At 72.4% G+C, this 224,511-nt stretch carries 203 protein-coding genes and 1 pseudogene (2 of these 204 only partly in view); 117 read left to right on the top strand and 87 right to left on the bottom strand.

All coding sequences use genetic code 11. The features are described 5' to 3' along the window. Positions 1-648, top strand: the 3' portion of a protein-coding gene (locus ACZ6N8_RS18560; RefSeq protein WP_466011367.1) for an LLM class F420-dependent oxidoreductase. 222 nt of this gene lie to the left of the window's left edge; only the last 648 of its 870 coding nucleotides appear in the window; its start codon lies beyond the left edge, outside the window; the stop codon is at positions 646-648. Positions 649-739: 91 nt separating this feature from the next. Here the strand turns inward: ACZ6N8_RS18560 and ACZ6N8_RS18555 are convergent, their stop codons facing one another. Continuing rightward, a complete protein-coding gene (locus tag ACZ6N8_RS18555; RefSeq protein ID WP_466011365.1) occupies positions 740-3,001 on the bottom strand; it encodes a catalase in 2,262 nt (753 codons plus the stop codon). 206 nt (positions 3,002-3,207) lie between these two features. Here ACZ6N8_RS18555 and ACZ6N8_RS18550 point away from each other — a divergent pair, with 206 nt between their 5' ends. The 10 genes from ACZ6N8_RS18550 (at position 3,208) to ACZ6N8_RS18505 (ending at position 14,505) form a co-directional block, all read left to right on the top strand. Beyond that, positions 3,208-4,065, top strand: a complete 858-nt coding sequence (locus tag ACZ6N8_RS18550) for an alpha/beta hydrolase family protein (protein WP_466011410.1) — start codon at positions 3,208-3,210, stop codon at positions 4,063-4,065. Between the two features lie 132 nt (positions 4,066-4,197). Continuing rightward, positions 4,198-4,980: an ABC transporter ATP-binding protein gene (locus ACZ6N8_RS18545; protein ID WP_364363851.1), complete on the top strand. Its 783-nt coding sequence runs from the start codon at positions 4,198-4,200 to the stop codon at positions 4,978-4,980. Further along, entirely contained in the window at positions 4,977-5,699 is a 723-nt protein-coding gene (locus ACZ6N8_RS18540; protein ID WP_357987341.1) for an ABC transporter ATP-binding protein, read from the top strand. Before ACZ6N8_RS18545 ends, ACZ6N8_RS18540 begins: the two co-directional genes overlap by 4 nt. Positions 5,700-5,729: 30 nt before the next feature. Continuing rightward, positions 5,730-6,608, top strand: coding sequence for a branched-chain amino acid ABC transporter permease (locus tag ACZ6N8_RS18535; protein ID WP_139586846.1), 879 nt, complete (start codon positions 5,730-5,732; stop codon positions 6,606-6,608). Continuing rightward, on the top strand, positions 6,605-7,717 hold the full coding sequence (locus ACZ6N8_RS18530) for a branched-chain amino acid ABC transporter permease (protein WP_466011362.1): 1,113 nt from the start codon (positions 6,605-6,607) through the stop codon (positions 7,715-7,717). The genes ACZ6N8_RS18535 and ACZ6N8_RS18530 overlap by 4 nt, the downstream gene beginning before the upstream one ends. An 84-nt stretch (positions 7,718-7,801) precedes the next feature. After that, positions 7,802-9,085: an ABC transporter substrate-binding protein gene (locus ACZ6N8_RS18525; protein WP_466011361.1), complete on the top strand. Its 1,284-nt coding sequence runs from the start codon at positions 7,802-7,804 to the stop codon at positions 9,083-9,085. A 246-nt stretch (positions 9,086-9,331) separates the two neighbouring features. Beyond that, entirely contained in the window at positions 9,332-9,943 is a 612-nt protein-coding gene (locus ACZ6N8_RS18520) for a TetR/AcrR family transcriptional regulator (RefSeq protein ID WP_466011360.1), read from the top strand. A gap of 66 nt (positions 9,944-10,009) precedes the next feature. Next, positions 10,010-12,829, top strand: a complete 2,820-nt coding sequence (locus tag ACZ6N8_RS18515; protein WP_466011359.1) for a helix-turn-helix transcriptional regulator — start codon at positions 10,010-10,012, stop codon at positions 12,827-12,829. A gap of 46 nt (positions 12,830-12,875) precedes the next feature. Continuing rightward, a complete protein-coding gene (locus ACZ6N8_RS18510) occupies positions 12,876-14,024 on the top strand; it encodes an acyl-CoA dehydrogenase family protein (protein WP_466011357.1) in 1,149 nt (382 codons plus the stop codon). 16 nt (positions 14,025-14,040) lie between these two features. Continuing rightward, the gene (locus ACZ6N8_RS18505) at positions 14,041-14,505 is read left to right on the top strand and encodes a MaoC family dehydratase (RefSeq protein WP_364363870.1); all 465 of its coding nucleotides are present in this window, start codon (positions 14,041-14,043) and stop codon (positions 14,503-14,505) included. 63 nt (positions 14,506-14,568) lie between these two features. Here the strand turns inward: ACZ6N8_RS18505 and ACZ6N8_RS18500 are convergent, their stop codons facing one another. Together ACZ6N8_RS18500 and ACZ6N8_RS18495 are read right to left on the bottom strand one after the other, a co-directional pair. Beyond that, a complete protein-coding gene (locus ACZ6N8_RS18500; RefSeq protein ID WP_466011355.1) occupies positions 14,569-15,564 on the bottom strand; it encodes an acetylxylan esterase in 996 nt (331 codons plus the stop codon). Between the two features lie 14 nt (positions 15,565-15,578). After that, the gene (locus ACZ6N8_RS18495) at positions 15,579-16,616 is read right to left on the bottom strand and encodes a LacI family DNA-binding transcriptional regulator (protein ID WP_466011353.1); all 1,038 of its coding nucleotides are present in this window, start codon (positions 16,614-16,616) and stop codon (positions 15,579-15,581) included. A gap of 313 nt (positions 16,617-16,929) precedes the next feature. Here ACZ6N8_RS18495 and ACZ6N8_RS18490 point away from each other — a divergent pair, with 313 nt between their 5' ends. The 6 genes from ACZ6N8_RS18490 to ACZ6N8_RS18465 all read left to right on the top strand — a co-directional run bounded on the left by ACZ6N8_RS18490 (position 16,930) and on the right by ACZ6N8_RS18465 (position 25,975). Beyond that, positions 16,930-19,308 (top strand): beta-xylosidase/alpha-l-arabinosidase, encoded by a 2,379-nt coding sequence (locus ACZ6N8_RS18490; protein ID WP_466011351.1) that lies wholly within the window; start codon positions 16,930-16,932, stop codon positions 19,306-19,308. A 10-nt stretch (positions 19,309-19,318) separates the two neighbouring features. Next, positions 19,319-20,305: an ABC transporter permease gene (locus ACZ6N8_RS18485; protein WP_466011349.1), complete on the top strand. Its 987-nt coding sequence runs from the start codon at positions 19,319-19,321 to the stop codon at positions 20,303-20,305. After that, positions 20,299-21,210 carry a carbohydrate ABC transporter permease gene (locus tag ACZ6N8_RS18480; RefSeq protein WP_466011347.1) on the top strand — a complete coding sequence of 304 codons (912 nt, stop codon included), beginning with the start codon at positions 20,299-20,301 and terminating at the stop codon, positions 21,208-21,210. The genes ACZ6N8_RS18485 and ACZ6N8_RS18480 overlap by 7 nt, the downstream gene beginning before the upstream one ends. Before the next feature lie 41 nt (positions 21,211-21,251). Further along, complete coding sequence (locus ACZ6N8_RS18475) at positions 21,252-22,889, top strand: ABC transporter substrate-binding protein (RefSeq protein WP_466011346.1); 1,638 nt, start codon at positions 21,252-21,254, stop codon at positions 22,887-22,889. 163 nt (positions 22,890-23,052) lie between these two features. After that, positions 23,053-23,742 (top strand): DUF624 domain-containing protein, encoded by a 690-nt coding sequence (locus ACZ6N8_RS18470; RefSeq protein ID WP_466011344.1) that lies wholly within the window; start codon positions 23,053-23,055, stop codon positions 23,740-23,742. 94 nt (positions 23,743-23,836) lie between these two features. Beyond that, a complete protein-coding gene (locus ACZ6N8_RS18465) occupies positions 23,837-25,975 on the top strand; it encodes an alpha-glucuronidase (protein ID WP_466011342.1) in 2,139 nt (712 codons plus the stop codon). Positions 25,976-25,983: 8 nt separating this feature from the next. Here ACZ6N8_RS18465 and manD read toward each other — a convergent pair whose 3' ends face one another. Then, positions 25,984-27,192 (bottom strand): D-mannonate dehydratase ManD, encoded by a 1,209-nt coding sequence (gene manD, locus ACZ6N8_RS18460; protein ID WP_466011340.1) that lies wholly within the window; start codon positions 27,190-27,192, stop codon positions 25,984-25,986. 302 nt (positions 27,193-27,494) lie between these two features. On the opposite strand from manD, the gene ACZ6N8_RS18455 reads away from it, so the two are divergent. Both ACZ6N8_RS18455 and ACZ6N8_RS18450 read left to right on the top strand, forming a co-directional pair. Then, positions 27,495-28,823, top strand: coding sequence for an extracellular catalytic domain type 1 short-chain-length polyhydroxyalkanoate depolymerase (locus ACZ6N8_RS18455; protein ID WP_466011338.1), 1,329 nt, complete (start codon positions 27,495-27,497; stop codon positions 28,821-28,823). 38 nt (positions 28,824-28,861) lie between these two features. After that, a complete protein-coding gene (locus ACZ6N8_RS18450) occupies positions 28,862-30,253 on the top strand; it encodes a glycoside hydrolase family 10 protein (RefSeq protein WP_466011336.1) in 1,392 nt (463 codons plus the stop codon). Positions 30,254-30,332: 79 nt separating this feature from the next. Here the strand turns inward: ACZ6N8_RS18450 and ACZ6N8_RS18445 are convergent, their stop codons facing one another. The 4 genes from ACZ6N8_RS18445 to ACZ6N8_RS18430 form a co-directional block, all read right to left on the bottom strand. Next, complete coding sequence (locus ACZ6N8_RS18445; protein WP_400309889.1) at positions 30,333-30,779, bottom strand: hypothetical protein; 447 nt, start codon at positions 30,777-30,779, stop codon at positions 30,333-30,335. A gap of 74 nt (positions 30,780-30,853) precedes the next feature. Beyond that, positions 30,854-32,257 carry a Si-specific NAD(P)(+) transhydrogenase gene (gene sthA / locus ACZ6N8_RS18440; RefSeq protein WP_466011334.1) on the bottom strand — a complete coding sequence of 468 codons (1,404 nt, stop codon included), beginning with the start codon at positions 32,255-32,257 and terminating at the stop codon, positions 30,854-30,856. 143 nt (positions 32,258-32,400) lie between these two features. Beyond that, entirely contained in the window at positions 32,401-33,039 is a 639-nt protein-coding gene (locus ACZ6N8_RS18435; protein WP_466011333.1) for a response regulator, read from the bottom strand. Then, complete coding sequence (locus ACZ6N8_RS18430) at positions 33,036-34,235, bottom strand: sensor histidine kinase (protein ID WP_466011331.1); 1,200 nt, start codon at positions 34,233-34,235, stop codon at positions 33,036-33,038. Before ACZ6N8_RS18430 ends, ACZ6N8_RS18435 begins: the two co-directional genes overlap by 4 nt. Positions 34,236-34,381: 146 nt before the next feature. Between ACZ6N8_RS18430 and ACZ6N8_RS18425 the strand changes: the two genes are divergently transcribed. Together ACZ6N8_RS18425 and ACZ6N8_RS18420 are read left to right on the top strand one after the other, a co-directional pair. Beyond that, positions 34,382-35,140 carry an ABC transporter ATP-binding protein gene (locus ACZ6N8_RS18425; RefSeq protein WP_466011330.1) on the top strand — a complete coding sequence of 253 codons (759 nt, stop codon included), beginning with the start codon at positions 34,382-34,384 and terminating at the stop codon, positions 35,138-35,140. Next, positions 35,137-37,671, top strand: a complete 2,535-nt coding sequence (locus ACZ6N8_RS18420; RefSeq protein ID WP_466011329.1) for an FtsX-like permease family protein — start codon at positions 35,137-35,139, stop codon at positions 37,669-37,671. The genes ACZ6N8_RS18425 and ACZ6N8_RS18420 overlap by 4 nt, the downstream gene beginning before the upstream one ends. A 48-nt stretch (positions 37,672-37,719) precedes the next feature. On the opposite strand, the gene ACZ6N8_RS18415 is transcribed toward ACZ6N8_RS18420, so the two are convergent. Both ACZ6N8_RS18415 and ACZ6N8_RS18410 read right to left on the bottom strand, forming a co-directional pair. Continuing rightward, positions 37,720-39,333 carry a ricin-type beta-trefoil lectin domain protein gene (locus ACZ6N8_RS18415; RefSeq protein ID WP_466011328.1) on the bottom strand — a complete coding sequence of 538 codons (1,614 nt, stop codon included), beginning with the start codon at positions 39,331-39,333 and terminating at the stop codon, positions 37,720-37,722. Between the two features lie 95 nt (positions 39,334-39,428). Next, positions 39,429-39,851 carry a DUF2000 family protein gene (locus ACZ6N8_RS18410; protein ID WP_466011327.1) on the bottom strand — a complete coding sequence of 141 codons (423 nt, stop codon included), beginning with the start codon at positions 39,849-39,851 and terminating at the stop codon, positions 39,429-39,431. 50 nt (positions 39,852-39,901) lie between these two features. Here ACZ6N8_RS18410 and ACZ6N8_RS18405 point away from each other — a divergent pair, with 50 nt between their 5' ends. Further along, positions 39,902-40,720: a helix-turn-helix transcriptional regulator gene (locus tag ACZ6N8_RS18405; protein WP_466011326.1), complete on the top strand. Its 819-nt coding sequence runs from the start codon at positions 39,902-39,904 to the stop codon at positions 40,718-40,720. On the opposite strand, the pseudogene ACZ6N8_RS18400 reads toward ACZ6N8_RS18405, so the two are convergent. Together ACZ6N8_RS18400 and ACZ6N8_RS18395 are read right to left on the bottom strand one after the other, a co-directional pair. Then, positions 40,708-41,540: pseudogene (locus ACZ6N8_RS18400) on the bottom strand (helix-turn-helix transcriptional regulator). The gene ACZ6N8_RS18405 and the pseudogene ACZ6N8_RS18400 overlap by 13 nt on opposite strands. Positions 41,541-41,649: 109 nt before the next feature. Continuing rightward, positions 41,650-43,074 carry an aldehyde dehydrogenase family protein gene (locus tag ACZ6N8_RS18395; RefSeq protein WP_466011324.1) on the bottom strand — a complete coding sequence of 475 codons (1,425 nt, stop codon included), beginning with the start codon at positions 43,072-43,074 and terminating at the stop codon, positions 41,650-41,652. Between the two features lie 580 nt (positions 43,075-43,654). Here ACZ6N8_RS18395 and ACZ6N8_RS18390 point away from each other — a divergent pair. Then, complete coding sequence (locus ACZ6N8_RS18390; protein WP_466011322.1) at positions 43,655-45,235, top strand: DHA2 family efflux MFS transporter permease subunit; 1,581 nt, start codon at positions 43,655-43,657, stop codon at positions 45,233-45,235. Positions 45,236-45,286: 51 nt separating this feature from the next. On the opposite strand, the gene ACZ6N8_RS18385 is transcribed toward ACZ6N8_RS18390, so the two are convergent. From ACZ6N8_RS18385 to ACZ6N8_RS18375, 3 genes are all read right to left on the bottom strand, one after another. Beyond that, entirely contained in the window at positions 45,287-45,748 is a 462-nt protein-coding gene (locus tag ACZ6N8_RS18385) for a DUF5709 domain-containing protein (RefSeq protein ID WP_387118022.1), read from the bottom strand. 114 nt (positions 45,749-45,862) lie between these two features. After that, complete coding sequence (locus tag ACZ6N8_RS18380) at positions 45,863-46,747, bottom strand: alpha/beta fold hydrolase (RefSeq protein WP_466011320.1); 885 nt, start codon at positions 46,745-46,747, stop codon at positions 45,863-45,865. Between the two features lie 113 nt (positions 46,748-46,860). Continuing rightward, positions 46,861-47,784, bottom strand: a complete 924-nt coding sequence (locus ACZ6N8_RS18375; protein WP_466011318.1) for an RNA polymerase sigma factor — start codon at positions 47,782-47,784, stop codon at positions 46,861-46,863. Between the two features lie 187 nt (positions 47,785-47,971). Here ACZ6N8_RS18375 and ACZ6N8_RS18370 point away from each other — a divergent pair, with 187 nt between their 5' ends. Both ACZ6N8_RS18370 and ACZ6N8_RS18365 read left to right on the top strand, forming a co-directional pair. Beyond that, entirely contained in the window at positions 47,972-49,132 is a 1,161-nt protein-coding gene (locus ACZ6N8_RS18370) for a winged helix DNA-binding domain-containing protein (protein ID WP_466011317.1), read from the top strand. 18 nt (positions 49,133-49,150) lie between these two features. Next, a complete protein-coding gene (locus ACZ6N8_RS18365; protein ID WP_466011315.1) occupies positions 49,151-49,915 on the top strand; it encodes a YqjF family protein in 765 nt (254 codons plus the stop codon). Here the strand turns inward: ACZ6N8_RS18365 and ACZ6N8_RS18360 are convergent. Continuing rightward, a complete protein-coding gene (locus ACZ6N8_RS18360; RefSeq protein WP_466011314.1) occupies positions 49,909-50,886 on the bottom strand; it encodes an aldo/keto reductase in 978 nt (325 codons plus the stop codon). The two genes, ACZ6N8_RS18365 and ACZ6N8_RS18360, sit on opposite strands and share 7 nt — an antisense overlap. Between ACZ6N8_RS18360 and ACZ6N8_RS18355 the strand changes: the two genes are divergently transcribed. From ACZ6N8_RS18355 to ACZ6N8_RS18345, 3 genes are all read left to right on the top strand, one after another. After that, positions 50,871-51,359: a GNAT family N-acetyltransferase gene (locus ACZ6N8_RS18355; protein WP_466011312.1), complete on the top strand. Its 489-nt coding sequence runs from the start codon at positions 50,871-50,873 to the stop codon at positions 51,357-51,359. The two genes, ACZ6N8_RS18360 and ACZ6N8_RS18355, sit on opposite strands and share 16 nt — an antisense overlap. Before the next feature lie 58 nt (positions 51,360-51,417). Then, positions 51,418-52,326, top strand: coding sequence for a hypothetical protein (locus tag ACZ6N8_RS18350; RefSeq protein WP_466011311.1), 909 nt, complete (start codon positions 51,418-51,420; stop codon positions 52,324-52,326). Between the two features lie 93 nt (positions 52,327-52,419). Then, positions 52,420-53,769 carry a cellulase family glycosylhydrolase gene (locus tag ACZ6N8_RS18345; protein WP_466011310.1) on the top strand — a complete coding sequence of 450 codons (1,350 nt, stop codon included), beginning with the start codon at positions 52,420-52,422 and terminating at the stop codon, positions 53,767-53,769. Positions 53,770-53,880: 111 nt separating this feature from the next. Here the strand turns inward: ACZ6N8_RS18345 and ACZ6N8_RS18340 are convergent, their stop codons facing one another. Both ACZ6N8_RS18340 and ACZ6N8_RS18335 read right to left on the bottom strand, forming a co-directional pair. After that, positions 53,881-54,087, bottom strand: a complete 207-nt coding sequence (locus tag ACZ6N8_RS18340) for a DUF397 domain-containing protein (RefSeq protein ID WP_466011308.1) — start codon at positions 54,085-54,087, stop codon at positions 53,881-53,883. Further along, on the bottom strand, positions 54,080-54,967 hold the full coding sequence (locus tag ACZ6N8_RS18335; RefSeq protein ID WP_466011306.1) for a helix-turn-helix domain-containing protein: 888 nt from the start codon (positions 54,965-54,967) through the stop codon (positions 54,080-54,082). The genes ACZ6N8_RS18340 and ACZ6N8_RS18335 overlap by 8 nt, the downstream gene beginning before the upstream one ends. A 319-nt stretch (positions 54,968-55,286) precedes the next feature. On the opposite strand from ACZ6N8_RS18335, the gene ACZ6N8_RS18330 reads away from it, so the two are divergent. From ACZ6N8_RS18330 to ACZ6N8_RS18310, 5 genes are all read left to right on the top strand, one after another. Beyond that, a complete protein-coding gene (locus ACZ6N8_RS18330; RefSeq protein WP_466011304.1) occupies positions 55,287-57,956 on the top strand; it encodes a glutamate--cysteine ligase in 2,670 nt (889 codons plus the stop codon). A 98-nt stretch (positions 57,957-58,054) separates the two neighbouring features. Then, positions 58,055-59,833 (top strand): N-acetylglutaminylglutamine amidotransferase, encoded by a 1,779-nt coding sequence (locus ACZ6N8_RS18325; RefSeq protein ID WP_466011302.1) that lies wholly within the window; start codon positions 58,055-58,057, stop codon positions 59,831-59,833. Next, positions 59,834-61,669 carry a S9 family peptidase gene (locus tag ACZ6N8_RS18320; protein ID WP_466011300.1) on the top strand — a complete coding sequence of 612 codons (1,836 nt, stop codon included), beginning with the start codon at positions 59,834-59,836 and terminating at the stop codon, positions 61,667-61,669. It abuts the gene before it with no gap. A gap of 17 nt (positions 61,670-61,686) precedes the next feature. After that, entirely contained in the window at positions 61,687-62,241 is a 555-nt protein-coding gene (locus ACZ6N8_RS18315; protein ID WP_466011298.1) for a hypothetical protein, read from the top strand. 73 nt (positions 62,242-62,314) lie between these two features. Further along, entirely contained in the window at positions 62,315-62,869 is a 555-nt protein-coding gene (locus tag ACZ6N8_RS18310) for a dihydrofolate reductase family protein (RefSeq protein ID WP_466011296.1), read from the top strand. A gap of 8 nt (positions 62,870-62,877) precedes the next feature. On the opposite strand, the gene ACZ6N8_RS18305 is transcribed toward ACZ6N8_RS18310, so the two are convergent. Next, a complete protein-coding gene (locus ACZ6N8_RS18305) occupies positions 62,878-65,916 on the bottom strand; it encodes an AfsR/SARP family transcriptional regulator (RefSeq protein ID WP_466011294.1) in 3,039 nt (1,012 codons plus the stop codon). Positions 65,917-65,975: 59 nt separating this feature from the next. Here ACZ6N8_RS18305 and ACZ6N8_RS18300 point away from each other — a divergent pair, with 59 nt between their 5' ends. The 6 genes from ACZ6N8_RS18300 (at position 65,976) to ACZ6N8_RS18275 (ending at position 73,579) form a co-directional block, all read left to right on the top strand. Next, positions 65,976-66,743 (top strand): alpha/beta fold hydrolase, encoded by a 768-nt coding sequence (locus ACZ6N8_RS18300; RefSeq protein WP_466011292.1) that lies wholly within the window; start codon positions 65,976-65,978, stop codon positions 66,741-66,743. An 82-nt stretch (positions 66,744-66,825) separates the two neighbouring features. Continuing rightward, entirely contained in the window at positions 66,826-67,098 is a 273-nt protein-coding gene (locus ACZ6N8_RS18295) for a GlsB/YeaQ/YmgE family stress response membrane protein (RefSeq protein WP_466011290.1), read from the top strand. Between the two features lie 410 nt (positions 67,099-67,508). Next, positions 67,509-69,362, top strand: coding sequence for an adenylyl cyclase (locus tag ACZ6N8_RS18290; RefSeq protein WP_466011289.1), 1,854 nt, complete (start codon positions 67,509-67,511; stop codon positions 69,360-69,362). Between the two features lie 341 nt (positions 69,363-69,703). Further along, a complete protein-coding gene (locus ACZ6N8_RS18285) occupies positions 69,704-69,850 on the top strand; it encodes a hypothetical protein (RefSeq protein WP_354822298.1) in 147 nt (48 codons plus the stop codon). Continuing rightward, positions 69,850-71,043 carry a YeiH family protein gene (locus ACZ6N8_RS18280; RefSeq protein WP_466011287.1) on the top strand — a complete coding sequence of 398 codons (1,194 nt, stop codon included), beginning with the start codon at positions 69,850-69,852 and terminating at the stop codon, positions 71,041-71,043. The genes ACZ6N8_RS18285 and ACZ6N8_RS18280 overlap by 1 nt, the downstream gene beginning before the upstream one ends. 157 nt (positions 71,044-71,200) lie before the next feature. After that, positions 71,201-73,579, top strand: coding sequence for a glycoside hydrolase family 99 protein (locus ACZ6N8_RS18275; protein WP_466011285.1), 2,379 nt, complete (start codon positions 71,201-71,203; stop codon positions 73,577-73,579). Between the two features lie 366 nt (positions 73,580-73,945). Here ACZ6N8_RS18275 and ACZ6N8_RS18270 read toward each other — a convergent pair whose 3' ends face one another. Together ACZ6N8_RS18270 and ACZ6N8_RS18265 are read right to left on the bottom strand one after the other, a co-directional pair. Further along, positions 73,946-74,854, bottom strand: a complete 909-nt coding sequence (locus ACZ6N8_RS18270; protein WP_466011283.1) for an alpha/beta fold hydrolase — start codon at positions 74,852-74,854, stop codon at positions 73,946-73,948. Beyond that, positions 74,847-75,314, bottom strand: coding sequence for a hypothetical protein (locus ACZ6N8_RS18265; RefSeq protein WP_466011282.1), 468 nt, complete (start codon positions 75,312-75,314; stop codon positions 74,847-74,849). The genes ACZ6N8_RS18270 and ACZ6N8_RS18265 overlap by 8 nt, the downstream gene beginning before the upstream one ends. Before the next feature lie 65 nt (positions 75,315-75,379). On the opposite strand from ACZ6N8_RS18265, the gene ACZ6N8_RS18260 reads away from it, so the two are divergent. Beyond that, positions 75,380-75,553, top strand: a complete 174-nt coding sequence (locus ACZ6N8_RS18260) for a hypothetical protein (RefSeq protein ID WP_466011281.1) — start codon at positions 75,380-75,382, stop codon at positions 75,551-75,553. Between the two features lie 179 nt (positions 75,554-75,732). Beyond that, the gene (locus ACZ6N8_RS18255) at positions 75,733-75,879 is read left to right on the top strand and encodes a hypothetical protein (RefSeq protein WP_466011413.1); all 147 of its coding nucleotides are present in this window, start codon (positions 75,733-75,735) and stop codon (positions 75,877-75,879) included. Here ACZ6N8_RS18255 and ACZ6N8_RS18250 read toward each other — a convergent pair. Then, positions 75,869-76,735, bottom strand: a complete 867-nt coding sequence (locus tag ACZ6N8_RS18250) for a metallophosphoesterase family protein (protein ID WP_466011279.1) — start codon at positions 76,733-76,735, stop codon at positions 75,869-75,871. The two genes, ACZ6N8_RS18255 and ACZ6N8_RS18250, sit on opposite strands and share 11 nt — an antisense overlap. 193 nt (positions 76,736-76,928) lie before the next feature. Here ACZ6N8_RS18250 and ACZ6N8_RS18245 point away from each other — a divergent pair, with 193 nt between their 5' ends. After that, entirely contained in the window at positions 76,929-77,780 is an 852-nt protein-coding gene (locus tag ACZ6N8_RS18245) for an alpha/beta fold hydrolase (RefSeq protein WP_466011277.1), read from the top strand. 90 nt (positions 77,781-77,870) lie between these two features. Here the strand turns inward: ACZ6N8_RS18245 and ACZ6N8_RS18240 are convergent, their stop codons facing one another. Genes ACZ6N8_RS18240 through ACZ6N8_RS18215 form a run of 6 tightly spaced genes read right to left on the bottom strand, consistent with a single transcriptional unit; the run spans position 77,871 to position 83,491 of the window. Continuing rightward, on the bottom strand, positions 77,871-78,887 hold the full coding sequence (locus ACZ6N8_RS18240) for a methyltransferase (RefSeq protein WP_466011276.1): 1,017 nt from the start codon (positions 78,885-78,887) through the stop codon (positions 77,871-77,873). A 42-nt stretch (positions 78,888-78,929) separates the two neighbouring features. Further along, a complete protein-coding gene (locus tag ACZ6N8_RS18235; RefSeq protein ID WP_466011274.1) occupies positions 78,930-79,559 on the bottom strand; it encodes a hypothetical protein in 630 nt (209 codons plus the stop codon). Beyond that, the gene (locus ACZ6N8_RS18230; protein ID WP_466011273.1) at positions 79,556-80,962 is read right to left on the bottom strand and encodes a selenium-binding family protein; all 1,407 of its coding nucleotides are present in this window, start codon (positions 80,960-80,962) and stop codon (positions 79,556-79,558) included. The genes ACZ6N8_RS18235 and ACZ6N8_RS18230 overlap by 4 nt, the downstream gene beginning before the upstream one ends. Before the next feature lie 14 nt (positions 80,963-80,976). Further along, complete coding sequence (locus ACZ6N8_RS18225) at positions 80,977-81,708, bottom strand: ABC transporter ATP-binding protein (RefSeq protein WP_466011271.1); 732 nt, start codon at positions 81,706-81,708, stop codon at positions 80,977-80,979. Next, positions 81,681-82,514: an ABC transporter permease gene (locus ACZ6N8_RS18220; RefSeq protein WP_466011269.1), complete on the bottom strand. Its 834-nt coding sequence runs from the start codon at positions 82,512-82,514 to the stop codon at positions 81,681-81,683. Before ACZ6N8_RS18220 ends, ACZ6N8_RS18225 begins: the two co-directional genes overlap by 28 nt. After that, complete coding sequence (locus ACZ6N8_RS18215; RefSeq protein WP_466011267.1) at positions 82,511-83,491, bottom strand: aliphatic sulfonate ABC transporter substrate-binding protein; 981 nt, start codon at positions 83,489-83,491, stop codon at positions 82,511-82,513. The genes ACZ6N8_RS18220 and ACZ6N8_RS18215 overlap by 4 nt, the downstream gene beginning before the upstream one ends. A gap of 176 nt (positions 83,492-83,667) precedes the next feature. On the opposite strand from ACZ6N8_RS18215, the gene ACZ6N8_RS18210 reads away from it, so the two are divergent. After that, on the top strand, positions 83,668-84,843 hold the full coding sequence (locus ACZ6N8_RS18210) for an LLM class flavin-dependent oxidoreductase (protein ID WP_466011265.1): 1,176 nt from the start codon (positions 83,668-83,670) through the stop codon (positions 84,841-84,843). A 19-nt stretch (positions 84,844-84,862) separates the two neighbouring features. Here ACZ6N8_RS18210 and ACZ6N8_RS18205 read toward each other — a convergent pair whose 3' ends face one another. Further along, on the bottom strand, positions 84,863-85,270 hold the full coding sequence (locus ACZ6N8_RS18205) for a hypothetical protein (protein ID WP_466011263.1): 408 nt from the start codon (positions 85,268-85,270) through the stop codon (positions 84,863-84,865). A 291-nt stretch (positions 85,271-85,561) separates the two neighbouring features. On the opposite strand from ACZ6N8_RS18205, the gene ACZ6N8_RS18200 reads away from it, so the two are divergent. The 7 genes from ACZ6N8_RS18200 (at position 85,562) to ACZ6N8_RS18170 (ending at position 90,576) form a co-directional block, all read left to right on the top strand. Then, a complete protein-coding gene (locus ACZ6N8_RS18200) occupies positions 85,562-85,864 on the top strand; it encodes an urease subunit gamma (protein WP_091398934.1) in 303 nt (100 codons plus the stop codon). Continuing rightward, positions 85,861-86,196, top strand: a complete 336-nt coding sequence (locus ACZ6N8_RS18195) for an urease subunit beta (RefSeq protein ID WP_400309809.1) — start codon at positions 85,861-85,863, stop codon at positions 86,194-86,196. Before ACZ6N8_RS18200 ends, ACZ6N8_RS18195 begins: the two co-directional genes overlap by 4 nt. After that, positions 86,193-87,896, top strand: a complete 1,704-nt coding sequence (locus tag ACZ6N8_RS18190; RefSeq protein ID WP_466011261.1) for an urease subunit alpha — start codon at positions 86,193-86,195, stop codon at positions 87,894-87,896. The genes ACZ6N8_RS18195 and ACZ6N8_RS18190 overlap by 4 nt, the downstream gene beginning before the upstream one ends. After that, entirely contained in the window at positions 87,896-88,600 is a 705-nt protein-coding gene (locus tag ACZ6N8_RS18185; protein ID WP_466011259.1) for an urease accessory protein UreF, read from the top strand. Before ACZ6N8_RS18190 ends, ACZ6N8_RS18185 begins: the two co-directional genes overlap by 1 nt. Then, on the top strand, positions 88,590-89,363 hold the full coding sequence (ureG, locus tag ACZ6N8_RS18180) for an urease accessory protein UreG (RefSeq protein ID WP_364364031.1): 774 nt from the start codon (positions 88,590-88,592) through the stop codon (positions 89,361-89,363). The genes ACZ6N8_RS18185 and ureG overlap by 11 nt, the downstream gene beginning before the upstream one ends. Next, positions 89,363-90,118, top strand: coding sequence for an urease accessory protein UreD (locus ACZ6N8_RS18175; protein WP_466011257.1), 756 nt, complete (start codon positions 89,363-89,365; stop codon positions 90,116-90,118). The genes ureG and ACZ6N8_RS18175 overlap by 1 nt, the downstream gene beginning before the upstream one ends. Before the next feature lie 83 nt (positions 90,119-90,201). After that, positions 90,202-90,576: a cupin domain-containing protein gene (locus tag ACZ6N8_RS18170; RefSeq protein WP_466011255.1), complete on the top strand. Its 375-nt coding sequence runs from the start codon at positions 90,202-90,204 to the stop codon at positions 90,574-90,576. 19 nt (positions 90,577-90,595) lie between these two features. Here ACZ6N8_RS18170 and ACZ6N8_RS18165 read toward each other — a convergent pair whose 3' ends face one another. Next, the gene (locus ACZ6N8_RS18165; protein WP_466011253.1) at positions 90,596-91,054 is read right to left on the bottom strand and encodes a MarR family winged helix-turn-helix transcriptional regulator; all 459 of its coding nucleotides are present in this window, start codon (positions 91,052-91,054) and stop codon (positions 90,596-90,598) included. A gap of 96 nt (positions 91,055-91,150) precedes the next feature. Between ACZ6N8_RS18165 and ACZ6N8_RS18160 the strand changes: the two genes are divergently transcribed. The 6 genes from ACZ6N8_RS18160 to urtE all read left to right on the top strand — a co-directional run bounded on the left by ACZ6N8_RS18160 (position 91,151) and on the right by urtE (position 97,502). Continuing rightward, positions 91,151-92,233 (top strand): substrate-binding domain-containing protein, encoded by a 1,083-nt coding sequence (locus tag ACZ6N8_RS18160; RefSeq protein ID WP_466011252.1) that lies wholly within the window; start codon positions 91,151-91,153, stop codon positions 92,231-92,233. Positions 92,234-92,642: 409 nt separating this feature from the next. After that, positions 92,643-93,887 carry an urea ABC transporter substrate-binding protein gene (urtA, locus tag ACZ6N8_RS18155; RefSeq protein WP_466011250.1) on the top strand — a complete coding sequence of 415 codons (1,245 nt, stop codon included), beginning with the start codon at positions 92,643-92,645 and terminating at the stop codon, positions 93,885-93,887. Between the two features lie 75 nt (positions 93,888-93,962). Continuing rightward, positions 93,963-94,850 carry an urea ABC transporter permease subunit UrtB gene (gene urtB, locus ACZ6N8_RS18150; protein WP_364364048.1) on the top strand — a complete coding sequence of 296 codons (888 nt, stop codon included), beginning with the start codon at positions 93,963-93,965 and terminating at the stop codon, positions 94,848-94,850. Next, complete coding sequence (gene urtC, locus ACZ6N8_RS18145; protein ID WP_466011249.1) at positions 94,847-95,980, top strand: urea ABC transporter permease subunit UrtC; 1,134 nt, start codon at positions 94,847-94,849, stop codon at positions 95,978-95,980. The genes urtB and urtC overlap by 4 nt, the downstream gene beginning before the upstream one ends. Further along, a complete protein-coding gene (urtD, locus tag ACZ6N8_RS18140; RefSeq protein WP_466011247.1) occupies positions 95,977-96,810 on the top strand; it encodes an urea ABC transporter ATP-binding protein UrtD in 834 nt (277 codons plus the stop codon). Before urtC ends, urtD begins: the two co-directional genes overlap by 4 nt. Further along, entirely contained in the window at positions 96,810-97,502 is a 693-nt protein-coding gene (urtE, locus tag ACZ6N8_RS18135; protein WP_364364056.1) for an urea ABC transporter ATP-binding subunit UrtE, read from the top strand. Before urtD ends, urtE begins: the two co-directional genes overlap by 1 nt. A 63-nt stretch (positions 97,503-97,565) precedes the next feature. Here urtE and ACZ6N8_RS18130 read toward each other — a convergent pair whose 3' ends face one another. After that, positions 97,566-98,600: a LacI family DNA-binding transcriptional regulator gene (locus tag ACZ6N8_RS18130; protein ID WP_466011245.1), complete on the bottom strand. Its 1,035-nt coding sequence runs from the start codon at positions 98,598-98,600 to the stop codon at positions 97,566-97,568. A gap of 132 nt (positions 98,601-98,732) precedes the next feature. Between ACZ6N8_RS18130 and ACZ6N8_RS18125 the strand changes: the two genes are divergently transcribed. The 4 genes from ACZ6N8_RS18125 (at position 98,733) to ACZ6N8_RS18110 (ending at position 102,998) form a co-directional block, all read left to right on the top strand. Then, entirely contained in the window at positions 98,733-99,689 is a 957-nt protein-coding gene (locus ACZ6N8_RS18125; RefSeq protein ID WP_466011243.1) for a LamG-like jellyroll fold domain-containing protein, read from the top strand. 37 nt (positions 99,690-99,726) lie between these two features. Beyond that, complete coding sequence (locus ACZ6N8_RS18120) at positions 99,727-101,829, top strand: PQQ-dependent sugar dehydrogenase (RefSeq protein WP_466011241.1); 2,103 nt, start codon at positions 99,727-99,729, stop codon at positions 101,827-101,829. Between the two features lie 115 nt (positions 101,830-101,944). After that, positions 101,945-102,427 (top strand): molybdenum cofactor biosysynthesis protein, encoded by a 483-nt coding sequence (locus tag ACZ6N8_RS18115; protein WP_466011239.1) that lies wholly within the window; start codon positions 101,945-101,947, stop codon positions 102,425-102,427. A gap of 40 nt (positions 102,428-102,467) precedes the next feature. Continuing rightward, positions 102,468-102,998: an SUKH-4 family immunity protein gene (locus ACZ6N8_RS18110; RefSeq protein WP_466011237.1), complete on the top strand. Its 531-nt coding sequence runs from the start codon at positions 102,468-102,470 to the stop codon at positions 102,996-102,998. Positions 102,999-103,004: 6 nt separating this feature from the next. On the opposite strand, the gene ACZ6N8_RS18105 is transcribed toward ACZ6N8_RS18110, so the two are convergent. Then, positions 103,005-103,382 (bottom strand): nuclear transport factor 2 family protein, encoded by a 378-nt coding sequence (locus tag ACZ6N8_RS18105; protein WP_466011236.1) that lies wholly within the window; start codon positions 103,380-103,382, stop codon positions 103,005-103,007. Between the two features lie 165 nt (positions 103,383-103,547). Between ACZ6N8_RS18105 and ACZ6N8_RS18100 the strand changes: the two genes are divergently transcribed. Then, a complete protein-coding gene (locus tag ACZ6N8_RS18100) occupies positions 103,548-105,074 on the top strand; it encodes a PP2C family protein-serine/threonine phosphatase (protein ID WP_466011234.1) in 1,527 nt (508 codons plus the stop codon). 18 nt (positions 105,075-105,092) lie between these two features. On the opposite strand, the gene ACZ6N8_RS18095 is transcribed toward ACZ6N8_RS18100, so the two are convergent. The 4 genes from ACZ6N8_RS18095 to ACZ6N8_RS18080 all read right to left on the bottom strand — a co-directional run bounded on the left by ACZ6N8_RS18095 (position 105,093) and on the right by ACZ6N8_RS18080 (position 107,175). Beyond that, complete coding sequence (locus ACZ6N8_RS18095; RefSeq protein ID WP_466011232.1) at positions 105,093-105,512, bottom strand: ATP-binding protein; 420 nt, start codon at positions 105,510-105,512, stop codon at positions 105,093-105,095. Next, positions 105,512-105,841, bottom strand: coding sequence for an STAS domain-containing protein (locus ACZ6N8_RS18090; protein ID WP_364364073.1), 330 nt, complete (start codon positions 105,839-105,841; stop codon positions 105,512-105,514). The genes ACZ6N8_RS18095 and ACZ6N8_RS18090 overlap by 1 nt, the downstream gene beginning before the upstream one ends. Before the next feature lie 135 nt (positions 105,842-105,976). Then, the gene (locus ACZ6N8_RS18085; protein ID WP_466011230.1) at positions 105,977-106,813 is read right to left on the bottom strand and encodes an SDR family NAD(P)-dependent oxidoreductase; all 837 of its coding nucleotides are present in this window, start codon (positions 106,811-106,813) and stop codon (positions 105,977-105,979) included. 29 nt (positions 106,814-106,842) lie between these two features. Next, a complete protein-coding gene (locus ACZ6N8_RS18080) occupies positions 106,843-107,175 on the bottom strand; it encodes a nuclear transport factor 2 family protein (protein WP_466011228.1) in 333 nt (110 codons plus the stop codon). Positions 107,176-107,339: 164 nt separating this feature from the next. Between ACZ6N8_RS18080 and ACZ6N8_RS18075 the strand changes: the two genes are divergently transcribed. Continuing rightward, positions 107,340-107,726, top strand: coding sequence for a DUF2267 domain-containing protein (locus tag ACZ6N8_RS18075; RefSeq protein ID WP_466011226.1), 387 nt, complete (start codon positions 107,340-107,342; stop codon positions 107,724-107,726). Positions 107,727-107,792: 66 nt separating this feature from the next. Here ACZ6N8_RS18075 and ACZ6N8_RS18070 read toward each other — a convergent pair whose 3' ends face one another. Both ACZ6N8_RS18070 and ACZ6N8_RS18065 read right to left on the bottom strand, forming a co-directional pair. Next, the gene (locus ACZ6N8_RS18070; RefSeq protein WP_466011225.1) at positions 107,793-110,627 is read right to left on the bottom strand and encodes a ricin-type beta-trefoil lectin domain protein; all 2,835 of its coding nucleotides are present in this window, start codon (positions 110,625-110,627) and stop codon (positions 107,793-107,795) included. 268 nt (positions 110,628-110,895) lie between these two features. Continuing rightward, on the bottom strand, positions 110,896-111,699 hold the full coding sequence (locus tag ACZ6N8_RS18065) for a copper resistance protein CopC (protein WP_466011224.1): 804 nt from the start codon (positions 111,697-111,699) through the stop codon (positions 110,896-110,898). Between the two features lie 124 nt (positions 111,700-111,823). Here ACZ6N8_RS18065 and ACZ6N8_RS18060 point away from each other — a divergent pair, with 124 nt between their 5' ends. Continuing rightward, a complete protein-coding gene (locus ACZ6N8_RS18060) occupies positions 111,824-112,288 on the top strand; it encodes a cupredoxin domain-containing protein (RefSeq protein ID WP_466011223.1) in 465 nt (154 codons plus the stop codon). Between the two features lie 5 nt (positions 112,289-112,293). Beyond that, positions 112,294-113,634: a hypothetical protein gene (locus ACZ6N8_RS18055; RefSeq protein WP_466011221.1), complete on the top strand. Its 1,341-nt coding sequence runs from the start codon at positions 112,294-112,296 to the stop codon at positions 113,632-113,634. A 24-nt stretch (positions 113,635-113,658) separates the two neighbouring features. Here the strand turns inward: ACZ6N8_RS18055 and ACZ6N8_RS18050 are convergent, their stop codons facing one another. The 3 genes from ACZ6N8_RS18050 to ACZ6N8_RS18040 all read right to left on the bottom strand — a co-directional run bounded on the left by ACZ6N8_RS18050 (position 113,659) and on the right by ACZ6N8_RS18040 (position 119,505). Beyond that, the gene (locus tag ACZ6N8_RS18050; RefSeq protein ID WP_466011220.1) at positions 113,659-115,848 is read right to left on the bottom strand and encodes a dihydrolipoyl dehydrogenase family protein; all 2,190 of its coding nucleotides are present in this window, start codon (positions 115,846-115,848) and stop codon (positions 113,659-113,661) included. A 140-nt stretch (positions 115,849-115,988) separates the two neighbouring features. After that, the gene (locus tag ACZ6N8_RS18045) at positions 115,989-117,710 is read right to left on the bottom strand and encodes a coiled-coil domain-containing protein (RefSeq protein WP_466011219.1); all 1,722 of its coding nucleotides are present in this window, start codon (positions 117,708-117,710) and stop codon (positions 115,989-115,991) included. Between the two features lie 220 nt (positions 117,711-117,930). After that, complete coding sequence (locus ACZ6N8_RS18040) at positions 117,931-119,505, bottom strand: FAD-dependent oxidoreductase (RefSeq protein WP_466011217.1); 1,575 nt, start codon at positions 119,503-119,505, stop codon at positions 117,931-117,933. Positions 119,506-119,580: 75 nt separating this feature from the next. Between ACZ6N8_RS18040 and ACZ6N8_RS18035 the strand changes: the two genes are divergently transcribed. Continuing rightward, positions 119,581-120,174 carry a helix-turn-helix domain-containing protein gene (locus ACZ6N8_RS18035; protein WP_466011216.1) on the top strand — a complete coding sequence of 198 codons (594 nt, stop codon included), beginning with the start codon at positions 119,581-119,583 and terminating at the stop codon, positions 120,172-120,174. Positions 120,175-120,189: 15 nt separating this feature from the next. Here ACZ6N8_RS18035 and ACZ6N8_RS18030 read toward each other — a convergent pair whose 3' ends face one another. Beyond that, positions 120,190-120,852 carry a response regulator gene (locus ACZ6N8_RS18030; protein ID WP_466011214.1) on the bottom strand — a complete coding sequence of 221 codons (663 nt, stop codon included), beginning with the start codon at positions 120,850-120,852 and terminating at the stop codon, positions 120,190-120,192. Further along, on the bottom strand, positions 120,849-121,979 hold the full coding sequence (locus ACZ6N8_RS18025; RefSeq protein ID WP_466011212.1) for a sensor histidine kinase: 1,131 nt from the start codon (positions 121,977-121,979) through the stop codon (positions 120,849-120,851). The genes ACZ6N8_RS18030 and ACZ6N8_RS18025 overlap by 4 nt, the downstream gene beginning before the upstream one ends. Before the next feature lie 144 nt (positions 121,980-122,123). Here ACZ6N8_RS18025 and ACZ6N8_RS18020 point away from each other — a divergent pair, with 144 nt between their 5' ends. From ACZ6N8_RS18020 to ACZ6N8_RS18010, 3 genes are read left to right on the top strand one after another with little or no spacing between them, the layout of a single operon-like run. Beyond that, positions 122,124-123,113, top strand: a complete 990-nt coding sequence (locus ACZ6N8_RS18020) for a carboxymuconolactone decarboxylase family protein (protein WP_466011210.1) — start codon at positions 122,124-122,126, stop codon at positions 123,111-123,113. A 9-nt stretch (positions 123,114-123,122) separates the two neighbouring features. Further along, positions 123,123-123,572, top strand: coding sequence for a DUF6220 domain-containing protein (locus ACZ6N8_RS18015; protein ID WP_466011208.1), 450 nt, complete (start codon positions 123,123-123,125; stop codon positions 123,570-123,572). Continuing rightward, complete coding sequence (locus ACZ6N8_RS18010; RefSeq protein ID WP_466011206.1) at positions 123,569-125,311, top strand: multicopper oxidase family protein; 1,743 nt, start codon at positions 123,569-123,571, stop codon at positions 125,309-125,311. The genes ACZ6N8_RS18015 and ACZ6N8_RS18010 overlap by 4 nt, the downstream gene beginning before the upstream one ends. A gap of 64 nt (positions 125,312-125,375) precedes the next feature. Here the strand turns inward: ACZ6N8_RS18010 and ACZ6N8_RS18005 are convergent, their stop codons facing one another. The 6 genes from ACZ6N8_RS18005 to ACZ6N8_RS17980 form a co-directional block, all read right to left on the bottom strand. Then, entirely contained in the window at positions 125,376-127,343 is a 1,968-nt protein-coding gene (locus ACZ6N8_RS18005) for a discoidin domain-containing protein (RefSeq protein ID WP_466011204.1), read from the bottom strand. Between the two features lie 156 nt (positions 127,344-127,499). Then, positions 127,500-127,679, bottom strand: coding sequence for a DUF6903 family protein (locus tag ACZ6N8_RS18000; RefSeq protein ID WP_364364121.1), 180 nt, complete (start codon positions 127,677-127,679; stop codon positions 127,500-127,502). Positions 127,680-127,698: 19 nt separating this feature from the next. Continuing rightward, positions 127,699-128,577, bottom strand: coding sequence for a carbohydrate ABC transporter permease (locus tag ACZ6N8_RS17995; protein ID WP_466011202.1), 879 nt, complete (start codon positions 128,575-128,577; stop codon positions 127,699-127,701). Between the two features lie 11 nt (positions 128,578-128,588). Next, positions 128,589-129,563, bottom strand: coding sequence for a carbohydrate ABC transporter permease (locus tag ACZ6N8_RS17990; RefSeq protein WP_466011200.1), 975 nt, complete (start codon positions 129,561-129,563; stop codon positions 128,589-128,591). A gap of 70 nt (positions 129,564-129,633) precedes the next feature. After that, positions 129,634-130,956: a carbohydrate ABC transporter substrate-binding protein gene (locus ACZ6N8_RS17985; RefSeq protein ID WP_466011198.1), complete on the bottom strand. Its 1,323-nt coding sequence runs from the start codon at positions 130,954-130,956 to the stop codon at positions 129,634-129,636. A 164-nt stretch (positions 130,957-131,120) separates the two neighbouring features. Further along, positions 131,121-132,134 (bottom strand): LacI family DNA-binding transcriptional regulator, encoded by a 1,014-nt coding sequence (locus tag ACZ6N8_RS17980; protein WP_466011196.1) that lies wholly within the window; start codon positions 132,132-132,134, stop codon positions 131,121-131,123. Between the two features lie 81 nt (positions 132,135-132,215). On the opposite strand from ACZ6N8_RS17980, the gene ACZ6N8_RS17975 reads away from it, so the two are divergent. Beyond that, the gene (locus tag ACZ6N8_RS17975; protein ID WP_466011194.1) at positions 132,216-134,039 is read left to right on the top strand and encodes a glycoside hydrolase family 35 protein; all 1,824 of its coding nucleotides are present in this window, start codon (positions 132,216-132,218) and stop codon (positions 134,037-134,039) included. Positions 134,040-134,104: 65 nt separating this feature from the next. Here ACZ6N8_RS17975 and ACZ6N8_RS17970 read toward each other — a convergent pair whose 3' ends face one another. From ACZ6N8_RS17970 to ACZ6N8_RS17960, 3 genes are all read right to left on the bottom strand, one after another. Further along, the gene (locus tag ACZ6N8_RS17970; RefSeq protein ID WP_466011193.1) at positions 134,105-135,934 is read right to left on the bottom strand and encodes a glycoside hydrolase family 15 protein; all 1,830 of its coding nucleotides are present in this window, start codon (positions 135,932-135,934) and stop codon (positions 134,105-134,107) included. Positions 135,935-135,956: 22 nt separating this feature from the next. Beyond that, positions 135,957-136,433 carry a hypothetical protein gene (locus tag ACZ6N8_RS17965; RefSeq protein ID WP_466011191.1) on the bottom strand — a complete coding sequence of 159 codons (477 nt, stop codon included), beginning with the start codon at positions 136,431-136,433 and terminating at the stop codon, positions 135,957-135,959. A gap of 340 nt (positions 136,434-136,773) precedes the next feature. Further along, the gene (locus ACZ6N8_RS17960) at positions 136,774-138,090 is read right to left on the bottom strand and encodes a hypothetical protein (protein WP_466011189.1); all 1,317 of its coding nucleotides are present in this window, start codon (positions 138,088-138,090) and stop codon (positions 136,774-136,776) included. Between the two features lie 339 nt (positions 138,091-138,429). On the opposite strand from ACZ6N8_RS17960, the gene ACZ6N8_RS17955 reads away from it, so the two are divergent. Further along, positions 138,430-139,410 (top strand): DUF2804 domain-containing protein, encoded by a 981-nt coding sequence (locus ACZ6N8_RS17955; protein ID WP_466011188.1) that lies wholly within the window; start codon positions 138,430-138,432, stop codon positions 139,408-139,410. A gap of 15 nt (positions 139,411-139,425) precedes the next feature. On the opposite strand, the gene ACZ6N8_RS17950 is transcribed toward ACZ6N8_RS17955, so the two are convergent. Both ACZ6N8_RS17950 and ACZ6N8_RS17945 read right to left on the bottom strand, forming a co-directional pair. Next, positions 139,426-141,153: a sulfatase-like hydrolase/transferase gene (locus ACZ6N8_RS17950; protein WP_466011186.1), complete on the bottom strand. Its 1,728-nt coding sequence runs from the start codon at positions 141,151-141,153 to the stop codon at positions 139,426-139,428. After that, complete coding sequence (locus ACZ6N8_RS17945; RefSeq protein ID WP_466011185.1) at positions 141,153-142,037, bottom strand: CDP-alcohol phosphatidyltransferase family protein; 885 nt, start codon at positions 142,035-142,037, stop codon at positions 141,153-141,155. The genes ACZ6N8_RS17950 and ACZ6N8_RS17945 overlap by 1 nt, the downstream gene beginning before the upstream one ends. Positions 142,038-142,131: 94 nt before the next feature. On the opposite strand from ACZ6N8_RS17945, the gene ACZ6N8_RS17940 reads away from it, so the two are divergent. The 7 genes from ACZ6N8_RS17940 (at position 142,132) to ACZ6N8_RS17910 (ending at position 147,854) form a co-directional block, all read left to right on the top strand. Beyond that, the gene (locus ACZ6N8_RS17940; protein WP_466011183.1) at positions 142,132-143,115 is read left to right on the top strand and encodes a zinc-dependent alcohol dehydrogenase; all 984 of its coding nucleotides are present in this window, start codon (positions 142,132-142,134) and stop codon (positions 143,113-143,115) included. 2 nt (positions 143,116-143,117) lie between these two features. Next, entirely contained in the window at positions 143,118-143,516 is a 399-nt protein-coding gene (locus tag ACZ6N8_RS17935; protein ID WP_466011182.1) for a 6-pyruvoyl trahydropterin synthase family protein, read from the top strand. Then, complete coding sequence (locus ACZ6N8_RS17930; RefSeq protein ID WP_466011408.1) at positions 143,516-144,598, top strand: glycosyltransferase family 4 protein; 1,083 nt, start codon at positions 143,516-143,518, stop codon at positions 144,596-144,598. Before ACZ6N8_RS17935 ends, ACZ6N8_RS17930 begins: the two co-directional genes overlap by 1 nt. Then, on the top strand, positions 144,595-145,413 hold the full coding sequence (locus tag ACZ6N8_RS17925) for an SAM-dependent methyltransferase (protein ID WP_466011180.1): 819 nt from the start codon (positions 144,595-144,597) through the stop codon (positions 145,411-145,413). The genes ACZ6N8_RS17930 and ACZ6N8_RS17925 overlap by 4 nt, the downstream gene beginning before the upstream one ends. Positions 145,414-145,478: 65 nt before the next feature. Continuing rightward, positions 145,479-146,414 (top strand): lysylphosphatidylglycerol synthase transmembrane domain-containing protein, encoded by a 936-nt coding sequence (locus ACZ6N8_RS17920; RefSeq protein ID WP_466011179.1) that lies wholly within the window; start codon positions 145,479-145,481, stop codon positions 146,412-146,414. A 58-nt stretch (positions 146,415-146,472) separates the two neighbouring features. Beyond that, on the top strand, positions 146,473-147,156 hold the full coding sequence (locus ACZ6N8_RS17915) for a GTP cyclohydrolase II (RefSeq protein ID WP_466011178.1): 684 nt from the start codon (positions 146,473-146,475) through the stop codon (positions 147,154-147,156). Further along, positions 147,153-147,854 (top strand): RibD family protein, encoded by a 702-nt coding sequence (locus tag ACZ6N8_RS17910; protein ID WP_466011176.1) that lies wholly within the window; start codon positions 147,153-147,155, stop codon positions 147,852-147,854. The genes ACZ6N8_RS17915 and ACZ6N8_RS17910 overlap by 4 nt, the downstream gene beginning before the upstream one ends. Here the strand turns inward: ACZ6N8_RS17910 and ACZ6N8_RS17905 are convergent. Together ACZ6N8_RS17905 and ACZ6N8_RS17900 are read right to left on the bottom strand one after the other, a co-directional pair. Continuing rightward, positions 147,821-148,282, bottom strand: a complete 462-nt coding sequence (locus ACZ6N8_RS17905) for a hypothetical protein (protein ID WP_466011175.1) — start codon at positions 148,280-148,282, stop codon at positions 147,821-147,823. The genes ACZ6N8_RS17910 and ACZ6N8_RS17905 overlap by 34 nt on opposite strands. Then, complete coding sequence (locus ACZ6N8_RS17900; protein ID WP_466011173.1) at positions 148,275-149,591, bottom strand: molybdopterin-dependent oxidoreductase; 1,317 nt, start codon at positions 149,589-149,591, stop codon at positions 148,275-148,277. The genes ACZ6N8_RS17905 and ACZ6N8_RS17900 overlap by 8 nt, the downstream gene beginning before the upstream one ends. Positions 149,592-149,735: 144 nt before the next feature. Here ACZ6N8_RS17900 and ACZ6N8_RS17895 point away from each other — a divergent pair, with 144 nt between their 5' ends. Further along, entirely contained in the window at positions 149,736-150,803 is a 1,068-nt protein-coding gene (locus ACZ6N8_RS17895) for an NAD-dependent epimerase/dehydratase family protein (RefSeq protein WP_466011172.1), read from the top strand. 37 nt (positions 150,804-150,840) lie between these two features. Here ACZ6N8_RS17895 and ACZ6N8_RS17890 read toward each other — a convergent pair whose 3' ends face one another. After that, entirely contained in the window at positions 150,841-152,235 is a 1,395-nt protein-coding gene (locus ACZ6N8_RS17890; RefSeq protein ID WP_466011170.1) for a hypothetical protein, read from the bottom strand. Positions 152,236-152,380: 145 nt separating this feature from the next. Here ACZ6N8_RS17890 and ACZ6N8_RS17885 point away from each other — a divergent pair, with 145 nt between their 5' ends. The 3 genes from ACZ6N8_RS17885 to ACZ6N8_RS17875 are packed head-to-tail and all read left to right on the top strand — an operon-like array spanning position 152,381 to position 154,424. Further along, entirely contained in the window at positions 152,381-153,055 is a 675-nt protein-coding gene (locus tag ACZ6N8_RS17885; protein ID WP_466011169.1) for a glycosyltransferase family 2 protein, read from the top strand. Then, positions 153,052-153,732, top strand: coding sequence for a TIGR04282 family arsenosugar biosynthesis glycosyltransferase (locus ACZ6N8_RS17880; protein ID WP_466011167.1), 681 nt, complete (start codon positions 153,052-153,054; stop codon positions 153,730-153,732). The genes ACZ6N8_RS17885 and ACZ6N8_RS17880 overlap by 4 nt, the downstream gene beginning before the upstream one ends. Next, complete coding sequence (locus ACZ6N8_RS17875) at positions 153,729-154,424, top strand: class I SAM-dependent methyltransferase (RefSeq protein WP_466011165.1); 696 nt, start codon at positions 153,729-153,731, stop codon at positions 154,422-154,424. The genes ACZ6N8_RS17880 and ACZ6N8_RS17875 overlap by 4 nt, the downstream gene beginning before the upstream one ends. A gap of 7 nt (positions 154,425-154,431) precedes the next feature. On the opposite strand, the gene ACZ6N8_RS17870 is transcribed toward ACZ6N8_RS17875, so the two are convergent. Further along, positions 154,432-155,445, bottom strand: a complete 1,014-nt coding sequence (locus ACZ6N8_RS17870; protein WP_466011163.1) for a sensor histidine kinase — start codon at positions 155,443-155,445, stop codon at positions 154,432-154,434. Continuing rightward, positions 155,438-156,130: a response regulator transcription factor gene (locus ACZ6N8_RS17865; RefSeq protein WP_466011162.1), complete on the bottom strand. Its 693-nt coding sequence runs from the start codon at positions 156,128-156,130 to the stop codon at positions 155,438-155,440. Before ACZ6N8_RS17865 ends, ACZ6N8_RS17870 begins: the two co-directional genes overlap by 8 nt. 133 nt (positions 156,131-156,263) lie before the next feature. Here ACZ6N8_RS17865 and ACZ6N8_RS17860 point away from each other — a divergent pair, with 133 nt between their 5' ends. Together ACZ6N8_RS17860 and ACZ6N8_RS17855 are read left to right on the top strand one after the other, a co-directional pair. Next, complete coding sequence (locus ACZ6N8_RS17860; protein ID WP_466011160.1) at positions 156,264-156,812, top strand: DinB family protein; 549 nt, start codon at positions 156,264-156,266, stop codon at positions 156,810-156,812. A gap of 139 nt (positions 156,813-156,951) precedes the next feature. Continuing rightward, on the top strand, positions 156,952-159,570 hold the full coding sequence (locus ACZ6N8_RS17855) for an Hsp70 family protein (RefSeq protein ID WP_466011159.1): 2,619 nt from the start codon (positions 156,952-156,954) through the stop codon (positions 159,568-159,570). Between the two features lie 10 nt (positions 159,571-159,580). Here the strand turns inward: ACZ6N8_RS17855 and ACZ6N8_RS17850 are convergent, their stop codons facing one another. After that, the gene (locus ACZ6N8_RS17850) at positions 159,581-160,081 is read right to left on the bottom strand and encodes a Rieske (2Fe-2S) protein (protein ID WP_466011157.1); all 501 of its coding nucleotides are present in this window, start codon (positions 160,079-160,081) and stop codon (positions 159,581-159,583) included. Positions 160,082-160,156: 75 nt separating this feature from the next. Here ACZ6N8_RS17850 and ACZ6N8_RS17845 point away from each other — a divergent pair, with 75 nt between their 5' ends. Next, on the top strand, positions 160,157-160,729 hold the full coding sequence (locus ACZ6N8_RS17845) for a nucleosidase (RefSeq protein ID WP_466011156.1): 573 nt from the start codon (positions 160,157-160,159) through the stop codon (positions 160,727-160,729). A gap of 9 nt (positions 160,730-160,738) precedes the next feature. Here ACZ6N8_RS17845 and ACZ6N8_RS17840 read toward each other — a convergent pair whose 3' ends face one another. Then, entirely contained in the window at positions 160,739-161,932 is a 1,194-nt protein-coding gene (locus ACZ6N8_RS17840) for a low temperature requirement protein A (protein WP_466011154.1), read from the bottom strand. A gap of 164 nt (positions 161,933-162,096) precedes the next feature. Here ACZ6N8_RS17840 and ACZ6N8_RS17835 point away from each other — a divergent pair, with 164 nt between their 5' ends. The 3 genes from ACZ6N8_RS17835 to ACZ6N8_RS17825 all read left to right on the top strand — a co-directional run bounded on the left by ACZ6N8_RS17835 (position 162,097) and on the right by ACZ6N8_RS17825 (position 164,665). Beyond that, positions 162,097-162,948 carry a S1 family peptidase gene (locus tag ACZ6N8_RS17835; protein WP_466011152.1) on the top strand — a complete coding sequence of 284 codons (852 nt, stop codon included), beginning with the start codon at positions 162,097-162,099 and terminating at the stop codon, positions 162,946-162,948. Positions 162,949-163,035: 87 nt separating this feature from the next. After that, positions 163,036-164,076 carry a sugar kinase gene (locus tag ACZ6N8_RS17830; RefSeq protein ID WP_466011150.1) on the top strand — a complete coding sequence of 347 codons (1,041 nt, stop codon included), beginning with the start codon at positions 163,036-163,038 and terminating at the stop codon, positions 164,074-164,076. Continuing rightward, positions 164,057-164,665, top strand: coding sequence for a bifunctional 4-hydroxy-2-oxoglutarate aldolase/2-dehydro-3-deoxy-phosphogluconate aldolase (locus ACZ6N8_RS17825; protein ID WP_466011149.1), 609 nt, complete (start codon positions 164,057-164,059; stop codon positions 164,663-164,665). The genes ACZ6N8_RS17830 and ACZ6N8_RS17825 overlap by 20 nt, the downstream gene beginning before the upstream one ends. Before the next feature lie 42 nt (positions 164,666-164,707). Here the strand turns inward: ACZ6N8_RS17825 and ACZ6N8_RS17820 are convergent, their stop codons facing one another. From ACZ6N8_RS17820 to ACZ6N8_RS17800, 5 genes are read right to left on the bottom strand one after another with little or no spacing between them, the layout of a single operon-like run. Further along, on the bottom strand, positions 164,708-165,265 hold the full coding sequence (locus ACZ6N8_RS17820) for a GNAT family N-acetyltransferase (RefSeq protein WP_466011147.1): 558 nt from the start codon (positions 165,263-165,265) through the stop codon (positions 164,708-164,710). After that, complete coding sequence (locus ACZ6N8_RS17815) at positions 165,255-167,309, bottom strand: penicillin acylase family protein (protein ID WP_466011145.1); 2,055 nt, start codon at positions 167,307-167,309, stop codon at positions 165,255-165,257. Before ACZ6N8_RS17815 ends, ACZ6N8_RS17820 begins: the two co-directional genes overlap by 11 nt. Further along, positions 167,306-168,118: an ABC transporter ATP-binding protein gene (locus tag ACZ6N8_RS17810; RefSeq protein WP_357981817.1), complete on the bottom strand. Its 813-nt coding sequence runs from the start codon at positions 168,116-168,118 to the stop codon at positions 167,306-167,308. The genes ACZ6N8_RS17815 and ACZ6N8_RS17810 overlap by 4 nt, the downstream gene beginning before the upstream one ends. Positions 168,119-168,147: 29 nt before the next feature. Further along, positions 168,148-169,176, bottom strand: coding sequence for a FecCD family ABC transporter permease (locus tag ACZ6N8_RS17805; protein ID WP_466011144.1), 1,029 nt, complete (start codon positions 169,174-169,176; stop codon positions 168,148-168,150). Next, complete coding sequence (locus tag ACZ6N8_RS17800; protein WP_466011142.1) at positions 169,173-170,279, bottom strand: FecCD family ABC transporter permease; 1,107 nt, start codon at positions 170,277-170,279, stop codon at positions 169,173-169,175. The genes ACZ6N8_RS17805 and ACZ6N8_RS17800 overlap by 4 nt, the downstream gene beginning before the upstream one ends. A 73-nt stretch (positions 170,280-170,352) precedes the next feature. Here ACZ6N8_RS17800 and ACZ6N8_RS17795 point away from each other — a divergent pair, with 73 nt between their 5' ends. The 7 genes from ACZ6N8_RS17795 to ACZ6N8_RS17765 all read left to right on the top strand — a co-directional run bounded on the left by ACZ6N8_RS17795 (position 170,353) and on the right by ACZ6N8_RS17765 (position 179,796). Beyond that, complete coding sequence (locus tag ACZ6N8_RS17795; RefSeq protein ID WP_466011141.1) at positions 170,353-171,384, top strand: ABC transporter substrate-binding protein; 1,032 nt, start codon at positions 170,353-170,355, stop codon at positions 171,382-171,384. Positions 171,385-171,540: 156 nt separating this feature from the next. After that, a complete protein-coding gene (locus ACZ6N8_RS17790) occupies positions 171,541-173,082 on the top strand; it encodes a pyridoxal phosphate-dependent decarboxylase family protein (protein WP_466011139.1) in 1,542 nt (513 codons plus the stop codon). Between the two features lie 27 nt (positions 173,083-173,109). Next, a complete protein-coding gene (locus tag ACZ6N8_RS17785; protein WP_466011137.1) occupies positions 173,110-174,387 on the top strand; it encodes a lysine N(6)-hydroxylase/L-ornithine N(5)-oxygenase family protein in 1,278 nt (425 codons plus the stop codon). After that, complete coding sequence (locus ACZ6N8_RS17780; protein ID WP_466011136.1) at positions 174,384-174,962, top strand: GNAT family N-acetyltransferase; 579 nt, start codon at positions 174,384-174,386, stop codon at positions 174,960-174,962. Before ACZ6N8_RS17785 ends, ACZ6N8_RS17780 begins: the two co-directional genes overlap by 4 nt. Next, positions 174,959-176,785 carry an IucA/IucC family protein gene (locus ACZ6N8_RS17775; RefSeq protein WP_466011134.1) on the top strand — a complete coding sequence of 609 codons (1,827 nt, stop codon included), beginning with the start codon at positions 174,959-174,961 and terminating at the stop codon, positions 176,783-176,785. The genes ACZ6N8_RS17780 and ACZ6N8_RS17775 overlap by 4 nt, the downstream gene beginning before the upstream one ends. Positions 176,786-176,816: 31 nt before the next feature. Then, positions 176,817-177,305, top strand: a complete 489-nt coding sequence (locus ACZ6N8_RS17770) for an anthrone oxygenase family protein (RefSeq protein ID WP_466011132.1) — start codon at positions 176,817-176,819, stop codon at positions 177,303-177,305. 157 nt (positions 177,306-177,462) lie between these two features. Continuing rightward, positions 177,463-179,796 carry a beta-L-arabinofuranosidase domain-containing protein gene (locus ACZ6N8_RS17765; protein ID WP_466011130.1) on the top strand — a complete coding sequence of 778 codons (2,334 nt, stop codon included), beginning with the start codon at positions 177,463-177,465 and terminating at the stop codon, positions 179,794-179,796. A gap of 22 nt (positions 179,797-179,818) precedes the next feature. Here ACZ6N8_RS17765 and ACZ6N8_RS17760 read toward each other — a convergent pair whose 3' ends face one another. Further along, on the bottom strand, positions 179,819-180,283 hold the full coding sequence (locus ACZ6N8_RS17760; RefSeq protein WP_466011129.1) for a MarR family winged helix-turn-helix transcriptional regulator: 465 nt from the start codon (positions 180,281-180,283) through the stop codon (positions 179,819-179,821). A 138-nt stretch (positions 180,284-180,421) separates the two neighbouring features. Between ACZ6N8_RS17760 and ACZ6N8_RS17755 the strand changes: the two genes are divergently transcribed. Continuing rightward, a complete protein-coding gene (locus ACZ6N8_RS17755; protein WP_466011128.1) occupies positions 180,422-180,982 on the top strand; it encodes an NADPH-dependent FMN reductase in 561 nt (186 codons plus the stop codon). 97 nt (positions 180,983-181,079) lie between these two features. After that, on the top strand, positions 181,080-182,366 hold the full coding sequence (locus ACZ6N8_RS17750; protein ID WP_466011126.1) for an MFS transporter: 1,287 nt from the start codon (positions 181,080-181,082) through the stop codon (positions 182,364-182,366). A gap of 12 nt (positions 182,367-182,378) precedes the next feature. Here ACZ6N8_RS17750 and ACZ6N8_RS17745 read toward each other — a convergent pair whose 3' ends face one another. Next, complete coding sequence (locus ACZ6N8_RS17745) at positions 182,379-182,864, bottom strand: GNAT family N-acetyltransferase (protein ID WP_466011124.1); 486 nt, start codon at positions 182,862-182,864, stop codon at positions 182,379-182,381. A gap of 133 nt (positions 182,865-182,997) precedes the next feature. Here ACZ6N8_RS17745 and ACZ6N8_RS17740 point away from each other — a divergent pair, with 133 nt between their 5' ends. Then, positions 182,998-183,660 carry a fasciclin domain-containing protein gene (locus ACZ6N8_RS17740; RefSeq protein WP_364364264.1) on the top strand — a complete coding sequence of 221 codons (663 nt, stop codon included), beginning with the start codon at positions 182,998-183,000 and terminating at the stop codon, positions 183,658-183,660. Positions 183,661-183,711: 51 nt separating this feature from the next. On the opposite strand, the gene ACZ6N8_RS17735 is transcribed toward ACZ6N8_RS17740, so the two are convergent. Further along, on the bottom strand, positions 183,712-184,725 hold the full coding sequence (locus ACZ6N8_RS17735) for a phosphotransferase family protein (RefSeq protein WP_466011122.1): 1,014 nt from the start codon (positions 184,723-184,725) through the stop codon (positions 183,712-183,714). After that, complete coding sequence (locus tag ACZ6N8_RS17730; protein WP_466011120.1) at positions 184,722-185,786, bottom strand: LacI family DNA-binding transcriptional regulator; 1,065 nt, start codon at positions 185,784-185,786, stop codon at positions 184,722-184,724. Before ACZ6N8_RS17730 ends, ACZ6N8_RS17735 begins: the two co-directional genes overlap by 4 nt. Positions 185,787-185,878: 92 nt before the next feature. On the opposite strand from ACZ6N8_RS17730, the gene ACZ6N8_RS17725 reads away from it, so the two are divergent. The 11 genes from ACZ6N8_RS17725 to ACZ6N8_RS17675 all read left to right on the top strand — a co-directional run bounded on the left by ACZ6N8_RS17725 (position 185,879) and on the right by ACZ6N8_RS17675 (position 199,090). After that, on the top strand, positions 185,879-186,619 hold the full coding sequence (locus ACZ6N8_RS17725; protein ID WP_466011118.1) for a cupin domain-containing protein: 741 nt from the start codon (positions 185,879-185,881) through the stop codon (positions 186,617-186,619). A gap of 149 nt (positions 186,620-186,768) precedes the next feature. Beyond that, a complete protein-coding gene (locus ACZ6N8_RS17720) occupies positions 186,769-187,689 on the top strand; it encodes an ABC transporter permease (RefSeq protein ID WP_466011116.1) in 921 nt (306 codons plus the stop codon). Positions 187,690-187,712: 23 nt separating this feature from the next. After that, positions 187,713-188,717: an ABC transporter substrate-binding protein gene (locus tag ACZ6N8_RS17715; RefSeq protein WP_466011114.1), complete on the top strand. Its 1,005-nt coding sequence runs from the start codon at positions 187,713-187,715 to the stop codon at positions 188,715-188,717. 43 nt (positions 188,718-188,760) lie between these two features. After that, positions 188,761-189,516, top strand: a complete 756-nt coding sequence (locus ACZ6N8_RS17710; protein ID WP_466011406.1) for an ABC transporter ATP-binding protein — start codon at positions 188,761-188,763, stop codon at positions 189,514-189,516. A 41-nt stretch (positions 189,517-189,557) separates the two neighbouring features. Then, the gene (locus ACZ6N8_RS17705; protein ID WP_466011112.1) at positions 189,558-190,709 is read left to right on the top strand and encodes a Gfo/Idh/MocA family protein; all 1,152 of its coding nucleotides are present in this window, start codon (positions 189,558-189,560) and stop codon (positions 190,707-190,709) included. After that, complete coding sequence (locus tag ACZ6N8_RS17700; protein WP_466011110.1) at positions 190,706-191,860, top strand: dihydrodipicolinate synthase family protein; 1,155 nt, start codon at positions 190,706-190,708, stop codon at positions 191,858-191,860. Before ACZ6N8_RS17705 ends, ACZ6N8_RS17700 begins: the two co-directional genes overlap by 4 nt. Before the next feature lie 56 nt (positions 191,861-191,916). Beyond that, positions 191,917-192,720 (top strand): sugar phosphate isomerase/epimerase family protein, encoded by an 804-nt coding sequence (locus ACZ6N8_RS17695; protein WP_466011108.1) that lies wholly within the window; start codon positions 191,917-191,919, stop codon positions 192,718-192,720. Positions 192,721-192,734: 14 nt separating this feature from the next. Further along, entirely contained in the window at positions 192,735-192,863 is a 129-nt protein-coding gene (locus ACZ6N8_RS17690; protein ID WP_466011107.1) for a hypothetical protein, read from the top strand. 432 nt (positions 192,864-193,295) lie between these two features. Next, positions 193,296-195,089 (top strand): DUF8189 domain-containing protein, encoded by a 1,794-nt coding sequence (locus tag ACZ6N8_RS17685; RefSeq protein ID WP_466011106.1) that lies wholly within the window; start codon positions 193,296-193,298, stop codon positions 195,087-195,089. Between the two features lie 160 nt (positions 195,090-195,249). Continuing rightward, positions 195,250-195,819 carry a hypothetical protein gene (locus ACZ6N8_RS17680; protein ID WP_466011105.1) on the top strand — a complete coding sequence of 190 codons (570 nt, stop codon included), beginning with the start codon at positions 195,250-195,252 and terminating at the stop codon, positions 195,817-195,819. 211 nt (positions 195,820-196,030) lie between these two features. Next, positions 196,031-199,090, top strand: coding sequence for a S8 family serine peptidase (locus ACZ6N8_RS17675; protein ID WP_466011104.1), 3,060 nt, complete (start codon positions 196,031-196,033; stop codon positions 199,088-199,090). Positions 199,091-199,138: 48 nt separating this feature from the next. Here ACZ6N8_RS17675 and ACZ6N8_RS17670 read toward each other — a convergent pair whose 3' ends face one another. The 5 genes from ACZ6N8_RS17670 to ACZ6N8_RS17650 all read right to left on the bottom strand — a co-directional run bounded on the left by ACZ6N8_RS17670 (position 199,139) and on the right by ACZ6N8_RS17650 (position 206,484). Further along, complete coding sequence (locus tag ACZ6N8_RS17670; protein WP_466011102.1) at positions 199,139-199,915, bottom strand: hypothetical protein; 777 nt, start codon at positions 199,913-199,915, stop codon at positions 199,139-199,141. Between the two features lie 109 nt (positions 199,916-200,024). Beyond that, a complete protein-coding gene (locus ACZ6N8_RS17665) occupies positions 200,025-203,489 on the bottom strand; it encodes a ThuA domain-containing protein (protein ID WP_466011100.1) in 3,465 nt (1,154 codons plus the stop codon). Between the two features lie 125 nt (positions 203,490-203,614). Then, on the bottom strand, positions 203,615-204,208 hold the full coding sequence (locus tag ACZ6N8_RS17660) for a GNAT family N-acetyltransferase (RefSeq protein ID WP_466011099.1): 594 nt from the start codon (positions 204,206-204,208) through the stop codon (positions 203,615-203,617). A gap of 52 nt (positions 204,209-204,260) precedes the next feature. Next, on the bottom strand, positions 204,261-204,926 hold the full coding sequence (locus tag ACZ6N8_RS17655) for a nucleoside/nucleotide kinase family protein (RefSeq protein WP_466011098.1): 666 nt from the start codon (positions 204,924-204,926) through the stop codon (positions 204,261-204,263). Positions 204,927-205,359: 433 nt separating this feature from the next. Next, positions 205,360-206,484 carry an FAD-dependent oxidoreductase gene (locus ACZ6N8_RS17650; protein WP_466011096.1) on the bottom strand — a complete coding sequence of 375 codons (1,125 nt, stop codon included), beginning with the start codon at positions 206,482-206,484 and terminating at the stop codon, positions 205,360-205,362. A gap of 28 nt (positions 206,485-206,512) precedes the next feature. Between ACZ6N8_RS17650 and ACZ6N8_RS17645 the strand changes: the two genes are divergently transcribed. Continuing rightward, entirely contained in the window at positions 206,513-207,235 is a 723-nt protein-coding gene (locus ACZ6N8_RS17645) for a TetR/AcrR family transcriptional regulator (protein ID WP_466011094.1), read from the top strand. Between the two features lies 1 nt (position 207,236). Here the strand turns inward: ACZ6N8_RS17645 and ACZ6N8_RS17640 are convergent, their stop codons facing one another. Next, positions 207,237-208,199 (bottom strand): LysR family transcriptional regulator, encoded by a 963-nt coding sequence (locus ACZ6N8_RS17640; protein WP_466011093.1) that lies wholly within the window; start codon positions 208,197-208,199, stop codon positions 207,237-207,239. A gap of 123 nt (positions 208,200-208,322) precedes the next feature. On the opposite strand from ACZ6N8_RS17640, the gene ACZ6N8_RS17635 reads away from it, so the two are divergent. Both ACZ6N8_RS17635 and ACZ6N8_RS17630 read left to right on the top strand, forming a co-directional pair. Continuing rightward, positions 208,323-209,570 carry an MFS transporter gene (locus tag ACZ6N8_RS17635; RefSeq protein ID WP_466011091.1) on the top strand — a complete coding sequence of 416 codons (1,248 nt, stop codon included), beginning with the start codon at positions 208,323-208,325 and terminating at the stop codon, positions 209,568-209,570. Between the two features lie 121 nt (positions 209,571-209,691). Then, positions 209,692-210,534, top strand: coding sequence for a hypothetical protein (locus ACZ6N8_RS17630; protein ID WP_466011090.1), 843 nt, complete (start codon positions 209,692-209,694; stop codon positions 210,532-210,534). A 4-nt stretch (positions 210,535-210,538) separates the two neighbouring features. Here the strand turns inward: ACZ6N8_RS17630 and ACZ6N8_RS17625 are convergent, their stop codons facing one another. Genes ACZ6N8_RS17625 through ACZ6N8_RS17615 form a run of 3 tightly spaced genes read right to left on the bottom strand, consistent with a single transcriptional unit; the run spans position 210,539 to position 212,138 of the window. After that, complete coding sequence (locus tag ACZ6N8_RS17625; RefSeq protein WP_466011088.1) at positions 210,539-211,114, bottom strand: DUF6596 domain-containing protein; 576 nt, start codon at positions 211,112-211,114, stop codon at positions 210,539-210,541. Positions 211,115-211,119: 5 nt separating this feature from the next. Next, the gene (locus tag ACZ6N8_RS17620) at positions 211,120-211,752 is read right to left on the bottom strand and encodes a sigma factor-like helix-turn-helix DNA-binding protein (protein WP_466011087.1); all 633 of its coding nucleotides are present in this window, start codon (positions 211,750-211,752) and stop codon (positions 211,120-211,122) included. After that, on the bottom strand, positions 211,752-212,138 hold the full coding sequence (locus ACZ6N8_RS17615; protein WP_466011086.1) for a YciI family protein: 387 nt from the start codon (positions 212,136-212,138) through the stop codon (positions 211,752-211,754). The genes ACZ6N8_RS17620 and ACZ6N8_RS17615 overlap by 1 nt, the downstream gene beginning before the upstream one ends. A 199-nt stretch (positions 212,139-212,337) precedes the next feature. On the opposite strand from ACZ6N8_RS17615, the gene ACZ6N8_RS17610 reads away from it, so the two are divergent. Further along, entirely contained in the window at positions 212,338-213,279 is a 942-nt protein-coding gene (locus tag ACZ6N8_RS17610; RefSeq protein WP_466011085.1) for an epimerase, read from the top strand. Between the two features lie 26 nt (positions 213,280-213,305). On the opposite strand, the gene ACZ6N8_RS17605 is transcribed toward ACZ6N8_RS17610, so the two are convergent. After that, on the bottom strand, positions 213,306-214,865 hold the full coding sequence (locus ACZ6N8_RS17605) for an NAD(P)/FAD-dependent oxidoreductase (protein ID WP_466011083.1): 1,560 nt from the start codon (positions 214,863-214,865) through the stop codon (positions 213,306-213,308). Positions 214,866-215,034: 169 nt separating this feature from the next. Here ACZ6N8_RS17605 and ACZ6N8_RS17600 point away from each other — a divergent pair, with 169 nt between their 5' ends. The 4 genes from ACZ6N8_RS17600 to ACZ6N8_RS17585 all read left to right on the top strand — a co-directional run bounded on the left by ACZ6N8_RS17600 (position 215,035) and on the right by ACZ6N8_RS17585 (position 217,846). Further along, the gene (locus tag ACZ6N8_RS17600; RefSeq protein WP_466011082.1) at positions 215,035-216,261 is read left to right on the top strand and encodes a hypothetical protein; all 1,227 of its coding nucleotides are present in this window, start codon (positions 215,035-215,037) and stop codon (positions 216,259-216,261) included. 33 nt (positions 216,262-216,294) lie between these two features. Then, a complete protein-coding gene (locus tag ACZ6N8_RS17595) occupies positions 216,295-216,735 on the top strand; it encodes an EVE domain-containing protein (protein ID WP_364364328.1) in 441 nt (146 codons plus the stop codon). Positions 216,736-216,817: 82 nt separating this feature from the next. Further along, positions 216,818-217,390 carry a GNAT family N-acetyltransferase gene (locus ACZ6N8_RS17590; RefSeq protein ID WP_466011080.1) on the top strand — a complete coding sequence of 191 codons (573 nt, stop codon included), beginning with the start codon at positions 216,818-216,820 and terminating at the stop codon, positions 217,388-217,390. A 42-nt stretch (positions 217,391-217,432) separates the two neighbouring features. Continuing rightward, positions 217,433-217,846 carry a type II toxin-antitoxin system Phd/YefM family antitoxin gene (locus ACZ6N8_RS17585; RefSeq protein ID WP_466011078.1) on the top strand — a complete coding sequence of 138 codons (414 nt, stop codon included), beginning with the start codon at positions 217,433-217,435 and terminating at the stop codon, positions 217,844-217,846. A gap of 18 nt (positions 217,847-217,864) precedes the next feature. Here ACZ6N8_RS17585 and ACZ6N8_RS17580 read toward each other — a convergent pair whose 3' ends face one another. From ACZ6N8_RS17580 to ACZ6N8_RS17550, 7 genes are all read right to left on the bottom strand, one after another. Then, positions 217,865-218,932 (bottom strand): ABC transporter ATP-binding protein, encoded by a 1,068-nt coding sequence (locus tag ACZ6N8_RS17580; protein WP_466011076.1) that lies wholly within the window; start codon positions 218,930-218,932, stop codon positions 217,865-217,867. Next, positions 218,929-219,744, bottom strand: a complete 816-nt coding sequence (locus ACZ6N8_RS17575) for an ABC transporter permease (RefSeq protein ID WP_466011075.1) — start codon at positions 219,742-219,744, stop codon at positions 218,929-218,931. Before ACZ6N8_RS17575 ends, ACZ6N8_RS17580 begins: the two co-directional genes overlap by 4 nt. Further along, on the bottom strand, positions 219,741-220,532 hold the full coding sequence (gene modA, locus ACZ6N8_RS17570; protein WP_466011073.1) for a molybdate ABC transporter substrate-binding protein: 792 nt from the start codon (positions 220,530-220,532) through the stop codon (positions 219,741-219,743). The genes ACZ6N8_RS17575 and modA overlap by 4 nt, the downstream gene beginning before the upstream one ends. Further along, positions 220,529-220,945, bottom strand: a complete 417-nt coding sequence (locus tag ACZ6N8_RS17565; RefSeq protein ID WP_466011071.1) for a TOBE domain-containing protein — start codon at positions 220,943-220,945, stop codon at positions 220,529-220,531. Before ACZ6N8_RS17565 ends, modA begins: the two co-directional genes overlap by 4 nt. A gap of 132 nt (positions 220,946-221,077) precedes the next feature. Further along, a complete protein-coding gene (locus tag ACZ6N8_RS17560; RefSeq protein ID WP_466011070.1) occupies positions 221,078-221,470 on the bottom strand; it encodes an SCO5389 family protein in 393 nt (130 codons plus the stop codon). A gap of 129 nt (positions 221,471-221,599) precedes the next feature. Beyond that, positions 221,600-222,091 (bottom strand): SsrA-binding protein SmpB, encoded by a 492-nt coding sequence (smpB, locus tag ACZ6N8_RS17555; RefSeq protein WP_139586031.1) that lies wholly within the window; start codon positions 222,089-222,091, stop codon positions 221,600-221,602. 32 nt (positions 222,092-222,123) lie between these two features. After that, on the bottom strand, positions 222,124-224,358 hold the full coding sequence (locus ACZ6N8_RS17550) for a hypothetical protein (RefSeq protein WP_466011068.1): 2,235 nt from the start codon (positions 224,356-224,358) through the stop codon (positions 222,124-222,126). Between the two features lie 134 nt (positions 224,359-224,492). On the opposite strand from ACZ6N8_RS17550, the gene ACZ6N8_RS17545 reads away from it, so the two are divergent. After that, positions 224,493-224,511, top strand: the start of a protein-coding gene (locus ACZ6N8_RS17545; RefSeq protein WP_466011066.1) for an NAD(P)/FAD-dependent oxidoreductase. It continues 1,649 nt past the right edge of the window; only the first 19 of its 1,668 coding nucleotides appear in the window; the start codon lies at positions 224,493-224,495; the stop codon falls past the right edge of the window.

Genomic DNA, 224,511 nt, shown 5'->3' with positions numbered 1-224,511 from the left:
ACGCTGGGTGTACTGGTCACCGGCGTGATGTACCGCTATCCGGGGCTGCTCGCCAAGACCGTGACGACCCTCGACGTGCTCTCCGGTGGTCGGGCGCGGCTCGGCATCGGGGCGTCCTGGTACGAGCGGGAGCAGCGCGGTCTCGGTGTGCCCGTGGTGCCGGTGGCCGAGCGTTTCGAGCGGCTGGAGGAGACGTTGCGCATCTGCCGGCAGATGTGGAGCGACGACAACGGGCCGTTCGAGGGGCGGCACTACCAGCTCACCGAGACGATCAACTCGCCGCAGCCGTTGAGCCGTCCGCACCCGCCCATCATGATCGGAGGCAGTGGCGAGAAGAAGACGCTGCTGCTGGTCGCCCGGTACGCCGACGCCTGCAACCTGTTCGGTACCGGCGCGCAGGGGGTGGCGCACAAGCTGGAGGTGCTGCGGGGGCACTGTGCCGCCGAGGGCCGCGACTACGACAGCATCGAGAAGACCGTGCTGGCGTCCCGGCCGCCGTTGGAAGATCTCGACGGGTTCCTCGCCGAGGTGGCCGACTACGCGGCGCTCGGGGTGAGCGAGGTCCAGGTCACGCCGGACCGGCACCCGGTGGAGTTCGCGCAGCGGCTCGGCGACGAGGTCCTGCCTCGACTGGCCGCCATCGGCTGACGGCTGCCGGCCGTGCCGCGTCGGTCGGCGCAGCACCGAGGGCTGACCTCCCCAGGTGGGGGAGGTCAGCCCTCGTGTACGTCCGACGGTGTCAGGCCACCGTGGCCGGGAACCGTTCCCACACCCGGTGCGCGGCCATCAACTGCTGCACCGCGGTCAGTGCCTCGGTGCCGGAGCCCGCCGTGACGATGCCGGGAGTGCCGGCCACGCCTGCCTGCTCCAGCACCGTGACGCCGGCGCCCCAGGCGCCGATCGCCTTGACGTGCCGCCAGCACTCCTCGACCAGGAGCAGCACGCGCGGGTCCACGGTCGCCGGGCCCGGCCGGCCCGCCTTGGCGTCGCGGGCCGGGATCGCGTCCGGCGCGGGTGCCGGCGCGCCGGCCAGCAGGAGCGCGTCGAACTCGACGGACCGGCCGGTGGCGAAGGTGCGCTGCACCGGCAGGCCGCCCACCATGCCGCCGTGCGGGGCGATCAGCAGCGGCACCATGCCGGCCTCGAAGATGGCCCGCTGGACCTGACCGAGGTCGTCCAGGTCACCGTCCGGGTCCACGACGATGCCCACGGTACGGCCGTCGGTGGGCCACTCCCGGCCGACCTGCGACAGCGCGGGGCTGGGCGCGACGTCGGCGAGCGGCACGGTCGGCTGCGGCGCGGGCAGACCCAGGCCGGTGGCGACCTGCGCGCACAGCACCGGGTCGATGTTGGCCAGGCTCTGCAGCTGGCGTTCCTTGATCGCCTGGTGGTAGCACTTGCCCAGCTCGAAGGTGTACGCGCGGATGATGTGCTCCTGCTCCACGGGCGACATGCTCAGCCAGAAGAGGCGGACCTGGCTGTAGTGGTCGTCGAAGGAGGCCGGGTTGGCGCGCACCTTCGGCGCCTGTGCCACGGTCACCGGCACGTCGACGAACGCGTTCTCGGCGTCGCCGGCCGGGAACGGGTTGCCGCCGTCCAGCGAGTTCGGGCGGTACGGCGCCACGCCCGCGTGCACGGCGTGCTGGTGGAAGCCGTCGCGCAGCATGTCGTTCACCGCGGCGTGCGGGCGGTTGATCGGGATCTGCGAGAAGTTGGGCCCGCCGAGGCGGGTGAGCTGCGTGTCGAGGTACGAGAAGAGCCGGCCCTGGAGCAGCGGGTCGTTCGTGACGTCGATGCCGGGCGGCAGGTGCCCGAGGTGGAAGGCGACCTGCTCGGTCTCGGCGAAGAAGTTCGTCGGCGTCCGGTTGAGGACCAGCCGTCCGATCGGCTGCACCTCCGCCAGCTCCTCCGGCACGATCTTGGTCGGGTCCAGCAGGTCGATGCCGGCGAAGGTCTCCTCGGGGGTGTCCGGGAAGACCTGGATGCCGAGCTCCCACTCCGGGTACGCGCCGGCCTCGATGGCGTCGTAGAGGTCGCGCCTGTGGAAGTCCGGGTCGATGCCGTTGAGCATCTGCGCCTCCTCCCAGGTCAGGGAGTGCACGCCGAGCTTGGGCTTCCAGTGGAACTTGGCCAGCACCGTCTCACCTGCCTCGTTGACGAGGCGGAAGGTGTGGACGCCGAAGCCCTCCATGGTCCGGTACGAGCGGGGGATGCCCCGGTCGGACATGTTCCACATGGTGTGGTGCTGGGCCTCGGTGTGCAGCGAGACGAAGTCCCAGAACGTGTCGTGGGCGCTCTGCGCCTGGGGGATCTCGCGGTCCGGGTGCGGCTTCCCGGCGTGGATGATGTCCGGGAACTTGATCGCGTCCTGGATGAAGAAGACAGGCATGTTGTTGCCGACGAGGTCGAAGGTGCCCTCGTCGGTGTAGAACTTCGTGGCGAAGCCGCGGGTGTCGCGGACGGTGTCGGCCGATCCGCGCGAGCCGAGGACCGTGGAGAACCGTACGAAGACCTCGGTCTCGCGTCCCTTCTTCAGGAAGCCGGCCCGGGTGACCGCCTCGGCGGTGCCGTACGCGGTGAAGACACCGTGCGCGCCGGCGCCACGGGCGTGCACCACACGCTCCGGGATGCGCTCGTGGTCGAAGTGGGTGATCTTCTCGCGCAGGTGGTGGTCCTGGAGCAGGACCGGGCCGCGGGGTCCGGCCTTGAGCGAGTGGTCGGTGTCGCGCAGCCGCGCGCCGTTCGCGGTGGTCAGCCAGGCGCCCTGCTGACCGTTCGCGGTCGTCGGCGCGCCGGTCTCGGCACCGGTGGGCGTACGCGTCTGCGGCGCACCCTGTTCCGGCTTCGGCGGCAGGGGGTCGTGCGGGGCAGTCGGCTCATCGATCGTCGGCGGCGCACTTCCGGGCGCGCCGGGCACCTCCGGCGTCAACGCGTCGGCGATCTTCTCTGAGGCGGTCTTCACGACGTTCTTGACAGCCTCGGCGGGCTTGCTGGAATCCACTGGACGAACCCCTCCATGGAGCGCTTACGAGCGGGCGTTTGCCCTGCTACCCCCGGCCAGGGGGTCAAAACGCAATCCATGCCGCAGGACTGGTGATTTCACCGATGCGCGGACCGGCGGTGCGGCCAAAACTGACACACGTCGATATCCCTCGACCCTAGGGAGCGCCCGACGTGTCCTCACCAACCACCACCCGTCCCCGTTCCATGGCAGCCCGGCTCGGCTTCGCCGCCGCCCTGGTCGCCGGCGCCGTCCTGGCCGGCCCGTCCGGCGTCGCCCAGGCTGACAGCCCGTACGAGCGGGGCCCCGACCCGACCACCGCGATCCTGGAGGCCAGCCGCGGCCCCTTCGCCACCGCGTCGCAGAGTGTGTCCTCGCTCAGCGTCACCGGCTTCGGCGGCGGCGTCATCTACTACCCGACCAGCACCAGCGAGGGCACCTTCGGCGCCATCGCCATCTCGCCCGGCTACACCGCCGCCTGGTCCAGCATCAGTTGGCTCGGACCGCGGATCGCCTCGCACGGCTTCGTGGTGATCGGCATCGAGACCAACACCCGGCTGGACCAGCCGGACAGCCGTGGCCGGCAGTTGCTCGCCGCGCTGGACTACCTCACCGAGCGCAGCTCGGTGCGCAGCCGGATCGACAGCAGCCGGCTCGCAGTGGCCGGTCACTCGATGGGCGGCGGGGGCAGCCTGGAGGCGGCCTCGGCTCGGCCGTCGTTGCAGGCCGCGGTGCCGCTGGCGCCGTGGAACCTGGACAAGAGCTGGTCCGAGCTGCGGGTGCCGACGCTGATCATCGGTGGGGAGAGCGACAGCGTCGCCCCGGTCGCGTCGCACTCGGTGCCGTTCTACACGAGCATCCCGGCCTCGGCCGAGAAGGCCTACCTGGAGCTGAACGGCGCGAGCCACTTCTTCCCGCAGACGGTGAACACGCCGACGGCGCGGCAGATGGTGGCCTGGCTGAAGCGGTTCGTCGACGACGACACCCGCTACGAGCAGTTCCTCTGCCCGGGGCCGAGCGGCTCGCAGATCGAGGAGTACCGCAACACCTGCCCCAGCGCCTGACCGTGGGGTTTCGGGGCGGCCGCCGGCGGGCGGCCGCCCCGTCCGCGTCCGATCATCGAAGGTCTTGACGCAATTCCCAAGAAACGTACACTGCGAGTGTAAATAACACCCGCCACGGCAGAGGGATGGGTGATGGAGCGAGGCCTCGAACTGCACCAGATCGGCGTCCGTTTCGGCGGCCTCACCGCCCTCGACGACGTCTCGCTGCGCGTGCCACCCAACCGGGTGGTGGGCGTCATCGGTCCCAACGGCGCCGGCAAGACCACGCTGTTCAACGTGATCTGCGGTTTCGTCGCGCCGCACACCGGTTCGTTGACCCTCGACGGCCGGCCGCTGCGGCCCCGGCCGCACCGGCTGACCCGGCTCGGCATCGCCCGGACCCTGCAGGGGACCGGACTGTTCGCCGGGCTCACCGTGCTGGAGAACGTGCTGACCGGCGCCTCGCACACCGCGCGTGCGGGATTCGCGGCGGCGCTGTTCGGCCTGCCGGCCAGCGACCGCGACGAGCGGCGACTGCGTCGGGAGGCCCTGGACATCCTCGACAGCCTGGGCATCGCCGAGCACGCCGACGCCGCGCCGGGCACGCTGCCCTTCGCCGTACGCCAGCGGGTGGCCCTGGCCCGCGCGCTCGCCGCGCGGCCCCGACTGCTGCTGCTGGACGAACCCGCCGGCGGTCTCGGCGCCGACGACATCGCCGAGCTGGCCGAGCTGGTCCGCCAGCTGCCCCGGCGCGACGACGACCCGTGCGCGGTGCTGCTCGTGGAACACCACATGGACCTGGTGATGGCTGTCTGCGACGAACTGGTGGTGCTCGACTTCGGTCGGGTGATCGCCGCCGGAACCCCGGACGAGATCCGCGACGACCCGGCGGTTACCGACGCCTATCTGGGCGCCCTGGTCGAGGAGGCCCTATGAGCGCGCCGGATCTGCTCGTGGTGCGTGGCCTGGTGGCCGGCTACGGAGCCGCGCCGGTGCTGCGGGCCGTCGACCTCACCATCCCGGCGGGCACGATCGCCGCCGTCGTCGGCGCCAACGGCGCCGGCAAGACCACCCTGCTGCGCGCGCTCTCCGGCATGATCCGCCCGAGCGCCGGTCAGGTGGTCCTGGCCGGGGAGGACCTGCGGGGTACGCCCGTGGAGCAGCTCGTCCGGCGTGGCATGGCGCACGTGCCGGAGGGGCGGGGCGTGATCAGCGAGCTGACCGTCGACGAGAACCTGCGCCTCGGCGGGCTGTGGCGGCGTGACCGGGCCGACGCGGGCCGCGCCCTCGACGAGGTGTACGAGCTGTTCGAGCCGCTCGCCCGCCGCCGCCGGCATCTCGGGCACCAGCTCTCCGGCGGCGAACGGCAGATGCTCGCGCTGGGCCGGGCGCTTGTCGGTCGGCCGAGACTGCTGCTGCTCGACGAGCCGTCGCTCGGCCTGGCGCCCCGGGTGGTCGCCCGGACGATGGCCCTGCTGCGGCAACTGCGCGACCGGACCGGCCTGACCGTGCTCCTGGTCGAGCAGAACGTCCGCAGCGCGCTCGCCGTCGCCGACCAGGGCGTCGTGATGTCCCTCGGCCGGGTCGTCGTCGCCGCCCCGGCGGCCAGGTTGCGCGACGACGTCGACCTGCGCCACGCGTACCTCGGTTTCTGACCACCACCTCGTCCCCGGAAAGGAGGACTGTTGGACCGCTTCGTCTTCCTCACCGTCGACGGCCTGTCCCGGGGCGCGGTGTACGCCGCGTTCGCGCTGGCCCTGGTGCTCATCTGGCGGGCGGCACGGGTCGTCAACTTCGCCCAGGGCGCGATGGCCGTCGCCGCCGCGTACGTCGCCTACTCGGTGTCCGCCGCGACCGGCTCGTACTGGTTGGGCTTCGGCGTGGCGATCGTCGCCGGGCTGCTGCTGGGCGCGGTGGTGGACCGCGTCGTGATGCGGCACGTCGACCACGCCTCACCGCTCAACCCGGTGATCGTCGCGCTCGGGCTGGTGCTGCTGATCCAGGCCGTGCTGGGCATGGTGTACGGCAACGAGTTCCGCCCTGCCGAGACGCCGTTCTCCCGCTCGGCCCTCACCGTGGGCGGGGTCGCGGTGCTGTCGCCGTACGACCTGTTCGTCTTCGCCACGATCGGGGTGGTGGTCAGTGGGCTGGCCTGGATGTTCGCCCGTACCCCTGTCGGTCTGCGGATGCGCGCTGCGGCCTTCGCGCCGGAGGTGTCCCGCCTGCTCGGGGTCAACGTCGGTGGCATGTTGACGCTCGGCTGGGCGCTGGCGTCCGGGGTGGGCGCGCTGGCCGCCATGCTTGTCATCCCGACCGAGCTGGGGTTGCATCCGCACGCCATGGACCTGGTGTTCGTCTCGGCGTTCACCGCGGCGGTGGTCGGCGGGTTGGACAGTCCACCGGGGGCGGTGGTCGGAGGGCTGGTGGTGGGCCTGCTGCTCTCGTACGTCAGCGGGTACGCCGGCAGTGACCTCACGCCCCTGGCGGTGCTGGTCCTGCTGCTGGCGGTGCTGCTGGTCCGGCCCGGCGGGTTGTTCGCCCCGGTCGCGGCGAGGCGGGTGTGAGCGCCACCGGGGCGGTCCTGCCGCCGAGACACCGCCCGGCCGAGCCGGGTGACCGACCGGCCGACCGGCGCCGCGGCTCCACCCTGCTGCGTCACCTCGCCGTCGTGCTCGCCGTCGGGGTGCTGCTGGTGGCGGTCAGCTACACGGTCGAGCCGTTCCGCAACTTCCAGCTCGCCACGGTGGCCGCCTACCTCTGCGCGACCGCCGGCCTGACCGTCCTCACCGGGCTCAACGGTCAGCTCTCGCTCGGGCACGGGGCGTTGATGGCCGTCGGGGCGTACACCGTGGCCCTGTGCCAGAACGCGTTCGCCGACCGGGGGATGACCGGCGGCTGGCTGCTGCCGCTGTCGCTGGGCGCGGCGATCGTCAGCACTGTCGCGGTGGGCGCGGTGGTCGGCGTGGCCGCTGCCCGGCTGCGCGGCCCCTACCTGGCCGGGGTCACGCTCGCCGTGGCCGTCGTCGTGCCGGCGCTTGCCGTGACCTTCGACGGTGTCCTCAACGGCGAGCAGGGCCTGTCGGTGCCTGTGGAGCCGCCGCCGGCGTCGCTCGGCCCGTACTTCCCCTACGAGCGGTGGCAGCTCTGGCTGACCGGCGCGGCGACCCTGCTCGCGTTGCTGCTGCTGGCCAACCTGATCCGCAGCCGGTACGGGCGTACCTTCCGGGCCGTCCGCGACGACGAGGTGGCCGCGCGCCTCGCCGGCATCCACGTGGCCCGTACCCAGGTCCTCGCGTTCGTGGTCAGCGCCGCCACCGCCGGTCTCGGCGGCGCGCTGCTGGCGGTGCTGGCGCAGAGCGTGTCGCCCGGCGCGTTCTCGTTGACCCTGTCGCTGTTCCTGCTGATGGCAGTCGTGATCGGTGGTCTCGGTCGGCTGACCGGCGCCCTGTGGGGGGCCGTGCTGCTCGTGGCCCTGCCCGATCTCACCCACTCCGCGACGGAGCTGCTCACGCTCTCGCCCGCGGTGGCCCAACGGCTGGAGGGCAACCTCCCCCTGGCGATCTTCGGACTCACCCTGATCGTCGTCATGATCGCCGCCCCCGGCGGTGTGCAGGGCCTGCTGTCTCGTCTGGGCCGGGCACTGCTGGCCCGCTGGTCGGCCCGGCATTCCTGAGCTGTTTCCGGCCCGGCCTCGGCCGGGCGCCCCACCACCACACCGTTCCCGACAGAACCGGACCGAGAAAGGTCGGTGTTCCTCATGCACCGTACGGCACAACGCGGTCTCGCGATCGCCAGCACCATAGCCCTGTTGGTCGCCGCCGCCGCTTGCAGTGACGACGGTTCCGGCCCCGGCGGGGCAGCGGTGCCGGGCGTCACCGGCACCGAGATCGTCGTCGGCACCCACATGCCGCTGACCGGGCCGGCCTCGGCCGGATACTCCAAGATCGCTCCGGCGACGAAGGCGTACTTCGACTACGTCAACGCGGCCGGCGGCGTGCACGGTCGCAAGATCACTTACAAGATCATGGACGACGGCTACAACCCGGCGAACACCCAGCAGGTGGTCCGCCAGCTCGTCCTCCAGGACAAGGTCTTCGCCATCCTCAACGGCCTCGGCACGCCGACGCACACGGGCGTGCTCGACTTCCTCAAGAGCAACCGGGTGCCCGACCTGTTCGTCGCCTCCGGCAGCCGCAGCTGGGACCAGCCGGACAAGTATCCGGGCACGTTCGGGTTCAACCCGGACTACACGGTGGAGGGCAAGATCCTCGCCAACTACGCGAAGGCGAACCTGGCCGGACAGAAGGTCTGCTTCCTCGGCCAGGACGACGACTTCGGCCGGGACAGCCTGGTCGGCGTGGAGAAGGTCCTGGGCGCCGGTGCGGTGGCGGTCAAACAGACGTACGTCACCAGCAACACCAACGTGGCGCCGCAGATCGGCGCGTTCAAGGCGGCCGGTTGCCAGGTCGTGGTGCTCGCCACGGTTCCGGGCTTCACGGCGCTGTCCATCGGCACCGCCGCGCGGCTGGGCTTCAAGCCGCAGTGGCTGGTCTCCAACGTGGGCGCCGACCACCCCACCCTGGCCAAGCAACTCGGCGCCGCCGCGCCGCTGCTGGAGGGCATGATCGGCACCAACTACCTGCCGATGCAGAACGACACCGCGAACCCGTGGGTCCAGCTCTTCATGAAGGTGAACAAGGAGCACAACGGGGACGCGCCCTTCGACGGCAACACCGTCTACGGCATGTCGGTCGGCTACCTGTTCGTGCAGGCGCTGCTCGCCGCCGGCAAGGACCTCACCCGGGAGAAGGTGCTCGAGGCCGTGCAGAAGGGCGGCTTCCAGGGCCCCGGGCTGGTGCCGCTGCGCTTCTCCGCGAACGACCACTCCGGCTACGGCGGCCAGCGGCTGAGCCGGGTGAGTGGGGGAGTGCAGAGCTACTTCGGGCCGGCGTACGAGACCGACGAGGCGGACGGCGCGGTCAAGGAGTACACCGCGGCGCCTGTCGCGCCACCCGCGAACGGGGTGCCGACCGTCTCCTGACCACCCGTACCACCGGCCGTCGACCGGGTGTGGCCGCTCGTGACCACACCCGGTCGTACGGCTGCGCGGGCTCCGGCGCGGCGGCGGGGGGCGTTGACCGAGACAGATCAGCCCTCCTACTATCCGCACCATGGCTGCAAATTTATGTCCGCGCTCCATCGTCACCGGCCGCCACCGGCTGATCATCGCGTGGCTAGACTCGGCGACGCGGCGGGAGACGCCGTGGCGGTGAGGGGGCGAAGGCGGATGGAGACGGTCGAGGCGACGGGGCGGGTCGACGGGCGGACCGCCCGGGCGGAGCGCACCCGCGCGGCCATCGTCGAGGCGCACCTCGCGCTCATCTCCGAGGGCGACCTGCGGCCGACCGGGGAACGCATCGCCGAACGGGCCGGCATCTCGCTGCGGACGCTCTGGACCAACTTCAAGGACATGGAGACCCTGTTCGAGGCGAGCGGCGCCGAGGTGCTCCGCCAGCAGGACTCCGCCTACCGGCCGATCCCACCCGGGTTGCCGCTGGCCAAGCGGGTCGACGCGTACTGCCGGCAGCGAGCCCGGCTGCTCCAGCTCGTCGCGCCGTCGGCGCGGGCCGCCCAGATGCGCGAGCCGGTCTCGGAGCAGTTGCGCCGCAACCGCCTCAAGCACATCGACCGGGTCCGCGACGAGGTCGAGCACCTGTTCGCCGCCGAGCTGGCGCGGGCCGGACGAGGGCGGGAGCAGCTGCTCAACGCGCTGGTGGCGGCGAGCATGTGGTCGGCCTGGTCGATGCTGCGCGACGGCCTCGGGCTCGGCGTGGACGCGGCACGCGCGGTGATGGCCCGTACGGTGGGTGCCCTGCTGGCCGAGGTGGCGGCCGACTGATCCCGGGCCCGGCCGGCCTTCGTCCCCCTCTTTCCATCCGGTTACCGATGGGTGACACTGGGACGCATGGTTACTGCATCAAGAGTGCAACTAACCGTGCTGCGTGGCCGGGACGACGAGTGCCTGACCATCCGGGGCCTGCTCGACGGCATCACCGACGGCGGCGGTTCCCTGCTGGTGCACGGTGAGCCCGGATCGGGCCGCACCGCCCTTGTCGGTCACGCCCACCGGCACGTCGAGGGCCGCGCCACCACGGTGCTCGCCGGCACCGGGCTCGCCGAGGAGGCCGCCCTGCCGTACGCCGGGCTGCAACGCCTGCTCGACCCGCTGCTCGACCGCACCGCCGTCCTGCCCAGGGAGCAACGGCACCTGGTGCGACGGGCGTTGAGCGGGGAGGACTGCCCCGACGCCCGTCAACTCGCGCTGTCGATGGGCGTGCTCGGGCTGCTCGCCGCCGCCGCCCGGGATCGTCCGCTGCTGGTCACGATGGACGACGTCGACCTGGGTGACCCGCAGACCGGACGGGTGCTGGCCTTCGCCGCGCGCCGCCTGCGGCGCCTGCCGGTCGTCGTCCTGCTCACCGCGGACGCCGCCGCCACCATCGACGGGATACCCGCGTGCCGGCTCCGGCCGCTCACCGAACGGGAGAGCGCGGCCGTCCTGGCCGACCGGCTCCGGCTGCGGCGTCGACGGCACGGCGACGCCGCCGGCACCGACCGACTGCCCGAGCGGCCCGCCGCGCCTGTGGTCGCCGCGCTCGGCGCGATCGGCGGCGGTAACCCGCAGGCCCTGGGGGATCTCGCCGACGTGCTCACCCCTGGGCAGTGGCGGGGCGAGGAGTCACTGCCCACCGCGCCACCGGCCGACGGCGCGCTGGGCCGCGCCTACCGGGCCCGGCTGGACCGGCTGCCGCCATCCACCCGCCGCCTGCTGCTGCTCGCCGCGTTGGACGAGGATAGCGGGCCGGGCGCGCCGGCGCGGGCCGCCGCCGAGGCGCTCGCCCCGGCGGAGGTCGCCGGCCTGGTCCGCGTCGAGCCCGGCGGCGTCACGTTCCACCACCCGCTGGCCCGCGCGATGGTCGCGGCCAGCGCACCGCTCGCGGAGCGTCGGGCGGCGCACCGGCTGCTCGCCGACGCGCTCGATCCGCGTACGCGGCGTCTCCGGCGGGCGATGCACCTCGCCGCCGCGGCGGAGGGCGCCGACCCCGCTCTCGCCGCCGAGTTGGAGCAGGCCGCGGCCGACGGGGAGCGGGACTGGTCCGCCGCCTCCGCCGCGTTGCGCCGGGCCGCCGATCTCAGCGCCGATCCGGCGCACGCCGCTGCCCGCCTGCTGTCCGCCGCCCGCTACGCCTGGACCGCCGGCCGACCCGATCAGGCGCGACTGCTGCTCGACCGCCTCCGTGCCGCCCCCGCGGGGGTCGTCGACGGGCGCGCCGGTCTGCTGCGCGGGGAGTTGGAGCTGCGCTGCGAGCCGGCAGCGGACGCGTCGGCGACCCTGCTCGCCGCCGCCGACTCGGTCGCCGACGCCGACCGGGCCCAGGCGTTGACCGGTCTCGTCCGCGCCGGAGAGGCCGTCTGCTTCGCCGGAGACCAGTACCGGTACGCGGAGGTCGGGCACCGGGCGGCGGCGCTGCGGCGCCCGAACGACCCGCCGGCCCTGGAGCTGATGAACTGTCTGGTCGCCGGGGTGGCGGCGACGCTGCGGGGCGATCACGAGCGGGGCGGCCCGGCGCTGCGCCGGGCGGTGGTGCTGGGCGGCCGGTTGACCGGCCCGGCGTTGACCCCCACCGCGCTCGCCTGCGCGGCGGCCGCCGGCCTGGTGGTCGCCGTCGACGGCGCCGCGCACCGGCTCGCCGATCGGGCCGTCGCCCTGGCCCGGGACCGGGGCGAGCTGTCCATGCTCTCCCGGGCGCTGGAGCTGCGGGCGGTCGCCGAGTACTGGCTCGGACGGCACGAGACGGCGGCGGAGACGTCCCGCGAGGGGCTGCGGGTCGCCCGCGTGAGCGGTCAGACCAATGGCGCGAACGTCCACCTCGGCATGCTCGCCGTGCTGGCCGCCGTCCGGGCCGACCGCGACACGAGCCTGCGGTGGATCCGGGAGATCGGTGAGGCGCCGACACCGGGCAGCCGCCCGCACGCGCTCGCGGGGTGGGCGCTTGCGGTCCTCGACCTGGTCGACGGTCGGCACGACGAGGCGGCGACCCGACTGGCGTCGCTGGCGCGGCTGGGCACCGGACGCGGGCAGGTCCTGGTGCAGGTGATGGCCACCCCGTACCTGGTCGAGGCGGCGGCTCACCTGGCCCACCGCCCGGCGGCGACTGCCGCTCTCACGGTGTTCGACCGCTGGGCCAGCAGCACCGCCAGTCCACTGCGTCGGGCGCTGTCCGCCAGGTGTCACGCGTTGCTCGCACCCCGGGGCAGCGTGGAGGCCGACCGGGAGTTCCAGACCGCGCTGCGGCTGCACCCGACGGAGGCCGGCGCGTTCGAACGGGCGCGTACCGAGCTGCTGTTCGGCCGGGAGCTGCGCCGCAGCCGGCGCCCCCGCGACGCCCGTGGGCACCTGCACCGCGCCCGCGAGACGTTCACCCTGCTCGGGGTGGGGTCCTGGGCCGATCAGGCCACCTCGGAGCTGCGCGCGTCCGGGGAGTCGGTAGGACCACCGGCTCTGCCGGCGGCACGGCTGCTCACCGGCCAGCAGCTGCGGATCGCCCAGCTCGTCGCCGAGGGCGCCACCAACCGGGAGATCGCCGCCCGGATGTTCCTGTCCACCCGCACGATCGACCACCACCTGCGCAACGTGTTCCACAGGCTCGGCATCCGTTCCCGCACCGAGCTGGCGCGCGCGTTCGTGGCGGTGCCTGGTCCGGGGCCCGACCAGGACCGGTGATCATCCGCTCTGGACGCGGTAAACTATCACCGCTAGTTTATGGGCCATGGAGCTCACCCTCTCCGCCGAACAGGTGGCCGTCCGACAACTCGCCGCCGAGTTCGTCGACCGGGAGCTGGTGCCGCACGCGGCCACCTGGGACCGGCGCGAGTCGGTCGACCCGGCAGTCGTGGGCATGCTCGGCGACCTGGGCTTCCTGGGCCTGACCATCGCCGAGTCCGACGGCGGCTCCGGCGGCGACCACCTCGCGTACTGCCTCGTCCTGGAGGAGCTCGGCCGGGGCGACTCGGCCGTACGCGGCATCGTCTCGGTCTCGCTCGGCCTCGTCGCGAAGTCGATAGCCGCCCACGGCTCCGCCGCGCAGCGGGCCGAGTGGCTGCCCCGGCTCTGCGCCGGCACCGCCCTCGGATGCTTCGCGTTGACCGAGCCGGACAGCGGCTCGGACGCGGCCGCGCTGCGGACCCGAGCGGTCCGCGACGGCGACGACTGGCTGCTCACCGGCACCAAGACGTTCATCACCAACGGCACCACAGCCGACGTGGCCCTCGTCTTCGCCCGCACCGGCGGCCCCGGCCACCGGGGCATCACCGCGTTCCTGGTGCCCACCGACAGCGAGGGGCTGACCCGCCGGGAGATCCACGGCAAGCTCGGCCTGCGCGGGCAGGCCACCGGCGAGCTGCGCTTCGACGAGGTACGCGTACCCGACGCGGCACGCCTCGGCGCCGAGGGCGCCGGGTTCCGCCTGGCCCTGGCCACCCTGGCGAAGGGGCGGATGTCGGTCGCCGCCGGCTGCGTCGGCATCGCCCAGGGCTGCCTCGACGCCGCTGTCGGCTACGCCGGGCAGCGGACCCAGTTCGGCAAGCCGATCGCCGGCCATCAGCTCGTGCAGCAGTTGCTCTCCACCATCGCGGTGGACACCGCCGCCGCCCGCCTGCTGGTGTGGCGGGTCGCCGACCTGATCGACCGTGACCAGCCGTTCGCCACCGAGGCGTCGATGGCCAAACTGTTCGCCAGCGAGGCCGCCGTACGCGCGGCCAACAACGCGGTCCAGGTCTTCGGGGGGTACGGCTACATCGACGAGTACCCGGTCGGCAAGTACCTGCGCGACGCCCGGGTCGCCACCCTCTACGAGGGCACCAGTCAGATCCAGCACCTCCTCATCGGACGCGCGCTCACCGGCGTCAACGCCTTCTAGCTCGAAGGAGCCCGGCATGAGAGTCTTCACCTCCCTCGACGAGCTGGCCGCCGCGGTCGGCGAGACCCTCGGTCCCGGTCCCTGGCAGCGGATCGAGCAGAGCCGCGTCGACCTCTTCGCCGACGCCACCGACGACCACCAGTGGATCCACCTCGACCCGGTCCGGGCCGCGGGGGGACCGTTCGGCGGGACGATCGCGCACGGCTACCTCACCCTGTCGATGCTGCCGGCGCTGGCCGGGGGGCTCTACCGGGTCGAGGGGGTGGCGATGGGGGTCAACTACGGCCTGAACCGGGTGCGTTTCCCCGCCCCGGTCCGCGTCGGCGCCGCCGTCCGGGCCACCGTCACCTTCACCGAGGTGTCCCCGGTCAGCGGCGGGGTGCAGCTGGTCGCGACGGTCACCGTGGAGAGCGACGGCGGTGGCAAGCCGGTCTGCGTCGCCGAGACGGTCAGCCGGCTCTACCGGGGTACGGCGGGCTGAAAGCGGCGGCGGCGGAATCCGTCGCCGCCCCTTCGCCTGCGCCGCAGGTGGGGTGGCGCTCGCTCAGTACGTCGGACGGAGCCTCGCGCCGAGCCAGCGCAGCTGACGACGGACGTGGACTGCCTCGCCGCCCTCGTGGCCGTTGAACGGGTAGACGTGGATCTCCCGCTCCGGCGGGACCTGTCGACCGGACGCGGTGCCGTACTGGTTGTAGGCGGCGAAGCCGGTCCTCGGCGGGCAGACGGTGTCGCGCATGCCGACCCCGAAGTGCGCGGGCGCCGTGGCACGCCGCGCGAGGCTGACGGCATCCACGTAGGACAACGTGCGCCACACCGCCTCCTCGGCCTCCCGGTGCACGGCCAGGTAGTGGGCGATCTCGCCGTACGGCGGGACGTCGCTGAGCTGGACGGCCCGCCGCATGTCGCAGAGGAACGGCGCGGTGGTCAGCACCGCCGCGAGGTCGTCCACCAGGCCTGACACGGCCAACGCGAGACCACCGCCCTGACTGTTGCCGACCACGGCGACCCGGCCCGCGTTGACCCCCGGCAGGGCGCGGACCGCCTCGACCGCCCGGACCGCGTCGGTGATCAGCCGGCGGTAGTGGTAGTCACGCGGATCGAGGATTCCCCAGGTGACAGGCCACGGGCCGCCGGGAGCGCCGTGCGGGTCGGGGGTGTCGCCGGCGCCGTACTGCCCCGCCTGGCCCCGGTTGTCCATCAGCAGGTGCGCGTACCCGGCCACCGGCCAGGTGAGCCGCTCGTGCGGTAGTCCACGGCCACGGCCGTACCCGGCGTACTCCACAACGGCGGGCAGTGGGCCTCGCGCCCCCGCCGCACGGGTGTACCAGGCGCGGACCGGGTCGCCGCCGAAACCCGCGAACGTGACGTTCCAGCAGTCCAGCAGCGGCAGGTCGGTGGGCTCGGGGCGGACGTCGACGAGCACCGGTCGGGCGGCCGCCTCGGCGAGGGTGTCGCTCCAGAACTGGTCGAGGTCGTCGGGCTCGACGATCGTGGGCGAGTATCGCTCCAGGTCGTCGAGGTGCGGGGGTGGATGCGGCACGGGTCCTCACAGGGTCAGTGCGGCTGGGCGGGGGGCGCGGTGCTCTCCCGGACGACCAACTCGGTCACCAGGTCGATCCGGCTGGTCGCCGGCTCGTTGCCGCGCGCCAGTTCGAGCAGCATCTGGGTGGCGATGCCGGCCATGTCGCGCAGCGGCTGGTTGATGGTGGTGAGAGGCGGGTCGGTCCAGGCCGAGACGGGCAGATTGTCGTACCCGATCACCGAAAGGTCCTCGGGCACGCGCAGGCCGCACTGCCGCGCGGCCCGGAGCACCCCCATCGCCTGGATGTCCGAGCCGGCGAAGATGGCCGTGGGCCGGTCCGCCAGCCGCAGCAGTTGCAGCCCGTGGCTGTGCCCGGCACCCGCCGAGAAGCTGCCGTAACGGGTCAACTCGCGGTCGATCGGCGCCCCTGCCTCCTCGTGCGCGGACTGGAAGCCGGCGGCGCGGGCGCGGCTGCAGAGCACGTCGGGTGGGCCGGAGATGATGGCGATCCTCCGGTGTCCCAGGTCCAGCAGGTGCCGGGCGGCGAGCAGGCCGCCGTTCCAGTTGTTGGACCCGACGGTGGGCACCGACGCCGAGGTCGCGCTGTCGGTGTCGACGACGACGAACGGGATGCCGTGGCGTCGCAGGTGCTGCTGCTGGACCTCGGCCAGGTGGGAGAGGACGAACACCACCCCCAGTGGACGGTCGGCGAGCAGTGCGTCCAGCCAGCGTGGCGGCGGGCGGTGCGCGCCGTCGAGCTGGGCGACGGACAGATTGAGCCCGGCGGCGCTTGTCACCGCCTCGACGCCGCGCAGGATCTCCATCGCCCAACCGGTGTCGAACTCGTGGAACACGAGATCCACGCGCCCGCCGCCGGACGAGGACCGGCGGTTGCGGCGCTGGTACCGGTGGCGGTCCAGGCTCTCCTCGACCCGCGCTCTGGTGCCGGGCGCCACATCACCTCGGCCGTTGAGGACCTTGGAAACCGTCGCGACCGAGACCCCGACGTCGTTGGCGATGGTCGCGATGGTGGTGGAGGCGGGTGGGTCGAGCGGGCGGTGCTCTGTCATCGCAGCCCCAACAGCATCCGAAAGTTTCGGAAGACCCTAACATGACGGGCCATTCACGCCAGCCGATCCAACTGTCGATCCCCCCGTTCCCCGCGTCGGCGTCGTTCGCTCGCAACAGAGCGTCAGCGATCGCCTGACCGAGCGCAGGAATCGGTCCCACAGAGGCATCGATGAACCTCTTGACATGCCCCGGCGGGACACTTAGGTTGCCGAAAAGGTTACGCAGGTTTCCGGAAAATTTCGGATCGTGAAATGTCCGCCGCGAAGCTGGCCTCTCAGGGCGCGGATGTGGCCGGAGCTAAGGGGTCTCGGCATGAGAAGTCAGTCGCCCGTCGACAGCGGTGTCGCGCCGTGGCGCGATCCGCACCTGCCGCCTGCCGAGCGGGTCGAGGCACTCGTGTCGTTGATGTCGCTGGAGGAGAAGATCGCCCAGCTGGTCGGGGTCTGGGTCGGCGCCGAGGCGTCCGGCGAGGGCGTCGCTCCGCACCAGTCCGACATGATCGACGGCACGCCGCCCTGGGCCGAGATCATCAGGTACGGGCTCGGCCAGCTCACCCGCCCGTTCGGCACCGCGCCCGTCGACCCGGTGCTCGGCGCCCGGTCGCTTGCCGCGTCCCAGGCGCAGATCGTGGCCGCCAGCCGGTTCGGAATCCCGGCGCAGGTGCACGAGGAGTGCCTCACCGGCTTCGCCGCCTGGCGGGCCACCGTCTACCCCACCCCGCTGGGCTGGGGCGCGGCCTTCGATCCCGAACTGGTCGAGGAGATGGCCGGCCGGATCGGGCGGTCGATGCGCGCAGCGGGCGTCCACCAGGGGTTGGCGCCCGTCCTCGACGTGACCCGGGACTACCGCTGGGGCCGCACCGAGGAGACGATCGGCGAGGACCCGTACCTGGTGGGGACGACCGGGGCGGCGTACGTGCGCGGTCTGGAACGCGCAGGTGTCGTGGCCACCCTGAAACACTTCGCCGGCTACTCCGCCTCCCGGGGCGGGCGCAACCTGGCCCCCGTGCCGATGGGTCCCCGCGAGCTGGCCGACGTGATCCTGCCGCCGTTCGAGATGGCCCTGCGGCTCGGGGGTGCCCGCTCGGTGATGAACTCCTACGCCGAGATCGACGGCCTTCCCGTCGCCGCCGACGAGGAGCTGCTGACCGGTCTGCTGCGCGACGAGTGGGGCTTCACCGGCACCGTGGTCGCCGACTACTTCGCCGTGCGCTTCCTGCAGACCCTGCACGGCGTCGCCGCGGACGGCACCGACGCGGCCCGGCTCGCCCTGCGCGCCGGGATCGACGTCGAACTGCCCACAGTTGACGCCTTCGGCCCCCCGCTGGTGGCGGCGGTCCGCCGGGGCGAGGTCGACGAGGCGCTGATCGACCGCGCGCTCCGCCGGGTGCTCACCCAGAAGATCGAGGTCGGCCTGCTCGACGAGGACTGGCGGGAACTGCCCGACGACGCGGCGGACCTGCGCCTCGACGACGAGACCAGCCAGGACGTCGCCGTACGCCTGGCCCGGGAATCAGTAGTCCTGCTGCGCAACACGGGCGTGCTGCCGCTGTCCGCCGGCCGACGGGTCGCCCTGGTGGGTCCGCTCGCCGACGACCCGATGGCCCTGCTCGGCTGCTACACCTTCCCCAACCACGTCGGCGTGCACCACAGCGGGTACGGGCTCGGGCTGGACATCCCCTCGCTGCGCGACGAGTTGGCCCGCCGGGTCCCGCAGCTCACCCACGAGCCGGGTTGCGCAGTCACCGGCGAGGACACCTCGGGCATCCCGGCGGCGGTCGCCGCGGCCGCCGCCGCCGACGTCTGCGTGCTCGCCGTCGGCGACCGGGCGGGCATGTTCGGCCGGGGCACCTCCGGCGAGGGCTGCGACGCCGCCGACCTGCTGCTGCCGGGCGTCCAGGCCGACCTGGTCCGGGCGGTCCTTGCCACCGGCACCCCAGTCGTCCTGGTGCTGATGACCGGGAGGCCGTACGCGCTCGGTCCCGAGGTCGACGCGGCGGCCGCCGTGGTGCAGGCGTTCTTCCTCGGCCAGCGGGGCGGGCAGGCACTCGCCGAGGTGCTCACCGGCGAGGTGAATCCGTCCGGGCGCCTGCCGGTGAGCGTTCCCCGCGACGCGGGCGGACTGCCCGGCACCTACCTGATGCCGCCGCTGGGTCGCCGCAACGAGGTCTCGTCGGTCGATCCGACGCCGGCGTACCCGTTCGGCCACGGGCTGAGCTACACCACATTCGACTGGTCCGACGCCACGGTGCTGGGGCCGGCGGACGAGCAGGACCCCGCCGACCCGGCGGCCTGGCCGGTCGACGGTACGGCCCGGGTGCGGATCACCATCCGCAACACCGGCGCGCGGGCCGGCGTCGAGGTCGTGCAGCTCTACCTGCACGACCCGGTCGCGCAGACCACCCGCCCGGTGGTCCGGCTGGTCGGCTTCACCCGGGTGCCGCTGGAGGCCGGCGAGGCGGCGCACGTGACCTTCGGCGTACCGGCCGACGTCGCGTCGTTCGTCGGGCTGTCCGGGCGACGCATCGTCGAACCCGGCGACGTCGAGCTGCGGTTCGGCAGGTCCAGTGGCGACGTGGCGGCCGCCGTGCCGCTGCGGCTGACAGGCGTCGAGCGCCAGGTCGGTCACCAACGGGAACTGCTCACGTCGGCGCGGGTCCAGCCCCTCGTGGCCGTCCCGCACTCCGACTAGGAGGGCGAGGATGACATCGACGTTACGGCCTCCGCCGCCGGCCGCGCCCCGAGCTGCGGCGGGGTCCGCGCGCCCCGCGCCACACCCGCGGCGGCGCCGGAGCTGGCGCCAGGCCCTCCGTCGGGACTGGCAGCTCTACTCGCTGGCCGTCCTGCCGCTGCTGTTCTTCCTGATCTTCCGGTACCTGCCGATGGTCGGGAACATCATCGCGTTCCGGCGCTTCAAGCCCGGCGGCAGCATCTTCGGTGAGTACTGGGTCGGGCTGCGGTACTTCCGGATGTTCTTCACCGACCCGACGTTCTGGGAGGTCTTCACCAACACGCTGGTGCTCGGGGCGCTGACGCTGCTGTTCTGCTTCCCGCTGCCGATCGTGCTGGCGCTGCTGCTCAACGAGGTGCGCGCCCGCCGGTTCAAGCGGTTCGTGCAGTCGGTGTCGTACCTGCCGCACTTCCTGTCGATCGTCATCGTGGCGGCGATGGTCACGCAGCTGACCTCCATCGACGGCGCGGCCAACCAACTGGTCCGGATGGCCGGGGGAGACCCGGTGGCGTTCCTGCAACAGCCGCAGTGGTTCCGCACCATCTACGTCTCGTCGGAGGTCTGGCAGACCGTCGGCTGGGGCACCATCCTCTACCTCGCCGCGCTCACCACGGTCGACGAGGACCTCTACGAGGCGGCCCGGATCGACGGCGCCAGCCGGCTGCGGCAGACCTGGCACGTCACACTTCCGGGGATCCGGCCGACGATGGTGACGCTGCTGATCCTCAACATCGGCAGTTTCATGGCTGTCGGGTTCGAGAAGGTCCTGCTGCTCTACAACCCGTTGACATACCCGACCGCCGACGTGGTCTCCACCTACCTGTTCCGGATGGGTTTCCAGTCCAGCAACTTCAGCTACGCGGCCGCGATCGGTCTCTTCGAGGCGGTGATCGGGCTGGTCCTGGTCCTGTCGGCGAACCTCATCTCCCGTCGCACGGTGGGGACGAGCCTGTGGTGATCCTCGGCCGGGAGGCGGACGCCCCGACGACGCGCGGGCCGGTGGACAGCCGCGGTTACCGGATCTTCCGGGTGGTCAACACGATCGTCCTGATCGGCGTCGTGATCGTGACGCTGTTCCCGTTCTTCAACATCGTGGCCCGCTCGCTCAGCGACGAGGCGTACCTCCTCGCGGGGAAGGTGAGCCTGGTCCCGCGCGGGTTCGACCTGACCGCGTACAAGCTGGTGATGTCCGACGCGATGTTCTGGACGAACTACCGCAACACGGTGGTGTACACGGTGGTCGCCACGCTCATCTCGATGGTGCTGACCACGTGCTACGCGTACGTGCTGTCCAAGCCGCAGCTCAAGGGCCGTGGCCTGCTCGTCGGCGTCGCGCTGTTCACCATGTTCTTCTCCGGCGGCCTGATCCCCAACTACGTGCTGGTCACCAGCCTGGGCATGAAGAACACCATCTGGGCGGTGGTGATCCCCAACGCGATAAGCGTGTTCAACCTGCTGGTCATGAAGGCGTTCTTCGAGAGCCTGCCGACCGAGTTGGAGGAGGCCGCCGCCGTCGACGGGCTGAACACGTACGGCATCCTGCTGCGCATCGTGCTGCCGCTGTCCAAGGCGATCATCGCGACGATGGTCCTCTTCTACGCGGTCTCCTTCTGGAACTCCTGGTTCAGCGCGTTCCTCTACTTCGACCGGCAGGAGCTGCTTCCGGTCACCGTCTACCTGCGCAACCTGATCGTCGGTGCCACCAGCGCCGAGTCGGCCGCCGCCGACGCCGACAAGGTCCAGGCGGCGGCCACGTTCCAGGCCGTGACCGTCGTGCTCACCACCCTGCCCATCCTGGCGGTCTACCCCTTCGTCCAGCGGTACTTCGTCCGCGGCGTGATGCTCGGGGCGGTCAAGGGCTGAGCGGCGCATCACCTTCCACCCCACCACCGAAAGGACGAGCCATGCTCTTCAAGCCGTGGCGTCGCGTGGCGACAGCCACCGCGGGTCTGCTCGCGCTCACAGTCATCGCCGCCTGTTCCGAGGATCCCGGCGAGTCGACGGACCTCTCGGAGAACAAGGTAGGCGCGATGGCCACCTACGGCGTCGGCGACCAGTTCAAGGCCACCGAGGCGCTGTCCTTCTCCACCCTCTACAACAACCACACCTTCTACCCGCTCAAGCAGGACTGGCTGTTCTGGTCCGAGCTGACCAAGCGGACGAACGTCACGATCGAGCCGGTCGCCGTCCCGTTGAGCGACTACGAGCAGAAGCGCAGCCTGCTGATCGGCGCCGGGGACGCCCCGCTGATCATCCCGAAGACGTACCACCCGCAGGAGAACGCGTTCGTGTCCTCCGGGGCGATCCTGCCGGTGAGTGACTACATCGATCTGATGCCCAACTTCAAGGACAAGATCGCCAAGTGGAACCTCAAGCCGGAGATCGACAACCTGCGGCAGTCCGACGGTAAGTTCTACCTGCTGCCGGGGATGCACGAGAAGCCCACGCAGGACTACACGGTCCTGATGCGGATGGACATCCTCCAGGAGCTCAACCTGGCGGTCCCGAAGACCTGGGACGACCTGTACACGGTGCTCAAGGCCATGAAGGCGAAATACCCGAACGCCTACCCGTACTCCGACCTGTTCAGCAAGCCCAACCCGACAGGCGCCCTGCTGAACATCCTCGGCTCGGCCCACGGCACCCAGGCGGGTTGGGACTACCAGCACGCCACCTGGGACCCGGCGGCGAAGAAGTTCACCTACACCGGCGCGTCCGAGCAGTACAAGCAGATGGTCACGTACCTGCACAAGCTCGTCGCCGAGGGTCTGCTCGACCCGGAGAGCTTCACCCAGACCGACGACCAGGCCCGGCAGAAGCTCGCCAACGGCAAGTCCTTCGTGGTCACCGGCAACACGCAGACCCTTGTCAACAACCACCGGCCCGACCTGGCCAAGACCCTGCCGAACGCGAAGATGACGAAGATCCCGCTGCCGATCGGCCCGGCCGGTGAGATCAACCCGTTCCCCCGCCTGGAGAACGGCATCATGATCTCGACGAAGGCCCGGGAGAGCAAGAACTTCGTGGCCATGATGCAGTTCATCGACTGGTTGTGGTATTCCGACGCCGGCCTGGAGTTCGCCCGCTGGGGCGTCGAGGGCACCACCTTCACCAAGGACGCGTCCGGCAAGCGCACGCTCGACCCCGGCATCGACTTCCTGGGGCTCCACCCGAAGGCGCCCAAGCACCTGCAGAAGGACTTCGGGTTCCACAACGGCGTCTTCGCCTACGGCGGTACCCCCGACCTGGTCCGCGGGTTCTTCTCACCCGAGGAGTTGGAGTTCCAGAAGGTGATGGACGCCCGCAAGCCGAGGGAGGTGCCCCCGCCCGCCCCGTTGGCCGACGAGGAGCGCGAACAGGTGTCGCTCTGGGAGACCCCGCTGAAGGACTACGTCACCCAGAACACGCTGAAGTTCGCCCTCGGCCAACGGCCCCTGAGCGAGTGGGACGCGTACGTGGCCGAGTTGAAGGCGAAGAACTCCGAGCAGTACATCGACCTGGTCAACAAGGCGTACGAGCGGTTCCAGAAGAACAACGGTTGACCTGTGGGGTCCGGTCGGGCGGCGCCCCGTCGCCCGACCGGCCCCCGACGACCACGAGGACAGCGATGCGCATCACCGTTTCCGACGAGCGCGCCGACGGCCGCACCGACGCCTGGCGGCACCGCGTCGAGCGCCAGCTTCGGGCCGACCCGGGAGGCCGGCCGTGAGCGGCGCCGGGCACGCCTGGCGGCAGTTCGGCGACGGGCCGCTGTCCCGGACCGCCTCCCGGGTCTACATCCTGCTCGTGGTCGAGCTGCTGCTCCTGCTCACCACACTGCCCGGCCTGCTCCCACTGATCCTGCTCGGCCGTGACGCCAGCAACCTGCCGCTGGCGGCGCTCCTGCTGGTGCCGGTCGGCCCGGCGGTCGCCGCCGCCCTGTACGCGCTGCGCCACCAGCGCCCCGACCTGACCGAGCTACGCCCGGCCGCCGTGTTCTGGCGCGGGTACCGGGCCAACCTGGCCGGCGCGCTGCGGATCTGGGTGCCGACGCTGCTGTGGCTGACAGTGCTCGCCGTGAACCTCGCCTACCGGGACGCCGTCGGTCTGCCGGGCTGGTGGACCGTGCCGCTGGTCCTGATCGCGGTGGGTGTGACGCTCTGCGCGGCGAACGCCCTGCTGATCACCGCGCTGTTCGACTTCCGTACCCGCGACGTGCTCCGCCTGGCCGTGCACTTCCTCGTCCGTACCCCCGGTGTCACGGTGGGCAACGCCCTGCTGCTGGCCGCGGCGGCCGGCGTCACGGCGGTGTTCTCCGAGGCGGTCCTCGCGATGCTCGCCTCGGTGGCGGTCCTGGCGTTCCTGCGCGTCGGCGACCCGATGCTCCACCTGATCCGCAAGGAGTTCACCGCATGAGCCTGCCCGTCACCGCCGAGGTGCCCTTCGGGGGCGACCACGACCCCGAGGCCGGGCCGCACCCGGCGTACAGCGTCGTCGGGCGGGAGGACGTGTGAAGGCCGACAAGTCCGTCGATGTGGAGCACCTCGTGTTCGTCGACGAGCCATTGGAAACCCACGAGCCGCGCGTGCACGCCGCCTGGCTCCCCCCGGAGGCGTTCCGGTCGCTGGGCGCGCGCCGCGTCCTCGTACACGGTGAGGGCCTGCTCGTCGACACCGTCCTCGACGAGGTCTCGCGTGCCTGCGCGCGCTACGGCGGACGGGTGTGGCACTCCCCGTCGTGGGACGTCGACGTGGACCTGGTGCTCGCCCTGCGGGGGGCCGGTGAGCTGCCCAATCCGGCGGTGGAGGCCGCACGCTCGGCGGGGGAGGCGGCGCTCGCCGAGATCGGCCGCGGCGAACCGCTCGGCGAGGAGGGATTCCTGCTGGCCCGCGAGGGCGAGGTGACCGTGGTGCTCGCCGACGCGCCCGCCGGCCTGCTGTACGGGCTGTTCCACGTGGTCCGGCTCTGCGCGGCGGCCTTCGACCCGGCCCGCCCCCCGGAGCGACACCGGCCGGCGCTGCGCCGGCGCATGCTGAACCACTGGGACAACGTGGCCGTGCACCCGGTGATGGGCCAGGTCGAACGGGGGTACGCGGGCGGCTCGATCTTCTGGCGCGACGGCCGTCCGCGCGGCGACCTGGCCCGGGTGCGCGCGTACGGGCGGCTGCTCGCGGCCAGCGGAGTCAACGCGATCTCGGTGAACAACGTCAACGTCGCCCGGACCGAGGCGCTGCTGCTCACCGACCGGCTCGGCGACGTGGCGGAGATCGCCGACGCGCTGCGCCCGTACGGCATCCGGGTGCACCTGTCGGTCAGCTTCGCCGCGCCTGTGCTCCTCGGCGGGCTGTCGACCGCCGACCCGCTCGACGAGGCCGTGCGCGACTGGTGGGCCGCCACCACCCGCCGGGTGTACGACCGCATCCCGGACTTCGGTGGCTACCTGGTCAAGGCCGACTCGGAGGGGCAGCCCGGCCCGTTCACGTACGGGCGCGACCACGCCGACGGGGCGAACCTGCTCGCCGAGGCCCTCGCCCCGCACGGGGGAGTGGTGCACTGGCGGGCGTTCGTCTACAACCACCACCAGGACTGGCGGGACCGGTCCACCGACCGGGCGCGGGCCGCGTACGACCATTTCACACCGCTGGACGGACGGTTCCGCACCAACGTGGTCCTGCAGGTGAAGTACGGCCCGGTGGACTTCCAGACGCGCGAGCCTGTCTCACCGGTCCTCGCCGCGATGCCGGCGACCCGGCTGGCGCTGGAGTTGCAGGTCACCCAGGAGTACACGGGCCAACAGCGGCACATCTGCCATCTGGGCCCCTGGTGGGGTGAGGTGCTGCGGTTCGCCCCCTGGGGACCGGGTGGACGGACGATCGCCGACGTCGCCGTCGGGGAGGCGGGGGCCGGCGGTGGCCTGGTCGCCGTCGCCAACACCGGCGACGATCCGTTCTGGACCGGACATCCGTTGGCGCAGGCCAACCTGTACACCTTCGGCCGCCTCGCCTGGGACCCGTGGCGCGACCCGACGGAGATCCTCGACGAGTGGATGACGCTCACCTTCCCGCCGTCGGCGACAGCCGACCCGGAACTGGTCCGGCGGACCCTGCACGAGATCATGGACGACTCGTGGCGTACCTACGAGCGGTACACCGCCCCGCTGGGCGTCGGCTTCATGGTTCACCCAGGTGACCACTACGGCCCCGACGTCGACGGGTACGAGTACTCACGGTGGGGCACCTACCACTTCGCCGACCGGGACGGCGTCGGCGTGGACCGCAGCAGCGCGTCGGGCACCGGCTTCGCCGGGCAGTACCCGCCGTACTGGGCGCAGGTGTACGAGTCGCCCCGGACCTGCCCCGACGAGGTGCTGCTCTTCTTCCACCACGTCCCGTACTCGCACGTCCTGCACAGCGGCTCGACAGTCATCCAGCACATCTACGACACGCACTTCGCGGGCGTCGAGGAGGTGGAGACCATGCGGCGCCGGTGGCGGACTCTCAACGGGATGATCGACCCGGCGGTGTACGAGCGGGTGTCCGAGCGCCTCGACGAGCAGGTGCGCTGCGCCACCGAGTGGCGCGACCAGATCAACACGTACTTCTTCCGCAAGTCGGGTGTGCCGGACGCGCGGGGGCGACGCATCTACTGATCCTCCGGTCACCAGGGGTGGACGGTGCCGTCCTCCAACCTGTTCACCGGAAGGTACGCGGGCGCGTACGGATACCGTGCCGCCGCCTCCTCGTCGATGTCCACACCGAGACCGGGGGCCTCGGCGGGGTGCAGGTAGCCGTCGGCGTAGTGGTAGCCGTGCGGGAACACCTCGTCGGTCCGCGCGGTGTGCCGCATGTACTCCTGCAACCCGAAGTTGGGGATCGAGATGTCGAGTTGCAGCGCCGCGGCCATGCAGACGGGGGAGAGGTCGGTGGCCCCGTGCGAGCCGCTGCGGACGTGGTGCAGCGCCGCCAGGTCGAAGATCCGGCGCAGGTGGGTGATGCCACCGGCGTGCACCACTGTCGTGCGGATGTAGTCGATGAGCTGCTCCCGGATGAGCTGGGCGGCGTCGAAGATGCTGTTGAAGACCTCGCCGACCGCCACCGGGGTGGTCGTGTGCTGCCGGATCAACCGGAAGCCCTCCTGGAGGTCGGCGGGGACCGGATCCTCCATCCAGGTCAGCGCGTACGGCTCCAGGCTGCGCCCGAGCCGGGCGGCCTCGATGGGCGTGAGCCGGTGGTGCACGTCGTGCAGCAGCCGCAGGGTGGGGCCGAACTCGTCGCGGACCCGGGCGAACACCGTCGGCACGTGTGACAGGTAGCGCTGCGTCGACCAGGTGGCCTCGCTGGGCAGCGCCGCGTCGGCCGGCTCGTAGAAGAGCTTGTCGGCGCTGACCCCGTACGTCTTCGGCAGTCCCGGGACCCCGCACTGCACCCGCACGGCCCGGTATCCGAGGTCGACGTAGCGGGCGACCTCGACCAGCACCTCCTCGACGGTCTCGCCGTTGGCGTGGCCGTACACGGTGACGCCCTCGCGGGAACGGCCGCCGAGCAACTGGTAGACGGGTAGGCCGGCGACCTTGCCCTTGATGTCCCACAGCGCGGTGTCCACGGCGGCGATCGCGCTCATCGTGACCGGCCCGCGCCGCCAGTACGCCCCCTGGTACAGGTACTGCCAGGTGTCCTCGATGCGGGCCGGGTCCCGGCCGATCAGCAGCGGCGCCACGTGGTCGCGCAGGTACGACGCGACGGCCAGCTCCCGGCCGTTGAGGGTGGCGTCTCCGACGCCCGTGACGCCCTCGTCCGTGACGATCTTGAGGGTGACGAAGTTGCGGCCCGGACAGGTCACGATGACCCGGGCGTCGACGATCTTCACTCGATCTCCTTCGTGCCAATGGGTCCTGTGTGGACGCGCGCAGGGGGTGACGCGAGGGATGTGGGAAGCCCGACACGTTTCGAGAACGCCCCGATGATAGCCCGCTCATCGATGTCCGGTCAGGGCTCCTCGTGGGCAGCTCGCGCGCGATCTCACGTTCCGAAAAGATTCCGGAAGTCTTGACAATCGAGTGTGCTCGATCGAAGCTGACGTGGTCACGCGAGCCGCGGTCAGGGTCGGGCGAAGGGCAGTCCTCGACTTACTCCCCTTCCATGCGCCAATTCCCCGAGGAATCGCGAACGATGACACTCAAGACAAGGCTGTTCGGCGCCCTCCTGGCGGTCCTCACGCTGGCCGCCGCCGCGCTGACGTTCGCCGCGCCGGCATCGGCGGCGACGCTGACACAGGTGACCGGCTTCGGCACCAACCCCACGAACCTCCAGATGCACCTGTACGTCCCGGACCGGGTGGCCACCCGGCCGGCCGTCCTCCTCGCGCTGCACTACTGCACCGGATCGGGCCCCGCGTTCCACTCCGGCACCCAGTACGCGTCCCTCGCCGACAGGTACGGGTTCATCGTGATCTACCCGTCGGTGACCCGCAGCAGCAAGTGCTGGGACGTCGCCTCCCCACAGGCCCTGCGTCGTGGCGGCGGCAGCGACCCGGTCGGTCTCATGTCGATGGTCGACTACGTGAAGCAGCGGTACTCCGCCGACCCGGCCCGGATCTTCGCCACCGGCACCTCGTCCGGGGCGATGATGACGAACGTCATGCTCGGCGACTACCCGGACGTGTTCGCGGCGGGCGCGTCCTTCGCCGGAGTGCCGTTCGCCTGCTTCGCCACCGGGGGCACCTCGGAGTGGAACAGCGAATGCGCGAACGGGCAGCTCATCAAGACCGCACAGCAGTGGGGTGACCTGGTCCGCGGGGCGTACCCGGGTTACACAGGTCAGCGGCCACGGATGCAGATCTGGCACGGCACCAACGACGAGACACTGCGCTACCCGAACTTCGGCGAGCAGGTCAAGCAGTGGACCAACGTGCACGGGTTGAGCCAGACCCCGACGTACACCGACTCGCCGCAGTCCGGCTACACCCGCACCAGGTACGGCAGCAGCGGCCCGATGGCACCGGTCGAGGCGATCAGCATGCAGGGCGTCACGCACAACCTGCCTGTCGACGCCGCGCAGGTGATCCGCTTCTTCGGGTTGGACGGCACCACGCCCCCGCCGACCACGCCCCCGCCGACGACGACGCCGCCGACCACCCCGCCCCCCACGACTCCGCCCCCCACCACTCCGCCGCCCACCAGTGGCGCCTGCCGGGTCGGATACACGGTCAACGCCTGGAACAACGGTCTCACCGCGAGCGTGACCATCACCAACACCGGTACCGCCGCCGTGAACGGGTGGTCGCTGACCTTCACCCTGCCCGGTGGGCAGCGCATCACCGGCGGCTGGAACGCGCAGTACTCCCCGACCAGCGGCGCGGTGACGGCCCGCAACGTCTCCTACAACGCCACCATCGCCCCGAACACGTCTGTCGACATCGGTTTCCAGGCCACCCACGAGGGCGACACCGCGAAGCCCTCGTCGTTCGCCCTCAACGGTGCCACGTGTTCGATCGCCTGAACCCCCTCTCCACACCACCATCACGAAGGAGTCGCACGATGAGAAACGCGAGATGGAAAGCGGTGACGAGAGCCGCCATCGCGCTGACCGGCGCCGGCACGCTCGCCGCCGGGATGGCGCTGGTGCTGACGGCACCCGCGTCCGCGGGCACCACGCTCGGCGCGTCCGCCGCGGAGAAGGGACGCTACTTCGGCACGGCGGTGGCGGCGTTCAAGCTGTCGGACAGCGCGTACACCACGATCCTGAACCGTGAGTTCAACATGGTGACGCCCGAGAACGAGATGAAGATCGACGCGACGGAGCCGCAGCAGGGCCGGTTCAGCTACAGCTCCGCCGAGCAGATCGTCAACCACGCCCGCAGCCGGGGAATGCAGGTACGCGGACACACCCTGGCCTGGCACCAGCAGCAGCCCAGCTGGATGCAGGGCATGAGCGGGAGCGCGTTGCGTCAGGCGATGCTCAACCACGTCACGCAGGTCGCGACCCACTTCCGGGGCCAGATCTACGCCTGGGACGTGGTGAACGAGGCGTTCGAGGACGGCAACTCGGGCGCGCGTCGTGACTCGAACCTTCAGCGCACCGGCAACGACTGGATCGAGGCGGCGTTCCGGGCGGCGCGGGCGGCCGACCCCGGCGCGAAGCTCTGCTACAACGACTACAACACCGACAACTGGACCTGGGCCAAGACCCAGGCCGTGTACAACATGGTGCGGGACTTCAAGTCCCGTGGCGTCCCGATCGACTGCGTCGGGTTCCAGTCGCACTTCAACAACGAGTCGCCCTACGTGAGCAACTACCGCACCACGCTGTCCAGCTTCGCCGCCCTGGGGGTGGACGTGCAGATCACCGAGCTGGACATCCAGGGCGCCTCGGCGACGACGTACCGCAGCGTGGTGGAGGACTGCCTCGCGGTCGCCCGCTGCAACGGCATCACGGTGTGGGGGATCCGGGACAGCGACTCGTGGCGCTCCTCGCAGACCCCGCTGCTGTTCGACAGCAGCGGCCAGAAGAAGCCCGCGTACGACGCGGTGCTCGCCGCGTTGAACAACGGCACCGCCCCGCCGACCACCGAACCGCCCACGACTCCGCCGCCGACCGACCCGCCCACCGACCCGCCGACGACCCCGCCTCCGGGCACGGGTGGATGCACCGCGACGGTGACCGTGAACCAGTGGACCGGCGGCTTCGTGGCGAACGTCCGGGTGACGGCCGGCTCGTCGGCCCTCAACGGCTGGACGGTGACCGTCGCCCTGCCGTCGGGCGCGACTGTCACCAACGCCTGGAGCGCCGACCGCAGCGGCAACACGGGCACGACGAACTTCCGGAACGTGGCCTACAACGGCCAGGTCGGCGCCGGACAGTCCACGGAGTTCGGCTTCCAGGCCAACGGCACCGCGGGCACCCTGACCCCGACCTGCGCGGCGGGCTGACGTAGACACCGGCCGGTGTGGAGGGCGCCCGGAACCTCCGCACCGGCCGGCCCGCGCCCAAAGGATGCCGTGACCACGGTCAGTCGCCGGAGAAGCCCCAGAAGTAGATCTCCTGTGGCGCGCCCTGGGCGTCGTGCAGGACGGCGCAGCGCGCGAACCAACTCCGCGTCTCGATGTCCTTGAGCACACCGAGGTGCTCGCGGGTGAGTCGTTCGGTGCCGGTCAGACGCAGCGCCTCGGCGGTGCCCACCGGCTCGACAGTGCCGAAGTCGGGCGTCTCGCCCTCGTCCAGGACACGGTAGACGTCGAGAATCGAGTGGGTGCCTGACTCCTGCACCGCCTCGTCGTCGAAGAGCTCCTTCATCGTGGCGGGACGGTCGGGGTAGTCGCTTGCCGCGTTGGGAACGTCCTCACCACCGGCCCACCAGTAGTCACCCTCGGCGAAGACCCTGTCCCGCAGGGCATCCAGCGCCTCGTCCAGGTCTGGCTGGTACGCAACGAAGTAGCTCCACCCGGATGCGCCCACGACTGCTCCTTCTCCCACGCGTCAACAGTGCCGGCACCGTAGCGGCGACCACCGACAGTCGGGAGAGACAGCTGCTAGCCGTCGATGCGGCTGATGTTGCGGATCTTGTTGGACGCGTCCAGGGCGGCCACCTTGTACGCCTCGGCGAGCGTCGGGTAGTTGAACACCGCGTCGATGAGGTAGTCGATCGTGCCCCCGCAGCCGATCACCGCCTGGCCGATGTGGACGATCTCGGTGGCGGCGGTGCCGAACACGTGCACCCCGAGCAGTCGGCCGTCGTCGGGGGAGACGAGCAGCTTCAACATGCCGTACGAGTCACCCACGATCTGGCCCCGGGCCAGCTCCCGATAGCGCGCGATGCCCACCTCGAACGGTGTCGAGCTGTCGGTCAACTGCGCCTCGGTCTGCCCGACGAAACTGATCTCCGGGATCGTGTAGATGCCGATCGGCTGCAGGCCGTGCATCTCGCGGATCGGTTCGCCGCAGGCGTGCTGGGCGGCCAACCTGCCCTGCTCCATCGAGGTGGACGCGAGCGCCGGAAAGCCGATCACGTCACCGACGGCGTAGATGTTGTCGACCGAGGTGCGGTAGTTGGCGTCGACACTGATCCGGCCCCGCCGGTCCGCCTCCAGCCCGGCGACCTCCAGCGCCAGGTCGTCGGTCTGGCCCTGCCGGCCCGCCGAGTACATCACCGTGTCGGCGACGATCTTCTTGCCGCTCTTGAGGATGCACAGCGCGGCCGTCTGGTGCTTCTCCACCGCGGCGACCTCCTCGCCGAAGCGGAACGCCACGGACAGGTCGCGCAGGTGGTACTTGAGCGATTCGACGACCTCGTCGTCGCAGAAGTCGAGCATCCGGTCGCGGCGTTCCACCACTGTCACCTTCGTGCCGAGTGCGGCGAACATGGACGCGTACTCCATGCCGATCACGCCGGCGCCGACCACCACCATGCTGCGGGGTACGGCCTGGAGGTTGATGACGCCGTCGGAGTCGACGATGGTGCGGTCGTCGAAGTCGACGCTGTCCGGGCGGGCCGGGCGGGTGCCGGCCGCGATGATGATTTTGTCGAAGGTCACTCTGGACTCCCGGCCGGAGCCGCCGTCCACCCAGATCGAGTGCGCGTCCGCGAAGCGCCCCGTCCCCGTGATCATCGCCACCCGGTTGCGGGCGAGCTGGTTGCGGATGACGTCGGTCTGGCGGGCGATCACGTGCTGGGTGCGGGCGGCCAGGTCGCTGACCGTGATCTCCTCCTTGACCCGGTAGCTGCTGCCGTACAGGTCCCGCTGGCTCAGGCCGGTCAGGTAGAGCACGGCCTCGCGAAGCGTCTTGGACGGGACCGTGCCGGTGTTGATGCACACCCCGCCGATCATGTCGCGGCGGTCCACGATGCCGACCCGCCTGCCGAGCTTGGCGGCGGCGATCGCGGCCTTCTGCCCGCCGGGCCCGGAGCCCAGCACCACCAGGTCGTAGTCATACACGAGGGTCAGCGTCGCAAGATGTCGGTGCGCGCGCCAGAGCTGGGACGCGAGCGTTACTCTTCCGCCACCACGCAGACGCCGCCGTTCAGTTCACTGCCGTTCCCGAAGCTGTCCCACGCCGGTCCGCGAGGTCGGGGCGCGACCTAGCCGACGAGGCGGCGTTCCCAGGCCCAGGCGGCGATCTCGACCCGGTTACGGGCCGGCAGCTTCGTCTGCACACTCGCCAGATGGGTCTTGACGGTGCCGACGGCGATGAAGAGCCGGGCGGCGATCTCGGCGTTGGTCAGGCCCCGGGCCACGAGCTTGACGACGTCGAGTTCCCGTGGCGACAGCCCGGCGTCGTCGTACGCCGGGGCGGGAGAGCTGAGATGCTCCAGCAGTCGTACCGTGATGGACGGACTGATCAGCGCGTCACCCGACACGGCCGCGCGGACCGCCTCCACCAGCAGCGCCGGCCCGGAGTCCTTGAGCAGGAAACCGCAGGCGCCGTTGGACAGCGCGGTGTGCACGTACTCGTCGAGGTCGAAGGTCGTCACCACGACGACCCGGACGGGCTCGGCGACACCAGGCCCGGCCAGCAGCCGCAGCGCCTCGAGGCCGTCGAGGCGCGGCATCCGGATGTCCAGCAGCACGACGTCCGGCCGCAGCCGCCGGGCCAGCTCGACGGCGGCGACGCCGTCGGCCGCCTCGCCGACCACCGCCATGTCCGGCTGCGCGCCGATGATCATGCCGAAGCCGGTACGGACCATCGCCTGGTCGTCGGCGACCAGCACCCGGATCACCGGGCCACCGCCGAGCGCAGCGGGAACGCGGCATCGAGCACCCAGCCACCGGCGACGCCCGGTCCGGCGGTGATCGTGCCGCCGAGGGCGCGTACGCGCTCGGTGAGGCCGATCAGGCCGAAGCCGTGCCCGCGGGCCGGCGCGGTACGCGGGGTCGCGCCGTCGTCGGCGACGCGGACCAGCAGCCAGTCCGGGGTACGACGCACGGACACGTCCACCGCCCGCGCGTCCGGAGCGTGCTGCCGGGTGTTGGTCAACCCCTCCATCACCACCCGGTACGCCGACGTCGACACCTCTACCGGCAGCCCGTCCAGGTCGCCGTCGACGTGCAGCCGAGCCGGCGCGTTCGCCGTCCCGTTGAACCCGGTCAACAGCGGCACCAGGTCGGTCACTCCGGCCAGCGGGGCCAGCGGCGCGTCAGGCGGGGCATCCGGGTTGCGCAGGATCCCGACCATCCGCCGCATCGAGGCCATCGTCTCGGCGCCGGCCCGCTCGATCTGTTCCAGGGCGACGATCACCCGCCGCGGGTCCTGCTCGGCGACGAACCGGGCGCCCTGCGCCTGCACCACGATGCCCGTCACGTGGTGGGCGATGAAGTCGTGCAGGTCCCTGGCGAACTCCGCGCGCTGCTCGGCTCTGACCAGCGCGATCGCCCGATCCCGACCGGCGGCGACGACGCGCAGGTAGAGCCCCACCCCGGCGGCGCCGGCCGCCGCGAGCGCCTGGAGCAGACCGAAGATCACGAGCAGGCTGTCGGTCCCGAGACGCAGCGGCATCGCCGCGACGGCGAGCCCGGCGACCACCGCGGCCCCCAGAGCGGGCCGGGGTGCGCCCCAGCGCGTCACCACGAACACCACACCGACCAGCCCGGCCGACTCGGCCAGCCCCCAGGTGCGGGCGAGCAGGACGCCGCCCCCGGAGAGGAACACCATCGCCGCGGTCACGGCCAGTGAGGCCGTGGCAAGTGCCAGGGCGGCCAGCGGCAGCCGGCGGGAACCCAGCCGGTGGACCGGCAGCCAGAGCGGCACCGTCGCCACCGCCAGGCCCATCGGCACCGGCAGGAACAGGAGAGTGGTGAATCTGGGGATGTCCTGCGTGCTGGACGCGAAGTCGAAGAGGGCGAGCAGGCCAAAGGCCACCAGGCCGGCGGCCTGGGCCAGGCGTACCCACCAACGTCGAAGATCCCTCGCGCTCATGATGACCCAGCGTAGCCAGCGGCGTGTCGACGGCAGATCAGCCGAAAGACAGACCCGCCGTCGGCGATACCCGGCCCCGGACCGATGCGCCCACCCGCCGGTGGCGGCGACGCTTCCCCTGTCACATCGCAGCCACTGGAGGAACAATGACACCCCACGCCCCGCCGCGGACCACGCATGCTGCGGTCGCCGCCGTCGACCTGGTGAAGGTGTACGGCAGCGGCGACACCGCGGTCCGCGCGCTCGACGGGGTCTCGGTCGGCTTCGGCCGCGCCGAGTTCACCGCGATCATGGGCTCGTCCGGGTCCGGCAAGTCGACACTCATGCACTGCCTCGCCGGCCTGGACACGGCGACCTCCGGCCGCGTCCTGCTCGGCGGCACGGAGCTCACAGGTCAGTCCGACCGGACGCTGACCCGGGTGCGCCGCGACCGGATCGGGTTCGTCTTCCAGGCGTTCAACCTGCTGCCGCAGCTCACCGCCGCGCAGAACATCACCCTGCCGCTGGACCTCGCCGGCCGGGAGCCCGACCGGCAGCTGCTGGAGCACCTGGTGCGGGTGCTGGGCCTGGGCGATCGGCTGGGCCACCGGCCCAGCGAGCTGTCAGGTGGACAGCAGCAGCGGGTGGCGCTCGCGCGGGCGCTGGTGTCGCGGCCCGAGGTGGTCTTCGCCGACGAGCCGACCGGCAACCTCGACTCCCGGTCCGGGGCGGAGGTGCTCACCATCCTGCGCGAATCGGTACGCGACCTCGGCCAGACAGTCGTCATGGTCACCCACGACCCGATCGCCGCCGCGTACGCCGACCGGGTCGTCCTGCTCGCCGACGGACGGGTCGCCGGGGAGATCGACAAGCCGGACCAGGGCTCCGTTACCGACGCGCTTGGTGAACTGGCGGCCCGCGCATGAGGGCGACAGTGCTGCGTACCCAGGTGAGCGCCGCCGCCCGCCGCCCCGGCCGGCTGATCCTGACCGGCCTTGCCATCCTGGTCGCCGCGTTCGTCGTCTTCGGCACCGTGCTCGTGCAGGAGATCACCGAACGGACCGTGCGGGACAACCTCAGTGGCACCCCGGCCGCCACCGACCTGGTGATCGGTGACGACGAGCAGCCGCCACCCACCGCGGCGCAGTTGCAGCGGGTCCGTGCCGTGCCCGGTGTGGCCGAGGCAGTGGGCCGGCCGGCGGTCGGTGTCTCCTTCGGCGAGGGGTACCTCAATCTCCAGGCCGACCCCGGTGTCGGCCCGCTGGCCACGGTGCGTGTGATCGAGGGCAGCTACCCGGACCAGCCCGGCGAGATCGCGATCACCCCGCGGACCGCCGAGCGGCTCGGGCTCGCGGTGGGCGCCTCGACCAGCGGCACCGGCGGCGAACTCACCGTGCCCGCCCGGCTCACCGTCACCGGCCTGGTCGACACCCCCGACGACGCAGGCCTGGACGCGTACGCGCCGGACAGCGTCGTGACCGCCTGGGCGCGCCTGAGCACCGTGCAGCGCATCGACGTGCGGGTGGCCTCCGGCGAGTCCGCCGAGTCCGTCCGCCAACGGGTCACCGCCGTGGTCGGCGCCGAGCAGCCGGTCCGCTCCGGGGCCGAGGTGCGCGATGCCGAGGCCAACGAGGCCGCCGAGCAGGTCGGGCGGCTCTTCGTGCTGGTCGGCGTGTTCGTCGCGATCGCTGTCATCGCCGCCGCGCTGGTGGTCACCTCGACCTTCCGCATCGTCTTCGCCCAGCGGATGCGGCACCTCGCGCTGCTGCGCGCGGTCGGTGCCGGGCGCGCGACACTTGTGGGCGCGTTGACAGCCGAGGGAGCCCTGACCGGGCTGGTCGCCGGCGCCGTCGGCGTCGCCGGCGCGCTCGCCCTCGGCTACGCCCTGCCGGCGGTGTTGCGCGCGGCAGGCATGGCGGTCTCGTCGCCCGGTCTGCCGCTGACGGCGGCCGTCGCGGTGATCGTCGGCGCCGTCGTGATCACCGTCCTGGCCGTGCTGGCGCCGGCGCTCTCCGCCTCCCGGGTCTCCCCGCTGGAGGCGCTGCGCACGGCGAGCACCACCGCCGGCCAGCGTGGCATCGGAGCGCTCCGCCTCGGCGCGGGCCTGCTGCTGGCCGTGGGCGCGGTCCTGGCCGCCGTCGGGACGTGGCACCGGTTGCCGACGCCGGAACAGGAGTCGTACGACCCGACGATGCCTCTGCTCCTGCTGGTCGGGTCCGGCGCGCTGGCGTTCTTCGCGCTTGTGGCCCTCGGTCCACTGCTGGTGCGGCCGGTGCTCGCCGTGGTGGGTTGGCCGCTGCGTCAGCTCGGCCCGCACGGCCGGCTGGCCGTCGGCGGGATCGGCGGTACGCCGCGCCGCGCGGCAGCGGTCTCCGTCGTGGTCGCGCTCGGGGTGACCCTGATCTCCGGGGTGGTCATCGGAGGCGCGTCGATGGGGGTGCTGGCCGATCGGGAGATGGCGCTCTCGGCGCCCACCGACTTCGAGGTCACCACGAACGGCGCAACGCTGCCGGCGTCGGTCGTGACCCGGGCCGAGACGGCGCGCGGGGCGCTGGCCCGGGTGGTGCCGTACCGGCGGGTCGCCGACGTCACGTTGACGCGCGGTGACGACCGCCTCGGCGACGCCGAGTCCGGCTACCCGACGAGTGACCTGGACGTGGCCGCGTTGCCGACGACCCGCAGCCTGGACGTGGCGCAGGGCTCCCTTGCCGACCGTGGACCGGGGCGCGTCGTGCTCGGCAGCTGGGTGGCCCGTGACACCGGCCTGCGGGCCGGCGACACCGCCGCGCTCGCCCTCGGCGGCAGGAGCGTCGACGTACGCGTCGCGGCGGTCCTGCCCGACCACGGCCCGCTGCACGCCGGCATCCTGGCCGACCGCGGCGACCTCGACCGGCTCGGTGTGCCCACGGCGTACACCGGTCTGCTTGCCGACGCGGCGGGGTCCGGCGAGGAGGGCCGCACGGCAGGGGTACGGGCGCTGCGGCAGGCGATCCAGGGCAGCGAGGGGGTGGGGCTCTCGGTGCTCGCCGACGAGCGGGACCGCAACGACGAGGTGCTGGGCACCCTGGTCTGGATCGCGGTCGGACTGGTCAGCCTCACCGTGTTGATCGCGGTCGTCGGCGTGGGGTCCACCACCGCGCTCTCGGTGGTGGAGCGCATCCGCGAGTCCGGTCTGCTCCGCGCGATCGGTCTGTCCCGGGTGGGCCTGCGCACCATGCTGACCGCCGAAGCGGGCCTGTACGGGGTGATCGGCGCGACAATCGGTCTGCTGCTCGGCGTCCCGTACGCGTGGCTGGCGGTGCAGACGCTCGGGATCAACGCACCGCTGACCGTGCCGGTGCTGTCGCTGGTCGGGCTGTTCCTGGTGCTCGTCGCGTTGACCGCGTCGGCCGGGGTGCTGCCGGCCCGGCGGGCGGCGCGGGTCAGCCCGGTGGTGGCGCTCGGGGTGGACGGCTGAGCACGACGGTGGGTCGGCGCGCGGCGGCGCCGACCCACCGTCGTCCGGTCAGTTCGGGTTGTCGGCGTGGGTGAGCGTCTCCCAGGCGACGAAGAGGTTGTTGGTGCCGGCCGGCCGCTGCTGCAGCGTGAGGGTCTGCGTGTTGGTCATGACGTTGCCCAGCCTGTTGCTCATCGCGTTGAAGCCGACCTCGGTGATCGGGCCGAGGCCACGGGTGAGGCTGCCGCCGCAGAGCCAGGAGGGCGGCGCCTCGCCGAGTTGGTAGCGCGAGTGGAAGCCGAGCGCCTGCCGCAGCCGCTCACCGACCTGGGGGTAGAGATCCCGTCCCTGGATCCGGGAGGTCTCGGCGACGTGCGAGATGGCGGAGATCCCGTACCCGGTGTGCACGAAGTCCCGGCAGGTCTCCTGCGCGAGGCCGGCGACGAACGTGGACTGGCCCTGCCAGTAGCCGATGATCTCGGAGCTGGTGTCCAGGCCGCTGCCGGGCACCGTGTACGGCAGCGCGCCGTCGGTGGGCAGGTAGACGAAGGCCCGGGCGCGGTTGAGGAAGCGGGTGACCGCCGCGTCGTAGGCGCCACGGTCCTCCAGGAAGACGGCGATACCGATCGCTGCCTCCATCATCGTCAGTTCCCAGTTGCCGTTGCTGTTCGACCCGTTGCGCACGACAGGCAGGTAGACGGTGCGCAGCATGGTGGCGAACCGGTTGGCGTTGGGCCAGCCCGTGTACGTGTACCTGATGATCTCGGCGGCCCGGGGCCAGACCGAGGCGGCCCAGCCGGTCTGCAACGGCGCGTTGCTGCCGGTGTGCGAGGTGACAGTCGCGGACCAGGCGTCCATGATCTGGATGGACTTCTGCGCGTACCGGGCGTCGCCTGTGATGTACCAGGCGAGCGCGTCGGTGTACGCGGCGATGGCGTCCTCGCGTTCGTCGGTGCAGCCGTTGTTCGGATTGGAGTACGACCCGCACTCGACGACCGCGCGGGGTGCCGGGGTACGCGACAGCGAGGCGTACCGGCTGCTCATCATCTGGTTGTACGCCGCCGCCCACGGCTGCGCGCCGGCCTGCACGCGCCCCCTGACGAAGTCGAGCTGACCCCGGCTGACCAGGACGCCTGGGTGGGTGAAGCCGCCCGAGGACGGCGGTGGGGTGCCGCCGCCGGTGGGCATTGTCCAGGTCTGGTTCGCGGTGCCGGTGCAGCTCCAGATCTGCAGCGGTGTCCCGTCGGCGGAGCTGGGGCCTGTCGCGTCGAGGCACTTGCCGGAGGTGGGGTTGATCAGCTGCCCGGCGCTGGCCGACCACTGCTGCGCGCCGGTGCCGTTGCAGTCGTAGATCTGCACGCGGGCACCGTTTGCGGTGCTGGCGGCGGCGATGTCGAGGCATCTGCCCAGCGCCCTGATGGTGCCGTCGTCGCCCACCGTCCACTGCTGCGCGGTCGACCCGTTGCAGGTGTAGAGCTGCACAGGTGTGGCGTTGGCCGGGTTGGCGCCGGCCACGTCGACGCACTTGCCGCCGTACCCCGTGATCGCGCCCGTCCCGGCTGCCAACGCGGCGGGGGCGCCGACGGCCAGGCCGGTCGGTACGGCGAGCAGGGCCGCGGCGAGGGCGGAGGTCAACCTGATGCGGGCAGGGCGGGGTGGGGGCCCGGCCATTCGTCGCGCCATGTCGGGGTCCTTCCGGGCGGCGAAACAACTGTAAAGTCTGTTAATCATTACAGTCATGCGCATCGATATCAATGTCTTCGCCGCAATTGCCGCCGTCAGGGATGCATCGTCGCTCCCTTGAGGACCTTGTCCACGACCGTGCGCCCCGCGTGCAGGGCCAACCCCACCAGGTCGAGCTTCTCCCGGCCGACCGCCTGCACGGCGGCCCGGTTGTCCCGGTCGTTGCCGGTGGCGAACAGCTCGGACGTGAACACCGCGAGCCGCAGCCCGCGGGCGAGGGCCCGCGAGTGCGCGTTGGTCAGGGTCGCCCGGTCGCCGGCGAAGACCAGCACCGGCTGGCCGAACATCGGCAGGTACGCCGTACCGTCCGCGTCGCGGTACTCCTCGCCGAGCAGCTCCGGCTCGGCGTGCGCGATGCCACTTACCAGAAAGGCGGTGACGTTGAGTCGCTGCCAGCCGACCAGGTCGTTGCGGAGCAGCACGGCGATCTTGGTGGGAAAGCGGATCGGTTTGGTCATGGCGTCGAGCCTGCCGGTGCCGGCACCCACCGGTCTTGTACGTTCTTAGCGTGGCCACCCGCCCGGCCGGCTCGCAGGTCAGCGCGTGGCGACCCGCCGTCGCCGGGGTCGCCGAGGTCTTCCACGCCCGTTTCGTGGACCACGCGTACCCACGGCACGTCCACGACGTGTGGACGCTGCTGATCGTGGACGACGGCGCGGTCCGCTTCGACCTCGACCGGCACCGGCACGGCGCGCTGCGCACATCGGTCACCCTGCTGCCGCCGTACGTGCCGCACGACGGCCGCTCCGCCACGGCCGGCGGCTTTCGCAAACGGGTCCTGTACCTCGACACCTCGGCCCTCGCCCCCGACCTGGTCGGCCGGGCGGTGGACGAGCCGGACCTGGCCGATCCGCGCCTGCGGGACCGGATCCACCACCTGCACCACGTGCTCGCCACACCGGGCGAGGAGTTCGAGGCCGAGAGCCGCCTCGCGCTCATCCTGGACCGGCTGCGCGCGCAACTGTTCCGACGGACGCCGGTAGGCACCGAGCCGGCCGTGCCCGGCCTCGCCGACCGGCTCCGTGAGCTGCTGGACGCCCGGACCGTCGACGGTGTCACGCTTCGCGAGGCCGCCGACCTCCTGCACGCCCACCCGACCCACCTGGTCCGGACCTTCACACGCGCGCACGGGCTGCCACCACACTCGTACCTGACCGGTCGCCGGGTCGAGCTGGCGCGTCGCCTGCTCCTCGCGGGTCAGCGCCCCGCCGACGCCGCCACGGCCGCCGGGTTCTTCGACCAGGCGCACCTGAGCCGTCACTTCCGGCGATTTCTGGGCGTCAGCCCGGCCCGCTACCCGGCCGCGCCCCGGGGTCAGACGAGCTGACCGCCGATGACGGAGAGCAGCCGCAGCTTCTCGTCGCTCTCCGAGCCGGGCACGGCGGTGAAGACCAGCAGCGTCTGGGACTGGTCCGGATCCACGAGCGTCTGGCAGTGCAACTCCAGCGGACCGACCTGCGGGTGCAGGAAGCGCTTGGGCGGGCAGTAGCCGCCCGGCACCGGGTGCTCCCGCCACAGCCGCGCGAACTCCGGGCTCACGGCCAGCAGGTCGTCGACGATCGCCGCCGCTCGCGAGCCCCGCCCGTCGCGGGTGTACGCGGCGTGCAGGTGCGCCACGAGGAGCCGGCTCTGCGTCGCGTGGTCCTCGGCCGGGTGCCGCTGTCGCGCCGTCGGGTCGGTGAACCAGCGGTGGTGCGCGCTGCGCCCCAGCCCGGTGTGCCGGGTCTCGTCGCCGAGCAGGGCGATGGCCGGCCCGGTCTGCGCCAGGGTCTCGCCGAGGTGGTTCACCACCTGGGCGGGGGTGTCGTGCATCCGGTCGAGAATGCGCATCATCCCCGGGTTGACGTGGTCGGCCCGTACCGTGCGGTGGGGGACGGCGTGACCGGCGAGCTGGAAGAGGTGGTCCCGTTCGGCCAGTGACAGGCGCAGACCGCGGGCCAGGGCGGCGAGCATCTGCTCGGACGGGTGCGGCCCGCGCCGCTGCTCCAACCGGGTGTAGTAGTCGGCGGACATTCCGCTCAACGTGGCGACTTCCTCGCGGCGCAGACCGCCGGTACGGCGACGCTGCCCCGGGGCAGACCGACGTCCTCCGGTTGGAGCGCCTCGCGTCGGGTGCGCAGGAAGCTGGCGAGCTGGGCGCGGTCCACGGTGACTCCTTTTCCCACCGGCAGGTGCCGGCGCCCTGGTTGCAACGCGCGAGTCGGCACTCGGTGTTCCACCGGCCCGGCCCGGCGCGAACCGGGCCGGGCCATACCGTCAGCGCTGGATGGACTTCGTCTCCAGGAACTCCTCCAGACCCATCCGGCCGAACTCACGGCCGTTGCCGGACTGCTTGTACCCGCCGAACGGGGCGAGCGGGTTCCAGTGGCCGCCGTTCACGTCGACCTGACCCACACGCAGTCGCCGCGCCACGGCGAGGGCGTGCTCCGGCTCACCGAAGACACCGTTGGTCAGGCCGTACGGGGTGCCGTTGGCGATGGCCAGGGCCTCGTCCTCGTCAACGTAGGGGATGATCGTCAGCACCGGGCCGAAGATCTCCTCCTGGGCGATCGCTGAGGCGGGGTCGACGTCGGCGAAGATCGTCGGCTGGACGTACGCGCCGACCGGCAGGCCCTCGGGCCGCTCCGGACCGCCGAACACGAGCCGGGCGCCGTCGGCGATGCCCCGCTCGATGTAGCCGACGACCTTCTGTCGGTGCGCCTCGGACGCCATCGGGCCGATCCTGGTGGCCTCGTCGGTCGGGTCGCCGACGGCGTACTGCTTCGCGGCCTCGACGGCCAGCGCCACGACCTCGTCCTGGCGGGCGGCGGGCACCAGCATCCGCGGCCACGCCCCGCAGACCTGACCGCCGTTGCTGAACGCCATCATGAGTCCCCGCTCGACCGCGGCGGGCAGGTCGGCGTCGTCGAGGATGATGATCGCGCCCTTGCCGCCCAGCTCCACCGCGACCCGCTTGACTGTCGCAGCTGCCACGGCGGAGATGCGCCGCCCGGCCCGGGTGGAGCCGGTGAACGAGATCATGTCGACGTCCGGGTGGGCGGTGATCGCCTCGCCGACCGTCGCGCCGGTGCCGTACACGACGTTGAACACCCCCGCCGGTACGCCGGCGTCGGCGGCGGCCTCGGCGAGGACGCGCGCGGTCAGCGGGGCGTTCTCGGACGGCTTGAAGACCATCGTGTTCCCGGCGAGCAGCGCGGGCGCCAGCTTGGAGACGATCTGCTGCAACGGGAAGTTCCACGGCGTGATGGCACCGACCACGCCGATCGGTTCGCGCGCGACAAGCGAGTTGCCGATCTCCTCGGTCCAGGCGAAGTCGTCGGCGAGGCCGGCGACGGAGTCGACGACGGCGGCCGGGAAGGCGACCTGGGCGGTGCGGGACATGCCGATCGGGGAACCCATCTCGGCGGTGATCGCCTGGGCGATCTCCTCGGTGCGTGCGGCGAGGCGGTCGCCGAGGCGGCGCAGCACGTCCGCCCGGTGCCGCGGGGTGGTCGCCGCCCAGGCGGGGAAGGCGGCCCGGGCGGCGGCGACGGCCCGCTCGACGTCGGCTGCGGTGCCGGCCGGGATCTCGGCGACCGTGTCACCTGTTGCCGGGTTCACGACGGGAAGGGTGCCGGCCGAACCGGCGACGGTCTCGCCACCGATCCAGTGGCCGGTGACGGTGGAGGTGGAAGATGTCATGGACCGACCGTGGCACCGGCGGAGATCCCCAACCAGGTGCGGTTTATCCAGGGTGTGACGATCCCTGGCTGGGGCCCGCGATGCTCAGAGGGCCGGCGGCCCGCCCGCCCGCGCCCTCCGGCTGTGTGCCCACTCGCCCGTGCCCTCCGGCTCTGCGCCCTCCGCGTGGGTGCTGCGGGCCCCGACCTCGCGCTGTGGGCCCTTTGCTCTGCTTAACTCCACGCGACAGTGTGGTGCCCGCCCTGGTGCGTGGAATTAAGCAGAGCAAAGGGCGCCTTCAGGGGGTGGGCCGCCGGGTCGGGGCTGCGTTGCGCCTCCACGCGGGCACTGCTCTGCCACCTCGCCGCCGCTGGGCTCGGGCGACTCACAGGCTGATCGACACACCAACGATTGGCTGTAATCGCACGGCCGTTCGGATGCGCGCGCGGGTGGTCACGAAAACCGGCGGCGAACCGTCACAACTGGCGGTTACTCTGCCTCCGCGCGTCGTTGCCCCGGCACGCCGCGCCCCGCGCCCGGTCGGCGCGGCATCGCCGCCACCGCCCACCACTGGCCGGCTCATACGACCTCAGGAGAGTTTGTGACACAGCAATCCGTCGCGACATCGGACAAACTCGACGCCGCGGTGCTCAAGGTGGCAGGCGTCGTGGTCCTCGGCGCGATCATGTCGATCCTCGACGTGACTGTGGTCAGCGTCGCGCTGCCCACGTTCCAGACCGAGTTCGACGCGTCCTACGCCCGCGTCGCGTGGACGATGACCGCCTACACCCTCGCCCTGGCCACCGTGATCCCGCTCAGCGGGTGGGCGGCCGACCGGTTCGGCACCAAACGCCTCTACATGGTGGCGTTGGCGCTGTTCACCATCGGGTCCGGGCTCTGCGCCACCGCCGACACGATCGGCGAGCTGATCGGCTACCGCGTGTTGCAGGGCCTCGGCGGCGGCATGCTCATGCCGCTGGGCATGACCATCATGACCCGCGCGGCCGGGCCGCACCGGATCGGCCGGCTGATGGCCGTCCTCGGCATCCCGATGCTGCTCGGGCCGATCGGCGGCCCGATCCTCGGCGGCTGGCTGATCGACACCGCGAGCTGGCACTGGATCTTCCTGATCAACCTGCCGATCGGTGTCGTGGCGCTCGTCTACGCGCAGCTCGCGCTGCCCAAGGACGCACCCGAGCCGTCCGAGTCGTTCGACTTCGTCGGCATGCTCATGCTCTCGCCGGGCCTCGCCCTGTTCCTGTACGGGGTCTCGTCCCTGCCGGAGGCGGGCACCTTCACCGAGGCCAAGGTGTGGGCTCCGATGCTGGTGGGCGGCGCGCTGGTGGTGGCGTTCGTGCTCTACTCGTTCAAGCCCCGGCACCCGCTGCTCGACCTGCGGCTGTTCCGCAACCGCAACCTCACCATCGCCTCGGTGACGCTGTTCGTGTTCATCATCGCGTTCATGGGCGCCGGCCTGCTGTTCCCGAGCTACTTCCTGCAGGTGCGCGGCGAGTCCACGTTGGCCGCCGGCCTGCTGATGGCCCCTCAGGGCATCGGCGCGATGATCACCATGCCGATCGCCGGCACGCTGGCCGACCGGATGCCGATCGGGCGTACCGTCCCGTTCGCGCTGGCGCTCATCGTGGCCGGGTTCTTCAGCTTCACCCAGGTCGACCCGCAGACCTCGTACTGGCTGCTCGGCGGGTCGCTGTTCGTGATGGGCCTCGGCATGGGCGGCACCATGATGCCGATCATGACCTCGGCGCTGCGGACGTTGCAGGCCCAGGAGGTGGCCCGCGGCTCGACGCTCGTCAACATCCTCCAGCAGATCGGCGGGTCGGTCGGCGCCGCCGTCATGTCGGTGATCCTCACCAACGAGCTGAACGGTTCCCGGCCGATCCCCGGCGCGGTGGACCCGAGCGGCAAGCCGATCACCGAGGCCGGGCTGGCCATCGCCGCCCAGCAGCGACCGGAACTGCTCCAGCAGACGCCCGTGGATCCGTCGCTCATCGAACGCGGGCTCAACTTCGCCGCCACGGCGTTCGCCCACACGTTCTGGGTCGCGTTCGCGCTCGTCGTGCTGACGTTCATCCCGGCCGCCCTGCTGCCGCGTCGGCGTCCCCCGGCGCAGCTCGACGACCAGCAGGTCGAGCAGCTCAAGACGCCCATCGCCATGCACTGAGCGTCCCGCCGCGCTCAGCTCCCCGTGCGGGCTGAGCGCGGCGGTCCGGCGTCAGCGAAGCGGGCCGTCGCCGGGTCCGTTCGGGTCGTCGACCAGGTGGATCGCTGCTTCCTCGGCGCTGGCGGCGCCCGCGTCGATCCCGGCGTCCCAGGCCACCGACTCGGCCTCGTCGTCCTCGCGGACACCCTCGTCGTAGGCGACGAGACGACCCGCGCGACCCTCGGCCTCGTACCCCCGTCGGGTCAGCTCGTCCTCGTCGTCGCCGCCCTCGGCGTACGGGTCGACGTCCGGCTCCTCCTGGGCGAGGTACTGCTCCAGGGACTCCCCGGCCCGCTCCTCGGCAGGCGTGGTGCCGAACCGGTTCGCCGCCGTCCAGTGGTCCTCGGCCACGATGCCGGTGTCGAGCGGGTCGCCGACCCGGTCGTCGTCCAGCGTGTCGGAGGCGTCCAGGACGCCGTCGTCCTCGGCCACGTTCCACTCGTCGACGGAATCCATCCGCTCGGTCTGGCTCACGGCGGTCTCTCCTTCGTCACGGCGCAGCGAAGTGCCAAGCCTATGACCGTGCAACGCCGCCGCCTCCCGAGGCCTGCCCGCTGTGACGAACGGACCTCGGGCTCGGCGTACGCGTCAGCGCCGCAGCAGCTCCGCCACGGCCTCGGTGAACTCCGCAGGCTGCTCGATGTGCGCGAAGTGCCCGCTGCGCTCCAGCACCACCAGGCGCGAGTCCTTGACGCCCGCGTGCAACTCCTCGGCGAAGCGGGGCCCGCAGATGAAGTCGTACGCCCCCACGATCACCACGACCGGCACGGTGATCTCGCCGAGGTCGCCGCGCACGTCGAAGGGCGTGGGGTCCTGCGCGCCCGCCGGGGCGGACCAGACGCGCACCGCGGCCTGGAAGGGCGCGAACTCGTCCCGCCGACCCCAGAAGTCCGCGAAGTACACCGGAAGGGCCGCGCGTAGCGTGGCCGACAACGACTCGTCGTCGCTGGCCGCGCCGATCTGCGCGAAGGCGGCCGGGACCGCCGCCGCCTCCGGCCGGTCGGGGTGCCGTCGCGGGTACGCGGCGAGATTGGCCATCGCCTCGGCCCAGAACTCGGCACCGGTGACGGGCGAGGTGTCGTACAGGGCGAGACCGGCGACCCGGTCCGGGTGTGCCAGCGCGTACCGCTGCACGACGAAGCCGCCGTGCGAGTGGCCGAGGAGATGCACCCGGGGCGCGCCGAGGTGGTCGACAACGGCGTCCAGGAACCGGACATACGTGTCGAGACGGTAGTCGTCGCGGTTGTCGAGGCGTCCCGAGGCGCCGGTCCCGACCGGCTCGACGTACACCATCGTGAAGTGCTCCTCCAGGCCCGGCGCCCGCAGGTACGACCACTCGATGCCGGGGCCGCCGGAGTGCGCCACACACACCGGTCCGGTGCCGGCGACGTGGTAGACCTGCCGGACCCCGTCGACGGTGAGGGTGTGGCTGCCCGGCGCGAGCGCGCCGACGTCGTGGCGGGTGGAACCCATGAACTATCTCCCGATCCGTGACCCGTGCGGCTGGTGCCGCGACGGCGACTGGTGACTGGCACGGACCAGATGCGCGGGCCGGGGGAAAGGTTCGCTCGGCTCGGAATCTTTTCTCAGACCCGCGCCGGGAGGGGGTGGAAGAGGGTGAACCGGCGCACCCGGCCCTGGTGCAGCTGCTGCAACCAGAGCGCCGCGGGCGGGCAGTGCTCCGGATCGTCCGGCGGGCTGAGCAGGTCGGTCTCCCAGATCAGCACGTCCCCGCTGGACACCACGTTGCGCAGCCGCTGGCGTACCCCGGCCTCCAGGTCGCCGTTCATGCCGCGGACCGCCAGGTCGCGGCCGCCGCGCCGGCCACCCGGCACGATCATCTCGGCGTCCGGCCACCAGTGCTCACGCACGACCCGGTCGAAGTCGCCCCGCATCGCCGTGTCGATCATGTCGCGGCCCTCGCGCCAGCGGGCGTCGTCGGCCGCCGTGGAGTCGGCGTACGCGGACGCCGCGGAGGTGCGCAGCCCGCCGGCGAGCGCGCGGCGGGCATGGTTGAGGCGGCTGCGGACGGTGCCGACCGGCACGCCGCAGACGGCCGCGATCTGCTCGTACGAGCAGGCGTCGCTGAAGTACCGCAGCAGGGTGACGAGCCGGTCGGATTCGGACAGCTGCCCGACGGCGTGCCACACCCAGTCGCGCAGGACGGTGCGGTCCAGCGCCTCCTCGGGGGTGGGGGTGGTGGAGGGAGGCGTGAACCATTCCGGCTCGGCGACGGGAACCGGCCGTGGGCCGCGCAGCGTCATGCGGGCGTTGTTCCGCACGATCGTGCGCAGCCACGAGCCGACAGAGGCGGGATCGCGGACCTCCCCGATGCGCCGAACCGCCACCACCATCGCGTCCTGCACGGCGTCCTCGGCGTCCGGCCCGTAGCCGAGAAGGCTCAGCGCGACGGCCCGCATCCCGGCCTCGTGGCGGGCCAGCAGCACACCGAGCGCCCCCGCGTCCCCGGCCTGCGCGAGCACTACCAGATCCGCGTCACTGTGCGTCACGTGTACCTCCTCCCGCACGTCCCGCGTCACCCTTTATGCGGGGTTTCAGGCGACTTCCGGCTGCCCATCCACCCGTACCAGCCTACGACCTGTGACTGCGCCGCCCGATGGGCCGGTACCGGCCCCCGGAGGCCGGGAGTCGGCTGCCGCGACGAGAATGACGCACGTCGGTCGTAGCGTGGGCACCATGGCCGAGCTGACCTGGGCGCAGGTGTGCGCCCGACGGCTCCGGCGGCACGCGCTGTCGGCGATGGCGGACCAGCTGCCGGAACCGGACACCTCGCGCATCGCCGACGTGGTGTCAGTGATGTGCGGCGCGCACGCCCAGGTCGCCTCCGCCGCCGAGGTGTCGGTCGGGCTGCGGGTGCCCGGCGCCACCCGCGCCCTGGTGCGCCGGGCGCTCTGGACGGACCGCACGCTGATCAAGAGCCGCGGCCCGCGTGGCACCGTGCACCTGCTCGCCGCCGCGGACCTACCGATGTGGACCGGTGCGCTGGCGGCGCTGCCCGCTCCACCGTGGGAGCGCAGCGGCGGCCTGTTGACCCCCGCGCAGCTCCGGCAGGTGCTCGCGGCCATCGCCGACGCGGTCGCCGAGGCCGACCTGACCACCGCCGAGCTGACCGAGGAGGTCGTGGCCCGCACCGGCCCGTGGGCCGGCGACCGCGTCGTGGAGGCGTTCCAGGACACCTGGCCGCGCTGGACCGCCGCGATGGCCGCCGCCTTCCGCGGCGGAGCCGTCTGCTTCGGTGCCAACCGGGGGCGTGCCACCACGTACACCAGCCCCGCCCGGTGGCTGCCCGGGCTCACGCCGATGGCCGGCCGGCCCGCGCTCGCCGAGGTCGTCCGCCGTTACCTGTACGCGTACGGGCCGGCCACCCCGGCACAGTTCGCCAGGTGGCTGGGGGTGCTGGAGTCGTGGGCGGCGTACCTGTTCGGCTCACTGGACCTGGCCGAGGTGACAGTGGCGGGCACACCGGCCTATGTGGTCGCCGGTGACACCGATTTTCCGGAGGACCGACCGTCGGGAGTGCGGCTGCTTCCCTACTTCGACGCGTACACGGTGGGTTGCCATCCGCGTGACCTGCTCTTTCCCGGCGCCGCCGCCGATCGGGCGCTGTCCCGGGGGCAGGCCGGCAACTATCCGGTGCTGCTGGTGGGCGGGACTGTCGCCGGCGTCTGGCACCTTCGTCGCTCCGGCCGCCGGATACACGTCACCGTCGAGCCTCTGGAGCCACTCGGCCCCGCGCGACGGCGGGAGGTGGAGCAGGAGGCCGAGCGGGTCGGCCAGATCCTGGAGGGCCAGGTCTCGTCGACAATCGGCACGGTCGGTGTCGGCCCGCACGCCTGAGCCGGGCACGATGAGGCGGTGCACATCGAACCGGTCGACCACTCGCCCCGACAGGCGTTCGCCTGGGCGGTCCTGCGTCAACGCTGGGAGGACCTCACGTTCCTGCACTGGGCCGTCAATCCGGCACTCGTCGCACCGCTGCTGCCGCCCGGGACCCGGCCGGACACCCTGGACGGTGTCAGCTACGTCGGGCTCATCGGTTTCCGGATGGTCGGGTTGGGCTTCGGTCGCGGCCCGGGCATCCCGTACCTGGGCACGTTCTGGGAGACGAACGTGCGGCTCTACTCGGTCGACGACAACGGCCGCCGGGCCGTCGTGTTCCGCTCGCTCGACGCGTCCCGCCTCGTGCCGGTGCTTGTGGCGCGGGTGACGCTGGGTCTGCCGTACCTCTGGTCGTCGATGCGGTTGGACCGCGACGGCGACCTGCGCACCTACCGGTGCCGGCGTCGCTGGCCGGGCCCGGCGGGTACGACGAGCCGGATGGTGGTGCGGGTGGGGGAGCGGATCGACGAGCCGACGTCCCTTGAGCATTTCGTCACCGCCCGCTGGGGGCTGCACACGCGGGCGTACGGGCGCACGCTGCACCTGCCGAACTGGCATCCGCGCTGGCCGCTGCACCGGGCCGAGCTGCTGGACCTGGACGACGAGCTGGTCGCCGCCGCCGGACTGCCGGTGCCGGTCGGGCCGCCGGTGAGCGTGCTGTACTCGCCTGGTGTGCCTGTGGCGTTCGGTGCGCCGGTGGCGGCCCGGCCGGACGGGGCCGGGCAGCCTGGCCCTCAGTAGCGACCGCCCTCGGGCGCGGGGAGCGCGTCCAGGTCGGCCAGGTCCTCGGCGCTGAGCCGCACGTCGCCTGCCGCGCAGTTGTCCGCCAGGTACGTCGGCGTCTTGGTGCCGGGGATCGGGATGACGAGGCGGCCCTGGGCGACGACCCACGCGAGGGCGACCTGCGCGGGGCTGACCCCGGCCCGGTCGGCGATCTCGCGGACCCGCGCGACGATGGCGAGGTTGGCCCGCAACGCGTCCTGCTGGAAGCGCGGCAGACCGCGGCGGAAGTCGTCGGCGGGCAGGTCGTCGAACGAGGTGAACCGGCCGGTGAGGAACCCCCGACCCAGCGGCGAGAACGGCAGGAAGGCGATGCCCTGCTCGGCGCAGTACGGCACCACCTCGGTCAGCGGGTCGCGGGTCCACAGCGACAGCTCCGACTGCACCGACGCCACCGGGTGGACCGCCTGGGCCCGCACGATCTGGGTCACGCTCACCTCGGACAGACCGATCTGTCGCGCCTTGCCGGCAGCCACGACCTCCGCCATCGCGCCCCACGACTCCTCGATGGGCACCTCCGGGTCGACCCGGTGCAGCTGGTAGAGGTCGACGTGGTCGGTGCCGAGTCGGCGCAGGCTGGCGTCGATCGCCGCGCGGATGTGCTCGGGACGGCCGTTGTTGCCGAGCTTCGGCGAGTTGCCGGGGCCGCCGGTCGGAGACGTCGCCACCAGCCCGACCTTCGTCGCCAGGACGGCCCGTTCCCGGTGGCCGCCGGCCAGCGCCCGGCCGACCAGCTCCTCGTTTGTGTACGGCCCGTACACGTCTGACGTGTCGATCAGGGTGGCGCCCAGGTCGAGAGCCTGGTGGATGACCGAGATCGAGGTGTCGTCGTCGCGGGGGCCGCTGATGTCGTAGCCGTGGCTCATGCCCATGCACCCGAGACCGATGACGCCGACCTCGGGCCCCGCACTGCCCAGTGTGGTGGTTCGCATGCGCCCTACGCTACGACCGTTCCGCCCGCCGCGCGGTGGCGGCCGGTGCCGGTCGGTATCGTCGGGCGGTGCGCGTCCGCGAGTTCGCCTGGCCCGACTACGACGGCGTGGCGGCACTGTGGACCGGGTCGGGACGGGACGTGCTGTCCCGCGCGGAGTTGACCGCGAAGCTGGTTCGGGATCCGCAGTTGTTCCTGGTCGCCGAGGTGGCCGACGCTGTCGTGGGAGTGGTGCTCGGCACCTACGACGGGCGCCGGGGGATGATCCTGCGGCTGGCCGTGGCTCCGGCGTACCGTCGCCGGGGCGTCGCCACCACGCTCGTCGCCGAGGTGGAGAGGCGGTTCGCGGCGCTGGGGTGCCCCCGGGTGAACCTGCTGGTCCTGCCGGAGGACACCGCCGCGCTCCGGTTCTGGCAGGCACTGGGGTACGTGCCCCAGCCCGACGTTCTCTGCTCCAAGCCGCTGAGCCGGTAGGCGTCGAGCCGCGTTCGTCGCCGGGGATGCCCGGTGGACGCCCCTAGAATCGATATCCTTGACTGTCTGCGGTGTGGTGTCGCAGGTGGTCGGCGCGAAGGGGGTGCGGGAAGTGGGACCTGACGAGCGGGGCAGGCTGTTCGAGCAGGCGCGGGAGCTGTCGCAGCGGCAGGACGCCTGGGCGGAGGCCGACCGCCTGTGGGTGCGGGTGATCGACGCCTACCGGCAGGCGGTGCGCGACCCGGATCGGGCCGACCGCCGCGACCACCAGCAGTTGGCGCGGGCGCTGTGGCGACGCGGGATGCTGCTGTCCGCCCGTGGCCGGTCCGTCGAGGCGATGGCCCCCGGCGGTGAGGCGGTAGCCATCTTCGAGCGGGTGTACGACGCGGTGGCGGCCGAGGGTGGGAGCGTGACGGCCGCGCCCCGGGACGACGCCCTCGCGGAACTGGTCACCGCGCTCGTGGATCTCGCCGAGATCGCGTTCTCCGCAGGTCAGCCCGCCACCCGTCGGGACCTGCTGGAACGGGCGGTGGCGGTGGGTCTGACCTCGGCCGGCGATCCGCCGTCCGCCGGGCCGCGCACCCGGGAGGCGATGGGTACGGCCTACCACAACCAGGCGACGGCGCTGCTGCACCGGCACCTCACCCGGCCGTCGTCGGCGGACGGCGCCCAGGAGGCGGCGCTCGCGGCGTCGCGTGCCTGCGAACTGCGGCAGGGGCTGCTCGACCTGGCCCGCCCGCTGACCTTCTGGGAGATGGCCAACACCTACGGGGTGTACGCGCAGTGCCTGGTCCTGATCGGCGACCTCGACCGGGCGGCGATGGTGCTGGCGATGGGCAACCGGTTCGTGGAGACGCTGGGCCCGGCCGCCGAGGTGCCCGCCCAGAAGTTGCGGACCGCGACCGAGATGCTGGCCCGGGAGAGGGGCGGGGCCGCCCCACGTCGCTGGGGCTGGCGGCGGCGCTGACCCGCGCTTGCTGGACATAGCAGTCGATCGATATTGTGCGCGAAGGCGCCGCCCCGCCTCAGACCGTCACCGTCGATCCGAAGCGGGTTCCGCATGCGCACACTGAGACTTGTCACATCGCTGGCCGTCGCCGGCCTGCTCGCCGGCGCGGTGGCGATGACCGCCACGCCGGCCAGCGCGGCGACAGCCGCCTTCTCCGTGACGAACAACTGGGGCAGCGGCTATCAGGGCCAGGTCACCGTCACCAACGACACCTCCGCACCGATAAGCGGTTGGCGGGTCGAGTTCGACCTGCCGGCCGGTACGACAATCAGCCAGTCGTGGAACGCCCAGCAGACGACCTCCGGCAACCACCACACCTTCGCCAACGTGTCCTGGAACGGCACCCTCGGGGCCGGCGCCTCGACGTCGTTCGGCTTCCTCGTCAACGGCTCCGGCACGCCTGTGAACTGCACGGTCAACGGCGCCTCCTGCGTCGGCGGCCCGCCGCCGACGACCCCGCCGCCCACCACCCCGCCGCCCACCACCCCGCCGCCGACCACCGGCACGCCCGTCGAGCGGTACGGGCAGTTGCGCGTCTGCGGTACGACGATGTGCGACAAGAACGGCTCACGGGTGCGGCTGCGCGGCATCAGCAGCATGTGGCTCAACTGGGAGACCGCCCCGTACGCCGAGAACCTCTCCGCGTTGACCTGGATGCGGGACAACTGGAACCTCCAGGTGATCCGCGCGGCGATGGGCGTCGAGCCCGCCGGGGCGTACCTGAGTGACCCGGGCAGGGCGCGGGCGCAGGTGGAAACCATCATCAACAACGCGGTCACCGCCGGCGTGTACGTGATCGTCGACTGGCACGCCCACGAGGCGCAGAACAACCAGTCCCAGGCGGTGGCGTTCTTCGGCGACCTGGCCCGCCGCTACGGGCACCTGCCAAACGTGATCTGGGAGCCGTGGAACGAGCCGCTGCAGTTCAGCTGGACCGGCGTCATCAAGCCGTACCACCAGGCGGTGGTGTCCGCGATCCGCGCCGCCGACCCGGACAACATCGTCGTGCTCGGCACCCCCACGTGGTCGCAGGACGTGGACGCGGCGGCGGCCAGCCCGGTCGCCGGCACCAACCTCATGTACACGCTGCACTTCTACTCGTGCACGCACGGCGCGTCGCTGCGGGCCAAGGGTGACGCGGCGATCCGCGCCGGGCTGGCGCTGTTCGTCACCGAGTGGGGCGCCAGCAACGCCGACGGCGGACTCGACGGCCGGGCCTGCCTGCCGGAGGCGCAGTCCTGGATCGACTGGATGACGTCGAACGGCATCTCCTGGACGGCCTGGAAGCTCGACGTCGGCACGGACACCACAAACCTGCTGAGCCCCGGCGCGCCGGTGACCGGCGGATGGACCAACTACCTGCACGGCCACGCGCCGTTCGTGGTCGCCAACATGAGGTGACACGGCCGCGCGCCTGATCGCCTTCAGGTCGCCGATGTCGGGGTATCCGGGTCAGTGGGATGCCCCGACACCGGCGCTCCACCGGCACCGTTTCGCGTCGGCGCCCGCGGGTCAACCAACCGGGGGCCTCTCGAGGCCTACCGACGCGACGAACGCCCGCCAGGCGGCGGGTGGGAAGAGCAGCACCGGACCCCGTCGGTCCTTCGAGTCCCGCACGGGCACCACGCCTGGGAGATTGGTGGCGACCTCGACGCAGTTACCGCCGTTGTCCCCGCTGCGGGTGCTCGTGCGCCAGATGGCGTTGCTCAGATCAGTCATGCCGCATCTCCCCGATGATGGTCTTGATCATGTCGCTCGATTCTGCCTCGGGAAGCGCCAGCCTCTCCAGACCCTGCCAGGCATCCTCGTAGGCGCGTAGCTCGTCCGGCTTGTCGAGGTACAGCGCTCCGGTGAGGGATTCGCTGTAGACCACCGACGGCTCGGGAACCGCCCGGCCGCCGTCGCCTGCCGGAAAGTCGAGGATGACGAAGGAGCCGGCTGCCGCCCCCGGGTGCGGCCCGGCGGCGAGCGGGACCACCCGCACCGACGCGTTCGGTAGTTCGGACACCTCGAGCAGGTGGGTGAGCTGCGCGGTCATCACGCTGCGACCGGAGACGACACGGCGGAGGGCTGCCTCCGAGAGCACCGCCTCCAGGTGGGGAGGCTGGGGCAGACGACGCCTCAGCAACGCCTGCCGTTGCAGCCTCACCTCGACCGCCCGTTCGCGGTCCTGGGCGCTGATCCGGCTACCCGTCTGGTAGAGCGCGACGGCGTAGCTGCGGTGCTGGAGCAGGCCGGGGATCAGCGTCTCGCCGTACTCGCGCAGGCGGGAGGCGGCGGATTCCAGGCCGACGTACAGCTCGAACCAGCTCGGCACCGCGTCACCGTACGCGTGCCACCAGCCCTTGGACTTCGTCTCCACGGCCAGGCCGCGCATCGCGGCGGTCATCTCCGGCGGCACCCCGTACAGCTCGCACATCGCCTTGACGTCGAGCACCCGGACGGACCCGCTGCCGCACTCGATGCGCCAGATCTTCTGCCTGCTGTATTCCAGTGCCTCGGCGGCGGCGTCGAGTGTCACCCCTGCCTCGTTGCGGTACTGCCGCAGCAGCCGGCCGAGTTGCCGGCGCGGCACGGTCGATCCAACATCCTCGGCCATTCGCACACTCCCCGATTCCATGCCGCAACGCTGCGTCACGCCGCCCTGCAACACCTACGTGGTGCAGCGGCGAATGTCAATGCACAACAAGGGCTTCGCGGTTTCGGGTGTTGCATCAGCGCTGCTGACCGTCACCGGACGACCACACGGCGACACGCCCCGGTCGGCCACGACGAGGCGACCCGAAGAGACCGCTGTGTCCGAAGACGATCAGCCGGCAGAACGGCGCGTCACCTTAACGCGCCGGAAACACCCCCGGCACCAAGCCTGGGAACGCTCGTCGGACAGTCGAGACACCGACACGCGAACCGGGGTGACCATGGCCGACAACACCACGAACGCGGCGACATTCGACGGGCCGGTGGGCGGATCCGGCAACGGCCGGGCCGTGCCCATGCCCCGCCCCGCCCCGGCCGCGCCGGTGCACGACGACGACCCGGCGGACCTCGCCACCATCGGTGTGGAGGAGGAGTTCCACGTCGTCGACCTGCACACCCGGGAACTGGTGCCCCGGGCCGGGGAGCTGCTCGACCGGCTGCCGGCCACGTCGTTCACCGCCGAGCTGCACCGCAGCGTGGTGGAGACCAACACCGAGGTCTGCCGCACCCTCGACGAGATCCGCGCCGAACTGACCCGGCTGCGCCGGTCGGCGGTCCAGGTCGCCGACCGGGCCGGGCTGGGCATCGTCGCAGCCGGCACGGTGCCGCTGCGCGCCGACGGCGACCCGAGCGTCACGCCCACCTCGCGGTACCGGCGGATGCTCGACGAGTACCAGATGCTCGCCCGCGAGCAGTTGATCTGCGGCGCGCAGGTGCACGTCGGAGTGTCCGACCGGGACCTGGCGGTGGCGGTCACCCGACGCGTCCAGCCGTGGCTGCCGGTGCTGCTCGCCCTGTCCACCAGCTCGCCGTACTGGATGGGTCAGGACAGCGGCTACGCAAGCGTCCGCTCGCTGGTCTGGCAGCGGTGGCCCACGGCCGGCGACCCGGGCGAGGTGACAAGTGCGGCCGACCACGAGGCCCTCGTAGCCGAGCTGATCTCCTCGGAGACCATCACCGACCCAGCCATGATCTACTTCGATGTCCGGCCGTCGGCGCACGTGCCCACAGTGGAGCTGCGGATCACCGACGCGAACGCCGACGTGGAGACGATCGTCCTGCTCACCGGGCTGTTCCGGGCGCTCGTACGGCGGGAGGTCGCCGCCCTGCGCGCCGGGGTCGAGCGCACGGCAGTCCGGCCGCCGGTGCTGCGCGCCGCCGTGTGGCGGGCCGCCCGCTCCGGGCTGGAGGGTGACCTGCTGGACCTGCCCCGCTCTGCCCGGCCGGTGCCGGCCGCCGAGGCGGTCCACCGCCTCGTGGCCGACCTGCGCCCACAGTTGGAGGCGACCGGCGACGCCGAGCAGGTCCGCGAGCTGACCCGGTACGCGCTGGAACGCGGCAGCTCCGCCGCCCGGCAGCGGCGGGCGTACGAGCGGCGCGGCCGGCTCGCCGACGTGGTCGACCTGCTGCTCGACGAGACCCGGGGCCTGGCACGCGCACCCCTGCCGGGTACGCCGCCGGAACCCGCGCTGTCCACCTACGCCGATGCCGGTGACGAGGTCTTCGGGCCGGGCGGGCCGGCGCCCGCGTACCGTCCGCTGCTCGCGGCCCTGCGCACGCTCGGCGCCGCCGGCCTGCGTCGACGCGAGCACGACAGGGACGAGGAGCAGCGCGCCCGGGGCGTGACCTTCAGCGTGGCCGGCGAGGCGAGCACCAGGCTCTTCCCTGTCGACCTGGTGCCCCGGGTGGTGCCCGCCGACGACTGGCGGGTGCTGCGCACCGGGCTGGTGCAGCGCGCCCGCGCGCTCGACGCGTTCCTGCGCGACGTGTACGCCGACCGGGCCGTGGTGGCCGACGGGGTCGTGCCGGCCTGGGTGGTGGAGTCCTCCCCGGGGCTGCGCCCGACCGGGGCGCTGATGGGCCGGCGCGGTACGCGCGCCCAGGTGTCCGGAACCGATCTCGTCCGCGACCCGGACGGCGGCTGGTACGTGCTGGAGGACAACCTGCGGGTGCCCTCGGGCATCGGGTACGCCGTGCAGAACCGCCGGCTCACCCGGGCGGTGCTGCCCGAGCTTCCGGTGCCCGACGGCCTGCTGCCCGCCGACGAGACACCGGCGATGCTGCGCCGGGCGCTTCTCGCCGCCGCTCCCGCCGCCGCCGACGACCCCGCCGTCGTGGTGCTCAGCAGCGGGCCGGGCGATCCGGCCTGGTTCGAGCACCGGCTGCTCGCCGACGAGATGGGCGTGCCGCTGACCGGGAGCGGCGACCTGCTCGTGCAGGACGGCCGCGTCCACCTGGTCCGGGAGGGCCGCCGCAGCCAGATCGACGTGATCTACCTGCGGATGGACGAGGAGGCGTTGCTGCACGCCCCGGGCGCCGACGGCGTTCCGCTGGGCTGGCCGCTGCTCGCGGCGGTGCACGCCGGGCGGCTCACGTTGGCCAACGCGCTGGGCAACGGCGTCGGCGACGACAAGGCGCTGTACGCGTACGTGCCCCGGCTCATCGAGTACTACCTGGGGGAGAAGGCGCTGCTCGGCGACGTGCCCACGTACCTGTGCGGGCTGCCCGAGCAGCGCGCCGAGGTGCTGGGCCGACTCGACGAGCTGGTGCTCAAGCCTGTCGACGGGTACGGCGGCGACCGGGTGGTGATCGGCCCGCGCGCCGAGGCCGAGGAACTGGACGCCGTCCGCGAGCAGATCCTCGCCGCCCCGCACCGGTGGATCGCCCAGGAGATGGTCGCGCTCACCACGCACCCGGTCTTCGACGGCACGGCCCTCGCGCCACGCCACGTCGACCTGCGGGCCTTCGTCTTCCTCGGCGAGACGGCCGAGGTGGCACCCGTGGCGCTGACCCGTGTCGCGCCGGCCGGCAGCATGATCGTCAACTCGTCGCGGGGCGGCGGGTCGAAGGACACCTGGCTGCTCGGCGGAACCGATCAGCCACCGGCGTAACCCACGCTTGACCCGGATGTCATCGGGGCGCAACCCGGTCCGCCAAGCCTGGACCGGTCAGCGGCCCGAGCGGACCGAGCCGATGAGAGGTGTGTGCCATGTGCGGTATCGGAGGCGAGTTCCGCCTCGACGGGGCGCCACCGGACATGGCGGCGCTGGAGCGGATGCTCCCCGTCCTGTCCTCCCGGGGCCCGGACGGCGAGGGGCGGTGGCAGCACGGGAACGCGGCGCTTGTGCACCGCAGGCTGCGCATCATCGACCTGTCCGACACCGGCGCCCAGCCGATGGTCGAGACCGAGCTGGGCCTCGCCCTGGTCTTCAACGGCTGCATCTACAACTACCGGGAGCTGCGCGACGAGCTGACCACCGCCGGCTACTCCTTCCGGTCCACCTCGGACACGGAGGTGATCCTCAAGGCGTACCACAGGTGGGGGACGGCCTGCGTCGAGCGGTTCTACGGGATGTTCGCGTTCGCGCTTGTCGAGCTGGCCACGCACACCCTGGTGCTGGCCCGCGACCGGCTCGGCATCAAGCCGCTCTACCTGGCCGGGACACCGGGCCGGATCCGCTTCGCGTCGACCCTGCCGGCGCTGCTCGCCGCCGGTGACGTCGACACCGATCTCGACCCGGTGGCGCTGCACCACTACATGAGTTTCCACTCGGTGGTGCCGCCACCGCGCACCATCCTGGCCGGCGTCCGCAAACTGCCCCCGGCCACCGTGCGCGTGATCACCGCGGACGGCCGCAGCACCGACACCGTCTACTGGCGGCCGGAGTTCACCCGCGCCGCCGCGCCGGCCATGTCCGCCCAGGAGTGGCAGGAACGGATCATGGGGGCGCTGCGCACCGCCGTACGCCGCCGGATGGTGGCCGACGTGCCGGTGGGTGTGCTGCTCTCCGGCGGCCTGGACTCCAGCCTGATCGTCGCCCTGCTGGCCGAGCAGGGCCAGACCGGGCTGGCCACGTTCAGCATCGGCTTCGAGGCGGCGGCGGGGGAGAGCGGCGACGAGTTCCACTACTCCGACCTGGTGGCCCGCGAGTACGGCACCGACCACCACCAGATCCGCATCGGCGCGGCCCGGTTCGTGCCCGCCGTGCACGAGGCCATCGCGGCGATGAGCGAGCCGATGGTCAGCCACGACTGCGTGGCGTTCCACCTGCTCTCCGAGGAGGTCTCGCAGCGGATCACAGTGGTGCAGTCCGGCCAGGGCGCCGACGAGATCTTCGCCGGCTACGACTGGTACCCGCCGATGGCGAACGTGGCCCGCGCGGACGCCGTCGAGGCGTACGCCCGGGTGTTCTTCGACAGGCGGCACGACGCGCTCGCCGGGCACCTGGCGCCCGAGTGGATGCTCGACCACGACGCCAGCCTGGAGTTCGTCACCGACCATTTCGGAGCGCCGGGCGCGGACACCGCGCTGGACGCGGCGCTGCGTCAGGACAGCCTGGTGATGCTCGTCGACGACCCGGTCAAGCGGGTCGACAACATGACGATGGCGTGGGGGCTGGAGGCCCGGGTGCCGTTCCTCGACCACGAGGTGGTCGAGCTGGCCGCCGCCTGCCCACCAGGGCTCAAGCTGGCCCAGGGCGGCAAGGGCGTGCTGAAGGCCGCGAGTCGGGGCATCGTGCCCGACGAGGTGATCGACAGGCCCAAGGGCTACTTCCCGGTGCCCGCCATCCGGCACCTGTCCGGCCCGCTGCTGGACGACGTCCGCGAGGCGTTGACCGCGCGACCGGCGCGCGAGCGCGGCCTGTTCCGCAAGGACTACCTGGAGGAGTTGCTGGAGACGCCGAACGCCCGACGGACCACGTTGGGTTCCAACGCGCTCTGGCAGCTCGGGCTGCTGGAGCTCTGGTTGCAGCGGATCGGGGTCTAGATGAGCGTACGGATCGAGGTGCCACGCCGGGTCCGGCCCGTGCGTCACCGGCCGGCGGTGACCCTGCCCCCGGGCGAGGACTTCGCGCCCGCGCCGTCGCCGGACGGCCGGCGGGTGGCGTACGTGTCCGACCGGGCCGGAACCCCTGCCGTCTGGGTCCGCGACGTCGACGCCGCCGAGGCCGTCGCGCTGCCCTGCGGCGACGAACCGGTCCTGGCGGCGAGCTGGTCCCCCGACGGGCAGTGGCTGGCCTGCGTCGTCGCGCCCGGTGGCGCGCCCCGCACCGAGCTGTGGGTGCTGCGCCCGGACGGCACGCAGCGCCGCCAGGTCGCCGGGTTCGGCCGCCGCAGCGCGGCCCTTGCCTGTTGGCTGCCCGGCGGCGCGCTGATGGCGGTCACCGAGACCGCCGAGCGGGGTGCCGCCGTGCTTGTCGACGCGGGCACCGGGCACCGGCGGGTGCTCGCCGAGGACGACCTGCTCACCCTCCTGGACGTCACCCCGGACGGCGGGGCCGCCCTGCTGCGCCGCGGCCCCCGCAACGCCCGCTGGCTGGAACTGCTCGACGTGGCCACCGGCGACCGACGGCGACTGTTGCCGGACACCGGTCGGGGCAGCACCGACCAGGGCTGGTTCGGCCCCGACGGGACGAGCGTGCTGGCGCGTACCGACGCGTTCTCGGAGCTGGCCGCGCTGGTGCGCGTCGATCCGACGCGACAGGCGCTGCCCCCGGCGCGACTCGCCGCGCGGCCGGACGCCGAGCTGGAGCACGTGACCCTCAGCGCCGACCGGGGGAGCGCCGCGCTGCTGTGGAACACCTACGGCGGGCGCAGCGAGCTGAGCCTGCTCGACCTCGCCACTGGGGTGCAGCGGGCGGTGGCCGCCCCCGGGGAGGTGCTCGACGGCGCCGTCTTCGCCGCCGGCGGGGACCTGCTGTGCCTCACCGCGCAGGGGCCGGTGCAGCCCCGCGAGGTCTGGCTCGTCGACCCCGCGACAGGTACGCCGCGCCCGCTGCGGCCGTACACCGGCGCCGCGCGTACGGGCGACGGCGGTGTCGCTCCGCAACTGGTCGACCTGCGTGCCCGCGACGGGCTGCCGCTGTCCGGTTGGCTGTACCGCCCGCCCGGTCCGGGCCCCTGGCCGACGGCGATCAGCCTGCACGGCGGTCCCGAGGCGCAGGAGCGTCCCGGCTACAACCCGCTGTTCCAGGCCCTCGTCGCGCAGGGCGTCGCGGTGTTCGCGCCGAACGTGCGCGGCTCGTCCGGCTTCGGTCGCTCCTTCGTCGCCGCCGACAACCTCGCCGGCAGGTACGGGGCCATCGCCGACGTGGCGGCGTGCGCCGAGCACCTGCTCGACAGCGGTGTCGCCCGGCCCGGCCAGCTCGGCTGCCTGGGCCGCTCGTACGGCGGCTACCTGGTGCTCGCGGTGCTCGTGAACTTCCCCGGCCTGTTCGCCGCCGGGGTGGCGGAGTGCGGCATCTCCGACTTCCACACGTTCTACGCCGGCACCGAGCCGTGGATCGCCGCCGCGGCCGTCAGCAAGTACGGCGATCCGTTGCGCGACGCGGAGCTGCTGCGGGACCTGTCGCCGATGACCCACATCGACCGGCTCGACGTGCCGGTGCTGCTCATCCACGGCGCGAACGACACGAACGTGCCGGCCGGGGAGTCGGCGCAGGTGGCGGGGGCCCTCGCCGCCCGGGACGTGCCGCACGGGCACCTCGTGCTCGCCGGCGAGGGGCACGACTTCCTCGCCCGCGACAACGCCGCGACGGCGCGTACGGCCACCACCGCCTGGCTGACCCGGCACCTCGCCGCGCCGGCTGTCACCCGCGGCTGAGGCGTTATCCTGCGCCGGTGGACGTCACGGCGCAGGGCGAGCGGCTGGCCGCCGACCTGGGCCGGTGGCTGGCCGACCTGACGTTCGTCGACCTGGACACCGACGAGGTCACCGCGCGGGTCATCGACGCGGTGGAGCGGTGGGCGCAGGCGCAGGGCTGGCGGGTGTACCGGCGCGCGCCAAGCGTGCTGCCGCTGCCGCCGCCCCTCGAGCAGCGGCACTCGGTCCTCGACGTGGCGTGCGCCCGCCCGGACGGCCCGCCCGTGGTGGTGGAGGTCGACCACACCGACCGGGCCCGTACGGTGCGGAAGTTGACCGCGGAGGCGGACGCCGGCCGGATCCCGATCTGGGTGCGCTGGGGCGTCGGGCGGTTCTCCGCGCCGCCGCCGCCGGTGCGGATGGTGACCGTCGAGGTGACCCGGCGCGCTGGCCCGGCGGGGCGTGGACGGCTGCACAGCCGTACCGGCGACCGCCCCGCGCCCGCGCACTCGACGGGCGGCGGAACGGTGGCCACGCAGGCGCTGCCGATTCCACTTGCCGACAGGCTTTCGGACCCCCGCAAGGGCACCTGAAGCGAATCGTAAGCGCGGCTCGGCAGAGTTCTGGGTGTCACCGGAGCACACGACGAACACCCAGGAGATTCCGATGCGCAAGCTCATCAACTCGACCTACATCACCCTCGACGGCGTCATCGAGAACCCGATGTGGACCGCGCCGTACTTCGACGAGGAGGCCATGAGCCTCGCCGGCGAGCAGACCGACGAGGCGGACGCGATGCTGATGGGCCGGGCCACCTACGACGGGATGTCAGTCGCCTGGCCGCAGCAGGACGAGAGCGACCCGACCACCGGCGCGGCGTACTTCAACAACGTCAAGAAGTACGTCGCCTCGACCACCCTCACCAACCCCACCTGGAACAACACGGAGGTGCTCCAGGGCGACCTGGTCGAGGCGGTCACCGCGCTCAAGGCCCGGGAGGGCAGGACCATCATCCAGTACGGCTTCGGCTCGGTCACCGCGCAGCTGATCACCGCGGGCCTGGTGGACGAGGTCCGGTTCTGGATCCACCCCGTGCTGGAGGGCGCGGCCAGCCTGACGGCGCCGCTGACGGACTTCAAGGCGTCGTTCGACCTGGTCGACACCCGGGTGCACAAGAGCGGCGTCATCGTCGCCTCGTACCGGCCGAAGACGGCCGCCTGACCCGTCGATCAGAGCTGGGCCCGGGCCTCGCCCGGGCTCAGCTTCGTGCCCTCGTCGACAAGCGCGTCGAACCGGTCCCGCCCGAGGGTGGCCCGCACGCGTTCGGCCACCCGGTCGGTCTCGTCGCGTTCGGCAGGGGAGGACGGCGCCCCCGTGGCGAGCCGGGCGGCGGCCGCCGCGCCGAGCAGCCGGGCCGCGACCTCCGGTACGCGCACCGCGGACGCCATCCCCTCCAGGGCGTAGATCGCGTCGCGGGGCGCGGCCATCGCCTCGGCGACCTCGAACGCCTCGACGTGCAGGGCCAGTGCGGCGTCCGCGTCACCGCCCTGCTCGACCGCGTGGCCCAGCTCGACCAGGACCGGCGGCAGGTAGAGCGCCGGCTGGGCCTCGGCACGTCCCCGTTCGGCGAGGCGGGTCAGGTGGGTGACGGCCAGGTCGAGCTTGCCGTCGCGGCGGGCGGCCAGCCCGAGGCTCATCTCGGCGAAGACCAGCGCGCTGGGGGAGCCCTGCTCCTTGGCCAGCCGGTACGCGCGTTCGGCCAGTTCCCGGGCCTGGGGGTAGTCACGGGTCTGCACCGCCAGCCACGCCAGCCAGGACAGCTCGGTGCCGACCTGCGGCCACAGTCCCAGCTCCTCGGCCCAGCGCAGCCCCTCGGAGTGCAGGCCGGCGGCGCGTTCGTGCTCGCCGCGCATCTCGGCCAGCGCACCCGTCCACTCGGCGGCCTGGAGCCTGCCCCACCGGTCGCCGACCTGGGCGAACAGCGCGGCGCTGCGGGTCGCGGCGCGTTCCAGCGTCGCCTGGTCACCCGCCACGTGTGCGATCTTGGCGCGGGAGGCGAGCACCGCGGCCTCGGTCCACGGATCGGCGGCGGCCGGCAGCAGCTCCGCCGAGAGGGTCAGGTCACTGTGGTCGATGAGCGCGTTCGCCGCGAACCAGGCGCCGCGGCCGTCCGGGTCGGCGGCCACCGCCGCGCGGACGTCGGCTGCCGCGACCGCCTCGCCCTGCACCAGCGCGAAACCGACCCGCCACGCCCCGGCGCGAGCCTCCTGCGCCGCGTCACCGGGCACCGCGAGGGCACGCCGCGCCTCGGTGAGCCGGCCGCGCAGGTACCAGTACCAGCTGAGCGCCACGGCCAACCGCAGCCCGCCGCCGTGGACCAGCGCGGCGCGCAGGTTCGCCGCCTCCGCGTCCAGCAGCGCCAGCCACCGCTGCTGGTCGGCACCGCGCAGCTCCGGGTCGGCCTGCTCGGCCAACCCGGTGTAGTAGGCGGCGTGCCGCGCCCGCACGTCGTCCGCGTCGGTCAGCTGGTCCAGGCAGAACGCGGCTACCGATTCGAGCAGCCGGTAGCGCGGGCCCGCCCCGGAGTCGTCGAGCACCACAAGTGACCTGTCCACCAGCCGGGCGAGGGTGTCCAGGTCGGTGCGGCAGACCCGCTCGGCGGCCTGGAGGGTGCAGCCGTCGGGGAACACCGCCAGCCGGGCGAGCACCGCCCGGTCGGGCTCGTCCAGCAGGTCCCAGCTCCAGGCGATGACCGCGGTCAACGTCCGCTGGCGCTGCGGCACGTCCCGCTGGGAGGTGGTGAGCAGCCGGAACCTGTCGTCCAGCCGATCCACCACGCCCCGCACGCCAAGCGCGCGGACCCGGGTCGCGGCCAGCTCCAGCGCCAGCGGGAGACCGTCCAGGCGACGGCAGAGCTGCGCCACGGCCGGCGCGGTCCGCTCGTCCAGCCGGAAGCCGCGCTGCTGCGCGGCGGCGCGGGCGGCGAACAGGCGCGCCGCCGCCGAGCGCCGGACCGCGTCCAAGTCGCCGTCCTCGGGCAGCGACAGCGGAGGTACCTCCCAGAGCAGCTCCCCGGTCAGGCCGAGCGGCTCCCGACTGGTGGCCAGGACGCTCACCTCGGGCGCGTCGCGTAGCAGTCGGGCGACGAGCGCGGCCACCGGCTCGACGACGTGTTCGCAGTTGTCGAGCACCAGCAGCAGTTGCCGGTGCCGCAGGGCCGCGACGAGGTGGCCGGTCGCGGACAGGGTCGTGCCGGCGGCCTCCCGGACGTCCAGCACGCCGAGGATCTGCTCGGCGATACGCGGATCACCGGCCGGCAGGGGAGCCAGCTCCACCAGGTGGACGCCGTCGGGGCAGGACCGGGTACGGGCCGCCTCGGTGGCCAACCGGGTCTTGCCGACACCGCCCGGCCCGACAAGCGTCACCAGTCGTTGCCGGGGCAGCAGCCCGCGCAGCTCGGTCAGCGCCTCGGCCCGCCCGACCAGCTCGTCGAGCTGGGCCGGCAGGCTGTTGCGGATGATCGCGGCCTTCGGCGGCGCGCTCAGGCCGGCATCCTGTTCGAGGATCCTGCGGTGCAACGCGACCAGCTCGGGGCTGGGATCGAGGCCCAACTCGTCCGCGAGCCGGTCGCGCAGGTCGGCGTAGCTGTCCAGCGCCTCGGACTGTCGACCGGCCGCGTACAGCGCGCGCAGCTGCACCGCCCGCAGGCCCTCCCGCAGCGGGTGCCGGGCCACCAGCTCGGCCAGGTCGGCGGCGACCAGATCGTGCTCGCCCCGGGCCACCCGCGCCTCGGCCAGCCGCTCGTGCGCTGCGAGGCGCTGCTCGGTCAGGCCTGTCGCCTCGGCACGGACGAACTCGGCGTCGGCCACATCGGCGTACGCGTCGCCGCGCCACAGCGCGAGAGCCGCGGTCAGCCGGTCGACGTCGGTGCCGCGGGTCAGCTCGACGAAGCGGTCGGCGTCGACGCTGTCGGCCCGCAGCAGGTAGCCGGGTGGCCGTGACTCGACAAGCTCGCGGGCGCCCGGCTCGGCGTCGTTGAGCGCCTTGCGCAGCTGGGACACCCGCACCTGGAGGGCGCCTGTCGGGTTGGCGGGGGCGTCCTCGCCCCACAGGTCGTCGATGAGGCGGTCCGCCGAGACGACCTGGTTGCGGTTGGTCAGCAGGTCGGCCAGCAGCGCGCGTACCTTGGTGCCGGGCACCACCACCGGCTCGCCGGCGTCCGTGGTCACGGCGAGCGGCCCGAGCACCCCGAACTGCACGGCGGACATCCTAGCGCCGGTAAGGCGACCTGAAGTGGACCGTAAGCGCGCTGGCGCACCGTGTGGGCATGGACATTTATCACGAGACGCACGGCGACGGCGAGGGCCGGCCGCTGGTGCTGATCCACGGCGCGCTCTCCGGCATCGGTACGTCGTTCGGCACGATCCTGCCGTTCCTGGCGAAGAACCGGCGGGTGATCGCCGTGGAGTTGCAGGCCCACGGGCGCACCCCCGACGTGGACCGCCCGCTGACCGTGGAGCATTTCGCCGGCGACGTGGTCGAGGTGCTGGACCGGCTGGGCGTGGCGCGGGCGGACGTGTACGGCTGGAGCATGGGTGCGGCGGTAGCGCTGCGCCTGGGCACCCACCACGGCGAGCGGGTGGGCCGGCTCGTGCTCGCCTCGGTGAGCTTCGACGACGACGGCCTGCACCCCGGGCTGCTCGACGGCATCCAGGACCTGCAACCGGAGCATCTGCACGGTTCGGAGTTCCACGAGGAGTACCTGCGGACCGCGCCCGACCCGGCGGGCTGGGCCACCCTGGTCACCAAGATGAAGGTCCTCGACGCGAACCTGCCGCGCTGGACGCCCGAGCAGATCCGCGCGCTTGCCGCACCCACCATGATCGTGCTGGCCGACGCGGACATCGTCCAACCCGAACACGCGGTCCGGATGTTCCGGCTGCTCGGCGGCGCGGTGCCCGGCGACCTGACCGGCCTGCCGGCCTGCCGGCTGGCCGTCCTGCCCGGCACCACCCACACCACGATCCCGCAGCGCGCCGACTGGCTGGCCCCGATGATCGACGAGTTCCTGATCGACTGTGGGCCGGAGGCCTAGCGGCTGGTACGAGGGTGTTTCGCGGCAAGTTGCTTGGGGCAATTAACTGTCGACGACATACCCCTCTCGAAGGACGACTCTCGTGGAAATTACCGGCTTCTTCGCCGCCATCATCATCGGTCTGATCATCGGCGTGCTGGGCCGGCTGGTGGTGCCGGGCAAGCAGAACATCCCGATCTGGCTGACCCTGCTCATCGGCGTGGTCGCGGCGCTCCTCGGCACCCTGGTCGCCGGTGCGCTCGGCGTCGACGACACCAGCGGGATCGACTGGATCGAGCTGCTCCTGCAGGTCATCTTCGCCGCCGTCGGCGTGGCGATCGTCGCCGGCGCCTACGGCCGCCGCCGGGTGCGCTGACCTCTCTCACGATCGTGCCGGCCCGCCCTCCCCAGGAGGGCGGGCCTCGCCGTGTCCGGACTCCGCAGTGGCACCGACCGATGAGGCGGCTACCGTGCGCCGATGAATGCGCCCCGGCTTGATACAGGTGCCGGTGGAGGCTGCCGGCCAGGACGGGGGAGACGGCTCGCAGCCGTGACCGGGCTGGAGCCTCTGCGTCGAGGCGCATCGGCGCAGCCCACTCCACGTCCATTCGCGCCGGCGGACGCGAAGTTCGTCGCCCCTGGCATGGCGCGCGGCCGGTTGACCGGGTAGAAACATGTCGACCCCTTCGGCGCGACCCCACCTTCGTCCGCAGGGATCAGAGAGCGCTCTCACGCCGCCCCAGCTGCGCCTGACGAACGGTCCGGCCAGCGGAGAGGACGAACCACATGACAAGCCCGTCCCGACGTACCCTCACCCTTGCTCTGCTGGTGACCGCCGCCGTCACCATGACCAGCACCGCTGCCACCGCCGGGCGTCCCACGCCTGACGCTCCGGACTTCGGCCCGAACGTGACGATCTTCGACCCGTCCATGCCGGTGGGCGAGATCCAGCAGACGCTCGACGCGGCGCACGCCCGCCAGGTCGACAACGAGATGGGCACCGAGCGGCACGCCTACCTGTTCAAGCCGGGCACGTACGGCACTGCCGAGCAGCCGTTGCAGGCCAAGGTCGGCTACTACACCGAGGTGTCCGGGCTGGGCGCCTCGCCCACCGACGTCGCGGTCAACGGCAAACTGGAGGTGTACAACCGCTGCCTGGCCGACGGCGGCACCGGCAACTGCCTCGCGCTCGTGAACTTCTGGCGCACCCTGTCCAACCTCTCGCTCACCGTCAACGCCGCAGGCCAGGACGGCTGCCGGTCGACGGCGAACTTCTGGGCGGTGTCCCAGGCGGTGTCGATGCGCCGGCTCGACATCACCGGCGGCGGTTTGTCGCTCATGGACTACTGCACGGCCGGCCCGCAGTTCGCCAGCGGCGGGTTCATCGCTGACTCGCGGCTGCCCGCCACCACCAACGGTTCCCAGCAGCAGTGGCTGACCCGCAACAGCGAGGTCGCGAGCTGGTCCAACGCCGTGTGGAACCAGGTCTTCGCCGGGGTCGAGGGCGCCCCTGACGACGCGACGTTCCCCGACCCGCCGTACACCACCCTGGAGACCACCCCGGTGAGCCGGGAGAAGCCGTACCTGTTCGTCGACGGCAAGGGCCGGTACAACGTGCGGGTGCCCGCCGCGCGCCGCGACACCAGGGGCATCTCCTGGGCGGACGGCATGACGCCGGGACGGACCATCGGAATCCGCGACTTCTTCGTCGCCAAGCCGTCCGACTCCGTGCAGGTCATCAACAGTCAGCTGGCCCGGGGCAAGCACCTGCTGCTGACCCCCGGGACGTACGACATAGCCCGCAGCATCGAGGTGCGACGCCCCGACACGGTGGTGCTCGGGATCGGGCACGCCACCCTCACGGCGGTCAACGGCGCCATCCCGCTGGACGTCGCCGGTGTCCCCGGTGTGATCGTCGCCGGAGTCACGATCGACGCCGGCACCGTCGAGTCCCCAGTCCTGCTGCGGGTGGGTCGCCAGCACGGCCGCAACGCCAGTAGCGCGACCAACCCGACCACCCTGTCCGACGTGTACTTCCGGGTCGGCGGCCCGCACATCGGCCGGACCGACACCGCGCTGGAGGTCAACAGCGACAACGTGCTCATCGACCACACCTGGGTGTGGCGGGGTGACCACGGCGTCGAGGGCTTCACCGAGGGCGTCAACGGGGACACCGACCGCTGGCGTACCAACACCGGTCGCTACGGTGCCGTCATCAACGGCGACCACGTGACCGCGACCGGCCTGTTCGTCGAGCACTTCCAGCGCTACAACACGGTCTGGAACGGCGAGCACGGCACCACCGTCCTGTACCAGAACGAGCTGCCGTACGACCCGCCGACGCAGGCCGACTGGATGAACGGCCCGGTCGAGGGCTTTGCCGGGTACAAGGTCGGCGACCGGGTGCGGCACCACACCCTGTACGGCGGTGGAGTGTACGTCTTCAACCAGAACAACCCGTCGATCCACACCGAGAACGGCTTCGAGGTGCCGAACCGACCGGGCGTGCGGCTGCACCACATCATGACCGTCAACCTCAGTGCCGGCACTATCGACCACGTGGTCAACGGCGTGGGTGACGCGGCCGACATGACAAAGGTCGGCGCGCCGGTCTACCTCGCGCAGTACCCGACTCCGTAACCTCTCGGGGCGTCCCAGGCGGGGGTTGGAGCCGGTGCGGCTCCAACCCCCGCTGTCGTGTCCCGCTGCGCGAGAACCCACGCCCTCGCTCTTGAATTCCTACTGCGTCGGTAGGAAAATCGGAGAATGCCTGTCGGTCCGCTCCTCACCTCGCGTCGGGTCGTGGACCTGATGCGGGTGGCCTCCGAGCTCTGTCCGGGCTCACCAGCGACCGACTGAGCACCCTCCACACCGCGTACCGCCTGGCCTGCCCGGTCACCCGGCGCCACCGTGCGCGCCCCCACGTCACTCTCCACCGATCCGGCATGGCCGGATCGGTTCACCCCCATTGGAGGTACGTCATGACGACCGACCAGCCGCCGCCCACCCCACCAACCGCCGGGGAGTCCCGGCTCGCGTTCAACGAGGACTGGGTGGCGACCATCCTCGGTCTGGCCCTGCTCGCTCTTGTCCTGCTCGGTGCCATCCCCGCCGGGCTGGTGCCCTGATGACCGCCGACGCGACACGGGCCGACGACACGACCCGCGCCACCGACGCTGTCGAGACGTCCCCCGACAGCGGGCCACCGGCCACCGACGACCCCGCCGCTCCGGTGGTGGTGCGCGACGGCAGGTTCTGGGCCTGGACGGCAGTGGGCCTGGTGATCGTTGTCGGCCTCGCCGCGCTCACCCGCTACCTGGAGCAGAACGTCCCCGCCTGGGCCGACGGCACCGCCGTCGAGGACATCGGGGCCGCGATCGAGTATCCGGTCTACGCCATCCTGCTGGGCCTGCTCGGCAACGTCGCCGTCACGCTGCTCGGCTGGCGGGACCGGATCGCCGCCGCGTTCCGTACCGAGTTCTTCATCAAGACCGGTCTGGTGCTGCTCGGGGCGTCGATCAACCTGGCGGTCATCGCCAGCGCCGCGGGCCCGGCCATCGTCCAGGCGATCCTGCTGATCAGCGGGGTCTTCCTGTTCACCTGGTGGCTGGCCGGCCGCTTCGGGCTCGATGACAAGCTGCGCGCGTTGCTCGCTTCGGCGGTGTCGATCTGCGGGGTGAGCGCGGCGATCGCCGCCGCCGGCGCGGTCCGGGCTCGCCGGGAGCAGTTGGCGTACACGGCGAGCCTGGTCATCGTCTTCGCGTTGCCGTCCATCTTCATCCTGCCCTGGCTGGCCGACGTGCTCGGGCTGTCCGACGCGGTGGCGGGCGCCTGGATCGGTGGCAACATCGACACCACAGCCGCGGTCACCGCCGCCGGGGCGCTCGCGGGCGAGGAGGCGCTCCAGATCGCCAGCATCGTCAAGGTCACCCAGAACGCCCTGATGGGTGTGGTGGCGGTGGCGCTCACCGCGTACTTCACGCTGCGGGTGGAGCGGCGACCCGGCGCCGCCCGACCGGGCCTCGGCGAGCTGTGGCGGCGTTTCCCCAAGTTCGTCCTGGGCTTCATCGCGGCCTCGGTCATCGCCACCTGGTACCTCGACACGGCGGGCGCGGACGGCAAGGCCACCATAGCCATCGTCAACGACCTGCGCGTCTGGTTCCTCATCCTGGCCTTCGTCAGCATCGGCCTGGAGGTCCGGGTGGCGTCCCTGCGGGAGGCCGGCTGGCGTCCGGTCGCGGTGTTCGCCAGCGCCACCGTGTTCAACCTGGCGTTGGCGCTCGCCCTGGCGTCAGTGCTGTTCCGCGGCTTCTCGGCGTGACCGGGCGCCCCGCCCCGCGACACCGAAAGGGCGGGGCGCTCGACTACTTCCGAACATATGGCGGATAATTTCATCGATCAGTCTCACTCTTGCGGGCGGGTGGTCGCTACTGCCACGATGGCCGTCAATGCCTTCCGTCGAAGAAGGAGTGGTCGTCATGGCGGTCTCCCGCCGCAGGTTCGTCACGTCGGTGCTGGCGGGGTCCGCCCTCGCCGCCGCCTCCACCACCGATCTCCTCGCCCGCCCCGCCCACGCGGCCAGTCCTCCCGGCGACGTGGTCGGCAAGGTGACCGTCGGATACCAGGGCTGGTTCAGCTGCCCAGGTGACTCGGCGCCGATCGGCGGCTGGTGGCACTGGAGCCGCGACCGCTTCCAGCCGCCCTCGCCTGCCAACACCACAATCGTGTCCTGGCCGGACATGCGGGAGTACACGCGCAGCTATCCCACCGCGTACCCCAACCTCGGCAACGGCTCGCCGGCCACCCTCTTCTCGTCCTACGACCAGCAGACGGTGGACACGCACTTCCGCTGGATGCAGGAGTACGGCTGCGACACCGCCGCCCTGCAACGGTTCAACCCGACGGGCGACGAGGGCCCGACGCGCGACGCCATGACGCAGAAGGTCCGCTCGGCAGCCGAGCGCTACGGCCGCAAGTTCTACATCATGTACGACGTCACCGACTGGCTGAGCTTCCAGACGGACATCAAGACCGACTGGACGACGAAGATGTCCGCGCACACCGCCTCTGGCGCGTACGCCCGGCAGAACGGCAAGCCGGTCGTCTGCATCTGGGGTTTCGGCTTCAGCGAACCCAGCCGCCCCTTCACCCCGGGGCCGTGCCTGGAGGTCATCAACTGGTTCAAGGCGCAGGGCTGCTACGTCATCGGCGGCGTGCCCACCTGGTGGCGTCAGGGCATCGAGGACTCCCGCCCCGGCTTCCTCGACGTCTACCACGCGTTTCACGCGATCTCGCCGTGGATGGTCTACCGGGCCAGGACCGTCGAGGAACTCGATTCGTACTACAACAACGTCAACGTCGGCGACATGGCCGACTGTGCGGCGCGCGGCATCGACTACCTGCCCTGTGTGATGCCCGGCGACCTCGCCGGGGGGCACCGCAAGCACGGCGACTTCTACTGGCGGCACATCTACAACATGGTCCGACTCGGCTCCCAGGGCCTGTACGTGTCCATGTTCGACGAGTACAACGAGGGCAACCAGATCGCCAAGACGTCCGAGACCCAGGCCACCACCCCGGCCGGCGCGAACATCCGGGCCCTGGACGAGGACGGCGTGGCCTGCTCCTCCGACTACTACCTGCGGATCACCGCCGACGGTGGCCGGATGCTCAAGGGGCAGCTCGCGCTGACCCGGGTCCGCCCCACGCCGCCGGTGGTCGGCACCCCGCCACCCACAAGCGGTGACCTGGCCGCCGGCCGGCCCACCTCGGCGAGCAGCCAGGGAGGCGGATTCCCGTCGGGGAACGCGGTGGACTCGAACGTCGGCACCTATTGGGAGAGCGGCAACGGCAGCTTCCCCCAGTGGTGGCAGGTCGACCTCGGCGCCAGTCACCAGGTCAACAAGCTCGTGGTGCGGCTGCCCGCCGGCTGGGGCGCGCGCACCCAGACCATCACCGTGCAGGGCAGCGTGGACGGCAGCTCCTTCTCCACGATCGCCGGGGCCTCCGCGTTCACCTTCGACCCGGCGACCGGCAACACCGTCACCCGCACGCTGACGACCACCACGGCCCGCCACCTCCGGCTGAGCATCGCCGGCAACACCGGCTGGCCGGCGGGCCAGCTCGCCCAGGTCGAGGTGTACGCCGTCTCCGGCGGCACCGACACGCCACCCACCGCGCCAGCCGGCCTCACCGTGACCGGCCGCACGGCCACGAGCGTGTCGCTGGCCTGGACGGCGTCGACCGACGACACAGGCGTGACCGGCTACCAGGTGCGCCAGGGCGGCACGGTGGTCGCCACCGTCACCGGCACCACGGCGACCGTGAGCGGGCTCAGCCCGTCCACCTCGTACACCTTCGCGGTGACCGCGCGGGACGCGGCCGGCAACACCTCGGCGCCCTCGAACGCGGTCACCGTCACCACCGACGCCCCGGCCAACGCCGACCTCGCCCGAGGGCGGTCCACCAGCGAGAGCAGCCACGTCCAGAGCTACGGCTCGGGCAACGTGGTCGACGGCGACGCGAACAGCTACTGGGAGAGCGCGAACAACGCGTTCCCGCAGTGGGTGCAGGTCGACCTGGGCGCGACGCGCACGGTCGGGCGGGTGGTGCTCAAGCTGCCGCCGTCGTCGGCGTGGGCGACCCGGACGCAGACCGTCGCGGTCGCGGGCAGCGCCGACGGGGGCAGCTTCGGCACCCTCGTCGGGGCGGCGGCGCGCACCTTCGACCCGTCGACGGGCAACTCGGTGTCGCTGACGTTCAGCGCCGCGCAGATTCGCTATGTGCGGATCACCGTGACCGGTAACACCGGCTGGCCGGCCGGGCAACTGGCGGCACTGGAGGTGTACGCCAGCTGACCGGACGTGGGGCGGCCGCCGCACGCCGACCGGCGGCCGCTCATCCCGTCAAGCCCCTGGCTGCGGTTGTCGGCCGAGTATCGGGGCGCCTATCTGCTCGGCGCCGCGCGGATTTACCTGCACGCCGGTGATCTGCGCGGGGCGGCGCGAGCGCTCGTCGACGCGGACAGTGTCGCGCCGGCCGAGGTTCGGTGACGGCCGTTGGCGCGTACTCTCATCGCCGATGTCGCCCGGGCGCAGCCGGCGCCGGCCGGCGTGGCGCGACTGGCGACGCTGGTCGGGCTTACCCGGTGACGGACGTGCGTCGGCTTCCATCCGCCACGCCGTCCCGACCTTCGCCAGGAAGCGGGCTCCTGCGGGTCGCCCTCAGTTGTGCGGGCTGAGGAAGTCGGTGATGAGAGTAGCGAGCTCCTGTGGGCGTTCGGCGACCATCGCGTGGCTGGCGCCAGCGAGGTGCCGCACCCGCAGAGACGGGTTGTCTACAGTGGCAAGCCGTCCGGCGGTGACCTTGCGGTACGCCTCGTACAGGTTGTGGAACGGCTGTTGTTCGGGCAGGTCCTCGGTGGCGAGGACGAGCAGCAGCGGGCAGCGGGCGTCGCGGTAGGCGGGCATCAGGTCGAGGGAGTCCATGGCGTCCCGGAGCTGCCGGGTGAGGTCCGGGGTGGGCCGCAGCCGGCTGCGGCCGTCGTCGCCGGGCACGAGGTTGCGCTCGAAGGCCGCCACCCAGTCGTCGGGGGCGGCGCCGTAGCGCTGGGCCATGGCCCGCTGCCCCGCAAGCATGGCGGCCACCTGTTCGGCGGTTAGCGGTTCGGCAAGCATCGCGGCCATCCCGTCGAAGACGGCCCGCAGCTTGGCCAGCTCGGTCTCGGCCTGCTCCGGATCCAGCCCGGCGAGCTGGTCCGGACGGTTCAGCGGCGGATTGCCGTCGAAGCTGACGACGCCGGGGCACTCCGGGTGACGCTGCGCCCAGAGGGTGGCGAGCATGCCGCCGAGGGAGATGCCGACCACCGCTGGGGAGGTGAGGCCGAGGTGGTCGGTGACGGCGGCCAGGTCGGCCAGTACGTCATCCCAGCGCCACGGGCCGTCTCCAGACCGGCCGTGACCACGCAGATCGACGGTGACCACCCGGTGGGTCGGGCGCAGGTGCTCGGCGAGGGTGGCCATCTGGGCGAGGTTGCCGCCGGCGCCGTGAAGGAGCAGCAGCGGTTGTCCGGGTCCACCGAAGTCGCGGACCGCGATGGGTACGGTCCCGGAGTCGACAAAGGTCTCAGGCACGTCGGGTTCCTTCGTTGAGCAGTCGGTCGCGTACGGAAGCGGAGCGCACGCCGCCTTCGGGGTGACGGGCGAGCTTGTCGCGGGAGACCAGGTCGTGGACGCCCTGGCGGGTGATCCCGAGCATGGCGCCGGCCACCGCATACGACACGGACTCGGCGGTCGGGTGGCCGACCCGTCGCGCGACGGCCTGGCCGAAAGGACTGCGCCACCAATCGATGGGCGGGTCGAACGGTCCGTCCCCCGGGTAGAGGGTGGAAATCGCGCGCATGACCACGCCGACGGCGGCACGGTCGTCGCCGCTGACGATCGTGGTGGCCCAGGACCGGGCCCGCTCCCGGATGACGGCGCGCAGCGGGTCGATGGCGTCGTGGCCGTCGACCAGGATTTCGAGGGGGTCGAGCAGGCGGATGTCGATCAACCGGATGAGATGCTCGGTCAGTTCCTCGTCAGTTGGCGACATGCTGCCTCCTCCGCTACTTGACGCCCATCGTCAAGTACTTGACGTCGAGTGTCAAGCACGATGGCGTGAGCACGGTGGGCGGTACGGTCCGGACGCGCCGCCGGGCGGGCGTCCAAGCGTTCGAGCGGTTGATTGGCGACCGCACCGGCGACGAGGTCGAGGCGTTGGTGGCGGCCCTTCCGGCGCTGAAGCATCTGGCAGAGCTCGAAATTCAGGACCGCGAAGGGCCGAGGCAGTGACCGGGCAGCACGTCGGCGGGGCGCGGTGAAGGCGGTCCCGGTGGCACGTTCCGAAACGCCGCTGCTGGTTCCCGCCCTGGTGTTCATCGCTCTGGTGGTGGCGGCGGTCGCCAGCCTCGGGACGCCGCTCATCACCAGCGTGGCGACCTCGTTCCACGTCTCGCTCCGCCATCCTCGCCATGCTGGCTGTCGTCGTCGCCGGCAGCGCGCTCACCGTGCTGCCGCTGCCGTTCGCGTGGGCCGTCGCGGCGTACGAGAGTGCGGCCTACCAGGAGGCGCTTGTCGCCCTCTCCGACGGCGTCGAGTTCGACGGCCTCAGCCGCTGACGGACGAGCGCCGCCGCAGGTCGTCCGCCGGGTCGATCACCCGTACCGCGCGCGGCACCGGCCCCCGCTGCTGCCACTCCCGCGGGTAGCCCAGCGAGACCTCCTCGAAGCGCACCCCGTCGTGGAACGTGGTGCGGGGAATGTGCAGGTGCCCGTAGACCACTGTGGACGCCCCGAACCGCAGGTGCCAGTCGCTGGTGCGCACCGTGCCGCACCACTGCGCGAACAGCGGGTACCGCAGCACGTCGGTGGGCTCGCGCACCAGCGGGTAGTGGTTGACGAGCACCGTCGGCAGCTCCGGGTCACGCTCGGCGAGCCGCCGTTCGGTCTGGGTGACCCGGGCGGCGCACCACGCCTCGCGGCTCGGGTACGGGTCGGGGTGCAGCAGCACCTCGTCGGTGCACACCACCCCTGCCTCGTACGCCAGCTCCAGCGACTCCTGTTGGGTGCGCGCCTCGGGCACCCGGAACGTGTAGTCGTACAGCACGAAGAGCGGGGCGATCGTGGCCGGGCCGCCCACGCCGTCCCACACCGGATAGGGATCCTCCGGGGTGACGACGCCCAACCGCCTGCACATCGCCACCAGTTCGCGATAGCGGGCCTCGCCGCGCAGTGCCACCGGGTCGCCCGGGGGTGTCCACAACTCGTGGTTGCCGGGCGCCCAGACGACCTTCGCGAACCGGCTGCTCAGCACCGCCAGCGCCCATTCGACGTCGGCGAACCGCTCGCCCACGTCGCCGGGCACCAGCAGCCAGTCGTCGTCGTGGCCCGGGCGGAGTTCCTGGACGAACGCCCGGTTCTCCGGATGGCCGACGTGCAGGTCGCTGACGGCCCGGAGCCGGGGCGGATCACTCACGACCCCGAGAGTAGGCGGTCGCGGCGCGATCGGCACACCTCCGTCCTGCCGTGACCACGTCGCAGGGCCGATGCGAGAAGGGTCTTCCGGTCGTCAAGCGACCGGGGTGGGTGGCGTCCACGGCCGGCATATCCGCCGATCCGGCGGGAAAGCGACGGGCGTCCGACAGCCCGAACCGGAGCAGGAGACGAACATGCCTTTCATCACCGTGGGTACGGAAAACTCCGCGCCCATCGACCTGTACTACGAGGACCACGGATCCGGTAAGCCGGTGGTGCTGATCCACGGTTTCCCGTTCAACGGGGCGACCTGGGAGAAGGAGACCACCGCGCTGCTCAACGCCGGATACCGGACGATCACCTACGATCGGCGTGGTTACGGCAACTCCGCCCAGCCGACGTTCGGGTACGACTACAACACGTTCGCCGCGGACCTGGACGTGCTGATGACCGAGCTGGACCTCAACGACGTGACCCTCGTCGGTCACTCGATGGGCACCGGTGAGGTCGTCCGCTACCTGGGCAACTACGGCTCGCAGCGGGTCAGCCGGGCGGTGCTGCTCAGTCCGTTGCAGCCCATGCTGGCCAAGGCCAAGGACAACCCGGAGGGTGTCGAAAGGAGCCTGTTCAAGGGCTTCCAGGACGCCATCGTCAAGGACCGCTTCGCCTACCTGACGTCGTTCTGTGACGCGTTCTTCAACCCGGATCAGAACATGGGCAAGCGGGTCAGCGAGGAGGCGTACCGGGCGCATTGGCAGATCGGCGCCATGGCCTCCGCCAAGGGCACCCACGACAGCGTGGACGCCTGGCAGGAGGACTTCCGCCAGGACCTGCCGAAGATCAACATTCCGGTGCTGATCGTGCAGGGTGACCAGGACCGGGTGCTGCCCTACCCGGTGACCGGTCAGCGGCTCGGACCGATGATGCCGACCGGCCAGCTCATCACGCTCAAGGGCGCGCCGCACGGCATCCCGTGGACCCACGCCGACGACGTCAACAAGGCGATCATGGACTTCATGAAGCAGCCGGCCAAGGCTCGCGCCTGACCCGTACGGGTATCCGATCGGACGCCGGCGCCGTCACGGCGCCGCGACACCCGGCCCACGGTTCGCACCGGGGCCGGGTGTCGTCGGCATTCAGGGTCTGCGGGCGACCACCGCGCCGTTGGCGCCGGGCGCGTCGAACGGCACCGTACGCACGTCGACGAAGCCTGCGTCGGTGAGCCAGGCGCTGTACTCGGCGCCCGAGTAGTTCCGGCCGCCCTCGGTCTCGACGAGCATGTTCATCCCCATCAGGGCGGCCTCCGGTGGGCCGGTGCGTTCGTCGTTGAGCAGCAGCTCGCAGACGACTATCGCCCCGCCCGCCGGCAGTGCCGCATGGCACCGGGCCAGCAGCGCCCGGTTCGTCGGCTCGTCCCAGTCGTGCAGGATCATGCTGAGCAGGATGACGTCGTGCCCGTCCGGCAGCGCCGGGTCGGCAAGGAAGTCCCCGGCCACCGCGTCGATCCGTCCGCTCAGGTTGGCCTCCGCGATGCGCTCCCGCGCCCGTACGCACACGTGCGGCAGGTCCAGGACGGTCGCCCGCAGCTCCGGCAGCCGGCGGCAGAACTCGATCGGGAACGCACCGGCCCCGCCGCCCACGTCGAGCAGCCGCCGGTGCGCGGAGAAGTCGTACGCGTCGGCCAACGCGCTGGCGGTGAAGCTGGACGTGGAGAACATCGCGTCCCAGAACTGCGCGAGCATCTCCGGGTCGGCGGTGTCGAACATCGACTGTTGGGCCTCCGGGTCCCAGGTCAGCGGCCGGTCCGTGCGCAGCGCCTCACCGATCCGGTGCCAGGGCAGGTAGGTGCGCAGGTCCGAGTAGCGGACCTGCGCGCCGAAGTAGTACGGGCGACCCTCGACCAGGAACTGCTCGGCCAACTCGGTGTTGCGGTAGCCGTCGCCGGACCTCTCCAGGAGCCCCAGCGAGGCGCTGGCGGCCAGCAGCAGGTCCGCCGGCCGGTCCGGCAGCCCGAACTCGGCGGAGGCCTGCTCGACGGTCATCGTCCGGCCGCCGGCGAGCCTGGTGAACAGACCGAGTTCGACGCCGACCGCGAGGGTCTTGAACCCCCACACACCGGCCACCAGGCGCATGAGGGGAGTGGGAGTGATCATGCCGACATGAAAGCACAGTCCGGACACTTCCACGATGGACTGTCACGCCCGGATCAGCGTCACCAGCCCCGCTGCCACCAGCACCCCGGCCCAGAGCCGGTCCACGTTGAACCAGGCCCGACGCAGCACACCGACCCCGAACACCTGATAGACCAGCACCGCGATGACCAGGGCCGTGCCGAGCATGGCCACGGTGTGCACCCCGGCCGCCGCGAGGCCGGACAGCGCACCCACCGGCGCGGCGGCCAGGTGCCCGGAGTGCCCCCCGGGTACCGGCTCGGCCACCAGCACCGGCAGGAGCATCAGCCCGGCGCCGTGCGCCGACGACATGAGGAACGACCAGCCGGCGAGCTGCGCCGCGGACAGTCGCATCCCGGCCCACCGGAAGTGCCGCTCGGAGAGCAGCCGCCACAGCCCGAACGCGACAAGCAGCCCGCCGCCGGCCACCGCCAGGGCGGTGCTCGCCGTCACCGACCGGGTCGCCGTCACCAGCGCGGCGACGATCCCCACCGACGCGAGGTGCCCCGCCGCGATCGGCGGCAGCGAGCGCAGCAGGGCCGACCGGCTGCGCTCCTGCAATCCCCGGGCCACCGCGAACAGCCAGCCCATCGCCGGGTTCAGGCCGTGGAACGCGCCGAGCGCCGCGAGCGTCGCCAGGGTCCCGACGGTCACGGAAAGCAGTACGAGTCGGAGGACGCGTCCCCGCCCTGCAACCGGGTCTGGTGCACCCGCAGACCCCGGAACTCCTCGCCGTGCGGGAAGAACCGCGCATCGGGGGCGAGCCCTCCGGCGTCGACGTCCACGTCGAGTTTCGCCAGCCAGGCACCCACCCCGTCGGGGTAGAACTGGTCGTCCCACGAGCCGTAGAGCGAGTTGCTGACGTAGACCCGCCGCCCGTCCCGGCTCACCTCGACCATCTGCGGTCCACCGGCCAGCGCCTCGTCGGGCGCGGACGGGTGCGCCGTACGGCGGACGATCCCGCCCAGGCGCACCGAGCCGGTCTGCACCGGGTGCAGCGGGTCGCTGACGTCGTACTGGCGCAGCTCGCCGGTGCCCCAGCAGGAGACGTAGAGGAACCTGTCGTCCACCGACAGGTCGATGTCGGTCACCAGTGGTGGCACCGCGCCGAACGGCTTGAGCAGGTCGGGCAGGTCCGCCGGGTCGGCCGGCTCGGCCGGGATGTCGATCACCTTGGTGACCGCCCAGTCGTCGCCGTCGCGGTGCCACAGCCAGACCGAGGCGGACAGGTCCTCGACACTGATCACCACCCCGACGAAGCCGTACGACCTCGACGGGTCGTGCGCCGGGCGCAGCTCCAGCGGCATCTGGTACTGGTCGCCGAGATCGACCCGCTGGACGTGTCGACGTTTCGCGAGGTCCCAGAAGTGGATGGCGTGCCCGTAGCGTCGGCCCAGCAGCAGCTCGCCGATGACGCCGTCCTCGATCATCGACGGGGTGCCCCACTCGCTGGTGACAAGCACGTCCTGGGTGAGATGCCACCACAGGTCGTACGCCAGGAACTGCGGGCCCCGGTCGGCCTCCCACGCCCCGCGTACCTCGAAGGTGGTGTGGTCGAGGATCGCGATGCCGCCGGGCCCCTCCTCGCCGTCGGCGCCGCCGAGGGCGGAGAGGTAGATGCCGTCCGGGCCACAGTGCACGGTGTGCGGCCGGGAGTAACCGGCCCGCTTCGCCAGCTCCTCCGGGCCGATCACCTTGACGACCTGCGGCTGGCGCGGGTCGGGCTGGGTGTCGAGCACGTGGATCCGCGACGACCGCAGGCCGGGCACGATCAGGTAGCGCCGCTCGACGTGCGGGTGCGGGGCGGTCGGGCACAGCGCGCTGCTGCACGCGTTCCAGCCGAAGTGGTGCAGCTCGTCACCGACGTACGGCAGGTCGGTCCAGCCGACGACGCGGCCGTAGTCGGGGGAGTCGGGGTCGGTGTCCAGCACCACGATGGCGTCCGGGCGGCTGGCGGTGCGGTCGAAGGCCGCCACGTAGGCGAGCTTCTCCGCCGGGGCGGCCACCGCCTCGCGGGGGGACGGGTAGAAGGTGGGGTCGGGGGTCCAGCGGGTCATCGCGTCTCCGCTCGTCAGGTGGTGGGAACGCCGAGCCGGTCGAGCAGGTGGCGGCGCAGCGCGCCGAAGGCCGGGTCGTCAGGAGTACGGGTGGGGGCCAGGTCGACGGGCAGGTCCGCGGCGATGCGGCAGTCGTCCAGCAGCAGGATCCGGTCGGCGAGCAGCAGTGCCTCCTCCACGTCGTGGGTGACCAGCAGGGCGGCGAAGCCGTGCTCGGCGCGCAGGCGGCGCAGCAGGATCTGCATCCGCAGCCTGGTGAGCGCGTCGAGGGCACCGAACGGTTCGTCGAGCAGCAGCAGGTCCGGTTCGCGGACCAGCGCCCGCGCCACGGCGACGCGTTGCGCCTGCCCGCCGGACAGTTCGGCAGGCCAGGCGCGGTGCCGGTCGGCGAGCCCGACCTCGGCCAGCGCCCGGTGGATCCGCCCGGCGGCGTCCGCGCCGGACAGCCCCAGCCCGACGTTGTCCGCCACCCGTTTCCACGGCAGCAGCCGGTGTTCCTGGAAGACGACGGCGGCGGTGCCGTGCACGACGACCGTCCCGCTGGCGTCGCCGTCCAGCCCGGCGAGGATCCGCAGGAGGGTGCTCTTGCCCGAGCCGCTGCCGCCCAGCAGGGCGACGACCTCGCCGCGGGCGATGCTCAGGTCGACACCGGCGAGCACGACCGTCGGCCCGAACGCCCGGCGCACCGCGTGGGCGGTGAGCACCGGCGCGGTGCCGTTCAGGTGGCCCGCAGTCCGCGACGCCATGTCAACATCCTCCTCTCCAGGACACGCAGCGCACTGTCGGATATCAGCCCGAGCAGCGCGTAGACGAGCAGGCCGAGCACGACCACGTCGGTCTGGCTGAACTCCCGTGCCTCCATCATCAGAAAGCCGATCCCGGTCTGGGCGTTCACCTGCTCGCCGACGACGAGGCTGAGCCAGGCCGCCCCGATCGCCAGCCGCAGCCCGAGGAAGAGGGACGGCAGCGCGCCGGGCAGCACCACGTGGCGCAGGCGGGCGGCCTGCCCCAGGCCGCAGGTGCGGGCCGCCTCCACCAGCCGCTCGTCGATGTCCCGAATGCCGGCGTACGTGTTGAAGTAGATGGGGAAGAACGCGCCAAGGGCCACCAGGCTGATCTTGAGTGATTCGCCGATGCCGACCCAGATGATCAGCAGCGGGACGAGGCCGAGGTGCGGCAGCATCCGGGCCATCTGCACAGGCGGGTCGACCAGGTCGTCGCCGAGCCGCAGCAGTCCCGCCACGGTGCCCAGGACCAGCGCCAGGACACCGCCGACAAGCAGTCCCGCGCCGGCGCGGGTGAGAGAGTCCAGCAGATGCACGGCGAGGGTGCCGTCGCGGGTCAGCCGCCACCCGGTGGTCAGGACGGCGCTGGGCGCCGGCAGTTTCTCGGGCACCAGCAGCCCGGTCCGCGCGGCCACCTCCCAGCCCAGGATCAGCGCCACCGGGCTGACGAGCCGCCACCACCGGCGGGTCGGGCGCTGGCGGAGGGGGGCCACCGGGACGACCGGGGCGACCTCGCCGGGCGGCTCGACGAGCGTCGTACGGGTCACTGGAAGACCTCACTGAACCGGCTGTCCACCCGGGACCGGAGGTCGACCGGGCCGGGGATGAGCCCCAGGGCGATGAAGCTGTCGGTGATCGCCTGGAGTTCGTCGCCGATGGCCGGGGTGACCGGGGCCAGCGGCCTGGCACTGCGGTCCAGGGCGCGAGCGGTGACGTCCTGCGCGATCTTCAACTCCGGCGCGAGGGTGGCGGCCCGCTCCGCGGGGTGGGCGATGCCCCAGTCGGTCACCTCGCGGTAGCTCCTGAGGAAGGACCGGATCTCGTCCGAGCGCTTCGCGACGGCGTCGGGGCTGGCCAGCACGTACTCGCGGTTGCTGGCCAGGCCCGTGGCGTCGGCGAGCACCTGGACCCCCGGCTGCTCGGCCAGAGCGAAGTACGGGTCCCAGATGACCCAGGCGTCGACCTGGCCGCTGTCGAAGGCGGGCCGGCCCTCGGCGGGCTTGAGGTACTTGACCTGGATGTCCTTGAGGGTCATGTGGTTCGCCTCCAGCAGCCGGACCAGCAGCCAGTGCACATTGGAGCCCTTGTTGAGGGCGACCGTCCGGCCCTTGAGGTCGGCGAAGCTGCGAAAGCCCCGGTCGGCCTTGACCAGCACGGCCTCGCCCTGCGGGATCGGCGCCGAGGTGCCGATGACGGAGAACGGGATCTTCCCGGCGGCGGCGAAGACCGGTGGTGCCTCGCCGACCTGCCCGATGTCGATGGAGCCGGCCTTGAGCGCCTCGGTGAGCGCCGGGCCGCTCTCGAACAGCGACCACTCGACGTCCGGCGTGGCGCCGCGCGCCTTGACCAGGCTCAGTCCGCCGAAGCGCTGGTACCCGATCCGGAGCTTTCCCGTGTCACCCGCGGCGTCGGCGGACCCGCCGCAGGCGCTCACGGCGGCCGTGGCGAGTAGAGCGACTGCCGTCAGCGCGACAGTGACCAGTCGGCGGCGGTACGGGGGAGGGCTGATCGAGGGGGTGCGCATGGCGGCTCCTTGGTCGAACGGTGGGCCGGGCCGCGTTGACCGGCGTGAGTGCGTGGGCGGTAGCCTACTAACCCGATAGGTTTTATGGGTAGGCTGTCGGCGGGATCGTCCCACCCCTCAGGAGGCGCCCGCCTCGCCGCACGCGCCGACCGCCCCGCCGACGGAAAGAGCCACCGATGACCCTCACCTTCCACTGGTTCCTGCCCACCAACGGCGACAGCCGGGACATCGTCGGCGGCGGCCACGGCGTACCCACCGGGATCGCCGGAGGCGCCCGCCCGGCAAGCGTGGCGTACCTCGGGCAGATCGCCCGCACGGCCGAGCAGCTCGGCTTCGTCGGCGCGCTCACCCCGACCGGCGCCTGGTGCGAGGACGCCTGGCTGAGCACGGCGATGCTCACCGAGGTCACCGAGCGCCTCAGGTTCCTGGTCGCGTTCCGGCCCGGCCTGTCGTCGCCCACCCTCGCCGCCCAGATGGCCTCCACGTTCCAGCGGCTGTCCCGAGGTCGACTGCTGCTCAACGTGGTCACCGGCGGCGAGTCGCAGGAACAGCGGGCGTACGGCGACTTCCTGGACAAGGACGCCCGGTACGCGCGGGCCGACGAGTTCCTGCACGTGGTACGCGCGCTGTGGCGCGGCGAGACGGTCGACCACGCGGGCGCCCACGTGCGCGTCGAGCAGGCGCGACTGCACCGGCTACCCGAGCCGGTGCCGCCCGTCTACTTCGGTGGCTCGTCCGCCGCCGCCCTGCCGGTGGCGGTGCGCCACAGCGACGTCTACCTCACCTGGGGCGAGCCGCCGGCCCAGGTCGCCGAGAAGGTCAACCGGGTCCGCGCGCTGGCCGCCGACGCCGGACGCGAGCTGCGCTTCGGCATCCGGCTGCACGTCATCGCCCGGGACACCGCCGACCAGGCGTGGACGCAGGCCCGCCGCCTGCTCGACGGCATCGCCGAGGCCGACATCCAGGCCGTGCAGGACGGGCTGCGCCGTAGCGAGTCCGAGGGGCAGCGCCGGATGCTCGACCTGCACGGCGGCTCCCGCGACCGCCTGGAGGTCGCGCCCAACCTGTGGGCAGGCGTCGGGCTCGTCCGCGGAGGGGCCGGCACCGCCCTCGTCGGCAGCCACAGCGAGATCGCCGACCGGATCGCCGAGTACCACGCGCTCGGCATCGACGAGTTCATCCTCTCCGGCTATCCCCACCTGGAGGAGGCGTACTGGTTCGGCGAGGGTGTGCTGCCGATCCTGCGTGACCGTGGCCTGTGGCGGCACCCCGACGGCCGGTCGGGGGCCGCGGGGCCTGTCGACATACCCTTCGCCGGGGTCCCCACGCGGGAGCCCGCAGCGGCCCGCTGACCGGGCCGCACGCCACGACTCAGCCGGGCCGGCCGGCCAACCTCCGCCGGGTCACCCGGCGGGCGGCGACGCTGACAAGCGTGCTGCCGGCCGCCATCCCGACAAGCACCAGACCCGCGCCGACCGGCCACAGCCCACTGTCGTCGGTCGACGCGGCCCGCCACGACCAGGCCGCCGTGAAGGCCACGGTCATCACCGGCGCCACCAGCCACGGGCTGAGCCGGGTGCCGGCGAGCGCGGCCAGCAGCACGAGCGTCAGCACGCAGCCGACCACCTGCCACGGCGCGTACGGGCCGCTGGTCGCGCCGGTCTGCGCGTCGACCGTGTACCCGGTGTCCCAGCTCAGCCAGAGCAGCCACACCCCGACCGTGGCCGCCGCCAGGAACAGAACACCGAGCAGTGCCCGCGTACCCCTCGTCGCCGTCATCCGGCGATCATGCCTCGCGTTCCGGCGTACCGGAATGGCGGCCGGCCTGTTGCCCCGGCCGGTGAGGATCCTCTACGGTCGGCTCAAGCGGTGGGCGGTGCGGTCCGCATCCGACCGGACACCGCCGGATGCCCGTCGTGCGGGCCGGGATGGTGGAGTCCCGGGACACCCCGCTGGCGGCGAGCCCGGCGGTCGTGTGACTCCAGCTCGTCTTCCGGGTGTTGCCGCCCGGCGCGGCTCCGTGCGGAGCCGACGGCGAGCCGGGCACGCCGATCCCCACCGGGAGAGCCCGTGTTCCTCAGCCCGCACGAGCAGGACCGCCTGCTCGTCCACGTCGCGGCAGATGTCGCCCGCGCCCGCCGCGAACGCGGCCTGCGCCTCAACTATCCCGAAGCCGTCGCGGTGATCACCGCGTTCCTGCTCGAAGGGGCCCGCGACGGCCGGTCCGTCGTCGACCTGATGTCGGCCGGTCGGACCGTGCTCGGCCGCGACGACGTCCAGGACGGCATCCCCGAGCTGCTGAGGGAGGTGCAGGTGGAGGCGACCTTCCCGGACGGCACCAAGTTGGTGACTGTGCACCACCCCATCCCGTGATCCCGGGGGAGATCCTGCCGGCCGCCGGCCCGGTCGAGATCAACGTGGGCCGGCCGGTGACGACGCTCGTCGTGGTCAACACCGCCGACCGGCCGGTACAGGTGGGCTCGCACTATCACTTCGCCGAGACCAATCCGGGCCTGTCGTTCGATCGGGACGCCGCGTGGGGACAGCGTCTCGCGGTGCCGGCCGGCACCTCGGTCCGGTTCGAGCCGGGAGTCAGCCGCACCGTCGACCTCGTCCCGCTCGGTGGCGCGCGCGTCGTGCCGGGCCTGCGCGCGGAGTGCGCCGGGCCACTGGACACCCCGACGACCGACGGGCCGGCGCGGTGAGCGCCGTGCGGCGCGACCGCTACATCGACCTGTACGGACCCACCGTCGGTGACCGGATCCGGCTGGCCGACACGAACCTGCTGATCGAGGTGGAGACCGACCACTGCGTGGGCGGCGACGAGGTGGTCTTCGGCGGCGGGAAGGTGATCCGCGAGTCGATGGGGCAGTCCCGCGCCACCCGCGCCGAGGGCGCGTTGGACACCGTCATCACCGGCGCCGTGGTGCTCGACCACTGGGGCGTGGTCAAGGCCGACGTCGGGCTGCGCGACGGACGCGTCGTCGCCCTGGGCCGCGCCGGCAACCCCGACACCATGCCCGGCGTCCATCCCGACCTGGTCATCGGCCCGGCCACCGAGGTGATCGCCGGCAACGGCCGGATCCTCACCGCCGGGGCTGTCGACACCCACGTGCACTTCATCTGCCCGCAGATCGTCACCGAGGCGCTGGCCAGTGGCATCACCACACTCGTCGGCGGCGGCACCGGGCCGGCCGAGGGGACGCGGGCCACCACCGTCACCCCGAACGCCTGGCACCTGGCCCGCATGCACGAGGCCCTGGACACGCTGCCGGTGAACGTGCTGCTGCTCGGCAAGGGCAACACCGTGTCCAGCGAGGCGCTGTGGGAGCAGCTGCGCGCCGGTGCGGGCGGCTTCAAGCTGCACGAGGACTGGGGTACCACACCTGCGGCGATCGACGCCTGCCTGCGGGTGGCCGACGCGTCAGGGGTGCAGGTCTCCATCCACACCGACACGCTCAACGAGGCCGGTTTCGTGGCCGACACCCTGCGCGCGATCGGCGGGCGGGCCATCCACTCGTACCACACCGAGGGCGCGGGAGGCGGGCACGCGCCGGACATCATCACCGTGGCCGGCGAGCCGAACGTGCTGCCGTCGTCGACAAACCCGACCCGGCCGTACACCGCCAACACCCTGGCCGAGCACCTGGACATGCTGATGGTCTGCCACCATCTCAACCCGTCCGTGCCGGAGGACCTGGCGTTCGCCGAGAGCCGGATTCGACCGTCCACGATGGCCGCCGAGGACCTGCTGCACGACCTGGGCGCCATCTCCATCATCGGCTCCGACGCGCAGGCGATGGGTCGGGTCGGCGAGGTGATCCTGCGGACCTGGCAGAGCGCGCACGTGATGAAGGACCGGGTGGGCGCCCTGCCGGGCGACGGCCCCGCCGACAACCACCGGGCCCGGCGGTACGTGGCCAAGTACACGATCTGCGCGGCGATGGCCAACGGGCTGGAACGGGAGATCGGCTCGGTCGAGCCGGGCAAGCTCGCCGACCTGGTGCTCTGGGACCCGGCGTTCTTCGGCGTACGACCGCACCTGGTGCTCAAGGGCGGCATGATCGCGTACGCCCAGATGGGTGACGCGAACGCCTCGATCCCGACCCCGCAGCCGACGCTGCCGCGGCCGATGTTCGGCGCGTACGGCGTCGCGGCGGCGGCCACCAGCCTGGCCTTCGTGGCGCCGGCTGCCCTGGACGCCGGGCTGCGCCTGGACGTGCGACGCCGCGTGGTGCCGGTGACGGACGTGCGGTCGCGGGGCAAGGCCGACCTGCCGGAGAACAACGCCATGCCGCGGATCGAGGTGGACCCGGACACGTTCACCGTCCGGATCGACGGGCAGGTGGTGGAGCCGGACCCGGTGACCAGGCTGCCGATGGCGCAGCGGTACTTCCTGTTCTGATGACGACGTCCAGCCTGATGCTGCTGCTGGCCGACGGGCGCTTCCCGGCCGGGGCGCACGCGCACTCCGGCGGTCTGGAGGCGGCCGTCGCCGCCGGCCGGGTCACCGACCTGGCCTCGCTGGAGGCGTTCCTGGCCGGACGGCTGGCCACCGCCGGTCTGGTCGGTGCGGCGTTCGCGGCGGCGGCGCACCGGGCGGCGGTGGCCGTCGACGCGGCCGAGCCGGGCCCGTCCCGACCGGCCGCGCTGGCCCGGCTCGACGCCGAGCTGGACGCCCGGACCGCCGCGCCCGCGCTGCGGGCGGTCTCCCGCCGGCAGGGTCGTGCCCTGCTGCGCGCGGGACGGGAGATCTGGCCGGACACGCCGTTCGACGACCTGCCCACCGAGCCCGGGGGAGCGCACCAGCCGCTGGTGCTCGGGCTGCTCTGCGCCGCCGCCGGACTGAGCCGCTCCGACACCGCCACGGTCGCCGCGTACGCCACGCTGACCGGGGCCGCCAGTGCCGGCGTACGCCTGCTCGGCCTCGACCCGTACCGGGTCCAGGCCCTTCTTGTCGGCCTTGCCGACGCCTGCGACGGCACCGCCGCCGACGCGGCCCGCGCCGCCGACGACCCACCGGAGCGGCTGCCTGCCGCCGCCGCCCCGCTCGCCGACATCCACGCCGAAGTCCATGCCACCTGGGAGGTGCGTCTCTTTGCGTCCTGACACCGTCGTGCCCACGACCGACCCGACCCCACCGCCATCGCCCGCCGCGCCGCACGACGAGACCGTCCCCCACACCCATCCCGAGCCGGGGGTGGACCCGCATCCGCCGTTGGCGCGCGCCGGCCGGGCCCTGCGGGTCGGCATCGGCGGGCCGGTCGGGTCGGGCAAGACCGCGCTGGTGGCGGCGCTGTGCCGGGCCTTCGCCGACGAGCTGCGGCTCGGGGTGGTGACCAACGACATCTACACGACCGAGGACGCCGACTTCCTGAGGCGGGCCGGCGTGCTGGACCCCGCCCGGATCCGCGCGGTGGAGACCGGCTGCTGCCCGCACACGGCGATCCGCGACGACATAGGCGCGAACCTGGACGCCGTGGACGAGCTTGCCGAGGCGGTCGGTCCGCTGGACCTGGTGCTCGTGGAGAGCGGCGGGGACAACCTGACCGCCACCTTCAGCCGTGGGCTGGTCGACAGGCAGATCTTCGTGGTCGACGTGGCGGGCGGGGACAAGGTGCCCCGCAAGGGCGGGCCGGGCGTCACCGCCGCCGACCTCCTGGTGATCAACAAGACCGACCTGGCACCCATGGTCGGCGCGGATCTGGGGGTGATGGACCGCGACGCGCGGGCCCGGCGTGGTGACCTCCCGACCATCTTCCTGTCCATCGTGGGAGACCCCACGGCGACGTCGGTCGCGGACTGGATCCGGCACGAGCTGGCTCACCACGCCGCCCTGCACCCTCTGGCCGCCCCGGTCGGCCCAACCTGATGCGGGCACTCGCCCGGCTCGTCGCCCGGGCCGACGGTCGGGGCGGCACCGCCCTTGTCGAGCTGCGCGGCGAGACGCCCTTGCTGCTGCGCCAGACCCCGGCCGACGGTGGTGTCGCCACTGTGCACATCGTCGGCGGGGCGGCCGGCCCGATCGCCGGGGACGATCTGCGCCTGGAGATCGAGGTGGGTCCGGGCGCGGCGGTCCGGGTGCACAGCGTCGCCGCGTCGATAGCCCTGCCGGGTCGCGTGGGCGCCGTGTCCCGGATGGCGGTGCGGGCGGTGGTGCACGCGGGAGCCACGCTGCACTGGCTTCCGGAACAGGTGGTCGCGGCGGCCGGCTGCGCGCACCTCGCCGAGTCGCGCGTCGAGCTGGCCGCCGGCGCGCGCCTGCGCTGGCGCGACGAGCTGATCTGCGGCAGGTACGGCGAGACGCCTGGCGGGGCCGTCGTGCACACCCACGTCGACTACGCGGGCCGACCACTGCTGCGCCAGTCCCTTCCCGTCGGGCCGCACGCGCCCGGCTGGGCCGGCCCCGCCGTGCTCGGCGGCGCGCCGGCCACCGGCTCGCTGCTGCTGGTGGACCCGTCACGCCCGGCCGAACCCGCGATCGCCGACGGCAGCGTCGCCCGGCTGCCGCTGGCCGGCGGTCCGGCGACGCTGTGGACCGCCACGGCCCCCGACGCGCACACCCTGCGCGCCCACCTCACCGTGCCTGGAGGTGCCGCAGCCGTTGTTGGCGGTCTTCGTCCCTGACGCGCCGGCTGGCCCCTATTCTCGAGAGAAACCCGCCCACCGCAGCGATTCGCCGTTCGCATGACGGCTCACAGGAGGCCGTGATGAGTGGCGACGACCGGCCCGAGGGCATCAGCGCGACAGCGGTGCAGGGCGCACCGGGGCTGTGGCGTGTCGACCTCCAGCGACACGACCTCAGCATCCCGGGACGCGAGGTCGTCCAGAGTCGGGTGGAGTTCACTCCGGACTCGCCGCCGTTCAAGCACTTCCACCCCGGTGAAGAGATCATCTGCGTCCTCCAGGGCTCCCTGGAGTACACGCTCGAAGGTCAGCCGCCAGTGGTGTGCAACGCCGGTGACGCGCTGACCGTGCCGTACGGCGTCCACCACCAGGCACGCAACGTCGGCAGCGGCATCGCCGTCGAGTTGGCCACGTACGTCGTGGAGAAGGGTAAGCCGCTGCTCACCAAGGTGGAGTGAACCAGCTCGGGGACGCCGGTCAGCGGCCTGGGCCTGTCGCGTCGGCACTGTCGCGGTGGCGGGCCGGGTCGAGGCGGGCCACCAGGTCGTCGAGCTGGTCGACCAGGTCGGGCGGAACGCCCAGCTCGGCGAGGCTTTCCCGGACCTGCGCGTCGACCCGCTGGTGCTCGCTGCGGCCCCGGATCGTGAGGTACGCGCGGATCCGACGGCGGTCGAACGGGTCGACCCGACGGAAGACCAGGTTGCTGTCGACGAGCTGGTCGACCAGTTTGGTGAGCGTGCCCGGCGGCAACGACGCCTCGGCGGACACCTCGCTCATCGGATGGCCCTGGCCGTCGGCGAGCAGGCAGAGCACCCGCCACGCCTCGACGGTCAGCCCGGCCTCGGCCAGTACGACACCCAGCCGGCGGGAGAGCAGCCGTTCGGCGCGGGTGAGCGAGCGCAGCAGGTCCGCTGGCGCCCCGGGCACGTCTGACATGGAACTCCCTGGTCCGGTGGCGCTGCCATCGTAGCGAGTCGTCCCGGTCCGTGGTGAGCTCTGGTCTTCCGTGGTGGGCCGGGCAATCATGTGCTCATGTCCGAGCCGGCGCCTGCGTGGCTCACCGTCGACCGGGGCGTGGTCAGCATCGCGCTCGTCTATCCGATGCGCGGCCCGGCGGGGATGTTCGGTCCCACCTGTGAGCTGTGTGCCCAGCTCGCGGTCGAGGAGATCAACAGGTGCGGCGGGGTGCTCGGCCGGGAGGCGCGGCTGGTGCCGGTCGACGGCGGTGCCCCGCCCGCCGAGGTGGCAGCCGAGGTCGAGGCGCTTGTCGCGCTCGGGGCCGTGCAGGGGGTGACCGGCTGGCACATCTCCTCGGTACGGCAGGCGCTGGCGCCCCGGGTCGCGCACCGCGTCCCGTACGTCTACACGGCCCTGTACGAGGGCGGTGAGCGGACCGAGGGGGTGTACCTGACGAGCGAGACGCCGGACGCCCAGTTGTGGCCGGCCATGCGGCTGCTCGCCGATGAGCAGGGGGTGCGTCGCTGGTTCCTGGTCGGCAACGACTACGTGTGGCCCCGCCGCACCGCCCGGGCAGCCCACAGGTACGGGATGCGCGCGGGTGGGCGGGTGGTGGGTCAGGCGTTCCTGCCGTTGGAGGCGCACGACTTCGACGAGGTGCTGCGGCGCATCGAGCGCAGCGAGGCGGACGCGGTGGTGATGCTGCTGGTGGGCGCGGACGCGGTGCGGTTCAACAGGGCGTTCTCCCGCGCCGGTCTGGACCAGCGCTGTCTGCGGTTGAGCACGCTCATGGACGAGAACATGCTGCTGGCCAGCGGGGCCGGCGCGACCCGCCGGCTGTACAGCACGGCGGGCTTCTTCGCCGGCCTGGTGACACAGGAGAACCTGGACTTCCACGGCGAGTTCGCCAGTCGGTTCGGGGTGGAGGCGCCGCCGCTGGGCAGCCTGGGGGAGTCCTGTTACGAGGGAGTCATGCTGCTCGCGGCGCTGATCGGGCAGGCTCGCACGCTCGACGTACGGGCCATCGAGACGGCCGCGGACACGGTGGCGTACCACGGGCCGCGGGGGCGGCTGCGGCTGCGGCGCCGGCACGTGCGTCAGCGCATCTACCTCGCCGAGGCGGACGGTCTCGACTTCCGGGTGCTCGCGCAGCTCTGACCGGCGGCCGGCCCGGGCCGACCCTTGACAGTCGCACCGGCGGCGACCCTAAGATGCTTCCTGCGTGAAGTATCTGCCCCGGGGGCGGATGCTCATCATTCCGCGTCCGTGGTCGGCGAATCGCGCGCCGACCATTGTAGCGGCAATTCTCTCCGACGATTCCACAACGGTCGGCACCGTCTTTCCTTGACGGTGCCGACCGTTTCCTCGTGGGTGTGCGGGACGCGGTGGGAAACAGTCAATTAAGGGCCGGGAAACACGAACGCAACGATGCCGGTCGACGCTTTGCCTGCCCGTACCCGATGCGGTGCCGTGGTGGCGTCCACCCGTCGACCTCGGCATCGCCGACAGTTCCAACGGACCGCACCGACCGTCCATTCGCCACTTGAGCGCACCGCAGGGAGAATAGATGTCACTGTTCCGGGGCCGCCGAATCCTGGCGGGTGCCATGACCCTCATCGCCGCGGCCGCGATGACCGCGTGCGGCAGCAAGACCACCGACGAGGGCGGCGCGGCCGGCGTCAGCGCGGACGTCTCCAGCGACACCGTCAAGGTGGGCCTGCTCAACTCACTGTCGGGGACCATGGCGATCAGCGAGGTCACCGTCCGCGACTCCATCATGCTGGCCGTCGAGGAGATCAACGCGGCGGGTGGCGTCCTCGGCAGGAAGATCCAGCCGGTAGGTGAGGACGGGGCCTCGGACTGGCCCACCTTCGCCGAGAAGGCCGAGAAGCTCATCTCCGAGGACCGGGTCGCCGCCGTCTTCGGCTGCTGGACCTCGGCCAGCCGCAAGGCCGTCAAGCCGGTGTTCGAGAAGAACAAGGCGCTGCTGTTCTATCCGGTGCAGTACGAGGGCCTGGAACAGTCGCCCTACATCTTCTACACCGGAGCGACGACGAACCAGCAGATCGTCCCCGGGCTCGACTACCTCAAGTCGCAGGGGGTGAAGTCGGTCTATCTGGTCGGCAGTGACTACGTCTTTCCCCGTACGGCCAACAAAATCATCAAGGCGTACGCGACGGCGAACGGGATGGCCGTACGGGGCGAGGATTACGCGCCGCTCGGGTCGACCGAGTTCGGCACGATCGTCAACAAGGTCAAATCGTCAGGCGCGGACGCCGTGTTCAACACCCTCAACGGCGACAGCAACGTGGCGTTCTTCAAGGAGTACAAGTCGGCCGGGCTGAGCGCCACCGCGATGCCTGTGGTGTCCGTGTCGATCGCCGAGGAGGAGGTCAAGGGCATCGGCACCCAGTACCTCCAGGGCCAGTTGACCGCCTGGAACTACTACCAGACCACGCCGGGCGCGGCGAACTCGAAGTTCGTGGCCGCGTACAAGGCGAAGTACGGCGCCGACAAGCCGACGAGCGACCCGATGGAGGCCGCCTACGTCGGTGTGTACCTGTGGAAGGCGATGGTGGAGAAGGCCGGCGCCTTCGACGTGGAGAAGGTCCGCGCCGCCTCGGACGGGATCACCTTCGACGCGCCGGAGGGCCTGGTCACCGTCGACGGGGAGACGCAGCACATCGCCAAGACCGCCCGGATCGGCAAGATCGGCGCGGACGGGCTGATCACCGAGGTGTGGAACTCCGGCAAGCCGGTCCAGCCCGACCCGTACCTGAAGACCTATCCGTGGGCGAGCGGCCTGAGCTGACGACGCCGGCCCGGGCGGGACGCGTCGCCGCGCGTACCGCCCGGGCCACCCGACCAGCAGTACGGAGTACCCACCGTGACAGTCCTCTTCGGTCAACTCTTCACAGGCATCAGCATCGGCGCGGTGCTGCTGCTCATCGCGCTCGGGCTGGCGCTGACGTTCGGCCAGATGAACGTGATCAACATGGCGCACGGTGAGTTCATCATGGCCGGCGCGTACACCACCTACGTCCTGCAACAGAGCATCACCGGGGCCGGGTTGTCGCTGCTGGTGGCGCTGCCGGTGGCGTTCGTGGTCGCCGGAGCGATGGGCGTTCTGTTGGAGGTCCTGCTCATCCGCCGGCTCTACGCCCGACCGCTGGACACCCTGCTGGTCACCTGGGGTGTGTCCCTGATGCTGCAACAACTGGCCCGGGACGTGTTCGGCAGCCCGAACGTGCAGACCCGCGCGCCGGAGGTGCTCACCGGCAACGTGGAGCTGCCCGGCGGGCTGACCATCGCCACCAACCGGCTGTTCATCCTGGCCCTGGCGCTGGCCGCCGTCGCGGCGCTCACCCTGGCGCTGCGGCTCACCCCACTGGGGCGGCGCATCCGCGCGGTGGTGCAGAACCGTGACCTCGCCGCCGTGTCCGGCATCGCCACCTCCCGGATCGACCGGACGACCTTCTTCGTCGGCTCCGGCCTGGCCGGGCTCGCCGGGGTGGCGCTCACCCTGCTCGGCCCGATCGGCCCGACCATGGGCACCAACCTGATCATCGACGCCTTCCTGGTCGTCGTGGTCGGTGGGATCGGGCAGCTCAAGGGCAGCGTGCTCGTCGCCTTCGCCCTCGGGGTGCTCCAGGCCACCGGGGAGTACCTCACCACCCTCAGCGTCGCCAAGGTGATCGTCTTCGTGGCGATCGTCGCGTTCCTCCAGTGGCGACCTCAGGGCCTGTTCACCCTGCGGACCAGGAGCCTCGCATGACCGCCGTGACACCCGCGCCGCCCGGCACCACCGCCCGTGCCGCGTCACCCGGCGACCCACCCCCGGGTCGGGTCCCGGCCCGTTCGCGGCTGCGGACGGCGGCCGGGTTCGCGTTCGGCGCGGCGCTGCTGTTCGCCGTCGCCCCGCTGGTGCTGTCGGACTTCCGGCTGGCCCTGCTCGCCAAGTACCTCTGCGTCGCCATGGTGGCGGTCGGCATCGGGATCGCCTGGGGTCGGGGCGGCATGCTCACCCTCGGCCAGGGCGTCTTCTTCGGCCTCGGTGGCTACGCGATGGCCATGCACCTCAAGCTCGCCGACGCGGGTCCCGGTGGGATGCCCGACTTCATGCAGCTGTACGGGCAGCTCGACGAACTGCCGCTGTGGTGGCGGCCGTTCGCCAGCCCGTGGTTCGCGTTGCCCGCCACGGTGCTGCTGCCGATGGCGGTCGCCTTCGGGCTCGGCTCGCTGGTGTTCCGTCGCCGGGTCCGGGGGGCGTACTTCGCCATTCTCAGCCAGGCCCTCGCCGCCGCGATGGTGATCCTGCTGATCGGGCAGCAGGGCACCACGGGCGGCACCAACGGGCTCACCGACATCAAGGGCTTCTTCGGGTACGACCTGGACGACCCGGTCAACAAGCGGATGGTCTACCTCATCATCGCCGGCACACTGCTGGCCCTGCTCGCGTTGGCCCGTCAACTCATCCACAGCCGCTACGGCGAACTGCTGGTGGCGGTCCGCGACGGCGAGGAGCGGGTCCGTTTCCTCGGCTACGACCCGGCGTCGGTCAAGCTCGTCGCGTACGTCGTGGCGGCAGGTATGGCGGGGTTGGCCGGGGCGCTGTTCGTGCCGGCGGTGGGCATCATCTCGCCCGCGCTGATCGGCATCGTCCCGTCGATCGAGTTCGTCATCGGCGTCGCGGTGGGTGGCCGGGCGACACTGCTCGGGCCGGTACTCGGCGCGGTCGCGGTGGCCTGGGCGCGTACCGCTCTGTCGGAGCGTTTCCCGGGCACCTGGACGTACCTTCAGGGGTTGCTCTTCGTGGTGGTCGTCGCGTTCCTGCCCGGCGGCCTGGCGTCGCTGTGGGCGCTGGCCCGGCGACGCGTCGGGCGGACGGAGGTGCCGGCGGCATGAGCGAACGCACCGAGCGCAGCGAGGGCCGTGAGCGCATGCCCAGCCAGCACGGCATGAGCGACGGGCGGCTGGACGGGTTGTCCGTCCGCGACGTGCGGGTCAGCTTCGACGGCTTCACCGCCGTCGACGGCGTCTCGTTGGAGGTGCCCGCCGGTGACATCCGGTTCCTGATCGGGCCGAACGGCGCCGGCAAGACGACACTCGTCGACGCGATCACCGGGCTGGTCCGGGCCACCGGTTCGGTCCGCTTCGGGGACCACGAGCTGCTGGGTCGCCCGGTGCACCGGATCAGCAGGCTCGGCGTCGGACGCACGTTCCAGACGTCGTCGGTCTTCGAGGAGCTGTCGGTGGTGCAGAACCTCGACATCGCGGCGGGCGCCCGGCGCGGCTGGGCGACCCTGGCCCGTCGCCGACGGGGTGTGCCCGCCGAGGTGGCCGCCGCGCTGGAGACCATCGGGTTGGCCGCGCGCGCCGAGCAGCTCGCCGGGACGCTCGCGCACGGCCAGAAGCAGTGGCTCGAGATCGGCATGCTGCTGGTGCAGGACGCGCGGCTGCTGCTGCTCGACGAGCCGGTCGCCGGGATGAGCCACGAGGAGCGCGACGCGACAGGCGCCCTGCTGGAGACGGTGAGCCGGGACCGCACAGTGGTGGTGATCGAGCACGACATGGACTTCCTGCGCCGGTTCGCGCGCAGCGTCACGGTGCTGCACGCCGGTCGGGTGCTCAGCGAGGGCACCGTGGCGCAGGTCCAGGCGGACCCGCGCGTGCAGGAGGTCTACCTTGGCCACCCGGTCGACGCCGGGTCGGCCCCCACGGCTCTGGAGGCATGATGCTGACGCTGCGCGGGGTGCACGCCGGGTACGGGCGCTCCCGGGTGCTGCACGAGGTGGACCTCGCCGTCCCGCCCGACGGGGTGGCCGCGGTGCTGGGGCACAACGGCGCCGGCAAGAGCACCCTGTTGCGGGTCGCCGCCGGGCTGCTGCGCCCGAGCGCCGGCGTCGTCGAGCTGGACGGCGAGGACGTCACCCGCCTCGGGCCGCACGAACGGGTGGCGCGCGGGATGGCGTACGTCCCGCAGGGGCAGCAGTGCTTCCCGCACCTGACCGCCGCGGAGAACCTACGGCTGGTCGCCGACGGCAGGCGCGACGGCGCGGTGGCCACGGCGGAGGCGCTTGATCTGTTCCCGGCGCTGCGCCCGCTGCTGCGGCGCCGGGCCGGTCTGCTCTCCGGCGGTCAGCGCCAGCAGTTGGCCATCGCCCGCGCCCTGATCACCCGTCCGCGGCTGCTGATGCTCGACGAGCCGACCGAGGGCATCCAGCCGTCGGTGGTCACCGAGATCCAGGAGCGGATCGTCGAGCTGACCCGGCAGCCCGGCTTCAGCGTGCTGCTCGTCGAGCAGCACCTGGGTTTCGCGTTGCGGGTGGCCGGTCGCTACCACGTGCTGGAGTCCGGTCGGGTCACCTCGCGTGGCGACGGCGGTGTCACGGCCGAACGCGAGGTCCGGGCGGCCCTGGCGGTCTGAGCCGCGACCCGGTGGACACCTCGACCGTGCCAGAAGTCGTTCCGCCGTGGTGGGGCATTGCGGTCAGCTCGTCGGCGCGGGCCCTGTCGAGTCGCGGACGACCAGCAGGTGCCCGGTCCGGCGGCGGCGGGGCCGCGCCGAGCGGGGTTTGAGGGCGAGGGCGAGGGCCGTGCGGCCCATCTCGGTCATCGGCAGGCGGATGGTGGTGAGGCTGGGGGCGAGGTCGGCCGCCACGGAGACGTCGTCGAAGCCGACGACCGACATCCGCGCCGGTACCGCCACGCGGCGGGACCGCAGCGTCGACAGCACGCCGATCGCCATGGCGTCGTTGAGCGCGACGATCGCTGTGGTCTCCGGGTGCTCGTTGAGGATCTGCTCGGTGGCCGCGCGCCCACCGCTTCGGGTGAAGTCGCTGTGCACGACGGCCAGGTCGGCGCCGTACGCCCCGCGCAGCCGTACGGCCGTCGACACGCCGGCGAGCCGGTCGGCGACTGTGGTGAGGCCGGCGCTGCCCGCGGCGACGGCGATCCGTCGGTGGCCGAGGTCCATCAGGTGTTCGGCGAGCGCGAAGCCGCCGGCCTCGTTGTCCGGTAGGACGGCGTCGACGCCGAGCGCGTGCCGCCCGATGGCGGCGACCCGGCCGCCGTGTTCCTGGAAGGCCGCCAGCTCGGCGCGGGCCTCGGTCTCCACCCGGGGGTCGTCGTAGCCCGAGCCGCTGATCAGGATGATGCCGACCCGTTGGGCGATGAGGTGGCGCAGCTGTTGCAGCTCGTAGGCGGGGTCCCGGCCGGACTGGCAGATCTGCACCAGCAGTCCCTGTTCGGCGGCGAGGTGGATGACGCCCGCGGAGATCTCGGAGAAGTAGGGGTCGTCGACCTGGTGGACGATCAGGCCGACGGTGGAGCGGGCGCCGCCGGCCAGGGTGCGGGCGTACGGGTTGGCGACGTAGCCCAGCTCGCTGGCGATCCGCCGGATCCGGTCGGCCACCTCGGCGCTGACGCCGTCGCGGCCGGCGAGGGCGCGCGAGGCGGTCGCCAACGACACGGCGGCGTGTTCGGCGACGTCCACGAGGCGCGGTCGCTGGTTGGCCCTGGGCATCCGCAACTCCCCGCAAACATCCATGTCACCCGATCTATTGCCAGTGACGTTCATCGAAGCCTAGGGTACGTAAGCGCTTACGTAAGCGCTTACGTAGCCGGCACCGCCGTGCCGCGAAACGAGGTGAACGCGATGTCCAGGGCCAGACGAGCCGCCGTCGCCACCGTCTCCCTGCTGGCGATCGGCGCGCTGACCGGCACCGGAGCGCCGCCCGCGCAGGCGGACCGGAGCATCTCCCACGACGTCCACCCGGCCCTGCGCGCGCACCTGGTCGCCGCGTACGACTTCGACCATCCGGTGCCCGGCGACCCCGCGCTGGAACGCGACCAGGGCCGCTCCGGCACCGAGATCGAGCTGGTCAACGGGGGCGCCGCCATGCGGGTGCCCGACCGCGCCTACCGGGGAAGCCGCAACGCGGTGCAGACCCGGCAGGTCGATCCCGCAGTCGCCGGCAACGACGACTGGAAGGCCGGCACCTGGTCGGCCAGCGGAGTGCGGACGCTGCGCGCCTTCGCCGGTACCGGCGGCACGACGGTGATGGGCTGGTTCAAGCTGAACATGGACAGCCCGCTGCCCAACACCACCACCGCCGACCCGGACGACAGGTACAACGCGATAGGCCTGGCCGGGGTGCTGACCGGCGACTCCGACGGCCACGGCGTCCGCGCCCTGCTGGAGCTGATCGACGTCGACGGGGAACTGCGCCTCGTCGCGCTCGGCCGACGCCTCGACGGCGGAAACTCCCAGACCTTCGCCGCGACCCGCAACTGGCGCGAGCTGCTGCCGGCGGGGGAGTGGGTGCACCTGGCCGCCACCTTCGACTTCGGCACCGGCGCCCTCGCCCTGTACCGCGACGGGGAGCCGGTGGACGGCTTCTACACCCGCACCGACGACCCGTGGCTCGTGTCCGGCCCCGGCCCGCACGTGACCACCGCCTCGGACCCCCGGGGCATCAAGATCGGCGGGAGCTTCCCCCAGAACACGCTGGAACGCAACCCGTGCGACTGCCGCATGGACGGGCTGATGTTCCTCGACAGCGTGGTCTCCGCGAACGACGTACGGAGGCAGTACCGCCACCTGGCTCGCTGACCACCCTCGGCACCGTCCCACCGAGAAGGAGACACGCGTGCGCACCCTGTACCGCCGCCCCGGCGGAGCCCGCCGGCCCGCCCTGAGGGCCGGCCTCACCGCCCTCGTGCTGGTCCTGTCCACCCTGGTCGCCACCCCCGCCCGCGCCGCCGACGCGGTGTACGACCCGATCCCCGAGATGCCCATCCAGTCCCGGCTCGGCCTGGTCCTGAGCGAGTACGCCAGCTTCCCGCAGTCGTACCCCACGCCGGCACCTACCGACCAGCGACTCATGCGTACCGCCCGGATCAACACCATCATGGAGCTGCCCGACGGCTCCGGCCGGCGGGCGGTGCCCGACCTCAACGGCAACCTCTACCTGGTCGAGGGCGGCGTGCCGCACGTCTACCTGGACGTGGCGGCCACGTTCGCGCCGCGGTTCTTCTCCGGTCGCGGGCTGGGCCAGGGCTTCGGCTACGTCGCGTTCCACCCGGAGTTCGGCACCAACGGCCGCTTCTACACCATCCACACCGAGCTGGCGTCGACGACGACGGCGACGCCTGACTACGCCCAGCCCAACACGCTCTTTCACGGCGTCATCACCGAGTGGACGGCGACCGACCCGGCTGCCGCCACCTTCGCCGGTACGCACCGCGAGGTGCTGCGCATCGGCTTCGGCGGTCAGGTGCACGGCATCCAGGAGATCAATTTCAACCCGACGGCCAGGCGCCACGACCGCGACTACGGCCTGCTGTACCTCGCCGTCGGCGACGGCGGCCAGGGCGCGCGCAACACCGATCCGCAGAACCTGGCCCTGCCCCACGGCAAGCTGCTGCGGATCGACCCGCGCGGCACCGACTCCGCGAACGGGCGGTACGGCATCCCCGCCACCAACCCGTTCGTCGGCCGGGCCGGCGCGCTCGGCGAGATCTACGCAGTGGGTTTCCGCGACCCGCACCGGTTCAGCTGGGACCGGGCCACCGGACGGATGTACCTCGGGCACATCGGCGAGCACGCCGTCGAGGCGATCTACGAGGTCCGCGCCGGGGACAACTTCGGCTGGAGCGAGCGCGAGGGCTCGTACGTCTTCGACAAGGCGGCCACGAACCCCTGCGACCGGCTGCTCCCGCTGCCCGCCGACGACGAGAGGTACGGCTACACGTACCCCGTCGCCGCGTACGACCACGACCCCGCCGCCGGCTGGAACTGCACGGACGACGTCGGTGTCGCGGTGGCCGGCGGGTTCGTCTACCGGGGGCGGGCGCTGCCCGCGCTGCGCGGCAGGTACGTCTTCGGCGACCTGGTCGACGGCCGGGTGCTCTACACCGAGGCGAACGAGATGCGCCGGGGCCGGGATCTGGCCACGATCCATCAACTCGCGCTGTTCGACACCTCGGGCACCCCGGTCCGGATGCGCGACCTGTCCGCGCCGGGCGCGCCCGGCGACCCCAACCGGGTGGACCTGCGCTTCGGCACCGACGCCGCAGGCGAGCTGTACCTCGTCGCGAAGGCCAACGGCAAGGTCTGGAAGGTCACCGGGACGAGGGAGTTCGCCGGCGGCGACGTCGGGCACAGCACCCTGCGTCGTACCGCCGGCGCCGCCAACTGGGCGCCGGTGACGCCGGCGAAGTGGCGGTTCACCCGCGACCAGGTCATCCTCGCCGAGGCCGGGGAGAGCCGGCCGGGACCGCGCCGACCCTTCGAGTACGCCGTGCTGACCGCCGGCCCGACCTGGTCGTCCGTCCAGATCGACGCCCGGGTACGACTCGACACCCCGGTGGAGGTCACCAACCGGGACGTCATCATCGTCTTCGGCTGGCGCTCGGACACCGAGTTCTACTACGCCCACCTCTCCACCGACAACACGATCTACCCGCACAACGGCATCTTCAAGGTCGACAACGCCGATCGGGAACGCATCGACCACCAGTGGAACGGTCGCTCGCGCGGGGCCAACCCGGCGATCACCGACGCCGACTGGCACCGCGTCCGGGTGGTGCACCTGCCGGCCACCGGTGAGATCGCGGTGTACGTCGACGGGCACCGCGATCCGCTGCTGACCGCGAGGGACACCACCTTCGGATCCGGGCGGGTCGGCTTCGGCTCGTTCGACAACGTGGGCCGACTGCGCGACCTCACCGTCACCGGCGCCCCGGCCTGAGCGCCGTGCCCGGTGGGATCGGCGTGCTCGCACGGCCGTCCCCACCGGGCACGCCCGGCGCCGGTGTCCGCCGACCGGCCCCGGAAAACCCGGTCCGGTTCGTAGAATCCCTGCCATGCCGGAGATCGTCGAGTTGCTGGCCTCGCCCGTGCACCGCTTCCTGGGCCGGCCCGCCGACGGCCCGGCCCCGGCCCCGCCCGGCGAACTGGTCGACGTGGTCCGCATCCGGTCCGGCCTCGGCATCGTCGGCGACCGCTACTTCGGCCAGCCGGCGCACCGCGACGCGAGCGTGACAGTCATCGCCCAGGAGTCCCTGCCGGCGGGTGTCGGTCTCGCGGAGGTCCGCCGCAACATCCTGACCAGCGGCATCGCGGTGGACGAGCTGATCGGCAGGGTGCTGGTGCTGGATTCCGGAGACGGCCCGGTCAGCCTGCGGGTCAACCGCGCCGCGCGGCCGTGCGCCTGGATGGACGTCACAGTCGGCCCGGGGGCGTGGAAGGCGCTACGCACCACAGGCGGCATCAGGTGCACGCCCCTGGACGACGGCACCCTGCGCGTCGGTCCGGTCGAGATCACCGTCGGGCCGGTGCGCGCGTGAGCCGTCCGGGGACAGCACAGGATCATCCGGAGGTGGTGGAATGACTCCCGAGCTTCGTCAGCTCATCGGGGAACTGCGGGCCGACCTGGTCGAGGACGAGCCGGCGAGCCTGGAGTACGCCCACTTCGGCGAGGGTGCCGCTATCGACTCGGTGCCCGCGGGCCTCCCGGCCGACCTGCGGGACCTGCTGCTGGTGACCGACGGCCTGCGGGCCGGCCGGGTCGAGCTGGCGTCCACGTCGACCCTCGCCGGCATCCAGTACCACCTCGACTACGCGCCGGACTTCTCGGCAATCCCCGACGACCGGGCGGGTTGGTTGGTGATCGGCACCTGCGGCGACGACCCGATTTTCCTGGACCGCGGCACCGGCGCCGTCTGGTACTTCCCGCCGACCGGCACCGAGTGGTTCATGTCGGACGCGTTCGAGGAACTGGCCCCCGACCTCGGCTCCTTCGTGGATTATTACGCGCTCGGCCCGGGCTACGCCGAGCTGACCCCGGCCGACGACAGGTGGTTCGCGTTCCTCGACGAGCAGGGCCTGCTCGACGACGAGGAGGACGAGACCCCGTGACGGCGGTCAGACCGGACTGATGTGCGCGGCGAGGACCCGCCAGCCGTGCGGGTCGTCGTGGACCCAGGTCCGTGTGTAGCGCAGGCGTGCCGACATCCGCACCCCGTCGAACACGCCTGCCACCCGGCCCAGGAAGAACGTCGCCCCGGTCGAGCCGACCACGAGCAGGTCCAACTCCTCCTCCACCAACTCCTCGATCACCGAGGTGCGGTTCCGGTACGCGGCCAGGTCGTCCTCCTTGCGGTACACGCGGCCGTCCGGACCGATGGCGATCAACTGGTCGACGAGCAACTGGTCGAGGGCTGCGACGTCACCGGCCCGTTGGGCGGCCTGAAGGGTGCGCTCGGCATCGAGCAGCTCCGCCTCGCGTTCACTGTCCGGCATGGGCCGTCCTCCCGATCGGGTCCACCCGGGGCCATCGTCCGACCGGGCTGTCCGCATTGTGGCAGCAGGACGGCCCGCCCACGTGCGGATCGCGGGCGCGTCGCCGCCGGACGCCCGCCCCGCCGACCCGGTAGACGTTCCCGGTCGGAGCACTAGGCTGCTGGCGTGACTGACCGAGGCGCGCGGGCCGCCGACCCGGCGCCCCGCGTCGAGGACGTCGTCCGTGAGGTCCTCGCGGTCGTCCCGGCCGGGTGCAGCTGGCTGCGGCCGGTGCGCGACGCCGGGGTGGTCGCCGACTTCCGGATCGAGGCCACCAGCGGGCAGGACATCTACGGCCGCGGGGTCGGCCGGGTCGGCCTTCTGCTCAGCGAGCTGTACCCGAGCATGGTCGACGGTCCACTCTGGCAGCTGTACCAGGAGGTGCTCGCCACCGGAACGCCCGGCCGGCTTGCCGACTTCCGGTACTCGGAGGAGAGCACGGGCGTCGTCGCCGAGTCGCTGTTCGACGTGCGGGTGGACCGGGTGCTCGGCGGGCTGCTGGTCGCCTGGCGCCGGCTGGACGAGGACCAGCGGAGGGTGGCGCGTACCGAGCTGTTGGGCAGCCTCGGCTGGGCCGAGTACGACCTGGCCAGCGGGGTCAGCGAGTGGTCACCGGGGATGTACCGGATCTTCGAGCGGGACCCGTCGCTCGGTCCGCTGTCCCGGGCCGAGCAGGCGGCGGCCATGCTCCCGGACGACCAGATGCTGGGCGAGGTGGCCTGGCAGACGCTGGACAGCGGGGCGTCCTCCGATGTCACGGTCCGGTTCCAGGCGCCGAGTTCGGTGAAGTACCTGCGGATCCTCTCCGACGCCTCCCGGGACGCGGCCGGCGCACCGTTGAAGATCCACGCCGTGGTGCAGGACGTGACCGCGCGGGTGGATTCGCGGACCGCCATCGAGCAGCTCAGCGACCAGCTCCGGACCCGGGAGACCACTGCGCTCGCCGAGCACCGGCTGGCCGGACAGTTGCAGAACCTGATCCAGCCGGTGCCCCGCGACGTGTTCGGGCTGGCCGGCCTGGAGGCGATGGTCACCTACCAGCCGGCGGAGAGCGCGGCCCGCGTGGGCGGGGACTGGTACCACGCCCAGACCCTGCCGGACGGCACCGTCGTGCTCGCCGTCGGCGACGTCGCCGGTCACGGGCTCGACGCGGCAAGCGGGATGGCGCACCTGCGCTTCGCCCTGGTGGCCTGGCTGTCCATCGGCATCCACGACCCGGCGGAGCTGGTCGGTCACCTCGACCGTCTGTGCGGGCAGCTCGCGATCACCGCGACCGCTGTCGTCGCCGTCTACGACCCGGCGACCCGGGAGCTGTGCTGGGCACGCGCCGGGCACCTGGCGCCGCTGCTGTCCCGCGCCGGCGAAACCGGCCCGCTCGACCTCCCGCCGGGTCTGCTGCTGGGCGCCGGCGCCGCCTCCGCGTACGGGGTGCGCGCGGCACGCCTGCGCCCCGGTGACCTGGTGCTGTTCTACACCGACGGGCTGGTGGAGCGGCGGGTGCCCGCCGACGCCCCGCTGGAGCAGGTGGTGGTGACGCTGTCCGCGTTCACCGCCGGGCCGGGGGAGCCGGCCCTCGGCCGGCTGCGGGAGCTGCTGCACCACCCCAACCCGGACGACGACACCTGCACCCTGGCCGTGCGCGTGCGGCCCTGACCCGACCACCCGGCCGGGTCACAGCTCCAAGCGGATCCGTACGACAGTGCCCTCCGGCGCGCCGAACAACGCCACCTCGTCGCAGACCTGCTCCACGATGGCGAGGCCGCGCCCCCGTACCGCCTCGGCGGCCGGCATGGGCCGACCGAGCGCGCGCGCCGGGCCCTGGTCGATGACGTCGCAGACCAGGTGGCCCGCCTCGGCCCAGAGCCGGACCTGGCCGCCGCCGGTCGTGTGCTGCAACGTGTTGGTCGCCAGCTCACTCACGGCCAGCGCCAGCAGCTCCGTTCGTTGCGGTGCCAGACCCCGGGCCGACGCGCCGGCACAGACGAAGGCGCGCAACGCCCGCAGATCCGTCGCCACCTGGTACGACATGGTTTCCGTGACAGGGGCGGACGCGTCCTGCTCGGTCACGATCTCCCGCCGGTCGGCCGGCATCAGCCGGCCACCTGCTCGTCGGCGGGTGGGCTCAGCAGCTCGCCCACGCCTGTGATGTCCAGCACCTCGGCGACCGCGCCGTCGGCGTTGACCACGTAGAGCCGCCTACCGTCGCCGCGCGCGGACTGGTGGGCGGTCACCAGGGTGTGCAGGCCCGTGGAGTCCAGGAACCGCAACCCGCCCACGTCGACCACGACGACCGGCGCGCCGCGCACCGCCGAGGCCAGCACGGCGGTCAGCTCGTCCCGGGCGGCCAGGTCGCACTCGCCGGTCAGGGTGACCACGATCCGCCCGGGTGCGGTGGACGTCCGGGCCTCGAAGTGGGGCATCGGCAGCAACACCCTTCCTGGTTGCGACGGCCGTTGTCGGCACATCATGCCACCCCCCACCCGACGGACCGTGTCGTCCGTTCGGCGGTGATCAACAACGGTCCGTTCCTGGCCGTCCGGCCGGCCGGCGGCGGGTCAGGGCGCGGCGTCGAAGGCGATCGACTCGCTCAGGTCGCGCCACCGGGCGTCGGACGCGGCGAGGGCGTCGGCAGCCGCTGCGGCGGCCGCCACGGCGTCGGCGCCGAGCAGCAGCCGCGCGGGCGGGTCATCGATGCGGCTGATCCGGATGATCGCCCGAGCGGTCCGCTGGGGATCGCCCGGCTGGCTGCCGTTGGCCCTGCGCAGGCGCTCGACGGCCGGCTCGATGACCGGCCGGTACGGCTCGCTGATCGGCAACGCGCTCATCGACGAGCCCGCCCACTCGGTGCGCAGGGCGCCCGGCTCGACCACGGTGATCCTGATCCCGAACGACTCGACCTCCCTCGCGAGCACCGCGGAGAAGCCGCCGACCGCCCACTTGGCCGCCTGGTACGCGCCCAGCCCGATGCTTGCCACCCGGCTGCCGACGCTGGAGATCTGCACGATGTGCCCGCCCCCCTGCCCGCGCATCACCGGCAGCGCGGCGCGGGACAGGTTGACCACCCCGAAGAAGTTGGTCTCGACCTGGGCGCGGAACGCGTCCTGCGGCATGTCCTCGATCGCGGCGACGTCGGCGTACCCGGCGTTGTTGACCAGGACGTCCAGGCTCCCGAAGACAGCCACCGCGTCGTCGACCGCGCTGCGGGCGGCGGTCGCGTCGGTGACGTCCAGGGCCACCGTCCGGACCTGGTCGCCGTACCGGTCGGTGAGATCGGCGAGCTGTGCCGGGTTGCGCGCGGTGGCGACCAGCCGGTCGCCGTGGGCCAGCACGGCCTCGGCGAGTGCCCGACCGAGACCCGTGGAACAGCCGGTGACCATCCAGACCCGCGACAAAGCCGTCTCCTCTGGTGGGGTGCACGAACCTACGGGCGGATGTCCAGCGCGCCGATCAGACCGTCGCGCAGCGTGAACCGGTACCGCAGCTCGACCGGGCTGCCGGGAAAGGTGCCGCTCACCCGGACGAGGACCTGGTACGAGTCGCCCGCCTGCGGCGTCACCCGCAACGGCTCGGCCGTGTACGAGTACGCGTCCATCGACTTCTGCCGCCACGAGCGGATCGAGGCCCGCCCCTCGTACAGCCGGTCCTCGTCGGCCACGCTCGCCGTGTCGGCGAAGCACGCCACGAAGGCGTCCAGGTCGGCGTCGTCGACGGCTCGGAAGTACCTGTCGAGCACCTCGGGCAGGTCGACCGCCATCTGCTCCTCCTGCGCCGCGGGCCACTCTCGGGCGGCCGCTGTTTCCCGGTCCACCCCACCGTACGAGACCGGGTCGGAGCCGTGCGGAGCAACGAACAGAACGCGCCTGGTTTGCCGCTGGTCGACCCGGGTAGCCACGCGTTTCCGGAACGAGAGGCGGGGGCATGGCCGAGCTGACGTTCGTCGACAAGGTTGCCGCACGGGCGGGTGTGTCGCCGCAGCAGGCGCGCCCGCTGACCGAGGCGGTCCTGCGCACCCTCACCGAGCGGCTCAGCGGCGGAGAGGCCGCCGCGCTCGCCCCCCACCTGGCCCCCGAGCTGAGCCCGCTGCTGGTCAAGGCCGCCGAGGCGCCTGACGCGTTCGGGTTCGACGAGTTCCTGCGCCGGGTGGCCGACCGCGCCGGCGTCGACCGGTCCGCCGCCGAGCGTGGCACCCGGGCGGTGCTCCAGACCATGCACCGGGTGGTCGGGCACCGGGAGTTCGAGGACGCGCTGTCCCAACTCCCGGCGGACCTGCGGGCGTTGGCCCAGCCGCTGCCGCACGGCCCCTGACCACGCGTCGGGTCGACCGCCGTGGGCGGGGCCCGGCCGTCGACCGGCCGGACCCCGCCGTCGGCTCTAGCTGGCGTTGACCACCCACTTCTGGTGCGCGCCACCGGAGTTGGTGCCGATCTGGATCTGGGTGCCGTCGGCGGTGCCCGCGCCGGCGGCCTCCAGGACCTTGCCCGACTGCGGGTTGCGGATCGACCCGTCGGCCTGCGGTTGCCACACCTGCGCGCCGGTGCCGTTGCACGTCCACAACTGCACCTTGGTGCCGTCGGCGGTGCCCGCGTTGTCGATGTCCAGGCACTTGCCGAGGACCCGGTAGGTGTCCCCGACGCGGCTCCACGACTGGGCGCCGGTGCCGTTGCACGTCCAGAGCTGGATCTTCGTACCGTCGGCGGTGCCGGCGTTGTCCACGTCCAGGCACTTGCCGCCGACACCCGTGATGCTGCCCGCGGCGCCGCCGGCGCTCGCGTACACCTCCAGTTCGTAGATCCGGGCTGCCGGGTCGGTGGTGCTGGTCGGTGCGGTGATGGCCAGCCGGACGTGGCGGGTGCCCGCAGCGACGACGTCGTGTGTGGTGGTGCTCGCCGTGTTGCCGGTCACCGTGGCCCGGGTGGTCCAGGTCGTGCCGTCGGGGCTGGACGCGATCGTGAAGTCCCTGGTGTTCCAGGCGGTGTTCTCACCGCCCGCGCCGGCGTGTTTGACCACCACCCGGTTCACCGCGTACGGGGCGCCCAGGTCGACCTGGAGGTACTTCGTGGTGCCCTTGGAGCACCACTTGTCGCCGTTGCCGCCGGAGACGCTGCCGTTGACGGCCTTGGCCGGGCTCTCGGTCGTCGAGCAGGAGCTGTCCGCGGTGGCCGCCTTGTTGAGCGCCAGGTTGGTCCCGCCACCGGGCGGCGGGGTGACACCCGGGATGGCGTTGAGCGTGTACCACGCCTCGGTGCTCCACAGTGACTGGCCGCTGGTGGAGGTGAACGGGCGCGGCGAGCGCAGGTGGACCACCCGGCCGGCCTTGCGGCCGTCGACCGCGAGGGTGACCTTCCTGCCGTCGGCCGAGAGGGTGGCCGAGGTGACGGTCAACGTCTCCTCGTCGATCTTCGGGCCGCCGTAGCTCGACGTCGCCACGTACCGCCATTGCTTGATCTTGTAGTGCGCGGCCAGGTCGGCTGCCGTCTCCGCCGACACGGGCTGGGTGTACTCCACCTCGAACCCGGCGGTGGTGGCCCGCATGGCGAGCATCTCGAACGCCGTGGTGCTGTTCGGGGTGAGCTTCTGCAGGCCGTACGACAGTTTGCCGGTCTGGCCCCAGTTGCCGCCCGCGCCGAGCCCGCCGACGTAGATCGCGCCGTCCGGACCGACGTTGACCTCGGAGACGCCCGCCTCCAGACCCTGGGTGAGCCGGAACAGGGCGCCCTGGTACTCGCCGTTGACCTTCTCCACGTACGCCCGCTGGAGACCGCCGTAGGTGACGTCGCCGATGACGAACTGACCGGCGTAGCGGCCGCTGGTCAGGTACATCGGGGTGCTTGGCGAGTTGGCGATCTCGTTCTGCGGCATCCAGAGCACCGGCGCGGTGACCGGGTTGGCGTCGAACGGGCCAGCCGGGTTGGTGTAGTGGTTGAAGAAGCGGCCCTGCTTGACGTGCAGCAGCTTGGACGACGGCAGCCAGCCGCCCTGGTTGTCGGTGACGAAGATGCCACCCTCCGGACCCCATCCGATGCCGTGCGGGGTGCGCAGGCCGCCGGCGACGTAGCTGACCGCGCCGGTGTCCTTGTTGACCTTGAGGGTGGTGCCCCGGTTGACGGCGGGCTGCGGGTTGGTGGTCGCGCCACCGGAGTTGATCGACACCGACAGGTTCAGGTAGAAGAACCCGTCCTGGTAGAGAAGGCCGAACGCGAACTCGTGGAAGTTCCCGCCGTACGGCCAGGTGGCCACCGTGTCCAGACGTTCGGCCACCTCGTCACCTGTGGTGCTCACCAGCCGGGTCAACCGCTGCTTCTCCGAGACGTAGACCACCCCGTCGACGACCTTGAGCCCCATCGGCTCCTTGAGGCCACCGGCGATCTTCTTGGTGGTCACCGCGCCCGGGGTCGTCGCCCCGCCGGTGTTGCCGAGGATCCACACCTCGCCGTCCTGGGACGTGCCGGACTGGTCGCTGCCGCCCCAGGTCGAGATGACCAGCCGGCCGTCGGGCAGCCAGTCCATGCCGGTCACCTTCGGCTGGAAGCCGCTGGGCCGCAGGTTGGTCAGCGTGTAGCCGGGGTGCACGCCGGTCAGCGGCAGGCCGTCGCCGGGGGAGTCGGTGACGCCCTCGCACTCCTTGCGACCCGGCGCGGTCACCCGCACCACGCCCTTGTCGGTGCTCAGCACCGAGTTCGGTACGACCACGAAGGACGACGAGCCGGGCGTGCGCCACTCCAGGGTGATCTGCTGCCCACCGTCGCGCTCGAAGTGGTCGATGCGCAGCGGGTGCAGACCGGCGGCGAGGGTGACGGTGCCCTCCTTTGGCGGGGTGGCGCCGTGCAGGCCGTCGTGGTTGATCACCACGCTGTTGTCGATCGCCAGCTTGGACCCGTCGTCGCTGCTGAGCCGGAACGTGTAGCTGCCGGCCTGGGTGATGGTGATGTTGCCGAGAACCTGCGAGACGAAGTAGTTGTCGAAGCCGAAGTCGGCGGTCGACGTCCAGTTGATCGTGGACATCAGCTTGTCCACGTTCGGGGTCTGCGCGGGCTTGAGCGTGCAGATCTCGGAGAGCGGCACCTGTACGTCGAAGACGCGCAGGGTGACGCCCGGTTCCTGCTCGGGGGCGGCGCTGGCCGGGGTGGCCCAGAGGCCGCCGGCGAGGACGAGTGCCAGCGCACCCAGGAGGGGACTGCGGAGTCGGCGTAGCAGCCGTGTGCCCATCGTTCCTCCAGGAGGGATCGGAGTGTCCGACGGCCGGCGTGCGAAGCAGTGGTGTGAGGCGGTGGCCGCCGGCCCGGCTCCGAAACGTCCTCGACGCCGACGAGTGACGATCCGGAAACACCGGGGTTGATGGGTCGAGACATTAAGGGGTTTCGATTGCGGTGTCCATGGCTTCGCGTCGATACATCAAAAGTTCCACATGTTCGTACGAAAGTCGGGGCCGGACGCGCTGAACCGTCAGGTGTGTCGGGTGGACTGTCGGGCGGTCCTAGCGCCGGCCGCGGCGAGCCGGCTTACCGCTCGTGCCGCCCTTGCGACCCACGGCGTCACCCGGCCGGCGGGTGGTGCCGGCGGGCCGACGGGCGGCGCCGCTCGACCGGCCCGGGGCGGGCTTGCGCCGGGCGGCCACCACGACGATCGCGCCGACGACGAGCACCACGCCGGCCGGGAGCAGCCAGGGCGGCAGGCCACCGTCCGCCGGGGGAGCGGTAGGCCCGGCCACCGGCGCGCCGGTCGTCGCCGGTGCGGCTGTCACGGCCGAGTGGTCGCCCTCGGCCAGCGCCAGCAGAGCCGGCTCCGGCCCGTTCGTGGGCGCCGACCAACCGGCCGGCGCGGCAGTGCCCGGGCCCTGGTAGTCGAACGTGACGTCGCCCCGCACGGCCTCGCCGTCGGTGGCGACGGAGAGGTAGCTGGCGGTGTAGCGGCCCTTCGCCGGCCAGTGCGCCACGGTCACCATGGCCGGGAAGCCTGTGTGGTACAGCCGGGGCTCGAACACGCCGTTGACCATGAAGTACTCGGTGACCGGCTTGTCCAGCCGCTTCGGCTCACCGAACGACCAGCCGTTGTCCACCCGCGAGCCGTTCGGCCCGGTGATGGTGAAGTGCGCGTTCGGGGCCGGCTTCTCGGTGAAGTACAACGCCAGCTGGGTCAGCGGCTCGCGTACCACGGTGCCGGTCAGCGGGGTGGACGTCGCCAGCTGGCCGTGCGCGGACGCCGGAGCGGCGGGCAGTGCCAACGACACCACGGCCGTCGCGGCCACCGCGGCCGCGACCCGGCTCAGGACCCTACGCACAGTGACCAGCCTCGATCGCATTCGTTCATCATGGTCATTTCCCAGTCGCCGAACAAGACGTAGAGTTCTCATCCCCGACGATCAGTTCCACCCCCGTCCCCCTCGCGTCGTTCGGAGTCCGCCCGTGCCCGTCCGTACCCCCGCTCTCCGCACCTGCGGCGCCCTCGCCGCCGGCCTGCTCGCCACCCTGCTCGCCGCCGGTTGCGGGGAGAGCGACGACCCGTCCGTGGCGACCTCCTCGACGCCGACGACGGCCGCCGCGTCGCCGAGCGCCACCACCGCGGCGGCCAGTCCGACACCTGCCGCCACCACCAGCATCCCGAGCGCGGACGTTGAGATCATCTTGCGGATCACCAAGCGGCGGGTCGATCCGCCGACCGGCCGGGTCACCGTCGCCAAGGGCGAGCTGGTCCGGATCACCGTCACCTCCGACGTGCCTGACGAGCTGCACGTGCACGGGTACGACCTGGGCGCCCGACTGCCGGCCGGCACCCCCGGCTCGGTCGAGTTCCGCGCCGACAAGACCGGGCTGTTCGAGGTGGAGACGCACGAGACCGAGCTGGTGCTGGCCCAGCTCGTCGTCCGCTGAGCGGAATGACCGCCGATCCCGCGCTGCTGGCGCACGGCGTCGGCGGCCGGCAGGACCTGCCGATCACGCTGCCGCAACTCGTCGTCGCCGCCGCGCTCACCCTCGTCGTCACGTTCCTCGCGCTCGGTCTGCTCTGGCGTGAGCCGCGACTGGACCGGGACGCGACAGGTGGCCGCCCGGTGCCCCGATGGTTCGCCGGCCTCGTCGACGCGCCCGCGTTCCGGTGGGTGCTGCGCGGCCTCGGCCTGCTCGCCGCCGCCTGGTTCTGCCTGGGCCTGCTGGCCGGACCGGACACCGCCGACAACCCGACCGCCGGGGCGCTCTACGTGCTGCTCTGGGTCGGGCTGGCACCCGTGTCGCTGCTGCTCGGCCCGGTCTGGCGGGCCGTCAACCCGCTGCGGACCCTGCACCTGCTCGCCGCGCTCGCCGCCCGACGCGATCCACGGCGCGGCATCCGGGAGCTGCCGGCCGGCGTCGGCATCTGGCCGGCCGCCGGCACCCTGTTCGGGTTCGTCTGGCTGGAGCTTGTCGCGCCCGACAGGGCCACCCTGCCGGTCATCACCGTCTGGCTGGCCGCGTACGCGACGGTCATGCTGGTCGGGGCCGCGCTGTTCGGCGCCGGATGGTTCGACCGGGCCGACCCGTTCGAGACGTACAGCACGCTCATCGGTCAGCTCGCGCCGATCGGCCGCGCCGACGACGGCGTGCTTGTGTGGCGCAACCCCCTCGACGGCATCGCCGGGCTGCGACCCCGTCCCGGGCTGGTCGCCGTGGTGGTCGTGCTGCTCGGCTCCACGATGTACGACAGCCTCTCCAACGCGCCCGGATGGCTGCGCTTCAGTCAGGAGAACGGGCTGCCCCGGGTGGTCACCGGCAGCACCGGGCTGGTCCTGGTCATCGGTGCCGTCGCCGTCGCGTACCTCGCCGCCACCGGGGCCGCGGCCCGGATCGGCCGCGCCGGCCCCGCCCAGGCCCGTGCCGTACCCGGCGAGATCGCCCACTCCATCGTGCCGATCGCGGTCGGGTACGTCGTGGCGCACTACTACTCGCTGCTGATCCTGGAGGGCCAGCGCACCGTCGCGCTGCTGTCCGACCCCCTCGGCACCGGCGCGAACTGGCTCGGCACGGCCGGTTGGCAGCCGCACACCGGACTGGTCACGCCCTCCGGGGTCGCCACCCTCCAGATCACCGTGATCATCCTCGGGCACCTGCTCGGCACCCTGCTCGCCCACGATCGCGCCCTGTACCTGTTCCCCAGGGCCCGGGCGGTCGCCGGCCAGCTGCCGCTGCTGGCGTTGATGGTCGCCTACACCGTCGCCGGACTGCTGCTGCTCTACGCGGGGTGACCCGACCCGGTCCCGAGCCGTGCGTCAGGATGGCTCGTGGACTCCGATCTTCAGCAGTATCTCGACGACCTGGTCGCCGCCGCCCGGGACGTGCTCGGCACCGAGCTGGTCGGCGCGTACGCGGCCGGGTCGGTGGGGCTCGGCGCGTACCAGGCCGGGCGCAGCGACGTCGACGTGGCGTTGGTCAGCGCCGGTCCGCTGACCGAGGTGGCGAAGCGGGCGCTGGTGGCGCGGCTGCGGCACGAGGCGCTGCCCTGCCCGGCGCGCGGGCTGGAACTGGTCGTCTACCGCCGTGCGGTGGCGGCGTCGGGCACCCCGGAGCCGGGCTTCGAGGTCGAGCTGAACACCGGGGCGACCATGCCGTTCCGGTGCACGCTGGACCCCGCCGACCGGCCCGCCACCGACGGCCGCTTCTGGTACGGACTGGACCGCGGCATCCTGCACCAGAGCGGCCTGCCGCTGCTCGGGCCACCGGCGGGGGAGGTCTTCGCCGACCTGGCCCCGGCCGACCTGCGTCGACTGCTCATCGAGGCGCTGTCCTGGTGGCTCGCGTTGCCGACCCCGTCCGACGACCTGCCCGCGCCGGGCGCCGAGGACGCCGTGCTCGGCGCCTGCCGATCGCTGGTGCGCCACCGCGACGGTGTCTGGCTGGCGAAGGCGGCGGCGGGGCAGCGACTCATCGACGGCGGCGACGCGTCCGAGGTGGTCCGCCAGGCGATCGCGGCGCGACACGGTGGACCACCGCCGACCGGAGGTCAGGCTCGCGCCTTCCAGCGGCGGGTCCGCGACGAGATCGCCGGTACGTGAGGCGGGCGTCCCACACCGCACCGGGCGGGCCTGGAGCGAGGCGAAGAGCAGGTTCAGGCCCTCGGCCATCGTCGGGTGGGTGATGACAGCGTCCCGCAGGGCGGTCCACGGCATCCCCGCGAGCATGGCCAGCTGCACCGACGTGATCACCTCCCCGGCCTCGGCGCCGAGCAGCGCGGCGCCGAGGATCCGGTCGGTGCCGGCGTCGATCACCGCCTTCCACACGCCAGCGGTCTGGCGCAGGGTCCGCGCCCGGGGGATCGCCGCGACGGGCAGACGCGCCACCTGGATGTCGTACCCGGCGCGACGCGCCTCGGTCTCGGTGAGACCGACCCGAGCCAGCTCCGGGGTGGTGAAGACGGTGTACGGAATCAGCCGCCCGGCGGTGCTCCGGCGCTCGCCCGCGAGGTTCGCCCGGACGATCCGGTAGTCGTCGAGCGAGGCGTGGGTGAACTGGGGGCTGCCCGCGACGTCCCCTGCCGCCCAGGTCCGTTCGGCTGTGGTGCGCAGGTGCTCGTCGACCACCACGAAGCCCCGCTCGTCGAGCTGGACGCCGGCGACGTCCAGGCCGAGCCCGTCGGTGACCGGATCCCGGCCGGCCGCCACCAGCACGTCGTCGCCTGCCACCAGGCTGCCGTCGTCAAGGGTCACCCGGACGGCGCCGTCGGCGTCGCGGTCCAGCCGGGCGACCGACACGGCGACGCGTACGTCGATGCCGTCGTGCAGGAACACCCGCAGCAGCGCGTCACTCACGTCGGGATCCTCGCGGCTCAACAGCTGGGGGCCGCCCTCGATCACCGTCACCGTGCTGCCGAACGACGCGAACATCTGCGCGAACTCCACCCCGACGGTCCCGCCGCCGAGCACCACGAGCCGGGCCGGCAGCCGGTCCAGGCGCAGCAGGCTCTCGCTGGTCAGCACCCCGGCCTCGGCCAGTCCGGGAACCGAGGGCAGGTGCGGCCGCGTACCCGTGTTGATCACCACGTCGGCGCCGCGCAGCAGCCGTTCGCCGCCGTCGGGCAACGACACGCGTACCGTCCGGGGGCCGACGAACCGGGCCGTACCGATCACCAGGTGCAGGCCGGAGTCGAGGAACTGCTGCCGGTTGGCGGCGATCATCCCCTCGACGACGTCCTGCTTGTGCGCGCGCAGCAGGTCCACGTCGACCCGAGGGTCCTCGACGGTGAGGCCGAGGGCGCTCGCGTCGCGTACCTGGCGGGCAGCCCGGGCGCTGGTCACCAACGCCTTGGTCGGGATGCACGCGACGTTGATGCAGCTGCCGCCGATCATGCCCCGTTCGACCATCGCCACCCGCCGGCCGGACCGCGCGACGTCCATGCTCAACGTCTTGCCGGCCTTGCCGCCGCCCACGACGAGCAGGTCGAACTCCTCCGGTCCGTCGGTCACCGGGCGCTCCTCTCGGTCGCCGGGCCGGGCCGGCGGGTCGCCGCCGGCGCGCGACGACCCGCCCAGCCTGCCAGCTCCGCCGACCCGTCGAGCCGGTTCCGACCGGAATCCGCCCTGCTCACCGCCGACGCGGCAGGCGGTCAGTGTCGGGCCGTGCCGTTCTCGCTGACCGGCTGCCCGAACGCCAGGAACGGCACCGGCGTCGGTACGTCGGCGCCGATGTGCCGCGGGTAGGTCGGCCGGGCGTCGGCGGGTGGCGCGGAGGCCTCCGGCTCGTCGGCGGCGTCCGAACCACCGGGCTCGGCAGTGACGTGGCCCTCGACGGGCGCCTGCTCGGTTACGTGTTGCGCGGCGCGCTCGTGCTCGTCGACCTGCTGCTCGGCGCGAGCCTGGTCGGGCGTGGGTTGCTCGGCGCGGGTCTGGTCGGCCGTGGACTGCTCGGCGCGGGCCGGGTCGGGCGTGGGTTGCTCGGCGCGGGTCTGGTCGGCCGGGGGCGGCTCGACGGCGGGGCGGTCCAGGCTGATCAGGTTGGCGCCCTGCCGCTCCGGCGTGGACCGGTCGGAGGTGGCCCGGTCGGCGTGGGAACGCGTGCCCACCATCGGGTACTCGGCGGTCTCCGTCCCGCCGGCCGCCGCGGCCATCACCGCGGCGGCGGCCAGGTCAGCCACCCGCTTGGCCTCCCTCTGCACCCGGGCGCGTACCTCCTTGGCGTGCCGCTCGGCGGAGTCGCCGGCACGGCGGGCCTCCTCCAGCCGGGCGCTCTCGGCGGTGAGGTCCCGGCGGACCTCGTTGAGCCGCTGCTGCATCCGGGACAGCTCGTTCTCCAGCGTCTCGCCCTCCTCGCGGATCTCGGCGAGCTGCTGACCGGCGGTGTCCAGTTCGGCGTTCAGCGCCGCGGCCTCCTGCCGACGCTCCGCGATCTCCTGCTGCAACGCGGCGAGCTGCTCCTGGTGGCTGGCGGCCTGCTCGTCGGCCCGGTTGCGCAGCTCGGTCACGTGCTGCTGCGCCTCAGCAAGCAACTCGGCGATCTGCTGCTCGGTGGCGCTGCGCTGCTCGGCCAGCTCCTGCTCGGCGGCGGCCCGCTGCTCGGCGATCTCCTGCTCGGCGGCGGTCCGCCGTTCGTTGACCTCCCGCTCCACGCCGGCCTGCCACTGCGCCATCTCCTGCTGGTTCTTGGCCCGGGCCGCCTGGAGCTCCTGCTGGATCTGCGTACGTGCCGACTTCATCAACGCGTCGGCGGCCACCCGGGTCTGGTTGAGCTGCTGCGCGCTCTGCTCGGTGATCCGCTTCGCCTCGTGCTGGGCGCGCTCGTGCGCGGTCTCACCGTCGACGCGCAGCTGCTCCGCGTGCTCGCGGATCGCTGTCAGCTCGGCCTCGGCCAGGGTGCGCCGCTCCTCGTGGGCCTGCTCCTGCTCGGCGCGTCGGTTCGCCAGCTCCTCGGCGAGGTCCTGGCGCGCCTGGGCGGCGCGTTCGCGGGTGTCGACCAGGATCCGCTCCGACTCGGTACGCAGCTCGTTGGCCCGGTCGGTGGCCGTTTCGATGATCATCGCGGCCTGCTTCTCGGCGAGAGCCATTATCTCGCCCACCATCGGGCCCAGATCCTGGAAGGAGGCCCGGTCCACCTGCACCGGCTGCTCCTGGAGCTCGGCCAGTTCGGCGCGCAGGCGCTGCACCTCGGCGGTCAGTTCGCGGACCCGCACGGCCGAGCGCCCGTGTTCCTTGCTGAGCATGGTGAGCTGGCCGTCGAGCTGCTCCAGGTGCCTGTCCACCTGGCGTTTGTCGTAGCCGCGCAGGGCGAGCTCGAAGGTTGGCCGAGAGGCCGCATCGTCGCGTACTGCGAGCGGCTCAGCGCCGATGGACATGCACCATCCTCCGTACGATCGGGCGCCAGGGGGCCGGCGGTCCGTGAGTGTGGCGCAACGCTACCGCCGCGCCCACCCCCGTGCGAAGCCCCGTCCCCGCCTCCCGCGCGACCCCGGTCCCCGCCTGCGTCGATCGTGGACGGGTGGTGCCCGGAAGATCGTCGTCCGCCGGCTCTGTCACCTGGCACAACTTGATGATCGACGCACGTGGCGGTGGGACTCAGCGGCGGCGGGCCACCAGAACCGCGTCGTGCAGGGTGACCGGATTGCCCTCCGGGTCGGTGGCGGCGCGCGGGCGGGCCTCGGCGGTCACGATCTCCCAACGGGACGGGTCCAGAGAGGCGGCGACGTCCTCGGCGGTGTACATCATGTCCGGTAGGTGCATCCGCCGCGCCGACGTCCACAGGTCCGACGGGTGGTGCCCGACGATGAGCAGGGTGCCTCCCGGGGCCACCGCGGCGGCCAGCCGATCGAACAGCTCCCGCCGCTGCTCCGGAGGCAGGTGCATGAACTGCGCCGACACCAGGTCGTACGCGTCCTCGGCCGGCGGCTTGTCGCGCAGGTCGGCGTGCGTGAACTCGATCCGGTCGCCGACCCCGACGGTGTCGGCGTGCTCGGCGGCGCGGGCCAGCGCCGTGGTCGAGATGTCCACCGCGGTGACGGACCAGCCGCGCTCGGCCAGCCACACCGCGTCGGCCCCCTCGCCGCTGCCCACGTCGAGCGCCCGTCCGGGGCTCAGGTCGGCGGCCTCGGCGACCAGTTGCGGGTTCGGTCGGCCGCTCCACACCGCAGGCCGGGACCGGTAGCGTTCCTCCCACGCCGGCTCCTCGAACGCCGTGGCCACCATCTCCCGGTAGGCGCTCACCGCCGCGCGGGTGTCCTCGGCGATCAGGTCGGCGTTGATCGCCGCGCCGGCGGTGAGGCCGGCCGCGGCGGACGCGATGACCTGGCCGCGGATGTCGGCCACGTTGCCCGCCACCCAGACTCCCGCGACGGTCGTCGCGCCTGTGGCGTCGGCCGGGATCTGGGTGCCGACGACGTGCCCGCCCATCGTCACCTCCTCCGGTGCCAGGCCCAGACCGACCAGCAGGTCGGCGCGGGGAACCGTCCGGCTCGCGACCACGATCGCGTCGAGCGCCACCACCCGGCCGTCCGCGAGGCGTACGCCGGACAGCGCGTCCCCTGTCACCTCCAGCCCGGCGACCGGCCCCGGCACCACGGCGATGCTCCGCGCGGCGAGCCGCTCGGCGGTCTCCTCGTCGGGTGCGGGGGCGTCGTGCAGCAGGAGCAGCACGTGCGGGCTCCACTGTCGCCACATCTCGGCCTGGTGCACACCCATCGGCCCGGTCGCCAGCACGCCGATCCGCCGGTCCTGCACCTCCCAGCCGTGGCAGTACGGGCAGTGCAGCACGTCGCGGCCCCACCGCTGGGCCAGCCCGGGAACGTCGGGCAGTTCGTCGGTCAGTCCGGTCGCCACCAGCAGCCGGCGGGCCCGTACGGCGCTCCCGTCGTCGAGGGTGAGCAGGAATCCGTCGTCGTCGCGGGTGGCGGTCCGCACCGCGCCGGTGCGGAACCGTCCGCCGTACCCGGCCACCTCGCCCCGCCCGATCGCGAGCAGCTCGCCCGGTGGGGTGCCCTCGCGCCCCAGGTAGTTGTGCACGTGGCCGGCCGGCGCGTTGCGCGGCTCGCCGGAGTCGATCACCAGCACCGACCTGCGGGCCCGGCTCAGGGCCAGCGCCCCGCTGAGCCCTGCGGCGCCGCCGCCCACCACCACCACGTCATATGTCTCGTCCACGGGTTTCTCCCTCTGCCGGTCGGTTCCGCCCCACCATCCGTCGCCGCCGACCGGATGGCAACTATCCTTGCCGTTATGGCAAACGAGGACTCCGCCGCGCTGGCCGCCGTCGGCCCCCGACTGCGGGCCCTGCGCCACCGGCGCGGGACCACGCTGACCCAGCTCGCCGAGCTGACCGGCATCTCGGTGAGCACCCTGTCCCGGCTGGAGTCCGGAAGCCGTCGACCCACCCTGGAGCTGCTGCTCCCGCTGGCCCGGGCCTACCAGGTGGCGCTTGACGAGTTGGTGGACGCCCCGGCCACCGGCGACCCCCGCGTACGCCCCACACCGATCGTCCGGCACGGCATCACGTTCCTGCCGCTGACCCGCCGACCGGGCGGCCTCCAGGCGTTCAAGGTGATCTTCCCGCCGGACGCACCCACCCGCGACCGGACCCAGCAGACCCACGAGGGCTACGAGTGGCTCTACGTGCTCTCCGGCCGGCTACGGCTGCTGCTCGGCGACAACGATCTGACCCTGACCTCGGGCGAGGTGGCCGAGTTCGACACCCGCGTCCCGCACCGCATCCTCAACCCGGGCCCCGGCGCCGCCGAAGCCCTCATCCTCTTCGGCCCGCAGGGCGAACGGCTGCACGTGCGCGCCCGCCCCGCGAACGCCGAGGAGCGGTAGGCACGCCGGAGGGCGTCACCGGCGTCGTGGTGTGACGAGTCCCGACTCGTACGCCCACACGACAAGCTGGGCGCGGTCGCGGCAGTGCAGCTTCGCCATCGCCCGGTTGACGTGTGTCTTGGCGGTCAGCGGGCTGATCACCATCCGCTGGGCGATCTCGTCATTGGTCAGCCCCCGGGCGACGAGTTCGACGATCTCCTGTTCGCGGGCGGTCAGCACCTCGCGGCCGGCCGCAGGTTCGGCCGGCGGCGGGCCGGTCACGAACTCGCTGATGAGCGTCCGGGTGACGGCCGGGGCGAGCAGCGCGTCGCCGCGGGCCACGACGGCGACGGCCCGCAGCAGGTCGGGGGGATCGGCGTCCTTGAGCAGGAAACCGCTGGCGCCAGCGCGCAGCGCGGCGAACACGTAGGAGTCGAGCCCGTAGTTGGTGAGGATGAGGACGCGGACCGCGGCGAGGTCGGGGTCGGCGGCGATGCGCCGGGTGGCGTCGATGCCGTCGAGCCCCGGCATCTGCACGTCCATGAGCACGACGTCCGGGCGCAGGTGTCGGGACAGGTGCACTGCCGAGGTGCCGTCGGTGGCTTCGCCGACGACCTCCAGGTCGTCCTCGGCGTCCAGGAGTGCTCGGAATCCGGCCCGCATCAGCGCCTGGTCGTCGGCGAGCAGGACCCGGATCACGCGGGGCCGTCCACCGGGAACGTCGCCCGTACCGCGAATCCCCTGTCGTCGCGGGCGGCGGCCCGCAGGGTGCCACCCAGCCCGGTCACCCGTTCCCGCATGCCCCGCAGGCCGACGCCCGGCGTGGGGGTCCGGTCCGTCGACGCCTGGCCGTCGTCGGTGACCGAGACGGTCAGCTCCGCCGGTGCGTACTCGACGTGGATCTGCGCGGTGGCGGGGCCGGCGTGGCGGGCCACGTTGGTCAGGGCCTCCTGGACGACGCGGTACGCGGCCTGGTCGACCTCGGCGGGCAGCTCCCGTGGCGTACCGGTGACTGTCACCCGCACCGGTACGCCGGCCGCCCGGGTCCGCTCGGCGAGTTCGTCCATCCGGCCCAGTCCCACGCGGTCCCCGTCGGTGGGGGAGCGCAGGACGTCGAGGGTGGTGCGCAGCTCCCGCATGGCCGCGCTGCTGGCCTCCTGGATCGCCAGCAGCGTGGCCGACGGTTCCTCGCCGTGCTTGCGGGCCAGGTGCACGGCGATCCCGGCCTGCACCTTGATCACCGAGATGCTGTGGGTCAGCGAGTCGTGCAGGTCCCGGGCGATGCGCAGGCGCTCCTCGCCGGCGCGACGCAACGCCATCTCCTCGCGGGTGCGCTCGGCCTCGACGGCCCGCTGCTCGACCTGTTCCAGGTACGCCCGGCGCTGCCGCGCGACGAGTCCTGCGACGTTTGCCGCCACGAACCAGCCCAGCAGGAGGGCGGTCCGTTCGACGATCAGCTGACCGGGCCGGTCGGCGGGGGCGACCGAGATGTCGCGGGCCAGGAAGCCGCCGAGGAAGACGAGGCTGGCCAGGGCGGCGGCCGATCGGCGCCCCCGCCAGGCGGCGACGTAGACCGCGCCGAGGACGGGGAACGCGGCGGACACTCCTGAGTGGACGCGGACGTGCAGGGCCAGCATGGCGGCGGTCACCACGCCCAGCGCCAGCACCGGGTGCCGCCGGCACACCGCCAGGGCCGCCGCCATGGCCAGGACCACTGCGACGTCGACAGCCCGGATCGTCGCGGCGTCCGGCGCGAGCGCGGCGTTGCCGAGCAGGAGGCCACCGAGGCCGAGGCCGCTGAGGGCGTACGGCAGGTCGCTGCGCATGTGTCGAACTGTAGAACGGGCCGCCACCAGGGAGCATCCACCGCCTGCGGTAGGTGGGCGTACCGCGGACGCGGTATCGGCGGCCGGGCAGGTGTCTGCGGCGGTACGACGTTTTCCCGGCCCGTCGAGGCAAGCATCGAGCCCATGACATACCGCTTCTTCACCCCCGCTCCGCCGAAGGCCGCGACGGGTCTGACCGCAGAGGTCTACCGGCAGTTGTCTGACGAGTTCCTCGGGCCGGCGCCGACGTTCCAGGCACTCGCGGCCGTACCGGAGGTGCTGGCGGCGACCTGGGCGCTGATGCGTGAGGCAGTGCTCGCCGGGGACGTGTCCCGGGTCGACCGCGAACTCGTCGCGTCGGCGGTGTCCCGGGCCAACCGCTGCCCGTTCTGCGTGGACGCCCACGTGATGCTGCTGCACGCGCTGGGCGAGCACGAGCTGGCCGAGACCATCGCGCGGGGTGGGACGCCACCCGAGCCGAGGCACGCCGAGCTGGTCGCCTGGGCCGAGGCGAGCCGCAGCCCGACAGCCACCGGCTGGACCAGCAGGTACGCCCCCGAGGTCACCGGAACGCTGCTCGCCTTCCACTTCATCAACCGGGTCGTCTCGGCGCTGCTCGACCCCGATCTGCTGCCCGGCGGCCTGCAACGCTCCCCGCTGGTGCGGTCGGTGGGCGGCCGGCTCCACGCCCGCACGGCCCGGGAGCCGAAGGAACCCGGCCGCAGCCTCCCGCTGCTCGACGCCGGCACGACGGCGCCGCCGGCCTGGGCGGGGGAGAGCCCGGTCGGCGTCGCGTACGCGGCGCTGAGGAACGCCGCAACCCGGTGCGGGGACCTGCTGGGCGACGTGGCGCGCCAGACCGTCACGGCCGCCGTGCGCTGGGAGGACGGGCGGTACCCGGCCCGGCCGTCGGACTGGGCGGTCGACCTGGTCCGGGACGTACCCGGCACGGACCGCGTCGGGACCCGGATCGCGTTGCTGGCCGCGTTCGCGCCAAGCGCGATCACCGTGGGCGACGTCGCGCTGTGGCGGCTCTCCCACCCGCAGGACGCCGACCTCGTGCGGCTCGTCGCGTACGGGGCGATCACCGCCACCGACCATGTCGCCCAGGCCCTGACCTCGGCGCACCTCTAGGAGGTCAGCATGCGCAAGGCATTCGTCATCGTCAGCATCCTGTTGCTCGTCTCGTTCGCCCTGCAGTTCGTCTTCGCCGCCGTGGGTGGGTTCACGAAACCGGCTGGCGACGGCGCGTACGCCCTGCACAGCGTCAACGGCATGGCGGTCATCCCCGTCCTCACAGTGCTCACCGCCCTGTTCGCCGCGTTGGCGAGGGCACCGGGCCGGATCATCGGACTGGCGGTCCTGCCGATCGGCCTCGTGGTCGTGCAGGCGCTCATCGCCATGCTCGCGAACGCGTCCACCGACGCCGCCGGGGCCAGCACGCCGCTCGGCCTGACCATCGGCGGGCTGCACGCGGTCAACGGCATCATCGCGGTGCACGTCGTGGTCGGCGTGGTGCGGGCGGCGCGACAGCTGGACCGACCGGAGCCGGCCGCCGCCCCCGTGCCCGTCCGCGAGGGGGAGCCGGCATGACGACCGGTTCGCTGCTCGCGGCGGATCTCGTGATCGCGGTCCTGGCGGCCGCCGGATTTCTGGGCGGTGGCGCGGCGTCCGCCGCGCGGCGCCGTCCGCTCGCGCTGGGGCTGGCGGTCTTCGCGCTGCTCGCCACACTCGCCCGGGCGGTCACGATCGTCGCGCTCGCCCGCGCCGGTTGGTGGTTCGCGGCGGAGAAGGTGGTCATCGCCGCCCCCCTGTCGCTCGCGGCGGTGGCCGTCGCCGGGCCGCGGTTGCTGCGGGCCGCCGCGGGCGACGTCCGGTCCGTCGCGGTTGCGCTGCTCTTCGCCGGGTACGCCCACAGCGGCGCCCTGCTCGTGACGCTCCTGCACGGATATCCCGCGTCGGCGGGCGTGGGACTGCTCGCCGTCGCCGGGGTGCTGGCGGCAACGGCGCTCTCCTGGCTCGCCCTCGGCGCGCGCCCGTCCCGGACGGTGTCCCGGGCGGCCCTCGGGGTGGCGGTCGCGGCGCTGGTCACCGGAACCGGGCTGGTCGTCGCCCCGCCCGCCGCGCCAGGCGTACCCCACGATCACGAATATCGGGACGCGCGGACCGTAGGCGAACCGACCAGGCGGTTCACCCTGACCGCCGCGACCGCCACGGTCCGGGCGGGCGGCCGGGACGTCGCGGCGTGGGCGTTCAACGCCCAGGTCCCCGGGCCGGAGCTGACGGCCACCGTCGGCGACGTCATCGAGGTGACCCTGCGCAACCGGGACATCGCCCGGGGCGTCACGCTGCACTGGCACGGGTACGACGTGCCGAACAGCCAGGACGGGGTGCCCGGGGTGACCCAGGCGGCCGTGCGGCCCGGGCAGGAGTTCGTCTACCGGTTCCGTGCCGACCAGGTCGGAACGTACTGGTACCACACGCATTCGGCCTCCGACGTCGGCGTGCGGATGGGTCTCTACGGTGTCCTGGTGGTGCGCCAGGCGCCGGTGACCGGCGTCGACGTCACCGTGCCGGTGCACACCCTGGCCGGTGTGGCGCTGCCCGAGCCCAGAACAGAGCCGGTCGCGGCGGGCGTGCCCGTGCGGCTGCGGCTGATCAACACCGACAGCACGACCCACAGGTATGCCCTGGCTGGCACCCCGTTCCGGGTCGCCGCGATCGACGGGTCAGACCTGCACGGCCCGACCCCGCTGGTGGACACCGCCGTGCTGATCCCGGCCGGGGGACGCTACGACCTGGTGTTCACCGCACCCGCCACGCCCGTGGCGCTCGTCGTCGACGGACGGGCCGTCTACTCGACCGGGCCCGTGTCGGCGACGACCGCCGCCTGGCCGGTGCTGGACCCGCTCACCTACGGGGTCAGCTCGCCGGCGCCGTGGTCAGGGTTCGACAGACGGTTCACCCTCGTCCTCGACCGTGGTCTCGACCTGCACGGGCTGCTTCCGCGCTACGCCCACACCGTCAATGGCGCGGCCGACCCGGACATCCCGCCGCAGGTCGTACGCCTCGGCGACGTCGTGCGGTTCACGATCGTCAACCGGTCCCAGACCGTGCACCCGTGGCACCTGCACGGCCATCACGTCCTGGTGCTGTCCCACAACGGCCGACGGGCGACCGGCAGTCAGCTGTGGTGGGACTCCTTCGACGTACGCCCCGGCGACGTGTGGGAGGTGGCGTTCCGGGCGGACAACCCCGGAGTGTGGGCCAACCACTGCCACAACCTGCCGCACGCCGAAGCCGGAATGACGCTGCACCTGATGTACTCCTGATCCTCCTCCCACGGGTACGCGGGGAGCCTCCGGTGCGATGCCGGAGGCTCCCCGCTGTGCCCGGTCAGTTGAGGGCGTAGATCTCCGCGGCGGTGGTCCACGGGTTGCCGTTGACCTCGCTCAGGGCGCGCAGCCGCAGGTACTGCCCGGTCTTCGCGGTGAACCGGACCTCCTTCTGGCTGGCGTTGTTGGCGAAGGTGCCGGTGGCCACTGCCGTTCCCCAGTTGGTGCCGTCAGTGCTGACGTAGACCTCGTACTGCCCGATTCGTCCGTTGGCCGCGCCGGAGCCGCCGTCCTGCCGGGGGAGGTAGCGAATTCCGGAGACGGAGTAGCTCGCGCCGAGGTTGATCTGGATCTCGTGGGGCATCGGGGCGTTGCCGCCGGTGTACTTCGTGTGCCAGATGGTGCTGAGGTTGCCGTCGAAGACGTTTGTCGCGGCCCCGTTCTCGGCGGCCGTCTCCTGGCTGTCCACGTACTTCAGGGACCATGCGGTACGCGGAATGACGCCGGCGCTGGGCACGCAGACGGTGCTCAGCTGGTGTGCGCCCCGGTCGGGACGGCATCCCTGGGTGACGGCGCCGCCGAAGTAGTCCCGGCTGCCCGGGTTGGTCATGGCCTGGCCACTGGCCAGTGCCGGGGAGCCGGTGCGGAGCCGGTAGCCGCCGGCGTCACTGATCGAGGTGGCGGTGCCCGGCGCGACGAACAGCGGATCGGCCGTGATCTTGTTCGGGTCGGTGGGCTCACCGGCCGGGTGCTGGCCGTAGAACACGTTGGAGTCGAACAACAACGCGCCGGCGTTGTATGTGGCCTGGGTCGTGGTCACGTAGAAGATGTTGTTGTAGAACTCCGCGTTGGCGCCGGTCGAGCCGTTGCTGTTGTTGATGATCTGGGCTGCCTGGCCGACGTAGAAGACGTTGTTGTAGATCTTCGTGTTGGTGAGCTTGCCGCACACGAGGTCGAAGATCTGGCCGCGGTCGTTCTGGCTGATGTTGTAGCGCACGATGTTGTCTTTGGTGGTGGAACCCCCGCCGTTGCACAGCAGGATGAAGCCGCCCTCGTTGTCGTGGCTGTAGTTGTACTGGTAGATGGTGCGGATGTTGCCCTCGTCCAGGTCGAAGCCCTGCCCGTCGCAGGTGCTCCGGCCACCGCTGACCTCGTTGAACTGGAACAGGGCGTCGTTGATGTTCCAGCCCCAGATGCCTGCGGCGCACTGTGCGGGCTCGCGGACCCGGAAGTCGTCGACCCGGTTGTTCTCGACCAGGGCGCTCTGCGTGTGGTGCACGTCGATGGCGTCGCCGCCGATGTCGGTGACCGTGTTGCCGCGTACGACGACGCGGGTCTGCGGCAGCCAGTTGCCGCAGGTCGAGCCGCAGTTGGGGTTGGCCAGCTCGGGCCGGACCATCCAGCGGGTCCAGAAGTGGATGCCGTAGCGGTCGACAGTGGCGATCGTGTTGTTGTTGATCAGCACGTCGTCGAACTTCGTCTGCGTGGTGTAGCCCAGAACCTCGAAGAAGATGCCGGCGCTGGCGTCGTCGTCCTTCTTGGTCTGGTTGCCGTTGACGTCATGCACGCTCAGGCCGGTCACCCGGTAGTAGGTGCCGGTGCCGGAGTTCTCGCGGATGATGTGCACGCCGCGGCGGGTGGCGATCGCCGACCCCTTGTTGGAGATGTCCAGGTTGCGGATCTCCCAGTACTGCTGGTTGTAGAGCTTCACGACGTCGACGACCGCGCCGTTGCCGGCCAGCACCGGCTTGGCTCCGCTGCCGTAGGCGTCGACGATGATCGGTGCGCCGGAAGCGCCCGAGCCCTTGGGGAAGAGTTGCTGGTTGGCGCACGTGGTACCCCGCCGGATCAGGATCTGATCTCCGGCGGCGAACGTCCTGGCGTTCACAGGAGTGAAGCTGTTCCAGGGGCTGGCCTGGGTGCCGCTGCCCGAGGTGCTCGCGGAGCAGTCGACGTAGTAGTTCGTTGCGGCTGCCGCGGCGGGGGGCGCGGCGACCAGTATCGCGGTGGCCAGGGTGGTCAGAGCCACAAACGAGGACCTGAACAAGCGCATCAAGAGTCCTAACCGTGGGGGTGGTCGGGGGAGCGGTTCACGTGCGTGTAGCTGTCCTGCGCGTACGACCGGGAGGTGTCGCCAGCGACGGACCCGGGGGACCGCGGGCTCGTCGGCCGGCGCCGGCCCGGTTCACCGGAACTTTCGGTTGTAGTCCGCGAGAAGACCGATCAGGACGGCGAGCGCCACGAGCATGATCGCGAGGCTTCCCCAGCCGACCGTGGGCCGGACGACCACCACCGTGACGACGCAGGCGAGCGCGACCAGAATCCGGGCGACGACGAGCACTACGACACGCGTCGGTTCCTTCATGACATCCCTTTCTCGGGCCTCAGCCCTTGACGCCGCCGGCGGCCATGCCCTGGATCAGGCGGCGCTGGATCAGCGCGTACAGGAGCAGCACCGGCACGATGACGATGACCATGCCGGCGTAGAGCCGCCCGGGGTCCGCGGCCGCCTTCTGCGCGGCCATCAGGTTGAGCAGGCCGACCTGCAACGTCTTGCCCTCACCGGGCAGCAGCGTCAGCGCGATGATGAAGTCGTTCCAGTACGCCAGGAAGTTGAACAGGATCACCGTGGTGACCGCCGGGCGAGCCATCGGCAGCATCACCCGCGTCATGATCCGGAAGCGGGACGCCCCGTCCAGCAGCGCCGCCTCCTCGAAATCCCCCGGGATCGACCTGAAGTACGCGCTCAACAGGTAGATCGTGAACGGGATCGAGGTCGCCGCGTAGACAAGCGAGAGCATCGCCGGGTTGTCGAGGAAGAACCCGTCCGGGAACACGTCGACAAGCGCGCGGTCCCAGTCGACGAGCATCAGGAAGATCGGCACCACGATGTAGTTCACGTTGACGAAGAGCCCGGCAAGCAACGCCAGCTCGACGATGCTCTTGCCACGGAACTCGTACCTGGCGACGACGTACGCCGCCGGCACCGAGACGGCCAGCACGAAGACCAGGCCGAGGACTGTGACAAGCACCGACGTGGCGAAGTAGCGGCCCATGTTCGCGCCGCCGAACGCGTCGACGTAGTTCTGCAGGTGCAGGCCTTCGGGCAGGGTCCAGGGGCTGCCGAAGAACTCGCTCTTGCGCTTCAGCGAGGCCACCAGCACCCAGGCGACGGGGATCACGATGAGCGCTGTGATCCCGCCGACGAGCAGGTGGGTGAGGCCACGGCCGGGCCGCGGACCGGATTTGTTGATCGTGGTCATGGAAGTGTCCTCTAGAACTGGAGGGGCTCACGCCGGGTCGCGCGGCTCACCAGGAGCGACACGAGGAACGAGAAAGCGAAGATCACCACACCGATGGCCATGCCGTAGCCATAGGCCGAGTTCGTGTACGCCTGCTTGTACATGTAGCTGAGCAGCACCTCGGAGGCGCCGTCCGGGCCGCCACCTGTCATCGCCCGGACCAGCACGAAACTGAGGTTGACCGCGCTGAGGATGAAGAACGTCAGCGTCGTGCGCAGGTTCTGCCAGATCAGCGGCAGCGTGACGGCGAAGAACTGCCGAGCGGCCGACGCGCCGTCGAGCGCCGAGGCCTCGTACAGCTCCTCCGGGATGCTCGCCATGCTCGACATGTAGATGACCATGTAGTAGCCCAACGACTGCCACAGCATCGCGATCGCGACCGAGTAGAGCACCAGCTTCTGGTCCCCCAGCCACACCCGTTGCAGGCCGTCCAGCGACAGCAGCCGGAGTGTGCCGTTGAGCAGGCCGTTCTCCTGGTCGTAGACGGCCGAGAAGATGGCCGCGATCACCACCACCGAGAGCACGTTCGGGACGTAGAGCACGAACCGGTAGAGGGTGTGGCCGCGCAGCTTCTGCCGGGTCATGACGGCCGCGAGGAACAGGCCCATCCCCATCGTCACCACTGTCACGACCACGAGCAGCGCGACGGTGTTCTGGAACGCGCGCAGGAACTGCTCGTCGTCGAGCAGCTTGCTGAAGTTGTCCAGGCCGACGAAGCGCATCTGCGTCGAGAAGCCGCTCCAGGTGTAGAGCGACATCCGGAACACGCTCACCGTCGGCCAGATCATGAACAGGGCGAACAGCGCCAGCGCCGGTAGCAGACAGACGGCGACGAACCGGCCGTCGCCGCGCCGGCCGCGCGCGGCGGTACCGCGCGCCGACGCCGGGGATCGGCCGGACGCCCGCTTGCTGGCGCCCGGGGTTGGTGGAGTGAGGGTCGTCGTCACCGTGACCAGTCCTTGGCTCTCGCAGGGGGAGGAAACGGCGGCAGCCCGGTTCCCGGGCTGCCGCCGGGCGTCACTTGCCCGCCTGCCGCAACTTCTCGCTGGCGTCGTTCAGCGCGGTCTGCCACTGGTCGACGGTCTTGTCGCCGCTGATGATGCTGTTCGCGGTGTCGAAGAGCGTGCCCTTGATGTTCACGCCCTCGACAGGCGCGGTGCTGGCGAAGCCACCGACCAGGGCGGTGATGCTCGGGTCCTCGTAGAGCTGGTAGAACGGGGCGATCTCGGCGGGCAGCGTCGAGGCGATGCCCTTGATCGGCTGGATCGCGTTGGCCTTGGCGAAGATGCCGGCGGCCTCGTCGGAGTAGAGGTACGCGACGAAGTCCTTCGCGGCGTCCTTGTTCTTCGCGTCGCTCGGCACCCAGACCGACTCGACGATCGTGGTCAGGTAGCGCTTGCCACCGGCGGAGACCGCCGGCAGCGGGGCCATCGCCCACTCGAAGCCCGTGGAGCGCGGCGCGTCCTTCATCTCGCCGACGACCCAGGTGCCGTTCGGCATGAAGAGGGTCTTGTTGTCGAGCAGAGACTGCTGGTTCTTGGTGAAGTCCTGCTCGTTCGCGTACCCGACCGTGGTCTTCGCCGCGTAGCTCAGCAGCTTGGCGGTGATGTCCAGGACCTGGCGCGCCTGGGGGGTCTTCCAGACACCCTCGGAGTACGTCATGGCGTCCTTGTAGAACTGCTCACCGCCGACGTCGGCGAGCAGCGCGAAGAAGAACGAGTCCAGGTAGCCCGCGGTCGGGTACGTGAACAGCGCGATGCCCTCGGCCTTGGCGGTGTCGCCGAGCTTGAACATGTCGTCCCAGCTGGTGGGGACCTGCCAACCCTTCTGCGCGAAGAGGCCCTTGTTGTAGACCAGGCCGGTCGGCGCGTAGTACATCGGCATCAGGTAGGTCTTGTCGTCGTTGTACGGGTTGGTGCTGAGGTTGCCGACGATCCCGTCGGCGAGCTTGGCCCGCACGGTGGACTGTTCGCCCGGGACGGTCATGTCCAGGACGCCTGTGAGGTCCTCCAGCGCCTTGTCCTTGACCAGTGTCTCGGCGAGCGCGGCCTTGCGGCCCTGGGGCAGCACCACGACGTCGGGGAACTTGCCAGCCTTCATGTTGGGGCTGATCTCGTCCTCAAGGGTCTTCGAGAGCTGAAGCTGCACATCCACGTCGGGGTGCTTCGCCTTGTAGGCGTCGACGACCTGGACGTACATGTCCCGGCCGTAACCGCCCTCGAACGCCGCGATCTTCAGCGTCTTCTTGCCGTCGGCGTCGTCGTCGCCTCCGGAACAGCCGGCGAGCAGGCTCAGCGCTGTCGCTGCGGCGACCGCTAGGACGATTGGTCTTCTCAACATGGGGGGTCCTCCATGGGCGGTGCGCACGGCGGTGCGGAATTGAGCGGCGTGGACGGGCATGGCATAGGCCCACAAGATCGCGGGCGGGGCCATGCGTTGTTACTGTGGCACCCGTAACATGAGTCGTCAAGAACGAGTGCCGACAGCGCGGAGGGGGTCGGGGGTCAGTGGGACCGCGGCGCGGCGGTCGACTCCCGGACGATGAGGCTCGGCTGCGCCGCCGATTCCCCGGCGTCCTCGGTGCCCAGCAGGAGCGCGACGGCGGCGGCCCCGGAGCTGTAGAAGTCCTGGCGGACGGTGGTGAGCGGCGGGTGGCAGTACGCCGCCAGCTCGATGTCGTCCACGCTCACGATCGACACGTCCGCGGGCACCGACCGCCCACGCTCCCGCAGCGCCCTGATCACCCCGAACGCCATCTCGTCGCTCGCCACGAAGATGGCCGTGACCTCGGGAATCATCGCGAGGATCTGCCCCTGGCGGTAACCCGACTCGGGCGACCAGTCGCCCTCCAGCGCTGGCGGCGCGTCGATCCCGGCGGCGGTCAGGCACTCCTGCCAGCCCTGCCGGCGTTGACGGGCCTCGATCCACTCGTCCGGCCCGGCCACGTGCCACACCTGGCGGTGCCCGGAGTCGAGCAGGTGCTGGGTGGCCATGCGCCCGGCCTCGTGCTGGTCGATGCCCAGCACCCGGGCGCCTGTGGTGCGCGAGCCGTCCACCGTGACCGTGGGGATGTCCCTGGTGATGTCCTCCATCCGCTGGGTCACGGAGATCAGCGGGACCGCGATGATGATGCCGTCGACGCCCTGGTCGGACAGCTTGAGCAGGGACTTCTCCATCATGGCGGTGTCCAGCTCGGCGATTGTCGCGATGCTCACCGAGTACCCCGCCTGCCCGGCCGCCGCCTCCACCCCGGCGGTCACCGCCGAACGCGAGTAGTAGCCGCCGGACTGGAGCAGGACCAGGCCGAGCGTGAAGCTGCGGCCGGACGACAGCAGCCGGGGGGCGCCGTTGTACCGGTACCGGAGCTGCTCGACGGCGGTGAGCACGCGCCGGCGGGTCTCGGCGTTGACGTTCGGCGAGTCGCGCAGGGTGCGGGACACCGTCTGCGCCGACACGCCGGCGGCACGTGCCACGTCAGCCATGCTCGGCTGCTTGCCACGCATTGTCGCCTCGGTCATCCGCGCCACCCTCCTGGAAACCTGTACTGGCGCATCCTATCGGCATTGTTAGGAATGGCATGGGTAACATAGGCTGCCGCCATGATCGAGACGACCCGGCGGGGCAGCGCGACAGCGCCGCCGACGAGACCCTCTCCCGCGCTCGGCTGGCACGACCGCCAGCTCTACCGGCACGGGGTCCCGCACCGCATCCTGTCCGGCGCCCTGCACTACTTCCGGGTCCACCCCGAGTTGTGGCGCGACCGGATCCGGCGGCTGGCCGACCTGGGTCTGAACACCCTCGACACGTACGTGCCCTGGAACTTCCACCAGCCGCACGCCGATCGCGCACCCCGCTTCGACGGGTGGCGCGACCTGGAGGCGTTCATCGCGCTCGCCGGCGAGGAGGGCCTCGACGTCGTCCTGCGGCCCGGCCCGTACATCTGCGCGGAATGGTCGAACGGTGGACTGCCGGCCTGGCTCACCGCCCGAGACGTGGCCCTGCGCACCTCCGACCCGGCGTTCACCGAGCCGGTCGAGCGGTGGTTCGACAACCTCATCCCCCGCATCGCGCGCCAGCAGACGCACGCCGGCGGACCGGTCGTGGCGGTACAGGTCGAGAACGAGTACGGCAGCTACGGCGACGACGAGGCGTACCTGCGCTGGAACCGCGCCGCCCTGCTCGACCGCGGCATCACCGAGCTGCTGTTCACCGCCGACGGCCCCACCGAGCTGATGCACGACGCGGGTACGGTGCCCGGAACGCTCGCCGCCGCCACCCTCGGCTCGAAGCCCGAGGCAGCCCGTGCCCTGTTCGCCGAGCGCCGGCCCGACGAACCGTTCGTGGTCGCCGAGTACTGGAACGGCTGGTTCGACCACTGGGGCGAGCGGCACCACGTCCGCGCCGTGGACAGCGCCGTCCGCACTCTCGACGCCATCATCGCCGAGAGCGGAAGCGTCAGCCTCTACATGGCGCACGGCGGCACCAACTTCGGGCTGTGGGCCGGCGCGAACGCCGAACGGGGCCTGCTGCAACCCACCATCACCAGCTACGACTCGGACGCGCCTATCGCCGAGGACGGGACACTCACCGCGAAGTTCCACGCCATGCGCCGGGCACTTGGCGCCACCGGGCCACTGCGAGTGCCCGAGCGGATGCCTGTCCTCGCGCCGGCGCGGGTGCCGTTGACCCACCACGCCGACCTGATCGCCGGCCTGCGCGCCGTACCGGCACCGGAGTCGACAGGGCCACGGCCGGCCACCTTCGAACAGCTCGGCCTGGACGCCGGGATGGTGCTGCTCACCGCCCACCCGAAGATCCCGCCGGGCGCGCACACGATCGTCCTGACCGACGTACGCGACCGGGCCGTCGTCCTCGCCGACGGTGTACCGATCGGAGTGGCAGACGGTGCGCATCCGGAGCTACCGATCCACGGCACCGGGGCGACCGTGCGCCTGGAAATCCTGGTGGAGAACCTGGGCCGCATCAATTACGGACCCCTTGTCGGACAGCACAAGGGCCTGCTCGGTCCGGTGCTCGTCGATCGCCGGATGGTGCACGGTTGGACCAGCTCGCCGATCGCCCTGACCGAGTGGACACCTGACGACCTGCGCCGTGCGACAGGCGCCGGACCGGCAAGCACCGGCGCCGGTTTCGCCGTCGCGACGGTGCGCCTCGACGAGCCCGCCGACACCTTCCTGGCCCTGCCCGGCTCCGTGCACGGCATGGTCTGGGTCAACGGGTTCCTGCTCGGCCGCTACTGGGACATTGGCCCGCAGGTCACCCTGTACTGCCCGGCGCCACTGCTGCGCAGCGGCGAGAACACGGTGGTCGTCCTGGAGACCGACCGCCTCGGCTCCGTCCTGGAGCTGCGCGACCGGCCCGAGTTGGGCCCCACCGAGGAGTACGTCGAGGAGTTCGACTGACCGACAAGCGGGGCGTACGGTGCCGCGCGTTCAGCCCTGGCGCGGCACCGTGCCTCGGGGCGTGGTCATTCCCCGGCCCTCTCCTCGGCGGTCGGGGCGTCCCGGATCGCGAGCGCGGCCTGGATCAGCGCGGCGTGGGTCAGCGTCTGGGGGTAGTTGCCGAGGAACGCCCCGGTCTCCGGGTCCACCTCTTCGCCGTAGAGGCCGAGCGGGTTGGCGCGTCCGAGCAGTTCCCGGAACAACTCGACAGCCTCGGCACGTCGTCCGGTGTGCGCGAGGGCCTGCACGAGCCAGAACGAGCAGGGCAGGAACGCGCCCTCGGAGCCGGGGAGGCCGTCGCGCCCCGGCGGATAGCGGTAGAGCAGCGGGCCACCGGCGGAGAGCCGGTCGCGAATGGCGTCGACAGTGCCGCGTACCCGATCCGACCCGATGTCGTCGACGCCCAGCAACGGCAGGATGAGCAGAGCCGCGTCCAGCTCGGGCGAGCCGTAGCTGCGGACGTAGCTCGCCTGCGACGGGTCGAAGGCCCGGAGCCGGACATCGGTGGCGATGGCATCGCGGGCGCGCTGCCACCGGCGGCGCCGCCGCTCGGAGAGCCGGTGGGTCTCGGCGATGCGCAGGGCACGGTCGACGGCGAGCCAGCCCATGAGCGTGGAGTGCACGTGCCGGACGGGTTCGCGCACCTCCCAGATGCCGGCATCGGGCTCCCGCCACCGTCTGGCGACCAGATCGGCGAAGCCGCGTACCGCCCGCCACGTCTCCGAGTTCAGACGGTGGCCCGCCCGCACGAGCACCCACGCCGCATCGACCACCCAGCCGTAGCCGTCGAGCTGGTGCTGCTCGGCGGCGCCGTTGCCGACGCGTACCGGCACGCTGTCGAGGTATCCGGGCCAGCCGGGCAGTTCCCGCTCGCGCGGCACGTGGCGGCCGTCAAGCGTGAACAGCGCCGGCAGGCGTGGTCGCTGCAACCGGCTGGCGTGCAGCAACCAGGCGAGGAAACCCTTGGCCTCGTCGAGTTTGCCGACGCCGAGGAACGCATTGACGCCGATGCTGGCGTCCCGCGGCCAGACGTAGCGGTAGTCCCAGTTGCGCACCCCGCCGGGACCCTCCGGCAACGACGTCGTCGGCGCGGCCACCGGCGCCTGCGACGGCGAGTAGGTCAACAACCGCAGGGTCAGCAGGCTGCGCACGACGCTCTCCCGGAACGGCAGGGAGGCGTCGATGCCCGCCGCCCAGCGTCGCCACCTGTCCTCGTCGGCGACGAGAAGCTCCCAGGCCGCGGCCGGATCGACGTGGACAAGCGGTTCCCGATGGGCGATGGCCAGCACCAGCGTGACCGGGTTACCCGGCGTGACGGTGAGCGCGGTGGGCGTACCCGGCTCGACGGTGATCCCGGGCGCGCAGCCCAGCGACACCGCGAGGGACCCCCACTCACACACGAGATCCCGGCCCCGGTGCTGGATCCGGGGCCGGCGATGCCGGTCACCGAGCCGGGGATCGAAGTCCACAACGGCGTCGACCGGGCCTCCCTCGGCCGACAGGCGTCGCACGAGCACCGTCGTGGGCAGCAGCCGTCCGGCGAGTTCGGCCACCATGCCCTCGGTGAGGGTGAGGCGGCTGCCGTCCACCGCCCACGTCGTCTCCAGCGTGGCGCTGTGCCGCCGGTAACGCCGTTCGACGACCGGGGTGGGCGCGGCGGGGCCGACCCGGAAAGCCCCCGCCTCCGGGCCACCGACCAGCCGGCCGAACAGGGGGTCGCCGTCGAATCGGGGTACGCAGAGCCAGTCGATCCCGCCGTCACCGGCGACGAGGGCAGCGGTACGGGTGTCACTCAGCAGTCCGTAGTCACCGATGGGCGCCGGAGGTCGCTGCGGGGTCTCGGGGACTGTGGTCATCGCGAAACTCGGCCGGTGCGGGTCAACGAGCCTGAAGGAGCAGTCCGAGGACCACCCCGTAGATGACATGGACGACAGCCGTGACAGCCGGGGTCTGCACGCCGTAGTTGAGGGCGAACAGGCCGGGCGGCTCCAGCGTGGCGGTGCTGGCCGGCCCGGCCCGGTGCGACGCCATGCGCGGATGGACACCGGGCAGCAGGAGCAGGAGCACGGTCAGCGCTATCGCCACGTGCAGCGCGCCGAGCAACCCACCGATCCACCAGTCGGCGCGACGCAACAAGGCGAACACGGCGGCATACCCGAGAGCGAAGCCCTGACCGGCGGTGAGGTGGATGAAGAACCCGACGACCCGGGCCCGGTCGGGATCCTCGGTGATGATGGTCCCGAGCACCAGGGGAAGATCGAGACGGGTGAGCCCGGCCATCTGAGCGCTGATCATCGCCGCGGTCAGCGCCGCGGTGGCGACGATCCCGAACAGCGCCCATCCCGCCCAGTCCATCTCAGCGGGAGCCGGCGTCGTCGGCTCGCCGCGCGTGACAGGTGCGTGCGGGTGAGGGTGCCGGCGCCTGTCGAACGGGCGTGGCGCCGCCCGCCCGTACGCGGCAAGGCCGACTGACCCCGGACATCGCACGCCTTCCGGCTAGCACGGGAGAGGCTGGTACGGCGCCGCCCGTGGCGCGATTCCTCGCTCGGCTCCGCGCCACGGTGGTCACCCGGGACCTACCTTAGGCGCACGGCAACCGCCGGACCGACGGTTCGCCGGACAGGGGTGACGAACGACGATGACCGGGCCCCGGCCGCCCCGCCGTGCGCGGCGCGTCCGGGGCCTGACAGGCCGGTCAGGCGCGCCTGCGGCGACGCTTGAGCAGGAGGAATCCCACGCCGGCGGCCAGGAGGGCGGCACCGCCCCCGGCGGCGAGCGGCAGGGCGGTGGAGCGTTCGCCGACAGCGGCGAGGTCCCCGGAGTCGACCTCGGAGACCGGCTCGGAGCCGTCGGTCACGGCCTCGGTCTCGGCGCTGGCGCTCGCGCTCGGCGTGGGGGTGGCGGCGCTGGGGGTGGGGGTCGCGGACTTCGAGGGAGCCGCGTCGATGGCGGAGAGCGCGTCGCCGTTGAGCGCGACCTTGACCTTGGCCTGACCGCCGCCGGAGGAGACGACGGCGACGGACACCTTGCTCGCCTTGTCGGTCAGCTTCTTGATCGCGTCCGCGTTGGCCGGTGCGTTGTTCGAGGCCGTCTTGTTCTCCACAGTGGTGTCGATGAGCGACGAGGCGCCGTAGGAGCCCTTGGGAACGCGGTAGGCGTGCACGCCCTCGATCTTCGCGTCGAAGTTGCCGGCTGCGTGGCGGTACTCGATGACGAGCCGGTCGCCGCCCAGGGCGATGTCCAGGGCGCGGATCCCACTGCCCTTGCCGTGCAGGGAGCGCAGCGTGTAGACCCCCGACTTGGTGACCTTGAGAGACGCCCCGCCGGAGAGCCAGCCGGCATGGATCAGTTCGGGCGCGGAGAAGCCGGACGCCCGGTAGCCGGCGCCCATGATGCTCTTGTAGCTGGAGCCCTCCGACTTGCAGGCACCGAGGTTGCCGCCGCTGCACAGGAAGCGACCCTGGTGCCCGAAGCCCAGGTTGTGTCCCAGTTCGTGGCCGACGACGTCGATGCCGCTGGCGGTGCCGTACAGGTTGATCCAGGTGGTCGGGCCGGGCATGGTGGCGAGGCCGGCCCAGGGGCAGTTCGTCTTCTGCGCCGGAAAGACGATCGAGAGGCTTTCGTAGTCCTTGCCCGCGACCAGGCCCCGCTTGGTGAGTTCCTCCCGGGTCATCTGGTTGATCTTGCCCTGCGGGCAGCCGGCGGCGCTCAGATCCAGCTTGATCGGGCCGAGGAACTGCTCCTTGGCGGCGGGTACCACCGTGTACTGCCCGCGCGACACCTCCGACAGGAACGACGCGGCCGAGTCGCTCTTCGCCCCGAAGTAGGTGTCCGGCGTGGACGCCTTCACCTTGTCCGGGAACTGGAAGGACGCGTCGCTGAACTCCACCAGGACGGGGAGGATCTTCCTCTTCACCGGTGCGGCGGTCGCGGGGGTGCCGGGGAGCATGGCGGTGGTCAGCACGGCGATGCCTGTGGCCAGAGCGATGCGGCCGAGGGCAGACAGCTTCATGGGGTCCTATTCCTTCAAGGGGATGCCGGGCGGCCAGGGACGCCGGTGTCCGTGGCCGCCCCGCAGCGTCGGGCCGCGGGGGGCTGAAGCGGCCGATGACAAGGGATTCCTGCCGGTCTCGTGCGGGTTCGTGGCCGCAGGCGGGGCCGGGCGTGCCCGCACCAGAGCGGCGGGCGAGGCGGAGCAGCTACCAGGACGATGGGAGAGAAAGAGTCAGGAGCAGCCAGAGCTGCCGCATGCACCACATCCTATGACATCCTATGTCCGATGTCGTATGACCGTAGGGCGCATCGATGTGTCAGTCAAGCCGGCCGGGCGGCGGCGGTTATCGTGCACCTCGTGACGCACGAACGTGAGCTGACCTCACCTGTCGAGCTGTGCCAACCGAACGGGCGGCTCAACCCCGCGGCGGTGGGCTGGACCCGCCGCCCGCTGCACACAGCGAACCTGCGCGGGTGGGGCCGGACCAAGCGGTGGGAGTACTGGGGCATCGTGACCCCACGGCACATCGTCGGGCTGGTCGCCTCGTCGCTCGACTACGCAGGTGTGCACAGCGTCTACGTGCTCGACCGGGACAGCGGCATCGAGACCAAGGCCGAGGCGGTGGTGCCGCTGGCGCGCGCAGCGGTGCTACCGCCACGGTGCGGCGTGGGCGAGGCGGGCGCGCGGGGTGGTGACCTGGCGATCCGGATCACCCAGCGGCCGGACGGCACCGCCATCTCGGCGAGCGCCCCCGGCGTACGACTGGAGGTGGACGTGCCGTTGCCGGCCGGCCACGAGTCGCTCGGCGTGGTCGTGCCGTGGAGCCCCACGCGATTCCAGTACACGGTGAAGGACCTCGGCCGCCCGGTCCTCGGCACGCTGGAGCTGCACGGCCAGACGTACGAGATCGGTGGACCTGACGCGTTCGCCGTGCTGGACCACGGTCGCGGCAGGTGGCCGTACTCGATCACGTGGAACTGGGCCGCCGGCGCGGCGCCGGGACGGGCGATCCAGCTCGGCGGCAAGTGGACCGACGGCACCGGCGTCACCGAGAACGGCCTGTTCGTCGACGGCCGCCTGCACAAGATCGGTGAGGAGCTGCGCTGGACCTACGACCGGTCGGACTGGCTGCGCCCCTGGCGGATCAGCGGGGAACGGGTCCAGGTCGAGTTCCAGCCGTTCCACGAGAAGGTGGCCCGCACCAACCTGGGTGTGGTGGCGAACGAGACGCACCAGTGTTTCGGGCACTTCTCCGGCTGGGCGACGACCGACGACGGGACGACTGTGAGCCTCGACGGGCTCGTCGGCTGGGCCGAGGAGGCCCGCAACCGCTGGTAGTGGCGCCTGTCGAGGTCAGCGTGGGGCGGCGATCGGCGGCGTCGACGGTCCGAAGGTGGTCAGGAACCGGTCCCGGAAGGTGTCCATCGGCCACACCGGGGCGTCCGGTCCCGGGCGCAGTCCGGGCTGCCAGCCCCAGCCCGACACCCGGTTCAGCACCGCCGGGTCGCGCGCGACGATGGTGATCGGCACGTCCCGGCTGGCCCCCTCGCCGGTGACCACCGGTGCGGGCTGGTGGTCACCGAGGAAGACGAGCACCAGGTCGTCGTCCCCGTAGGTCCGCACGTAGGAGATCAACGTCTCCAGGGAGTACGCGATGGCCTGGCGGTAGCCGGCCCGGGCCCGGCCGGTGTCGTCGGCGTCGCCGTCGTCCCGGGCCGCCTGGTCGCGGTACACCGAGCCGTCACCCACCTGGTCCCAGCCGATCATCCGGGGCACCGCCGTCCACGGCGAGTGACTGGAGATCAGCGGGATCTCCGCCATGACCGGTCGGTCCGCGTCGGCGCGTACCGTCCGCTGGAAGAACGACAACGTGTACTGGTCGGGCATCGGCGCGTAGCTGAACTTCGGCCCCCGGTAGCCCATCGCCTCGGCGTCGTAGTAGCGGTCGTACGAGAAGAAGCCCTGCTCCGGCCAGGGTTGGGTGGCGGCCGGCAGCACCCCGACGGTCTGCCAGCCGGCCCGGCGGAACGCGCCGTTGAGGGTGAGCCGGTCGCTGGCCAGCAGGCTGCGGTGCCGTTGCTCGTTGTCCGTCCACAACCCCGACAGCAGCGTGTCGTGCGCCAGCCAACTGCCGCCGCCGAAGGTGGGGGAGGTCAGGAAGCCGCTGCGGGCCTGGTATCCGGCGGCGCGCAGCCGCTCGGTCCCACCGTCGAGCACCGGGTTGACCTGCGGCGCCAGCTCCGGATCCTCAATGGCGTCGCGGCCGTAGCTCTCCACGAACGCGAGGACGACGTCCTTGCCGCGTAGCCCGGTGAGCAGGCGGTCACCAGGGACGTCCTGGAACGGGTCGGCGGCGATCTGGGCGGTGAACCGTTCGCGGTCCCGCAGTCGCGCGTCCACCTGCTCGGCGTGCGCGCCGACAAGCGCGGTGACCCCGGTGTCGGCCACCGGCACGCCCGGAACGATCCGCACGCCCACCACGGCGCAGACCACCCAGCCGACGGTAAGCGCCGCCACCACCCGGGTCGCGACCCGCTCGTGCTGGACCAGCAGCGCCGCCACCCGCCGCAGCGCCACTGTCGTCACCAGCAGCAGCACGCCGATCAGCACCACCGCGCCGACGGCAGCGCCCACCGCGCCGGCCCGGCCGGCCGAGTCCCTGACGAAGCCGAACGCGTCGTCCAGCAGCAGCCAGTCCAGCACCAGGTCGAACGGCCGGTCCAGGGTCGTGCGGAAGCCCAGGTCGGCGAGCTTGACGACGGCCAGCAGGCCCAGCAGCGGCCCGACCACGGCCACCACCACCCGCCGGGGTCGCGCCGGGAGCGCCAGCAGCAGCGCGGCGACAAGCAACCCCTCCAGGGGGATGCGCAGCAACGCGCCGGGCGTCAGCTCGCCGAGCCGGTCCGGACCGGCGAGCACGGCGTACACCAACCCCACCGCCAGCACCGCGCCCACCGCGCGCCGCGCACGGCCGCGCCCCACCTGCGACACCCCCGGGGTACGCGGGGACGCGTCGCCGGCCACAGCGGAGCGCGGGCGCAGCCGGCCGGCCATCCGGCGCAGCCGGGCGGGAAGGGTCATCACAGCCTCCAGTCGGAGTGGACCGTACCGCCCGAGCGGACCGCCATCGCACGCACCGGCAGCAGCGGCGGCACGACGACAGGCGTGTGCCCACCCGAGGGCAGCAGCGGCAACGCCACCGGAGCGATGGCCAGCGGCGCGACGACGGTCGTGGGGGCCGCGACGGATACCGACGCCTGGCGGAGTCGCCGGGCCGCCGGCCGGTGCCGCCACCGCCACGCCACGTCCCGGCCGAACGACTCGACGAGCAGCGCCAACGCCACCACCAGCACCAGCGTCGTCCACGGCTCCGGCAGCACCCGGGCCGCCGCTACGGTCAGCAGGACGCCCTGCGCGGCGGCCACCACCTTGCGCCAGAAACGCGGCGGCAGCGGACCGTCCAACCACGGCAGCACAGGCATCGCGGCGACGAACGCGTACCGCATCGCGCCGATGGCCAGCACCCACCCGCCCTGCGCGGACGCGACGTACCCGCTGAGCACCAGGATGAGGAACGCGTCGACCTCCATGTCGAAGCGGGCGCCGAGCGCGCTCACCGTGCCCGTGCGCCTGGCCACCCGGCCGTCGACCGCGTCCAGGAGCAGCGCCACAGCGCTCACCGCCACCAGCAGCGGCACCGGCGTGGGTCGACCGAACGAGTCCGCCACCAGCGCGGTGACCGCGCCCACCAGGACGCCCCGGGTCAGCGTTACCCGGTCGGCGGGGCCGAGTCGCGACGCGCCGGCGCGGCCCAGCCCCCGACTCAACGCGAGGCAGGTGACCACCGCGTAGGCCGACCCGACCAGCCAGCCGGCGCCACCCAGCCCCACCGTGGCGGCCAGCGCCGCCAGCACGGCCAGTTGAGCGCTCAGCCCGATCACCGGACCACTTCGAACTGTGGGCACCGTACCTCCGTGTTTATGATCGACGACCCCGACAGGGAACACGGAAACCAGGTCCGTTCGGTTCGACAGGGACAAAAAGGTGAGGTGCGCGACGGTGATCCGCGAGGCGTACGCCTGCTGGGTGCGCGAACCCGGCGTGGCCGAGATCCGGCCGGTGTCGCTGCCCACGCCAGGCCCCGACGAGGTGCTGGTACGGGCGCGCTACTCAGGCGTCAGCAGGGGCACCGAGACGCTTGTCTTCGCCGGTCGGGTGCCCCCAGACCAGTACGCGGCGATGCGCGCGCCCTTCCAGGAGGGCGACTTTCCCGGGCCTGTGAAGTACGGCTACCTCAGCGTCGGCGTGGTCGAGCAGGGGCCGGCGGAGCTGCTCGGGCGCACGGTCTTCTGCCTGCACCCGCACCAGAGCGCGTACGTCGTGCCGGCAAGCGCCGTGGTGCCGGTGCCGGACGACGTGCCGCCCGCCCGGGCCGTGCTGGCCGGCACCGTGGAGACCGCAGTGAACGCGCTGTGGGACGCCGCGCCGCTGGTCGGCGACCGCGTCAGCGTCGTCGGCGCCGGCATGGTGGGCTGCTGCGTGGCGGCGCTGCTCGCCCGGTTCCCCGGCGTGCAGGTCGAGCTGGTCGACACCGACGCGCGCCGCGCCGGGGTCGCCGGGGCGTTGGGTGTCGGCTTCGCCAGGCCCACCGACGCGACAGGCGACCGGGACCTCGTCGTACACGCCAGCGCCACAGCCGCCGGGCTGCAACAGTCACTGGACCTGCTCGCGCCCGAGGGCACGGTGATCGAGCTGAGCTGGTACGGCGACCGCCAGGTGCAGGTGTCGCTGGGCGGGGCGTTCCACTCCGGACGGCTCACCGTACGCAGCAGTCAGGTCGGCATGGTGGCGCCCGCGCGACGGGGGCGGCGCAGCTACTCCGACCGGCTGGCGCTCGCCCTGGACCTGCTCGACGATCCGGCCTTCGACGCGCTGATCACCGGCGCGTCGCGGTTCGCGGACCTGCCCGGCGTCCTCGCCGACCTCAGCACGGGCGACAGGTCCGCCCTCTGCCACCTCATCACCTACGACGACGGGGAGTGACCGTGTTCAGCGTGACCGTTCGGGATCACATGATGATCGCCCACAGTTTCCGGGGCGAGGTGTTCGGCCCGGCCCAGCGTCTGCACGGCGCGACGTTCGTGGTCGACGCCACGTTCCGCAGGCCCGACCTGGACGCCGACGGCATCGTGGTCGACATCGGCCTGGCCACCGAGCAGCTGCGGGCGGTACTCGGCGAGCTGACGTACCGCAACCTCGACGACGAGGAGGCGTTCGCCGGGGTGAACACCACCACCGAGGTGCTGGCCCGCACCATCGCCGACCGGCTGGCCGAGCGGGCGCACGCCGGCCAGCTGGGCGCGGGCGCGCGCGAGCTGACCGGCATCACCGTCACCCTGCACGAGTCACACATCGCCTGGGCCAGCTACGAGCGGTCCCTGTGATCGTCGCGGGCCGGACAGCGCCCGCCGGCGGGCCGGGCACGACCGGCCGTACGGTGCACGTCGTCCTGCCCGGCGACATCGACGACCCGGCTGCGCCCAGCGGTGGCAACACGTACGACAGGCGGGTCTGCGCCGGACTCGCCGAGCGCGGTTGGATGGTGCACGAACACGCGGTGCCCGGAGCGTGGCCGCACCCCGACCCGGCCGCGCTCACGGTGCTGTCCCGGCTGCTCGCCACTGCCCCTGACGACGCCGTGGTGCTCGTCGACGGCCTGATCGCCTCGACAGTGCCTGCCCTGCTCGCCCCGCACGCGACACGGCTGCGCCTCGTCCTTCTGGTGCACATGCCGTTGGACGACGAGGCCGAGGGCCGGGCGCTGGCCACCGCGCGAGCCGTCGTCACCACGAGCGAGTGGACCCGCCGTCGCCTGCTGGCCCGGCATTGGTTGCCGCCCGACCGAGTTCGGGTCGCGCCGCCGGGGGTGACCCCCGCACAGCCGGCGCCCCCCGGCTCGGCAGCCGGCCAGCGGCTGCTCTGCGTCGCGGCGGTCACCCGCCACAAGGGGCACGACCTGCTCGTCGACGCCCTGTGCGTGCTGGCCGAGATGCCCTGGACGCTTGTCTGCGCCGGAACACTGACCCGCGAACCCGAATTCGTGCACCGGCTGCGCGACCGGCTCGCCGGCGCCGGCCTGTCGGAACGGGTCCGGCTGGCGGGCGCGCTGACCGGGCCGGCGCTCGAGGCCGCGTACGCCGCCGCCGACCTGTTGGTGCTGCCGTCGAGGGGCGAGACGTACGGGATGGTCGTCACCGAGGCGCTGGCCCGTGGCGTGCCGGTGCTGGCCACCGAGGTGGGGGGCCTGCCCGAGGCGCTGGGCCGCGCCCCCGACGGTGACCTGCCCGGACTGCTGGTCCCGCCGGACGACCCGGCCGCCCTGGCCGGGGCGCTGAGCTGGTGGTGGGGTGACGACGAGCTGCGCGCCCGGCTGCGGCGAGCCGCCCTGGCCCGACGCGACACCCTGACCGACTGGCCGGTGACGATCGCGTCGCTGGCCGCCGTGCTGGAGGAGGTGACGGCATGACCGTCCAGGAGACCATGCCGTTCGCCGACTGGCTGCGGCTGCGCGAGCCCGCCGACGCGGCGGCCCGCGCCGAGGACCTGCTGGATGCCGTCCGGGCGCGGCTCGCCGGCGACCGCCCGACTGTGGTCCACGACCTGGGCAGCGGCACCGGCTCGATGAGCCGCTGGCTGGCCGCCCGGCTACCCGGCCCGCAGCACTGGATCCTGCACGACCGCGACGCCGACCTGCTGGCCCGAGCCGCCGGGGGCATGACCGGCGTGACCGCCGCCGACGGCGCCCCGGTAACCGTCAGCACCCGCTGCGGGGACCTCACCCGGTTGACCGCCGCCGACCTGGCCGACGGCTCGCTGGTCACCGCGTCCGCTCTGCTGGACATGCTCACCGCCGAGGAGGTCGACCGGGTGGTGGCCGCCTGCGTCGGCCGGCCCACCCTGTTCGCGGTCTCGGTGACCGGGCGGGTCCGGCTCACCCCGGCCGACCCGCTGGACGAGGCGGTGCAGGACGCGTTCAACGACCACCAGCGTCGTACCGTCGACGGCCGCCGGCTGCTCGGACCGGACGCCGCCGCCGTCACCGCCGCCGCGTTCGCGCGCCGGGGTGTCCAGGTGCGGGAACGCCCCAGCCCGTGGCGGCTCGGCCCCGAACACGCCGACCTGGCCGCCGAATGGTTCCGCGGCTGGCTCGGCGCGGCCCGCGCCCAGCGCCCCGACCTCACCGGCCCAACCCTGGCGTACGCCGAGCGCCGACTGGCCGACGCGGCAGCGGGCCGGCTCACCGTCCTGGTCGAGCACCTCGACCTGCTCGCGGACGGATGAACTGATCTCGCCCTGGGTACGTGGACTAGGGCAAGTGGACGATCTTCATAGGGAGGCCGGCGCCGATGGTCTGGGCCTGGGCACGAGTGGTCGGCGGGGTGGGTCTGCTCGCCGTCCTGCTGTGGCAGGTGGGTGGCGGCCCGTTCCTCGCCGGGGTACGCCTGATCGACGCGCCCGCACTGGCCGCGGCGCTGGTCATCGGCGTGCTCACCACGGTCTGCGCGGCCTGGCGGTGGAGCCTCGTCGCCGGCGGCCTGGGCGTACGGCTGCCGTTGACGACAGCGGTCGCGCACTGCTACCGGGCCGTCTTCCTCAACGCCACCCTGCCCGGCGGGGTGCTCGGCGACGTGCACCGGGCGGTGCGTCACGGCCGCGACGCGGGCGACGTCAGCAGGGGCATCCGCGCGGTCGTCTGGGAGCGGACCGCCGGCCAGGTCGTCCTCGTGGGCGTGGCGCTCGTGGTGCTCGCCGCGTTCCCGTCGCCGGTGCGGTCGTACCTGCCGGTCGCCGCCGCGCTGCTTGTCGTCGCGGGACTGGTCGCCGTGCTTGCGGCGCGGGCCCTGCCGGACGGCGGCCGGTCGCGGTGGGTACGGCCGCTGCGCACCGCCGTCGATGACGTGCGGGCCGGGCTGCTGGCCCGGCGCACCTGGTTCGGGGTGGTGGTCGCCTCCGCCGTGATGGTGGCCGGTCACCTGGCCACCTTCCTGGTGGCGGCGCGGACCGCAGGTGCGGACGCCCCACTGTCCCGGCTGCTGCCGTTGACTCTGCTCGCCCTGCTGGCCATGGGGCTGCCACTGAACATCGCCGGGTTCGGGCCACGCGAGGGGGTTGCCGCGTGGGCGTTCGGGGCGGCGGGCCTCAGCGCCGCCCAGGGTGTCGCCACCGCCACCGTCTACGGGGCGCTGGTGCTGGTCGCGAGCCTTCCCGGCGCCGCCGTGCTCCTGACGCGGCGGACCCGGATTCCCCGCACCCGGGAAGTCACGTCCGGCGATGACTGTTGAGCCGGTTGTGAGACGGTACGCGTCACCGTGGGACGGTGACGCCGGACAAAGGAGTCCCATGCCCGAAGCACTGCCCGTCGCCACGATCCGTACGCAGGTCACGGTGCCGCTGGTGTTCCCGGACGGCTACGCCACGACCGTGCGGGTGTTCACCTTCAAGGGCCTTGTGGACGGTCGGGAGCACCTCGCTCTCGGCCTCGGCGACTGGGCGGGCGCGCTGGACCGCCTCGCCGCCGGCGGCGAAGCCCCCCTGGTCCGCCCGCACAGCGAATGCCTGACCGGCGACGTGTTCGGCAGCCAGCGCTGCGACTGCGGTCCGCAGTTGCGCGAGGCGGTGGAGCGGATCACCGAGACCGGCGGGTTCCTGCTCTACCTGCGCCAGGAGGGCCGGGGCATCGGCCTGTACGCCAAACTCGACGCGTACGCCCTGCAGGACGCCGGCCTGGACACCTACCAGGCGAACGTCGCGCTGGGCCGGGGCGAGGACGAGCGGGACTACAGCGCCGCCGCGCAGATGCTTGTCACCCTGGGCGTGCCCCGGATCCGGCTGCTCAGCAGCAACCCGGACAAGGCCGAGCAGTTGACCCGCCTCGGTGTGGACGTCGCCGAGCGCGTGCCCACCAGCGTCTTCCTCTCCCCGGCCAACGCGGGATATCTGGCGGCGAAGGCGGCCAAGGCGGCGCAGACGGAGGCGGCCGAGGCCCTCGCGGGCCTGACGTCCGAGCGGCCCGACGTCCCGTGAGCGGCCGGCCGGCGCGGCCGTACGTGCTGCTGAGTTGCGCCACCTCGATCGACGGGTACATCGACGACTCGTCCGAGCAGCGGCTGCTGCTGTCCAACGAGGACGACCTGGACCGTGTCGACGCGGTCCGGGCCAGCTGCGACGCGATCCTGGTCGGTGCCGGCACGGTCCGGCGGGACGATCCCCGCCTGCTGGTGCGCTCCGCCGTACGCAGGGCGGAGCGGGTGGCCGGTGGCCGGCCGGCCTCGCCCGTGAGGGTCACGTTGACCGCGCGGGGTGACCTCGACCCGACCGCCCGGTTCTTCACTGCCGGGGACGCGACCCGGCTCGTCTACTGCGCCACGTCGGCGCTGGACAAGACCAGGGAACGGCTGGAGCGGGCGGCAACCATCGTCGACGCCGGTGAGCCGATCGACCCGGCCTGGCTGCTGGCCGACCTGGCGGGGCGGGGCGTCCGGCGGCTCATGGTGGAGGGCGGCGGGACGGTGCACGCCCAGTTCCTCACCGCCGGCCTCGCCGACGAGCTGCACCTGGTGGTGGCCCCGTTCTTCGTCGGCGACGGCCGGGCACCCCGCTTCGTCGGCGAGGGGAGCTTCCCGTGGCACGCGGGCCGCCGCGCCCGGCTGGCCGAGGTCCGGCAGATCGGCGACGTGGTCCTGCTGCGCTACGCGCTGTCCGACCGCTTCGGCGAGGCCTGACGGCGCCGCAGGAGGTACGTGACCGCGCTGAGCCCGAACAGCGCCGCGCTGAGCAGGAGCCATCGCCCCAGGTACGGCCGCTGGTCCTGACCGGTGGCCGCCAGGTGGGTGGTCTCGCCCAGGCGCAGGATGCCCGGGGAGTAGACGAGGAACAGCAGGGCGCTGCCGAGCGCCGGCGCCCGCAGGTGGTTGAGCAGTGTGACCCGGCCGCGTGCCACCGCGCGCAGCAGGCGGTCGACTGCCGCGTACACCGGGAAGAGCACCAGGTCGTGGGCGACGACCGCGCCGAGGAACCACAGCAGCATCCGGCCGGCGGTCGCCTCGTGGGCCACCCGCAGCGCCACCCAGCCGGCCAGCACGAGGGCTGCGGTCACCACGACGAGGTGCCAGGGCGCGGCGCCGTAGCGGGCGCGCATCCGGTCAGCCATGGGCCCGGCCCTGGAAGTCGATCTCGGCGACCCACTTCGTGCAGTGCACTCCGGGCAGGGCCGGCACGATGACCCGGGCCGGGTAGCCGTGGTCGGGGGAGAGGTCGACGCCGTTGACCCGCAGGGCGAGCAGCGCGTCCGGGTCGAGGACCTGGTTGGACGCGAGTACCGCCGTGCGGAACAGTCCGGCCTGCTCCAGCGACGACACCCGCGCCGACGCCGGGTCGGGGACGCCGGCCCGGGCGGCCAGGTCCCGCAGCCGTACGCCGGTCCAGGTCTGCCGGGTCGACCAACCCTCCACGCAGGAGATCGGCAGCGCGGCGGTGTGCTGCGCCATGGCCAGCAGCGCCGACCGGTCCAGGGTCACCGTCCGGCCGCCACCGCGTAGGGTGAGCCGCCACCCGGCGCCGGTCTGCTCCGGGCGTACGCCTGCGGCGGCGACCGTGCGGTTGACCGGGAAGCCGTTCGGTCCCGGGCCGGGCTGCCGGCCCCGGGGCAGCAGCAGCGCGGTGCGGCGCAAAGGACCGTCCAGGCTCTGCCCGATGGTGAGGACGGCCAGCAGCAGTGCCCCGCCGCCGACCAGGCCGACCGCGCCGCGTCTGCTGACGGTGGCCGGTCCGGGTTCGGTGGCGACCAGCCCGTCCGGGTCGGGTGGCTCGGGTCGGGTCGCGGCACGTGAGGTCCGCAGCTGCGCGCCGAACGGTCGGGATCGTAGCGCGGTCACCAGCCGGGGGAACTTGATGACCACGTGCGCCACGAACGCCCCGGTGAAGATCCAGGCGCCGAAGTAGTGGGCGGTGTAGAAGTCGAAGCCGAACACGTACGAGTACTGGATGTTGAGCAGTCCGGTGGCGATCTGGAAGAGGATGCCGCCGACCAGCAGCAGCAGCGTGAGTCGTTCCAGCGCCTGGGCCAGCGAGCGGACCGGCGGCCAGTCGAACAGCTTCGGCAGCACCGACCACAGCTTGCCCAGCACCACAGGGATGAGCACGATCCCGAGCGTCACGTGCAGACCCTGGGTGACCCGGAACAGCCAGGACGGCCGCGTCGGCCAGTCGAAGGCGGGCAGCCGCAGCCAGCCCACGTCGGTGGGGAACGCCTGGTCGAACTGGGGACCGTAGGCGGCGTAGTCGAGCAGCCCCGTGATGATCACCAGGGGCAGCGCGACGAGGAGCGCCGTGCCGTACACCGCGGTGAGCCAGGGGCCGCGCAGCGGACTGCGCCAACTCCGCTCGATCGTGTCCACCCCTGGTGGCCTCGGAGGCACCGCCGCTCCTTCCTGACCGCCGTGGTCGGCGGTGTGACGCACTGCGGGCAGGCTAAACCGCGCGGGTACGGCCTGGTCGGGTTTGCCGCATTACCGAACGCTTACCGCACCGGCAGCTGTTGTGAACTCCTTACGGGTCGGGCGAACGGGCCCGCCGGGCGTCCCTCCCGCCCTACCGTGACCGGAATGCGGGTACTGGTCACCGGCGCGGCCGGGTTCATCGGATCGCAGGTCGTCGACCTGCTCGTCCAGCGGGGCCACGAGGTGGTGGCGCTGGACGCGCTGCTGCCCCAGGCGCACGGCGGGGAACTGCCCGTCTGGTCACGCGGGCATGACGTGGTGCGCGGCGACGTCCGCGACGGCCCTCTGCTGGACCGGCTGCTCTCCGGGGTGGACGCGGTCTGCCACCAGGCGGCGATGGTCGGGCACGGCCTGGACCCGTCGGACGCCCCCGACTACGTCACGCACAACGACTACGGCACGGCGGTGCTGCTGGCGGCGATGCACCGCGCCGGGATCGGCCGGCTGGTGCTGGCCAGCTCGATGGTGGTGTACGGCGAGGGGCGTTACATCTGCGCCGCGCACGGCCCGGTACGCCCCGCGCCCCGGCGGCCCGAGGACGTGGCGGCCGGCCGGTACGACCCGACCTGCCCGCACTGCGACAGCGGCCTCGACCCGGCGCTGGTGCCCGAGGACGCTCCCCTGGAACCACGCAGCACGTACGCCGCGAGCAAACTCGCCCAGGAGCACCTGGCGGCGGCGTGGGCGCGGCAGACCGGCGGCGGGGTGTGGGCGTTGCGCTACCACAACGTCTACGGTCCTCGGATGCCCCGCGACACCCCGTACGCGGGGGTGGCGTCGATCTTCCGGTCGGCGCTGGCCGCCGGTGAGGCGCCCCGGGTGTTGGAGGACGGCCGGCAGCGGCGCGACTTCGTGCACGTCACCGACGTGGCGCGGGCCAACCTGCTGGCCCTGACCAGCGCCGCGCCGCAGGCCACGCTCACTCCCGTGAACGTCTGCTCGGGAGAACCGCACACAGTCGGCGAGCTGGCGGTGACCCTCGCCGAGGCGATGGGCGGCCCGGCCCCGCAGGTGGTCGGCGGCGCCCGGGCGGCTGACGTGCGGCACGTGGTGGCCGACCCGACCCGCGCCGCCGGCCTGCTCGGCTACACGGCCCGGGTCGGTTTCGCCGAGGGGGTGGCCGGCTTCGCGACTGACCCGCTGCGCGAGCCGGCCGCCGTCGCCCCGGTCTGATGCCGTTCGCCGTGGCGGTACCGGGATGCGCGCGGAGCTAGGACACCGTCCAGATCAGGTGGTTGACGGCCAGCGCGGTGACCGCCTGTGCGGCCAGCCACCAGCGCCGTGACCCCGCCGGAAGGTGGGCGGTGGCCACCAGCAGCCACACGATGAACGGCAGCCAGATCCGCTCCACCTCGGCCTTGCTGAGCCCGGACAGGTCCGCCCCGAGCACCGCGACCACGGCCGCCAGCGGCAGCAGCACCGTCGGACCGGCGGCCCGCGCGGCCGCGACCACGCGGGCCGGTAGCCGTCCGCATGCCCCGGCCCACCGCGACCGGGCGGCCAGCAGCACCCGGCGCAGCGCCGGCCCGAGCACCGGACCGGCGCTGAGCAGCAGCGCCGCCAGGTTGGCCCACACCCAGTAGGCGTACGGACGGTCGGCCGCCCAGCCCTGGTAGTACCGCTCGACGACCAGGTCGTAGCCGACCCACCACTGGAAGCCGGCCGCGACGAAGACGGCAGTCACGGCGGCCACGCCAGCGCCGGCGGCGAGCAGGGCACTCCAGCGATGGCTACGACGCAGCGCCAGCACGGCCAGCGCCAGCACCCCGACCAGCAGAAACCCGTACGACAGGTGCAGCGCGAAGCCGAGCGCGACGCCACCGGCCGCGGCGGTGGCCCGGCCGCGTACCGCCAGCAGGGCCAGCCCGGCGGCGACGACGGCGGCGAAGATCCCGTCGGCCGAGGCGCCCACCCAGACCGCACCGGGCAGCAGCACCAGGAACGGGACGACCGCGCGGGCGGCGTCGGGTGCGCCGAGAGCCCGCAGCGTCACCGGCACCGACACCGCGACCGTGGCGCCGAGCAGCACGCACGCCAGCGCGGCGGCGGTGCCGCCGCCGAGACCGACCCGGTCCAGCCCGACGAAGATCAGCAGCGCGCCCGGTGGATGGCCGGCGGTGTGGGTGGACCAGGAGTCCGGCTGGAAGTCCACGATCCGGTCGGTGAAGCCGGCGAGCATCGCCGGGATGTCGGTGACCCGGGGAACCTCGTGCAGGTACTCGGCCTGCGGCGTCAGCCGCTGCGCCAGGCCCGCCGACCAGCCGTCCACCAGGGCCAGCGACAGCGTCCACGCCACCGCCGTCAGCCACGCGACGACAAGCAGGAGACCCCAGCGGGCCGTGCGGGCCCACCGCGCGCCCCAGCCCACCACCCCGACCGCGATCAGCAGCGCGACTGGGCTGCCCCAGCCGACGTGCGGACGCCACGTTCCGTACAGCGGGGCGGCGTCGGCGTGCAGGCCGGCGCCGCGCGCGTTCAGCACCGCGCCCACCGCCACGGCCGTGGCGAGCAGCGCCGCCTCCACGCCCAGCACCAGCAGGTCCCCCGGACGGCGGCGGGTAGGCGTCCGCCCGGTCGCGGTGGGGGAGGCGGTGGTCGAGGTCATGACCACCGGACGGTACGGCGACAGCCGACCCGCGCGCCGTGGAACCGCCGGCCCGTCACCGGACGGTAAGAAATGTCCAGGTGGTAAGGGTTCGGTAAGCACATTCCGGCCTCCGCCCACCGGGTGCCGTCCTAGCGTCGGCGGTATGGCGACTCAGATCGACGTGGTGCTGCCCTGCCTGGACGAGGCGGCCGCGCTGCCCGGTGTGCTCACCGCGCTGCCGCGCGGCTACCGGGCCATCGTCGTGGACAACGGCTCCCGCGACGGCTCGCCCGAGGTGGCGGCCCGGCACGGCGCGCGGGTGGTCCACGAGCCCCGCCGTGGCTACGGCGCGGCGGTGCACGCCGGCCTGGAGGCCGCCGACGGCGACCTGGTGTGCGTCCTGGACGCCGACGGCTCGTTCGACCCGGCCGAGCTGCCCGCCCTGGTGGCGCCCGTCGCGGCCGGTGTCGCGGACCTCAGCGTCGGCCGGCGGCGACCGGTGGGCGCCGGGGTGTGGCCGTGGCACGCCCGCGTCGGCACCGCGCTCGTCGCCGCGCTGCTGCGCCGCCGGGGCGTACCCCTGCGGGACCTCAGCCCGATCCGGGTGGCCCGCCGCGACGCGCTGCTCTCCCTCGGGGTCACCGACCGGGCCTTCGGCTACCCCCTCGAACTGCTGATCCGGGCCGCCGCCGCCGGCTGGCGGATCCACGAACTGGACGTCACCTACGCGCCCCGGGCCGCCGGCACCCGCTCCAAGGTGTCCGGTTCGGTGCGGGGCACCCTGCGCGCGACCCGCGACTTCGCCGGCGTGCTGCGGACCGTGGACGGCTCCCGGTGACAATCCTGCTGGTGGTCGCGAAGGCGCCGCTGCCCGGTGCGGTGAAGACCAGGCTCTGCCCGCCGGCCACGGCCGAGCAGGCGGCCCGGATCGCCGCCGCCGCGCTACGCGACACCCTCGACGCCGTCCGCGCCACGCCCGGCGTCACTCCGGTGCTGGCGTGCGCGGGCCGGCTGACCCAGGCCCAGGACGCCGCCGCGTTGACCGCGGCGCTGATCGGCTGGGACGTGCTGGACCAGCGGGGCACCGGACTCGGTGACCGGCTCGCCAACGCGTACGCCGAGGTGGCCGAGGCGTACCCGGGTAGGCCCGTGCTCCAGATCGGGATGGACACTCCGCAACTGACCCCGGCCCGCCTGACCGCTGGCGTACGCCGGTTGCGTACCGCAGACGCCGTCCTCGGTCGGGCCGCCGACGGCGGCTGGTGGTCGCTGGGGCTGCGCGACCCTCGACACGCGGGCGTGCTGCGCGACGTGCCGATGTCGACACCGCACACCGGCCGGGACACCTGGGCCGCGTTGGGCGGGCGAGGACTGCGCACCGCGCCGCTGCCGGTGCTGCGCGACGTCGACGAGTGGCCCGACGCCCTCGCCGTGGCGGTGCAGGCGCCCGGGGGCCGGTTCGCCAGGCAGGTCGCGGCGGTCCGGCTCGCCCTGGCGCCGGGCGGCCGGCGGTGAACCCGGTCGACACTGCCGCGCGGGTCGCCGAGCCGACGGGAAACGCCGGCGCGGACGGATTCGCCGCCGTCCTCGCCGACGGGGCGGCCGACGGGCGGTGGCTGGTGGACGGCGACGGCGTGCGCAGACCGCTGCCGGTGGCCCGCTGGCACGGCGACGCCGAGCCGGCTGTCGCCGCGCTTGTCGGCCGCTGCGCCGGGCCGACGCTGGACCTCGGCTGCGGGCCGGGCCGGCTCACCGTCGCGCTGACCCGGGCGGGCCGCACGACTGTCGGCGTGGACGTGTCGGCCACTGCCGTGCGGCTCACCCGCGCCCGTGGCGCGGTGGCGCTGCACCGTGACCTGTTCGACCCGCTGCCCGGCGAGGGCCGGTGGGCGCACGCGGTGCTGATCGACGGCAACATCGGCATCGGCGGTGATCCGGTCGCACTGCTGCGCCGGTGCCGGGAACTGCTCGCATCCGGGGGCACGGTCCTGGTCGAGCTGGAGCCGCCCGGGGCCGGGCTGTGGCAGGGTCAGGCCCGGGTGGCCGCCGCGCACGGGACCGGCCGGCTGCTGCTGGGCCCGGCGTTCCGGTGGGCCCGCCTCGACGTACGCGCCGTGCACCCGGTCGCCGAAGCGGCGGGGCTCGCGGTGCGGCAGGTGTTCCGGTGGGGGCGGCGCTGGTTCGGCGAGCTGACGCCCGGCCGCTGACGACAGGTCAGGCGACCGGAAGGTGCACCACGAAACGGCAGCCACCGACGACGTTCTGCACGTCCACCCGGCCGCCGTGCGCCTCGACCAGCCCTCGGACGATCGCCAGCCCCAGCCCGCCGGAGCCCTCCCCGCCCGGGTCGGGCGTGCGGGCCGGCTCGCCCCGGAACGCCACGTCGAACAGCAGGGGCAGGTCGTCCTCCGGGATGCCGCCGCAGGTGTCGGCGACCGCCAACCAGGCGGCGTCGCGTTCGCGCCCGGCGTCCACCCGGACGGTGCCGTCAGTCGGGGTGTAGCGCACCGCGTTGAGCAGCAGATTGCCCACCACCCGGGCCAGTTCGGGCTCGCTGGCCTGTACGGTGGGCCACCCCGACTCGGCGGCCACCAGGCGGATGCGCCGGGCCTCGGCCAGCGGCGCGGTGCCGGACAACGCGTCGGAGACCACCTCACCCAACGGCACCGCCGACATCGTCAGCCGCAACGCCCCGGCGTTGATCCGGGACAGCTCGAACAGGTCGTCGACGAGACGTGTCATCCGGTCGGTCTGCGTGCGGATGCGTCTGTGGTACTCGGCGACCGTCGCCGGGTCGTCGACCACCCGGTCCTCCAGCGCCTCGGCCATCGCCCGCAGCCCGGCCAGCGGCGTGCGCAGGTCGTGCGACACCCAGGCCACCAGGTCCCGGCGGCCCTTCTCGACCCGCCGTTCCCGGTCCCGGGCCTGGTCGGCCCAGACCGCGGCGGTGGCCAGCCGCCGCCCGAAGTACCAGCCGACGGCGAGACTCACCGACGCCGCGGCGGCCACGGTGAGCAGGACGACCTGGAGGTCGTGCGGGGACAGGAACATCGCCCGGGCGACCACCACGACACCTGCCACCACTGCGCCGACGGTGATCGTGAGCAGGACGCAGACGTGCACGGTGATCGACCGGTCGCGCAGCAACCGCAGTGTCAACGCCCCGAGCAGACCCACGCCGAGAGCCGCCGCGAGCGCCGCCGCGAAGATCAGCGCCAGGTCACGCATCGGCCGGCTCGTACCGGTAGCCCACGCCCCAGACCGTGACGATCCGGCGCGGCTCGGCCGGGTCGTCCTCGATCTTCTCCCGCAGCCGCCGCACGTGGACGGTCACCGTGGACTCGTCCCCGAACGTCCAGCCCCACACCCGTTGCAGCAACTCGGTGCGGCGAAACGCCCGCCCCGGATGCCGCATCAGGTACGTCAACAGGTCGAACTCCCGTACCGTCAGGGTCAGCTCGCGGCCGTGCAGCCTGGCGATCCGCGGCCCCGTGGCGACCTCCAAGCCCGCGTCGGCGAACAGTTCGGCAGCCGGCCCGGCCGGCTCGCCGGCCCGGCGCAGCACCGAACCGACGCGCAACACCAGTTCCCGTGGCGAGAACGGCTTGCCCAGGTAGTCGTCAGCGCCCAGTTGCAGGCCGAGCACCCGGTCGGCCTCGTCGCCGCGCGCGGTCAACATGATGATGGGTACGCCGTCCGGCCGCTCGCGCAGCCGCCGGCACACCTGCAACCCGTCCAGCCCGGGCAGCATCAGGTCCAGCACGACGAGGTGCGGCGGCTCGTCCCGGACGGCCTGCAGGGCTGCGAGGCCGTCCCCGACGTGGCTCACGTCGTACCCGGCGTGCTCCAGATACCGGCAGACCACGTCGCTGACGGTCCGGTCGTCGTCGACCACGAGCACCCGCTGCGCCACCGGCCACCTCCCCGACCAGCCTAGCCAGCACCGGCGAGGGCGAGGACAGCGCAGATCTTGCGGTCTTCTTACGTCCCGCAGTGGGCGGGATATCCAATCGACCCGGGGTGCCGTGCCGCGACAGAATCCCGGGATGCCCGTACCTTCCATCGCCCTGCTGCGCTGGCAGTTCGACCTGACGTGGTCGCTGTTCGAGTACCACCTCGAACGACTCGAAACGGCGGACTTCCTCTGGGAGCCCGCCACGCTGTGCTGGTCGGTGAGGCGCGGCCCGGACGGCAGGTGGAACCCGGACTGGGCCGACACGGAACCCGATCCGGTCCCGGCGCCGACCATCGGGTGGCTGACCTGGCACATCGGATGGTGGTGGACCGTGACGATGGATCACCTCCGGGGGCGACCGCCACGACAGCGCACGGACGTCGAGTGGCCGGGCGCGGGCGAGCCGACTGTCACCTGGCTGCGCGACCTGCGCACCGAGTGGCTGGGGCTCCTCGACCGTCTCGCCGACGCCGACCTCAACTCGACCGCGCGGTATCCCTGGGACGACGAGTCCGGCCTCACGGTCACGCACACGATCTGCTGGGTCAACGCCGAGCTGATGAAGAACGCCTCCGAGATCGGTCAACTCCGCCTCCTGCGTGCCGCGGACCGACCGGTCGTCGAAAGGGCCGGTGACTAGCTCGGTTTCCGCCCGACCGGGGAGACCAGCGGGGGCCAGATCGTCGGGGTGCGGCACCTGACCGAGTGATCAGCCGGGCGGCGCGGCCTGCGTACGATGCGGGGTCGAGTTTTCCTCGTCGCGGCGGAGGTAGCGGTAGATGGCAGCGCAGCACGAGGGTTTCGCCCTCGGCGTCGACCTCGGTACGTCCAACACGGTCGCGGTGCTGCGCTGGCCGGACGGGCGGACCCGTCCGCTGCTGATGGACGGTCAGCCGGTCAGTCCGTCGGCCGTGTACGCCGACCCGGACGGCACCCTGCACGTCGGCTGGGACGCGCGACGGTTGGCGCTCGCCGACCCGGCCCGCTTCGAGGCGAACCCGAAGCGCCGCGTGGACGAGCCGTCCGTGCCGCTCGGCGAGCGTTCGTACCCGCCGGCGGACCTGCTGGCCGCGGTGCTGGCGGCGGTGGCGCGGGCCGCCGTGGGAGCCGTGGGTTTCCTGCCGCCGGCCGTGCTGACCTGCCCGGCGGCGTGGGACGAGACGCGCCGGCAGGTGCTCGCCGACGCGTTGCTGCGGGCTGGCTGGCCGCAGGCCGCCGAGCACACCCTCGCCGGGCCGACCCCGCCGGGCACCCGCTTGTTGCGCGAGCCGGTGGCCGCGGCCCGCTACTACACGCAGGTGCTGCACCGGCCGGTGCCGGTCGGCGGCGCGATCGCGGTCTTCGACTTCGGCGGCGGGACGCTCGACGTCGCGGTGCTGCGCAACGAGGGCGCCGACCCGTGGGGTGACTCCGGGTTCAGCGTGGTCGCCGACGGCGGGCTGCCCGACCTGGGTGGCCTGGATCTCGACGCCGCACTCGTCCGGCGGGTGGGGGAACTGGTAGGTGAGCGGCACGCCGCGCAGTGGGCCCGGCTGGTCGAGCCTGCGGACGCGGCGCAGCGCCGCGACCAGGTCCGGCTGTGGGACGAGGTACGGGGTGCGAAGGAGACGCTGTCCCGTTCGATGGTGGCGCCGGTCGCGGTGCCGGGGGTGCCGGACGCGGTGCAGCTGACCCGGGCCGACGTGGAGCGCGTCGCCACACCGTTGCTGCGCCGGGCCGTGGACCGCGCCCGGGAGGTGATCGCCGCCGCCGGGTTGCGTCCGGATCAGCTCGCCGGGTTGTTCCTGGTCGGCGGTTCGTCGCGGATCCCGCTCGTGGCCCGGATGCTGCACGCCAAGCTGGGTGTGGCGCCGACGGTGTTGGACCAGCCGGAGCTGCCGGTGGCCGAGGGCGCGCTTACCGACCTTCCACTGCGTCGCGCGCAGCCCGCGTACGCCGGGCCGCCCGTCGCGCCACCGCCCGCTCCGGTGCCCGGCACGCCGCCCGGGCCGCCGTGGCCGGGTTCGCCTCCACCGGCGGCCGTGCCGGCGGGCGGTGGGACGCCCTGGCGGCGGGCGCGCGTGATGGTGCCCGCGGCGGTGCTCGTCCTGGCCGCCGTGGTGACCGCGACGACGCTGTACCTCACCCGGGACCGCTACCCGGGCCTGGAGTTCGGGCCGCTGCGCGAACTGTCCCGCCCGGCGGCCGGCAGCGAGCGGCCGGACGCCATGTGGACGGCGGTGCTCGGCGACCGGGCGTACCTCGGCCATCCGTTGCCCGACGACCGGCTGGAGGTGGTGGCCGTCGACGCCGGCACCGGCGACGAGCTGTGGCGCAGGGCGACCGACGTCACCGCCGGCGACTGGAAGGCGCTTGTCGCCCTGCCCGGCGCGGTCGCGGTCCTCGCCGACGCCCCGGGCGACAGCACGCCGCGGCCGCTTGCCGTCCTCGACGGCCGCTCGGGCGCCCAGCGCTGGCAGCGGTCGGTCCGGGGCGACGACGACGTCTTCTTCTCCGACGACACGGCTGTGCTTGTCGACCGGGCCGCCAACCGGCTGGTCGGTCTGCGTCTGCGCGACGGCGACGAGGCGTGGACCACGCCCAGTCCCACCGACCAGTACGGCGGCGTCCGTACCGTGGTGCGGCAGGTCGGCACCGACGAGGCCGCCGGCGGTCCGGCCTTCCTCGACGGCACACCCCGCGACCCGTGGGCGGGCAAGGGACGTCGACTCGTGCAGGTCGGCGCGGACCGTTCGGTGCGGCTGCTCGACATGGCCTCCGGTGCCGTCCTGCGCCAGTGGGGCAGCGTCGCCGACCTCGACGACCTGGTGGTGGCCCACGAGGACCGCCTGTACGTGGCCGCGAACGACACCGGGTACCAGTTGCTGTCGTACGACCTGGGCTCCGACGCCGAGCCGGTGGTCCTCTTCCGGGCCGGGGACGACGAGTACCGCCCGAAGGAGTTGGTGGCCTGCGGCGAGCGGCGGGCGTGCCTGGTGCAGGTGCCGGGCGGTCAGGCCGAGCGGACCGAGGTGGTGGCGGCGACCGAGGGTGAGCGTGCGATACGTTGGTCCGCCCCGGGCGTGACAGGCTTGATCCCGTTGGGTGAGCGGGTGCTCGCCCAGCGGGAGTACCCGAAGCCCGCGGTGACCATCTTCGACGCCGCCGGCAAGGCCGTGCTGCGCGACAGGGGTGGAGTGGCGGCCCGACTCGACGCCGGCAACCTGCTGGTGTTCGCCACGGCGCCCAGCACCGTCGCGGACAACCGGGTGCTGGCCGGCGTGTGGGCCGGGTCCGGCGAGGTCGACGAGCTGGGTGAACTCCAGGACGTCCGCAGCACGTCGTGCTCGTGGAACACCCGGGTCATCGCCTGCGGCGCGGACAAGGACTTCGTGCTGTACCGCTTCGCCGACGAGTGACGGGGCGGGGTCAGGCTCGGACGATCGACGTGCCGTCGACAGTGATCGGGATCTCGGTGAGCCCCCGGGTCGCGGGGCCGCCGAGGCGGGCGCCGTCGGCTACCGCGAAGGTGGAGTTGTGCGCCGGGCAGGTGATCACCCCGTCGCTTGGCGCGCCGACCCGTACGCCCTGGTGCGGGCAGGTCGTGTCGTACGCCCTGAACGTGCCGGCCTCCGGTTGCACGACCAGCACGCCGCTGCTCACCGTGCCTCCGCCCACCGGCACGTCGGCGGTGCGGGCCAGCACGGTTCCGGGAGTGGCGGCCGCCTGACCGGTCGGGCCGTCACCGGCGCCGCAGGCGCTGAGCAGCCCGGCGGCGCCGACCGCGCCGGCCCCGGTGAGCAGCGCCCGCCGGCTCAGGCACCAGCGGTTGTCGCGGAGGAAGTCCTGCCCGTCGTACACAGTCGTCGCCTCTCTCGTCGCGGCCCGGACCGCCGTCGCCCGGTGGCTCGCCGGACCAGCCTGCCCCACCGGACTGAACGCGCGATGCGAGCGGGCTGGACGGTGCCTGGGTGCGCGCGGCGGGCGGGCCCGTACGATGCTCCGGTGATTCTTCGGGGTACGGTCCGCGCCGATCGTCCGCTGGTGGTGCTCGCCGTGGGGGAGGAGGCCCGCTACCTCCCGCCGGATCTGCCGGTGCTGCTCACCGGCATGGGCAAGGTCAACGCCGCCAGCGCGGTGTCGGCGGTGCTGGCCGCCGGGCCCCGCCCCAGCCTGCTGCTCAACCTGGGTACGGCCGGTGCGCTGCGCCCCGGGTGGGCGGGCATCCACGAGGTCGCCACCGTGCTCCAGCACGACCTGGACACGGCCCTGCTGCGCACGCTCACCGGTGAGACGTACGGGGCGCCGCTGGCGCTGGCCGCCGAGGGGGCGGTGCTGGCCACCGGTGACACGTTCGTGGCCGACGACGACGCGCGGGACCGGTTGGCCCAGCGGGCCGACCTGGTCGACATGGAGGGGTACGCGGTGGCGTGGGCCGCCGCGCAGGCGGGTGTGCCCTGCCGGCTGGTCAAGCAGGTGAGTGACGAGGCGGGCGACGGCGCGGCCCGGACCTGGAAGGAGTCGGTGGACGCGTGCGCCCGGGACCTCGCCGACTGGGCCGTCAGACACCTCGCCTGACCGTCGCGGTCAGCCGGCGGGCTGGGGTCCGAGGCCTCGCCTGGTCTCCCGACGGTCGCTGCGGGGGACCAGGACGTGCGCGGCCAGGGCGAAAGCGACGATCGCGGTGACGAGTACCGGTGGCCAGCCACCGGCCCAGGGCAGCAGCAGCAGGGGCAACAGTTGCCAGGCCATTCGTCCCCACGGCACGCGGCCGGACAGCAGGTAGGCGAACAGTGCCCGACCGAGCACGAACACCAGCGGCCCGCCGATGATCAACATCAGCCACCGCGCCGGGGTCGGTCCGGTCGGACGGTCGACGACCAGGTCGAAGGAGGCCGCCGTGACGGCCACGCCGACCAGCAGCACCAGATGGGTGTACGGGGCGATCCGGGTGGACCGGCCGGGCACCGACGCGGCGGCGGTCTCCAGCAGCTCGCCCGCCCGGTAGACGTAGATCTGCCAGAGCAGCAGCATGATCGCGAACCCGCAGAGCAGGGCGGTGATCCGCAAGCTGTCGAACTCGCTGCGGCTGAGTTCCAGGGTGGGCACCAGGATGATGTCGCCGAGGGCCAGGATGACGAACTGCTGGTACCGCTCGCCCAGGTGCGCGGTGGTCCGGTCGTACTGGTCGAGGGGCACCCGGCCGAGCCACGGTGTGGGGTAGCGCGCCGCCGCGGAGAGCAGGTCGATAGCGATCGCGATGGTCCAGATCCACCAGCGGTCGGCGTCGGTAAGCGCGCCGATGATCCAGAGGACGCCGGACACCAGGAACCAGAACAGGAACCGGGTGGCTCGCGCCATGGCCGAGCGGTGCCGCTGCCGGTACAAGGTGCTGACCAGGACGATGCCGCGGACCACGTGGGTGCCGACGTAGGCGAGGGCGAAGACCGTGGCCTGCCCTGTGGTGATCATCGGCAGCGATGCGGCCATCCCGACCGAGCCGACCATGGCGACCATGGCGACCATGAGGATGGCCTGGATGGGGCGTTGCTGAGGGTCGTAGAACTCGGTGGTGGTGGAGGTGACCGACCACGTCCACCAGATCGCCGTCAGCATCAGCGCCACCGCCGCGCTCTGTGCCCAGGACTCCTGGTCGGCGAGCAGCTTCGAGGTCTGCGCGAGCGCGGCCACGAAGACCACGTCGAAGAGCAGCTCCAGCAGCGTCGCCCGGGTCGAGCCGTCCAGGCGGCGTACCAGCGCCGGGGTACCTCTGGTGGTCATGCCCGGCCTCCCGCCGCGTCCTCCGGAATTATCGGCGGCGTCGGCGGCACCCGTCCGAGGATCGGCGATTCCCGCAGGTGCGACGTCGGCGCGAGGTTGCCACGGCGCCGGCCGCGGGGTGATGCTTGCTACATCCACATATCTCGATCTCTGCGGAGGTTCGGATGCGCCGCTCCCCGCTCGTCGCCCTCGCCCTGACCGTCCTCGTCCTCGTCGCGCCCGGCACCGCGCAGGCCGGTGTGCCCGACCGGTCCACCGCCGAGCCCGCCCTCGTGCTGGCCGAGGTCCGTACGGCGGGCACCGCCTGGGGCCTCGACCCGGTCACCGGCCGGATGACCCTCACCGTCGACGACACCGTCGCCCCCGCCGACCGGGCGGCCCTGCGGGCGGCGGCCGACCGGGCCGGCGCGCTGCTGCGCCACGAACCCGGAACGCTGCGGACCCTGATCGCCGCCGGCCAGGGCATCTACGGCAGCGGCAGGCGTTGCTCGCTCGGCGCGAACGTGCGCAGCGGCAGCACCTACTACGTGATCACCGCCGGGCACTGCACCGCCGCCGTCAGCGCCTGGTACGCCGACAGCGCGCAGACCACCGTGCTCGGCACCCGCACCGGCACCAGCTTCCCGAGCAACGACTACGGGCTGATCCGCTACACCGGCCGCATCGCCCATCCCAGCGCCGTCTACACCCATCCCGGACTGCTCACGATCTACGGCGCCGGCAACGCGTACGTGGGGCAGGCGGTGTGCCGCAGCGGCGCCACGACCGGGGTGCGCTGCGGCAGCGTCACCGGGCTCAACCAGACGGTCAACTACGCCGAGGGCGCGGTCTACGGTCTGATCCGCACCAACATCTGCGCCGAACCGGGAGACAGCGGCGGCCCGCTGTACGTGGCGTCCACCGGCACCATCATCGGCATCCTCTCCGGTGGCAGCGGCAACTGCACCTCCGGCGGCACCAGCTACTACCAGCCGATAACGGAGGTGCTCGCCGCGTACGGGCTGACCCTGCCCTGACCCCAGCGGGACGGCTTGCCCGCCGCGCGCGGCACGTCCTAGGCTCGGTGGCGCCCCGGCCCCCTGCCCGTGAGGACGTGCGCCCCCATGCCATCGGACCTTCGGCCCGACCGTCCGAGTGGCCCGACCAGCCCGGTGTCGGTCGAGGTGGCGGCGGTGGGGGAGACAATGGTGGTGCTCTGCCCCGCCCCCGGTGTGCCACTTCAGGACGCCGGGGGCGTCGCCGTCTCGGTCGGCGGCGCGGAGTCCAACGTGGCCGGTTACCTGGCCCGGCTCGGGCACCTGGCGACCTGGGTGAGCCGGGTCGGCGACGACCCGTTCGGCAGGGCCGTCGTCCGGCACGTCGCCGCCGCCGGCGTACGCGTGGACTCCGTACGGGTCGACCCGGGTGCCCCCACCGGCCTGTACGTGAAGGACCCCGGCCCGGCCGGCACCGCCGTGCACTACTACCGGGCCGGTTCGGCGGCCTCCCGGATGGACACCGGCACGCTCGCCGACCCCCTGCTGGCCGGCGCCCGGGTGCTGCACCTGTCCGGGATCACCCCGGCACTCTCGGCCACCTGCCGGGCACTGACCGAGCACGCGGTGACCGACCGGCCGCTGCCGGACGCGCTTGTCAGCTTCGACGTCAACCACCGGGCCCGGCTCTGGCCTGTCGACGAGGCCGCGCCGGTGCTGCGTGACCTCGCCGACCGCAGCGACCTCGTCTTCGTCGGCCAGGACGAGGCGTTCGCCCTGTGGGACACCGCCGACCCGATGGCCGTACGCCGGCTGCTGCCCGGCCCGGGGACAGTGGTGGTCAAGGACGGCGCGGTGGGCGCCACCGCGCTGTGCCGTGACGCCGAGCCGGTCTTCGTGCCGGCACCCCTGGTGAACGTGGTGGAGCCGGTCGGGGCCGGGGACGCGTTCGCCGGTGGCTACCTGGCCGGGCTGCTGCGCGGCCTCGACCTGACGGGGCGGCTGCGCCTCGGTCATCTCGTCGCCGCGCAGGCGTTGGGCAGCATCGGCGACAACGCCCCGCTGCCGCGGTGGTCGTGGTTCGAGCGCCTGCTCGACGCCCCCGACGACGCCTGGTCACCTCTGGACCTGACCTCGGATGGAGTGGGCCATGACCACAACGGACTTTGAGCAGATCTTCGGCGGCGCCCGGGTGATGGCGATCCTGCGCGGCCTGCCGGTGGCCGAGACCGTCCGGCTCGCCGTTCGCGCCTGGGATCTCGGCATCGACGTGGTGGAGGTCCCGGTGGCCACGCCCGACGCGGTGCCGGCGCTGCGCGCCGCCGTCGAGGCCGGTGCCGAGCGTGGCCGGATCGTCGGGGCCGGCACGGTCCTCGACGGTGGGCAGGTCGCGGCGGCGGCCGACGCGGGGGCCGCGTTCACCGTGGCGCCCGGTCTTGACCTCGCCGTCGCGGACGCCGCCGCCGCGCGAGGCCTGCCGCACCTTCCCGGTGTGGCCACCCCGACCGAGGCGCAGCAGGCGCTGCGGCACGGCCTCACCTGGCTCAAGGCGTTCCCGGCGATCTCCCTCGGGCCGGCCTGGTTCCGGGCGATCGCCGGCCCCCTGCCGCAGTTGCGCTTCGTCGCCACCGGCGGCCTCGACGCGGGCAACGCCGCCGCGTTCCTCGACGCTGGCGTACGGGTGGCGGCCGTGGGCTCGGCCCTGTCCGACCCCACCCAGCTCGACGCGCTGGCCAAGCTGGCGACGCACCCGCGCTGAGCCGCCGACCGCGCCGTTCCGGTCGGCGGCGGTCCGGTGCGGTCAGCCGGTGGTCGCCGGCCGGTCGAGGAAGAGCAGCCGGGCGCGTTTCTCCGGCAGGTCGATCAGCGGTCCGGTCCGGAACCCGGCGCGCAGGAACCGGTTGACGGCGCGGTCGTTGCGGGCGTCGGGTTCCATCACGACCCGCAGCCGGTCCGGGTCGGCGAGGACGAAGTCGAGGATCGCGCCGAACAGTGTGCCGGTGAAGCCGCGCTCGACCGCCACCGGCGGCCCGACGAGCAGGTGCACGCCGATGTCGCCGGGGCGTACGTCGTAGCAGTCGCCGACCGGGTCGGCCTCGGGCTGGTAGGTCTGCGCCAGCGCGACCGGCACGCCGTCGCGGTGCACCAGGTACGCGTGGTGGGTGTCGAGCGAGTCGAGGTACGCGTAGATCTCCCGCACCCGCTCGCGGCTGGCGTCCCGCATCCCCCAGAATCGGGCCCGCTCCTGGGTGACCCAGGCGTGCAGCAGGTCGACGTCCTCGTCCGGCCGCACGGGGCGGATGGTGACCACACCGAACCCGTCGACGTCGCGCCGGTAGTGGTGTCGATCAGTGATCATGCGTCTCCTCCACGAGGTGATCCCAGTCGGTGACCACCGGCAGCAGTTTGCCGGCCAGCCAGGCGGCGCTCTGGTCGTCGTGGTGCGGGTCGCCGGGCACCCCGCAGGCGCCCAGCGGGACCACCCAGCGGCTGTCCTCGCGCCGCGCCAGGTCCCAGACGAACCGGGCGGCCGGCCCCCGGAAGCACCTGTGGGTGACCCCGGGCACGCTCGAGGTGGCGAGCACGCAGTCGTGGTCGCCGTCGAGCCCGGGCCCCGGGCCGGCCTGCGGGTCGGGCAGCGCCCGCCACGGCGCCAGCCGGTGCAGGTCCCCCCAGCGCGTGGACCCGTCCGCCGTGCCGGCGACCTCCGCGAGAGCCGCGCCGACAAGCGCGGCGATGTCCACGTCGGGCAGCCGAGTGCCGTCGAGCAGCTGCTCCAGCGCGTAGCCGACCCGCGGCGTCAGCGCCAGCCAGGGCGCGAACACCTCCGGGTACGCGGGCGGCTCCGCCACCGCCGCGAGGGCCGGGTGGGCGGCGATCCGGCGTACGACAGCCGCGCGCAGCGTGGCGAAGTCGGCGGCGTAGGTGCTGTCGGCGGCCATCCGGCGGTCCCAGCGCAGCAGCCGGTCGCGCAGCGCGGCGGCGTCCGGGTCGAGCCCGGTCAGTCCGGCGAGCACCGCCAGCAGTGGGCCGGCCGAGGCCAGGTGCGTGTCGGTGTGCACGGTTGCCATCCGGTCGGCCGTCCAGTCCCCGTCGGCGGCGAGCAGCTCGGCGATCCGGCGCGCGCGGTGCGGCGGCGCGAACTCGACGCCGAGCGGCGCCGACAGGCCGCGTTCGTTCGCCATCACCGCCTGCCCGGTCACCTCGGCGCGGGGCATCGGCGCGTACCAGCCCTGCCAGGCGTGCCGCTCCTCCCAGGAGGGGACCACCCGGCGGCCGTTGTCCGGATGCCGTACCGGCACCGCTCCCGCCACCCGGTGCAGCAGCCCACCGGCGGTGTCCGCCGCCTGCACCACGTTGACTGGCTCGACCCAGTGCCGCAGCGCCCGGTCCACATCGGCCACCGTACGGGCGCGCAGCAGCTCCGGCAGTGCGGCGAAGCCCAGTTCGGCGCGGACCCGTGGCGGGTAGCGCAGGCTCAGCGCGGTGGGCTCGTCCGGTCCGCCGGCGATCACCGGACCCCTGTCGGTCTCCAGTACCTCCACCTCGACCGGCGGCGCCCCGGCCACCTCGACCGTCTCGACGTGCCGGTGCGCGGGCTGCCAGCCGTCCGGGCCGAGCGCCCGCACGCCGGGGCCGTCGCGGCGCAGCCGCTCGGCGTACACGTCCTGGTAGTCGGCCATCGCGTTGGTGATCGCCCAGGCCACCGCTCCGGTGTGGCCGAAGTGGGCGATGCCCGGCACTCCCGGCACCGCCAGGCCGACCACGTCGTACTCCGGGCAGGCCAGCCGGATCTGCTGGTAGACGCCGGGGTCCTCGATGAACCGGTGCGGGTCGCCGGCGAGAAGCGCCGCGCCGGTGCCGGTGCGTCCGGCGGCGAGCAGCCAGCCGTTGCTGCCGGCCACGGCCGGCCCGTCGGTGGCGAACATCCCCGTCGCGTCCGGGCCGAGCCGCTGCGCCACGTACGTCCGCCAGAGCTTGCCCGGGAACCCGGCGAACAGGATGTGGTGGCCCAGCCAGACCGCGAGCGGCGTCCACGGCTTCCACCGGCCCGGCGCCAGCCCGGTGGCGGCGAACTCCGGTGCCCGGGCGGCCCCGGCGGCCAGGCCGGCGTTCACCCCTGTCACGTACGCGCCCACCCACTCGGCCGTCGCCGCGTCCAGGGCGGCGTGGCAGCGGCGGGCGGTGTCGTCGAGGCGTACCTGCCGGGCGAACAGGTCCCAGGCGACCGCGTCGGGGCCGAGGAAGGCGGCGCTGGTGCCCTGCGACCTGTGCCGTTCCACCTCGATCTGCCACGCCCGGTCGTACGCGGTCACCCGGCCCTGCTCGGCCGCCAGGGTCAGCGCGTCGTCGGCGCGCAGGTGCGGCACGCCCCACCGGTCGCGGAACCGGCGCGTGCTCACGCCGGCTCGGTGGCTCGGCGGCGGGCGGCGGGGACGACGAGCGGTGTGCCGGTCTCCGGGTCGTCGATCACCCGGCAGGGTAGCCCGAACACCTCGTTGACCAGGTCGGCGGTGACCACCGTCGCCGGATCGCCGGCGGCCACCACCCGGCCGTCGCGCATGGCGATGAGGTGGGTGGCGTAGCGGGCCGCGTGGTTGAGGTCGTGCAGCACCGCGACGAGGGTGCGGCCCTGCTCCTCGTGCAGTCGGGCGCAGAGGTCCAGGATCTCGATCTGGTGGGCGATGTCCAGGTAGGTGGTCGGCTCGTCGAGCAGCAGCAGCGGGGTCTGCTGGGCCAGCGCCATGGCCAGCCACACCCGCTGCCGCTGCCCACCGGACAGCTCGTCGACGAGCCGGTCGGCGAGGTCGTCGACCCCTGTCGCGGCCATCGACTCCTGGACCACCCGCTCGTCCTCGCGGGACCACTGCCGCAGCAGCCCCTGGTGGGGGTAGCGGCCCCGGGCGACCAGTTCGGCCACGCTGATGCCGTCCGGCGCGATCGACGACTGCGGCAGCAGGCCGAGGGTACGGGCCACGGTGCGGGCGGACTGGTCGTGGATGTCCCGCCCGTCCAGCAGCACCGCGCCGGCGTTCGGGCGCAGCATCCGCGACAGCGCGCGCAGCAGTGTCGACTTGCCGCACGCGTTCGGACCGATGATCACCGTGAACGACTGGTCCGGAATGGCAACTGTCAGGTTCTCGGCGATGACGCGCCTGTCGTAGGCGAGCGTCAGCGCGGTGCCGCCGAGCCGGGTGCTGCCGGGGTGCATCTGTGCTCCTTCGAGGGGATCGCGGGTGGTCACAGTCGACCCGCCCGCCGTTCGACGGCCAGCAGCCAGACCAGGTAGCCGCCGCCGATCACTCCGGTCACCACGCCGACCGGGAGTTGGTGCCCGGTGAACGCGCGTTGGGCCAGCAGGTCGGCGCCGACCAGCAGCGCCGCGCCGACCGCCATCGACGGCAGCAGGTTGGGCCCGGGTGCCCGGGTCAGCCGTCTGGTGACGTGCGGCGCGACGAGCGCCACGAACGACACCGGCCCGGCGGCGGCTGCCGCGAACGACACGAGCAGCACCGCCGAGGCGAGCAGCACCAGACGCAGCCGGACGACCGGCACGCCGAGGGCGCTCGCGGTGTCGTCACCCAGTTCCATCATCCGCAGCGCCGACGCGCAGGCGACCAGGACAACAGGCGCCAGCACGGCCGTGACGGCGAGCAGCGGGCCGGCGTTGGCCCAGCCGCGCCCGTCCAGGCTGCCGGTGAGCCAGAGCACGGCGCGGGCGGCGTCCATCAGCGGCGCCCGGGTCAGCAGGTAGCCGTTGACGCCGGTGAGGATCGCGGCGACGCCGATGCCGACCAGGATGAGCCGGTAGCCGTGCACGCCGCGTCGCCAGGCGAGCGCGTAGATCACCAGGCCGGTGGCGATCCCACCGACGACCGCCGCGCCCGCGAGGGCCAGGCTGCTGCCGCCGAGGACGACCACCACCAGCGCGCCTGTCGACGCGCCCTGGGTGAAGCCGAGGATGTCGGGGCTGCCCAGCGGATTGCGGACCAGGGACTGGAAGATCGTGCCGGCCAACGCCAGCGCCGCGCCGACCAGCAGGGCGGTGACCAGCCGGGGCAGCCGCAGCTCGGTGACGATGAACTGCTCCGCCGGGGTGCCGCCGCCGGTCAGGGTGCGCAGCACGTCGGCCGGGCCGATCGGGTAGTCGCCGCTGCCGATGGCGACCAGGCCGAGCCCGGCCGCGAGCAGGGTGGCGCCCGCGCCGACGGCCAGCGCCCGGGGGCGGAACCGCACGGACAAGCCGCCTGGGGTACGCAGGACGCTCACGGGTGTGCCACCCGCGATCGGCTGACCAGCCAGAGGAAGAGCGGGCCGCCGAGCACGGCGGTCACCATGCCGACCTGGAGCTCACCCGGGCGGCCCAGCACCCGGCCGAGCACGTCCGCGCCGAGCAGCAGCGCCGGCGCGAGCACCGCGCAGTAGGGCAGCAGCCAGCGCAGGTCGGGGCCGGTCAGGGCGCGTACGAGGTGCGGCACCAGCAGTCCGACGAACACGATCGGGCCGCAGGCGGCGGTGGCCGCGCCGCAGAGCAGGGTGACCGCGACGATCACGGCGGCGCGGATCAGCGCCGGTCGGGCGCCCAGGGCGCGTGCCGTGTCGTCGCCGAGCGCGAGGGCGTTCAGCGGTCGCGCGGCGGCCAGGGCCACCAGGAGACCGGCCAGGATGAACGGCGCGACCCGGGTCACTGTCGCCGCGTCCGCGCTGGCCAGCGAGCCGACCGTCCAGAACCGCAGCCGGTCCAGCGAGGCGGCGTCGAGCAGCATCACGGCGCTCACGTACGAGTAGAGGGTGGCGTTGAGCGCCGCCCCGGCCAGTGCGAGGCGGGCGGGGGTGGCCCCGCGTCCGCCGCCCACGGCGTAGACGAGCGCGGTGACCACTGCCGCGCCGAGCAGCGCGAACCAGACGTACCCGCCGATGGCGGTGACGCCCAGGAAGGCGGCGGCGGTGGCGACGGCGGCGGACGCGCCGGCGTTGATGCCGAGCAGCCCGGGGTCGGCCAGGGGGTTGCGGGTGAGGGCCTGCATCACCGCGCCGGCCACGCCGAGCGCCGTGCCGGCAAGGAGCCCGAGCAGGGTACGCGGCAGGCGCATCCGGTGCACCACCGCGTACTCGGTGGCGTCGCGGTCCAGCAGACCGGACCAGACGTCGGCGAGCGGTAGCGACTTCGCGCCGACCGCGATGCTGAGCAGCAGGATCACGCCGAGCAGCGCCACGGCGCCGAGGAGCCCGGCGGCGCGGGCCGCCCGGCGCCGCACCGGGGGAGGGGCCGTGGACCTCGTCGGCACGGGAGGTGCCGCTCTGGTGACGGTGGGTGTGGCGTCCAGTGTGGGCTCCGGAGTTGTGCGACACGTCGGTACCGCTGTTGACAATGACCGAGGTTAGGCTAACCTAACCCCGCTGTCCTGGTCGACCCCGGCCCTCCCTTGATCGAAAGACGACACCATGCCCGATGCACTGTCCTCCCGTCGCCTGTCTCGTCGTGGCCTGCTGGCCGCCGGCGGTGCCGCCACGCTTGCCGCCCTGCTCGCCGGCTGCGGCAAGGACGATGCCGCCAAACCCGCCACCAGCAACGGCGGTGGCCCTTGGTCGTTCACCGACGACCGCGGCAAGAAGATCGAGGCAGCGGCCCGCCCGGCCCGGGTGGTGGCCTTCACCGGCGTGGCGGCGGCTCTGGTCGATTTCGGTCTCGACAAGCAGCTCGTCGGCGTGTTCGGCGAGACCAAGCGCACCGACGGGACCGTCGACCCGCAGGCAGGGGACCTGAACGTCGAAGCCGTGGAGATCATCGGCAACGTGTGGGGCGAGTTCAGCCTGGAGAAGTACGCGGCGCTGCGCCCCGAGCTGCTGGTCACCCACATGTACGACCCGGACGCCCTCTGGTACGTGCCGGACGAGAGCAAGGACAAGATCCTGCCGCTCGCGCCGAGCGTGGCCGTCACCACCGCCCGGGTGCCGATGACCAAGCCGATCGAGCGGTACGCCGCGCTTGCCGAGTCGCTCGGCGCGGACCTCTCGGCGAAGAAGGTCACCGACGCGAAGACCCGCTTCGACGCCGCCGCCGAGGCGGTCCGCCAAGCGGTCAAGGCCAACCCCGGCATCAAGGTGATGGCCTGCTCCGGCAGCCCCGACCTGTTCTACGTCTCCAACCCGAAGGTCAGCACCGACCTCATGTACTTCGCCGAGCTGGGCGTGGACATCGTCGTTCCGACCAAGCTCGAAGCCGGCGACTACTTCGAGGCGCTGAGCTGGGAGAACACCGGCAAGTTCCCGGCCGACCTGATCCTGCTGGACAACCGCAGCACCGCGCTTCAGCCCAAGGACCTCGCCGCCAAGCCGACCTGGCAGCAACTGCCGGCGGTCAAGGCCAACCAGGTCACCCCGTGGGACGCGGTGCCCCGCTTCTCGTACGCGGGTGCCGCGCCGTTGCTGGAGAACCTCGCCACCGCCATCCGGAACGCGAAGAAGATCAGCTGACGCCCGGAGTGAACTCCGCCGCCGGTCACCGGCGGCACGGAGTCGCTGCGGTGGCCGCCTGAGCAGCGACCCCATCGACGGCAGCACGGCCCCCGGCGCGACAACGCGCCGGGGGTGGGTTCCGGCTGCCCATCGCCGAGAACGTGGAGGACATCCGTGACCGTGCCTACGTACCCCGTCGAGACCACCGCGCCGCCAACGGCGCCGGCGACCGCCCCGGCCGCGCAGCTGCTGAACCAGGGCTCCGTCGAGCAGTACCGGCAGGCGATCGCCGCCGGCGTCGACCGGGTCGCCCGCCGGGTGGCCGACGTGGACCGTCCCGGCACCGGCGTGACACCCGCCGACCTGGCACCGCTTGTCGACAGTGTCGACCTGGACCGACCGCTCGGTGAGGCCGGCGCCGCCCTGGACGAGCTGGAGGACGTCTACCTGCGCGACGCCGTCTGGTTCCACCACCCCCGCTACCTCGCCCACCTCAACTGCCCGGTGGTCATCCCGGCGCTGCTCGGCGAGGCCGTGCTCACCGCGGTCAACTCCTCCCTGGACACCTGGGACCAGAGCGCCGGAGCCACCCTCATCGAGCGCCGGCTGATCGACTGGACCGCCCGGCGGATCGGCCTCGGCCCGGACGCCGACGGGGTGTTCACAAGCGGCGGCAGCCAGTCCAACCTCCAGGCGCTGCTGCTGGCCCGGGAGGAGGCGTGCGTCGACGCACTCGCCCCGGCGGCCCGCGCCGAGCTGCTGCCCCGGCTGCGGGTGCTCACCTCGGCGGCCGGTCATTTCAGCGTGCAGAAGTCCGCCAAGCTGCTCGGGCTCTCCCCGGACGCGGTGATCGCCGTCCCCACCGACGCCGGGCGGCGGATCCGCCCCAGCGCGGTCCGCGAGGAGATCGCCAGGTGCCGGCAGGCCGGGCTGGTGGTGATGGCCGTCGTCGGCACCGCCGGCACCACCGACTTCGGCTCCATCGACCCGCTCGCCGAGCTGGCCGGGATCTGCGCGGCGGCCGGCGTGTGGCTGCACGTGGACGCCGCGTACGGCTGCGGTCTGCTCGTCTCGCCGACGCGCCGGCAGCTGCTCGACGGCATCGAGCGGGCCGACTCGGTGACCGTCGACTACCACAAGTCGTTCTTCCAGCCGGTCAGCTCCAGCGCGCTGCTGGTCCGCGACCGGCGGGTGCTGCGGCACGCCACCTACCACGCCGACTACCTCAACCCGGCGCGGATGGTGGAGCAGCGCATCCCCAACCAGGTCGACAAGAGCCTGCAGACCACCCGCCGCTTCGACGCGCTCAAGCTCTGGCTGACGCTGCGGGTGATGGGCCCGGACGCGCTCGGCGCGCTCTTCGACGAGGTGGTCGACCGGGCCGCCGACGCGTGGCGGCTGGTCGACGAGGACCCCCGCTTCGAGGTGGTCACCCGCTCGCAGTTGAGCACAGTGGTGTTCCGCTACCTGCCCACCGGCCCGGGCCGCGACCTGGCCGACGCCGCCAACCTGCACGCCCGCGAGGCCCTGGCGTCTTCCGGCCTCGCCGTCGTCGCCGGCACCCGTGTGGACGGCCTGCACTTTCTCAAGTTCACCCTGCTCAACCCCGCCACGACAGTCGACGACATCGGCCACGTGCTGGACCTGATCGCCGGCCACGCCGGGCGGTACGTGCGCGACCACGTCGCGGCCGACCTGACCTGCCCCGTCGGCTGACCCCAAACCCCGCGCCTGGAGAAGAAGATGTCCACCCACGACTTCGTCGCCATCGGCCTCGGCCCGTACAACCTGGGTCTGGCCTGCCTCACCGCGCCGATCGACGAGCTTGACGGCGTGTTCCTGGAGGCCCGCCCGAGCCTCGCCTGGCACCCCGGCATGCTGCTGGAGTCGGCCCGGTTGCAGACCCCGTTCATCGCCGACCTGGTCAGCCTCGCCGACCCGACCTCGCCGTACTCCTTCCTCAACTACCTCAAGGAGATCGGCCGGCTCTACCCGTTCTACATCCGGGAGAGCTTCTACCCGCTGCGCAGCGAGTACGACGCGTACTGCCGGTGGGCGGCGGCGAAGCTGCCGAACCTGCGCTTCGGTCAGACGGTGACCACAGTGGAGTTCGACGCGGCCGACGACAGGTACGTGGTGCGGGCCAGCACCGGCGAGTCCGGGAGCGTCGAGTACCGGGCCCGGCACCTGGTGCTCGGCACCGGCACCCCGCCGCACCTGCCCGACGCCGTCGCCGGCCTGCCCGGCGACGCCGTGCACAACTCGCGCTACCTGGAACACCGGGACGCGCTGCGCACCAGGCGGAGCATCACCGTGGTCGGCAGCGGGCAGAGCGCCGCCGAGATCTACCACGACCTGCTCGGGGACATCGACAGGTACGGCTACCAGCTGAACTGGGTGACCCGCTCGCCGCGGTTCTTCCCGCTCGAATACACGAAGCTGACGCTGGAGATGACCTCACCGGACTACGTGGACTACTTCCACGCGCTGCCCGAGGTGACCCGTTACCGGCTGGAGGCCGAACAGAAGGGCCTGTTCAAGGGGATCAACGCCGACCTGATCAACGACATCTTCGACCAGCTCTACGCGCACAGCGTCAACGGGCCGGTGAACACGCGGCTGCTCACCAACACCGAGCTGGTCGGCGCCGAGCACCGGGACGGCGCGTACGCGCTGCGGCTGCGTCAGGTGGAGCAGGAGCGCGACTTCGCCCTGCGGACCGAGGGACTGGTGCTGGCCACCGGCTACCGCTACCGGGTGCCGGAGTTCCTCGCACCGGTGGCCGACCGGATCCGCTGGGACTCCCACGGCCGCTTCGACGTGGCCCGTAACTACAGCATCGACCACACCGGGCGGGGGATCTTCCTGCAGAACGGGGGCACCCACACGCACAGCATCACCTCGCCGGACCTGGGCATGGGCGCGTACCGCAACTCGTGGATCATCCGTGAGCTGCTCGGGCGGGAGCACTACCCGATCGAGAAGAGCATCACCTTCCAGGAGTTCGGGGTGACGTCGTGACGGGCGTCTTCACCCGCGTCGACGACCGGCTCGGCGAGTTCGCGCTGCGAACGCTCGACCCGGACGCCGACGCCACGCTGCTGCACGGCTGGGTGACCCACCCGAAGGCGTCGTTCTGGCTCATGCAGGACGCCGACGAGGCCGAGGTGGCCGAGGAGTACCGGCGGATCGCCGCGCACCCGCACCACGACGCGTACCTCGGCCTGTGGCGGGGCGGGCCGACCTTCCTGGCCGAGCGCTACGACCCGGCGTACGTCGAGCTGGTCGGACTGTACGACCACCAGCCCGGCGACGTGGGCATGCACTTCCTCTGCGCGCCCGTCGACGCTCCGGTGCACGGCTTCACCCGCGCGGTGCTCACCACAGTCATGGCGTGGCTCTTCGCCGACCCCGCCACGGTGCGGGTGGTGGTCGAGCCCGACGTGCGCAACACCGCCGTGCACGCGTTGAACGCCGCCGTCGGCTTCGAGGTCGTCGGCCCGATCGCCAAGCCCGAGAAGGACGCCCTGCTCAGCGTCTGCACCCGCGCCCAGTTCCACGCCGCCGTCATCGACCTCGAAGGAGCCCAGGCGTGACCGCCACCGCCGTCCCGACCCCCGCCGTCGCCGACCCGGTCGGGCATCTCACCCCGCGGCGCTGGGCCCGGGCGAACCGGCTGCTGGTCCGCAAGGCGCTCGCCGAGTTCACCCACGAACGGTTGCTCACCCCGGAGCCTGTCCCGGGCGACGACGACCGGCAGTGGTACGAGGTCCGCAGCGACGACGGCGCGGTCACCTACCGGTTCGCGGCCCGGGTGCTGGCGCTGGCGCACTGGCAGATCGACGCGGACAGCATCACCAGGCACCGCGACGGAGTATCGCTGCCGCCGGACGCGGTGGACCTGATCGTCGAGCTGCGCGGCTGCCTCGGGCTCTCGGCGCGGGTGCTGCCGGTCTACCTGGAGGAGATCACCTCCACCCTCGCCGGCACCGCGTACAAGCTGGCGCGGTCCGCGCCGAGCGCCGCCGAGCTGGCCGGGGCGGACTTCCAGACCATCGAGACGTCGATGACCGAGGGGCATCCCTGCTTCGTGGCCAACAACGGCCGGCTCGGCTTCGGCGTCGACGAGTACCACAGGTACGCCCCGGAGGCCGCCGAGGCGGTCCGGCTGGAGTGGCTGGCCGCGCACCGGGACCACTCGACGTTCAGCAGTGCCGCCGACCTCGACTACGACGCGCTCATCGAGAGCGAGCTGGACGCGGAGACCAGGGCCCGGTTCGCGGCCACGATGGCAGGCCTCGGCCTGGATCTGGCCGACTACCACCTGATCCCGGCGCACCCGTGGCAGTGGTGGAACAAGCTGGCCGTGACCTTCGCCGGTGAGCTGGCCGGGCGTCGGCTCGTGCACCTCGGCCCCGGCCCGGACGCGTACCTCGCGCAGCAGTCCATCCGCACCTTCTTCAACGTCACCGAGCCGCGCCGGCACTACGTGAAGACCGCATTGTCGGTACTGAACATGGGCTTCATGCGGGGGCTGTCCGCCGCGTACATGGCCGCCACGCCTGCCATCAACGACTGGCTGGCCGACCTGATCGCCGGGGACGAGGTGCTGACCGGCACCGGGTTGACGGTCATCCGGGAGCGGGCGGCGGTCGGCTACCGGCACCGGCAGTACGAGGCGGCCACCGAGCGCACCTCCCCGTACCGCAAGATGCTTGCCGCCCTGTGGCGCGAGAGCCCGGTGCCCGACCTGGCGCCGGGGGAGCGGCTGTCCACCATGGCCGCGCTGCTGCACGTGGACCACGACGGCGGTTCGCTGGCGGCGGCCCTGATCGACAGGTCCGGGCTGCCGGCCGAGGTGTGGCTGCGCCGTTACCTGGACGCGTACCTGACTCCGCTGCTGCACAGCTTCTACGCCCATGACCTGGCCTTCATGCCGCACGGCGAGAACGTCATCCTGGTCCTCGACGAGCGGGACACGGTCGTACGGGTGATCTTCAAGGACATCGCCGAGGAGATCGCGGTGATGAGCGCCGACGTCGAGCTGCCGGAGGCGGTGCAGCGGATCCGTGTCGACGTGCCCGACGACACGAAGCTGCTGAGCATCTTCACCGACGTGGTGGACTGCTTCCTGCGGCACCTCAACGCGGTGCTTGTCGAGGCCGGCGTGCTCGGCGAGGACGACTTCTGGCGTACGGTCGCCGCCTGCGCGGCCGACTACTTCGAGCGGGTGCCGCACCTGGCGGACCGGGTCCGGCACTACGACCTGTTCGCGCCGGAGTTCACGCTGTCCTGCCTGAACCGGCTCCAGTTGCGCGACAACCAGCAGATGATCGACCTGGCCGACCCGTCGGCCGCGCTCCAGTTCGTCGGCACCCTGACCAATCCGCTCGCCGCCCACGCCCCGACCGTCAGGTGACAGGGCCGGCGGCAGCGGGTGCAATGGGGGTATGGGTTTCCTCCGTACCGCGAGTCTGTTCGCCGCCACCCTGACCACCGGCCTGACCGCCGGCCTGTTCGCCGCGTTCGCCTACGCGGTGATGCCCGGTCTCGGTCGCACCGACGACCGGACACTCGTGCTCGCCATGCGGCGGATCAACGAGTCCATCCTCAACGGATGGTTCGCGCTCTGCTTCGGCGGCGCGCTGGCGTTCACCCTGCTGGCGGCGGCGCTGCACCTGGGTGGCGGGCGTCGGGCGGTGCTGCCGTGGATCGTGGCCGGGCTGGTGTCGTACCTGGTGGTCCTCGGTGTCACCGCGATCGTCAACGTGCCGCTGAACAACGCGCTGGCCCGGGCCGGCGACGCCGACCCGGCCGCGGCGCGGGCCGGCTTCGAGCGACGGTGGGTACGCGCCAACGTCGTGCGCGCCGTCGCCTCGACGGGCGCGTTCGGGCTGCTCGCCTGGGCGTTTGTGGAGGCCGGCCGACAGTCGCACTGAGGTGCGCTGTTATCGATAACATCGACTCGGCGAAATCACCACCTTGAATGCCTGGGGTCTCTGGCCGTAACATGCCGGACACGATGTGAACGCTAACGTTCCGTCGAACCGTCCCGCCGAGCCCGCCTCGCCCGGCTGTGCTGCCCGTGGAGGTTCCATGTCCCCCCTGCCCATCAGCCGGCGCCGTGTGCTGCAAGCCGCCGGCGCCACCGCAGTCATGTCCGCGACCGGAGCGACGGTGCTCGGCCCGAGCCCGGCCTCGGCGGCCGTGGTTCCGCCGGTCCGCGCGGACATCGGTGTCTCGGCATACCCCTTCGACCCGGGTGAGGTACGGCTGACCGCCGGTCGGTGGATGGACAACCAGAGTCGGACCCTCAGCTACCTGCGCTTCGTCGACGTCGACCGGCTGCTCTACAACTTCCGGGCCAACCACCGGCTGTCCACGAACGGCGCCGCCACCAACGGAGGCTGGGACGCGCCGAACTTTCCGTTCCGGACCCACATGCAGGGGCACTTCCTGAGCGCCTGGGCGTACGGGTACGCGGTGCTGGGTGACACCACCTGCCGGGACAAGGCGAACTACATGGTGGCCGAGCTGGCCAAGTGCCAGGCCAACAACGCGGCGGCCGGGTTCGGCACCGGCTACCTCTCCGGCTTCCCGGAGTCCGACTTCACCGCGCTCGAGGCGCGGACGCTGTCAAACGGCAACGTGCCGTACTACTGCATCCACAAGACCCTCGCCGGGCTGCTCGACGTCTGGCGTCACACCGGCAGCACGCAGGCTCGCGACGTGCTCCTGCGGCTCGCCGGCTGGGTGGACACCCGCACGTCCCGACTGAGTTCCAGCCAGATGCAGTCCATGCTGGGCACTGAGTTCGGTGGCATGAACGACGTGCTGACCGACATCTACCAGCAGACCGGCGACGCCCGGTGGCTCGCCACCGCGCAGCGGTTCGACCACGCCGCCGTGTTCAATCCCCTGGCGGCCAACCAGGATCAGCTCTCCGGCCTGCACGCCAACACCCAGGTGCCCAAGTGGATCGGCGCCGCCCGCGAGTTCAAGGCCACCGGGACCACCCGCTACCGGGACATCGCCAGCAACGCGTGGAACATCACCGTGGGCGCGCACACCTACGTCATCGGCGGCAACAGTCAGGCCGAGCACTTCCGGGCGCCCAACGCCATCGCTGGGTACCTCAGCAACGACACCTGCGAGCAGTGCAACACCTACAACATGCTCAAGCTGACCCGGGAGCTGTGGCTGCTCGACCCGAACCGGACCGACTACTTCGACTTCTACGAGCGCGCACTGATCAACCATCTGATCGGCGGTCAGAACCCGGCCGACAGCCACGGTCACATCACCTACTTCACCCCGCTGCGCCCGGGTGGGCGGCGGGGCGTGGGTCCGGCCTGGGGCGGCGGCACCTGGAGTACGGACTACAACTCGTTCTGGTGCTGTCAGGGCACCGGCCTGGAGATCAACACGAGGTTGATGGACTCCATCTACTTCCGCAACGGGACCACGCTGACCGTGAACCTGTTCGCGCCGTCGGTGCTGACCTGGTCGGAGCGCGGCATCACTGTCACGCAGAGCACCAGCTACCCGGTCAGCGACACCAGCACCCTCACCCTGTCCGGCACGATGAGCGGCTCGTGGAGTGTCCGGGTCCGCATCCCGGCGTGGACGAGCGGCGCGACGGTGAGCGTCAACGGCGTCGTGCAGAGCGTCGCCACGACCCCGGGCAGCTACGCCACGATCACCCGGACCTGGGCGTCCGGCGACACCATCACTGTGCGCCTGCCGATGCGCGTCGTCACGCGCCCCGCCAACGACAACCCCGGCGTCGCCGCCGTCACGTACGGCCCGACGGTGCTCTGCGGCAACTACGGCAACACGTCGCTCAGCGCGCTCCCGTCGCTGAACGTCTCGTCGGTCGCCCGGACCAGCACCAGCACATTGGCGTTCACCGCCACGGCGAACGGATCCACGGTGAACCTCGCGCCGTTCTACGACGCCCATGGCTACAACTACACCGTCTACTGGAGTGTCAGCGGCAGCAGCGGTGGCGCCAGCCACCGACTGGTCAACGTCGGCACCGGCCTGGTGCTCGGCATCCAGAACATGTCCACCGCCGACGGCGGGCTGGCCGTGCAGTGGGGGGACAGCGGCACCGCCGACCACAACTGGGTAGTGGTGACCGACGGCGCCGCGGTCAGGTTCCGCAACGTCAACAGCGGGAAGGTCCTCGGGGTGGAGAACATGTCCACCGCCGACAACGCCCGCGTCCTGCAGTGGGCGGACAACGGCACCGCCGACCACAGGTGGACGCTTGTCGACAACGGCGACGGCACCTACCGGATCCGCAACGTCAACAGCGGCAAGCTGCTCGGCATCCTGAACGGCTCCACCGCGTGGGGCGCGCAGGCCGTCCAGGACCCGGACAACGGCAGCGCGGACAACAGGTGGAGGCTCGTGGCGAACGCCTAGGGCGCGGCGGCTCCGGCCTGGCTCAGCTGACCGTCCCCGCGCTGCGGAAGGCGCGGGCCAGCTGAGCCAGGTCGAAGCCCTCGAAGTGCGCGAGGAACCGCCTGCGGATGGCGGCCAGGTGGCTGGGCCAGGACTCCTCGAGGCGGGCGAATCCGGCGTCGGTGAGGACGGCGTTCCAGCCGCGGGCGTCCTGCTCGCACCGCTCCCGCTTCACCAGGCCCTGCTTCTCCAGCCGGATGATCGTGCGGGTCATGCCGCTGAGCGAGAGGTGGCAGAGCGCGGCCAGTTCGTGCATGCGCATCCGCCGGTCCGGCGCCTCGGAGAGGTTCATCAGGGCGATGTACTCGGTGAGCGGCAGTTGCCGGTCACCGATCATGTCGCCGTCGATCGTGCGGGGCAGCACGTGCATCACCTGGCCGAGGGCGCGTACCAGTGCCTCTTCGTCAGGTGTGAGCGGTTTCGGACGCTCTGGGGGAGTGCTGGCCATGCGCCCCAGCGTAGTTGCTTGATCTGTCAAATGCCCACTCTCGGTGTGGGGACAGCCACACCACAGCTATTTGCTTGACCAAGCAATCACCCGCTAGCGTCGGCGCGTCCACCAGAACCACTCCTGAAAGGCGCCACCATGACCAGGATCGGGATCATCCTCGGCAGCACCCGCCCCGGGCGCAACGGCGAGGCTGTCGCCCGCTGGGTCCTCGAGGTCGCCAAGCAGCGCTCCGACGCGGAGTACGAGCTGATCGACCTGCTGGACTACCAGCTGCCGCACCTCGACGAGGCGTACCCGCCGTCGATGGGCCAGTACACCAAGCCGCACACGCTCAAGTGGGCCGAGACGATCGCCTCGTACGACGGGTTCATCATGGTGACCCCCGAGTACAACCACTCCACCTCGGGCGCCCTGAAGAACGCCATCGACTTCCTCTACGGCGAGTGGAACAACAAGGCCGTCGGGTTCGTCAGCTACGGCTCGGTGGGCGGGGCGCGTGCCGTCGAGCACCTGCGCCTGATCGCCGGGGAGCTCCAGATGGCCGACGTGCGGTCCCAGGTCGCGCTGTCGCTCTTCACCGACTTCGAGAACTTCAGCGTCTTCAAGCCCAACACGTTCCACGAGGACGCGTTGAACACCACACTCGACCAGGTGGTCGCCTGGAGCGGCGCGCTCGCTCCGCTGCGCAAGCGCTGACCCGAGCGGATCCGGAGCCGGTCGCGGGAATTCTCCCGCGGCCGGCTCGGCCCGTCGGGGGCGGTGCGGTGCGGGACGGCGTACTAACCTCGGCGCCATGAGCCGACCTGCCGGCACCGGCCGACCATCGCTGTGGCGGGACCGCACCTTCGGCACGTACTGGGTCGCGCAGTCGCTCTCGGCGGCCGGTGGCGCGTTCGCCTACCTGGCGGTGCCGCTGCTGGTGCTCCAGGCGACCGGGTCGGTGGCGCGGATGGGTCTGCTCACCGCCGTCGCGGGCGCCGCGTCCGTCGTGGCAGGCATCTTCGGCGGGGTGCTCGTCGACAGGTACGACCGCCGCACCCTGATGATCGCGGCGGACCTGGCCCGGCTGGTGCTGTACGCCCTGGTGCCGCTGGCGTGGCTCGCCGGCCCACAGGTGTGGCTGCTCTTCGTCGTGCTGCCGATCTGCGAGGCGGCGGGCATGGTGTTCCAGGTCGCCGCGGTGACGGCGGTCCGCAACCTCGTCGACTCCGACCGGATCACCGAGGCCAACGGCCGGTTGCAGGCGACGTACGCGGCGATGGCCGTCCTGGGGCCGCTGCTCGCCGGTGTGGTGTCGGCCCGCTTCGGCCCGGCGACAGCCATCGCCGTCAACGCGGGAAGCTTCGCGCTCTCCGCGGCCGGTCTGTGGCTGATCCGACTGCGGTCCGTCGAGGTCGGCGACGACGTCACGGCCGCGCGTCAGCGCCCGCTCGCCGAGTTCCTGGCGGGGGCGCGGTTCCTGTGGCGGCAGCCCGTGCTCCGGGCGCTGACCGTGCTGCTCTCGGTGTTCATCTTCCTCACCTACGGCTTCACCGACGTGTTGATCTATCACGTCACGCACGACCTCGACGGCTCCGAGGGCACCGTCGGCACGGTGCTCGGAGTGGCGGCCCTGGGAACGGTGGCCGGCGCGTTGCTGGTGGCCCCACTGCGTCGCCGGCGCGGCTTCGGCGTCACCTGGATCAGCGCGCACACGATCTGCGGGTTCGCGGTGGCCGGCGTGGGCGTCGCGACGAGCGTCCCGGCGGTCACCGCGCTGACCGCGGTGTACCTGTGCTGCCTCAGCATCGGCGGGATCTGCTCGATGTCACTGCGCCAGGAGATCACCCCTGACCACCTGCTCGGTCGGGTCACCTCGGCGTTCTGGAGCACGCACTACTCACTGGGGCCGGCCGGCGCGGCGGTGCTGACCTGGTCCGCCGGCAGGTACGGCGTCCAGGCCGTGATGCTCGCGGCGGGCGCCGGGTGCCTGCTGGTCGCTGTCGGTGGGTTGTTCACACCGATCCGCCGCGCCGGTGCGGAGCCGGCCAGCGGCCAGCGGGTGCTCCGTCCCGCGCCGGCCGGCGGCTCGACCGGTTGAGACGAGCCCCGCTCAGAACTCCAGATACATGACGTGCAGGCCGACCCTGCCGAGGGTGGGGTGGCGGAACGCCCCCGGCACCGTACCGACCACCTCGAAGCCCTCGCGCCGGTAGATGTCGATCGCCGACCGGTTGCTCTGCGCCACGGCGTTGAACTGCATGCCGGCGTACCCCCGCGCACGGGCCCAGGCCAGCGCGTCACGGCACAGCGCGGTGCCCACGCCCCGCCCGCGCGCGTCGGCGGCCACCATGAAACTCGCGGTGGACACGTGCGCGCCGGGCCCGGGGCGGTTGGTGCCCATCTTCGCGGTGCCCAGGACCCGCCCGCCGTCGACCGCGACGACTGTCCGACCCGGCGGGGACTCCACCCACATGGCGTACGACTGCTCGGCGGTCATCGCGGGGTCGTAGGTGAACGTCTCCTGTGCCCGGATCACCTCCTGGATGACCGGCCACACCTGCGCCCAGTCCTGGTCGACGAACTCCCGAATCAGCACCGGGCGAGGTTAGGGCCCCGCACGAGGCTCGGACAATCCGTTTCCGGCAGGTGCATCCGTGGGGCGTACCCGGTGCGAAGCATGGGTCGTGACGAGACGTCACGGATCCGTCGCTTCGACGAAAGGCCCGCTGATGAAGATCGCACGACTCGCCGCCAGGATGGCGGTGGGCGCCATGGCCACCGCGCTGGCCACCACGGCCGTCGCCGTGCCGGCCGCCTCGGCGACCGGTAAGGCCAAGCCGCTCGGCACGACGTCCCTCGCCCAGGTGCTCACGAAGGACACCAGCGGCTTCGACCGCAACTCGCGTGACTTCGACGTGCTGACCGCAGCCGTGCTGGCCGTGCTGGAGGCCAAGCCGAACTCGCCGGTCAAGGTTCTGACCGACGGCACCGTCGCGCTTACCGCGTTCATCCCCACCGACGCAGCCTTCCAGCAGTTGGTACGCGAGATCACCGATTCCACGAAGCTGCCGAGTGAGAGCGCCGCGTTCGCGGCGGTCGCCGGTCTGGGCATCGACACCGTGGAGAACGTCCTGCTCTACCACGTGGTGCCGGGCGCCACGATCGACCGCAACACGGCGGTCCGCGCCGACGGCACGGACCTGACCACCGCGCTCGGCGCGACCATCGAGGTCGACGTGCGCACGTACCTGTTCTTCTTCCGGCAGGTGCGGCTGGTCGACGCGGACACCAACGACCGCAACGCCCGCGTCGTCAGCTTCGACGTCAACAAGGGCAACCGGCAGATCGCGCACGCCGTGGACCGGGTGCTGCGCCCGATCGACCTGCCCTGAGCAGGGACGGGCGGCGTCCGGCCTCGCGCCGGGCGCCGCCCGCGTCGATCGTCAGACCGGGCCGAGCGCGGTGATCTCCTCGCCGAGCAGGGCCGCCAGCCGCTCATGACGCCCGGGGTGGCTGCCCGGGGTCATGCCACGGCTGGGCATCTCCACGGTCATCAGCAGGTACAGGTGCAGCCGGTACAGCGCGAGGCGGCGCCGCGCCGAGTCGTCCAGGACCAGCGGTTCGGCGCTGGCGGCCCGGTAACCCTCCAGCAGGGGATGGTCCGGCTCGTCCTCGACGCGGCGGAACAGCCGTGGCGAGACCAGGTCCAGCAGCGGGTCCCCGTAGAGGTACCGTTCGCCGTCGACCAGGCCACGCAGCCGCAACCGGCCGCCCTCGCCGGGCTCGGCCAGCACGTTGCCGTCCCAGCAGTCGAAGTGCAGCAGAGCCGGTCGGCGTACCTCGTCCAGCACGTCGGCGTGCCGCCGTACCAGGGCGTGCAGGTTGTCCCCGGTGACCGGCAACCGGACGTTCCAGTCGGCCGCGTCGGCGAGCAACTCGTCGAGCATCGCGGTGAAGGCCGCCCGCCACGTCGCCCCGCCGGCCCGCCCACCGTCGTAGCCGAACCGGTCGCCAGTGACACGGTGCAGCGCGGCGAGGGCCACCCCGAGGTCGTACCGCGCCGGGCCGTCGTCGACACCGTGCCCGGACAACTCGTACAGGGACCGGCCGGGCAGCATCGCGGTGACAAGCCATTCGCCGTACGCCGGATCGCTGCCGTGGTGCAGCACCGCGGGTACGGGTACCTGCGGCGCCCGCTCGGCGACCAGCCGGAAGTATCGGGACTCGGCCGCGCAGAGCCCTCGTTCGTAGCGCAGCAGCGGAGTTCCGCCAGGTGGGGCCACCTTGAGCACCACCCGACGGCAGTCGTCGAGCGAGGCCCACCACACGGTGGCGTACCCGCCGCCGGTGAGCGGGCCCGCCTCGACGACCCGGGACCGTGGGCCGAACGATGCGCGGACCAGGTACGCCACGTCGTCGGTCGTGAGGGGACGCTGGGTCGGGCTGACCACTGTCATGACGCCGTGTCGGCCCGCCGTGCCCGGGGCGCCGGCCTGCTCGTCGGACGGGCGGCGGGGCCCGTGGTGTCCCGGCGGACCAGCTCGGCGGGCAGCACCTCGACCCTGGGAGACAGCGTCTCCGCGCCGAGCACCAGCGACATCGCCCGTACCCCCATGTCGACAAGGGGCAGCCGCACGGTGGTCAACGGCGGGGTGACGTCCCGAGCGATCGGCATGTCGTCGAAACCGATCACGGAGACCCGCTGCGGCACGGGCAGCGACCGGGCCCGCAGGGTGGCGAGTGCGCCGATGGCCATCGAGTCGTTGAGCGCCACGATCGCGGTCAGCTCGGAGTCGGCGTCCAGGAGGCGGGCGGTGGCCTCCGCGCCGCCGTCGCGGTCGAACTCGGCGTACCGGATCCGCCGCTCGGGCAGGTCCCGGCCCTGTTCGCCGAGGGCCTGGCGGAGCCCGGCCAGCCGGTCGGTCGTGGTGGTGAGGATGCGCGGGCCGGCGACCACGCCGATCGCCAGGTGCCCCAGCTCGCACAGCTCCCGGCCGGCCAGGTAGCCGCCGGTCCTGTTGTCGGGCATCACCGCGTCGCCGGAGTGCTCGTGCCGGCCGATCACCGCGACCCGCCCACCTGTCGCCTCGTACGCGGCGAGCTTCTCGTTGAGCTGCCTGGTGAACGCCTCGTCGTGGTAGCCGGAGCCGGCGAGGATCAGCGCCGCCACCTGGTGGCCGCGCAGCAGCTCCACGTACTCCAGTTCGCGGTCGGGGTCGCGGTAGCTGTTGCAGATCATCAGCAACCGGCCCTGGTCGGTGGCGACGCGTTGCAGGCCACGGGTGATCTCGGCGAAGTACGGGTCGGAGACGTCGTGCACGATCACGCCGACGGCGCTGCGGTGCGAGCGGGCCAGCAGTTGGGCGTGCGCGTTGGGCACGTACTGCAACTCGGCGACGGCGGCCAGCACCCGTTCGCGCAGCTCGTCGGTGACCGGTTTGCTGCTGCCGTTGATCACGCGGGAGGCGGTGGCGGGTGAGACACCCGCGCGTCGCGCCACGTCGGACAGGGTCGCCATGGCCGCCCCCTCGTTCTCTTGACGGCTTTTCGCCGTGCCGGCTAGCGTCACGGTACCGCAGTGAAAGCCCTTTCCCGCAGGGAGGCCCGGCCGTGTCCGATCGCTTCGCGGTACGCCAGCCCGATCCCCTCGCCGTGCTGCCCGGCGGCATCGGGGTGTCCCGGCTGCGGGTCTACGACGCGGTAGCGCCGGACGGCGTGGTCGGTGGCACCCCGCACGTGCACCTGTGCTGCACCGAGGGGTACGTGGTGACCGACGGCGAGGGCGCGGTGCAGACGTTGACCGCCGACGGCTACCGGGAGACGCCGTTGCGGCCGGGCGCGGTGGTCTGGTTCCGGCCGGGCACCGTGCACCGCCTGGTCAACGGCGGCGGGCTGACCATAGTGGTGCTCATGCAGAACAGCGGCCTGCCCGAGGCCGGCGACGCCGTGCTCACCTTCCCGCCCGAGGTGCTGGCCGACCCGGACGCGTACGCCGCCGCTGTGGCGCTGCCCGACGGGGGAGCGCCGGGGGTCGACGTGCGGGCCGCGTACCGCCGGCGGGATCTGGCCGTGACCGGCTTCCAGGCGCTGCGGGCCGGTGGCCCGGCGGCGCTCGCCGCGTTTCACGACGCCGCGCTGGCGTTGCGGCGACCGCTGGTGGCCGACTGGCGGCGGCGGTGGGCGGCCGGCGCCGGCCGGGCCGCCGCCGGCACCGGCGAGCAGCTCGACGCGCTGGAGCGGGGCGACGCCCGTCACCTGGGCGACGCCCGGGTGTACGCGGTGGGGGAGCCGGTCGAGCGGGGCCGGCTGGGCATGTGCGGTCTGCTGGACGCGTACCCGGCGACCGGCTGACCGTCCCGCAGGGACTGTCGCGCCGGCGGCGCAAACACATCGAGGAAAGGCCTTGCCTGCTTTTCGGGCGCCGCCTACGCTCCAGGAAAGCGTTTGCCTGATCGCCGATCGGCCCGGCCCACGGGTGCCGAACTCCGAGGAGGTTCCGTGTGACCGAGAACGCTCTGCACACGGCGGACCCGCGGGCCACCGCCACGGCGGCCACCGGCGACGCTGCGTCGTCCACGGTGGCCGGTCCCGCGCCCGGAGGTGGAGGCCGCCCACCGCGACCCACGCTGGGCCGTCGCGCGGCGGCCGTGGCCGACTCCCTCTGGCGTCCGGCGCTGGTACTCGTCGCGCTGTTCGTCGCCTGGTGGTTCGTCGCCGCCCGGGAGTACGTGCCCAACTACCTGGTGCCCACCCCCGGCCAGGTCTGGACCACGATGACCGGGCAGTGGTCAGAGTTGGCCCGCCACACCCTCGTCACCCTCTACGAGACGGTGCTCGGCTTCGTCCTGGCCGCCGCGCTGGGGCTGGCCGCCGCGGTCGGCATCGCCTACTCACGCACCCTGGACAAGGCGCTCTACCCGATCGTCCTGTTCGCACAGGTCATTCCGAAGATCGCCATCGCCCCGCTGCTCGTGGTCTGGTTCGGTCTCGGCCTCACCCCGAAGGTCATCCTGGCGGTCCTCATCGCGTTCTTCCCGGTGGTCATCTCCGGCGTGGCCGGCCTGCGCTCCACCGACCCGGAGCTGCTCGACCTCGCCGCCACGATGGGGGCCGGCCGCTGGCGGACGTTCCGCAAGATCCGATTCCCGAACGCGCTGCCGCACCTGATGGCCGGCCTCAAGGTGGCAGTCACCCTCGCGGTGGTGGGCGCGGTCGTCGGCGAGTTCGTCGGCGCCAGCGAAGGGCTCGGCTACGTCCTGCTGCTGGCCAACGGCAACCTCGACGCCGCGCTGCTGTTCGCCGACCTGATCCTGATGTCCGCCATCGGCATCGTCCTGTTCGTCCTCGTCGAGGTCGCCGAGGCCCTGCTCATCCCGTGGCACGCCAGCCGTCGCGCCGGCGTACCGCTTACCACCTCCTGACCGACCCCATCACGGAGGCACCGATGAAACGCACCGCCACCACCATCCTGGCCACCGCCGCACTGCTCCTCGCCACCACCGGCTGTGGCGGGGGCGACTCCGCCGGCGACACCAACGCCGACGGCAGCAGGCAGGTCACCCTCACCCTCAACTGGGTGCCGTACGGCGAGCACGCGCCCTTCTACTACGGCCTGCAGAAGGGCTACTACTCCGCCGAGGGCATCGACCTGAAGATCCTGCCCGGCAACGGCTCGGGCAACACGGTCAAGCAGGTCGCCCAGAAGCAGACCGACTTCGGCTGGGCGGACAGCCCGGTGCTGCTCAAGTCGGTGGCCAGCGGCATGCCGGTGCGCAGCCTCGGCGCGTACCTGGAGAAGGGCCCGTCCTCCGTGGAGTTCTTCACCGAGGAGAACATCACCACCCCGGCCGACCTCAGGGGCAAGACCGTCGGCGGCACACCGGGCGACGCCCTCTACGCGACCTTCCCGGCGTGGCTGGAGAAGAACGGCCTCAAGAAGGACGACGTCAAGGTCGTCAACGTGGACGCCGCCGGCAAGATCGCCGCACTGGCCGAGGGCAGGGTCGACGCGATCATGGGCTTCTTCCACGACCAGGCGCCGACGATCGAGAGCAAGACCGGCAAGAAGGTCGACGTGCTGCTCTTCGCCGACTACGGGATGAACCTGCTCGGCACCGGCCTCGTCGCCAACACCCAGACCCTCCAGAAGGATCCGGAGCTGGCCCGCAAGTTCGTCCGGGCCACCCAGAAGTCGTGGGCCGACGCCGCCCGCGACCCGGCCGGCGCGGTGAGCGCGATGACGGCGCTGGCCGAGAACGAGCCCGCCCCCGAGGTGCTGACCAAGCAGCTCGCCCTCAACCTGCCGCTGATCGGCGCGGACGGCCCGCCCGGGGTGAACACCGAAGCCCAGTGGAGCGAGACCATCGACCTGATGTCCCGCTACGCCGAGCTGAAGAACCCGGGGGCGCCCGACGCGTACTGGGACGCCTCCTACGCGGCGCAGGGGTGACCCGGTGACCGCCGCGCCGGCGCGCGCCGGCACCGCCATCGGGATGGCCGGAGTGACCGTCCGCTTCAGCTCCCGACGGTCCCAGACCACAGCCCTGGACGACGTGTCGCTGGACATCGAGCCGGGAGAGTTCGTCACCATCGTCGGTCCGTCCGGCTGCGGGAAGTCCACCCTGCTGAAGATCGTCGCCGGTCTCGTCACGCCGACAAGCGGCGAGGTGTCGTTACTGGAGCGTCCGGTACGCGGCCCGCAGAAGGACATCGGCTTCGTCTTTCAGAAGGCGGCGCTACTGGAGTGGCGCGGCGCGCGGGCCAACATCCTGCTCCAGGCCGAGATGCGCGGCATGGACCGGACGCAGGCGGCCCGCCGGGCGGACGAGCTGATCGAGATGACCGGCCTGACCGGGTTCGAGAAGGCGTTGCCGCACGAGCTGTCCGGTGGCATGCAGCAGCGCGTGGCCCTCTGCCGCGCCCTGCTGCACGCCCCGCCGGTGCTGCTCATGGACGAGCCGTTCGGCGCCCTGGACGCGCTGACCAGGGAGCAGATGAACGCCGAGCTGCACCGGATCTGGCGGGAGACCGGCACCACAGTGGTGCTGGTGACCCACTCCATCGCCGAGGCGGTCTTCCTCGGCACCCGGGTCGTGGTCATGAGCGCCCGGCCCGGCCGGATCATCCGCACCTTTGCGGTCGAGCTGCCGACGCACCGCGACTACGCGCAGGTGATGTCGGATCCCCGCTTCGACCGACTCGCCACCGACCTGCGCCTGTTGCTCGGCAGCGCGGCCGCCAACCACTGAGGACGCGGGATCGGCACGACCAGCACGACGGAAGGAACACCATGACCCGCAGGTCGATCGGCATCATCGTCAACGGCGTGACCGGAAGGATGGGTTACCGGCAGCACCTCGTACGCTCGCTGCTGGCCATCCGCGAGTCCGGCGGCGTGACGCTGACCGACGGCACGACCATCTGGCCGGAACCGGTCCTGGTCGGGCGCAACGAGACGAAGCTCCGCGAGCTGGCCGAGCGGCACGGCCTGACCGACTGGACCACCGACCTGACGTCGGCGCTGGCCCGCGACGACGTCGAGATCTACTTCGACGCCCAGGTCACCCAGCAGCGGGAGAAGGCCATCCGGCAGGCCATCGAGGCCGGCAAGCACATCTACACGGAGAAGCCCCTCGCCGAGGACACGGCCGCCGCGCTCGACCTCGCCCGGGCCGCCGACGCGGCGGGCGTCCGCACCGGGGTCGTGCAGGACAAGCTCTTCCTGCCGGGGCTGCGCAAGCTCAAGCGGCTCGTCGACGGGGGCTTCTTCGGCCAGATCCTGTCGGTGCGCGGCGAGTTCGGCTACTGGGTCTTCGAGGGCGACTGGCAGCCGGCGCAGCGTCCGTCGTGGAACTACCGGGCCGAGGACGGCGGCGGGATCGTGGTGGACATGTTCCCGCACTGGCACTACGTGCTGGAGGAGCTGTTCGGCCGGGTGAACGCCGTGTCCTGTGTCATCGCCACGCACGTGCCCGAGCGGGTGGACGAGGCCGGCAGCACGTACGCGGCCACCGCCGACGACGCCGCGTACGCCGTCTTCGAACTCGACGGCGGGGTGATCGCGCAGATCAACTCGTCCTGGACGGTGCGGGTGTACCGCGACGAGCTTGTGGAGTTCCAGGTCGACGGCACGGAGGGCAGCGCGATCGCTGGCCTGCGCAACTGCCGGGTGCAGCACCGGGCGGTCACCCCGAAGCCGGTCTGGAACCCGGACCTGCCGGCCACCGAGGACTTCCGCGCCCAGTGGGCCGAGGTGCCCGACAACGAGGAGTTCGACAACGGCTTCAAGGTGCAGTGGGAGGCGTTCCTGCGGCACGTGGTGGCCGGCGAGCCGTTCCGGTGGGACTTCCTGGCCGGCGCGCGCGGCGTGCAGCTCGCCGAACTGGGGCTGCGCGCGGCCCGCGACGGCGTCCGCGTCGAGGTGCCGGAGCTGCGGGCGTGAGCGCCGCCGAGGTCGTACTGCCCGGAGGGCGGCGTCACCTGCTGACCGGGGGCGGTGGGTTCGCCAGGCCGTCGACACCCGCGACCGGTCGCGTCGCGTACGCCGCCGCGCACGTGGTCGCCGACCCGGGCGCCGAGAACGTGCCGGGCGCCCCGGCGGCCGTGGACTGGGACACCACGCTCGCGTTCCGCCGACACCTGTGGTCGTACGGGCTGGGGGTCGCCGAGGCGATGGACACCGCCCAGCGGGGGATGGGGCTGGACTATTCGGCGACCCGGGAGCTGATCGGGCGCAGCGCCGCCGAGGCCCGCGCGGTGGGCGGCCGGATCGTCGCCGGCGTCGGCACCGACCAGCTGCCGGCCGGCCCGGCAACCCTTGCCGCGGTGACGGCGGCGTACGCCGAACAGCTCGACGACGTGGGCGGGGCAGGCGCCCGGCCGGTGCTCATGTGCAGCCGGCACCTGGCCGCCGCGGCGCGCGGCCCGGAGGACTACCTGCGGGTGTACGACGAGCTGCTGAGCGCCGCCGACGAACCTGTGGTGCTGCACTGGCTGGGTCCGATGTTCGACCCGGCGCTCACCGGCTACTGGGGCGCGGTCGACCTGGACCTGGCCGCCGACACGGTGGTCGAGCTGATCAAGGCGCACCAGTCACGGGTCGACGGCATCAAGGTGTCGCTGCTGGACGCCGACCGGGAGGTCGCGTTGCGCCGTCGCCTGCCGGCCGGGGTGCGGCTCTACACAGGTGACGACTTCCACTACCCGGAGCTGATCCGGGGCGACGAGGTGGGCCACTCCGACGCGCTGCTCGGGGTGTTCGCGGCCATCGCGCCTGCCGCCGCCGCCGCGCTGGCCGCCCTGGACCGGGGTGACGTGGCGGCGTACGACGAGATCTTCGCGCCCACCGTGCCGCTGGCGCGGCACCTGTTCGCGGCGCCGACCTGGCACTACAAGACGGGGATCGTGTTCCTGGCCTGGCTGGCCGGGCACCAGGACCACTTCACCATGGTCGGCGGCGCGCAGTCCGGCCGGTCTCCGGCGCACCTCGCCACCCTGCTCACCCTTGCCGACGCGGCCGGGTTGCTGCCCGACGCCGAGCTGGCCGCCGCCCGCGCCCGAGCCTTGTTCACGGTGGCGGGAGTGGCCCAGTGAACGCGAGGAGTGAGCCGGGTTTGCGAGCCCCGCAGTCGCGAGCGAAGACCAGCCCAGTGAGCCTCGCGCGGTTCTCGTTCAACCAGGCCACCGCCCAGCGCTGGCCGCTGCCCGAGGTGGTGGCAGGCTGCGTGACGGCAGGTGTGCCGGGCATCGGCCTGTGGCGGGAGCCGGTGGCCCAGTACGGGCTGGCCCGCTCGGCGAAGCTGGTCCGCGACGCCGGCCTCACCGTCACCTCGCTGTGCCGGGGCGGCTTCTTCTCCGGCGACGGCTGGCGTGCGGAGAACCTGCGGGCCGTCGAGGAGGCGGCCACCCTGGGCGCCCCGGAGCTGGTGCTGGTCTCCGGCGGGCTGCCGGCCGGCAGCCGGGACGTCGACGGCGCCCGACGTCGGGTCGCCGACGCGATAGGCGAGTTGGCCCCCCACGCGGCGGCGGCCGGCGTACGACTGGCCATCGAGCCCCTGCACCCGATGTTCGCCGCCGACCGCTGCGTCATCGCGACCCTCGGCCAGGCGTTGGACATCGCCGAGCGGTTCGACCCGGCGGTGGTCGGCGTGGTCGTCGACGCGTACCACGTCTGGTGGGACGACATGGTGTACGCGCAGATCGCCCGGGCCGGCGCGCGCATCGCCGCGTTCCAGGTCTGCGACTGGGTCACCCCACTGCCGGAGGGGGTGCTGCTCGGTCGGGCGCTGCCCGGCGAGGGGTGCATCGAGTTGCGCCGGCTGCGCGAGGCGGTGGACGCGGCCGGTTACGCCGGGCCGATCGAGGTGGAGGTGTTCTCCGCCGAGGTGTGGGCGCGTCCGGGCGCGGAGGTGCTGGACGCGGCGATCGCCGGCTACCTGCGCCACGTTGTCTGAGCGACAGCCCGACGGTGGGCCGGGCGGCGCGCGGAGTTGACGCCCGCGCCGGGCTGGACCGGGCCGGCGCCGGTCTGGCGGTGGAGCGGTTCGACGGGCTCGTGCTGCCCTGGCTGACGCCTACGACCATCGCCCAACCCTGAAAACCTTTCGGATCAGGTCGGACGACCGTCCGGTCACACGTGTATGTCGAGGTGGCTCGAGCCTGGACCAGCCGGTCGCCGCCGCCGTCTCTGCCGCCCGCGCCACCGGCCCGCGCCGCGCTGCCTCCATCGAGCAACCCGCGTCGATATCTCCGATCACGAACCCCGAGGTGGGACCACGTCGTGCCCGGCGATCAGTCACGCCGTGCCGCCGTGCCGCCTCCGCTCGCCCGATGACCTGCGCCGACAGGGGCTCCGGACGGATCGCGCCGACGGCCGTGCCGGGCACGCCAGACACCGGAAAGCGGGGTAGCGCGGCCCAGAACGATCATGCAATGCTGGCCGCCCTTCCAGACCCGGATCGGGCACCGCCACCTGTGGCAGTGCCCTGATTCGCCGTGCGCTAGCCCGGAAAGGCGCAGACAGATCGCCATGCCAAGTCTGATCATGCAGGTTGTCGCGCACGAGGACGACGACCTGCTGTTCATGAACCCCGACGTGAGCGCGAGCATCGCGGCCGGCGTTCCCAGCGTCACCGTGTACCTGAGCGCCGGCAACCTCACCGGCACCGGCACCACCGACGCGCAGCGGACCCGCAACCGGCAGCGGGGGGTCCAGGACGCCTACGCCCGCATGGCCGGAGTGACGACCATCGCCCCGGGTCAGGCCGACTGGCGGGGGGACCTGCTCACGATCGCGGGTAGGCAGGTGGAGCGCTACCGGTTGACCGCCCGCCCCGACGTGGCGCTTGTGTTTCTCAACCTGCACGACGGCCAACTGGCCAACATCTACAGCGGGACTACCGACACGTCCGTCATTCCGGAGACCGGGGTGGTGACCACGTCGTTCTCCTACAAGCGAGCCGACGTGGTGGCCGTGCTCAGCGGCCTGCTCGCGACGTACCAGCCGACGGTGCTGCGGTTCCAGGACCTCGACCCCGATGTCCGGTACGGCCCGCAGGAACACCCCGACCACCGCGCGACGGTCCGCTTCATCACCGATGCGGCCACGTCGTCGTCGAGTAAGGCGATCCAGGTCAGCTACCGGGACTACGAGATCAGCCAGTCCGTGGCCAACCTGTCGGCCGCCACGGTCGCCGACAAGACCGCCACGCTCAGCCTGTACGCGAACTACGACGTGAAGTACGCGCCGAACAACTGGCCGGCCCGGGCGTACCGCAGGTGGGCCCGCGGGACCACCTGGGTCGGTCACAACGCGGACGGACGGCTCCAGACCTTCGTCGTCCGCAACGGGGTCGTCCACACCCAGTGGCAGACCGTGACCGGCGGATGGTCGGCGCCACTCGCCATGGCCGGGGCCGGCGGTCCGCTCGCGCCGACCCTGGCCGTCGGCAACAACGCCGACGGCCGCCTGGAGATCTTCGCCCGCCGCCTCTCGGACCACCACATCGTCACCACCTTCCAGACCCAGCCGAACGGCGGCTGGCTCACGTCGTGGGTGGACTTCGGCAGCCCCAACGCGGGACTGAGCAACGCCGACCAGATCGGCGTCCCGACGGCGTGTCGGAACGCGGACGGCCGGATGCAGATCTTCGTGAAGAACGGCGGTGGAGGGCTCAGCGCCAAGGCCCAGAGCAGCGCCAACGGCAGCTGGGGCGGCTGGACCGATCTGCGGGGGTCGGACGCGCAGGACGCCATCGCCGCGATTCTCAATCCGAGCGGCCGGATCGAGGTGTTCGCCGCCACCAGGACCGGGGTCCTGCACTGGGCGCAGACCCAGCCCAACGGAGCTTTCGCCCTCAACACGCTCCCGACCCCCGCTCCCGCGAGCGCGCCCCAGGTGGCGATCGGAGCGGACAACCTCCTGCGGTTGGCCTACCGACAGGAGAACAGCGCGGAGGTGGCGGTCTTCCGCCAGGTGTCGTCCGGCGGCACGTTCGACGCGACGCCGACGATCGTGACCGGCCCGACGGGAACGGGTGAGGTAGCGATCGTCAGCAACCGGTCCGACCGGAACGCGCCTGTCACCCTCTTCGCGCTGGGCTCGGACACGGCGGTGAGCGTGAACATGGAGTCGACTCCGGGCGGCCCGTACGACGACGCGTGGACCCCGCTGGACGGTCCGACCATCGACTTCGCCGCCGCGGTGGACGCCGCCGGCCTGATCACCGTCTTCCGTATCGGTGCGGACGGCCTGGTCAACGCCAGCCGCCAGGACAGCGTCGGCGGGCGCACGTTCGATCCCTGGCAACCGCTTCCCGCGTAGGTCCCCGGCATCCGGCCAGCGGGGCCGGCGTCGGGACCCACGTACTGCAAGAACTCCGGAGCGCCCGCTCCGGGGATGCCATCGACCGCCCGGCGCACGGGCACGATTCGCACGGGGGAAACGCACAATGCGTCGTCGCAGCTTCGTTCTGACGTCTGCCGTGACCGGTGTCGGATGGAAGATCCCACTGCGGGAGCCGACGCCTGCGGAGCCCGCCGGCCCGGCCTCCACGGCTGCCGCACCGGAATCCGCCTCGACGCCCGGCGCCTTCGGTCGGGCCGGGGTCTTCGTCCGGCGCGCCGAGATCCGGCACCCGACCCCTGACACGCAGCGGCAGGCGGCCCAGCCGATGCCGCGCCTGCAGGGCATCCGTCTGGCGGACAACCGTGGCGCCGGCTACGTCCGGTCGGTCCTTGACTTCGCCCTGCCCGGTCCGGCGACGGCCACCCCTGCCGCGCTGGCGTCGCTGCGCTTCTACACAGTGCTGGCCGACCCTGACCCGCAGCTGCGGCGTCCGATCGTCGACGCGCCGTACACCGTGCACCTGGAGGTCGGGCGCAGCGACACCATCCTTGGGCAGCGGCCTGTGCCGCAGCGGGACCCCTTGGTGCTCAACACCGCGGTCTGGCACGCCGAGGGCATGTGCTTCGTCCAGTTCGGACTCGCCCGGCCGGTGAAGTTCCGGGTGACCGAGAAGGGTGATCAACTGCTCGTCGACTTCCAGGCCTGACGGGCCTCACCGGGGCGTACGCCCTGCTCCGGCCGCGCCGGAAGAAAGTGATCTAGGCGCGGCTGACACATCGTGATCTTATGTGCACCAGCGATCCGTAACACCGCGCAAATCGTCGATTAACCGTCGACGGCTTAGGTGGGGGAGCGCTCCCACTGGCGGATCGCGATCGATGAGGGCAGCTCCACAGGGAGCAGGCGGAAGGAGCCTCGTGGCTAACGGCACGAGCGGGAACAGGCTGCGAAGACTGGCGCTACCGGCGCTGGTCGTCGCCATGATCACCGGCACAACCGGTGTAGCGGGACCGGTATCGGCGGCCTCCGGAGACGGGCCGCCCCACAACGGCGTGGGCTACTTCTCCGGCGGGTCCGACCGGAAGGTCACCCTGACCGACGGGGCGGACCGCCGCCCCGACAGCGAGCGCGCGGACAGCCCGAAGGCCGCCGTAGACGCGACCGGAACGGGCGTGTACGTCGTCCAACTGGCCGAGGAACCACTCACCACGTACGTCGGCGGGACCTCGGGGCTGACGCGGACCCGGCCGGAGCCCGGCAACCGCCTGGACGTCACGTCGGGGCCGTCGCAGGCGTACCGCCGACACCTCGACGCCCAGCGGACCGCCGTCGCCGGCGCGGCAGGTGTCCAGGTCAAGGCCGCGTACACCACCGCCTTCAACGGGTTCTCGGCGAAGCTGACAGCCCGGCAGGCGACCGCGTTGCGGGCGGACAAGCGTGTCCGTGCCGTCACCGCCGCGCAGGCCCTCGGCACCCGCTCGAAGGCGCCACTCGCTGCTGCCCCCGGCACCTCGGCCCCCGCCACCACGGTCGGGGCAGACCCGACGACGGCCGAGGGCACGGCCAAGCCGGCCAAGCCCGGCCCCGCCACCGGTGCGGGCATGGTGATCGGCGTCCTGGACACCGGCATCTGGCCGGAGAGCGCGTCGTTCGCCAGGAAGATGCCCGCCCCCGCCGGCTGGCGCGGCACCTGCCAGACCGGCGTCGCGTTCGTGGCCGAGCACTGCAACGGCAAGATCGTCGGTGCCCGGTACTTCGCCGACACGTGGCTCGCCGGCGGCGGCTCCGTACCCGAGGGCGAGGTGCTGTCCGCCCGCGACATGGCCGGGCACGGTACGCACACCGCGTCCACGGCTGCCGGTCTGCCGATCTCGGACGTCACCATCGACGGCCGGCGCTTCGACCCGATCTCCGGGGTGGCACCGGACGCCCAGATCGCCGTCTACAAGGTGCTCTGGGGCGGTATGGGCTACGACGCCGACATCATCGCCGGCATCGACGCCGCCGTCGCCGACGGCGTGCAGGTCCTGAACTTCTCGATCGGCTCGCAGCTCGGCGACTGGGAGGCGAACACCCCCATCGGCATCGCCTTCCTCAACGCCACCCTGTCCGGGGTCTTCGTGGCGGCGTCGGCCGGGAACACAGGCATCGTGAGCGGTGCCATCAGCAACGCGGCGCCCTGGGTGACCACTGTCGGCGCGGCGGTGACGCACCTCGACGAGGCGACGGTCAGGCTGGGTGACGGCACGAAGCTGGTCGGTGGCTCGCTTGACGCGTTGCCCGGTGGCGCCTCGCGCGCGATGGTCTTCGGCGAGCGGGCCGGATCACCGGATCTGGGCGCGGTGTACTGCGAACCGGGCAGCCTCGACCCCGCCAAGATCAAGGGCAGGGTGGTCGCCTGCGCGCTGTCCGACACGTTCGCCTCCGCCGCCGAGGTCAAGGAGAAGGGCGGCGCCGCGATGGTGCTGTTCGACCCGGTCGGCAACTACCGGGTCAACTCGATCTACAACTTCCCGGTGGTGTACCTGCCGACCGAGAAGCAGGCCGGCGCCCTGTTCAACTACCTGATGCGCCACCCCGCCGACGCGACGGTGTCCCTGCGCAGCGGCGGTGACGGCTCCAGCGTTCCGGGCGTACCGAGCGTCGCGGACTTCTCCTCCACCGGACCGGACAAGGTGACCTTCGGCGTCTTCAAGCCGGACCTGGTCGCGCCGGGGTCGGACATCATCGCCGCGGTGTCACCGGCGGGCAACTTCGGGCGGCAGTACGACGCGTACTCGGGCACCTCGATGGCCTCGCCGTACGTGGCCGGCGCGGCGGCGATCCTGCGCGCCACGCACCCGGAGTGGTCGCCGGGCGCGGTCGCCTCGGCGCTGCGGACCACCGCCTCCGACACCGTCGGCACCAGCAGTCCCCTGGACCAGGGCAGCGGCTTCATCAACCTCGCCCGGGCCAAGGACCCCGGACTGGTCATCGAGCCGACGGCGGCGGAGCTGACCGAGTTCAGCGAGACGGCCGCACCCGACGGCAAGGAACTCAACCTGCCGGCCATCTCGCTGCGCGAGTACGACGGGACCCGTCCGGTGACCGTCACCCGCACCCTGACCAACGTGGGCAGGGAGCGGGAGACGTACCGGTCGTCGGTGTCCGGCCTGGCCGGCATGAAGGTCACCGTCACGCCCGCGTCGGTGACGCTGGCGCCGGGCAGGTCCGCCACGGTGACCATCACGCTGCGCCGGGGGAGCGCGCCCTTCGACAGGTACGTGACCGGGTCGATCACCTGGAAGGGCAAGGCGCACAACGCCCGGATCCCGGTCGCCGCCCGCCCGTGGGGGATCAGCCCCCGGCCGTACGGGGACGACGGCGAGGAGTTCGGCCGGATGACAAGCGGCTCCTTCGGCATGATCCAGCCGGGCTTCACCGGGCCGCTCGCGGGTCGCAGCACCGGCTACACGCCGGTGCGGCGCACGTCGTACTCGATGCCGGCAGGCGTCTACGGCGGCGTGTTCGACCCGAGTGCCTCCGGCGTGAAGACTGTCGACTTCACCGTGCCGGCGAACACCGCAGGCATCATCGTCGAGGCCGACACCGAAGACCCGAACACGAACCTCGACCTGTACCTCTACAAGGGCGACACCCTGGTCTACAGCAGTGACAGGTACTGGACCAGCCTGGAGCAGGCGTACAAGTTCCTGCCCGAGCCGGGGCGCTACACCGCGTACGTGTTCGCGCAGGTGCCCGGTGGCCCGGTCGTCGACTTCGAACTGCGGCACACCATCATCGGTCGCAACGCCACGTATTCGCCCGCCACGTTGACGCTACCGTCGACGACGGAGCGCGGTCAGAGCGTCAACTTCACGTTGAAGCCGAACGGGCCGCTGGCCGAGGGCGACTTCTGGGCGTACACCGAGTGGCGCACCAACGGCACTGTCATTCCCGGCAACCTCGTCTCCACCCAGCAGAGTGCCTGGCAGTAGTACATGAGAAGGCGCGGGGCGGTGCCGTCGGGCACCGCCCCGCGTTCGTCAGCGCTGCCAGGCGTCGATGCTCTTCACACCGTCGCGCACGGTGCGGTCCAGGATGGCGGGGTTGCCGCTGCTGCCTTCCCAGCCCTGGTCGTCGAACACGGTGACGACTCCGTCGACCCGGGCCACGGCGATCTGGCTGGAGGCGTCACCGCCGGTCAGCTCGCCGTTGAGGCTCGTCTCCGCCCACGCGCGGGACACCAGCAACGCGTCGTCACCGACACCCGGCAACACCTGGCTCTTGACCGCTACCGGGTTGCCGCCCTGGTCGTACGAGGGGCACGCCTTCACCGCGTCGCGGAGGCGTTGCAGGTAGGCCACGGCGCCGTCGCCGTCGAAGGTGAAGATGGTCTGGTGGATCATGCCCTGCGGCACGTTGGTGTCCGGCTCGCCGGCCTTCTTGTAGGTGACGGTCATCGCCGCGCTCGCGGTGACCTGCCGGCCGCCGGTGCCGAACTCGTTGCCGCACAGCTTCGGTAGGGCCTCGGCGACGGGCGTCGTGCGCCGGGGCGACTTGCGCAGCTCGGCGGGCAGCTCGACGAAGGCCGACGTCGGGATGGTCGTCGGCGCGCCGGGGCTCGCGGATGGCTGGTCCGCCTGGCTCGGGGTGGCCGTCGCCGTCGTCGCTGTCGTCGGCGACGAGGTCGACGACACCACGTCGGTCCCCGCGTCGCCCGCCGTGCACGCACTGCCCAGCGTGACGGTGCCGAGCAACGGCAGGACGATGGCGAGCACCCGCGGCGCTCGGATGGTCGGTGGCGGTGTGTGCCGGCTCATCATTTCCCCCTCGCCTCTGCCCGACCAGTGCCCCCCGCCCGCCCAACGGAAACGCGTACACGACGGTGACGGGCGGGCGGACGACCGCCCGCCCGTCACCGTCCCGTGGTCAGGTGACAGTGACGGTCAGGTTGATCGAGCGGGTCTCTCCGCTGGTGTAGGTGGTCGTGACCCGGGCGGTGTAGGTGCCCTTGCGGGGGTAACTGTGACTCGTCGACCGCAGCGTCGCGCTGTGCGTGATGGCGCTGTTGTCGCCGAAGTCCCACGCGTAGTCGGTGATGCTCTGCCCGGACGGCGCTGTCGCGGTGGCGGTGAGTGTGGTGGTCAGCGGCGCGGTGCCGCTGGCCGGGCTGGCGGCCAGGGACAGCGTCCCGCCGGGCTCCTGTTTGACGCCGGCGCCGTTGAAGCGCAGCCAGTCCAGCGAGAGCAGGTCAGGTGTGCCGCCGACCTGGGCGGTGTTGACGAAGGTGGCGTACAGGGTGGTCGTGCCTGCGGGTTTGTTGGTAAGCGTCACAGTCGGCGAGGCCAGGTTGTCCCACCCGCCGGTGGAACCGACGGCGGCCGAGCCGATTAGCGTCCCGGTGGGCGAGCCGGCCCGCAGCTCGATGGTGCCGCCGAGCCCACCGTTGGTCAGCCCGAGCGTCACCGAACCGATGTTGCGCAGGTCCACCGGCCCGTACGACACCCAGTCGTTGTGGTCGACGTCGCCGAGCCGCTTGCCGGCGCGGGCGGTGGCCCTGTCGTTCACGACCAGGCCGGACTGGCCGCTGAAGTGCTCGGCCTCCTTGCTCTTGGGCTGCAACCGTACGCGGGTCGAGCCGGTCAGAGCCGGTACGCCGCCGGCCGCGCCCCCGTCGGTGTACTGCGCGGTGATCAGGGTGTAGAGGTTCTGTCCCGGCCCGTGCCCGTCGCCGGCGTCCGCCTCGGTGGCGAGCAGGCCCGAGCAGCCCGTGTAGACGTCCAGCGGGTGGGCGTGTGAGTCGTGGCCGAGCTGCGTCTGCACCGTCACCCTGGAGCAGTCGATTGTGGTCTCCTCCGGGTCGGCGACAGTCACCGTGTACGGGATCTTGTCGCCGAAGTCGAAGAACCCGCCGTCGGGCACGGTGAGGGTCACCGTGGGCCGGGTGTTGCCGACCACCACGTCGGTGACAGTGGTGGCGGTCAACCCGTTGCCGCTGTTGCGCACGGTCAGACGGGCGGTGTGCCGTCCGGCGGTGGTGTAGGTGTGGCTCGGGTTGGCCGCCGTGGAGTCGGTGGCGCCGTCGTTCGTGAAGTCCCAGGCGTAGCTGAGCGTCGATCCGTCGCCGGCGGACGACCCGGCCGAGGAGAAGGCCACGGTCAGCGGCGTGCGTCCGCTGTCCGGGGTGGCGACCATCTTGACGCTCGGCGGCCTGCCGTTGGCCACGTAGTCGATGCGGTAGATGCCCGCACCGGCGTTGCTGCCGCCGCGCCCGCTGCCGGTGCCCTCACCGAAGTCGATGACGTAGAGCGACCCGTCCGGCCCGAACTCGGCCTCGAAGGGCTGGATCCAGCTCATGGTGTCGAAGATCCCGTTGATCGACTGGAGATCGCCGACGGCGGTGGGACCGAAGCGCGCGTTACCGAAGGTCTGCGCCGTCCGGTGGATCGAGAGTGTCTTGAACCACCTGCGGGTCAGCTCGTACGTGATCCACTTGCCCTCGAAGTACTCGGGGAACTTGGTGGTGCGGGTGTTCGCCGGGTCGTAGTCGTAGACCGGGCCGCTCATCGGACCACCGCCGCCCGTTCCCACCTCGGGGAACTGGGTGGAGGCGGAGTACGCGTACCAGACCAGTGCCGACTTCGACGCCGGCAGGTTCGTCAGACCCGTGTTGTTGGGGGAGTTGTTGACCGGTGCCGCGCAGGTGAACTTCGGCCCCGAGGTGCTGGTGGCGAAGTTGTAGTCGTTGAACGGGATGTTGTTGCCCACGCAGTACGGCCAGCCGTAGTTGCCGGCGGCGGTGATCCGGTTGAACTCGACGGTCCCCTCCGGACCACGGTTGGGGTCGGCGGCGCGGGCGTCCGGCCCGTAGTCGGCGACCAGCACGGCGTTGGTCTGCGGCTCGATGGTGATCCGGAACGGGTTGCGCATGCCCATCGCGTAGATCTCCGGGCGGGTCCTCGCGGTGCCGGCGGGGAAGAGGTTGCCGCTCGGGATGGTGTACGTACCGTCGGCCTGCGGGGTGATCCGCAGGATCTTGCCGCGCAGGTCGTTGGTGTTGGCGGCGGTGCCCTGGGCGTCCCAGGCGGCCCGGCCGGCGCGCTCGTCGACAGGTGTGTAACCGCTGGAGGCGAACGGGTCGGTGTTGTCGCCGATCGCGGCGTAGAGCCGACCGGCCGCGTCCATGGCCACTGACCCGCCCATGTGCGAGTTGGCCCGGCCCTCGCCCCGGTAGGTGGGGATGGCCAGCAGGCGCTTCTCCGAGGAGAACGCGACGCTGTTGTTGGCGACGGTGAACCGGGACAGGTTGAGCTGTTTGAGGGTCTTGTCCGACCAGAGCAGGTAGATCCAGCCGTTGCTGGCGAAGGTGCGGTCCAGGGTCATGCCGAGCAGTCCGTCGGACTGGTCGGTCATCGCCGAGGTGTACGCGAGGTCCAGCAGCGTGGTGACCTGGAGGGTGTCGGAGTTGACGACCTTCAACGCGCCGGTGCGCTGGATGTAGTAGACCTTCCGGTCCGGGGCGACGGCCAGCTCGAACGGGTCGGCCAGGTTCTCGGTGACCAGCCCCACCCGCTCGAAGTTGCCAGTCTTGGTGGCCGAGCAGTCGCCGGCGACCGCGCCGGCGGCCCACTCGATGCCGTAGCGCAGGTGCTCCAGGAATGGTGCCGAGGTGAACTGGGAGCTGGCGTGACCGCCGGCCGTGAACCAGGACCGGCCGCCGTCGTAGCGCTGGCACCAGGAGTACGCGTGGTCGACGCCCTCGTCCAGGCCGTTGATCCCGTCGCGCACCTTGATCTGCGCGAGGGTGTGCACGTTGCCTGTCGGGTTGGTCCGCCAGTTGTACCACTCCTCGCTCTGCTCCCAGAGTTCCGGCAGGTTACGGGTGGAGGGGTGCGCCCGGTCGAGCACCTTGACCCGGCCGGGGAAGGTGCCGCCGGTGGCGGAGAAGTCGGGGTGGTAGTCGAAGATCGTGCCGACCAGGCCCTCGTACCACTGCCAGTCGCGTTCGCTTGCCGAGGCGGCGTGCAGGCCGGCCCAGCCACCGCCGTTGCGGATGAACGTCTGCAACGCCGCGCGCTGGCTGGCGTTGAGCAGGTCGCCGGAGGCGGGGGTGGAGTTGGTGTTGTTGAAGACCAGGGCGTCGAAGGTGGCGAGGTTGGCGTCGGTGAACGCGCCCGCGTCGGTGGTGGCGACCACCTCGAAGTTGTTGGCGGCGCCTAGTTGCTGGATCGCGGCCACGCCGGCCGGGATCGAGTCGTGGTAGAAGTTCGTGATCTTGGAGAAGACCAGCACCCGGAAGCGCGGGGCGGCCTCGGCGGGCAGGGCGGTGGTGGTGCTCACCACGGCGGCGATGGCGATCAGGATGAGGCCGAACGCGCGGAGGTGTCGGGGCATGGGGCGCTCCCTGTCGGACGGTGAGGGTCGGAAAGCGCTTTCTCGCTGCCCGCATCACGGTACTGACAGCCAGTGACAACCGTCAATAGGGCCGTGGTAAGCGTTTTCCTGGCTCGGGTCCCGACCTATTCCACAGTTTCCGCCCGGGCGTCGTCGTGCCCCGGTGTCGTCTCCCGACGCCAGGTCTCGGCGAGGAGGCCGTAGGTGTAACCGTCCACCCAGCCCCGCTCGGCGTGCCAGGAATCGCCGACGCCGTGCTGCTCACGACGCATGCCGACCTTCTCCAGGATGCGCACCGAGGCGAGGTTGTCCGCGAAGCAGCCGGCGGTGATCCTCCGGACGCCCAGCCGGCCGAACGCGTGCGCCACCATCGCGGTGACCGCCTCGGTCGCGTAGCCGTGGCCGCCGTAGGCGGGATCGAAGATGTAGCCGAGCTGGGCCTCGGTCCGCTGCGGCATGCCGGGCTGACCCATGCCGTCGACGACGTCGAGCGAGACCGTTCCGATCACCGCACCGTCGAGCGTGACCGCCATGCTGTGGTCGTCGGGGTCCGCGGCCGCGCGTTGCCATGCCGCGCGGAAGGCTGCCGGGTCGACCCGCGTACGGAGTAGCCAGCGCGTGACCTGCGGCAGATTGCGGTACTCCAGGATCCGGTCGACGTCCTCGTCCCGCACCGGACGGAGCTCCAGGCGTTCGGTGCGTACGGCGGTGTTCTCCATGAGGCGGCACGCTAGCCGACGCGCCCCTGCGGGACGCCCGATTATCGGGCCGTCAGGAGTCTGCTCGGATCTCCCAGGCCGGCCGTTGGGGCTCGTCGTTGTGCACGACGATGTCGGCGTGATCGGTCGGGCGGGCCGTGGCGAAGTAGAGCTGTTGGGAGGGGATGTAGCGCTCGCGCCAGCGCCGTTCGACGTCGGGCCGGCGCTCCCGGACCAGCGCGCGCTCAACTGTCCTGTCGAGCGTGGTCGACACGAAGACCCGCAGGTCCCACCTGTCGATCAGTTCCGGGCGCAGGAGGAAGACGCCGTCGAAGAGCAGAACGGCGTCGGCGGGGGCGGTCGTGACCGGCGGGGACAGGACGCCGTCCGTCGTGTGGTCGTAGACAGCGGGTTGGAAGCGCCGGTCTCCGCCGGGGCCGAGCGGGTCGAGCAGGACCCGGTTCAGCGCGTCGCGGTCGTGGGTGTCGTGGTAGCAGCCCTCGGCCGAGTACTCGCCGCGCGGATAGCGCTGCGCCCTGGGGAAGAGGAAATCGTCGACTGTCGCCCGGATGACGTCGCGGCCCCGTTCCCGCAGGACGACTGCCAGCTCGTCGGCGAGGGTGGTCTTGCCTGTCGCTGGCGGTCCGTCGACGGCGACCCGCGTCGGGTGGGCGACCGCGACGCTTCCGACCGCGTCGGCGAGGCGGCGCAGCATCTCGTCGCGGGTGCCGTGCTCCATCTCCTGCCCGTCCTTGTCTGGCGAAGGGACGCCGTGTCCATCCGACCTTATGCGCGGCGGCCCATTCCTCCGGTGGGGGAGTCGAACCCGCCGCGGGCGGGAGGCACCCTACGTCCGCAGCCCGGACCGGCCCGCGTGACGCCACGGCGGGGCGATCCTCTCGCCCCGCCGGGCGAACTCCGCCGACCCGGTCAGCCGTGCCGGGCTGCGGTCGGCGGCCCCGGCCGGTGCTCCCGCCACCGCGATGACAGTCGCCGCGACCATTGCTCATCCGAGTGTTCTGCGCATGTTCGTCCTCCCGATCCGGCCGCGGTGTCGCGGCCCTGCGATGCCTCAACGGTCGGCGATTCGGGACGACTATCGATCCCCTTGGAGGGGGAACCTGTTACCTCGCGTACGGGAGGGCGGGCCGTGCGTCCGGCGGCACGGTGCCTCAGGTCGTGGACGCCGGTTCGGCGGGCCGGCGCGTGAAGAAGCGGACGATGTCGTCCGCCGCGGTGGGGGACAGCATCATCGCCTGCACCCGGGCGGACATCTCGGCGATCGGGTGGATCCTGGCGAACATCGCGTCCTCGTACGTCCGGATGGCCGCGTCCGGGTCGGCAGGGTTCGCGGCGAGGTGGCCGGTCAGTTCGGCGGCGTCGAGCATGGCCTGGTTGGCGCCCTCGCCGACAGGCGCCATGAGGTGCGCGGCGTCGCCGACGAGTGTGACGCCCGGCCGGCTGGACCAGCGCGTGTCGACGGGCATCGCCTCGATCAGGCGCGGCGTCGGCGGGCTGTCGGCTGCCTCGATGAGCGCGGTGAGGCGGGGGTTCCAGCCGGCGAAGATGTCGAGCAGAGCGGGCTTGTCGCGGAGGGTGTCGACGGGGTGGTCGTCCGCGCGCAGCGAGATCCCGACGCGGAGGCTGCCGTCGCCGAGGCGCTGCGCGGAGAGGATCTGGTTCACGCCGACGCACCACAGGTTTCCGGGGCCGACCAGCTCGGCGAGAGCCGGGTGGCGCCGGTCCACGTCGTTGACGGTCAGCTCCACGATGGTGGCCACTGGGGACATCTCGACGTCGGCGAGCAGTGGTCGGACGATCGAGCGTGCGCCGTCCGCGCCGACGAGGATGTCGCAGTGGCTCCGGTGGCCGCCCTCGAAGGCCAGTTCCCAGCCTCCGGACGGTCGCGGGGTCGCCGCGACGAGCCGGCGCCGCCAGACGACCGTGTCGTCCGGGAGGGAGTCGAGCAGGAGGTCACGCAGCGCGCTGCGGTCGATCTCGGGACGCCCGGAGAACGAGCCAGGTTGCGGCTCGTGGTGCACCAGGGTGTGACCGTTCGGGTCGAGGATGCGGTGCTCCTCGCCTTCGGGCCGCGCCTGCGACCGGAACCGGTCGGCGAGACCCGCCTCGGCCAGGGCCCGTTGCCCGGACTCCGGGTGCAGGTCGAGCGTGCCGCCCTGCGACCGGGCGGACCGGCCCGCGTCGCGCTCGTACACCACCGAGCCGATGCCGTGGCGGTGCAGGACCCGCGCCAACGTCAGCCCGCCCACGCCGCCACCGGCGATCGCGATTCGCATGTTCGTCCCCTTGCCGTACACTGTATTGGTGGATACACCGTACGGTAGTGCGTTGCCCGTCTGGGAACGGCCCGAGCCCCAGCCGCGGGCGGTGCCTGTGCCGCTGAGCCGCGAGAAGATCGCCGCGGCGGCGATCCGGCTCGCCGACGCGCACGGCCTCGACGGGCTGTCGATCCGCAAGATCGCCAAAGAACTCGGGGTCGGGCCGATGCGGCTGTACGACTACGTGCTCAACAGGTCCGAGCTGCTCGATCTCATGGTGGACGTCGTCTACGCCCGGATCGCCGAGGTCGACCAGCACCAGGAGTGGCGGGCCACGGTGCTGGCCATCGCCCACGCGACCCGCCGCGCCGCCCTCGACCACGAGTGGTTCTCCGACCTGCTCGGCGCACGGCCGCATCTGGGTCCTCACGCGCTCGCCGTGGGCGAGGCGACCGCGGCGGCACTGAGCAGGTCGCCCGGCGTGCACGGCATCGACGGGCTTCAGCGGGCTCTGGGCGCCCTCAACGCCTTCCTCATCGGAGCCGTCCGCAGGGAGGTCACCGAGCGTCGCACCGCCCGTTCCACGGGCACCGACGAGGCCGCCTGGCAGGCCAGCCTCGGCCCGTACCTCACCCGCATGCTGGACACCGGCAGATACCCCACCGTCGCCCGGCTCGTCGTCGACGGCGCCCACCTCGATGCCGAGGAGACCTTCAGCCACAACCTGACCACCGTCCTGGACGGCATCACCGGCGGTCGCCGCGCGTGACCTACGAGCCGGCGCCGCCGTGCTCGGGCGTGCCGGGCGTCGCCGCCCAGGACGGACGCCAGGCGTGCGCGGGAAGCGGCGACAGGCTCCGCAGGTGTTCGATGACCGCCCGCAGGCCCGGGTGCGGAGTCGCCCGGGGAAGGAGGAGCGAGAGCGGGTAGGCGAGCGTCGGGCCCACGACGGGGATGCGGCGCAGGTCGTGGTTCGTCGGCCAGAGGTACCTGTCGCGCGAGCCGACGAGGGTCGCCACGTCGGCGGAGTCCGCGAGGACGTCCAGGAGCACCTCGTCGCCGAAGTGCGGCCCGGCGGCGTCGACGCGCAGGTCGAAGTGGGTGACGAGCTGATCGTAGAAGTCCGCCCACTCGCTTCGCGGCGCGATACCGGGCACCCAGATCCGGTGCCGGCGCAGCTGGGCGGGTGTCAGCGTCCGTGCGGAGGCGAGCGGGTGTCGCGGGCCGACGAGGAGTTCCAGCGGGGAGTCGAACGCGTGGATCATCCGTACGTCGCGCGGCAGCGTGGCCCTGTCGGTCACCGAGCGGAACGACGCGTCGACCTCGCCGGCCTGGACCGCGGCGACCGCCGCGCGCGGGTCGTCGACGCGCAGGGTCACCACGTCGAGGGCGGTTTCCGGGTGCGCGCGCCAGAAGTCGTGCAGGACCACGGCCTGCGCGGACCGCAGGCCGAGAACGTCGATCCGCAGGGCCCTCGAGCCCGGCCGGATCGCGGCGACGGCGCGGTCGGCCCCCGCCACGACGGCCCGGGCGTGCGCGAGGAAAGCCTGGCCGTCGAGCGTCAGCTCGACCCCTCGGGCGGTACGCGTGAACAGCCGCACGCCGAGTTCGCGTTCGAGAGCGGCTATCCGCTTCGACACGGCCTGCTGCGTCACGCCCAGCTCGTCGGCGGCGTGTCGTAGTTGCCCGAGTTCCGCCGCGCGGACGAACGACCGCACCCCCTCGGTATCCACCTGCCCATTATGCGAACGCACAACCGGTGGTTGTGGCTCGCCCGCCTGGCGGTTGTTTGACCGGCGGCGGGTGCGCCAGGTGTGCTGCGCAGGTCCGGACATCGGTTGTGGCGAGGGGGTCGCATGCGCGTGCGGTTGGGCCCCGACTTCGGGTGGCTGTGGTCGGCGTACGCGGTCAGCACCTACGGCACGTGGATCGCCTTCGGAGCGTTCCCGCTGATCGCGGTGAACGTGCTGGGCTCGCCGGCGTTCGCCGTGTCGCTCCTGGACGCGGCCGGGCTCGCCGTCTCGGCGACCGTCGCCGTCGCGCTCGGGCCGTGGGTCGAGCACCGGGCCAAACGGCCGGTGATGATCGCGATGGACCTGATCCGGTTCGCCGCGATGGCCAGCGTGCCTGTCGCGTACGCCCTGGGTCTGCTCTCCTACGGCCACCTGCTTGTCGTCTCGGTCATCTCCGGGACGGCGGGCATCGCCTTCGCCGCCGCGTCCGGCGCGTACCTGAAACACCTCGTCCGCCGCGACCACCTCCTGGTGGCGAACGGTCGCTTCGAGGGCACGAGCTGGGTGGCGACCGCTGCCGGTCCGCCCCTCGGTGGTGCGCTCGTCGGGCTGCTCGGACCTGTCGTCACCGTCCTGGCCGACGCCCTGAGCTACCTGCTGTCCGCGATCGCGGTCGGACGCGTCGGCGGAGGCGACGTCGCGGCGCCCCGGGACCGGGTCACCCGGCTGCGCGCCGTCGACCTCCTGCGGGGCTGGCGGTTCATCCTCGGCGACCGCGTCCTGCGGGGCCTGTTCCTCAACTCGATCCTGGTCGGTGGCCTCATCATGGGCACCGCGCCACTGCTGGCCGTCCTCCTGCTGGGCGAGTACCACGTCCCGGCCTGGCAGTACGGTCTCGCCTTCGGCGTTCCGGCGCTCGGCGGCTTCGTGGGCGCGCGGCTGTCCGCGCGTCTGGTGGCCCGCCACGGCCGGCACCGGGTCATGATCGTTTCCGGTTGGCTGCGGTCGCTCTTCCCACTCGGTCTGGCGTTCGTCGGCCCCGGCATCACCGGCCTCGTCACAGTGATCCTCGTCGAGGGCCTGCTGATCACCTGCATGGGCATCTTCAACCTGATCTCCGCCACCGAACGCCTGCACCGCATTCCCGCCGACCACACCGCCCGGATCCTCAGCACCTGGAGCGCCACCGGCAAGCTCCTACAGGCCGTCCTCATGGTGGTCTGGGGTGTCCTGGCCACCCTCACCAGCCCGCTCGCCGCCATCACCATGTCCGGCGTCCTGCTGCTCGCCACCCCGCTCCTGCTGCCCGGACGGACACAGTGGTCCGCGCCCGAGCCGGCCTCGCCCGCCCGGGACGTCCAGGTCGCCTGACCCACGGCGACGCCCCGGGTGCCGCAGACTGTGCAGATGTCGGACGTGACGACCCCTTCCCGGCACACGTCGCTGCTCGGGGCGTCGACCTCCCTGCCCCTGCGAACCGAGGAGGCCACGGGTGCGCGTCAGCCTGGCGACGAGCGCCGGTAGGGCCGGCCGGCCGAACGAGGACTTCGTCGGTGCAGTTCCGGGCGCTGTCGTGCTGTTGGACGGCGCCGGCATCCCGGGCGCCGAAGCGCTCTGCTCCCACGGCGTCGTCTGGTACACGCGTCGCCTCGGCGGCACGCTGCTCGGCCATCTGTCCCGCGACGACGGGCGCGACCTCGCGGTCATCCTCGCCGCCGCCATCGGCGAGACCGCCGCCGAGCATGCCGACACCTGCGACATCGCGGACCCCGCCAGCCCGCAGTCCACAGTCGCGCTGGTCCGCGTCCACCGGGGACGTCTGGACCATCTCCTGCTCGCGGACTCCTTCCTCGTCCTCGACCACTCCCGCGTCGGCCCGCTGGTGATCACCGACGAGCGCGAGGTGGTCGCCAGGCGCGACTGCGCGGCACCCCTGGACGGCGTCGCGCCGGGAACACCTGAGTACGACCGCGTCCACGCCTCCTGCGTCGCCGCGGTGCGGGCGCGGCGCAACAGGCCAGGTGGTTACTGGATCGCGAAGGACGACAGGCGTGCCGCGCGGGAGGCGGTGACCGGCAGCAGCTCCCTCACCGACCTGGACGGCGTGGCGCTTGTCAGCAACGGCGCCAGCCGCATCGTCGACCCGTACGGCCTCACCGACTGGCCCGGCCTCCTGGAACTGCTGCGCGCCGACGGGCCGGCCGGCGTCATCGCCCGCGTCCGGCAGGCCGAAGCCCAGGATCCCGGCGCTCAGGTCGCGGACGACGCCACAGTCGCTTACTGCACGCACCTGCGTCACGGGGACTGGCCGATGGAGGGCCCCGGACCCCGCTGACCTGTCACTCCAGCGCGGCCACCTTGCGCAGCAGCACCGAGCGTTCGCGCTGGTTGGCGCAGAGCCGGGCCGCCAGCTCCAGTTCGGCGCGCGCCTCCGGTTGCCGCCCGAGCCGGACCAGCAGTTCCCCGCGTACCGTCGGAACCAGATGCGAACCGGGGAGCCGGTCCGCGGCGATCAACTCGTCCACGATGGCCAGGGCGGACGCCGGATGAGAGGCCATCGCCACCGCGACCGCCCGGTTGAGCTCGACCACCGGCGAGGGCGCGACTCGACCGAGCGCCTCGTAGAGCGCCACGATCCGGTCCCAGTCGGTCGCCTCGGCCGAGGGTGCCGACGCGTGGGTGGCGGCGATCGCGGCCTGCAGGCCGTACGGGCCGAGACCGCGGGTCGACGCCCTGGCCAGCATGGCCAGCCCACGGCGGATCGCCCCGACGTCCCACAGTCGGCGATCCTGGTCCTCCAGCAGGATCGCCGAGCCGTCCGGGGCGGTCCGGGCCGGGAAGCGAGCGGCCGTCAGCTCGCACAGCGCGAGCAGGCCGTGCACCTCCGGCTCGTCCGGCTGGAGGGCGGCAAGCATGCGCGTCAGCCGGATCGCCTCGGACGCGAGGTCGGGCGCAGCAGGTGGTCGCCCGATGTGGCAGTCGACCCCTCGGTGAAGATCACGTACAGGACGCTGAGCACGCCGCCCAAGCGTTGCCGGCGCTCGCCAGCGGCCGGCGGTTCGAACGGCACGCCGGCCGCCGCGATGGTCTTCTTGCCTCGCGTGATGCGGGCCTGCACGGTGGGCACCGGCACGAGGAATGCCCGGGCGATCTCCTCGCTGGAGAGGCCGCCGACCACGCGCAGGGTCAGCGCCACCCGGGCGTCGCGGGAGAGCACCGGGTGGCAGCTGACGAACATCAGGGCTAGGACGTCGTCGTCGATCCGGTCCGGGTCGATGTCGTCGTCGACCGCCGGGTCGGCCGCCAGCAGTGCGTATCGGTCCCGCAGGGCGGTCCGGCGACGGATCGCGTCGATCGCCCGGCGGCGGGCCGTGGCCATCAGCCAGCCGGCCGGATTGGCCGGAGCGGCCACCGGCCAGGACACCAGCGCGTCGGCTACCGCCTCCTGGGCCGCGTCCTCGGCAAGGCCGAAGTCGCCGGTGAACCGGGTCAGCGCGGCGACGATCCGCGCCGACTCGGCCCGCCAGACGGCCTCGACGTCGGCCGTACCCATCAGACCTGGCCGTTGCTCTCGTTGAGCCGCGGCACCTCGTCGGCCTCGGCCACCCGACGGACCTCGAGCTTGGTCCCGCGGATCGCCGGGAACCGTCGGGCCCAGTCGACCGCCTCCTGCTGGGAGGCGACGTCGAGCAGGAAGTAGCCGCCGAACAGTTCCCTTGTCTCTCCGTACGGCCCGTCGGTGACCGCCGGGGTCTCGCCGCTGAAGTCGACAACGACGCCCCGGGCCGGGTCGTCCAGCCCCTCGGCCGCCAGCAGGACGTCCGCTTTGATCATCTCTTCGATGTACCGGCCGGTCGTGGCCATCGCCTCGTCGATCGACGCCATCACCGCCGCGTTCGACTCGTCGGTGCCCCGCATGATCAGCATGAATTTCGGCATCACGTTCTCCTCGTCCGGCGGGACTGCCTCTCAGCCCTCGCACCGTACGTCGAATGGGCGGGCCGCGGATCGACACGACGCCCCGGAAACCTCTCGTCGCGAGGCGGCCGCTCCTCGGGACCACGGCCCGGGCGGTCCGGGCGTACCCTTGGAGGCGATGTTGAACGTGTTCAAATGGCGTCTCCAATGGGGAGGGACCGTGAAGATCGTCATTCCCGGTGGCACCGGTCAGGTCGGCACGATCCTCGATCGGGCGTTGACCGGGGCGGGGCACGATGTGGTGCTGTTGACCCGTTCACCGAGGGGTGGGCGTCAGGTTCGGTGGGACGGCTCCACGCTCGGCGGATGGGCCCGGCAGATCGACGGCAGCGATGTGGTCATCAACCTGGCCGGGCGCAGTGTGAGCTGCCGGTACACGCCGGCGAACCTCGACGCCATGATGCGCTCGCGGGTCGAGTCGACACGGGTGGTGGGCGAGGCCATCGCCGCGGCGGCCCGGCCACCCCGGGTGTGGTTGCAGATGAGCACCGCGACGATCTACGCCCACCGCTTCGACGCGGCGAACGACGAGTACGACGGTCTGATCGGCGGTGGCGAGGACGGGGTGCCCGGCTACTGGGGCTACAGCGTCGAGATCGCCCAGAACTGGGAGGCCGCGCAGGAGCGGGCGGCGACCCCCGACACGCGGAAGGTCGCGTTGCGCTCGGCCATGGTGATGAGCCCCGGCCGGGGTGGGGTGTTCGACGTGCTGAGCTGGCTCGCCCGACTCGGACTCGGCGGACCGGTGGCGGGCGGCCGGCAGTACGTCTCGTGGATCCACGACCACGACTTCGTCCGGGCCGTGGAGTTCCTGATCGACCGCGACGACCTGAGCGGCGCGGTGAACCTCGCCGCCCCCGGCGCGTTGCCGCAGGGCGAGTTCATGCGGGCGCTGCGCTCGGCGTGGCGGGTGCCGGTCGGCCTGCCGGCCACCAGGTGGATGGCCGAGGTGGGCGCGTTCGTGCTCCGGTCGGACACCGAACTGCTGTTCAAGAGCCGGCGGGTCGCCCCGGCTCGGCTCTCCGACGCCGGGTTCGCCTTCGACCATCCGCGATGGCCGGCCGCGGCGACGGACCTGGCGGCACGGCGCCGGCGAGGCTGACCGCGAGTCGATCGCCGAGGCCCCTGTCAGGCCAGCGGCACCTGCGCCGACCGGCCGCCGTCGCCGGCGGGGCGTACGCCCTCGGGGGCGGTGATCGGGGCGGCGACGATCCGGCTGGGCAGCACCGGCGCGTCCCGGCCCGTGCCGCGCCGGCCGTCGCCGCCGGACGACTGCTCGTGGTAGTCCTGCTCCACGTTCACCGACCACACGTCGTGCGTACTGCCGGTGGCGATGTTCTCCGCCGTGAGCATCGCGGTCAGCATCGAATGGTCCTGGTTGTTGTAGCGGTGCATGCCGTTGCGGCCCACCGGGTGCACGTTCGGCACCGCCTCGGCCAGCCACGCGCGAATCACGTCCACGTTGTGCTGGTAGCTCTCGTCGTACACCGGGTAGGCCTTCGGCATGCGCACGACGTAGCCGGCCTCCACCACGCCGGGCCGGACCAGACCCAACCGCTCCAGCTCCGCGGTGGCCAGCGCCACGAGGTCGGCATCCGGGGTACGCCACATCTCGTCGTCCTCGAACACGAAGTACTCCAGGCCCAGGCAGGTGCGGCCGTCCTTGACGAGGTACGGCGACCAGGACCCGAAGTTCTGGATCCGTCCCACCCGTACCCCCGGGTCGTGCACGTAGATCCAGTTGTCGGGGAAGGAGAACTCCGCGGGCACCACGAGCGCGACGGTCAGGAAGTCGCGGTAGCGCAGGTCGGCGGCGCAGGCCAGCACCTCCGGCGGCGCCGGTGGGCGCAGCGCGGTCACCAGCTCCGAGATCGGCATGGACGAGATCACGTGGTCGGCCGGCTCGGTGCGCTGCCCGCCCGCCCCGTCGACAGTCACGCTTATCGCCCGCCGCCGCTCCGGGTCGCGGTGCACGGCTGTCACCCAGGTGCCTGTCGACAGGTGCCCGCCGCGCTTGCGGACCTGTTCGGCGCAGCGTTCCCACATCATCCCGGGCCCGTACTTCGGGTACTGAAACTCCTCGATCAGGCTTGTCACGTCGGTGCGGCGGCCACCGGGCAGCAGCGCGTTGCGGATCGCCGTGGCAAGCGACAGATTCTTGATCCGCTGCGCGGCCCAGTCGGCCTGCAAGCGGTCCGCGGGCATCCCCCAGACCTTCTCCGTGTACGTCTTGAAGAAGATCGAGTACAGCCGCCACCCGAACCGGGCCGACACCCAGCCCTCGAAGTGCGACTGGTCCTTCGGCGGGCGCAGCCGGGCCCGCGCGTACGAGCCGAGGCAGCGGACCGCCTCCGGCAGTCCCAGGTTGCGCAGCGCGTTCATCGCGCTGAGCGGGTAGTTGAACAGCGCGCCCCGGTAGAAGATCCGGCTCATCCGGGGCCGGGTCAGGAAGTCCTCGTCCGGCAGGATCTCGTGCCAGAACGCCTCGACCCGGGGCACCTTCGTGAAGAACCGGTGCCCGCCGATGTCGAAGCGCCACCCGTCGCGCTCCACGGTCCGGCTGATGCCGCCGACCACCTCGTCCGCCTCGAACACCTGGACCGACCGGCCGTGCCGCAGCAGCTCGTACGCCGCCGTGAGCCCCGCCGGCCCCGCACCGATGACCACCGTGCCGTGCTGCTCGCTCATGCCGCCGTACTCCCTGATCACCTGCGATGGTTGAGGCGCGGCGCGTACCCGTTCTGCCCGGAATGTCACCTCGGGGTCGTGGTGTTTCCGCTCCGGCGGGGTGCGCGGCGGCGTACAACAACAAGGGCGGCACCCCCACGCGGCGGGTGGGTCGGGGGAAGCGGGGCGGATGCGCGGGTGGCGACGTGGCGCGGCGGCGCTGGCCTCCCGGCTGGCCGGCACCGGGCGGGCCGGGGCGCGGCTCGCCCGCCGCGTCCCGCAGCCCTGGCCGTACGTGATCGCACTGTTCGTCGGCGCGAAGCTGCTGCTCACGCTGCTCGGGCTGCTGGTGCTGCACGCCTGGGACGGCATTCCCGGCGCACCACCCGCCGACGAGGCGCTGATGTGGGCACAGCAGCGGGAGATCTCCGGGCACCGGTGGATCTCCTTCTGGTTCGCCTGGGACGCGCTGCTCTACCTGCGGCTGAGCGAGCTGCCACTGACCGGGCCGTGGCGGGATTTCGGCTTCCCGCTGCTGTACCCGTTCCTGGCCCGGCCGGTAGGCGCGCTGCTCGGCGGCGACAACGCCCTGGCCCTGCTGCTGATCAGCAACGTCGCGTTCCTGCTGGCCCTCGCCTACGGCTACCGGTTGGCCGAGCTGCTGCTCGGCGACGTGGACGCGGCCCGCCGGTTCACCAGGTACCTGGTGCTGCTGCCCACCGCATTCCTGTTCCAGGCCGCGCTCACCGAGTCGCTGTTCGTCTGTCTCGCGCTGGCCGCCTTCTACCACGCCGAACGGCGACAGTGGCTGCTCGTCGGTGTGCTCGGCTACTTCCTGGCGATGAGCCGGTCGGTCGGCCTGCTCGTCGCGCTGCCGCTGGCCCTGGTGCTGCTGCGCCAGCACGACTGGCGGCTCGGCCCGCGCGCACTGCTCGGCTACCTGCGGACCGGCTGGCCGTTGCTGCTGCTGCCCGCCGGATGGTTCACCTTCATGGCGTACTGCCGGTGGCGGGGCGGGGACTGGTTCGCCTACCAGCACGCCCAGCAGACCGGGTGGGGGATCGAGGTGCAGAACCCGGTGCCGGTGCTGCTCGACGGCCTGGCCGGGGAGCCACGCGACGCCGCGCGGGTGTGGTTCGCCGTGGCCGTGCTGGCCGTGCTGGCCGCCGGCTTCCGCCGCCGGGAGCTGGCCTACCTGGTGTACGGCGTCCTCATGGTGCTGGTGCCGCTGTCGATGGGTCCGGCGGTCTACAAGAGCCTGCTGCGGTACCTGCTGGCAGTCTTTCCGGTGGCCCTGGTGCTGGCCCGCTGGTCCCGCCGCGCCGGCGTCGACGTGTGGCTGTCCGCGGCGCTCGCCGTGACGCAGGGCGCGCTGTTCGTCCTCTGGCTCACCTACTGGACCCACATGATCATCTGATTGGGACCGCCGCCGGGCGGGCAGGATGAGCGGATGACCGAGCCACGGGTGCGCCTCGACGACCTGGGCGCCTGGCTGATCAAGGGCAACGCCGACCTGGTCGACCTCACCGGCCGGTTCGCCCGCGATCCCCTGGTGACGAGCTGGTGCGTACGCCCCGGCTACCGGGCCCGCCTGATGCGCGCCGGGCAGCCGGTGGTCTTCTGGGCCAGCGGCAGCCGCGGCCGACTGCCGTACGGGGTGTGGGGCGTCGGCCGGGTCACCGGGGAGGCCGAGCCGGGCCCACCGGGGCAGCAGTGGTCGGTGCCACTGGAGCTGCCCATCCTCGCCGAACGGGACCGGGTGCCCCGGGCGCTGCTGCGCGCCGACGACCGGCTCGCCGCCCTGGAGGTGTTCCGCCAGCCGCAGGCCGCCAACCCGTCGTACCTGACAGTTGCCCAGTTCGCCGCCCTGCGTACCCACCTGCCGGCCTGAGACCGCCCCGGCTGGCACCCGACCTCCGCCCCTGTGCGAGCCTGCTACCCGTCGTCGCACACGCACCTTCGGGGGAGGCCCGGTGTTCGCCCTGCCGCTGACCGAGGACGTCGAACTGCGCCCGCTGGACCCGTGGCGGGCCGAGGAGTTCCTCGCCAACCTGGACCGGGCTCGCGAGCACATCAGCCCGTGGGTCGCGTCCTCCTTCGTCGCCACCGACCTGCCGTCGGCCCGTGCGGTGTTGCAGCGGTACGCCGAGCGCTGGGCCAACGACAGCGGCGGCATCTGGGGCCTGTGGTGGCGCGGCACACTTGTCGGTGGCGTCATGTTCGTCTCGTTCGACGCGACCCTGGGGGTCTGCGAGGTCGGCTGCTGGGTGGAGCCGACGGCGCAGGGCAGGGGCATCGTCGCGCCGGCGGTCCGCCGGATCATCGACTGGGCGGTCCGCGAGCGCGGCATCCAGCGCGTGGAGTGGCGTACCAACGCCGACAACACCCGCAGCAAGGCCCTCGCCGGCCGGCTCGGCCTGCGCCTGGACGGCACGCTGCGCCAGCTGTACCCGGGCCCGCGGGGACGCATCGACCTGGAGGTCTGGTCGGTGCTGGCGGACGAATGGCTGGCCGCGCCCACCGGCTCGTCACCCACCGTCCACTGACGACAGCGAATTTCTGTCGTACCCGCGCGGCACCATGCATCCATGGCCGTCCCCGCGCTCACCCCACACCCCGACCCGCCGCGTTCCGTGCCGCTGCGTGAGGCGCGCACCCGGTTCGGTCAGCTCGTCGCGCTGGCCGAGCTGACCGACGCGGTAACCGTCGTCACCCGCGACGGCGATCCCCGCCCGGTCGCCGCGATCGTTCCCGCCGCAGCCGCCCGCAGCGGCGCACAGGCCCGCGCCGACGCCGACCGCCTCGCCGCGGTCACCGCCGGTTGGGCCCGCCGCCTCGACGAGCAGCACCGCCGCAGCAGCCAGCGGCACGCCGCCGAGCTGGGCGCGGTCCGCACCGCGCTCGCCGAGGTGTGGGCCGAGCTGGACCGTCGGGTCGTCCCCGGCAGCGACCCGGCGCTGGCCCGGCTGCGCGCCGCGCACAACGACCTGCTCGCCGACTGACAGGCGTCCGTCCCGCCGTCAGGCGGTGGCCGGGTAGGCGTGCGTCTCGGTCGCCTTGAGCGCCGCCCAGACCCGCTGACCGGGGGCCAGCCGTAGCTGGGCGGCGGCCGCCGGCGTCACGTCCGCGGCCACCCCGATCGGCCCGTCCAGCTGCACCCGCACGTTGTCGCCGTGCCGCTGCACGCCGACGACGGTGCCTGCCCAGGTGTTGCGAGGGCTGCCCTCGGGCCGGGCCCGATGCAGGGCCACCGACGCCGGACGGAACGCCACGAACGCCTCGCCCGCCAACCGGTCCGCGACGGCGAGCGTCAGATCCGGCGCGACGCGTACCTCGTGCCCGTCGGCAAGCCCCCGGTAGAGGTTCAACCCGACGAGTCGAGCGACGTAGTCCGTACGCGGACGGGCCGTGACGCTCGGCCCGTCACCCTCCTGCACCACCCGTCCCCCCTCCACGATGACCAGCCGGTCGGCCAGCGCGAGCGCGTCGAGCGGATCGTGGGTGACCAGCACCGTCGCACCCGGGTGCGCGGCCAGGTGCCTGTGCAGTTCCGCGCGGGTGTCCAACCGGGTGCGGGCGTCCAGCGCCGCGAGCGGTTCGTCCAGCAGCAGCAACGCCGGCGCCACGGCCAGCGCGCGGGCCAACGCCACCCGCTGCGCCTGACCGCCGGACAGCTGCCGGGGCCGACGCGACGCCTGATCGGCCAACCCCACCCGATCCAGCCAGTCCCGGGCGGTGGCCCGCGCGGCGCGTCTGTCGACGCCGTGCCGGCGCGGCCCGAAGGCCACGTTGTCGAGTGCGCTCAGGTGCGGAAACAGCAGGTAGTCCTGGAAGACCACGCCCACCGATCGCCGTTCGGTGGGCACCCAGCCGCCGGTCGCCGGCCGGTCCAGGTCGGTGCCGTCGAGCGTGACGTGCCCGGCCGAGAGGGGGTGCAGCCCGGCCAGCGCGCGCAGCGCTGTGGTCTTGCCTGCGCCGTTCGGGCCGAGCAGCGCGACCACCTCGCCGGGCGCCACCCGCAGCGGGACGTCGAGCCGGAAGGCGCCCCGGTCGACGATGATCCGGGCGTCCAGCAGCGGACTGCTCATGCGCTTGTCATCCAGCGGTCCCGCAGGGCCACCAGGATGCCCACCGACACGACGAGCAGCACCAGGCTGAGCACGATCGCGGACTCCAGGTCGGTCTCCAACGCCAGGTACACGGCGAGCGGCATGGTCTGCGTCCGACCGGGATAGTTGCCGGCGAAGGTGATGGTGGCGCCGAACTCGCCGAGCGCCCGCGCCCAGCAGAGCACCGCCCCGGCGGCCAGCCCCGGCGCCACCAGCGGCAGCGTGACATGGGTGAAGGTGGTCCACCGGCCGGCGCCCAGCGTGGCCGCCGCCTCCTCGTAGCGGTGGTCCGCCGCCCGGAGCGCACCCTCCACCGCGATGACCAGGAACGGCATGGCGACGAACGACTCGGCAAGCACCACACCGGCGGTGGTGAACGGCAGCGTGACGCCGAACGTGACGTCCAGCCAGCCACCGAGCAGCCCGCGCCTGCCGAAGACCAGCAGCAGCGCCACGCCACCCACCACGGGCGGCAGCACCAGCGGCACGGTGACCAGAGCGCGGACCAACCGCCGGCCGGGGAACTCGACCCGCGCCAGCAGCCACGCCAGTGGCACCCCGAGCAGCAGGCAGAACGCGGTGGCCAGCGTCGCGGTCTGCACCGACAACCGCAGCGCGGTCAGGGCGCCCGGCTCGGTGAGCCGCTGCGGCAACGTCGTCCACGGCGCCCGGAGCACCAGCCCGGTCAGCGGCAGGACGAGAAAGAGCAACCCCAACCCGGCCGGGATCAGCAACGCCGCCGGAACGCGTCCCCGCCGCCGGGGCACGGCGGTGCCGAGGGCCCGACTCACGGCGCCTGGAAGCCGGCCTCGGCGAGGACCGCCTGGGCCGACGCCGAGCGGACGTACGCGACGAAGGCGCGGGCGCCGGCCCGGTTCGGCGCGTCCTTCAGCGCGACGATGGGATAGTCGTTGACCGCCCGCGCCGACTCGGGAAACTCGACACCAGTCACGTCGGCGCTCGCCGCCCGCGCGTCCGTGCGGTAGACCAGGGCCGCGTCGACCTCACCGAGCTTCACCTTGGCCAGCGCGCCCCTGACGTCCTGCTCCAGGGTCACCGGGGTCAGCGCGACGCCTGCCGCGTCGAAGGCCGACCGCGCCGCCGCGCCGCAGGGCACCTGGCCGGCGCAGAGCGCCACCTTCACCCCCGGGCGGGTCAGGTCGGCCAGCCCGGTGACCCCGGCCGGGTTGCCCCGGGGCACCGCGATCACCAGTTGGTTGCGCGCGAAGACGCCCGGAGTGCCGTCGGCGTTGCCGGCCTCGGTCACCGTCGTCATGTTCCTCGGCGCGGCCGAGGCGAAGACGTCCGCCGGCGCGCCCTGGTTGATCTGGTTGGCCAGGGCGGAACTGCCGGCCAGGTTGAGGGTGACCGTGGTGCCCGGATTGGCGGCCTCGAAGTCCCTGCCGATCCGGGTGAACGACTCCGTCAGCGACGCGGCGGCGAACACCGTCACCGCGCCGGTGACCCGACCGTCCGCTCCGTCGGCCCCCGGGTCGTCGCCACCGCCGCAGCCGACCGCCGCCAGCACGGCGAACGCCGCCACGGCGGCCAGGAGCGTCCGCCCACCCGGCCCGGTCATTCCCCGACCCCCGGCCTGGCCGGGGCGGCCCGCTCCACAAGCACGGTGGTCGACTTGATGACCGCGACCGCCACCGACCCCACCCGCAGGTCCAGGTCGTCGACGGCCTCCCGGCTCATCAACGACACCACCCGGAACGGGCCGGCCTGGATGTCGACCTGGGCCATCACCGTGTCCTTACGGACGTCCACGACGATGCCGCGCAGCCGGTTGCGGGCGGAGGAGAACCCGGCGCCCGCGCCCGGGTCGGCTGCCTGGGCGCGGGCGAAGGCGGCCAGATCGACGCCCTCGATGATCCGATGACCGTGGCCGTCGCGCCCGGCGGGCAGCCGCCCCGCGTCCACCCAGCGGCGGATCGTGTCGGCGCTGACGCCGAGCAACTCGGCCGCCGCGCCGATCCGGAAAGTCGTCACCGGCCCACCTTAGCCCTCGCATCCGCGAGGGCCTGAGGCCCGGTCGAGCCGCATCCACAGGGGAATACGGGCGAAGTGCTTTGCACATGCGACGACCTTTCCGAAGGGTCTACTCCCCGCCGGGCGGAGGTCTCAGCAGTTGCGCATTTCGGGGGACTGGTTGAGCAACTGGCCGCGGGTCGACACGAAGCGCCGGTACCGCTCCCCGTCGACCGCCGACGGGCGGAACGCGGCGACCCGGTGGCAGTTCTGGAAGGCCAGGCGTACGCCGAAGTGCCGTTCCAGGCCGGCGCGGATGGCGTCGCTCGCGAGCGCCCGCAGCAGTTGTCCCCGGTCCTCGTCGGTGGGCGGCGGGATGACGTTGTCGGCCACGTCGGCGTCACCGGATTCCAGGTCGGCCACCACACGGCTGACGGTGGCCCAGGCGTACGGCAGGGAATCGCGGACGCAGGCGACGAACGCCTCGTCGTCGACGGGGCCGCGTTCGGCGGCGTCGAGCAGGGCGGGCGGGACGGTGAGTGACATGATTCTCCTCAGCTTCAAGCTAATGGTTACCGTTTTCATTAACGGCGTCGGAGTGAGCACACCACGTCGTGGGGACGACGTCAACGACGACGGCGCGGCGGGTTCCGGGCCGCGCGGTGAACAGGCAGATCAGGGACGCCGGGGGTGACCCTTGAGGTGTCGACCCAGCTCGCGGGCGATCTCGCGGTTGGCGTCCCGCTCGGCGAGCGTCTGCCGCTTGTCGTAGGAGCGCTTGCCCTTGGCCAGGGCCAGCTCGACCTTGGCGTACCCGTTCTCGAAGTACATCGACAGCGGCACCAGCGTCACGCCACCCTCGCGGACCTTGTCCAGGATCCGGTCGATCTCCGCTCGGTGCAGCAGCAGCTTGCGGTTGCGCCGGGGAGCGTGGTTCGTCCACGTGCCGTACGCGTACTCGGCGATGTGCAGGCCGTACAGCACGATCTCGCCGTCGCGTTCGTGCGCGAACGCGTCCACCAGCGAGGCCCGCCCCTCACGCAGCGACTTCACCTCGGTGCCGACCAGCACGATGCCCGCCTCGTAGGTGCGCAGCACCGTGTACTCGTGCCGGGCCTTCTTGTTCGAGGCGATCAACCGGCGGTCGGGCTGCTTGGACGGGCTCACCCGGCGACGATATCCGCCCCGGCGTCAGCCGGTCACCGGGTGGTCGTGCGCAGCCTCCCCACCAACTCCCGTACCGCGTCGGCGAACGCCTCCTGCGACTCGCACGGCCAGTGCCCCATGATCGGCGGTGGCACGCTGTCGCTGGGCGGCGCCACCACGTCCTCCGGGTCGGTCAACCGGCGGTCGACAGTCGCCGCGGGCCCGGTCAGCTTCTCCACCTCGCCGGGCCGGTGCGACGCGAAGATCCAGCCGCCGATCGGGTCGGTGTCCCGCCACAGGTTGAGCCACCGCCAGCCGACCCGCTCACCGATCTCGCGCAACGCCGCGTCGTCGGCGTACGCGGGGAACAGCCGCGAGTACAGCCGGCCCAGCGGAGACCCGTAGGTCAGCAACGCGACCCGGTCGGTGATCCGGGGCGGGAGTTGCAGCACCGTCGCGGCGAGCAGCACCGAGCCGTGACTGTGCCCGGCGAGCAGGACCCGATGACCCTGCTCGACCAGGTAGGAGATGCGTTTGGTCAGCTCCGGCACGGCCCGCTCGGCGTAGCAGGGAGGCGCGAAGGGGTGCGCGCCCCGGGGCCAGAAGGTGCCCAGGTCCCACAGCACGCCCACGTACCGGCGGAACCCGGCCGTCCGGTACGCGAAGAGACCGCCGATCACCAGCCAGAGGAGAAGCCCGGCGATCACGTAGCTGCCCGAGTCGATCAGGAAGCTGACCATCTTCTCGGGCACCCCGACGGAGCGCTGCGCCGCGTCCCCGGGGTAGAGCTGGATCAGACCGAGCACGCTCGTGGCCAGACCGAGCGCGGCCAGCACGGCATACACCACCGCGAGCGGTTCCAGCCGTTCGGTGAACCGGGCGCGGGCCACGGCCTGCTCCACCCGCCGCAGCCGGTCCGCCGCCTCCGGCGGCGCGTGCGGGAAGTCGGCGGCCACGATCGCCCGAGCGGCCCGCCGTCGCCCCGGCGCGGTCAGCACGGTAAGCGCGGCGGCCACCACCAGGGCGCTCAGCACGGCGAGGAAAAAACCGAAGATCGCCCACGTGTACGGCAGGGGAGGGCTGGTGGCCATCCGGTCCGCGGTCGTCCCCTCGCGGTCGAGCAGGTCCGCGACCCGGTAGACCAGTTCCGCGGCGAAGGCCACGGCGAGGCCGGCGGCGATGGTGACGAAGACAGGTGCACCCAGCGCCCGTATCGCCGCCTTGCGCTGCCCGTCGCCGCGCCGCCAGAGCACCTCCACGGCCAAGGCGGCGACAAGCACGGTCTGGCTCACGAACAGCCAGGCCACGAGCGCGCCGTAGCCGGGCAGCGCGCCGCGCTGCGGCCATGGAGCCGGACTGATGACGACGTGCACGATCACCAGGATGGTGAGGCCGCAGGCGATCGTGCGCAGCCCCCGGGTGGCGCCGTCCACGCCCGGCGCCGCCCCCGGCCGGTCGATGCTCGGCACCACGCTCAGCAGGAGCACACAGGCCACCAGTACCGCCCCGGTGGCCACCACCAGCACCACCATCACCCGCGAGGCGTGCTGACTGGCCCGCGCCGTGAGCAGGCTGGCGTCGAGTGTGGCGAACGCCGCCGCCACGTGCACCGACCGCAGCCGTCCCACCAGGGGTGCGCCGTCCCACTGACCGACGGCGCTCAGCCGGTGCTTCGAGGCCTGCGGCGGGGCGTTGGTACGGAACGCGTCGAACTGGTGGCTGGGTCGGGCGCCCAGCCACCAGACGAGTCCGATGGCGGCGACCGGCACCAGCGCCAGCACGCCCAGGCGAATACCGACCGGACGCCCGCCGAGCCAGGACAGCGAACTCCTGCCGGCGAGGCAGGACGGCATGCCCATGCAGCGCCAGGCGATCAGGTCCAGCGCCACCCCGACGATGGAGAGCACGTAGAGCATCGTGAGGGTGAGGGCGAGCACGCGGCACAGCGCCATGAAGCCGTACTTCGCCGACGGGTTCGCCGGGCGCATCCAGAGCGCCACGTTGCACAGCATGAACGGCAGCAGGAACACAAGCGACAGCGTCCGCGCGGCCGTGCCGGACGGCAGCTCGCTCCAGCGGTACGCCTCGAGCGTCACACCGTCGGTCCCGGTCGAGTCGGGGTAGCCCGGACGCGGCCGGTAGAACCCGCCACTGCGGTCACCGGCGACCTGGTACACGTACGGCCTGTTCAACACCCGGTCCGCGCCGGCCCCGGAGACACCGTGCACGCGCAGCTCCACGATCCCGTCCGACGACGTCGCCGGTCCGGTCGGCGCCGAGTCCGCCATGGGCCCCCCGAGGTGTGCGGCAACCGGACGGCCGTCAGCCGCCCGCACGGCTCCGCCGCTTACCCGGGTTGTCGCTGATCAACCGTGCGGGGTGCGCCACGCGGTGGTGCGCCGCTCGCGCGGCAGGTGGTTTCATGGTCGCCATGGCGAACC

The sequence above is a fragment of the Micromonospora sp. NPDC047521 genome, assembly GCF_055587305.1.
Note: the sequence above shows the minus strand (reverse complement) of the source record. Positions and strands in the feature narration are given on the sequence as shown.

What these genes read in the sequence shown, in the direction of transcription:
- ACZ6N8_RS17985 (WP_466011198.1), bottom strand. Translation starts at nt 130,956, where the DNA reads ATGTTGAGAAGACCAATCGTCCTAGCGGTCGCCGCAGCGACAGCGCTG.
- ACZ6N8_RS17550 (WP_466011068.1), bottom strand. Translation starts at nt 224,358, where the DNA reads ATGGCGGACTCGGCGCCGACCGGACCGGCGACGTCGTCGGACGGGATC.
- ACZ6N8_RS18510 (WP_466011357.1), top strand. Translation starts at nt 12,876, where the DNA reads ATGGAGCTCACCCTCTCCGCCGAACAGGTGGCCGTCCGACAACTCGCC.
- ACZ6N8_RS18340 (WP_466011308.1), bottom strand. Translation starts at nt 54,087, where the DNA reads ATGACTGATCTGAGCAACGCCATCTGGCGCACGAGCACCCGCAGCGGG.
- ACZ6N8_RS17750 (WP_466011126.1), top strand. Translation starts at nt 181,080, where the DNA reads ATGAGCCGACCTGCCGGCACCGGCCGACCATCGCTGTGGCGGGACCGC.
- ACZ6N8_RS18185 (WP_466011259.1), top strand. Translation starts at nt 87,896, where the DNA reads ATGACGACGTCCAGCCTGATGCTGCTGCTGGCCGACGGGCGCTTCCCG.
- ACZ6N8_RS18395 (WP_466011324.1), bottom strand. Translation starts at nt 43,074, where the DNA reads ATGACATCTTCCACCTCCACCGTCACCGGCCACTGGATCGGTGGCGAG.
- modA (WP_466011073.1), bottom strand. Translation starts at nt 220,532, where the DNA reads ATGACCGGGCCGGGTGGGCGGACGCTCCTGGCCGCCGTGGCGGCGTTC.
- ACZ6N8_RS18090 (WP_364364073.1), bottom strand. Translation starts at nt 105,841, where the DNA reads ATGCCCCACTTCGAGGCCCGGACGTCCACCGCACCCGGGCGGATCGTG.
- ACZ6N8_RS18505 (WP_364363870.1), top strand. Translation starts at nt 14,041, where the DNA reads ATGAGAGTCTTCACCTCCCTCGACGAGCTGGCCGCCGCGGTCGGCGAG.
- ACZ6N8_RS18410 (WP_466011327.1), bottom strand. Translation starts at nt 39,851, where the DNA reads ATGACCAAACCGATCCGCTTTCCCACCAAGATCGCCGTGCTGCTCCGC.
- ACZ6N8_RS18215 (WP_466011267.1), bottom strand. Translation starts at nt 83,491, where the DNA reads ATGCGCACCCCCTCGATCAGCCCTCCCCCGTACCGCCGCCGACTGGTC.
- ACZ6N8_RS18310 (WP_466011296.1), top strand. Translation starts at nt 62,315, where the DNA reads ATGCGCAAGCTCATCAACTCGACCTACATCACCCTCGACGGCGTCATC.
- urtD (WP_466011247.1), top strand. Translation starts at nt 95,977, where the DNA reads ATGAGCGAACGCACCGAGCGCAGCGAGGGCCGTGAGCGCATGCCCAGC.
- ACZ6N8_RS17635 (WP_466011091.1), top strand. Translation starts at nt 208,323, where the DNA reads ATGCGCGTGCGGTTGGGCCCCGACTTCGGGTGGCTGTGGTCGGCGTAC.
- ACZ6N8_RS17620 (WP_466011087.1), bottom strand. Translation starts at nt 211,752, where the DNA reads ATGGGTACGGCCGACGTCGAGGCCGTCTGGCGGGCCGAGTCGGCGCGG.
- ACZ6N8_RS18545 (WP_364363851.1), top strand. Translation starts at nt 4,198, where the DNA reads ATGGAGCGAGGCCTCGAACTGCACCAGATCGGCGTCCGTTTCGGCGGC.
- ACZ6N8_RS18415 (WP_466011328.1), bottom strand. Translation starts at nt 39,333, where the DNA reads ATGGCGCGACGAATGGCCGGGCCCCCACCCCGCCCTGCCCGCATCAGG.
- ACZ6N8_RS18280 (WP_466011287.1), top strand. Translation starts at nt 69,850, where the DNA reads ATGACCGCCGACGCGACACGGGCCGACGACACGACCCGCGCCACCGAC.
- ACZ6N8_RS17660 (WP_466011099.1), bottom strand. Translation starts at nt 204,208, where the DNA reads ATGGAGAACACCGCCGTACGCACCGAACGCCTGGAGCTCCGTCCGGTG.
- ACZ6N8_RS17825 (WP_466011149.1), top strand. Translation starts at nt 164,057, where the DNA reads ATGACCACAACGGACTTTGAGCAGATCTTCGGCGGCGCCCGGGTGATG.
- ACZ6N8_RS18130 (WP_466011245.1), bottom strand. Translation starts at nt 98,600, where the DNA reads ATGCCCAGGGCCAACCAGCGACCGCGCCTCGTGGACGTCGCCGAACAC.
- ACZ6N8_RS17895 (WP_466011172.1), top strand. Translation starts at nt 149,736, where the DNA reads ATGCGGGTACTGGTCACCGGCGCGGCCGGGTTCATCGGATCGCAGGTC.
- ACZ6N8_RS18225 (WP_466011271.1), bottom strand. Translation starts at nt 81,708, where the DNA reads ATGGCGTCGCGGACTGCGGGCCACCTGAACGGCACCGCGCCGGTGCTC.
- ACZ6N8_RS17830 (WP_466011150.1), top strand. Translation starts at nt 163,036, where the DNA reads ATGCCATCGGACCTTCGGCCCGACCGTCCGAGTGGCCCGACCAGCCCG.
- ACZ6N8_RS18515 (WP_466011359.1), top strand. Translation starts at nt 10,010, where the DNA reads ATGGTTACTGCATCAAGAGTGCAACTAACCGTGCTGCGTGGCCGGGAC.
- ACZ6N8_RS17995 (WP_466011202.1), bottom strand. Translation starts at nt 128,577, where the DNA reads ATGACCACGATCAACAAATCCGGTCCGCGGCCCGGCCGTGGCCTCACC.
- ACZ6N8_RS18475 (WP_466011346.1), top strand. Translation starts at nt 21,252, where the DNA reads ATGCTCTTCAAGCCGTGGCGTCGCGTGGCGACAGCCACCGCGGGTCTG.
- ACZ6N8_RS17625 (WP_466011088.1), bottom strand. Translation starts at nt 211,114, where the DNA reads ATGCTTGCCGCCCTCCAGCCGGACGAGCCGGAGGTGCACGGCCTGCTC.
- ACZ6N8_RS17740 (WP_364364264.1), top strand. Translation starts at nt 182,998, where the DNA reads ATGAAGATCGCACGACTCGCCGCCAGGATGGCGGTGGGCGCCATGGCC.
- ACZ6N8_RS18245 (WP_466011277.1), top strand. Translation starts at nt 76,929, where the DNA reads ATGCCTTTCATCACCGTGGGTACGGAAAACTCCGCGCCCATCGACCTG.
- urtC (WP_466011249.1), top strand. Translation starts at nt 94,847, where the DNA reads ATGACCGCCGTGACACCCGCGCCGCCCGGCACCACCGCCCGTGCCGCG.
- ACZ6N8_RS17760 (WP_466011129.1), bottom strand. Translation starts at nt 180,283, where the DNA reads ATGGCCAGCACTCCCCCAGAGCGTCCGAAACCGCTCACACCTGACGAA.
- ACZ6N8_RS17585 (WP_466011078.1), top strand. Translation starts at nt 217,433, where the DNA reads ATGGCCGTCCCCGCGCTCACCCCACACCCCGACCCGCCGCGTTCCGTG.
- ACZ6N8_RS18115 (WP_466011239.1), top strand. Translation starts at nt 101,945, where the DNA reads ATGCCGGAGATCGTCGAGTTGCTGGCCTCGCCCGTGCACCGCTTCCTG.
- ACZ6N8_RS18205 (WP_466011263.1), bottom strand. Translation starts at nt 85,270, where the DNA reads ATGACGGCGACGAGGGGTACGCGGGCACTGCTCGGTGTTCTGTTCCTG.
- ACZ6N8_RS18490 (WP_466011351.1), top strand. Translation starts at nt 16,930, where the DNA reads ATGAGAAGTCAGTCGCCCGTCGACAGCGGTGTCGCGCCGTGGCGCGAT.
- ACZ6N8_RS17755 (WP_466011128.1), top strand. Translation starts at nt 180,422, where the DNA reads ATGACCAGGATCGGGATCATCCTCGGCAGCACCCGCCCCGGGCGCAAC.
- ACZ6N8_RS17705 (WP_466011112.1), top strand. Translation starts at nt 189,558, where the DNA reads ATGACCCGCAGGTCGATCGGCATCATCGTCAACGGCGTGACCGGAAGG.
- ACZ6N8_RS18345 (WP_466011310.1), top strand. Translation starts at nt 52,420, where the DNA reads ATGCGCACACTGAGACTTGTCACATCGCTGGCCGTCGCCGGCCTGCTC.
- ACZ6N8_RS17670 (WP_466011102.1), bottom strand. Translation starts at nt 199,915, where the DNA reads ATGAGCCGGCACACACCGCCACCGACCATCCGAGCGCCGCGGGTGCTC.
- ACZ6N8_RS18175 (WP_466011257.1), top strand. Translation starts at nt 89,363, where the DNA reads ATGCGGGCACTCGCCCGGCTCGTCGCCCGGGCCGACGGTCGGGGCGGC.
- ACZ6N8_RS17560 (WP_466011070.1), bottom strand. Translation starts at nt 221,470, where the DNA reads ATGTCACTCACCGTCCCGCCCGCCCTGCTCGACGCCGCCGAACGCGGC.
- ACZ6N8_RS17915 (WP_466011178.1), top strand. Translation starts at nt 146,473, where the DNA reads ATGCCCGAAGCACTGCCCGTCGCCACGATCCGTACGCAGGTCACGGTG.
- ACZ6N8_RS17920 (WP_466011179.1), top strand. Translation starts at nt 145,479, where the DNA reads ATGGTCTGGGCCTGGGCACGAGTGGTCGGCGGGGTGGGTCTGCTCGCC.
- ACZ6N8_RS18455 (WP_466011338.1), top strand. Translation starts at nt 27,495, where the DNA reads ATGACACTCAAGACAAGGCTGTTCGGCGCCCTCCTGGCGGTCCTCACG.
- ACZ6N8_RS18170 (WP_466011255.1), top strand. Translation starts at nt 90,202, where the DNA reads ATGAGTGGCGACGACCGGCCCGAGGGCATCAGCGCGACAGCGGTGCAG.
- ACZ6N8_RS18210 (WP_466011265.1), top strand. Translation starts at nt 83,668, where the DNA reads ATGACCCTCACCTTCCACTGGTTCCTGCCCACCAACGGCGACAGCCGG.
- ACZ6N8_RS18370 (WP_466011317.1), top strand. Translation starts at nt 47,972, where the DNA reads ATGGCCGAGCTGACCTGGGCGCAGGTGTGCGCCCGACGGCTCCGGCGG.
- ACZ6N8_RS18015 (WP_466011208.1), top strand. Translation starts at nt 123,123, where the DNA reads ATGCGCAAGGCATTCGTCATCGTCAGCATCCTGTTGCTCGTCTCGTTC.
- ACZ6N8_RS18055 (WP_466011221.1), top strand. Translation starts at nt 112,294, where the DNA reads ATGACCGCCGATCCCGCGCTGCTGGCGCACGGCGTCGGCGGCCGGCAG.
- ACZ6N8_RS17885 (WP_466011169.1), top strand. Translation starts at nt 152,381, where the DNA reads ATGGCGACTCAGATCGACGTGGTGCTGCCCTGCCTGGACGAGGCGGCC.
- ACZ6N8_RS18095 (WP_466011232.1), bottom strand. Translation starts at nt 105,512, where the DNA reads ATGCCGGCCGACCGGCGGGAGATCGTGACCGAGCAGGACGCGTCCGCC.
- ACZ6N8_RS18025 (WP_466011212.1), bottom strand. Translation starts at nt 121,979, where the DNA reads ATGCGCAGCGACCTGCCGTACGCCCTCAGCGGCCTCGGCCTCGGTGGC.
- ACZ6N8_RS17975 (WP_466011194.1), top strand. Translation starts at nt 132,216, where the DNA reads ATGATCGAGACGACCCGGCGGGGCAGCGCGACAGCGCCGCCGACGAGA.
- ACZ6N8_RS18240 (WP_466011276.1), bottom strand. Translation starts at nt 78,887, where the DNA reads ATGATCACTCCCACTCCCCTCATGCGCCTGGTGGCCGGTGTGTGGGGG.
- ACZ6N8_RS18320 (WP_466011300.1), top strand. Translation starts at nt 59,834, where the DNA reads ATGAGCGTACGGATCGAGGTGCCACGCCGGGTCCGGCCCGTGCGTCAC.
- ACZ6N8_RS17600 (WP_466011082.1), top strand. Translation starts at nt 215,035, where the DNA reads ATGCGCGGGTGGCGACGTGGCGCGGCGGCGCTGGCCTCCCGGCTGGCC.
- ACZ6N8_RS17765 (WP_466011130.1), top strand. Translation starts at nt 177,463, where the DNA reads ATGTCCCCCCTGCCCATCAGCCGGCGCCGTGTGCTGCAAGCCGCCGGC.
- ACZ6N8_RS18075 (WP_466011226.1), top strand. Translation starts at nt 107,340, where the DNA reads ATGGCCGAGCTGACGTTCGTCGACAAGGTTGCCGCACGGGCGGGTGTG.
- ACZ6N8_RS17595 (WP_364364328.1), top strand. Translation starts at nt 216,295, where the DNA reads ATGACCGAGCCACGGGTGCGCCTCGACGACCTGGGCGCCTGGCTGATC.
- ACZ6N8_RS17650 (WP_466011096.1), bottom strand. Translation starts at nt 206,484, where the DNA reads ATGCGAATCGCGATCGCCGGTGGCGGCGTGGGCGGGCTGACGTTGGCG.
- ACZ6N8_RS17580 (WP_466011076.1), bottom strand. Translation starts at nt 218,932, where the DNA reads ATGAGCAGTCCGCTGCTGGACGCCCGGATCATCGTCGACCGGGGCGCC.
- ACZ6N8_RS17710 (WP_466011406.1), top strand. Translation starts at nt 188,761, where the DNA reads ATGGCCGGAGTGACCGTCCGCTTCAGCTCCCGACGGTCCCAGACCACA.
- ACZ6N8_RS17890 (WP_466011170.1), bottom strand. Translation starts at nt 152,235, where the DNA reads ATGACCTCGACCACCGCCTCCCCCACCGCGACCGGGCGGACGCCTACC.
- ACZ6N8_RS18540 (WP_357987341.1), top strand. Translation starts at nt 4,977, where the DNA reads ATGAGCGCGCCGGATCTGCTCGTGGTGCGTGGCCTGGTGGCCGGCTAC.
- ACZ6N8_RS17785 (WP_466011137.1), top strand. Translation starts at nt 173,110, where the DNA reads ATGTCCACCCACGACTTCGTCGCCATCGGCCTCGGCCCGTACAACCTG.
- ACZ6N8_RS18000 (WP_364364121.1), bottom strand. Translation starts at nt 127,679, where the DNA reads ATGAAGGAACCGACGCGTGTCGTAGTGCTCGTCGTCGCCCGGATTCTG.
- ACZ6N8_RS17665 (WP_466011100.1), bottom strand. Translation starts at nt 203,489, where the DNA reads ATGCCCCGACACCTCCGCGCGTTCGGCCTCATCCTGATCGCCATCGCC.
- ACZ6N8_RS18045 (WP_466011219.1), bottom strand. Translation starts at nt 117,710, where the DNA reads ATGTCCATCGGCGCTGAGCCGCTCGCAGTACGCGACGATGCGGCCTCT.
- ACZ6N8_RS17810 (WP_357981817.1), bottom strand. Translation starts at nt 168,118, where the DNA reads ATGCACCCCGGCAGCACCCGGCTCGGCGGCACCGCGCTGACGCTCGCC.
- ACZ6N8_RS18495 (WP_466011353.1), bottom strand. Translation starts at nt 16,616, where the DNA reads ATGACAGAGCACCGCCCGCTCGACCCACCCGCCTCCACCACCATCGCG.
- ACZ6N8_RS17960 (WP_466011189.1), bottom strand. Translation starts at nt 138,090, where the DNA reads ATGAAGCTGTCTGCCCTCGGCCGCATCGCTCTGGCCACAGGCATCGCC.
- ACZ6N8_RS18070 (WP_466011225.1), bottom strand. Translation starts at nt 110,627, where the DNA reads ATGGGCACACGGCTGCTACGCCGACTCCGCAGTCCCCTCCTGGGTGCG.
- ACZ6N8_RS18300 (WP_466011292.1), top strand. Translation starts at nt 65,976, where the DNA reads ATGGACATTTATCACGAGACGCACGGCGACGGCGAGGGCCGGCCGCTG.
- ACZ6N8_RS17840 (WP_466011154.1), bottom strand. Translation starts at nt 161,932, where the DNA reads ATGACCACCAGAGGTACCCCGGCGCTGGTACGCCGCCTGGACGGCTCG.
- ACZ6N8_RS18080 (WP_466011228.1), bottom strand. Translation starts at nt 107,175, where the DNA reads ATGGCGGTCGACCTGCCCGAGGTGCTCGACAGGTACTTCCGAGCCGTC.
- ACZ6N8_RS18020 (WP_466011210.1), top strand. Translation starts at nt 122,124, where the DNA reads ATGACATACCGCTTCTTCACCCCCGCTCCGCCGAAGGCCGCGACGGGT.
- ACZ6N8_RS18430 (WP_466011331.1), bottom strand. Translation starts at nt 34,235, where the DNA reads ATGAGCGCGAGGGATCTTCGACGTTGGTGGGTACGCCTGGCCCAGGCC.
- ACZ6N8_RS18165 (WP_466011253.1), bottom strand. Translation starts at nt 91,054, where the DNA reads ATGTCAGACGTGCCCGGGGCGCCAGCGGACCTGCTGCGCTCGCTCACC.
- ACZ6N8_RS18420 (WP_466011329.1), top strand. Translation starts at nt 35,137, where the DNA reads ATGAGGGCGACAGTGCTGCGTACCCAGGTGAGCGCCGCCGCCCGCCGC.
- ACZ6N8_RS18360 (WP_466011314.1), bottom strand. Translation starts at nt 50,886, where the DNA reads ATGCGAACCACCACACTGGGCAGTGCGGGGCCCGAGGTCGGCGTCATC.
- ACZ6N8_RS17615 (WP_466011086.1), bottom strand. Translation starts at nt 212,138, where the DNA reads ATGCCGAAATTCATGCTGATCATGCGGGGCACCGACGAGTCGAACGCG.
- urtA (WP_466011250.1), top strand. Translation starts at nt 92,643, where the DNA reads ATGTCACTGTTCCGGGGCCGCCGAATCCTGGCGGGTGCCATGACCCTC.
- ACZ6N8_RS17835 (WP_466011152.1), top strand. Translation starts at nt 162,097, where the DNA reads ATGCGCCGCTCCCCGCTCGTCGCCCTCGCCCTGACCGTCCTCGTCCTC.
- ACZ6N8_RS17820 (WP_466011147.1), bottom strand. Translation starts at nt 165,265, where the DNA reads ATGATCACTGATCGACACCACTACCGGCGCGACGTCGACGGGTTCGGT.
- ACZ6N8_RS18160 (WP_466011252.1), top strand. Translation starts at nt 91,151, where the DNA reads ATGTCCGAGCCGGCGCCTGCGTGGCTCACCGTCGACCGGGGCGTGGTC.
- ACZ6N8_RS18305 (WP_466011294.1), bottom strand. Translation starts at nt 65,916, where the DNA reads ATGTCCGCCGTGCAGTTCGGGGTGCTCGGGCCGCTCGCCGTGACCACG.
- ACZ6N8_RS17860 (WP_466011160.1), top strand. Translation starts at nt 156,264, where the DNA reads ATGCCCGTACCTTCCATCGCCCTGCTGCGCTGGCAGTTCGACCTGACG.
- ACZ6N8_RS17925 (WP_466011180.1), top strand. Translation starts at nt 144,595, where the DNA reads ATGACCGTCCAGGAGACCATGCCGTTCGCCGACTGGCTGCGGCTGCGC.
- ACZ6N8_RS18485 (WP_466011349.1), top strand. Translation starts at nt 19,319, where the DNA reads ATGACATCGACGTTACGGCCTCCGCCGCCGGCCGCGCCCCGAGCTGCG.
- ACZ6N8_RS18520 (WP_466011360.1), top strand. Translation starts at nt 9,332, where the DNA reads ATGGAGACGGTCGAGGCGACGGGGCGGGTCGACGGGCGGACCGCCCGG.
- ACZ6N8_RS17970 (WP_466011193.1), bottom strand. Translation starts at nt 135,934, where the DNA reads ATGACCACAGTCCCCGAGACCCCGCAGCGACCTCCGGCGCCCATCGGT.
- ACZ6N8_RS18325 (WP_466011302.1), top strand. Translation starts at nt 58,055, where the DNA reads ATGTGCGGTATCGGAGGCGAGTTCCGCCTCGACGGGGCGCCACCGGAC.
- ACZ6N8_RS17735 (WP_466011122.1), bottom strand. Translation starts at nt 184,725, where the DNA reads ATGACAGTGGTCAGCCCGACCCAGCGTCCCCTCACGACCGACGACGTG.
- ACZ6N8_RS17980 (WP_466011196.1), bottom strand. Translation starts at nt 132,134, where the DNA reads ATGACCGAGGCGACAATGCGTGGCAAGCAGCCGAGCATGGCTGACGTG.
- ACZ6N8_RS18035 (WP_466011216.1), top strand. Translation starts at nt 119,581, where the DNA reads ATGGCAAACGAGGACTCCGCCGCGCTGGCCGCCGTCGGCCCCCGACTG.
- ACZ6N8_RS18330 (WP_466011304.1), top strand. Translation starts at nt 55,287, where the DNA reads ATGGCCGACAACACCACGAACGCGGCGACATTCGACGGGCCGGTGGGC.
- ACZ6N8_RS18425 (WP_466011330.1), top strand. Translation starts at nt 34,382, where the DNA reads ATGACACCCCACGCCCCGCCGCGGACCACGCATGCTGCGGTCGCCGCC.
- ACZ6N8_RS17950 (WP_466011186.1), bottom strand. Translation starts at nt 141,153, where the DNA reads ATGACCCTTCCCGCCCGGCTGCGCCGGATGGCCGGCCGGCTGCGCCCG.
- ACZ6N8_RS18290 (WP_466011289.1), top strand. Translation starts at nt 67,509, where the DNA reads ATGACAAGCCCGTCCCGACGTACCCTCACCCTTGCTCTGCTGGTGACC.
- ACZ6N8_RS18275 (WP_466011285.1), top strand. Translation starts at nt 71,201, where the DNA reads ATGGCGGTCTCCCGCCGCAGGTTCGTCACGTCGGTGCTGGCGGGGTCC.
- ACZ6N8_RS18525 (WP_466011361.1), top strand. Translation starts at nt 7,802, where the DNA reads ATGCACCGTACGGCACAACGCGGTCTCGCGATCGCCAGCACCATAGCC.
- ACZ6N8_RS17655 (WP_466011098.1), bottom strand. Translation starts at nt 204,926, where the DNA reads ATGGAGCACGGCACCCGCGACGAGATGCTGCGCCGCCTCGCCGACGCG.
- ACZ6N8_RS18010 (WP_466011206.1), top strand. Translation starts at nt 123,569, where the DNA reads ATGACGACCGGTTCGCTGCTCGCGGCGGATCTCGTGATCGCGGTCCTG.
- ACZ6N8_RS18230 (WP_466011273.1), bottom strand. Translation starts at nt 80,962, where the DNA reads ATGACCCGCTGGACCCCCGACCCCACCTTCTACCCGTCCCCCCGCGAG.
- ACZ6N8_RS18550 (WP_466011410.1), top strand. Translation starts at nt 3,208, where the DNA reads ATGGCAGCCCGGCTCGGCTTCGCCGCCGCCCTGGTCGCCGGCGCCGTC.
- ACZ6N8_RS17870 (WP_466011163.1), bottom strand. Translation starts at nt 155,445, where the DNA reads ATGCGTGACCTGGCGCTGATCTTCGCGGCGGCGCTCGCGGCGGCTCTC.
- ACZ6N8_RS17965 (WP_466011191.1), bottom strand. Translation starts at nt 136,433, where the DNA reads ATGGACTGGGCGGGATGGGCGCTGTTCGGGATCGTCGCCACCGCGGCG.
- ACZ6N8_RS18265 (WP_466011282.1), bottom strand. Translation starts at nt 75,314, where the DNA reads ATGTCGCCAACTGACGAGGAACTGACCGAGCATCTCATCCGGTTGATC.
- ACZ6N8_RS17855 (WP_466011159.1), top strand. Translation starts at nt 156,952, where the DNA reads ATGGCAGCGCAGCACGAGGGTTTCGCCCTCGGCGTCGACCTCGGTACG.
- ACZ6N8_RS17770 (WP_466011132.1), top strand. Translation starts at nt 176,817, where the DNA reads ATGGGTTTCCTCCGTACCGCGAGTCTGTTCGCCGCCACCCTGACCACC.
- ACZ6N8_RS18380 (WP_466011320.1), bottom strand. Translation starts at nt 46,747, where the DNA reads ATGGGTTCCACCCGCCACGACGTCGGCGCGCTCGCGCCGGGCAGCCAC.
- ACZ6N8_RS17905 (WP_466011175.1), bottom strand. Translation starts at nt 148,282, where the DNA reads ATGGCTGACCGGATGCGCGCCCGCTACGGCGCCGCGCCCTGGCACCTC.
- ACZ6N8_RS18285 (WP_354822298.1), top strand. Translation starts at nt 69,704, where the DNA reads ATGACGACCGACCAGCCGCCGCCCACCCCACCAACCGCCGGGGAGTCC.
- ACZ6N8_RS17605 (WP_466011083.1), bottom strand. Translation starts at nt 214,865, where the DNA reads ATGAGCGAGCAGCACGGCACGGTGGTCATCGGTGCGGGGCCGGCGGGG.
- ACZ6N8_RS18110 (WP_466011237.1), top strand. Translation starts at nt 102,468, where the DNA reads ATGACTCCCGAGCTTCGTCAGCTCATCGGGGAACTGCGGGCCGACCTG.
- ACZ6N8_RS18105 (WP_466011236.1), bottom strand. Translation starts at nt 103,382, where the DNA reads ATGCCGGACAGTGAACGCGAGGCGGAGCTGCTCGATGCCGAGCGCACC.
- ACZ6N8_RS17795 (WP_466011141.1), top strand. Translation starts at nt 170,353, where the DNA reads ATGCCCGATGCACTGTCCTCCCGTCGCCTGTCTCGTCGTGGCCTGCTG.
- ACZ6N8_RS18450 (WP_466011336.1), top strand. Translation starts at nt 28,862, where the DNA reads ATGAGAAACGCGAGATGGAAAGCGGTGACGAGAGCCGCCATCGCGCTG.
- ACZ6N8_RS17685 (WP_466011106.1), top strand. Translation starts at nt 193,296, where the DNA reads ATGCCAAGTCTGATCATGCAGGTTGTCGCGCACGAGGACGACGACCTG.
- ACZ6N8_RS18335 (WP_466011306.1), bottom strand. Translation starts at nt 54,967, where the DNA reads ATGGCCGAGGATGTTGGATCGACCGTGCCGCGCCGGCAACTCGGCCGG.
- ACZ6N8_RS17730 (WP_466011120.1), bottom strand. Translation starts at nt 185,786, where the DNA reads ATGGCGACCCTGTCCGACGTGGCGCGACGCGCGGGTGTCTCACCCGCC.
- ACZ6N8_RS18125 (WP_466011243.1), top strand. Translation starts at nt 98,733, where the DNA reads ATGTCCAGGGCCAGACGAGCCGCCGTCGCCACCGTCTCCCTGCTGGCG.
- ACZ6N8_RS18255 (WP_466011413.1), top strand. Translation starts at nt 75,733, where the DNA reads ATGCTGGCTGTCGTCGTCGCCGGCAGCGCGCTCACCGTGCTGCCGCTG.
- ACZ6N8_RS17715 (WP_466011114.1), top strand. Translation starts at nt 187,713, where the DNA reads ATGAAACGCACCGCCACCACCATCCTGGCCACCGCCGCACTGCTCCTC.
- urtE (WP_364364056.1), top strand. Translation starts at nt 96,810, where the DNA reads ATGCTGACGCTGCGCGGGGTGCACGCCGGGTACGGGCGCTCCCGGGTG.